Here is a 230,686-nt window from a genome sequence, read left to right on the forward strand (position 1 = left end):
TTCATCGCCAGTGTGACATCCTGGGGCGATAAGCTTGTCACCGGGGTTCCGGATTCGTTGAAGCACGGAATCACAGCAGGGATTGGTTTCTTGCTGACTTTTATCGGCTTGCAGAAAGGGATGATCATCCAACCGAGTGAAATCAACGTTGTTCAACTGGGTGATTTTTCCCATCCGGTAACCCTCGCGACGATTTTGGGCCTTGTTGTTACGCTGTTTTTGTTTGTCCGGGGGACCAGAGGGGGCATGTTGATCGGGCTGATCATCACCAGCTTGCTGACGATGATCCTGACCGGTGATTTTCGTCCCCAGGCAGCCGATGTGAAGTTGCAAGATTATTTCCATCTGTTTGCTGCAGCAGAGTTCAACCTTTGGCAGATTCCGTTTTGGCTGTCTGTTTTCTCGATGACCATGATTGTGGTTTTTGAAAACATGGGCTTATTAAGCGGTATGCTGCCGGATGCCGAAAAATTTCCGCGGGCTTATCAGGTTGTGGCGGTATCCACACTCACATCCGGCATCTTCGGAACAAGCCCGACGGTGGCATCGGCTGAAAGCTCAGCCGGAATTGCTGAAGGGGGAAGAACAGGCATTCCGGCTCTGGTTGCAGCCGGATTGTTTGCCCTTTCGGTTTTTATGCTGCCGGTGATCGGCATGATTCCGGAAAATGCAGTTGCTCCTGTATTGATGGTGATTGGTGCGCTGATGATGAAAAGCGTGCAAGAGATTCCCTTCCATGATTTTTCAGAAGGATTTCCCGCTTTTTTAATCATCGCTGGAATTCCGCTTACGGGAAGTATTGCGGATGGATTGGCGTTGGGATTCATCGCGTATCCGTTGCTCAAAGCCGCAAGCGGAAAATGGAAACAGGTTTCGCGCTTGATTTATATGACAGCGGGATTGTTTTTAATCTATTTTGTTGCTTCCGCATGGATGATGCATTAAAAAAAGAGGCCGGATCCGGCCTCTTTTTTTGTGGGGACGACATATTTACATGGGTGAGGAGATTCATTGTGGCATGTCATTGACTGTGGGAGAGGAAACAAAGAATGAGCCGGGACAACCGGACGGGACACCTGTGTGCCATTTCAGTTTCAGGTTGCTCTGCCAATGTTAAGCGGTCCGGGTGGGGCGGATCCAAACGGCTGTTGTCCAGGATGCCATTTATTTTTGCCGGCGGGTGATTCATGACGAGGGCAGGGGTGGAAAACATGAGAAAAAATGTAAACAAAAAGCCGAGGGAGAATACGAGAATGACTGATATTTTTTTTGCAATCATATCTTTTTCTCCTTTTCATCCCGATAATGGATCATTCGTAAGGAGGATTTAATTTTTGTCTATTCCCACTATTCAAAATTAAACCCCTGGATTTCAGCGGAACGAATTGAACAAAATCAACATTTAATCCATTAATGAAGGTATTTTATCCAAGAAGCTTTAGTTTGCGCATAAACACCAACATAAACAAGTTTGCGACACAAACAAACCTTCAAAAAATAAAAACACACAAAGGATAAATTTACGACGTTCTCCCGGGCAACCAAAAAACATCAATCAAACCGAGCAACATCGCGATCGAAAAACAATAAAAATATATTATTCAAAAAATAATAAATTAATTGATAAATGATTTAATTTTGTAGTATAATACTAATACGTACTGGTACTCATTGAAGAATGGATGATGGATATGCTTCATGTAACCAAAATGCCAACAGAAGCAAAAGACAAGTTATTGTATGTCGCTCTTCAACTGTTTACCACCAAAGGATTTAAAGAGACCTCGATCCTTGAAGTGGTGGAACAGGCAAGGGTGTCCAAAACGACTTTTTACCGTTTTTTCCGCAGCAAAGAAGAATTGCTTGTCTGCTTGTTTGAACTGTTGGCCAACGAAGTTCTGAAGGAAGTGGAGGAAGCGGTTCGCCGGGAAGAGCAAATTGCGTACAAGGGGTATGCCGGCATACGCCGTTACATCGAGATTTGTGTGAATCGTTCAACCGTTGCGAAATTATTGTTGGTGGAGTCTGTCGGGGTGAGTAAAGCGGTGGAACGGATGCGCCGGACAGCTCACCTGAGATTTGCCGATTTGATTGACCGGATTGTGCAGGAGATTCTTCCGCCGGCCAAACAAAACCAGGATGCCCGGATCATTTCGCAAGCCATGGTTGGAGCGATCAATGAAGTCGTGATGCATAATCTTTTCCGGTCTGATGAAAAAATCGACACGGACCACCTGGCACGGTTGTTAAACCGGATCATGGTCAGTTCGTATGTCAACTTTTCGTTTGGGAAATCAGCTGGAAACATGGTTCGTCAATAGGCCTGTCTTTGGACGGGAAGTACCAGTACGTATCGGTATCAAACGGAGGGATGCCATTATGTCAGGAACCAATAAGGAAGCGAATTCGGGACTTTGTTTCCAACTTTCTGAAGAACAACTGGATCTCAAAAAGTGGGCGCATGGATTTGCAGAAAAGGAGATCCGCCCGATCGCGGCCGAGTATGATGAAAAAGAAGAGTTCCCCATGCAAGTTTTGGAAAAAGCTGCGAAAGCCGGCTTAACCAGCTATGCGGCTCCGGTGGAATATGGAGGGGGCGGCCTGACCAGCGTGATGGCTGCTTGCCTGATTGCCGAGGAGTTGTATTGGGGGTGCGCGGGAATTGCCACATCCCTGATGGTGGCAGGGTTGGCCGGATTACCTCTTTATTATATGGGAACGGAAGAACAAAAAAAGAAATGGATCCCGTTCTTGTGTGATCCGGAAACCCCGCGGATGGGAGCCATGGCACTGACTGAGCCAGGCGCTGGTTCCGATGTCAAAGCGATTAAAACCCGCGCCGAAAAAGACGGCAACGAATGGGTGATCAACGGACGGAAATGTTTCATTACCAATGGAGGCATTGCCGATCTGTACGTTGTTTTTGCACGGACCATTCCGGATGCGGGTTATCACGGGGTGTCGGCCTTCATTGTCCCCAAAGGAACGCCGGGGCTTTCCGGAGGGAAAAAAGAGCGAAAAATGGGAATTCGGGCTTCTCATACCGGAGATGTGATTTTTGAGGATGTCCGCGTCCCAGAGGAAAACCTGCTGGGAGAAGAGCACATGGCATTCTTCGGGGCCATGCAGATGTTGGAAAAATCAAGACCGGTTGTGGCTGCCGGCGCTGTCGGTGTTGCCCAGGCTGCATATGAATATGCATTGGAGTATGCAAAAAACCGGGTGCAATTCGGGCGTCCCATCATCAAAAACCAGGCGATTTCCTTTATGCTTGCACAAATGAAAACCAAAATCGAAGCGGCCCGCCTGCTGACTTATCGCGCGGCCGATCTGGCAGACCGGGGGGAACCCTGTACGACCGAAGCCAGTATGGCCAAAGCATTCGCAGCCGAAACAGCCATGGAAGTCACGACCAATGCGGTGCAAATTTTGGGCGGATACGGTTATATGCGGGATTATCCGGTTGAAAAGTGGATGAGGGATGCGAAAATCCTGTCCATTTATGAAGGAACCACACAAATTCAATATAAAGTGATCACCAACAGTTTCTAAACATTATCAATATGAAGGGAGAAATGATGATGAAAGACTTGAGCATTCATGAAATTTTCGAAAAAATCGAGCAGGCGTTAAATGAGGATTCCAAGCCGATTGAAGGAATGAATGCCGTTTATCAATATGATCTCACAGGCGAAGAAGAAGTCACCTATCAGCTGCAATTGTCCAATGGTCAAGCCAAAGTGGAGAAAGGTTCACCTGCTGAAGCGGATTGTGTGTTGCAAATGAAAATCGATGATTTTAAAGAATTGCTTTTGGGAAATCTGAGCGGAACCGCAGCGTTCATGTCCGGGAAATTGAAAATCAAAGGAAATATCGGTGCTGCGATGAAGATGGAAAACTTGCTCCGTCAATATGACGTAAGCAAATATGTATGATTTCAGTTCCCGGTCCGGACCGGGAACTGCCTCAGGCGTCATATCACTGCTTCTGGAGGGCTGCCAATGAAAAACCAAAATCTGGTGGAAATGGTATGGCGCTCCGTTGAAAAATATCCGGACAATATCGCACTGAAGTGGAAAGAAAACAACACTTACCAAACACTCACTTATCAGAATTTTTGGAACCGTATTCAATGGGTGGCCGCAGGATTGTATCGTTTCGGGGTCCGGAAGGATACCAAAGTCGGCATCCTTTCCAACAATCAATACAAATGGCCCATTGCGGATCTGGCTGTCGGCAGTTTGGGGGCTGTCAGCGTGCCGGTCTACCCGTCCCTTCCTGCGGACCATGTCAACACCATTTTAAAACAAGCAGACTGCGAAGTGGTTTTTGTAGAGGATGAAGAACAACTCCAAAAAGTCATCCATGGCCAAAACGATGTCCATACCATTATTTATATGGGATTCAGAGAATATTCAGGAAATAACGGGAATATCGTCACCTTTTCTTCCTTGGAGCGCCAAGGAAAGGAACACCCGCTGGATCAATGGTCAGAGATTTGGAAAGCAATCGGGCGCGATCAACTGATGACCATCATCCATACATCCGGAACGACGGGTGTTCCCAAGGGTGCTATGTTAACACACGGAAATTTTTTATCCAATATTGAGGGAATTCAAATTTGGTGCATGGAAGCCCGGCACGATGACATTTTCTTGTCCTATCTGCCGCTGGCGCATGTTTTTGAACGAATGGCCGGACAGTTTATGCCGTTATCGGTCGGGGCCACGATTGCTTATGCAGAAAGCCTGGAGACGATCCCGCAAAATCTGTTGGAGGTTCGTCCCACGGTGATGACCAGTGTGCCAAGGCTTTTTGAAAAAATTTATGCCCGCGTCCAAGAAGAGATCCAATCGGGGACACCGATCCGCCGTGCGGTTTTTGAATGGGCTCTTAAGATCGGGGAAAAACGGTATGAACTGTACACCAGCAAGCCGGCTGATTATTTGATGATGCATGATTTGCCGCCGGATCTGAAATGGAAATGGAAAATTGCCGACAAGCTCGTTTTTCAGAAGATCAAATCGCAACTGGGCGGGCGGCTGCGCGGTTTGATTTCGGGCGGGGCTGCTTTGAATCCTGACATCGCCCGGTTCTTTTGGGCGATTGATGTGCCGGTGTTGGAGGGATACGGACTGACCGAAACCTCACCGGTGATCAGTGTCAATCCGTTTTCCCGTGCCCGGATCGGAACTGTGGGGCTGCCGCTGCCCAACTTGGAAGTCAGTATCGCCGAGGACGGCGAAATTTGGGTTCGCGGTCCCAATGTGATGCAAGGGTATTACCGAAATGAGGAAGCAACCGCCAATCAGTTCCACAACGGATGGTTGAAGACAGGGGATCTGGGTGAAATCAACGAGGAAGGTTATTTGAAAATCACGGACCGGAAAAAACGGCTTTTGATATTGTCCACCGGAAAAAATGTGAGTCCCCAACCGGTGGAAAATGCGATTTGCGCCAGTTTGTACATCAACCAGTGCTGTTTAATCGGCCAAGACCGAAAATACACCACCGTGTTGATCGAACCTGATTTTGAACAGCTGGTCCCTTGGGCAAAGAAGAAGAATTTGCCTGCCGATTCCCGTGAGAAGCTGGTCGAATGCGAAGAAGTGAAAACGCTTCTTCAAAACGAGATCAAGCAGGCGGTCAAGAATTTCCCCCGTTATGAACGGCCCAAAAAAGCTTGGATATCCGGACGGGAGTGGACAGAGGAAACCGGAGAGATCACGCCTTCATTGAAAGTACGGACACATGAGATCGAAAAAATTTATAAAAATGAAATTGCCCAAATGTACGGGGATGTTTCTCATCCGCGCATGATTATTTTAGAATCCGCAAAGCAAGGAGGTACATCATGAATCTTCCACTCAAAGGAAAAGTGGCGGTTGTCACCGGGGCTTCCCGCGGTTTGGGGAGAATGGACGCTTTGAAGTTGGCAGAAGCCGGAGCCGATGTGGTGGTGACGGATATTTTGATCGAAGAAGACGAGAAATTGGAGGAAAAGTCCGAACAGTACGGGCCGATGTCCCAAATCATGGCTCAATCCAAAACCATTTACACCAAATCTACGGCCAAACAAATTGAAGAAATGGGACGGCGCTCGGCGGCATACCGGATGGATGTCACAGATCGGGAAGAAGTCCAAAAGGTAATGGCTGAAATCAAAGACAGGTTCGGTCGGATTGACATCTTGGTCAACAATGCCGGAACCTTGGATCATACAGCGCGTTTGGAACATCAGAATGATGATTTTTGGGACCGGGATTTGAAGGTGAATTTGACCGGAGCTTACAACTGTTCCAAAGCGGTTTGGCCCTATATGAAAGAACAGAAATGGGGACGCATCATCAATATGGCTTCTGTGGCCGGAACCTTGGGAGGATACGGACAAGCCAGTTATTCAACCACCAAAGCGGGAATCCTGGGCTTGACCAAAACCTTGGCTTTGGAAGGGGCCCGGTACAATATTACGTCCAATGCCATTGTGCCGGGAATTATCAATACGGAGGCTTTTCAATACACCAACCCGAAAATGCGGGAGCGCATGATTGAACGGACGGCTTTTAAAAGACCGGGGGAACCGGAGGATATTGCATATGCCATCGTGTTCTTGGCATCAGATCAGGCCAAATACATTACCGGGGTCGGACTTCCGGTTGCAGGCGGAATCGATCTGTTTACTTTTTGATGAAGAAAGGAGAGAAAAGCATGAGTGACCGCGATGCAGTGATCATTGATGCCATCCGGACACCGATCGGGCGGAAAAAAGGAACACTCTCGACGGTCCGGCCTGATGACATGGCAGCTTTCGTCCTGCAAAAGCTGGTGGAGAAAAACCAACTGGATCCGGCAGAAGTGGAAGACATTAAAATGGGATGCGTCACGCAAATCGGCGAGCAAGGATACAATATCGGCAGAATGGCCGGCTTGATCGCAGGGTTTCCGGTGGAAGTGTGCGGAGTGAGTGTCAACCGGATGTGTGCTTCCTCTTTGGAAACCGTTGCCCAAGGGGCTCATGCCATCATGGCGGGGATGGCGGATTGTGTGATCGCGGCCGGGGTTGAAAGCATGAACCGGGTCCCCATGGGCAGTGACGGCGGCAGTTTCAGCGACCGGCTGTTGTCCAAATACAACATTATTCCGCAAGGGCTCTCAGCGGAAATGATTGCCGAAAAATGGGGAATCTCCCGTGAGGAGATGGACGAATTTTCATTGCACAGCCATGAAAAGGCACTGGTTGCACAACAGGAAGGACGTTTTGACAACGAGCTGGTGCCGGTGGAAATCAAAGGAGATAAAGGGGAATGGGTAAAACTGGACAAGGATGAGACGCCCCGGGCCAATACCAGTTTGGAAGCACTGGCTCAATTGTCTCCCTCCTTCCGTCCCGACGGCAATGTGACACCGGGAAATTCCAGCCAGATCAGTGATGGTTCGGCCGCTGTTTTGCTCACCTCCCGCCGGAAAGCCAAAGACTTGGGGCTCGTTCCGAAAGCCCGGGTGGTTGCCACACAATTGGCTGGTGTGGAGCCGGATATCATGCTGACGGGGATCATTCCCGCCACCCGAAAAGTGTTGGACCGTGTCGGTTTAAGTTTGGACGACATCGGCGTGTTTGAGGTCAATGAAGCGTTTGCTTCGGTGGTTCTTGCCTGGAAGCAGGAGATCAAACCGGACATGGAAAAAGTCAACCCCAACGGAGGCGCGATTGCATTGGGGCATCCGCTCGGAGCCAGTGGGGCCCGGATTATCGCGACATTGGTCAATGAGCTGGAACGCCGGAAGGAACGTTACGGGTTGGCCACGATGTGCATCGGATTCGGAATGGCGCTTGCAGTCATTATTGAACGGGAGGAAGGCTGATGGAGTGGAAGCATTTTTTGGTGGAGATTCGCGATCAGGTTGCACGGATCACCATCAACCGCCCGCCAGTAAATACGCTGAGCCGGGATGCCCTGATTGAATTGGGTTCCATTTTGGATCAATTGGAAAAGGATCCGTCCGTCCGGAGTTTGATCCTCACCGGTGCGGGAGAAAAAACTTTTTCCGCCGGTGCGGATGTTTCCGAGTTTGGCGGGATGGGGGATCGGGAACAGGCTGAAGGTTTCTTAAAACAAATCCATGATTTATTCGACCGGATTGAAAACTTCCCCAAACCGGTGATTGCTTCCATCAACGGGAAAGCGTTGGGTGGCGGAAACGAATTGCAAATGGCTTGCCACTTGGCGATTGCCGCCGACCATGCCGAATTCGGATTGCCGGAAGTCCGGTTGGGGATTATGCCGGGTTACGGTGGAACACAACGGTTACCACGTCTGATCGGGCAAAGGCGCGCTTTGGAAATCATGCTGGAAGGGAAAAGAATTTCCGCACAGGAAGCATTGGAAATCGGACTGGTCAATAAAGTTGTGCCTGCGGAACGGTTGGCCGAAGAAGCGTTTGAATGGGCCAAACAATTGGCCGAAGGACCGCCCGTTGCCATGAAAGGAATCATCCAATCGGTCATCAACGGGAGCCGGAAGGAACTGCCGGAAGGGTTGAAAGTCGAACGCGAAAACATGCTGGCCGTGATGCGCACGGAAGATGCCATCGAAGGGGTTGCCGCTTTCTTTTCCAAACGCAAACCGTCTTTTAAAGGAAAATAATATCGGCACATAAGCCTCCCAAACCGGGAGGCTGTGCCTGCATTTCATTTAAAGGGGGGATCTTATGCCTTCACATACTTACTTTTTTACCGGTTTCCCCGGATTTATTGCCACCCGGCTGGTTGAAAAGTTGTTTGACCAGGATCCGTCTTCCCGTTTCCTGCTGTTGGTTCACCCCAGTCAACAAGAGAAGGCGGAAAAAGTGATTTCGCAATTAACGCAAAAGAAAGCAGGGTCCAGAGGATGTTTCATCCCGATCCCCGGCGACATTACCAAGGAAAATTTGGACATCCCGCAGCAACGCATGGAACGCCTCCGGGAGGAGATCGATTATGTTTTTCATTTGGCCGCGATTTATGACTTGGCGGTTTCCAAGGAGACCGCCTATAAGGTCAATGTGACCGGCACCCGGAATGTAAACGATTTCGTCTTAAGTTTATCCGGATTGAAGCGGTACGTCTATTTCAGTACCGCTTATGTATCGGGCAAGCGGACCGGCCGGATTTTGGAGACTGAATTGGATGAAGGACAGTCTTTTAAAAACCATTATGAAGCGAGCAAGTTTGAAGCGGAGGTTATCACTCAGAAGATCATGAAGCAAGTGCCTTTGACAATCATCCGGCCGGGAATTGTCATGGGAGATTCCAAAACGGGGGAAACGGTCAAGTTTGACGGACCTTACTTTGTGATGCGTTATTTGGACAAATTTTCCCGTTTCCCCATTCCTTATCCGGGCCGGGGGAAAGCCTTGTTAAATCTCGTGCCGGTGGATTATATCGTGGACGCAACGTGTTATTTGGCCACGCATCCGGTGGGGGAAGGAAAAGTGTATCATTTGACCGACCCCAACCCTTATCCGGCCCGGGAAGCGTTCGGTATCATTTGCGAGACACTGGTTGGAAAGAAAGCGTCCTTTACGCTGCCCTCTTTCATTGTATACGGTTTGCTTTCAATCCCCGCGTTTCGAAGGTGGTTGATGGTGGAAAAAGAGACCATCGAATACTTTCGCCTGAAGGCGGAATACGATTGCTCACAAGCGTTGGAAGATTTAAAAGATTCAGGGGTCAAGTGCGCGGATTTTAAAGATTACATTCAGGTTTGTGTCAAATTCTATGAAAATCACCGGCATGATCCGGACAAAATGATTGAAGTGCGGTAAGAAACAATAAAGCTTGTCGGCCGGATGACTTGGCGACAAGCTTTATTGTTGCGCTGATTAAGAAGCGGATGCCTCTTTGGATGCTTTTTGAAGATCCCGCTCTTTGCATTCCATGGTGCAATAGCCTTCATATTTTTCTTCGCATTCCGGACAACAAATGTGCTGTTTATGGCAAGGATCATATTTGCAATTGATGTAGCGGTCTTCCGGTTTTCCGCAATGGGAACATTTCCCGACGATCTTGTCTTCGACTTGATTGATGCGGACCGAGATCCGTTCATCAAACACATAACATTTTCCGTCAAAGAGTTGCCCTTTTACTTCCGGATCTTGGCTGTAGGTGATGATACCCCCGTCCAGCTGGTAAACTTCTTTAAACCCTTCTTCCAGCATCAGGGCCGTCAGTTTTTCACAACGGATGCCCCCGGTGCAATAAGTGATGATCGGTTTGTCTTTGTATTGGCTCATGTTTTTGCGAATCCATTCAGGGAACTCCCGGGTGGTTTTGACATCCGGGCGGATGGCTCCGCGAAAATGGCCGATGTCATACTCATAGTCGTTTCTTCCGTCTAATACGATCACGTCATCCCGTTGGAGCATTTCGTAAAATTCTTTGGGCGACAAACGTTTTCCCGTTTTTTTGTGGGGATCCACGTTCTTTTTCAAACGCCAGGTGACCAATTCTTTTTTCGGGCGTACAATCATTTTTTTGAATGCATGTTTGTGATGTTTGTCGACCTTAAAGGGCATATCATGGAACAACGGGTGCTGATGCATGTAATCCATATATTTTTGGGTTTGTTCAACTGTTCCCGACACGGTTCCGTTAATTCCTTCTTTGGAAACCCAAATCCGTCCCCGCAAGCCGAGTTCATTGCAAAATGCACGGTGTTCATCCGCAAAGGATTCCGGATCTTCCAAAGGTGTGTATTTATAGTAAAGGAGTACACGATAGTTTTGATCATTGGTTTCCATGTCTGATCACTTCCCCTTTTCAACAGTTTTCCCGAAAAAAGTCCTGCCTTTTAGTATACAACAGACATGAAAAAACGCAAAGTACGGCTTAAGGCCGAAGCCTATCGCACAAAGGCCTTTTTTCAATTATGATAATCAAAAAGACCAAAAGGTGGGAAGAAGTTGAAAGAACAAAACAAAGCCGTTTTTCTCGACCGGGACGGGGTTATCAACGAAGTGAAAACGGACCGGGTGGATCATGTCAACCGGCCGCAGGATTTCTATTTGCTTGAAAAAGTTCCGGAAGCGATTGCCAAATTAAGGGGACTCGGGTACAAAATTTTTGTGGTTACCAATCAAGGCGGTGTGGGGCTGGGTTATATCCAGGAAAAAACCTTGAAAAAAATCCATGAAAAAATGCAGGAAGATTTAATCGCCGGACATCCCGAAGCCATCATTGACGACATCTTGTATTGTCCCCATAAACCTTTTGAAGGTTGCTCTTGCCGCAAGCCCCAAGCCGGCATGATTCTGGAGCTGGCAAAGAAACATCAAGTGGATTTGTCCCGGTCATGGATGGTGGGGGACCGGCAAGTCGATCTGGAAGCGGGCAAAAGAGCGGGATGCCGGTCCATCCTGGTTTCGAGCGAATATACTCTGTGGGATTTTGCCTGTTCATTGGATCCAAAGGAGGAGTGATTTTCCTCCTTTTTTCTTTCCAAGCAAAAAAATCTCTGAATATAGCCCGAAGGAATCATGCGAAAAAGGAGGACTATAAATATAATAAACTCGGGATGGGGGTGCAAGATTGGCTACATTGGCAGTCGGATATCTGATCTGGATCGGGTTTACGGCTTATGTCATGATCATCGCCAACATACATAATCGTTGTCTGACCAAAATGACGGGCATGATGGTTTCCATGGGTGTGGCCATGATGAGCAGCCTGTTATTGGGAACCTTGCTCGGTGTTTTTCTGGAAACCATGATGGTTTCCACGGAAATTGCCATGGTGTTTGGGATGGTTGCCGGTTATTTTACCGGTAAACCGATACATCTTTTGGCTTCCCTGGACGGGTTGCTGGCAGGGATCATGGGAGGAATGATGGGGGCGATGCTGGGGGTGATGATAGTTCCCGAAAATTCGGCATGGACCCTGGCCGTGGTGATTGCCTCTTTTGTCATTGCCATGGCGTTGATCATTCAATTGATTGCACAGGAAATGAACAAAGCAGATAAAAAGAAGGAAGCCATGAGAGAAAAGAAAATCGCCGGTTGGGGGGTTTTGTTTTCGATCGCACTCATTATCGCATCGTTTCCTCTCAATGCGGTGTGGGTGGATGCTTTTCCGGCTTCCACAACAAATATCATCCAACCACACCACCATTAAAAAACGCCTGGATTCATTTTTCCAGGCGTTTTTTTGCTTTATAAATTCTTGAAGTTTTCCACTTGGGTTTGAATGGCCACTTCTGTGGGGAGGCGTTCAATGCTGGATGCGCCAAAGAACCCGTCCACGCCGTTGGTCATGGATAAAATCTCTTTCACGTCCTGCGGTTCGGCAATGGGGCCGCCATGACAAAGGATGATGATGTCGGGATTCACTTTTTTGGCGGCATCATGAATGGCCTGAATCCGTTCGGCGGATTTCTCCAAGGTCAGCGCCGTTTCCGCTCCAATCGAACCTTTGGTGGTAAGCCCCATATGCGCCACCAGGACATCGGCACCAGCTTCCGCCATGGCCACGGCTTCTTCTGTATTAAATACGTACGGACAGGTCAGCATATCCAGTTGGTGTGCTTCACGAATCATTTCGACTTCCAAATCAAAGCCCATTCCGGTTTCTTCGAGGTTTTGGCGGAAATTCCCGTCAAAAAGCCCGACGGTGGGGAAGTTTTGGACCCCGTCAAATCCCATTTCTTTCAGTTGCTTCAGGAAAACGGGCATTCTGCGGAAGGGATCGGTGCCGCAAACGCCGGCCAAAACAGGAGTGTTTTGGACAATCGGCAACACTTCTGAAGCCATTTCCACCACAATGGCATTGGCGTCTCCATAGGGGAGCAAACCGGCCAAAGACCCGCGTCCGGCCATGCGATAACGGCCGGAATTATAAATAATGATGATGTCGGCTCCGCCTCGTTCGGCAAATTTTGCAGAAATTCCGGTTCCGGCCCCGCAACCGATAATCGGCTTTCCTTGCTGAAGAGTGTTTCTTAAACGTTTGAGTGATTCTTCTCTGCTGATAAATGGCATGATGTCAAACTCCCTTCATTCGCTTTCTTTTTGAATCAGTTCCATCAATTTTTTCGTCACGGCATCAGCAAATTCCGGATCATTAATATTGCAATCCAATTCGTAGACCGGGATGTCCGGATTGGTGTATTGCTTGATGGCATCAAACAGTGCTTGGTCGGCTTCCGGCCACCAAAATTCTTTTCCGGGAGCGTCCAGTTCGGAAACGCCTTTTAAGGGAAGAAAGACGGCGACTTCTCCTTTGGACCGGTTGATTTTTTCCGCCAGGATCCGGCCCAGATTTTCATTTTCTTCAGGGGTGGTTCTCATTAATGTGATGTTATCGTTCCAATAATAAAAAAGTCGGTCTTTGAATTTTTCCGGCACGGTGGCAGGTCCCCAAAAGTTCACCATGTCCAGGCACCCTGGTGCCACGACTTGAGGCAATGCCCACTTGGCGGCAGCATCCATCCGGGTGGGGCCTGCCGACAGCACACCTCCCACCAGTTCATCGGCCAATTCTGTCGTGGTAATGTCCAACACCCCGGTTATGTATCCCTGACCAATCAAATATTCCATGGTTTTCCCGCCGGTGCCGGTGGCGTGAAACACCAATACTTCATAGTCTTTTTGTTCCAGCAAATGTTTGCATTGATTCACCAGCGTGGTGGTGTTTCCAAACATGGAGGCGGTGATCAAAGGTTTGGTATCGATGGGCGGCACCTCGGCTTCCAGCATGCCGATAATGGCACCGACGGCATTGGAATAAATTTTGGCGCTGATCCGGTTGACTCCGGCCACATCCAAAACCGACGGAATCATGACAATATCGCTGATCCCCACATAAGGCTTTGTATCGCCGGAGGCCACCGTGCTCACCATCACCTTCGGGACTCCCACCGGAAGGGCTTGCAAGCCGGATGTACCGATCATGGTCCCGTTGGATCCTCCCATCGAAAAACCAGCATCAATTTTTCCTTCCAGAAAAAGCTCCTTCATAATGACGGCGATTCCCCGTGTCATGACAGACATGGCATGGGATTTATCAGCTTTTTTCCGAAGCTCTTCCAAAGAGCTCCCGCCGGCTTCCGCCACTTTTTCGGCAGAAATATCCGGATCAAAAAACGGCTCTCCCAAAACACCTGTGTCAATAACAAAGGCTTGGTGCCCGTGTTTTTCGATTTCCTGCTTGATAAATGCATAGTCATGCCCTTTGGTATCCAGTGCACCAATGACAGCAATGGTTTTGCCCATTTCGATCCTCCTTGCATGTTGAGTTAGGATGCTTTTAGAGAAAAACCCTTATAAATAACATTTAGTTATAAATGTTATATTCCCTTCATTATATCAATTATTTTTCTTGTGATTTTTTAGAAAAACTTTTTTAAGGCTAAATTTTCGGCTTCAAACAGCGGAGGGATATGAGGAGAAAAGCTTGGAACCATGCTTTGTTTGATTTAAAGTGTGAAGATTATTGTATAATAATATTTAACGTATCGAATTTTTAAGTGATGCCGAAAACCGGCATCATCCTTTTTTTAGAGAAAGGGAGGACCTTTGGTGGATACCGCACAACAATCCATGTCGGCAAAAAGACCAATGTCCAAGGGGAAAGTATGGACATTCAGCACGACGCATATGATGAATGATTTGGTGACAACCGGCATTGTCCCGGCGTTATTGCCGCTGTATCAGCAAGCTTTTGGTTTGACTTACACGCAATCGGGGCTCATTATTCTTGCTTCTTATATCACTTCATCTGTCATGCAGCCATTGTTTGGCGCATGGACGGATCGCAAACCGATGGTCTGGATGTTGCCGCTCGGTGTGTTTATCTCCGTGATGGGATTGGCACTGACCGGTTGGGCGCCCAGTTATGGCTGGGTTTTGTTTCTGATCGCCTTGTCCGGTCTCGGCTCCGGGATTTTCCACCCGGAAGCCTCCCGGGGAACCCACTTTGCTTCAGGAAATACCAAAGGGCTGGCGCAGGCGATTTTTCAGGTGGGCGGTAACGGCGGCCAAGCTTTGGGACCGTTGATGATTCCGTTGTTTTTGGTTTATACGGGAAAAGAAGGGCTCATCTGGTTCAGCGTGCTGGCAGTGATCGCGCTCTTCCTGCTGATGCGTTTATTGCCTTGGTATAAAGAACAGGTGAGCAGGTCGCAGGCAGCCAAAAAACAATCCAAAGGAAAAAACCACTGGACGGGGGTTTTTTGGCTGGTCATTGTGATCACATTGCGGTCTTGGTGCCAAGTTGGGGTTTCCGCTTTTTTGCCTTTTTTCTTTTTGCATCAAATGAACATGTCTTACAGCCAAGCAGAGGTGTTAAACTTCGTATTTCTGGGTGCCGGCGCGTTGGGAACGTTTATCGGCGGGGCGTTATCTGATTATTTGGGTATCAAACGCTGGTTGGTCGGTTCCTTGCTCGCTTCGGTTCCCTTTGCCGTATGGTTGCCTTATGCCCAAGGGGTTTCGATGTGGCTAGTGATTTTTTTGTTTGGTTTTTTTGTTTTATCTTCTTTTGCCGTGACAGTGGTCTATATGCAGAAATTGCTGCCCCGCAATATCGCCATGGCTTCCGGGCTGGCCATCGGTTTTGGCGTCGGAGCCGGGGGAATCGGAGCCACGCTCATGGGATATCTGATCGACTTATTCGGGGTGCCCACCATTTTATCATTTATTTCCGCATTGCCCATTTTGGCGGCTCTTTGTGCGTTCATGGTTCCGGATGAAAGAAAACTGATTGCATAAACAGTTTCAGAATCCTCCCGGTTTAAAGTGCACGGGAGGTTTTTTTGAACCATCGGCCTGGCTTGGCAAACAATGTTTGTTTCGTTGATGAAAGATTGGCGTGAATGATTTATGCTGACAGTAATACGAATCAAAGAAGCAGGAGGGAAAAGAATGAAACCACTCAACAACAAGGTGGCCGTGATCACCGGAAGCAGCCGGGGCATCGGTGCCGCCACGGCCGTGTTATTCGCCAAGGCCGGAGCCGATGTTGTCATTAATTATCATCATTCTGAAAAAGAGGCTTTGCAGGTACTTGAAAAAGTGAAAGCCGCCGGGAAAAAAGGCATTGTGGTGAAAGCGGATGTCCGGAAGGAAGAAGATGTGAAAAAGTTGGTGGACCGGACCGTTCAGGCATTCGGAAAAGTGGATATCCTCATCAACAATGCCAACATTGCCTTTGCGTTCAAGCCGTTTATGGAGATGAGCTGGGAGGAGTTTTCCGTCAAGTTGAACGACGAAATGCGTTCGGCTTTCCATCTTTGCCAGGCTGTGGTTCCGCATATGGAAAAACAGGGAAGAGGAAAAATCGTCTTGATTTCCAGCGGGTTATCCCGAACACCCGCGGAAGGGTTTATCGCTCACGGCACAGCCAAAGCGGCCATCGTGTCCTTTGCAAAATACCTGGCACTGGAATTGGGTCCCAAAAATATCCGGACCAATGTGATTGCCCCCGGTTTGGTGCTGACCGATGCGACAAAAGACCAACCGAAAGAAATGCATGAATCCATCCGGAATGTCACGCCTTTGCGACGCCTGGCTCAACCGGAGGATGTGGCCGGGGCTGTTTTGAGTTTGGTGGCTGATTGGAATCCGTTTATGAATGGCGCTTATCTCCCTGTCAACGGAGGAAATGACATGGATTGATGACAAGCATTTCAGAGTTTGAAAAAAGCCGGTAAATTACCGGCTTTTTTTGCAATTGGAGGTTGATCAAAGCGGAAAAGAAGTATATCATTAGAATGATTACTTTTTGATAATTATTCTAATTTAGGAGGATAAAAATGAAAGTTTATGATTACCATCATCTCAACCATGTGAAAGAACAGCACACCTCCCGAAAAACCTTGTGGATCACCCTGGCATTAACCGTCTTTTTCACAGTGGTTGAGGTGGCAGGCGGCTTGTTATCCAATTCGCTGGCTTTGTTGTCTGATTCTGCCCATATGATTTCCGATGTTTTTGCATTGGGCCTGAGTTTGACGGCTAGTTACATGGCCACTCGAAATCCGGACGGAAAATACACATTTGGTTTTCTCCGGTTTGAAATCATTGCGTCCTTTTTAAACGGGTTGGCCCTGGTTGTGATTGCAATCGGAATTTTTATCGAAGGCATCCGCCGGCTCATTGAACCCCGGGAGATCGATAAGCCTTTGATGTTGACCATTGCGGTCATCGGTTTGATTGTCAATATTGTGTTGACGGTGATTTTAAGCCGCAGTTCCAAGGAAGAAGAAAATCTGAACATCAAAAGTGCTCTCTGGCATTTTATCGGAGATTTGCTGAGCTCCGTGGGGATCATTGTTTCCTTCATCCTGATCTCCGTGACCGGGCTTTTGATTTTTGATCCGCTGATCAGCATGGTGATTGGAGGAATCATTTTTTACGGCGGTTCCAAAATCCTTTACGAATCTTATTTCATTCTGATGGAAGCCGTGCCGGAAAAGTTTGATCTGGAATCCGTCCGGCAAGATATCGGCGAGGTAGAAGGCGTTCAGGATGTACATGAGCTTCATTTATGGGCGGTTTCCACAGACCATTATTCGCTGACAGCTCATGTGTTTATTGATGATGCGGCAGAACCTTTTCTTGTGATCAAGGCCATCAATGAGACGCTCTGCCAAAAACACGGAATCGTCCATTCCACCGTCCAGATTGAACATCCTGCCGTTCATGATCACGGGGAGTACGGAAAACGTTTCTTGGCCGTCAATTGAGGAAAACTTCAAGGTCTAAATGCCGGGAATCCACATATAAAAAGTCTTGACAACAATCATCCCAAGGAGGTTATTCCATGTCGGACGACTCGATGTTTCCTGCCCGGTGGTATGCAGTCGCATGGTCGTCGGAGCTGAAAAAGAAGCCCCTCAAAAAAAGGATCGCCGGCCGGGATATCGTGTTATTCCGGGGAGAAGACAATGCCCCACATGCCATTCATGCCTATTGCCCCCATCGGGGAGCCGACCTTTCGTTGGGATCTTGTGCAGACGGAGGAATCCGGTGCCCTTTTCATGGTTGGTTGTTTCAAGGAGACGGAAGATGTACGGATATTCCATCCCAGCCCGGAGCAAGGATTCCTGAATTCGCCCATGCCACGGCATACAGGGTGATGGAGAAAGCCGGGCTGATCTGGGTTTATCCGTCCAATCATCCCCATGATGAGCTGACATTGTTTCCAGAACTGGAGGATCCCGACCTCCGGCTTGTTCCTTTTCAATCCACATGGAAAGCCCATTTTACACGGGTGGTGGAAAGCGTCTTGGATGTGGCTCATCTTCCGGTTGTTCACCGCCGGACGATCGGAAGAAAATCTTCACTGGATGTAAAAATTCAATTTCAAGCGGATGGGGATTGGATTCGGATCGAGAACAACCATACCGAATTGGAGTACCGGTTTCCGCAACAATGGATATTACGCCCGCGATCCCGCGGAAAACACCGGTTGATTAATTTTGTGACGTTTACGCCGGTCGATTCTCATTCCACGGATATCCGGGGATATATCGGCCGAAATTTTGCCAAATCATTTTTGATCGATAAAATCTTGTCCCAATTCAGTCTCAAGGTGCTGAAAGAGGATCAGGAAATCGTGGAAAGTCAACATCCGCGGCCCATTCCGGAATCTCTCCGTTTGGAAGCGCATGTTGCGGCAGACGGACCCCAAGTCCGGTTCCGAAACCGGTGGTATTCCTTTTTGACCGGCAAGGAGCCAAAACTATTTTCCGCTGCAGATCATTTTGAATATTGAGACAGTTGGTCGCAAGAGGGGAGAAGAGAGGGGAAAACCGGTGTTAAATCGACCGCGAAAATCGAACGTATATTCGTGAAAAATCCAAAATTGCCTCAGAGCGAATCTGATGCGTTTTTAAGAGGCGTTTGGTTCTTTTGGACATATGGGTCATGAATAAAAAAAGAGGGGCCTTACAAACAAAATTTGAAGGCCTTTATTTTTTTTGCTAATTCCCATTTCTTTCTTTTTTATCCTTTGTTATCCAATCGGTCGGTCAACTCTTCAATATCGGAAATCAACGTATGCAGAGTAAAAGACTCTGTTTGGTTAATGGATTCAATCCGGTCTGCGGCCCGGCGCATGATTTTAGCTGCCTGCTTGAGATCTTGCACGGAAAGTTGCATTTGATACTCTTTATCCATTCTTTCACCTCGCCAAAAAATCGGTACCTTTGCATCTGTTGAAAAACAGCAGAGAAATGTAACATGAAATAGACATGTTCCCATGTTATCAAAAAAACGCCGGGAGGAAAATGACCATGGGTATTGGCCCGAATCTTGTCATATCTGTATGTTTTGCGCTTTTAACACTGGTTTATTTTTTGCTTCAACGGCATTACGGGGCGGATGTTCGCCTGTGGATGCTTATTTATTTTCCCGTACTCATATTTGCCATGACCTTCAGCTTTAATCATTGGCAACAACCGTTAAAAAAATTCGCTGACTGGTTGAAAGAGCAGGTGCAAGCAGGTTTTTGGAAATGTATCATGATCATTGCGGGTATGGTTCTTTTCTGGGTGATTGCCATCATCTTGTTGATCGCGGTTCCGCTAGCTATTTTTGAGCCGGAAGTTGCAAATCAATGATCTCCATATCCCAATGGTTGTTAAAAATCATGGATTCCAGGTATCATGAAATAAACATGTTTCCCATGTCACCAAAAAATCGCAGGAGGGGGATGCGAATGAAAGTCGGTAAAAATTTATTATACTCTGCATTATACGCTTTAATTATGCTTGGTCTCATATTGATGAGAAAAAATTTTGATGGTGAAGAGTTTCCTCAATGGATGGTCGTTTATTTACCTGTTTTATTTTTTTTCGCAACCTTTTGCATCCTTCATTGGAAGAAACCCTTGAGAAGAACCTTGGACCGTATGAATGAATGGGCATATGACATGAGCTTTCGGAAAATCATCGTCATGATCTTAAGTATCTTGGTTTTTTCAGTGGTTGTCGTCGGCGTCTTTTTTGTATTGCCCATCATTATCTTTGAATCCTGAATCCAACTGATCCATTGATACATATGATATACAGGATTTTACAAAAACAATTTTTTCGGAAAGATGGATAGCAGATAGCGGGTAAATATCAAAACGCTTGAGAAACCGGATTAAGGTACTCAGGCGTTTTTTGTGTTTATTGTATATATCTAAAAGTAAATCATTTTCACGAATCCAATCTGATTATCAGAACGGATTTCTGATTGGAAATAAATGTGAAACAGACAACCAAAACTCGTAGTAATAAATGGTTTTTCTGGAAATAAACAGTTGATTCCTCCCTCGAAAACCCGTTATATACAGTTACAAAATTTATATTTTGTAACGTTGCAGGTTGATGGGGAGAAAGATCAGGCTTCGACATCTCAAAAAATGGCATTTTCCCACTTGTTGTCATCTCATTAAGAAAAGTTAACTATAGTTTTGAGAAATAAAAAATATTTATTTGTATATCGAAGCATTCGTGTTGAAAATCGAATAAAAAACCAGACGATTATTTCTTTTATTTTTGAAAATGATTTAATCCTGATTTCTGATGTTTCTGTATTGACAGAGAACCTTATTTATGGATGAGGCCGTTCCGGTTGTGAAATAAAAGCCCCCCTCCCCGCCGCGCAAAGAATGAATTTGATTTCCCCTGACGGTTCGGACGTTCATGATGAGAACCGCCGGGTTATCCGATATAGATCGCGAGATAATCATACCAGATTTTCAAAAATGTGATGGCGATGACAAGAGTCAAGCCGACCCGCAATGTGCGAGGGTTTGCTTTTTTGCTGACCATCGCTCCTGCCGGCGAAGCGATCAGTCCGGAAACTGCCAGAATGACAGAAGGAATCAGCAAGATCTGATCGGAAACCAATTTGGCCGCCACGGATCCGGATGAAGATACAAAGGCGATCGCAAGCGACGTGGCGATGGCGGTGCGGGTGGGTGTTTTAAAAGACAAACAGCAAGACCGGCACCAGAATAAACGAACCGGACGAACCAATGACACCGGAAAAAATCCCGATGACCAACGCAACCCCCATCACTGCTGCAGGGTGAGAAGCGATTGGACGAGCCGCGGTTTCTTTTGGTTCTTTCTCGGAGCGAAACATCATCCATACCGCCATGGTGGCCAGGATGGCGTAGATCAAATGAATCCATGTTTCACTCAGCCATTTGGAACCATATCCGCCAAGAAAACTCCCGGCCAATACGGCCGTTCCCATATAAACGGTTAGCGATTTATTGAGGGCTCCCTCTTTTCCGTGAACAACAAGCCCCGCCATGGACGTAATAAACACTTGAACCGCAACCATCCCTGCTGCGTTATGCGCGGAAAATGCAGGAAATCCAAATAATGGCGGAAGATACAACAACATCGGATATTGAATGATGGCTTCGTCAACAGCGTTGAAAGTCTCTTTCCTCTTGCCGGCAAAAAAACAAAAAGAACATGAAAGAATCATGTTCTTTTCGAAGGGTTTGACTTGAACAGTTTGACAAACTTCCGCTTCACTTTTAACCGCTCGTGGTCAAACAGTCCGTTTTTCATTTTCTCCATCAATTCTTCCCTGCTTAATAATCCTTCGCGATACATCCGGTTCAGTTTTTTTCTTTCTTCATACGATGGTTTGCGTCCTTGCGTCATAGATGATTCCCACCTCGGTGTTTAAGATCGTTGTAGACCAGTGGAAAGAGCAAACTGGCAAACAATGCAGCCCGTTCAATTTCGATATCTTCATAAGCATCAACAGGCGCTCCGGTAATGGTCAGAACCCCTATCCGGGTGGGTTCCATCATTCCGGCTTTGATCGGCACACATAATATGGTGCGATATACCTTGCGTGAATTCTTTTTTTGGTCATATTCATAATCCAGGGATTCGACATCAGGCACATAATAAATTTCTTTTGTTCTCCATGCACGACCCGCTGCACTGCCATGGATCGGGGGTTCATATATTTTTACGCGGTGAGAGTGTCCGCTGGAATGGGCGAAATGCACAAGAACATCATTTTTTTCAGGATGTTTGACGTGAATGATGACCCGGGGTTGCTTTTTTCGGAAATTTTTCAGCGTGTTCACCAGATAGTCCAGCAAATTCATGAAGATTTCATCGCGGTTTTGCCGGAAGCGGTTTTGATCGGCGATGGCCGCGGCCACTTCTTCAATGGTATACATAATTTGAGACATGGTGTAGGTTTCATCGTTGTATTTGCTGTCCAATTCTTCATATAAACTTTTTAAAATCTCAATTTCATCTTCCGCTTTGGCCAATTGGGTATTCTGTTGATCAATCTGCTGGTCTTTTTCTTTTAACAAATCCATTAATTCTTGCCGGTCCTGTTCCAGAAGCAGCACTTTCTTTTCCAGCTCTTCTTTCTCGTTTCGGCAAGTGTCCAGTTGGATCATGGCCATTTGGCTGTTTTGGTCCCCTTCTTCCAAACTGCGGCCCAACCAATCATTTTTTCCTGTGGCATAACGATAAATATGGATCACCAAGGTGGCTGTCAGACCGACAGCAATAATAATCACTAAAAAGTCAAAAAACCATCCTGAATTTTTATTTAACATCTCCAGTAACTCGATAAGATCTTCCGTCATTGTTCCGCTCCCTGTTTTATAAAGATCAGTCTTTTGCAATGTCTGGATGGATTGTTTGAGTTTTTAGATCCTGAATGATATGAAGTTTCTGTTATTGATTCCATTATACAACAAAACGACAAACAGATATTAATATTTTAAAACAAGAAAAAAAGTTATATTTTTATGAATAAATAGAAATGAACCCGGAATTGCATTAGAATATTCATGACGTCAAATGATCAGGGGGATGGTTCATGAACGGACAATCGCCGTTCCAAAAGTTGAGCGGTTCTTTGGATGCCTGGAAGAAAAAATCTTCGGGGATTTGGGGGATCTGGATGGAAGATCTGAACACCGGAGAAAAATGGATTTGGAATGAAAAGCAACCTTTTGTGGCAGCCAGCATGATCAAAGTACCGGTGATGGTGGCGGTTTACCGGGCCCATGCGCTAGGAAAACTTTGCTTGAGCGATCGGATTGAATTAAGACGGGAAGACAGAGTCGGCGGTTCGGGGGTTTTGCAGCATCTTTCATATGGAACGAAATTTACCATTCAAGACTTGGTCACCTTGATGATCATCCAAAGCGATAATACAGCAACCAACCTTTTGATTGACCGGTTGGGGAAAGAATTTGTCCAAGAAACACTCCTTGCACTGGAAATGACCGATACGGTTTTCATCAACCGCCTCCATATTGTCCCGGCCGGCTCGAATAAAACCAATCAAATCACTGCCAAAGACATGGCCCGTTGTTTCCGGCTGCTGGCAACCGGTCAAGCCGTTTCCCGTGATGCCAGCCGAAAGATGGTCGAAATATTAAAAAAACAACAATGGCGGAATTGCCTGCCCGGACGGCTTCCTCCCTCCGATTCCGAAATCATCGGCAGTCTGCCACGATGGGAAATGGCGCACAAAACCGGGTGGGTCAACCAAACGCTTCACGACGGGGGAATTTTATACATCGCTTCCCATTCCTTGATCTTGGTGGTATTAAGCAGCGGGCTGGATCATCATCAATCGCAACGGGAAATCAACCATATCGGCAAATGGGTTTACGATGCCTATACCCAGGCCTCCCGATGAAAAACGGGCCGGCTGATCTTTTTTAACCGTTTTATTCCAATTATGGTACCATACGAATGGGACGAAATATCCAACCGTCAACAAATCACACGGGAAAGGTTGATTCAAATGTTTGTAAAAGTCGCCTCGGATGTGCTCGGATTGAGTGAGATCGGGTCCGTGATCAAACCGGAAGATTATGACAAAGTTGAATCGGACGATTTTGTGATGCACGAAGATAATGAGAGAATCTATTTTTTGATCAAATCCAAAACCGATGAGTATTGTTTCACGAATAAAGCGTTAATTCATCTGGACGGAACCAGCGCAACAAGCAAAAAACGTTCTCTTTATCGCTTTGATTACAGCACGCACAAGATTTCGGAAGTGACGCTTGAAACCGCCGGAACCGTCGATTTGGACATCGAACTCAAATTCAAGATCGGATCCAGGATTTTCACCATTGATGTCCATAAAAAATATTTGAACGAGTTGAAGGACTTATACAAAGCGTTACTGAAAATCGCTGAAATCTCCCATGATAATGAAATCATCCTGGAATACGCCAACCGGAGCCTCAATTTGGCTTCATCCACTTTAAGCCATCTCCGGAGCACTGAACACAATCCGGTCGAGCAATTCAAGGAGTTAAATCAGGCGGCATTCTCTTGGCTCGTCGAAGCGAGAAAACAGTATCATGTCAAAGATTACGGGTTTGTGTTTGAACGTTATATCAACCGCTGATGAACATGCATTTTTAAAAAAGTCCTCTTTATCGATCCAAAGAGGACTTTTTTGTGACCACACCGCAAAAATCATCATTGAAATAAACGCTTACAATGACTGAACATCGATCACGATCCGCCCTTTGACGTCGCCGCTTAAAATCTTTTCGCTTAAAGCCGGAACATCGCGAAGGCCGTGAACTTCGGTGAGTTGGTCCAAAAGTTCTGCCGGCAAAAGTTCCGACAGACGGTTCCACGCTTGGGTTCTTTCATCCGCCGGGCAGGTGTTGGAGTCGATGCCGACCAATTTGATTCCGCGCAAAATAAATGGATATACCGTGGTGTGAAGCGAATGGCTTCCGGCCAAGCCACAAGCGGCCACGGTTCCGTAATAGCTCATCTCACTCAACACATGAGCCAACGTGTCACCGCCCACCACGTCCACTGCGCCTCCCCACCGTTGGGATTCCAGCGGACGGGACGCTTTGGAAAGTTCTTTCCTGTCAATGATTTTGCTTGCACCCAGGGATTTTAAAAAGTCATGGTTGTCCGGACTTCCGGTCGATGCGGCAACCGTATATCCCAGACGGGACAAAATGGCTACGGCCAAGCTTCCGACCCCTCCGGATGCCCCGGTAACCAAAATCGGTTTTTCCCGGTTGATTCCATGCCGCTCTAAAGCCGACACGGCCAGCATGGCCGTAAGCCCTGCGGTCCCCAGACTCATGGCATGTTTCAATTGAAGGCCGGACGGGAGCGGAACCAGCCATTCGGGTTTCGCGGTTGCGTATTCGGCATATCCTCCCCAGTGTGTTTCTCCGGTTCCCCATCCGGTTAAAATCACCTTGTCGCCGGGTTGAAATGCGCTGTTTTTGGATTTGACCACCGTGCCGCCCAAATCGATACCGGGAACCATGGGGAATTTGCGGACGATTTTCCCGCGATTTAAAACGGCCATTCCGTCTTTGTAATTCAAGCTGGAATACTGAACGCGAATCAGAACATCTTCTTCCGGCAAGTCCTTGATCTTCAGTGTTTGAAAAGAATGGGAATATTGATCTTGCTTCCGGTCCACAACCAATGCGATAAATTCACGATCTTGCACAGCAACAACCTCCTTCAAGCAAATACTTCTCTATTTCCAACATAATTCCTTTCCGATACAATAAGAAGTACGCGAAGAAAAGGAAAAGGAGACATCAGAATGATTCCTCAATACCTTGCGCGAATCGGTGTTCAACCTCCGGTTCCGGTCCATCTTCCCGGCCTCACCAGGTTAATGCAAAAACACCAACAACACATCCACTTTGAAAACCTGGATATTCTCTCCGGCCGGTCCATTCAGTTGGATCCAAACTCCCTCTTTCAAAAAATCATAATTAATCACCGCGGAGGCGTTTGCTTTGAGTTAAACGGCCTGTTTCATTTGCTCTTAAACGAATTGGGGTTTGACGTGCAAATGGTTGCAGGAACGGTATACGAACCGTCCAGCCGTGATTGGGGATTGGAAGGAACCCACCTGGCCAATCTTGTTTATCTGAATGATGAAAAATATCTGGTTGATGTGGGTTTTGGCGGAAACGCCCCGCGTCGGCCGGTTCCATTATCCGGAGAAGTTGTGCAAGATATTGCCGGACAATACCGGATCCGTTCCAACCCGGATCGATACGTCCTGGAGAAAAAAGAGCCCGGGGCTGAAAGTTGGCAGGTCTTATACCGGTTTACAGGGGAAGCGAAAACATTTCAGGATTTTCATGAAGCTTGCCGTTTAATCGAAACTTCCCCCCGCTCTCCTTTTAATCGCTCCATTTATATCTCCAAAATGACGCCGGACGGCAGAGTCTCTTTGATCGGCCGAAAGCTGGTTCAAGTGACCCCGTCCGGAAAAGAAAAAAGAGAAGTGAGCGAAAACGAACTGCCCGCTTTGATCCGGGAAATATTCCAAATCAGGTGGGAATCACCGGAGGCTCAGTGATTTGAACCCTTCCCCGCTCGGAATCCATTCTCACTTTTCCGCCAATGGGCAATGTGAAATTGGGTCGGCAATGTCCGGCGGAAAGGCCGTAAAAGCAAGGGATGCCGAGCGGGGCGAAAAAGGTTTCAATCATTTCCCGAAACGGGAGGGAAGGTTTGTCGCGGCCGGGTTCGGCGAGCCGGAAATCAGAGAGAATCACTCCCCGCACATGTTCAAACTTGCCGGCCAGCCGCAATTGATTCAGCATGCCGTCGATGGCATACACTTCTTCATTCACATCTTCCAGAAGCAAAATTTTGTCCCGGGTGTCCACCTCATAAGGGGTTCCCACGGCCGAACGCAACAAACTCAGATTGCCGCCGGTCAGTTCTCCTTCCGCCACGCCGGGAACAATGGAAAAGAAGTGTTCATTCGGGGTGTAACTCTTCACATCCCGGCCGGATAAGACGGAAAACAATACGCCCCAACTTTCTTCATCGTACCGTTCGCCGGACAATTCCGCACCCATCGGGCCGTGAAAAGTGACAAGGCCGCAGATTTGCCGGATGGCAATGTGAAGCGCCGTGATATCGCTGTATCCCACAAAAATTTTCGGATGGTGGCGAATCACTTCATAATCGATCCGGTCGATGATGCGCAAACTTCCATATCCGCCTCTCAAACAAAAAACGGCTTTCACCTCCGGATCGAGAAACATCGCTTCCAAATCATCTTTCCGGTATGAATCTTTCCCGGCCAAATATCCATACGCCTTGCCGGCCGATTTTCCGGTTTTCACCGGATAACCAAAGCCGGAAAGCATGCGGATGCAATCTTCCAACTCTTTTTCGCGAACCGGACCAGCCGGTGCAATCAGGCCGATGGTATCCCCGGGCCGCAAAGCTTCAGGTTTTATCACCAAACCCAAATTCCCCCACCTCTTGTCGTCAGAATAAAAAAGGGAACACAAAGGCAACCCAAACCACAACGGCTGCGACATAAATCGAAAGAAGCAGCCAAACGATTTTTCTGCGGCGTTTGACATAACCTTGGTTTTGTTCCGGACTCTGGTTGACCCCTAATCGGATCGTGATGATCAACGAGAACAAAATGCAAAGTCCGACAAAAATCCAGAGCCAACTGTTTTGGAACAATGACATAACCCCTTTTCCAAAGTATTATCTATCCCCCCTATCATATCATGGCTTTTGTGCTTTGCAATCTCAGGTAAAAAGAAAACACCTTGAGACGGACTCAAGGTGTTTTCTGTCAGGAGATGAGTTCGATGATCAATGTTGTCATGCTTTTACCAAGCGGATCGGCAAGTTTTTCAACGACTGTCCCACACCGGAAGCAATCAAATGATCGGTTAATTTAAAGTTTTCCACCGGATGGATGTCGGCAAAGCTTTGGACAAAGGTGGTCAGTGCAATTCTGGCTTCCATGCGGGCCAGCGGAGCCCCCAGGCAGAAATGCGGTCCGGATCCGAACGTGAGGTGTTGCTTGTTATTGGGACGATGGATGTCAAAGGTTTCCGCATTGGCGAATTGGGCTTCATCCCGGTTTGCCGATCCGGCCCATGCAATGATCATTTGCCCTTTCTTCATCAAAGGGCCGAAGACATTGGTGTCTTTTACGATCCGGCGGTCATTGGAGGCCGGAAAGCGGAAACGAAGCACTTCTTCAATCAGATTGGGGACAAGGGAGATATCCTCGCGCAACTCTTGATAAACCCCCGGTTGATCGAACAACATGCAATAAAATATATTAGCAATGAGCATGGTTGTGGTTTCATTACCGGCACCGAGCAACCCTCTGCTGGAATCAACAACTTCTTCATCACTTAACCGTTCGCCGTGAAGTTCGGCCCGGGTCAGGTCGGAAATGATGTCATCAGCAGGGTTTTTGCGTTTTTCTTGCACAATGGGATATAAGTATTCGCGGAATTCTTTCAAAGCTTGTTGTTTTTTCTCGGCAATATCGTCATAGTGTTCTTTTTCATAGGGACGGAACAAGATATCGGACCAATGCTTGATCAAACGCCAGTCTTTGTTGGGAACCCCCAGCAGATCGGCAATGACAGTGACGGGTAACGGAACGGCCAGTTTCTCCACGATATCCACCGTTTCGTGTTTTTCCATTTCGGCAATCAAGTCATTGACAATGGCTTGGATCCGCGGTTCCCATGAATCCAGGCTGCGGGGGGTGAAAGCTTTGGCCAACAGCGCACGTCTTTTGCGATGTTCCGGCGGGTCACAAAAGTTGATATTGGCCCGGTTGTCCGTTCTGGGAGTGGGGATCAAACTTCTGGTTTTTACGTTGGAGAAAAGTTCATGATCGGACAGGACCCGTTTGGCATGATCATACAAAAACACATTCCATACGTCTTGTTCTTCATCGTAATATACCGGATGGTTTTCTCTCATTTCTTTGTACCATGCATAAGGCTCCCATTGCTCTTCTTTGGTTTTGAGTTTGGAGATTTCAGGAACGATGATGGTGTTGTTGGTATCACTCAACGAAAATCCCTCCCTATGTTAGGATAACATATGATAAATTAACTTAGAATATGACGCCGGAGCGATTCGCAAAAATTTCAAATCAAGGTGATGTCCATGTATGCAGAAATATTGATTTTGGGGGAACTGATGTCAGGTCCCAAACATGGTTATGAAATCAAACGCAACATCCAAAACGCACTCGGCGATGAATTTGAAATCAACAACAACTTGTTGTATCCCGCGTTGCGCCGTTTTGTGGAAATGGGCGCCATTTCCAAAGAAGTGATTCAGTCAGAAGGAAAACCAAACCGCCACGTCTATTGTTTGACCGAAACCGGGGAGGAAATCTTTCTGGAAATGATCTGTGACTTCCCGGGTAAACTGGCGGCAAGACAAATCGAATTTTTAGTCAGGGTGGCATTATTTGACCGGTTGGAACCGGAAATACAACAAGAAATTATGCAAAACAGACAGGAAGTGTTACAAAAAAAACTGGAATACTACCGGAAGGTTGAACAAGATCATGTGCAAAACCCTTATGTATTGAAAGTGATCGATTTCCAAAAAGCCCAGGCGGAGCTCGAATTGGACTGGATTCAAAGCCTGTCGCAAGAGATTGATTAATAAAAAAAGACCCTGAAAGTGGGTCTTCTATTTCTTCAACCCGGATACCGTTTCGGTCCACCGCCGGACAACGGATTCCGGATCATATAAATCAAAGCGGATGCCTGAAGTAATCTCAGCGTATTTGGCTGTATCCTCTTTAACGGAAACCACCTTGGCCGCAAACCGCTCCCGGTTGTGTTTGTCATCCTTCAAGGCGGGCAGCGGTTTGATCGCCAGCCGGACATAGTGCACTTTTCCTTTGTGGACGGCGACCAAGGTTGCTTGTTGGGTTCGTTTTAAATTGGCGACGGTATGGGTCTTTGGCCAGAGGGCAATTCTCAATTCCTCATGGTTTAAAGCAACCACTTCCCCCACACTGACCATAGCAGCATGCGGCCAGCCGTCTTCGCTGACCGAAAGCAGCATCATGGCCTCCCGTGTTTTGTCTTCCAAGTCGTTTCCATCCAAAAAGCAAAACAGTTCTTCGGAAATGGCGGTTTGACTCATCATCCCTTCCCTTTCTCAGGCAAGCAAAGATTGGTATGTGGAACGGTTAAGGTTTTTGATCAGTTTGACGGCAAATTCTTTGGCTGCCGCGATGTCCTCTTTATCGACAATGGTTATGTTGGAATGAATGTAGCGTCCGCAAATCCCGATGGCGGCCGACGGCACTCCGATTCCGGTTTGATGGACGCGTCCGGCATCCGTCCCTCCTTGCGAGACAAAGAATTGATATGGAATGTCATTGGATTCCGCGGTGTCCAGCAAGAAGTCCCGCATGGCCGGCAGCGGAATCATCGAGCGGTCATAAATCCGGATCACGACCCCTTTTCCGATTTCGCCAAACCCGTCTTTCACTCCGGGAGTGTCACCGGCGGGACCGACATCCACGGCAAAAAAGACATCAGGATCAATCATTTTGGCAGCCGTTGCCGCTCCCCGGGTGCCGACTTCCTCTTGCACCGTGGCGCCGGCATACAAGGTGTTGGGGTGCTTCTCGTTTTGCAATTCTTGCAACAATTCCACCGCCAATCCGCAGCCCAAACGATTGTCCCAAGCTTTGCTCAACAGGCGTTTTCCGCCTTCCATTTCCACAAAGTCACAATGCGGCACCGCAAAGTCCCCGACTCTGACTCCCCAGCTCTTTGCCTCTTCATCGCTGTCGGCTCCGATATCGATAAACATCTGGGAGATTTCCATCGGTTTGCGGCGTTGTTCCAAACTGAGCAGATGCGGCGGGGTGGAACCGATGACACCGGGGATTCGTTTGCCGGTGCGGGTCACAATTTCCACACGTTGCGAAAGCATGACTTGTGACCACCATCCGCCCAGAGTTTGAAATTTGAGAAATCCGTTGGAAGTGATTTTGGTGATCATAAACCCGACTTCATCCATATGGCCGGCGACCAACACTTTCGGGTCCGGAGCGTTTCCTTTTTTGACTCCGAAAATGCCTCCCAACCGATCGGTCAGGACTTCATCCGCCAACGGGGTTATGTAAGAACGCATCCACTGGCGCACTTCATGTTCAAAGCCGGAAGTGCCGGGGATTTGTGTCAACTCTTTGTAAATATCCAAATTGACTTCAGCCATGGTTACTCCTCCATCTTTTCTTGTTGATTTTTCCATTCTTGATATCGCCGGTGAACGGTTGCGCGGGAAACCGGATAGCCAAAACCTTTCAACGTTGCGGCGATTTCTTCGAATGTCAGATTTTTTTCTTTCAATGCCACGATTTGTTCCACCGGAAGTTCTTTCCGTTCTCTTCCTCCCATTCCCTGGTTCTTAAGATTTTTCGCCGGATTGTATCCTTTCTCCCGGATGGCGCGTCTCATTCCCCAACTGATCTTCTGGTTCATCATTTTCCGTTGCAATTCTTCGACTTTGGCGATGATGGCAAGCACGGTGGATTCCCCGGCTTCCAATTCCAACTCGCCCTGATGCTGTTTGGAATAGATGCGGCAACCGGAACGGTCCAGCTGATGGATAATCGCCAATTTTGCTTCTCCCCGTCCCAAGCGGGTGTCATCCTGGATCAAAATGGCGTTTGCTTTCTCCTTTTTAATCGTCTCAAACATTTGATACAACCCCGGCCGGTTTAAATCGAACCCGCTGTGTTGCTCCTTAATCACCTGACACACATCCATTTTTAATATTTTTGCCCATTCGGTCAAAACTTCCACTTGCCTTTCAAGGCTGGTTTCCTGTTCTTCTTTTTGTGTGCTGACTCTCGCATAAATGATCGCTTTCATAGCTAATCTCTCTTCTCATCCTCTCACATTCTTGCCAGACTTCGTTGAATTCGGTACAGTGAACAAGAAGGAGTGATTGGAGTGATCAATGAACAACTCATACAGCGAATCAATGAACTGGCCCGCAAAAAAAGAACGCAGGGTTTGACAGAGGAAGAAAAAAAGGAACAAGCCAAGCTGTATCAAATTTACCTGAAAGCGATCCGGGGACAAGTGAAACAGCAGTTGTCCCGGGTGCGCTTTGTGGATGAACCCAAACATTGATGAATGGTTTCGATTTCCATTATATTGTACATTCTTTCTTCCCACAATGAGACCGCAGTCAAACCGGCAGAGTTTTTTGGCAGGAGGAAAGCAAGATGAAAAAATGGTGGCTCGGTCCCCTTTGCTTAAGTGCCGCCGCTTCCATCTGGGGCGGAATGTATGTGGTAAGCAAAATGGTTCTGTACGCCATGCCTCCTTGGGTTTTGTCGGAGATGTGTTTTGTCATCAGTTTATGCGTGGTGGGGGTATGGGCTTTTTTGGCCCGTGAATGGAAAATCGCCCGCCGCGATGTGAAAGAAATGGCCTTGCTCGGTTTGATCGGTTATACTTATTCGATCGGTATGCAATTCGTTGGCACTGATTTATCCGGCGCAGCCTCAGGTGCCTTGATCACTTCCGCTTTCCCTGCATTCATCAGCGTTTTCACATGGTCAACACTGCGTGAAAAAACAAATTTGCGCCAAGGAACCGCTCTGGCCATTACGATCGTCGGTATCTTCATTGTAATTGGACTTCCGTTCGAAAATTTCACTTCTTTCGCGGGTCATCTGTTTTTATTTAGTGCCGCGATCACTTGGGCCATGTATACGGTGTTCCATCGGGGATTAGCTTTAAAGTATTCTTCACTCGCCGTGACCTTCTGATCCAACCTGTTTGGCGTGATTTTTACGTTTCCCATCAGCTGGTGGGAATGGCATGCCAAAGGGGGGACCTGGCCGACGGACCGGGGAATATGGCTGGGCATCTTGTATTTGGGAATCATTTCGGTTGCTCTCGCTTTTTATTTGTGGAACAAGGGATTTGAATATATCGGCGCCTCCGTCGGGTCCCCGGTTTTTATTTTCCAGCCCGTTGTCGGCATGTTGCTGGGTGTTTGGCTGTTAAATGAGAAACTCACATGGAACTTCTACCCGGGTGCATTTTTGATCATCACCGGTGTCGTGCTTTTATCCATGGACAAAACAAAAAAAGAAACAACCAAAACGGCTCCGTGAAAGCACCGTGGTCCAAAAAGAAGCACTTACAAATCGAAGTGCTTCTTTTTTATGGAATTTAAGTGCCGTGAAGTGACACGGAACATTGGATATCCTCCCGGCCGGTTTCCCGTTCGCATTCTTGCCAGACCTCGTTGAATTCGGTACAGTGAACAAGAAGGAGTGATTGGAGTGATCAATGAACAACTCATACAGCGAATCAATGAACTGGCTCGCAAAAAAAGAACGCAGGGCTTGACAGAGGAAGAAAAAAAGGAACAAGCCAAGCTGTATCAAATTTACCTGAAAGCGATCCGGGGACAAGTGAAACAGCAATTGTCCCGGGTGCGCTTTGTGGATGAACCCAAACATTGATGAGGGATTTATTTTCCATTATATTGCATTCTCTTCCCACCATGAGACTTTTGGCAAGGAGGAAAGCAAGATGAAAAAATGGTGGCCCGGTCCCCTTTGCTTAAGTGCCGCCGCTTCCATTTGGGGCGGAATGTATGTGGTAAGCAAAGTGGTTTTAAATACCGTTCCTCCTTGGGTTTTGTTGGAGATGCGTTTTGTTATCGGTTTGAGTGTGTTAGGGGCTTGGGCTTTTTTGGCCCGTGAATGGAAAATTGCACGCCGCGATGTGAAACAGATGGCCTTGATCGGTTTGATCGGCTATACCGGTTCCATCGGATTGCAATTCGTCGGCACGCATTTGTCCGGGGCTTCCCTGGGATCGCTGATTACTTCCGCTTCCCCGGCACTTATATCCGTTTTCGCCTGGAAACTGTTGCGCGAAAGACCCGGTTTTCGCAAAGGAGCAGCGCTGGTCATCGCAACCGTCGGGGTGATCCTTGTCATCGGTTATCCGTCGGAAACCGGCTCTTCCACCTTCACTGGCAATCTGATCTTGTTCGGCGCCGCGGTCACTTGGGCGCTTTATACCGTATTGAGCCGGGTGCAAACGCTCAAATATTCTTCTCTGACCGTGACCTTCTGGTCCAACCTGTTTGGCGTGATTTTTACGTTTCCCATCAGCTGGTGGGAATGGCATGCCAAAGGGGGGACCTGGCCGACGGACCGGGGAATATGGCTGGGCATCTTGTATTTGGGAATCATTTCGACTGCTCTGGCTTTTTATTTGTGGAACAAGGGATTTGAATATATCGACGCCTCCGTCGGGTCCCTGTTTTTCTTTTGCCAGCCTGTTGTCGGCACCCTGCTCGGAGCCTGGTTGTTAAATGAGAAACTCACGTGGAACTTCTATCCGGGTGCCTTCTTGATCATCGCCGGCGTCGCACTTTCATCCATGGACAAAACAAAAAAGAAACAGCCAAAACGGCTGCGTGAAGAATGGGAATAAGTTTAGCTGCTAAAATAAGGGGTCCTGTTAGGACCTTTTTTTATTGTGAGAGACTTTTCATATTAACATATTAATTGACACTGAACTTGTTTGTTCTTAATATCATCTCAGGGGAATGCAGGAAGCTTATAAAACTTTTTAAAACCAGCACCAGAAGACACTCCTATCTCCAAGGGAGGATTAAATATATTTATAATAACTCTTCTGGAATAACATATTCTTCCATACATTTAAGAGAGTATAAAGGCTCTGGCAATCGAGTTGCTGAGTCTATATGTTCTGAACTTTTTCGAAGTGAATGCACAACAAAAGCCCATTCTGCAGGATTATCCCCTTTTTTAAGATTTAACAATATAATTTCAGCAGTTACTGAATTCCAATAATGTTTATGCATCGCATCTCTATGTCTCAATCCTGTTTTAATTTTTTCGGCAGTAACTGGTTTTTCTTGAAACGAATAAAATACATTATCAGGTCCATTTTCAGGAGCAAACAATCCTTGATATTTACTTACTTCTCGGGTAGGGCTTGCAATTGGGATCGAAAGAGGTTTCTCTTCTGAAAAACGTAGCTTAACAATTCTTAACTCTGAATGGTGAAGAAAATCATCATAGATTTTGTAATTCTGATCATCAAATATTAACTCTTCATTATTGAGCTTAGGCCAATATTTCCGTAAGTTTCTCTCATCCAATAGCAAAAGTGCTGGATTTTTAATGTCTAATTCTTCAATTGCTTGTTTAAAGAATTCATGAATTCCTTCTCCATCAAAATTAGTTTGAATCTGTGTTATTTTCAATAATGCTTCGGAATAATATTGCCATTCATTTCCATTCTCCCCAGGTAAGCAAACCTTAATCTGAGTATCATTTGACGGTGCATAACCAACCAATGGAATTGTCAAGTTCCCTCTCTTTCTTCTCTTGTTAATCACCCAAAAAGCTAATAAGTCTAATTGTTTAGGTAACGAAGTTTTTTTATAGCCGGTATATAAAGTGTTTCTTTTCCATTGCATTTGTCTTCTTAATAAATCATTAATTGCCATCTTTATCCGCTCTTCGTAACTCTTAGGTTCCGCATATTCTGGTGTAATAAATTGCGTGAGTCTACCAGTTATCGCCAAACCATATCGAACAGAGCTTTTGGGATCACGATTAGCGTCCTTGGTACGGACAAACATTTTATTATAATTAGGCATTTCAATTAAAATACCGGTTCTGTTTTTTGGTTTTTCAAACAGTTTACTTATTGTATCAATACGATATTGAATAGCATTTTTAAGTTGTTGATTTGGATCTTCTGGATCAAAATCAAGTAAATTTGTAATAGGGTGAGGTTCACGTTTGACAATTTGTAACTTATCTTTGTTCTGATCATCATTTATTTCTTCTTTAATTAACTCTTCCCAACGATCAGCATCGTTTGACCAAATCTCTATTACTGCTTTTTGATTTATGGGTTGTTTTGAGTCAGTTAACAGTTTTTGTTGACGAAGTGTTCGTTGACGTATCCATTTAGACGAAGGTGAAAAGTTAAAAATCGAATATAGAGCATTATTTAGCGACTCAAAGAAATCCTTTCTGTCGTTTGCTGTAACTCCAGAACCAACGGGATGGCTAATCCCCATCCTCTGATCATAAACAATTAAAACATCTGGTTGGAATTTTTGGGGATTTACTAAAAGTTCTTTAATATCAGGAATTTTATTTTGATCAGCTGAGTTAATTCGATTAAGAAATTCAGGAATTCGATTCTCCCATCGAACAAAATCTTTGGATTCTTTTCTTAACTGTAGTTGGATGAATGTACTTTCTTGGGGAAGATCACTAAGCCAACTAATTGATTGTCTTGCCAGATAAACGCTTTGGTTAATTTTCCAAGGTAAATGGTTAACTGTATCAGTTAGTAATGGCTCTCCAACCCATCTTCTTAAACCGAGATCAACAAAAAGTTGGAGAGATGATTTTCCTAACATTCGTCCTACACTAAAAGTTAATTTATAAGAGTGTGCTGAAAAATCAGGATTTTCCGGCATACGTGATGGTTCCCAACTTACTATTTCAGCAGCTTGTCTTGTGTTTAACGGAGGCACAATTTGAAAAAGACGACCATTTTGCGGATCGCGGTATTCCCTTCGTATAAGTTCACGAACAATAAGCTGTGGTAAAATTCTTTTTAACATACTTTCAGGAAGTGTACGTACGTCAACCACCTCCCATTTTATCCCATTTGTATTTAATCTTTGAGCAAAGGCGTGTGCTTGCTTACCAGGAAATTCAAAGTAGATCCATTGACGTATTAGACTAACAAGATTGTTCACATCAATTGTATGGAAGTTTTGATCAGAAATAAGCCAATATGTAGTGTTGTTTTTAAATGCATAATAATTGAAATCAATAATTTCGGGTGCACCTGCTAATAAAGCAGCTTGAAGACTTCGGGTGGGGACAAAATCTTTTTCTCTATTTATTTGTATTAAGTGATTTATAATGTCTTTCCATTGATCTGGAAGTTTAAGACAATAAACCTTTGAAATAAAATTTGGGATCTCATTGATATCCCAAGCTATGGGTTGAAGTTCTTTTAAAACTGAACGACTCTGCATCCTCTACCCCTCCTAGTTGAAAAAGTATTTGTTTAAGCCCCTGGTATGCTGGCTCATACAATGTTTTTGCCAACTGGATATCCAAGGCTGATGCTTGTGTATTATCTCCTAAATATTGATTTAAAATGTTATACCATTGAAATAAGGTACTGTTACTATTTGATTGGTGAAATGCTCCATCCACAAAAAACACACGTGCTGATCTATTGCCACGTACTAATCGCCCAACTGTTTGCCACACGATAACAAATTGATCCCACGCTACTTCATATATATATTCATTATCGTTGGACTTGAAGGAACTTAGACGTTTAGACCAATGTTTATACATATCACGTCGATATTTAATAAGAGCTTGTGCACCTTTTCCATATGTAGAAGGAATTTGATCCTTATTTTCTAAGATTAATTGCATTGCTTTTTGATTAATTCCTATGACATGTTGACTAATATCATCCGGAACAGGAAAAGGACGAACTAGGAAAAAAGCAGATCCCAATAATGCACCTTTGTGATCATCCAATATATTAAATCCTCTCTGAATTGCCAACAAAGGGGCAACAAGAATATCTGCATCTCGAGAAGAAAAAGATTCAATTTCACCTCTTGATAGGCTAATACTGTCTAAAGACAAATCTGGATCATCATCCGGCAACATACATAAAACTCGTTGATTCCATTCAGTAGTTCCATTAAGTACATGTGTAATTATGCGTGCTTCTTTATAACTCCCGACAACTAATAAGATTTTCCTTGGTTGCTCAGGATTCTGCTTTACCCAATAATCTAATTCTCTTTGAAAGAAGGAAGCTTTTTCTCCTTGTTTAATGGATAACCGTAAAGCTAATTTCTTTATTTGTTCTGTTCGAAGATTTCCATAAAAGCCAGATACTCGGATAGGTTTATCATTTTCAAAAAATGGTTTGTATTCAAAATAAATTTTAGGTGCTTCTAATTCTTTATGAGTAGGTATTAAAAGCGCATCTGGTTGCTTAGATAAGTGAAATTGAGGAGATCCTGGTGCCCAGCTTGTAGCTGAAGTAATAAATACATGTGGACCATAGGTGCCATCTATAAACGCAAAGATTTCATGGAAATGATATAGTATCCATCGTCCAATCCCTAAGCAATGAATGTATCTAAATAACCCTCCACCTTTCTCATTCTGAGTATATTGATACCCGAGTAACCACCCAATTGGTGAATCTGGTACTAGATCAGAATACTCAGTAGGAATGGTTTGAGGAATATCGCCATCATCCCCTACCTCTTTAGTGATCCACCCCCAGTTTCGTAACACATTTTCCCATTTTTCATCCATAACGATTAAAAAAACTCCAAACTCTAATTTTCTCAGTAAAGCATCTTTGTTCTTGATCTCCTTTAAAGACCACGGAAGAAACTGCTGAATCCAATGTGAAAGTTCATTACGAATAACACCTTCTTTTAGATAAAGAGGGTTATTAACTAATTCTGCTAGTCGACCACCTCGTTGCAGTGAAGTAGCATTTCTGGAGTATGCAGAGAACGCTTCGAAAAGCAATTTTTCTACTTCTTCATTTTTGTTCCCATATGGATCCTTAGCAAACTGTTCTGCCAAATCTCGAATAATAATATAGTTAGTTAATGGACGCTGGCTAATCCATTTTACTAAATCGGGATTATTCAAGATCATATGCATTAAATGGCTTGCGTGATGCGCTGCTTCCAACAAGTTTCCTCCTACTTGACGATAACCTATCTCAATTAAGTCTTTCCAAGAAGTTTGTGATAAACGTGTATGCCATTTAATCTGTAATTTATCTAAAAGTGCCTCAGGTTTACCAAATAAATCATTTATTGGCGCAAACATTCGGTCCCATAAAACTTGAACACGATCTGCTTCGTCAATGATTACCAAATCGCTGTAATAGTATATGGCTTCTAAAAAACGCATATCTAATTGATTGAGATTTTCTGGAGCTTGAGAATATATAAAGCTAGCAGGATTTACTATCCATACTCGACTATTTACTAAATCATGATTTGCTTGATGAACTGGACAAATAGGGCGAAGCGGGCAGTCATAAGTTTTCCCATCTCTGATTAGTCGGTTACATGGTTCCTGACCAACAGGGATAGGCTTTTCTACTAACCCATTAAGCGCACAAGATGCAGTTAGCCACCGGGCTGCGATATACGCTGTATCTCTCTTATTGAGCGACTGATATAAAAATTGCTTAGGATTTAAGTCTTTTACATGCGCTTGTCCATATTTTGCACGGTGTTGATTGCGTTTGACTCCTAAAGCAGGCGCGGCTGAAATCCCAAGTTTTGTAAATTGCGCAGCCATATCAATTGCTTCCGAAACAGTCCCTACCATCAAGGTAATGTGAAGTTTTTTCTTCTTTACCAGATAATAAGTGAGTAAGTGAATCAGTGTTGATTTACCTGCACCAACCATTCCTACCAAGTGAAATAGACCGTCAATGGTAAAATGGTTAGAGTTTTTAATTAAAAGTCCATTTTTAACAAGGTGAAACCTAAGATTTTGAACTCGCCAAATCCAATTACCTTTTGGATCTTGTTTTTGTAATTCCTTTGCAACACTTAACAACTCATCCATATGTATTTGAATAGGTGATCGTTTTCTTCGATAAGTAACCTCCTTAGGAACTTTAGGATGGTCTTTTACCTTTCTTGCTAATGCTTCTGGAAATCGTATATATCTTCGTTCGGTTTCTCCTTCAACAGTAAAGTAATATTCTTCCCCACCCTGAGCCCAATGTTTTGTATTAATTCTCCATCTAGCAGGGCAACACAATGCTTCATCATAATGTACTACTCTATCTTGAACAAAAGCAACATAAATCCGCTTGCTCGTCCCTTGTTTTAAATTAACATCATACATTCTAAAATGTTTTGGGTATGCACAATACCTTTCTAACCACTCTCTCCATGAGGATTTAGTTCGTAGATATCTAACACGACGGCGGGCAATTGAACACATTGTTCTAGATTCAATAGTACTGGGTACACTAGGAAGTTGATACCCTGATAATAAAGCATATACATCTAAAACATGATGATCAGGAATCAATTTTTCATGTAAACGTAAACACAATTCCACTTCCAAAAAACGATCAAGTTCTATTCTGCTAAAAGGTAAGTCCTTAATTTTTTTGAATTTATTTTTTAATGGTGTTAACCAATCTTTCCAATTACGCATGTTTTAACCTCTCTTTCACTTGTTTAATAAAATCATCAACAAATATTGCATCACAATTCTCTTGTCCTTTCCAAGTTTGCTTAAATACTTCCAAATAACCAGGTTTCCGGCGATATGTTGGAAAAACAAAAAATGCCTTTTCCCATAAAAGCACAGTACTAAAAGACTTTTCTTTCCTATTTTCTATCCTCGCAAGATTTCGTGGATTAAATATATCTTTCATATCAACAGCCCAAAATTCCCCATCAGGGAATTCGATATATAGATCAAATAGATCTATCTCGGGCCACAGTTCAACATTTAATTTTAGTTTTTCTGTTATTAAGTTATATAAATTAAGAAGCGGTTTTTCTGGACCTACTGTTGAATACTGTATACCACGAATAGTCCTCATTGCTTCTTGAGGACATTCCAAAAATGTTGCGTCATGAATGTTTATTATACGTCCACATAAATCACTGTAGCATTGTGCATATTGATTATTCTTCCACTCCAAAGCCCATCCGCAACGCGGGCATAATGCAATATACTTCTGTTGTTTATCATATCTTAAACAGATTGGCGGAATAGGTTGATAGCACTGAATTAACAAGGACTGAATTTTTGAGTCCCAATTATAATAATCTAAAATTTCAGGAATACCTCTGGTCAAAAACGGATTTTCAACTAAAAATCTCCTCGCCTTGCTATATTCATCAACTAGGTAATTATCATAACAATACTTTAGTATTTCTTTCATAGGTCGATCTTGAATCTCACGCTCAAGATCTGACGAACCAACATAATCTTTCCCAAGTTCTATACAAAGTTCAGTGGGTGAGCCATAAAACAAAATGGAACCTGACAATTGTAATTCCTTAAAGATATCACCCACCCCCTCCCATTTTTCAACTGGACAGTGTAACCACTCAATTAGTTCAGGAAAATGTTTTGGAGGATCTGCTTCTTGTGTGTAACAAAATAAAGTTAGTCGATCCCAAGCTCGTTGTAAACTTGGTTCAAGTTCTGTCACTGGTTTATAGGTATGTTGTTTCAATTTTTCTTCTTGATAAATCACTCCAGCTGCCAAGTGAATTAAAACTTCTTCAGCTTCTTTTAGTAAATCTGGGGATATATATTTATTCAATCTAAACATCCTTTCGTCAATTTAAAAATATTAAAAAACAAGATATATAGATTATTTTAGTGTGTTGTGACCAAGTATTTCTCAAGACTAATTTAAATCTCGCTAAAATATTGTTTTTAATATTCTTTCCATTTTTATATTAATATCCATCTAAATGATATAGATTCAGAGTTGTAAGAAAACGAGGTATTAATAAAAGTTAGAATTGATTTTAATGCAAACATTTTATTGTATCTAGTAATATTTTTTGTATTATAATATTCAGTCTATATAAAATTCAATATTAAAAAATGGAAAAAATATTTCATAAAAGCGAATGTGCGCATTTTATCAATGATCTACTCTTATATCCGAGATGTATTTTTTTTATGCATTTGTTATCCTCATACAATCAATACAAAAAATAAAATATATTTTAATATAATATATTTTTATTATAATAATTAATAATAAATATAGCTGGATTAACCTCTTTTTGTTGAATTAGATTGCTATTAAACAAAAAGAAGCACTTCGATTTGTAAGTGCTTCTTTTTTTGATGAATTTTATGTTCCGGGGAGCAACACCGCATGATTAATAAAATTCACCATCATCCCCTTGAACATTGGCTTCCAATTCTTCCGCCAGTTGCTTCATTTTGCGCAAGACTTGGTACTGCAATTTGCCGTCGGATGGGCTTTTCACCGAGATCCGCCCGTCGCGATATGTAAAATAAGTCATATCCCCGTTTTCGGGGTTGGTCCATAAAGAAAGTCCTTCGTCTTCAAGCTTGATCACTTCGCCGGTGACGGTTTTTAATTCGACGGCATTGACCAGTTTCATTTCCGAGTCTTTTTCCACAACCTGTTGCCATTCACCAATTCCGATCGGTTTTTTTGGACTGTCCAGCCAATAATCGCTCCTTGTCAGATGGAAATCGTAGTGAATCGTCCGGATCCCTCCTCCCGTGTCACTCCCATTATTATGTATATCGAATCTTTATTCTCCTTTCTAGTGTTCTCTTTGAAAAATTTACGGTTCCGGCGGTTGCCAAGGATTGACGTGCACAAAGACTTCTTGGATTTCCTGGAATTCATTCATCAACGTTTCTTTGACCCGCGAGGCAATATCGTGCCCCTCTTTGACCGTCAAATTCGCAGGCACCCCGACACGGACATCGATCAAACGGTAATGGCCGTGTTCCCGGCCCCGCAATTGATCAATCCGCTTGACGCCGTCTACCTTCAGGATTAATTCCCGGTAAATCTTCAACTCTTCTTCCGGGATGTTGCGTTCCATTAAAATATCGACGGCTTCTTTTCCCATATGAATGGCAACGCGCAAAATCAGAAGGGAAACGACGATACTGGCCAACGGATCGCCGTATTCCGCAAAAGGAACCGACTGGTGCTGTCCCCATAACGCCAGGCCAATCCCGACCACGGCGGCAAGGGAAGCGTAGACATCCGACAAATGGTCATATGCGGTTGCGATTAATCCTTTGCTGTTTACCCTTTTTCCAATTTTGATGGTATAGACATAAAGAATTTGTTTCCAAATCAGCGAAATCACGGCGGCAAGCAAGGAAAGGACATGCGCTTCGACAAACGGCCCAAACAGGGCGGCAACGGATTCATAAATCATAAACAGGGAAATCAAAAGCAACACAATTGCGACCATGCCGGAAGCAATTACTTCCGCTTTCCCGTGGCCGTAAGGATGCTCCCGGTCGGCCGGCATCTTGGAAATCCGCATGGAGCCCAAGGTGGCGCCGGATGCCGCGATATCGGCCAAATTGTGAAAGCCGTCGGCAATCAGGGAAGGGCTTTGAAACAGAAAGCCGACCATCAGTTTCAAAATGGTCAGGGCAATATTGCTGACCAACCCGATCCACGCTGCCGTCATCGGGGTTTGCAATTTCGATTTGAGCTTCATCCGATCACCTTTTTTTGGTTTCTTATCTTATCATTATGCCTAAAAAATGCTTTTTTCATTTTGAATTTGTAAAGATCTGAACAATTCCTTGCAATTTATGTGTCCTTTCCTTTATACTGGAACGTAATTAAAATCACCAATAAAAATCATATTGAAAAAAACCTCATCATAACTAGTGATGAGGTAGAGGTTGCGGCTTTTATGAGTACTTCCCGCGAGGTACAGAGATGCCGATGACTGTGAAGGAAAGGAAAAGCCGCCGAAGTCTGTTTGTTTCTCTGGGCAAGCAGGCTGGGCCCGTCTCCGAACAGGAACGGGACTGTCACACGGTTCACTTCTCTTGAATCGTGTGGTGCGCTATCTTTAGGAGAAATGGTTATGGTGTGGTGAAATATCGACCCGTCTCACGGATGGGGATTCTGCCCTTGCCTGTCTCTCCTAACACCAGTTGATTAGGAGGTTTTTTTATATGTTTTTGCATCACTTGAGGATTAACAACTCCGGCCATTTGGAAATCGGCGGATGTGACACGGTCAAACTGGCGGAACAATTCGGCACGCCGCTGTTTGTGTATGATGAAATGCAAATCCGCCAAAATGCGAGACGTTTTTTGCTGGCTTTTCAAAAAAGCGGTTGTCCCCACCAAGTGGCCTATGCAAGTAAAGCGTTCAGTTGTTTGGCCATGGCGGAATTGGCACATGAAGAAAACCTTTCGCTGGATGTCGTATCCGGCGGTGAACTTTATACGGCCCTTCAGGCCGGCTTTCCTGCAGATCGCATTCATTTTCACGGGAACAACAAATCGGAAGCAGAACTCCGGATGGCTCTGGAAGCTGACATCGGCTGTTTTGTCGTCGATAACTTTTTTGAACTGGAGATGCTTCATGACTTGGCCGAAGCGTACCGCAAAAACGTGAAAATTTTGCTCCGGTTGACCCCCGGTATTGAAGTCCATACGCATGAATACATCACCACCGGCCAGGAAAATTCCAAATTCGGCTTCAGTGTCAAACACGGGCAATCTTTGATGGCGGTCAAACGGGCGTTGGCCAAACCCTGTTATGAATTGCTGGGAGTTCATGTCCACATCGGATCGCAAATTTTCGAAACGGAAGGCTTTATTCAATCGATTCAAATGATTCGGAAGCATCTGGATGAGATCCGCGCCGAAACCGGCTTTGAAGTAAAAGTTTTAAATGTCGGCGGCGGGTTTGGGATTCAATATACCGATGAAGACCGGCCGCTTCCGATTGAACATTATGTACAAGCCATCACGGAAGAAGTGAAAAAAGCATGGAATGAACGGGGATTGAACATCCCGGAAATATGGGTGGAACCCGGGCGCAGCATTGTGGGAAATGCCGGGATCACGATTTACCGGATCGGCGCCATCAAGCAAATTCCTGGAATCTGCAAATATGTTTCCATTGACGGCGGCATGACGGACAACATCCGCCCCGCTCTTTACCAAGCCAAATATCATGCCGTTTTGGCCAACAAAGCGGATGCCGCTTTGGAAGAGACGGTCACCATTGCCGGAAAGTGTTGTGAATCAGGCGATCTTTTAATTCAGGATATTTGTTTGCCGAAAGTCAGCAGCAATGACCTGTTGGCCATCTTTTCCACCGGCGCCTACGGATATTCAATGGCAAGCAACTATAACCGTCTTCCCCGTCCGGCCGTCGTCTTTGTCAAAAACGGAACACCGCGTGTCGTGATTGAACGCGAAACCTATGATGATTTGATTCGAAAAGACTTGAGAAAAGAAGTTTATGCCACTTCATAAACGATTACTGAAAAACATCCCGATGATCCAGCCGGAATCCGTTGGTCATCGGGATGTGTCATGACGGGCTTGCATCCTTTATACTTTGTGCATGCCGGTATAGATGAAAATGGCGTCTCTCAAGAACTCGGTCATCCCCGGTTCCTTCTCATAGTAGGCTTTAAAACGTTCATCAACCACATACATTTGCGCAAGGTTGGCATGAGCTTCCTTGCTGTAATCACTCCAAGAAAACATCAGCCATTGTTTATGCAGATCCGCCGCTTTTTGGGCCAGATCCCCGGCCGGGTCTCTCTGCTGATAAGCCCGGGTCAGCGTTTCAAAAATCTCATCATTCAAACGTTGCATTTTTTCGTACTCTTCTTTGGTCATCCGAAGCAGTTTTTCATTGGAGCGATTGACCACCTCGTCTCCATATTTTTCTCGGATCTCTTCCCCGTACTTTTCTTCATTTTCTTCAACCATCCGTTTTTTGAAAGCTTCAAATTTCTCTTGATCCGTCATGGTTCCTCTCCCCTCCATCGCATCAATGGTTTTTTCCACATTGGCAATCAAACGGTCCAGATGTTCCCGTTTTTGCATCAGTTGCCGACGGTGTTCGTGTAGCGCTTTGAGCCCGTCATAGTCCGGGGACGTGATGATCTCTTTAATGACATCCAGTTTCACCCCGAGCTCCTTGTAAAACAAAATTTGCTGCAGACGGTCCACTTCTTTCGGGCCGTAAATTCGGTACCCGGATGAATTGATCCGTGCAGGTTTCAAGATTCCGATCTCATCATAGTAACGAAGGGTCCGTGTGCTGACTCCGGCCAACCGGGGCAATTTCTGCACGGTGTATTCCATGATTTCACCTCCTGCATCTTCACTGTACACCTTGACGTATGCGTCAAGGTCAATCATTTTTTCTGTCATATCCAATGAATCACTGTTTTGTGCGGGAAGGCGCTTGATTTGGATTTCAACTGTTTTTTGTACACTTCTCCCATTATGCGAATGCCTTTTTCAATTTGAGTTTTGTCGGTTTGTATGATGCTTAACCGGAATCCGTTCACTTTCGGGAAGGTTTTCAGGAAACAATGGTCAATGGATGAGACAAGGATATGGTGTTGCCTCAAGCAGGCAATCCATTCTTTGGCCGGCAGTTGCTTTGGGAGATCCAATTGCCCGAAAATGCCGCCTGTTTCCGCGGCTACGTTCATCTCCGGGGGGAGATGCAGATCACACACTTCTTTGAGAATTTTCATCCGTTTTTGGTAAAGATCTCGCATCGACGCAGTGTGACGGGAATGCATGCCGCATTTTAAATAGATTTCCAAAGCAGCTTGGGACAGTGTGGCCGAACTGATGTCACAGGCAGATTTAAACAGGCGGAAGCTTTCTGTCAGAATGGACGGAAGAAGGATCGCCCCCATCCTCAGCCCCGGCAACATGACTTTGGAAAAGCTTTTCAGATAAATGGTATGACCGGACAAATCATAACTGAAAACGGGATCGTTCTTGGGATCCGTTTCCAAGTCCAGCAAATAATCATCCTCCACAATGTAGACATCATATTTTGCAGCCAGTTTAGCGATCTGCTTTTTCACTTCCTGGTCATAACTTGTGCCAAGCGGGTTGTGAAAACGCGGCATGGTATAGAAAAACTTAATTTGATTGTTACGGAAATGGCATTCCAACTCATCAAGATCAATCCCTTTTTTGGTTCGCCGGATGCCAATGGCTGTTAAACCGAGTGCATCAATAATCCGAATCATCCCATGATAGGTTGGCTGTTCCACCAAAATCACATTTTTTCCGTTGGGGAAAGGCATCATGGCCAACAAATTCAGGGCTTGCTGGGATCCGGAGACAATCGAAACCTGTTCCGGACGGGTGAAAATCTGATAATCCGCCAGATGTTTGACCAATTCTTTGCGCAAAGACAAAAACCCCTGTGGATCGGAATAGGTGAAGAGTTCATCCTGATACAGTTCAATGGCACGGTTCAGACAATGTTGAAAATCTTTGTATGGCATGATTTCCGGATCCGGATTGGCTGAAGAAAAATCAATGAATTCCGCAGCTTCATCCTCGTCGGGCACTCCGGGGCGGCGGATGGAATAGTAACCGCTTTTGGGAACGGAATAAATCAAATGTTCTTTTTCAAGCTCTTGGTAAGCGCGGATCACCGTGTTTTTGTTGCAGGAAAACCTGGCGGACAGCGAACGGATGGAAGGCAATTTTTTGCCAGGTTGCAGCGCTCCGGACTGAAGTTCTTTCTTTATCGCATTTTTAATCATTTCATATTTCCTTTCCGCCATGGTTTCTTCCCTCCATCTTGTGTACCGGTACAGATAAGAAAATTAAGCATTTTTTAACTCATTTACATCCATTATACTGAAGGGGAATTTCCGGGAGGGATACAGATGGAATGGAGACACGAAACATTACCCTATTGGATCAGTGACCAGAAGGATTTGTTGGATGTGGATGCCGTCTGCCGTTTGTTGCAAACCACTTATTGGGCCGGACACCGGACCAAAGAAACCATTGTAAAAAGCATGGAAAATTCATTGTGTTTCGGCGTCTACGGAGAAGAAGGACAAGTGGGTTTCATGCGGGTGGTAACGGATTATGCCACTTTTTCCTGGATTTGTGACGTCATCATTCATCCGGATCATCGCCGGCAAGGATTGGCCAAATGGATGCTGAAATTCCTCCTATCACATGAGGCTGTGCGGGATACCAGCATGATTTTGGCAACCCGGGATGCGCACGGTCTTTATGAACGGTTTGGATTTAAACGGGAAGAATTGATGAGAAGGAAAAAATCCGTCGATTAAACCAAAAACACGAGCGGGAAATCGCTCGTGTTTTTCATGATTTGCCGGGGCTTTCTTTGATTCCGACGATCACCCCGTAACCGTTTTTCACTTTGACTTCAACCAGAACTCCGCCATTTTGGGCCAAGGCTTCCCACTTTTCTCCGGATCCTTCCTCGACATAATAGCGGTCCAAATGATAATCCACCCGGTATTTCTCTCCATCCCGAAAGGGAAACACCGGTTTTTGAAGCGTTCCTTTCAGATACAAGCCACCGGGCGGCTTCTTTTCAGAAACCCGGTCCACGATGTAGTGATTCCCCTTGGGTTTTAGGGAGACGTAAACCGGGATGCCCGGGTCAGGCAGATGGTGGGCAGCCTTCTGTGCGAGCTGCGGATCAAAGCGGGAACGGTCCACTTCCTCAATCTCCAATTTTAACCGGACATAGTCCCCGTAAAACAAATCTTTCGGATCCACCGGGATGGTTTTGAGCGTAACCTGTTCGCCACTCATGAAAGCAAGCAATGGTTGCACGGTCATGGAAACCAGGGAAACGACCGGAATGAGAAGAACGATCCAAAACCACCGGTTGGGGATGTTTTTCATTTCCCTCCCCCCCTTTTCCGGCTTTTTTCAATCCAATAACCGCTGAGAATGAGCAAAATGCCGCCGATCAAGAAATAGAGTGACTTGGGAAGAAATTCGATAGATAAGTCCAGATAGAACCGAAAAATGAGTGCACAGGAAATCACCACAGCCGAAAGCTGTTTCTTTCTGAGCAAAAAAATCAAAAAGGCAAGATAAGCCACTGCGACTGCATATCCCAAAAGCGGGGCATGAAACACTCCCCCCCACATTTCCCAAAAGTCCGGATAAGTAAGTACAATGGCAGCAACCCCGTGAATGAGGGCTCCTTGCTGTTTCAACACCTCCGCATAAGGCCGGATGTTGAGAAACGTCATGCCTGCTCCCAGCAATAACAAAATGAACGCAATGACTCCCCCGTGCCATTCCCACCGGACGAAAGTCGCCCAGATCGTGAGGATCAAAAGTGCATTGGCAAAGAAAAACACTTGACGGTTTCGGTTCAACCAGCGCTCATTGCATCCGTAAAAAAGCGGAATAAAAACCCAAACCCAGAAAGGATACGGCACGGATGCATCCCAAGCCGGCGAGGTATAAATGCCGATAAACACAATGGACAGGATCATCACCCAACGGTCTTTTAAGTAGAGTGCCAACGGTACGGTCCCGAGGGCCCAAACCAAAAAGGCCTGTTGATAAGGCGATGAGCTGTGAAACATCTGACCCACGAGAAAAATCCCTGCTCCGTATATTGCCGCGCCGATATAATAAAAGCTTTTGGAAGTTTTGGGATAGGAATCTTTCAGTTTCCAGCCGGTGAAATAAGCGCCCGTAAGTCCGGACAAAATCAGCAGAAATTTTACCGTCCGGGGAAGTACCTCCCAATTCCCGGCGATAAAACTGAGAATGCCCGCACCGATCAAAACGGATCCCAAAATGGACAAGATGCGGATAAAACCGGCATTCCCTTTCCGTTTAACCTCATAAGAAGACAAAATCTGTTGAACTTGCGAAGCATCGATGATTCCGGCTTCTTCGAAACGGGAAAGTTCCATCCGGAGCCACTGGTACTTTGATGAAGAAATGATTTTCTTTTTGTGCAACTTGGCATCCCCCCTCCATGCTTTGACTATATCATGATGCGGTTCGTACGAAAATGAAAAACAGGGACACCCTTTCCCAGGATCCCTGTCTTTAAGATTGAATGCTTTTCACCCGGCTTAAGATCGTGCCGTTGTTTTGCTCATATTCCCATATCCCGCGCCCGGCTTTTTGTGCCATGATTTCCAAACGCCGGAACTCTTTCAGATATTTCCGTTCTGATTTCAATTTTCGCGCCCGGTTCGGAATCACGCAACGGGCCAATCCTCTTTTCAGCAAAAGCGGTTGCAAATGCATGTCATCCACATACACATGGGCAAGAATCCGGCCGTAATGGTCCCGCTTAAAGGCGCCTTGCTCGATGGTGACACTCCGGCCGCGATGGATGAGACTGACAATGTACTTTCTGGCCTCAAGCGCTTTGAAATGTTCCAACAAATTGGCGGAATTGAGCTCGGGGGCATCAATATACAGAAGCCGGACCCGTTCCAGTTTTTGATTCCTCTTGATTTTCAAAGTGTCTCCGTCAATCACCCGCACAACTTCAATCGGAATTCTTTTGTTCACCGGTGGCAAAGAGCCCATCCTCTCTGCGAATCTTTCATCGCTTTAACGTTATTATAGCATAAATCCTTGTTTATTTTAGAATTTTTTGACGAAAATCCGTTCCCTCTTTGCATCTTCCTCTAGGAGAGAGCGAAATGTTATAATACGGAAAAACATAAAGAGGTGGATGCGGATATGGCGAAAACGGAATCGAATATGTTCCCGCTCGGAAAAGAAGCCCCGGATTTTGTATTGCCGGATGCGGTGTCCGGAAAAACGGTGGCCTTACAAGATGTAAAATCCTCCATTGCCACGGTCATCATGTTTATCTGTAACCATTGTCCTTATGTAAAACATGTTCAGAATCAGTTGGTGCAACTGGCCAATGATTACATTCCGAAAGGAATTTCCTTTGTCGCCATCAACGCCAATGATGCGGAGCAATATCCGGATGATTCGCCGGAGAAAATGAAAGAAGTGGCAGAAAAACTCCAATACCCGTTTCCGTATTTATTCGACGAAACCCAGGAAACAGCCAAGGCTTACCAAGCAGCTTGCACGCCGGATTTCTATATTTTTGACGGCGATCTGAAATGTGTTTACCGGGGGCAATTGGATGATTCCCGCCCGGGGAATGACATTCCGGTGACCGGCGAATCCATCCGTGCCGCATTGGATCAAATCATTAACGGTGAGCCGGTGACGGTCACACAAAAACCCAGTCTGGGTTGCAATATTAAATGGAAGCAAGCATGAAGCCGCCCCTGCAAGCAAGTCCGGGGCGGTATCCTCAGACTTGCTTGCTTTCTTTGACCTCCGCTTGATCATGTTGATCAAACGAATTTTGGTATTCCACCACGTCCACTTTGCAGCCGGGGCCGATCTTCACATTTTTTCCCCTGACAATGCCGGCGTGGGTGTATTCCAATTCGATATCATCCCCTTCAATCACTTCGGCTTGCAATGTTTTGTCGGCAAAAAAGGATTTCAGCCATTTGTTTAAAGCAAAGCTGTTCTTTTTGACGACGATCTTCTCTCCGCCAATTTCCTTTGCTTTGGCATTGCCGAGCAATTCCACTTGAATGTTTCCGGCATTTAACAGCCCTTTGATGATAAAAACCCCTTTGATCACCACGGACTCTGCTTCCAAGTCTTCGTCAACCTTTAAGGTTCCGCGGATGTCTGCCTGGTCGGCGATGAAATTTCCTTTTACTTGGGCGGTCCCGTTGAGCGTGATGTTTTGGGTGTGCACATCCCCTTCTGTCGTCAATTGGCCATTCACTTTTGTTTCATCCGCCATTAGTTTCCCTTCAATCGCCGACGAACCACTGACTTTCACCGTTTGTGTTTGCACGTTTCCTTCCACGACACTGTCCCCGTTTGTGATAAACAACCGGCAATCCAGGTCGCCATTTACTTTTCCCAATCCGTTGATGCGGACCTTTTCGAATGTACCGCCCGAAAAATTTCCGTACCCGTTGATCAGTAAATCACTCATTTGCATCTCCCCATCCGAAATGTTGAATTTTCCCTTTTAACTTTTCCAATTCCTCTGCAAGCGAAATGCGCAGGAGCACTTTCACACGATCATCAAAACAAATTTCTTTAATTTCATTCACCAAAATATAAGTGGTGACCCCCAGTTTGCGGACGACGAATAACTCTGCATTTTTCTTTTCAAACCGGTGGGAATTGTTTTTCAAAAACAGATACAGCGATTTTCCTTCATCCAAGGTAATTTCACCCGTTTCAAGCAACTGATCCAGAACATAGAGATAAAAGAGTTGTTCCAAGGTAAACACATTGGATTGACCATGGATGGACAGGTGCAGTTCAAGCACAACATCCGAAACAATCTTTTTCTCTTGAATTTGCTCTTTCGTTAGCGAGATTTCCGTAAACCGGGGAGAAAACATTTGCGCAATCTCATCCAAAGACAAATCGTCTTTTAAGCTGATGATTTTATTCACTCGTTGCAGTATTTTATCGCGAGGGAAAAAGGTTTCCTGCCCGGTGTAGGTGGATTTGCGGATAAACCATTCTTCCGGAATCAAGTTTTTTCGTTTCCAACGGTATAATTGTCCGTATGAAATGCCTGTTTCTTTCAACAGGTCTTTTTTTGAAATCAAGTCTTGATCCATTCCCCGACACCTCCTCGTCATTATTGTAACATAACATTGTTACGCAAAAAAGAGGCGAATGCCCCATCTTATTTTCAGCTCAAGAAATTAAAAAACTCCTCTCCTCTGCAGCGCATGATGCCGACGGTTACGGTTTGTTTCGTTGCCTTTTGCAATTTGTCGGGACGGCTTTTGCGTCCTGTTCTTTGGGAGCTAAACCGGATTTTTTTGCCAATCCTCCCCTTGCATTTCCATATGTTTTGCGTTATGTAAAAATTTTACTTGTTTTCATGATAAATTACATAAAACGCATTCAAAAAGCGGTTTTTTTAATATTTCACATAGAATATTATATAAATATGTAAAAAAATATTTTTATTTTCTTCTTCTTGTTTTATAATTAAATATATCGATAATTTTGTTGATTCTTTTATGGGAGATGATTCATTCATGAGTGGAATTGCAGGTTGGATTGATTGGGAAAGAGATTTGTCGGGAGAACAAAATGTTTTAAGCAAAATGACCAACGCGATTCAACATCGCGGTCCCGATGATGAAGGTTATTGGTTTTCGGAACGTGCAGCGATTGGTCACCGCCGTCTCTTTGTCATCGATCCTGCCGGTGGAAAACAGCCGATGGTTTATCGCTCAGGGGATCATTCCATCGTACTCTCCTTTGACGGGTTTATCTATAACTTTAAAGATTTGAAAGCAGAACTTGAAAATCTCGGACATCGTTTTGGAACGGAATCGGATGCAGAAGTTTTGCTGCACAGCTATTTGGAATGGGGAGAAGATTTCATCCAGCGCATCAACGGGGCGTTTGCCTTTGCCATTTGGGATGAACGTCGCCAGGCATTGATTTTGGCCCGGGATCGCATCGGAGTCAAACCCCTCTTTTACAAAGTACATAATTCCGGAGTTTTATTTGGTTCCGAATTGAAAGCCATCCTGGCCCATCCGGAAGTCAAACCGGAAGTGGATGTCGAAGGCTTCAGCGAACTTTTCGGAATGGGACCCATCCGCACCCCCGGTTTTGGTGTGTTCCGCGGAATTCAGGAAGTCAAACAGGGTCATTACATTGTTTTCACAAAAGAAAAAGCCGATCATCATCAATATTGGAAATTGGAAAGCACACCGCATGAAGACGATGTGGATACCACTGTTGAAAAAATCCGGGAAATCCTGAAAGACACTGTGAAACGCCAATTGATCGCCGATGCCCCGATCGTCTCCATGTTATCGGGCGGGTTGGATTCCAGTGGTCTTACTTCCATGGCTGCCCGGTATTTGGCGGAAGAAGGAAAACAACTCGGTACCTATTCCCTTGACTTTGCCGGAAGCGACAAACATTTCAAAGCCGACTTGTTGCATGTCAGCCGGGATGAGCCGTATGTTAAAATCGTTGCGGAATATGCAAATACCGATCACCATACTGTCATCATTAACCATGATCAGTTGACGGAACATGTATTCCTCCCTGTGGAGGCACACGACTTGCCGGCACTGGGTGAAATGGAAGCATCGTTGCATCTGTTGTTCAGTGAAATGAAGAAAAATGCGGCAGCCACGCTCTCCGGAGAATCTGCAGATGAAGTTTTCAGCGGATATCCTTGGTTCCATCAGGATGAATTTTTGTTCTCCGGAACGTTCCCGTGGAGCGCACAAATTCGCTACTTCAAAGATGTTTTGAATGAAGAGGCGATCAAAACACTCCAGCCGGAAGAGCACAGAAACCGCAGATACCAGGAAGCGGTCAGTGAGGTTCCGAAATTGGACGGGGAAACGGGAATCGAAGAAAAACAACGGGAAATGTCCTACCTTTTCATCACCCGCTTCCTGCCGTTTATGTTGGAACGGAAAGATCGCATCAGCATGCATAACAGTTTTGAAGCGCGTGTTCCGTTCAGCGATTACCGATTGGTTCAATACTTATTCAATATTCCTTATTCGATGAAAACCGTCGACAAAGTCGAAAAAAGCCTGTTGCGCCGTACATTCAAAGGTTATCTGCCGGAAGAAGTGCGCACCCGCAAGAAAAGTGCATATCCGTCCACAACGGATCCGGTTTACTATCAAAACATCCGCAAGATGTTGAATGAATTGATCGAAGATCCGCAAGCGCCGGTTGCACTGCTTTTGGACAAACAAAAAATCCGTCACATTTCCGACAATCTCTTTGAAAAATCTCCGTTTGAAGTCGGAAAAATGATGGAATATATCCTCCAAGTCAACAAATGGATGAAAGACTACAATATCTCCCTGAAACTGTAGTCTCATGAAAAGGCTGAGTGTCCGCAAGGCACTCAGCCTTTTGGCTTTCCGGCAACAAAACTCCAACATCTCATGCCTGGTAGGGGCTTCGATTCTCTTCCTCCGCCTCGCGGATTCGTTGGATCAGGGTATCCAATCACCCATGTGCCTGTCTGTTCCTTCGTATACTTGGAAAGGAGTCCGGTTTCCTTCTTTGTTAAGGCAGATCACAGCATTGATGGGCTAATGGGTTCAGCGGCCCTTCTGGCAAAATCACTCTAAAATGAACAATTAGAAGAATTTAGCCACGTGTTTTTTCAAAAACGCAGCCAATATATGATGTCAAATCAAGCCCAGGACAATAATTAAAAGCCCTCTCCATTAAAGGAGAGGGCTTTTTTGTTTCAGTTCTCCAGAAGAAGTGTAATCGCATTGACCGACATTTGCTCTGCAGATAGCAAGAACAGTAGCTAAGTTTCAATCCTCTTGTTGAGGTGTAATCATTCTGACGGCATGTGTCTGAAATACTTGACACGCTTGAGGTTCAACACTGTTTTTCGAGTACCTTCTTTTTTAAAAGAAAGTTTCATGTTATTTTTTTGGATCAGCTCGAAGCGAAGTGACTTTTCCCTTTATTTCATACGGGTTTCAGCTTTTGCGAGCAACCCTGGGGGTTTTGGACATATCCAAGCGCTCGAAAAATCCTTGTATGAGCATCAGGAATATCAATCATTTTCAATTTAGCAAAAAGATAAAAAGCCTGTAAACCTTCAAAATATAACTTTTTAAAGGCAAGAGATAATCTCTGATAAAAAAACCTCTCCATTACCGGAGAGGTTTTTTTACATTTGTCCCGGCAGATCGGGAATTGATCACTTTTCCATAAACACCAGGCGAAGGCCTAAAATTGTATAAATGGCGGCTTCGATCCAATGAACGCCCCGGGAACGGATGAAGGGTTGCAAAAATTTTTTCCCCAACGCAGCGGCTCCCACCGAGACCAGACTGAAGATGGTTAATGCCTGAAGGATAAACATCATTCCGAGCCCGATGAATTGAAAAGTGACGGATCCTGCGTGAGGGGAAACAAATTGCGGCAAAAACGCCAAAAAAAATATGGATACTTTGGGATTGAGCAAATTCATCCAGATTCCCCGTTTATACAAGGCAAAAGCGTTTTGTTTCAAGGGTTTTTGTTTCACGGGACCGGTGCCGGAGCTTTTCAGCGCTTGCCATGCCAAAAAAAGCAGATAAGCCGCGCCGAAATACTTGAGGATTTGAAACGCCAGCGCCGAATGATAAATGACAGCCGAAATTCCAACGGCCACGGCGGCCGTATGCCCCAACAAACCGGTGCACAAGCCGAGCGCCGTCATGATTCCCCCTTTTTTTCCTTGCACCATGCTTTGCGTTGCCACAAAGAGAATATCCGGTCCCGGCATGAGAGTGAGCGCAACAGAAGCCAGCAGAAAATAAAAAACATTGGTCATGTCCATGAGCAGGTGTACTCCCTTTCCATGAAAAATCGTTTTTCATTATATTAAAAAATCCCCCTGTTTTTCAGGGGGATTTTTTATTTTGGCCAGCGGTACGGCGGGACATGCCGGACCATGGTGTAAAAAACCACGGCCCACTCTGCGTCGCTTAACCGTCCGACCGGCGTATTCCTGCTCTTCTTCAACGTTTTCACAAGATGCGTGATTTGCGGTGTCGTGAAAATCCCTCTGAAAACTTCAACGACCGGCAACTCCGGATGCTTCAGGGCATAAGACGCCAGTTTAAAAAACAAAATGCGAAACCGGACGGAAATCAAGGGAGGGGCTTTTCTCTTGATAAACAAAACGGCCGAATCCACCTTCGGAGGCGGTGCAAAATGATACCGGGCGATGGTCCTTCCCATCGTTAAATCAAAATACATCCGCCAAGCCAGAATGCGCGGGTTCGTGGAAGGATGGCTTGTGAAGCGTTTGGCCGCCCCTTTTTCCATCACCAGCAAACCGTTTTGAAACGGATTTTCAGGCCGGTCCATCAATCTTTTCAATATCGGGGTGGTGATGGAATAAGGGATATTGGATACCACCGAATACGGTTTATCGGGCAAGTTCACTTCCAAAAAATCCTTTTCAATCACCCTGACATTCCTGTGTGGTTTCATTTCTTCCCGCAAAATCTTTGCAAAAGAAAGATCGTTTTCAATGGCGATGACCTTTTTGGTTTTTTGCGCCAGATGAACGGTCAAAGCTCCTTTGCCTGCACCGATTTCCACCACCTGATCCTCCGGGCCGACTCCGGACATCTCCACAATGCCCGCTGCCAACCGTTTGCTTTTCATTAAATGTTGTCCCGGAAAATTTTTTCTTAACTTCTTTTTACTCATATTTTCTCACCTTCCGCATTCTGCCCGGTGCAAAGCGAATGCGGAGATGAGCCTGTTTTTCAGGCGCACGAAAACACACCAAGCCTGTACCGGCCCGGCGGGATGTCGGCAATGAAATCAAAAAAGGAGGGGAATCCCCTCCCTTTTCAATCTATTCATATACACAGGTTTTACCTGAAAAGGGCAGACTGATCCCGATTCACTCTGCACATGGCAGGGCTTTGAATTTTTAAAATCAGTTGTTCAAAGCTTGAAATCGGAGTCTGCAGAAATACATTTCAGGTAAATCCTCCTTCGTTCTTGATTGAATAACACGGTAAAGTCTAACATGGATGCTTGTTTTCATCAACCTTAAAAGTTAATTCCCACCTTCCTGATGCCTGAAATTTTTTCAGTTGATCCCGTCCATTGGTGTGAAAAATGAGATGGATTTGTGGAATGGATATTATAAAATTGAATCAGGGAATTTTTTTCCTCAAATGAAACAGAAAAGGATGTGAAAAAATGAAACCGTTTTTTGTCATTGGAAAGAGTTTGTTCTGTTTTTTGCTGGTCCTGACCATTGCCGGAACAACCGGTTTTTCTCCCCTTCCGTTAGCAGCGGCAGATCAGCCTGCAAACTCGGAGCAGTGCCCGAATGCGGAGAATTTGATCCAACCGGATGAAAACGCGGAAAAAGAAATCCGTGATGTCCTCCCGCAATTGATTCAAGAAACCTATGGCGACGATTCCCGTTACCAAAATTACGAGGTCAAACGGATCCTTTCCCTCAAGGATCCCGAATCTTCCCCCTACTCCGGCATCGCTGAACAACAGTGCGGAAAAGAAGTTGCCGGAAAATCCCTGCTGGTGGAACTGTTCTTCCCGGAATTCCTCCCCAGCGCCAGCTTGTCGCAAGGACAAGTTTTCGTGGCCAAAACGAATGAGGGATGGAAAGTTTGGTATCGCTATCATTAAAACTGAAATCGCCCTTGGACAGTTTGTCTAAGGGCGATTTTCTTCCGGTTGCTCCTTTGCATCCTCCACCGTTTTCCCCAAATGCCGGAGGATTTGATCCAATTTCTGATTGATCTGGTGAGTCATCATCACCATTAGTTTCAAGCTGCTCATGATGGTGTAAACAAACTTTGCAAACGATACGAAAAATAAGATGACCAGGACGATGAGCACCAAATTGTAAATCAAATTAAAGAATAACATAAAAATTATTACATTTACGAATATTTTTTAATCCTTTATGTTTGTAAATCATCAAAAAGGGGTAATTCTTCTCTGCCGATCGTCAGAAGGGCTGTGAATGATGAAATCTTTATCAAAGGGATTTCGTTCAAAATACATTAAGTGAAAAAATGAAATTTCATCTGACAAGCGATCAATATTTTGAATTTTATAACTCTGCCGTCTCAAGGAAGGAGCCCGTGGAAAGACATGGTCTTACAAACCGAAAATCTTTCGAAAGCTTATCGCGGCCAAATGGTTGTAAACCGGTTAAACATACAAATTGAAAAAGGACAAATTTACGGTTTTTTGGGCCCGAATGGCGCCGGGAAAACAACAACCATTCGCATGATTTTGGGACTTACCCGCCCGACGGAGGGGACGGTCCGGATTTTCGGGAAAGAATTTCACAAACATCGCATTTCCATACTGAGCCGGGTAGGCTGTTTGGTGGAAACCCCCGGCTACTATGGACATTTAAATGGTTACGAAAATTTGGATATCGCCCGCCGGATGCTTAAAGTTCCTCCGTCACGGATTGATGAAGTGCTGAAAATGGTTCATTTGGAAGATGCAAAACATAAAAAAGCCAAAGATTATTCGCTCGGTATGAAACAACGGCTGGGAATCGCCATGGCTCTTCTGAATCAACCGGACTTTCTCATTCTTGATGAACCGACAAACGGTCTGGATCCATCCGGAATACAAGAAATCCGGGAATTGATCAAACAACTTCCGCAGATGTTTAATGTGACCGTATTCGTGTCCAGCCATTTGTTGAGTGAAGTGGAACAAATGGCTTCCCATGTTGGTATTATTCATCAAGGCCGGCTTTTGTTTCAGGGATCACTTGCGGACTTGAAAAAACAAAACCAAAAACAGTTTAAAATGAAGACAGACCGGTTGGACGAAGCGGAAAAATTGCTGAAGCAACATCACTATTCCATTTCGCGGGATCATGAGTTTATTTATATCGACTCCCTGCCGACGGAAAAAATTAATTCATTACAAAGATTACTCATCGACCATCACTTTATCATTTATCACTTCCAAGAAGAAGAAAACTCGCTGGAACAAATGTTTTTTCAGATTTTGGAGAATGGAGATCATTGATCATGAATTCATCTGTTATCAACGAATGGATTAAAATCCACCGTAGTTGGGTCATTTGGCTTTTCATTTTTGTTCCTGTTGTGACCTGTTTTCTCCTCACACTTGCCCTTGGGTACTATTTGCAAAAAGGCCACTCTCCAGAACAGGGTTGGGGATTGATCTTGTCACTTACCAGCCGATACTTATGGCAAATCATCGCTTTCACTGTTCCTGTCTTCATTGCCTACATCGTCAACATGGAACAGTTTTCGAATATGTGGAAGTTTCTTTTTGCCATGCCTTTGGCGAAATGGAAAATCTATGTTGCCAAATTCTTCTGGGGATTCGCCACCACCTTGGTTATGGGGCTTTTGTTTGTTTTTGGCATATACATCATGGCTGAATTGCACGATGTTGAACACCTTGTCACCATCGGCCAATTGTTTTCTTATGTGTATGCCCCTTTTCTTCTGGCCATCCCCTTTGTGGCTTTTCAATTATGCGTATCCATGGCCAGCAAGAACCAATCTGTGCCGATTTCATTTGGAATCGCCTCAATTATTCTTGCCCCTGTTTTTAAAGGATGGGGTTGGTGGACACCGTGGGAATTTTGGTCTACGTTCCTCCCCTCTCCGCCTTTGTCGGTTCAGGCATTGTTCCCCGGGGAAACGAGTGCATTGCTTAACTGGGAAATCCTCTTGTTATCTGTTTTGTTTGGCGCCATCTGGCTGGTGATCGGAATTACTGTGTTTTACCGAAAAGAATTTGATTAATCGACTGAAAGGGAGATATGATTGGGGAATTTGTTCATGGCCGAATGGATGAAAATCCGGAAAACAAATATTTGGCGGTTGATTCTGGTTCTTCCATTGGTTCCGATTGCCTATGGGATCTTCATTTATGCCCGGTTTGTATCCGAAAATTATCAAGCGACCAATGATTGGCTGATAGCTTGGGGAATGGCGAACTACTTTTATCCAACCATCTTCTTTCCAATCCTTTCCGTATTATTGGCAGCCAATCTGTGTAAGGTGGAGCATGAAGGACATAATTGGATTAGAGCTTTAACTTGTCCTGTTTCTTGGAAACAACTGTATTTATCCAAGTATCTGTGGCTTGTCCTCTTATTGGGATTGGCTCAGGTAATTGCCTTGTCGGAGTTTGCTGTCATCGGGGAATTCGCCCGGTTGAATCATCCGTTTCCATGGGCCTTGCTGATTCAATGCCTGGTTCTCGGATGGATAGGGATTTTGCCGTTGGCCGCATTTCATTTGGCAGTATGCGCATATTGGAGCAACTATGTACAATCAGTCATTCTCAATATTTTACTCATCCTTCCGGTTTTTTTGATCATCGGTTCAAAAAAATACACTTGGTTGGGGTATGTTTACCCTTGGGCTCTCCCGGCGGTCGGAACGAACCAAATATTGCTCCGTTCTTTTCACATTCAAGTATTGATCATTGTTCTCATGTGGCTGATTCTGTTTTTGATTGGCGGAATCTCACTCTTTATCAAACAAAAATCCAATCATTAAAAACCGGTTTAAAACCCATGGACCATTTTTTGGTTTATGGGTTTTTTATTGGTTTTTGGAACATTTTCTTGTACCGGTTCCCCTTTTTCCATCAGGCTTTTTTCGATCCTCATCCAAAATCAGTCACAAAACCTGTTGACCTGACTCTTAACTACTGTTACACTTATACACATAGGTATATAACCATTTAACGAGATAAGCGTGGAAGTAAGGTGGTGATACACATTGAGCCGGAAGCTGGACAGCCACAAGCCGATCTTTTTGCAAGTCCGGGAAAAAATCGAGGACATGATTGTCAACGAACAGCTGAAGGAAGACGAACAGGCTCCTTCCACCACGCAACTGGTGAACTTTTATAAGATCAATCACGCCACGGTCTCCAAAGGCGTCAACCAGCTGGTTGAGGAAGGAATTCTTTATAAAAAAAGGGGCATCGGCATGTTTGTGGCCAAAGGGGCCAGAGAAAAACTGATTCAAAAACGAAAAAAGGCTTTTGTGGATGAATATGTCGTCCCTTTGGTGCAAGAAGCCCACAAGCTGGGGATCGCGGAAAGTGAAGTGTTTGCGCTGATCAAAAAAGAAAGGAAAGGGATTGAGGATGAATTATAAAGTGGAATTCGACAATGTATCGTTGCGATACAAAGACTTTGAGGCGCTCAAAAATGTTTCCTTCCAACTGGAAAGCGGAAAGATTTACGGTTTGCTCGGCCGGAACGGAGCCGGAAAGACCTCCCTCCTTTCTCTCTTGTCATCTTTTCGCCTGCCGACGGAAGGATCAATCTTGATTGGCGGGGAACCGCCGTTTGAAAACCCGAAGATCATGCCTCATGTTGTGTTGGTTTACGAAAAAGATTACAAGGAAGAGCGGAATAAAGTCTCCACTTTCATTCAGGATGCAGCCAAGTTCCGCCCGTTCTTTGACATGGATTATGCACTTCTGCTGGCTGAGAAATTCAAGCTTCCTTTAAACAAAGAAGTGAGAAAACTGTCAAGAGGAATGAAGTCGGCGATGAATGTGACCATCGGACTGGCCAGCCGGGCGCCCGTGACCATTTTTGACGAGGCTTATCTTGGCATGGATGCTCCGACCCGGGAAATGTTTTATAAAGAATTGTTGGGAGACCAAGCCAAACATCCCCGGACCATGATTTTATCCACCCACTTGGTGTCTGAAATGGATTATTTGTTTGAAGAAGTGCTGATTCTCGATCGCGGAAAGCTGTTGCTCCATGAAGACTATGAAACCTTGATTTCCAAGGGACTCACCATCACAGGAGATGCCGGGGCGGTTGATGATTTCACCAAAGGTCGGAAGATCTTGAACGAAGAGCAGCTCGGAAATACAAAATCGGTGATTGTGTTCGGAGATTTCAATGAAGATCTCCGGTTGGAAGCCGAAGAACAAGGATTGGAAACCGGGACCTGCTCTTTGCAAGATCTGTTTATTCATTTAACAGGCAAGGAGGATGCATATGAAACCAACAGCCGTATTTCCTAAAGTGGCCAAAGACATGTACCTGGAACAAATGAAATGGACGGTTTGGTATCTGGTTTTTGTGTTGGTTACCCAAATCGTACATCTTTATTCCAGTTATTTTACAATCGATGATAACACCGCGGTGAAAGGAATTTTGGTGTTTCTTTTTCAATCGGCAAAGGTTTATATGATCGTGATCGCAATTATTTCCGTCAACGGATTCCTGTCTTATTATGTCGGGCAGGGAGTCACCCGGAGAGATTTTTGGGCCGGCTCGATGCTTGCCGCGCTCGGGCTGACGGCCACGATCACTTTCTCCGCCGTGATTCTCACTTATTTGGAATACGGGATTTTGGAGATGTTCCAGCTGTCTCATTTGCTGTCTGACGAATTTTTGAACGGAAACGGGTGGCTGGTGATTCAATATCTGCTTAATATCTTTTTCTATTACTTGGCAGGTTACCTGATCGGAGTCGGTTTTTACCGGTTCCACTGGATCGCCGGAATCGGATTTGTTGCCTTTTTCCTTCTTTCTGTTTCAGCGCTGGAATGGAGCGAAAAATATTCGCTCGGGCTGAATATATTGAGTTCTGCGGCGGCCATTGTCCTCTTTCTCACCTTATTGCGCCAGTTAACAAAGAATATCGCCGTGAAGTTGTAAATGGATCCGGGAGACTCAGGTCCGCATGTTGCCTGAGTCTCTTTGCCTTTTCATGACGTCTGGGATTCATCCCTTTTTTGCTTTGCCAAGTGTTTTTTTTGAATCCAGACCAGCAATTTAAGGATCAGGAACAACAGAAAGATGGCTCCTGATATGATGGACACAACCTTCCAAAAACCAAAAAAGTTCGCGGCCCGCAAAATGATGAGCAGGATGGTAAAAGGAATGAGAAAGCCGATGACATCCTTCCCTTTCACGAAACCCTCTTCCTCCTTTTTTGTTGGAATATCGTTCAGGTTAACGAGCTTGTCCCTCAGTGTCAATAAGGTGTAAGTGACAACATCCCAAACAAAATTCAGTGCGAAAAAACAAAGCGGGACGGATTGGCCGGAGGTTGATCAAAAGGGCACCCCCTCTAATTCATGCTGGATCTTTCCTTTGTGTTTTAAAACTTAAAGCACCGGATTGCCGGCTGTATGGTCCGGTTGGATATTGTCATCACATCGTGGATATCAGTGGATCCGGTGCGATGGATTGCTTCAGGGGAACTTTTAAACACTTGAGTTTGACAACCACTCCTTAATCATTTAAGATTTAAATGAAAATTAAAATAAATCAAAAAGAGTGATTCAAATGAATACGTTGGTGGAAACCCGTTTTGGGAAAGTACAAGGCGGTACAGACGGAGAGGTTTGTTTTTGGAAAGGGATTCCTTATGCGAAACCTCCGGTGGGAAAACGCCGCTTTCAAAAACCGGAACCGCCGGAGAAATGGGATGGCGTTTGGGAGGCCACCCGGTTCCGGTCCATGGTGATGCAGCCGTCCGGCACCACCTTCAGCACCGTGCTCGGGGAAGCGGATCTTCCTGTGAGCGAAGACGGTCTTTATCTGAATATCTGGTCGCCGGCAGCCGACGGAAAAAAGCGGCCGGTGCTCTTCTGGATCCATGGCGGCGCCTACCAGTTTGGATCCGGCGCTTCCCCCTGGTATGACGGGACGGAGTTTGCCAAAAACGGAGATGTGGTGGTTGTCACGATCAACTACCGGTTGAACGCGTTTGGATTTTTGTACTTGGCAGATTGGTTCGGCGACGAATTTTCAGCGTCGGGCAACCTGGGAATATTGGACCAAGTCGCTGCACTGCGCTGGGTGAAAGAAAACATTTCCGCATTCGGCGGCGACCCGGAGCAAATCACCATCTTCGGGGAGTCGGCCGGAGCCGGAAGCGTCGGGGTTCTGCTTTCCCTCCCGGAAACCAAAGGGCTGTTTCAACGGGCGATCTTGCAAAGCGGATCGGGTGCCATTTTGCTCCGTTCCTCTCAGACAGCCTCGGGCATCGCGGAACAAATTCTTACGAAAGCCGGCATTCGAAAAGGAGACCGCGACCGGTTGTTATCCATCCCGGCCGGTGAACTCCTTGAAGCCGCACAATCCGTGAATCCGGGAATGGTTTTTGGTCCCGTTGTGGACGGCACCGTATTGAAAACCCATCCGATTGAAGCGTTGGAAAACGGAGCCGCCGGCGATATCCCGATCATCATCGGGGTGACAAAGGATGAGTACAATTTATTTACACTGACTGACCCTTCCTGGACGACAGCGGGAAAAGAAGAACTGATGGACCGGATCGAACAGGAAATCGGGTCGGTTCCGGAAAAAGTTTTTCCATATTACTTATCTTCCGGGGATCCATCGCAACCGGTATGGCAAAAGCTGTTGCGCGCCATGACCTACCACATCTTTACCCGGGGCATGTTAAAAACGGCTGACGCCCAAATCAAGCAAGGCGGGAAGGTTTGGGTTTACCGGTTTGATTACGAAACCCCGCTCTTTGACGGTCGGTTGAAAGCATGTCACGCACTGGAAATCCCCATTGTCTTTCACAACCTGCATCAACCGGGGGTCGATGTGTTCACCGGCACACATCCGAAGCGGGAGCTAATTTCCCGGCAAATGCATGAAGCATGGATTGCCTTTGCCCGGACAGGGGATCCGAACGGCGACCATCTCCCCGATGCGTGGTTGCCCTTTGCACAAAAAGACCGGCCGGCCATGGTCTTTGACACCGAAACCAGAGCGGAAAAGCATCTGTTTGACCGCGAGCAGGAACTGTGGGAATCAAAGGCTTGAGTGATTTGCTCAAGCCTTTTTTGCATTTCACGTATGTATTCGGATTTGGAATTAAACAATGGTGCTTTTATCGGAATGGGGAGTGTTTGCTTATAATGAACGGGTTTACAAAGCTTGTTTTGGTACCGGATTACTGAAATGATCAAAAGGAAATATCATGACGTAATAATCAGGGGATCTTGAGAAAGAAATACATGGAGTGTTATGTCCCTTGAAAAACAGAGACGCCGGTGGCATCACCATCACAGGGTCTTTCTTTTCAAATCATGGTTTGTAGTTTATAATGCAAACTAGTTAATCATACATATGGAGTGTGGTTCCATTGATGCCCTTTAAGGAAATGGCAAAACTGAATAAATTGATTCACGAACCGGCCCGACTTGCCATTATGAGCGCGCTGGACGCCTGCACGATGGCTGAATTTTTGTTTTTGCAAGAATTGACAGGCTTGACGAAAGGAAACCTTTCTTCCCATTTATCCAAATTAGAAAAGGCGGAATATATCCAAATCCAGAAACAATTCGTACGCAAAAAAATCCCGCATACCACCATACGAATCACACATGAAGGCCGGGCTGCGCTTCACAATTATTGGGAACAACTGGATCGCATCCGCGAGGTTACCAAAAAATGGAATAATAGTTAGGAAGCGGATTCTCTCAACCTCTTCCCCTCTGTTTTTCAGAGGGTTTTTCTTCCTTAAAATCCCAACACAAAGAGAGCGATTCCAAGGCCTCTTACAGCTTTTCACCCCCTTTTTCGACCTGTTCCTCTCAAAAAGAAATAAACCGCCCTTAAATCGAAAATCAGAAGGCTGTTTTTCCCGGATCGGAAATCCATATTCCATTTATTGGAATGTATTTTTCTTCATCCGGCTGCTTATCTCTTGATTATTTTGTTTGTTCTGATTAACAAGAATATTTGTGGCGCGAAACAGCCGCGGGTTTCCTTCTCCTCCCTCTTGATCCACTCTATTTATGCCCTCTACAGGGTTACAAAACAATTCTTTTGTAACTATATAAAGATAAAATGCCGAAACCCCTTGATTTACAAGGGGTTTGGCGATCGGATATTTCCCACACATTTTTCCGTCTGTCTGAGAGTCAAATGGTCGTCTCACCAAGTTAACTTGTTAATGAGATATCAATCTGCTGCTATTTTCTTCACCATATGGACGTTATTCAAAAACATGTGAAATCCTTCCTCCTCCAGCAAGCCCGTCACCATTTTCTTCTTTGCGGGGCAGTATAAAAACTGGTATCGGGATGCTTCCGCGGAAGCCATCACATGTCGCAACAACTGACGGGCCAGTTCTTCCGCTTCAGGATGCTCCGGGGCTGTCTCCAATTGCAACAAAGTCAAATCTTACACTCGTCCTAGGTCATCGGTTGTCCGCCTCACCAACGCATATCCGGCTTCCTTTCCGGAAGAATCGGAAATGATCCATGCTTCATCTCCTTGAAACCAATGGGTTTGCCACGGAGCCGGATCGGGATAAAAAGAAAAAGCGGCAACGGTTGCCGGATGGGCGCTGCGGATGTTGTATCCGGGAGCCGCTGGTTGTTTCCGGCTGAAGTTTTCTGTCTGGTAAATGAACAAGGAATCATCGATGTCATACCCGTATTGCTGATATAACCGGATGGCCGGCTTGTTTTCGGCGATCGCTTCCAGTGTTGCCAGTTGCACATGTTCCCGTTGATACATCTCCACCAATGCTTCCATCAGCCGGCTCCCAACTCCTTTTCGTCTCCATCCGGGAAGAACGGCTGTCCCTCCGTTCCAAGCGACTTTTTTTCCTTTGATCTCCCCGATAGCCGTGAACACAAAACCGACCGGCCGGCCATCGGCCCAAGCCACCAGGGAATGGGCCGGCGAAATTTTTTCCCGGACCATCCTGTTCATTAACCGGTCAAAAGTGAAATTCATGTTCACAAAGTAATCCGCAAAGGCTTCGTTCCACAATTGCAACGTTTGTTCCCACGTGCACCTGCTCAATGGATGAATCGTAACCATGGCGCTTCCTTTCTTTTTGTTTGATATAATATCGGTGTAAAACGTTTGCGGGGATTAAAACGCGGATTCCTGAAGGACTTCCTCTTCTTCGGAAATGCCTTGTTTTTTAAATTGCAACCGGCACCAAAAAGCCGACTTGGCATAATCCCAAAGATACCGGCTGAATTCCCCGTTTGGATGTAAATAGTTCCACACCTCAGGGAAATATTTCTTTATATCAGATAAAATCTCCTTTTCCTTCTGACTCATCACATGCAAGTTATGCCGGTATTTCAAACCCAGGGTTGTCAGGCAGTCCGTCACCTCCACCGGGACTTTCCGCCAGATTTGTTTCCACTCTTCATAAGGTTCCATCAAATAATGAACATTCAGATCTCCGTCGTTGTAGATATCATAGAGCAAATGCCCCGGAATCGTCTCTCGGTTTTTCATTCTGTCCCCTGCCTTTTCCATGGAATAAATCGGAACCCCTTTATAGTATTAGGAAACACTTGGCAGATTCCCTTTATTTTCAAGATGATTTTTTGCGAAAGAAGGTGCGCACGGAAATGAAAAGAGAAGCGTTATCTGTTTTGTTTCGGAATTTTGCCTTGATAGAATGTCACCTCTCCAGTCCGCTCTATCAACAGTTGTCATTAAAAATCGCCCAAGACGATGAACTTCTCGCTTTGGCATCCCATGCCCGGCGTGGACAACCCGTTCCCAATCTCCTGTTCGGGGCGGTCCATTATCTGTTGTTAAAAGAGAAAGACCATCCCCTGAAAAATTACTATCCGGATCTGGTGAAATCCCCGCGGGAAGCAGACGAGGCCTTTCCTGCCTTTCGCGACTTTTGCCTTATGTTCAAGGACGAAATTATCCCCGTTCTCCGGGAAAAAAGGGTGCAAACCAATGAAACCGGGCGTTGTGCTTATCTTTATCCCGCCTTTTGCTTGATTTACAACCGGGTGAAAAAGCCCCTTTCCCTGATTGAAATCGGAACCAGTGCTGGATTGCAACTGTTATGGGATCATTACCGTTATTCATATGGAGGAAGTCAAACTTACGGGCATCCGTCTTCTCCCCTCCGGATTGAATCGGAAATCCGGGGAACCCGGCAACCCTTCTTGCTCCCGGACAGTCCCCCTGTCGCTTTCCGGGCGGGCGTCGACTTAAATATCATGGATTTAACGGATCAAGAAGATTTTTTATGGATGCGATCCCTCATCTGGCCGGAACACCAAAAACGGGTCAGACTTTTTGAAAAAGCCGCACAGCAATTAAAAAAACACCCCCTCCGACTGATTGAAGGCGACGGGGTTGAAATGCTTCCCAGGTTAGCCCGTCAGGTACCGGAAGATACAGCCCTCTGCATCTTTCACACCCATGTCGCCAACCAAATGCCGGATCAAACGAAGCAAAAGCTGAGGGATCAGATCGGGGAGTTGGGGAGAACCCAAACCATTTTTCATTTATACAACAATATGGAGGACCGGGATGTTCTTCATTTGGAGACATATAGTAATGGGAGAAAAAAACATGAGGTTTTGGCCAAAACGGAGGGACATGGCCGTTGGTTCGCATGGAAATCCCCGGAATGAAAAAAACGGGGTCCGGTTTGGACCCCGTTTTCCCTTCAGGATGCGTCATCCAAAATTTCCACGATCCCTTGGTTTCCGTCCACACGGATTTTTTGTCCGTCTTGAATCCGTTTTGTCGCCTGATCAACACCCACCACTGCCGGAATGCCGTATTCCCGGGCCACCACCGAGCCGTGGGTCATCAGGCCGCCCACTTCGGTCACAACGGCCTTGGCCGACTGAAATAACGGCGTCCAACCGGGATCGGTGTGCGGGGCGACAAGAATTTCCCCTTCATGCAGCCGGGCCTCTTCCGGTTTGAACACTACCCGGGCAATCCCTTCCGCCACTCCGGCGGATGCCGGAACGCCCGCCAAAGCGCCTTCCGGAAGGTTTTCCGTTGCGCGGGATCCGGTGATGCATTCCCCTTCACTGGTCATCACTTGCGGGGGCATTAACGTTTGATGCCGTTCATAAGCTTCCTTCCGCTCATTGATCAGCTTTTTCACATCTTGCCGGAAGGTTCCTTGCAAAAGCAAGATCAATTCATCCATCGTAAGGAAAAACACGTCGTCTTTTTTCTCGAAAACCCCTTTTGCCACCAGCTGTTCCGCTTCTGAAAGAATCGCTTTTTTACACTCATCCAACAGGCGTGTGAGGAAATATTTCGGGTGCTCCCGAAGACCGCCGGCGTTGCGGCAGACAGTGATCAGCCGCTTCAGCCATTTTCTCTTCAGCCTGTTGGAGCCTGCCTGTTTTAAGATCCGCCCGATGGCTTCATTCGCTTCCTTTTCTCCTTGTGCAAATTTTTGCCGGTGTTCCCCGGGCTTGACACTGCGCATGTGTCCCAGGATGGCCGGAACCAACTGTGTCGGCGCTTCCCGCCAGCGCGGCTTGGTGAGATCGATTTCTCCAGGGCAGCGATGGCCGTATTTTTCCATGAACTTAAGAAATGCTTCTTTAAATTTCGCTCCCCCTTCCACCCGATCCAATCCGTCATAAAACGTTTTGTCCTCTGCTTGCTCCAGATAATTTTGCAATGCCGGAAACTCCCGGACGATGTCTGCCAAATCACCGATTTCCAATCCCATTTGGCTGGTGACATTTCCGGACAGCGATTTGTTGATTTCATACAGATCCCGGGTGTCCCCGATGGACTGTTTCAAGAGCAGATAGGAAAGCGGATAACAGATAACGTATGAAAACAAGTTTTTAAGCACATCTTTTCCCAAATGGTTCAATTCATATCGGATGGTTTCCAGTCGGTTGTCTCCGCTTGCCCGCTGAAAGCTTTGGTTGATTTCACTCCATTTTTGTTCAATGAAACGTTCTGCTTTGCGGCGGGCCAGTTCGGGATCGCGCACCCAAAGGTTTTTCCAAATCTCTTTCACCACCGTCAGGATAAAGCGGCGGTTGGACCGGAGCAATCCCCGTTTGGCCGGGACATCAAGAAATTCCGGGCGCTGGATCACCTCGCGGATGGCATTGCTCAACGTTTGATCAAAAACATTTTCCATCGCTTTGGGAAAGAGCTTTCTTCCCGGCTTTGTGCGCAAAAGTTCCGTGGGATTCACAAAAAGGCGGTTGCCGGCTTCCACCAGGAAGTTTTTCGGGAAAATGGAGCGCAAAACAGAAATTCCCATCGGTTTCATGGCATCGGTCATCATTTGCACGTGTCCGAATGAAAACATGACTTGCAACGGCTTTTGGGGAAGATCCGGCAACGGATACAACGATGTGATTGGACGGCTTTGCACGACATAGATCTTCCCTTTTTCCACGCAAAATTCAATGTCTTGCGGAGTCCCGAAATGCTTTTCAATCTTTTTGCCGATTTCCGACAGTTGAAGGATTTGGTGATCCGTCAAAGCCGGCCGAGCCTGTTGTTCGGGCGTGAGGGTTTTCTTCACGGTTCCGCCTTCCGGCAAGGAGTAGATGGCGATTTCTTTGTTTCGGATGTTTTTTTCCAGAATCCGCCCTTCTCTTACTTTATACAGGTCGGCCGACACCATGCCGGAGACAAGCGCTTCCCCCAGACCAAAGCTCGCATCGATGGAAACGACGTTCCGGTTCCCGCTTAACGGATCAGCCGTAAACAGGATTCCGGAAACTTCCGGATCCACCATCCGTTGCACCACCACCGATAAATAAACCTGACGGTGATCAAATCCGTTTTTGATCCGGTAAGAAATGGTGCGGTCCGTAAACAAAGAGGCCCAGCATTTTCGGATATGCCCGAGCAACGCTTCCTCTCCCTTGATGTTCAAATATGTATCCTGTTGACCGGCAAACGAAGCGGTCGGCAAATCTTCCGCGGTCGCGCTGGAACGGACGGCATATGGATATTGTTTTCCGGTGGATTCCCAAGCTTTGGTGACCGCATTTTTTATTTCACCCGAAATCTCAAGCCGGGTGAGATGGTCGCGAATGCGCCGGCCCATCTCCCGCAGGCCGTCCAAATCATCCGGGTTCAGGCAGTTCAGTTCATCCAAAAGCGAATCCATCTCCCGGCCGGACTGAATAAAGTCCAGATACGCGCGGGTGGTGATGCAAAATCCCTCCGGCACCGGAAAACCGGCTTTACAGAGTTCCCCCAGATTGGCTCCTTTTCCCCCGACTTGTTGAATGCGGGAAACATCCACTTCATCAAAAAACAAAACATAGTCGTTCATCGGCGGGATCCCCTTTCCTGCTTATGGATTCGGTTATTCAATGGCAATGGGTTCGGCAGGATACTCCCCTTTTAAAAGCAGAATCAATCTTTGCCCCAACTGCTTGGGGAAAATCAGTTCCTGGGTGTTCATGATTTCATCCACACTCCACCAATGGTGGGCTTGGTAAGTCTCTTTCTCCACCTCTGTAAAATGATCCGTCGAAATCTGTTTTCCCTGCACCCGTGCCACATAATAATATTCAATAAAACGGGTTTCCTTTTGATGGACAAACAGATGAATATCCCGGATCCATACCAACGGCCCCCAATTCACACCGTCCGCCAATCCGGTTTCTTCCCACAGCTCCCGTTTGGCCGCTTCCAGATAAGACTCATTTTCTTCCACCCCGCCTCCTGGTGGAAACCAGACCGGCTCTCCGGCCGGATTTTCTTTGCTGGTGACGGAAGGGTCTTTCATCTTAAACAGCAGAATCCGGTCTTGTTCGTTGAGTAACACAATACGGGCGGTTTCCCTTGTTTTCACTGTAAAGACTCTCCTTGCTTCCTCAAGATGTTCCATCCCTTCCATTATAATATGAAAAAGCACCGGTGATCGAAATCCGGTGCTTTTTCTGATAATCCATAAAATCAGCTTTGGCTTTGCCCTTTTTTGATCCAGCCCGCCACGGTGAGAACGCGCCGGGTTTGATGTTGAACCGCTTTTTCCGCATCATCTTTCCAGTTGCCGTTATTGTCAATGGTCACGGAAGTGCCATACGGGTTGCCGCCGGATGCCGGGATGGAAGGATCGGTATATCCCGGTGCGACGACAATCGCTCCCCAATGGTACATCGTTGTGTACAGGGACAAAACCGTCTCTTCTTGCCCCCCGTTTGGGTTATTGGCCGAAGTCATCGCACTGACCACTTTGTTGACCGTTTTTCCTTGGGCCCAGATGCCTCCCGTCGTATCCAGGAATTGTTTCATTTGGGACGAAACAATGCCAAAGCGGGTGGGGGTACAGAAAATAATCGCATCCGCCCAAACAATGTCATCCGGCGTTGCAACCGGAACATCTTTGGTGGCTTCATAATGGGCTTTCCACGCCGGATTGGATGCAATGGCTTCTTCCGGTGCCAATTCCTGTACCCTCAACAGACGGACCTCGGCTCCTTCTTTTTTCGCTGTTTCCGCAGCGATTTGAGCCATCTTGTAGTTGGTGCCGGTCGAGCTGTAATAAATGATCGCCAATTTCACATTTGCCATGCTCATGCCTCCTGTCGGTTATGGTTAATCCTCACCGGATTCTCATCCGGTTAAGGAAGATCAATCAACATCACGAAACAACCTTCATCGGTTTCCACCGTTAACGAAGATACATCTGTTATTCTTGCCGAGTCCCGGCGCTTTAACACATGATCCCCGTTGAGAAGGACATCGCCTTCGATCACAAAGAAAAAGATCCGCCGGTTATCTTTCTGCTCAAACGTGATGGATTTGCCGGCTTCCAGTTTGGAAAGATAAATCGTCATATCCTGATGGATCAATGCCGTCTGATCTGACGCAGGATGCTTGGATACCACCGGCAACAGGCGGTTTTTCATCTTTTCCGGGTCAAAAGATATCTGTTCATAGGAAGGTTGAAGCTCGCTGGTTTCCGGCAAAAACCACATCTGCAGGAAATTCACTTCTTCCGTTTCTGACGGATTCATCTCGGAATGAATAATTCCCGTACCGGCACTCATGCGTTGCACTTCACCAAAAGATAATGTTTCCATGTGGCCGGCACTGTCCTCATGCCTTAATTGCCCTTTCAACACAATGGAGACAATCTCCATTTCCTTATGGGGATGCATGCCAAATCCCGTCCCCGGTTGGACGGTGTCATCATTGAGCACACGCATGGGACCAAAGTGCATATTCCCGGGGTCAAAATATTCAGCAAATGAAAAGCTGAAATAACTTTTCAACCAACCGTGATCAGACACAAAACGGTTTTCGGCAGGATAAATCTGAATCATGGTCCACAGCCTTTCTGATTCTTCTATTCTTTCTTTGCTATGGTTGACGAAAAAGGTTATTTTCCCTCTCCCTTCATACATTTGTGTAATCAACTTACTTTTAATAAGTATAATAGGTTACCAACGGACTTTTGTCAATCCGTTACCCGGAATCCGGCACCCCATCCAATCGGAAGTTATGTGTGGCATCGTAAAAGGAATCGTCATACAAGCGAAGTATTGTATTCAGGGAAAACAGAAAGGAGTAAAAAAGATGATTAAATGGGAAGCTGTAAAGCAACCAGCGACAGATGAAGATATTCAACATATTGAGGATTTTGTTGGTAAAAAGTTGCCTGGAGATTATGTAGAATTGGCGAAGGTTTATCACGGAAGTGTTCCAGGAGTATGCATTGATGTTGATGGGGAACCTTACCCATTTGATCAATTGTTATCTGTTTCAAAAGAAGACGGAGAAGAAGAGGATTTTTGCCATGTAATCGGAGCCTATAGACATATGTACTTGGATGAAAACTCAGATCCGACTCTTCCTGAAGGATTTGTCCCTTTCGCATTGGATGGACAGAATAAATGGTATTGTTTTGATTATCGGGAATCCACTGAATCCCCCGCAATTGTGCTTATTAACTGGGAAGCTCATTATGAAGATGATCCGGACTACGTTGTAACCTTTATAAAAGAATCGTTTAATGAATTATTGGAAAGTCTGTATAAACTTTAATTTCTTTTCTACAGCGCTATGGTAAATGTAGCAAACTTCCGGTGCTTTTTTATCGCAACTCGCATACTTTTTCCCATGGAAAAGAGCCTTCTCCGGTCATGGAGAGGCTTTTTTTTATTATCCCGGCATAATGGAACGGATTGGCCAGAATTGATCAAATGGCTTCATTCCTGTCACCACTTTCCCGGCCGTCGCTGTTAGGACCATCAAGATAGATAAAGGATAAACTGAAAAAATGGGCGGCAAAATGGGTCGATATCCAGAAATCCCTTCATAGGATAAAAAGAAACTTCTTTTTTCATCCGGAGGTGTCATGACATGTACCTTGCTCATTACCCTGTTGGCGGATATTTGGCCAATCAACCCAATTATCAAGCTTATGCCTGGATCCAAGGCGGTCCGCTCGCGCCGGAACTCAGAGGCTATGTGACATTTACTGAAGTACCGGGCGGCACCGAAGTGTTTATTGAAGTGAACGGACTGCCTCCCTATCAACCGGGAGGAAACGGCCGGCAACCCGTTGGTCCGTTTGGATTCCATCTTCATGAAAACGGCAGTTGTGCCGTTGGAAATCCTGACGATCCGTTTCAAGCGGCCGGTAATCATTGGAATCCGGACAACCAACCCCATGGCAATCATCCCGGAGATTTCCCCGTTCTCTTTTCAAATAACGGGTATGCACGGATGAGCTTTTTCACCAACCGTTTCCGTCCATCCCAAGTGATCGGAAAATCGGTCATGATCCATCAAAACCCGGATGACTTCCGCTCCCAACCTTCGGGAAATGCCGGAAAACGCCTGGCTTGCGGAGTCATCCAGGGAGTTTATGGTTCAACGTCTGTATTCCGATAAAAACAGCTCTGAAAACAATAGTTTTATTTGGATAAAATATTTATAATATTGTTAGAAGATAAAAATTTTAATTCGAATGGAACGGGGGTTGTCTGCTTGGCTTCCGGAATCCCAGCGAAGTTTCGTCAGTTATACGGGTTGGTCCCATGCGGACTTTCGCCCGACGGCAAAACACTCATTGCCCCCCGGGATGCCGACTCTTTTCAAAAATACCGGTGTCCGGAGTGTAGAGAACCGCTGAAATTAAGGAAAAGCAACCGCAGAAAAACACATTTCTCCCATAATCACATGAAAGACAGCGAATGTTTGCTGTACCATTCACAGGTCACCTTGGCGAAATGGGTTCTCCGCCATGTTTTTCAGCAATGGTTGGCACAAAAAAACACCACTCCCATTCAAATCAGTTTCTTCTTCCAACCTCCGCATCCCATTCCCTTAAACCCGGTTTATCAGATCAAATGGGATCAACGCTTCCGTGACCACACCTCCCATCTTTCCCTGCATGACGAAGACGGAAAAGCCCTGCTTTATATCGGAATCATTGATGAAGCACAAAGTCCCCGCCTCCCATCTTCCCGTTGGCTTGAGGTTTCAGCAGAGCATGTGTTGTCCGATCCGTATAGGTTGGAATCGTTAAACCCGTCCATGGCTCCACCACCTTTTTTAAAATACGAACAATTGAAACTCGATTTTTAAATCTTCCAGGCACCGGTGCCCCGGTTATTGCTAACGAGGAGCCGGTGCTTTAAATCACAACATCTTCAAGCAGATAAACCTGCGCACAACAGGAGGATCACCGATGAAAAAAAGACTCATATCCAGAAACCGCAATTACCGTTTTCTGTGGTTGGGACAAACAGGAAGCGTCTTGGGGGATTGGTTTAATCAAGTCGCACTGGCACAAACCGTTCTTTTTTTGTCTGATTCCGCCTTGTCGGTCGGTATTCTTTTGATGTGCCGCGCCCTGCCTTCTGCCCTTTTGGGGGTGTTCACCGGTCCTGTGATTGATCATTTTTCCAAGAAAAAAATCATGATTCTCACGGATTTGGCGCGCGGTCTCATTGTATCCTCTTTTATGTTCGCCTTTCTTTTCAAGCAAGTTTGGATCTTGTATGCCGGTTCTTTTTTGATCGGATGCCTGAGTGCTTTTTTTAATCCTTCCCGCCAAGCGGCCATCCCTTCGGTGGTGGCCAGAAAAGACTTGGCGGAAGCCAATTCATTTTCCTCCGCAACGGACAGCATGATCGGGATTCTGGGAGCGGTTTTGGGGAGAATCGTATCCACGGCTTTCAACCCGCTGATTTGTTTTGTCATCAATGCAATCTCTTATTTCTGGTCCGCTTTTTGCATTTTTCAGATGAAATGGTCCGAATCCGTCTCTCCTTCACACTCTGATTCCTATATCGAATCACTCAAAAAAGGGTTTCACGAAGCCTCCCGTAACCAAGTCGCCCGGGCCATTATCCTCATCGGCATCAGTTGGGGTTTTGCCGGCGGAGGATATTACATATTGATCCCTTTGCTCGGTAACAACGTTTATCAAATGCAGGGGTTGGGGATCGGCATCCTGTATGCTGTTGACGGATTGGGCGTTTTGACTGGGGCGTATCTTGTCAAGAAATTCGTGAATCATCAATATCGCCGGGGGATTGTGTGGTACGGGGCTTCGTATCTCTTCCAAGCCGTTTTTTTCGCTTTTCTGCACATACCAATACGCTGCTCACGGGAATCTTCATGCTTTACTTGATGCGACTGTTTTCCGGCATCATCATCCCGCTTGATACATACATGCTGCAAATGAATACAACCGAAGCCGTTCGCGGCCGTGTCTTCTCTCTGCATATGGCAACCTATGGCGGAGTGATGCAATTATCCTATATTGTATCCGGATGGGCTTACGAGCAACTGGGAATTTCCGTTACCGGGCTTGTTATCGGGATCATCTCTTTCTTATGCGGCATTCATTGGCTTGTGCAATACCGACTCGGCAAGTTTGTTTCGCACTCCAATGTCATATAAAAAGGACTTGGAATGCCCAAGTCCTTTTTATACAAACCTTTTGACAAGACTGTTTGTATGTGATAGTTTTTTATTTTTTATGTTTATTGTTGATGAGTGTTTGTGTTACAAACTGGTTTGGGCATATAATGGTGTTTTATCATTGACATTTCTGGAATCCATGTGGTTCTCACTGCCCTTTGGTAAATGTGATAAATCTGTTTGGATCGAATACCTCTTAGAAAGCAATACAAATAACCAAAAAGCCCCCTTCAACTTTGGACAATCTGGATCAGGTTCCCGCATGTATCATCAAATACTGCCAGGGAGATTCCATCGATGTTGGTCGGCTCCATGGTAAATTTCACACCTTTCTCTTTTAAACGCTCATACTCCTGATGAACATCTGCGACCCCAAACTGAACGGCCGGGAGCCCGTCAGCATATAATTTCTCTTGGTATTCCTTGCCGGCCGGATGATGGGCAGGTTCCAGCAACAATTTTGTGCCATCCGGATTCTCTGGGGAGACCAGTGTCAACCATCGGTATTCACCGGCTTGGATATCCTCCTTTTTTATAAACCCCAGTTTTTCGGTATAAAACCGAAGTGCTTTGTCCTGGTCTTTCACCAACAAGCTCATCACAACAATTTTCATCGGGGTTTCCTCCCATTTCCTTGTTTAAGATGATTTATTCCTTTGTTTCACTTAATGCGAATGAAATATACTTCTCTAAGTGTGATTCATGTCCTTTGTATTTTGTTGATTCAGTTTGTTTTACAAACTTGTTTTTATTAAATAATGGTTTTTAGAGTCCATTGCCTCCAATTCCGGTTCTTCCTCTGCTTTCAACGCGGGTAAAAATTTTTCAAATAAACCATTGAAGGCATTCAGCGTCATTTATAAGATAAAACCAGTATGATAGTACATAGTATTCGAATAATTCCAAGAACCCCGCTTCAAGCCAACCGAATCCGCTTGATGTCTTAACCCACCTACTTCTCCATGAAAGGACAATCAATATGATGAATCATTTATCCATTGCCAAACCGGCAAAAGAAGATACCCAAGCAGCGTTTGCCGTGTTTGAAGCCTCAATCATTGATGCTTTTGAAAAAGAAGGCCTTGGAGATTTAACCAATGATATGGCCTGTGAGATTGATTCCAAAAAGAACTTGCTCACCTCTTCACTGGAGAATGACAACTCGGGCATTTCCTTTCTGGTTGCCAAAATGAACGGCCGACTGATCGGAACGATTTCTTTCGGGCCTTGCGGGAGAGAAATCAAAAAATTGACCCATCACAAGCTGGAGTCCATCGGGGAGCTTGGCAGTCTTTATGTATTGCCTGGTTTTCAAGGCAAAGGCGTGGGGTCCGCTTTGATTCATTCCATGATGAAACAGCTTCATCAATCCGGAATTGAACAATTTTGTTTGGACAGTGGCTACATGCATGCTCAAAAAAAGTGGTTAAGGAAATTTGGCAAACCTTATCACATCGCCAAAGATTACTGGGGAAAAAATCGTCACTACATGATTTGGCTGTGCCGGGTCATTGATTACGTGTAAACCTCTGAATAAATGAAGAAAGATGACATTCTTGGAATTTTGGACGGGATCGTTGGGTTCGGTGGTGCACTGTTTACCCTTTTCTTTGGTACCCGTGGATTAAAATGAGGTGAAAAAAATATGATTGAATTTCGGATATTAGAGGAAACTGAGAAACCTGCTGATGATGAATTGGCTGAAGTGGAAGAACATTGTGAAATAAAATTGCCACCAGACTTTGTAAGATTCTATAGCCAATATGACATGCCGGAAAATCTTGAAGGAGAAATATACATAAAGGCAAAAGGTTACCCATATCCCCTTCAACTGGATGGGTTTTATTTGCCAGACCAAATGATTGAAGAATATGACGTCAGATTGGATGAGGATGAATCAATTCAAAGCAAAGACAAACTCATTCCGTTCGCTTTTGATTCATCAATCAATCAGTATTGTTTCTTTTACCCAGCCAATAACGAAAATGACCCTATTATTGTTTGGGTAGACTCAAATCATGCAGCACAGGATCTTTTCCGTGAAAATAAATTTAATCCGGAAGCTGTTGTAGTGGTAAGGAAAACATTTAAACAATTTCTCGAAGATCTGTATATTTAATACTTAAAAAAACAGTTCATCAATCCCTTAGGTTACTTGTGCTGTCTACCCATTCCAAACTTAAAGAAGGTGCCGAAAAACGGTGTTGACCCTCAAGCGTGTCAGGGGTTTCGGTCACATGCCTGGCCTGATTAAGAAGGGAAAATCGTTGTCGGCGATAAGCAATTAAACGCCAACATGTTTATGGGTGATTCAGTTGGTGGCGAGATTGCAGGCGGTGTCAAACAAAATGGCGTTCTAACTTTCTTGACCAATAATAATGACCGTCTGGACCCCAAGTCAGTCAAAGAAATCAAAATGGATTTAGGCGAAGTGATGTCGTCCGATTTTATGAACACCAAAAAGGTTGAGTTTGAAATCAAAGTGCAATAAGGAGGATAGACAATGAGCCGGACAACAGAATTTGTTCTTGGGCTTATCGGTGGGATTTTCGGTTTTGGTGGTGCACTGTTTGCTATCTTTTTTGGAGCTGTGGATGAGGCTGTTTCAGGCAGCACATCGGAGGTAACCGGGTTAGGTTGGGGAGCTTTCCTTTTTTCCATCTTGGCAATCGTAGGAGCAATTGTAGTAAAGATCAATCCAAAGATCAGCGGTACTTTGATGCTGATTTCAGGGATCGGCGTATTAATTAGCATCGCGATGTTCTATGTATTAGCAACCGTGTTCCTTGTAATTGCAGGATTAATGGGAATCTTCCGCAAGGATAAACAAAAAGAAATGTCAGCATGAACCTAAAGGTGGGATTTTCCTCTTCTGGAGGATTACAAAAACAGCCCTCTCCATTTCCCGGAGAGGGCTGTAATATTAGAACTGAAGGTTTACAAGAATTTTATTTTTTTGTAGACTGATATTAGTTGATATTTTTGATGTTCATACAAGGATTTATCGAGCGCCTTGATATGTCAAAAATCCCCGGGGTTGCTCGTAAAAGCTGAAACCCGCATGAAATAAAGGAAAAAGCCACTCCGTTTTGACTTGATACATAAAAAATAACTTAAATGCGCTTTAAAAAACGAAGGTGCTCGAAAAACGATATTGAACCTCAAGCGTGTCAAGGGTTTCAGACGCATGCAGTCAAAATGGTTACACCTCTTCTAGAGGATTGAAACCGAGTGGGGGCTGAAGGGAAAACCTGATGAAATATGGCGCAACAATGATCGTCTACATATCGTTGAGATCAAGTCTACATACCTCCCAAGTGGACGAGATTACCCGTATCATAGCCATAAGATGCAGTTAGCATCGTATATGAGGCTTGCCGAAGCGGTATATAAGCTACCAGTGGAAAGCGGTGAAATACGCTACGCAGATGGACGGCGATATCTCTTTAATTGGGACTTTCGCTTGAAAAATGAATTAAGGGAAACCATCGAGAAAATGCGGAAGGTGGACGATCGGGGTAGAACATACGTTGAGGTAAAGAAATCGCAATGTCAAAGATGCTATTACTATAGTGTTTGCGACAAGAAGCGTTTTGCTAGATGAGTTTAGATCCCACAAAGGGTATGGATAATATGCCTATCAATAAAAAACAAAGGGAAAAGCGGAATGACGGGGAAAAAATCACGCTTGATAAGCTAAAAAAGGAACTTGGTATATAGGCGTCCGATGGTTGGACGCCTTCGTTTTTTATTAGGTCGAATACGGTAGCATCGAGTGTTTCGAGCAGGCACCTTTTGGTGCCTGCTCTACTGAGGAATTTAATAAGCCTTAATTATATAACCAACGTTTCTCCTGCTTGCTTAATTTCCTGCTCCTCAATGGGCGGTAATTAGATTGAGCACGACAACAACACGGAACGAACAAGGCTATTTGAGAAACGGATGCACAAATATATGTTCACCTTGATACCCCGTATACAGTTTTATTGAACCTTGGTTATCCAAATACCTCACTACACAATTTTGTAGTTCAAAAGCATTCTATTCATTAGTTATCAATTAATTTTAAAATTTAGTTTTTAATCGCCTTCTCTTGAGCATAGCGGGCCGCAGATGCACCGGCTAATTTTCCAAAAACTGCGCCCGACATCAATCCTGACCCACCCGGATAATTTTCGTAGAAGATTCCACCAATCATTTCACCAGCAGCAAAGAGTCCAACTATAGGTTTTCCTTCCTTGTTTAATACTTCACCGACTGGGCTAACATGCAATCCACCGTAGGTGAAAGTAATTCCACAAGTAACCGGGAAGGCATAGAATGGAGGTTGATCAATACGCAAGGCCCAGTTTGATTTTGGTGGAGTGATTCCCTTGGTTCCTTTACCATCCTTAACTGCAGGATTATACGTCCCTTCTTGTACAGCCATGTTGTAATCCTTAATTGTTTTTAAAAATTGGGCTTTATTGACTGGAATCAAATCAGCCAGTTCCTCCAAGCTGTTAGCTTGGTAAGAGGTGGCTTCCTCAAGGTTGTACTCAGGACGCAACAAGTGGCGTACCTGCGCGTCAAATATTTGAAAAGCGATATGATCAGGCTGCTTTAAAACTTCACGTCCATACTTAGCATAGGTATAATTTCGAAAATCAGCACCTTCATCCACGAACCTCTCCCCATTTTTATTGATCATAAGACCAAGAGGAAATGAAGACTTCTTGTAAATATCACCTGGTTTAGAAAAATCACCAACTTTTGGTGCGTTATAGTCCGTTGCTATAGAATGACATCCAGACCAATCACCGTATCTGTTGGCTCCTATCGCTAAGGCCATTTCAAGTCCATCACCAGTATTGTACTCGCTTCCTCTTACAATCGCTGCTTGCCACTCGGAACCCAAGTACTTGGTACGCATTTCTTTATTCGCCTCGAAGCCACCACAAGCTAAGATAACTGCACGTGTATGTACAGTAATCTCTCTATCACCTTGTTGCACTATAACGGATGTAATTTGATTATTTTCAGTCACTAGCTTTATGGCACGTGATTCATACCAGATATCGACGCCTAGTTCTTGCATACGCGCATTTAATTGTTGCACAAGGCCAATGCCCTTATTTTGTGTTCTTACAGGAAGACCACCCCAGAAATGTCGCTTTCCATCTTTCTCAAATGATTGATTCTCGTAATTAAGTTCAAAACTGACTCCATGGTTTTGCATCCATAAAATAGTCTCGTAAGATTTTGTGACTAATTGTTTCGCTAATTCGGGATCACTTTTCCCCTCAGTTACTCTCATGAGATCATTGTAGTAATCTTCTTCACTGTATGCTGGTATATTCATTTTCGCAGCTTCTGCATCAGTAATACTCGGTATAATTTTCCTGATATCATTGATACCGTTATAAGCAAAGCGAATGGCTCCATCCGTAAAAAACGTATTTCCACCCCGTTTGTTTTGTGGAGCCTTTTCCAAAACAATTACATTGACTCCTTTTTCTCTCGCTGCTAATGCAGCACACATAGCTGCGTTTCCTGCTCCTACTACAACCACATCAGTTTTCATAAGAGGGGCCTGCTTGAATGTTTGATGATTGTTCGTTTGATTCATCGAAGGCACCTCCGTCATAAATGGGTTAGGCGTTATACATAGATTTTTCCATCCATCAGACAACCTGACCGTCCCATAGACCAAAATCCATGCTCCTTCCTCGTATTGGGCTGCCTTCCAGAATCCCATCACAATGATCGATCTTGATGTTCGGAGAATCTGCGCTCGGCTTTTTGAGCGGATGAATCAATGTGCCCTCAATCTGTGAAGGGACCGCCAACAAACCCCAGCTGTTTCCACAAAACTTGGATCAGCTTCCCCATCAGCAGGATTGAAGTGCACATCCGACTTGCGAACCCAACAGCCCGAATTGATGGTTTCCTCGTTAAATGTTTGCTTTATATATTACTGAGATTTTCGCATCTTTCCCCACCATCACTTTCTCTGTATTGTCTTTGACAATTTTCCCAGATATAGTCCCCGCTCCATGCGGGTACGTAAATAACACTCCAAACCCCAAAGCCGGAGTCGTCACTCCATTCCTCACAGGTCCTTATATCCCACGTCTCTTCAAATATTGGTATATTTTTACACATATTGTCCTGTCCCCTTATTTAATGCATTACCTTGGTTTAAGTAAGAGTGACCCGTTTCTGACTTTGTCTTTGAGATACCTTGCAAGATGCGTCTTGTATCTTGAACGGTCCAAGACAATTGCATCTTCTCCTTACTCGCGAGCAGCCAACGCAGCTTTCATCGCAACGTTTCCTGTCCCCACAGCCACTACAACCGTTTACATAAATGTTTGTTCTCCATTGGATCACACCACCTTGATTGAATCATTTTGTATAAACAGAAGTGCTTGATAAACATACGCTTCCATTCATCAAGCACCGAGCAGTTCGATACACAGTTCCATATACGGCCTGCCATTGACCGTTCACTTGTTGAACCTCAGCCCCCACTTCCATGACCCCATCACAATGACCGATTCTAACTACATCGTTTTCGTCTCGTTTCGAATGAACGATCTGATTGACGAGCGTTCCGTTTATTTTGGCGGCGACTGCCAAGCAAATACCTCCGGTAATGGCAAAGGAAGGGTGGAGTTTTCCCATCGACATCATTCTCGCTACCAGATCGACATCACCCTTGTCGATCAATTCGCCTGAATTCGATATATAGTCTGATGATTCAGAAATAAAACAAATCTTGGGTACGGCCGGGCTTTTTACTTTGGCATCTTCAATATTAGTTGCCAAGCCTATTTTTGTGGCCGCAACCGCCCGTATATCGAGGACTCGGTCAAGAAGTTGTGGATTTTGATCGAGATCTTTCGGAAATTCAATGCCGGTTAATCCAAGGTCTTTTGCCCGTACAAAAACACATGGATTGGCTGCGTCGACAATGGATACTTCTACCTTGCCGTATTTCGTTTCGAGTATGTCCACCGTATGGTTTGTGGGCAACAGGCGACCTGTCACGGCTCCCCCTGGCTCCAGAAAATCAAGACGAATTTTATTTCCTTTGGTTGGTACACCGGGAATGCAAAAATCCCCATCGTAATCCGTTTTACCACCCTTGACCGGAACATGTGCAATGATATATTTTCGGGTATTTGTGTTATAGATCCTGACTTTCGTAATGGGTTCCTTAATCTCTTCAACAAGACCCTTATCAATTGAAAAAGGTCCGACCGCGGAGGAAATATTGCCGCAATTTCCCCTCATATCGATCAAAGGGGCTGTGATATCCACTTGCCCGAAAGTATAATTGACTGTATTTTTCTCCCCTTTTCGCTTGCTGATAATGGCTACTTTACTGGTAGTGGAAGTGCCACCGCCCAGACCGTCAATTTGTCGTCCGTACGGGTCAGGGCTACCAAATACTTTTAAGAGTATTTCCTGGCGGGTACTTAGATCTTCAGGAAGATCCTCTTCTATAAAGAACAAACCTTTACTGGTTCCTCCCCGCATAATCGTGCAAGGAATCTCTTTCTTCATCTGTCCCACCCTTTTTTAACCCGTTCTTTGTTTGAGCAGTGACGGATGATTTGACTGCTAAGGATATTGTAGTGTAATGTATAAAATAAATAAAATATTTCTTTTTTATAGTTAATCATAAATTAAATTTATGTTTATTGGAGGAAAGTAAAGATGGAAGAGAAAGACTGGATCATTTTAAAAACACTATATGAAGAACGCAATATAACAAAAGCTGCCGAACGATTGTATATTTCCCAGCCTGCCCTTACCTATCGTCTGCAACAACTGGAGAAAGAATTTGAAACGAAAATCGTCTTGAGGGGAAAAAAAGGAGTGGAGTTCACACCTGAAGGAGAATACCTGGTTGAATACGCAAACCAAATGATTTCGAAATTAAGAAATGTGAAGGAATATATCGCAAATATGAATAACAAAGTGAAGGGGACTTTACGATTAGGGGTTTCAGGCATCTACGCTCGTTATAAGCTTCCTATTATCTTAAAAAAATTCCTGAGTCACTATCCAAATGTGGATATCAATTTAAAAACCGGATGGAGTGTTGAAATCCCTCCCATGTTACACAAAGAGGAAGTTCATCTCGGCATTGTAAGAGGAAATTACGACTGGCAAGGTCAAAAGTATTTGTTACATAAAGAAACGATTTGTATTGCGGCAAAAGAAGAACTGGTGTTAGAAGAGCTGCCGATGTTGCCCCGTATTAATTATGAAACCGATATCACCTTAAAAACTTTGATTGATCATTGGTGGCAAAAAACATTTTCCCATCCACCCACAATCACAATGGAAGTTGATCAGATGGATACCTGCAAAGCAATGGTTAGAAACGGGCTGGGATATGCCATTCTTCCAGGTATTTGTTTATTGGATGAAGATGATTTCTTTACCATGCCGATCCGTTCGGCAGACGGCACTCCATTGACTCGAGATACATGGCTACTCTATCGAGACACTTCCTTGGAATTAACGTTTGTTAAATCGTTTATCGAATTCTTGCTATCCGAATCACAATCAAACAGCAGGGGAGATTGAACTATACAGTCCATCGCACTTTCCGCACGATGTAAAATGTGTTCCACTCTATTCTCCTGATCCGGTATGTTATCTATCGGATTTCCTCTTCAGGATACTCAGCTGTCTTTGCTGATCTCTTGAATTCCCCTAGAATGTCCCCTACAGTGTACAATGTCTCCTAAGGAGTCCTAACCATTACGCACGATATAACTTTCACATAAATGGATCATCGGCAGACCGCCACTGAAGAGAATGGCCTCCCCTTTGTCTGTATGCTTCATGAACCCTTATGGGGCACTTTTGATTCGTAGTCGGTTTAGCCCAAGCTTCGTGACACTCCCATCCTAGGCAGTTCCCATGCAGAACGTGAACAAGAAAAAGAGACCTTTGATTCATGGGCTGAGACTGACAAAGTAGTTGAACCGCTTGGGAGCGGGTCCGAATTTCCCGTCAAGTGTGGAGCAGAGACGGGAAATTCGGACCCGCAAACTTTGTCAACAACCTGCCCCCTTTGATGATAATGGGCCCTGTTTTAATGAATTCTATTGCTTAATATCTCTGAATCCAGAGGTGACAGAAGGATGGGTGTCAATTTGGCTTTGGCTTAAATCTTCCAAGCTTCGCTTCCTTGTGAGAGGACCAAAAATACCAACTGAAAAGGCAACGGCAAGCCAACAAGCGGCAATCAAAACAAACACACTTGTATATCCGTATCCAGTATAGAGATATCCAATCATGATCGGACCTACAATATTCGCCAAGCGTCCCACTCCATAGGTGAGACCACTACCAGAAGCCCTTGCTTCTGTCGGAAACATCTCGGGTGTATACGCATACAAAATGGAAGAAAACGTTCTCTCAAACATATGAACTAAAAATCCGCATACCATAATGAAGATCGGGGTAAATGTCATTCCGTACAATAACCCCACAATCATAATGACTACGGACAAGAGTGTCAGCGCCCATTTCCGTTCCATGCGGTCAGAGATCATGGACCCAAGCAACGCACCAATCGGAGCACCCAGCGAGCTTATGGCAGAATAGGTTAGTGAATTTTCAACTGAAAATCCTTGTTTGACCAACAGGGTAGGTACCCACGAACCAAAAGCATAGAAACCAAGCGTTTGGAAAATCCAGACCGCCAGCAACAAAGCAGTTCTCCCGCGATAGGTTGGATGAAACAATTCAGAAACCGGTACCGATTGTATCGCTTTTGCTTCGCGTGCAGCTTTAGGAACCGGAATCGAACCTTTTTCCCGGACCACAGCCGCTTCAATTCGTTCCATGGCCGCATTTGCCTCTTCGAACCTTCCTCGTTTTTCAAACCATCTGGGGGACTCCTCCATTTTTCTGGCTAGAAGAACAAAGAAGATTCCCAGGGCTCCCCAAACAAAGATCATTCTCCACCCCCAGGGACCTAACGGTATCACGAGTCGGGAAACCCATGATGTGATCGGAATCCCACACAAACCGATTGTGACACACAATGCTTGATATTTTCCTCGAACGGATGCCGGGAAAAACTCGCTGATATAAGTATTCGCAATGACTGTCATCGCGGAGAGACCAATACCGGTTAAAAATCGGAACATTCCCAATGTGAAAGGATTCCACGCAACCGCACTCAGTAAGGAAAACAAAGAGAAAAATGTAACGGTTACCATTAACCCCTTTTTACGGCCAAATTGATCTGCAAACCATCCGCCGACTGTGGATCCCAGAAACATGCCAAGAAAAGAGATAGACGTGATGAAAGCGATCGTACTGATTGACAGGTCCCAATGTTTTATAAGAGCCGGCGCCGCGTAAGCAAAAGTATTTAAATCCCCAAGTTCAAAGAAATACGCGAACGCAAGAGCATACAATACATTTTTGTGTACAGAAGAAACAGGCAAACGGTCCAAACGATTGGCAATATTTACACTTCTGTTCACGTTCGTTTTCCCCCTCCAAATGTTTTATTTTTGTTCCGTCACCATGAATGATTTGAATTACTTGAGATCCATCTCAACGTTAACGGATAAAGATTCCCTTCATTTTGCGAGCTATCAACACCCTCCTCCCGAAATCGTTGAAAATCGTATCCTTACTATCACCGATGTTCTCGCCTGTATTGAAATCGATTTCAATATGATATAATATATATTTAATATTTTGAATATTCACTCTGATCACCTGCCTGATGGGTGTAAGCGTTTTACATAATTGAAAATAAAGGACGTGCCTACTCGTGCTACTTGGGGTTTCGAATGGTTAAGGGTATCCGTCTACTGTCTGTTGTTCAACACTGAAGATGATGGGTGTATCACCGATTCATATTTGGCATATCCAAATCTCCCTGTTTATTTAGGTATCTTATATAATAAACGGTTGGCAAATGTTTATAAAATACTGATCTTTTATGGCATTCCATAAAGAAAACTGATGGTTCACTTAGGTGCAACATAGGGGCATTAACGACCAATGACCTTACCACTCAATCTTTTGGGTAAATAACGAAATGGAAATTATTGTTTAATAATCAAGCTGGTGACAAACCTACCCAGACATCACAAAAAGAAACCCGCCCAGGGTCTACAACCTGGACGGGTTTCTTTATATGGCGTCTGGACAATTCGTCACCGATGAACTTAATCATCTAGAGAAACGCTCACATTGCTCCGTGGGGTGGACTTAACCTTTTCGGCCAACATGCCGGCTCTCATCATGTACCTCCCGACCCGTCAGCGGTGGATTAAAAACACAAACCATCTGGAGACTGGGGTTGATGTCACCAACTACCACTACCAACGCGACCTCTAGTATTTGGAGTGGTATCAGTGCTCCATCGCTTTACTTCAGTATAGTAATCTCGGTTGGTGGACAGAAAACAACCCAGCATAAAGCTGGGCAATCAAAATCTACAATGTAGTGTCCAATCCATTTACTATTGTAACTTACATACGGGGATACCAACGCCCCAGATGATATGCCCACTTAACCTGACTATAAATCACCTTTCTTCGCTGATGAGCTCCACAGCTTTCCGAAGTTCTTTTTCTGATGGTGTCGTGTATCTCCGGGTGGTTTCGATGGACTCATGACCAGCCAAAGCAGCTACGTTTTGGATGGCTACTCCTTGGTCGATAAGACTCTTGCAGAAGGTATGGCGGAGGCAGTGGGCAGACACTTCTTTATCGTCAAGGACTTTGAAATATCTATCAAGCTGTTGATGAATGGCCTGGCGGCTCATCGGCCTGCCTTCACGGGTGACAAACAGGCGGTCTGTTTCTGGATTCCCTCGGTGCTTCATCCATTCCTGATAAGATTTGATGAGATCGTGGTCTATTGAAACACTCCGGCGGATACGATATTATAATAATCACAGCGTCCCAAATACATATCTCAAAATAGAGGTGATTTCATGACTGTTTATGGCTATGCTCGTGTTTCAACCAGTCACCAGGATATCAATTTACAAATAGACAAGCTAAATAAGTATGGATGTGATGTCATCTATCAAGAACATGTCAGCGGTAAAAGTGCAGATGAACGGAAAGAGCTTCAAAAACTGCTTAATACCGTTCAACCGGGCGACAAGATCGTTTTCACAAAATTAGACCGATTCGCTCGGTCTACGGTTGACGCGTTGAATATCGCAAATGAACTAAACAAAAAAGGCGTTGCTATGGTCGTTTTAAACTTCGGCGGAATGCAAGTCGATGTCTCTACACCTACAGGTAAATTGATGCTTACCATGTTTGCTGGATTTGCTGAGTTTGAACGTGAAATCATGCTTGAACGTCAACGCGCCGGAATTGAACGCGCAAAACGCGCCGGCAAATATAAAGGACGACTAAAGAAGTATCATGATAAACACGCCGGAATGAAACACGCCATCAAATTATTTAATGAGCGGGAACAAAACGGAATGACCGTCAAAGAGATATGCGAAATAACCGGTGTTAGTCGGTCCGCTCTATATAGAGAAGTTGAGCGACGAAAAACCCCAGAAATAATCTAACGAGAAAAGCGCCCTCTTAGGCGGCTTTTTCTTTATAAAAAACCGGGAGTCACTACATACAGAGAAGGAAGAGAGGGAATCCACCTCCATGTAATTTTGTTCTCCCGGTTTTTTGCATCCAATTGAACTGCTCCCATCCTGATCCCTCCTGGTGTGGTATAATTAAACAAATTAGCTTTTGCTTTGCCTCTTTATGGAAGGGTCTCTTTAACTGCTGAGGCCCTTTTTCATTTTCTCAAGCAAATGTTTCACTTGTCTTTCTAGCTCTTGCAATTCTTCCCACCGTTTACGGTCCACTAAAATCTTTTCAGAGTGCTTTTTCACTTTTACCTCCCGCGCTTCAATTTCTGCCCGTTCTTCATCCTTCGTCTTTACAAATACTTTTTCAGCATACAAATAACGAACAATCCATCTGTCATCCTCGAAAACAACCAAATTTAATGCATCTTCTAAGCTTTTCACATAATTTGAAAGATCCCCGTCCAAACTACCTTTCAAATAAACCCTGCAACCAAATTCGATTGGAATACCTCGCTTGATCATCTTCATTTTTGCGTTTGCCATTGCGCGTGTAGCACAAAGTCTTACATAATCCTTATAACCTAAGTATCTTTGAGCATCTCTTTTAACAAACTTTCCTCTTTGAGTCATACGTTTGTATGGAATCGGTCGGCCAGGAACTACTATTCTCACGGTTCTCCCTCCTCATATGCTGTATTGGATTCTCATGTCTGGTTGAACCCAGATTGGTTCCGCAGCCATCACCCATTCCTTCTCTTTAGCCGGCATCAATGTCCGAAGCATCGTTTCCGCAATTGCCCGAGCTGCTTGTGGGGGCACTGCATTCCCGATCCTTTCCCGCCATCGTTGCTCGTTTTTGCCCGCCAATTCCAGCGGTTTCCCATTGATGATGGCTGGGAAGCCTTGGAGTACCGCCAATTCTAAAGTTGTTAGCGGTCTATGCCAAGTTCCGTCCTTCCCGAGAATCAATTCTTCCTTGTTCATTTCCAGATTGCGTGGATCTGCAACTGCTGCAGTCCCCGCATGAATATCGGCGGATCCGGTCACGGTCGGGGCCGGTTCATTCCAACGGATAATGCCATATGTACCTGAACGAGGCTTACATCCTAGTTGCAGTTCCTTTGGTGCCTGTTGCAAGTCGCGCCAGTCATATCCTGGACGAATAAACGCTAATCGTTGCCAGGTTTTCTCCTGAAGCCGTGGCAACTTGTGCATCTTTCCGCCAATGGGATCATCCGGCAAGGGCAAGGTTCCGATCACATCGCCTATGGTCTGCATGGGCTTCACAGGCGGATGGTACACAAACGCTGGAACCTTCTTTTCATGTCGGGCAATTAGGAGGTATCGCTTCCGGTGTTGCGCCAGACCACCAATCGCCCCGCAATCATGATACCCGTCTGATACTGCGTAGCCATATTTCCTGAGTAGTTTCTTAATCCGATTTAAAAGAAAAATTCCTCTGCTCGTTATTCTTGGAACGTTTTCCAACAAAATCAGTGCTGGCAAATCTTCTTCAAATGCTTTTAGGCATAGCTCTATTCCTCGAACTGTCAATTGATTTAATGCCTGGTATTTTTTTGATTGTGAATTTTTCTGCGACAACAATCCTGAAAAACCTTTGCAAGGTGGACTAGTGAAAATAATATCCGGATACTCTCCGCCGACCGCCTGCCAAAGTTCAAACGGCGTCACTTCCTGCCAATCCTCCGGTGGCTCCTCCCCATGAAAATCGATGTACTGCTGCCGACTGAACAAGTCCATCTGGATGGCTGGGGATCCGGTGATCAGTTCAAAGTCCGCGCAGGCTTCGGAGTCGCAGTCGATCCCGGCCAGCGTCTCAACTGTTCCGACGACGCCTTTCCATTCCTCCCGTGCCTGCTGAAACCCAAGGGCTCCACCGCCAATTCCCGCAAACAAATATAACGCTTTGAACTTCATTTCTCTTCCTCCCTCTCCATTCTCCGGCCGCATCCACAAATGACGACAACAGCCGCCAATCCGTTCCACTATCTTCACATTGCCAGGACAATAATTAAAAGCCCTCTCCATATCCGGAGAGGGCTTTTTTGTTTCAATCCTCTAGCGGGGCTGAAGGGAAAACCTGATGAAATATGTCAAAATGGGATAACCACCGAAACCTCTTGAAATTCAAATGTCGAGTGGTTATGAAAAATACCCGGGAACTTTAATATTGGATCAGCATGTATTTTTGCATGCATAAAAAAGACCGTCCATATCGGACGGTCTTTTTTATTCCAAACTGGATTCAATGAATCGGCTTTGTCTCTCGTCTAATTTTTTCATACGATAACCTCCTTTTTCTTTAGTCAATCTCCTGGCACGCCACTTACACAGTGAACGAAAAATACCACTGTGTCACGTTCGTGCAGGTGGCGGCCACCTCTTCGCTGGCGAAACTTTGACTTATATATTTTTTGACTTGAAAATTCTCACAGCAAAAAATGTGAATGAATGAAGAATTTTTATTTTAACTCTTTTCTCTCTGTGATTGATTTCTTATAAAAAGACTTGTTAAATAAACCTTGATTTAAGGCTAAAAAACATTTTGCTTTTTAGCCTTAATTATTTATATTTTTCTTTTTATATTATTTTTCTTTTTATAGTTATTTATTTATAATGTTGTCTGTGTAACTGTGGTTTGAACTGTGAAATGAACTGTGCTTTAACAAAATAAAGAATCCCACAGCCAAAAATGGCCATGGGAAAGGGTTTGATGATTTCAGAGTATCGGCTTTGGAAGTCGTGAAAGACTTCAGTGTATCGGCTTTGGAAATCATCAAAAAGTCTTTTACTCAATTGCTTCTGTGCAATTGGGACGATTAAAAGGGGAAAATCCCCTTCATATATTACGCCAAATATAGCGGAAATGTTTCCACTTAATCATTTTTTTATGCAATCAACCTCAACAATTCTTCTCTCTTAATTTTCCTATCACTGCCTGCCGGATAATTTTCCAATAGGTATTGTTTTAAACGATCTGCCCATTCTTCTTGGTAGCCGTTTACTTTTACGATTTTTTCCATAAAGATCTCGATGGATTGATCACTTTCGCTTTCAAGCAATTGTGGGAAATAATCTTTCTCTAATTGATAGGCTTTCCATATAGCATAACAGATGCCATCAAATATGCAGAAGAATAGAGATAGTAATGCAGGATTATCAACCACTCCCGGATAGTGCTCAATGAAAACCAGTGCTTCATCTTCATCAGCAAACACGTCATAAATGTCCACAGCACTATATTTTCTATTTTTAACCCAATCCCAGCACATATCCACCACTCTTTTGATCCGATCATACCAATCGTAGTTTTTCGTTTGATCTGAAAGTTTTTCTGTCAAAGTTAATACAAAAGCAACTTTGGCATCTTCATTTATATTTTTGTACCACTTCATAATTAAAGCCCCCCATATCACTCATATTTATATTGTTTACCATCTTTTACTATGAAGAAATGTCTTTTAGTAACTTTTCTTCCCCCCTCGAGAAATCTGGCCAGTAGACGAACTTCCAAATCAAGAGTCCTTCGGTAATTAATTTTGTATTGAAAAAGAGGGTGGGTCACAGTATCATGCATTCGCCGCTCATATGCGGCAAAAAATCTTTTTTTCGGTTGTTGTTTGAGCTGACAGTTTTTTAGAACTCCAATAAAAGTCATTGCTTGTTGGAACATTTCTTTATCCCATTTTCGTACAACTTGGGTCTGTCGCTTTGGGTTCCACTGAATATCTTCGCGGGTATCCGTGTATAAATGAAGAATTGGTTGTAACCTGTAGGTTTCCAAAGTATTTAAGATGTCCAACCAAGGATCAGATTGCTTCTTTCTTTGTCCTTTTGATACTCTTCCTCCCATCGTGGGTCTCCTTGCATTTTCAGTTTCATCCATCGAGGTTTTCTCCCTGCTTTGGATATTCCTTTTCCTGATACAGTGTTGGGATCCACAAGACGCCCCAACCAGGTACTTGCTGATTGAGATGCATTTCCGGTTATAATACATTCATACATTTTTCGAAGTGCAGACAAAATGTCTTCGGGTTCTCCGACTTCACCCGTCCGACTTTGTCGCTGGCGGATGTGGTCCATCAGCTGTCGCTGAATCTCTTCTTTACTCTGACTTCCCACTGCTTCCTGACGTATCAGCAACAGAAAATTCATGTAATAGGCTACACCTTGATTAAACAGCTCATGTGTTTTCCAAATCCCTCGGCGCAACATTTTTGGTGTTGTAAAATAAACTCAAAAATTAAAACCCTTTCTTTAAACTCGATAGGGATTCAAAACGTCTCAGAAGGAAAAATAGAAGCTCACTAACATACGCCTAAGAGATTCTATTTTGCCATTCATTATTCGCTTTTCATTTTCACTTGGACATCATGCACAACGTCCATGATGCTAGCATTTATGCTAGCACTAACGCTAACCACATTAGTGTTAGCAAATTTTGAAAAACAACAAGATTTCATCTTATGAATTGCTGGATCGTCAATGGAATCATTATCTTTTACGTCCGTTCTGATTCATTATAGATATTACCATTGAAATAATACTGACAATGACTGCTAGTTGCTCCCAGGTCACCAAATTTGCATTCATTTAAATTCCTCCTTTCAAAAAAGACGCCCATTATGGCGTCTTTTTTTGAATTAGTAATGATTTCACAAGCAATATGGAAGAACAGGAAATGATTTTTTCTCTCCTTAACTCTTTTCACTAAAACATAATGGGAAGCCACAGTTCTAAATTAGACATTTGGGATGAAATTTTTTTGCAAATCTCCAAATCTCCCCCCTTCATAAGTAATATACCTATCAGGGGGTCATTTTTAGGGTCAAAGTATTAATTTTTTTGTTTTTGCGCACAAAAAAAGCTGCCTGAATAAGGCAGCTTTTTTTCTTTTAAGGACGTTCCAAAACATTGACGAGAATACGGTGGATAACCTCGTGGTCGCGCGGATCGTGCAGGCGATAGTTCTTACCTGGCAGTGTGTACCACTCCTCGGCGCCGACGTATGTAATAGACATTTTAAGAGTTCCGGCGTCATCGCATGTAGTTCGTAACATGAGGTCGCCACTAATCACACCGACTTCGTTTGTCATCACACCATGAGTTGCAGTAAATGTTGATGTTATTTCTTGCATCCGAGTAACTCCTTTCTCGGGTTGCAAATTAATAAGAGCAAGTATTGAGCATGCTTTGTAGTGCAGTCTTTTCCGACGATTGCAAAGTCAAACCCCATTTATATTTCACTCGGATCCACCACTTAGCGTACGCACAATGTGCGCCAGCCCTTGATGGCTTCCACGTTGATGGGTCCTGGTCTCCCTTGCTTCGGTTGCTACTGGCAGACACTGCGATGAGTTGGGGGTTGTCAAGATCATTTGCAAATGCTTGGCGCTTTTCTTGGGTCCATGCATTGGCACCGCTTCGCCATGCTTCTGCGAGGGGAACTACATGATCGATGTCGATCTCGGATGGTGAATAGGCGGTAACCCCATCGTAGTAGGAATACCATTTTCCGGAGGTTACAGGGCATTCACCCTCATAATAGTCAGCATCGCGCTTTAAAACAACTTGTCTAGTGTTACAACCGTCTCCTTGATTGATCCAATGTGGGAACTTGTCCCTCGAGTACCCTGTCATCGATCCTTCGGGAGCAACGGTCAGTGCGTTAAGTTCAGATTGAGCCTCTGCCAGCGATGGAGTATCAGGAAGCGCCGAGGCTGTTGGCATATCAAAGGTAACACCAGATAGCGCCAGGATTATGGCAAGCCAAACTGTCAAAATAGATTTCATAGAACTCCTCCTTAGTTATTATTTCCAACACAATTATATCCGAACATTCATAATAAAACGATCTTTATACAATACCATGATTAATTTATTTTCTATCAGAAGCTTTTTCAATAAAATAAGCCATCCTTTCTCTTTATAGGGCAGCTTATTTCTTATGAGTGTAGTTTATGATTTTATCAATAGATTGTGTTCTTTTCTTCTTTATATCATTATAAGTAAAACGCATAACCTTCCATCCTTTGCGCTTCATAAAAGCATTACAGCGGCGGTCGAACAGACAGACATTAACTTTAGTTTTAATCTTTTATTCCTCTTTTTCCCTTTAATAGAATAGTAGCCACTTTCCACGGATATTTCCCAATCCAAACAAATGGATTGACGAAAGGAGCGAATGTTTTTCTCCCCAAAAATCCAATCACCAAAAAAAGCACAAGAAACACCCAATAATAAACCAGAATCAGTAACCCAAAACACAAAAACAATAACATATATCCAATGAGAATTAGTCTCCATGCCCACCGGTCAATGACCGGATTTCTTTGTAATTCCAGACCAATCCAAATCAAAAAAATTTGGTACAGTTTATATGTTAGCAAAAATATCAATATAGAATTTGAAATTATCATAATCCACTCAATAATTTTTGCTCCACTTTCAATCATTTTCCCTCTCCTTTCTTGTAACATGATGTGTAACATCGAAGTGAAATGATGTTACACATCGTAGCCGAAAACCCATATAACTTCGATATTTTCTCTTAGCAAAAATCCGGGAAAGGAAATCCATGTTACATGTTACAGTTAGACAAAATACACTAGTTTTTTTCCGTTTCTTTGTTCTTGAAGTTTCAACTCTTTTTTTATACGCTGGAATGTCATTCGGGAAACATTAAGTTCCTCGCAAATTTCCTTTGTTGTTAAACCGGGTGTCTCACGCAACAATACCAATACTTTATCCTTTGTAGTCACGTTTTCTCTTTTGGATTTTGCCTCTTTTCTGGCATACAGAGGCAAGAGAACTTCCCTTGCTTTTTTTATAATTGATGCTTTCGTCATACCGAATTGATTCTCCAGATCAGGGACAGAGAACGATGACAACCGCATTAAAGCTGGTTCAAGTAGCTTCGCGCGGAATACATACTCCTTTTTATTGCAAGTAATCCGCATGATCCCTTGGTATTTCTCCAAGTTGTGAAAATCCTCAACAGTGAACGGATCCAGTTCTACTTCAAAATCCTGAAACACTTCATCGCTTCCCTTTAACAGAACCATATCCATTCCTGTTTTGAATGACCTCAGAATATCACTCTTGCGTTGGCCAGCTTTCGCGAATGATGACCAATCGTGAAATGAGAAAATGAACTTGGTCCGATACTTCCGCGGTTTCTTAGTCATTTGTAGGAATATGTTTTGAACCGGTTTGTTTTTGATGATCAGATCAATTTCATCTACGATCACCGCACATTCCTTGCGGCATGAATTCGGGATCATCTCACGGGCCATCATCATACGCCAAATCTTGATAATATAGTGGGTAAAAGCAAAATCTTGGAAAGTCTCTTTAGAGTTTGGAATGTGGATTAGTACTAGATACGGTTCATTCATCCATTTCCAAAAGTCGATGTTTTCATCTTTTGTCTGACTGAGCGAGTAGAAAAGGCGCTTGTATGATCTCAATTGTGCAATTCGGTTTTCGATGGTTTCTAGCACTCGGCTGTTTTCTTTTTCGCTCTCTTCGTCAATCTGATTCATCGCAATCTCCAACTCAAAATCAGTCTCACTGAGTCTTTCCATGAGTTCGTCCCGATACTCTCCATCCTTCAGAATCCTCATGGCGTCAAGCAAGTTTCCTTCACCGACACGATATGATGCTTGAAGAGCGCTTTTGAAAAATCTTTCAATAGATACCGTTTGAGTGTCATCTTTGAGAAACTTCCGCAATAGCTCGGTTTCAATCTCGGCCACCTCAGCAGCAATGGATTCGTCATCCTGGTACAGTTTCATGAGATCGTGCCAATCAATAGGAACAACACGCTCCACATTGGCATGGTTCAGGATGACCACCCGGTCCCTGATCCACTCTGGCACGCAAGCCAGAATTTCCGGTAACATCACGCCATCTGCGACATCAAACAAGAAGACAGATCGGGCAATTTGTTCCCACTCTTTTCGGTTCTTTGCACGAACCCCGAAAAACTCCAAGGCCATGTTGATGAACAAAGTGCTCTTTCCGGCTCCTTGTTTTCCCACCACCATCATCGGAGTGGAAAGACTGTCTTTCGATTCTTCATTTTCCTCCCGTACCAAGGAGAGGATTTTTCCAGACCTGTGACGAGCAAATGCGATATGCTTCGGGGAATCCGTCACCATTTTCCCGGCGATCCGACCGCGCTTCGGTTGCTCTTTCTTTTCCTCTTTTTTCTCATCTAGTGGTTCTGTTTTAAACCATTCCTCGATCTTCTTCCGTTCTTTTGGTTCAAACAAAGCATCTAATACCTCCGGTAAAACGTCCGTTTTCAATATCTCCCCAGCTTTTTTCAACCAAGTAGGAATTTTTTGAGTTCGGGACGAATGAAACCGGGATGAGTGGTTTTTCATCAGGATCACTCCTTTCAGTAGAAAGGACTAGCCTGCCTCGCTAGTCCTCTATTTCATCAACATCTTCTGTGTTCGGTTTGGTGGTTAGCGCTTGGTTTTCCACTCTTTCTCTCTTCCTAAACCAAAAAGTGAAAGCTCCGAGCACCGCCACGAAAATAGTGAAGATTAAATACCAAATCATTTTTTCGACGCCTTCACTTCTTTTTCCCACTGTTCAGCCTCTTCATCATGACCATAGCTTCCAACCGATATAAAGAAGCCAGACACAATGATAAAGGCTAAAAGCATTGAAGTAATTTTTTTCAACATCCTGGATATATTCCAATTGGTCCGATAACCGATAAGTATGACTAGCGGTGCGAAGATTACTGAAAAAACCGTCACTGCAAACTGACCGCTCAAAAACATCAGTCCTTGGATTAATTCCATCACATATCTCCTTTCGCAGCCTCTGCAAGTTTGCCCCCGACCATATCGATCACCAATAAAACGCTGTCCCACAACGAGGACATCAATTGGGCTGCAACCATGATGATCAGGCATGAAGAGATGATCCACAATGCGAGAATACGAACAAAATATTGGGTAAAGACTTTAACAGGCTTTTTTCCTTTAAAGCCAATCTGCCAGATAGCTATAAATGTTAGGATGACAATCGCAACAGCAGCAAACAGCATGAACAGATCAGCGAAACTCGAGATAAACGCAATCGTCCCCTTGAGATCAGGTGCTCCCATTCTCTTCTCTCCCTCTTATTTCTTGAATAACTTCCGTCTAATGAAATCATAAACAACACTTGCCACTACTACGACAGGCGCGACATATATCGTTAAAATAAGTAGCAAAGCGAATGTATAAAGTACCTTATCCATTGTAAAAAGCCTCGCTTCTGTTGTTTTTCGTCATAGAAAGTTTTCCGAATCCAGCCTTGCTCATCGTAATCAAATTTGTAAGCGAGCTGGTCGTCATCACAGAAACACTCACTAATCACTCTCCCATTTTCATCGGTTGTGCACGATCGGACTAACTGGCCATTCTTATAGATAAATGACACGACTTCGGTTTCTTTTTCTTGATTTTCTAGTCCAATGCTGTTATTTCCGAGTCAACAACGGCCCTCGAATAAATAGATACAATCACCTTGCTTTTCCGGGATATTATCCGGGAAAAAATAAGCCTTTAATGAATTCACGTCCTTTTTCTGTTTTTTCTCAAACTCCATCTGTCACCGCGCTTCAACGGGATCAGATACATTGGGATCAGATCTCCGAAAAGTTTTTTCAGTTTTAAACTGGATCACTCCTTTGTTTTTTTGGGGGGAGTCGACAAACCCGACTCCCTATTCATACTTTTCTGAATTAGCAGAAGAAAAAATATCGTAACTGAATCCGGAAAAAATCACTTTTCCTGGCTCAATTTCTGCATGAATCAAATGCGACAGCGGAAAATATATTGTTTTCTCCCCAGTTTCAATCTTCACAATTTTCACCGCCTTTGAGGGCAATAATTTGTTCATCCCTTCCCACCTCCGATTGGCGTTTTGCTCAATACTAAAAGTTCAGTATCCAGCTTTTACGAAGGTCACGACTCAATAAATTGATGTTTGCTCAAGTTCTTGATTTAAGAATATTCGATACTTACTCAAATGTCAATAATTTAAATTGCTATTTGATCAACTTTATATTAAGATGTACTCGGAGATGGAAACAGGAAGGAGGGAAATGCATGGCTTTTGCGAACAGGCTCAAGGAGCTTAGAAAAAGAAAAAAAGTGACCCAAGCAGAATTAGCGAGTCACCTTGGTATTGATAACACCACAGTATCGAAATGGGAAAAGGGAATTTATGAACCAAGCATTGAGAACATTAAAAAAATCGCTGAATTCTTTGGGGTATCCACCGACTCGCTTCTTGGTCGGTTTGAGTCGTCACGCAGAGGATTTGGAAGAGATCACAGCAAAGCAACAAAAAAATACATTGATCTCCGGCAATTAGATGCAATGCCGGAAGAATTGAGTGGGGAGTTGCAACCACCCGTGCTGTTATACCACGTTTTGCAACTACGAGACGGGACCCCTGTCTCGATCTCAAAATCGTATATCCCCCACTCCTTTCCGCTTGAGGAATTAGCAAGCATTCTGAAAGAAGTAAAGCAGAATCCCACCTTGAGTTTATATAAAACTCTGGAATCCTTTGGAAGAAAGCCGATTTCCTGTGAAGAAACAATTGTCATTGATTACCCTTCAGAAAAAGAACGTGAACTTTTAGAAATGCCTGAAGGCGTTCCTGTTGCGAGAATCACCCGGAAAACATTTGATGCTTCCAGCAAGCTCGTTGAATACTGCCAACTCACTAGTCGGACGGATCTTTATAAGTTTGTATATAAATTTACTTTGTAGATATTGGGGGTTTAAATATGAGACATGAACAAACCAAACAGGAAGCCTTGGAATATTACAAAAAAACCGGTTTTCCTTTGGTAACACTCAAAACGGCGATGACTTTAGATGGGAAAATCGCCACTGCTGACGGCGACAGTAAATGGGTAACCAATGAACTTTCGAGAAAAGACGTTCATTACATGCGTCATTGGAATGACGGAATCATGGTCGGGATCGGAACTGTTTTAAAAGACCGCCCGAGACTGACAACGCGTTTACCCGAAGGTGGAGGCAAAAATCCAACCCGTATTGTTGCTGACAGCCATTTACGTATTCCCCTGGATACTCCACTAGTGACGACCACAGAAGAAGCGCCAACCTGGGTATTTTGTACTGATGCCGCAGATGAAGAGAAAGAAAAACAACTTGTGGATCGTGGAGTAAAAGTTATACGTACCGGTAGCGGCCCGCAAGTTGATTTGGTAAAAGCCATGAAATACTTAGCTGAAAACGGAATTTTATCAGTTTTACTTGAGGGGGGCGGTGGACTCAACTGGTCAATGGTTGAAGCCAAACTTGTTGGGAAAGTGGTATCCTTCATTGCTCCCAAATTGCTCGGTGGGAAAGAGAGTATTACTCCTATTTCAGGAAAAGGATTTGAACGAATGGCTTTGGCGGTAGAACTTGAAAATGTGACTGTTGAGCGTTTCGGTGAAGACATTTGCATAACCGGTTATCCTCTGTACAAATAAGAAAAGGCCTGTGATGGGCCTTTTTTCATTTGAACAAATTCAATTGTTGAACATGATCAAACATCTGACGGAATTTCCCTTTTGACAACACTTCACCAAGCAGTCGTATTCCTTTCACCTGGACAACTTGGTTAAACGACACCTGCACATTCCGGGCCGTGATATTTTCGATCTTAGCTTCTGCTTGCTCATATGCGGTCCCTAGGCGACCAAACCATATCTCTTCTTTTTTTATCTCTTCATCTTTTTTCATCCCCCCACTCACCTTATTCGACTATAAAAGAAAAAATCTCTCCATTACGGAAGGCTAATCATACAATTCGTTTTCGATAATGAATCGTTCAACATACTTCAAATATGCGTCATCCACCTTAGTGATATCTAATCACTGAGGGTATCCTGTTTAAAACTTTGATGGCTTCTTATCTGGTTATAGAAGGGGAACAAGTTAATCAAGACACAATACATAATCAATGCTTTATTGTAGAAGCGAATAGCTCACCAGAGGCAAAGCAATTATTTATTCGAAAAGTCGGTATTCATGATCAGTCATTTTTGGAGGATGACTATGACCGGTCAGTAAATATGGGTTTAGGTGAACATTTTTGGTATGATCCTTTTAGTGGGCGAGGTGTGCCTAAGCCTCGTTATGAAAGAGATAAAGTGGTTGAATTGTTTAAAAAAAGAGTACGGGAGTTTTTTGAAGATCATCATGAATGGGCTGAAACATATCATGTAAATCCCCCTCCGCCTGAATAAGGCAGCTTTTTTTGTTCCTTCTAAGGACGTTCATTAACGAGGATCTGGTGATGACTTCATGGTCACGTGGATCGTGAATGTGGCATTCCCCGGGGAGTGTTTGAATGTTTGGGTGAGAGATGGCGTTGCTCTCTTTTCTTTTTCACACTTAATAAACAAATATGTTTAAAAAATATAATTAAAGGGGTATAAGACTGGGTGTGTAAATATGTTATCGATTGAGTAACCTCATTTTTCTGATTTTTATTACCTTCGGCTATGCCGGATATTGAGGGAGGGGACAAAATGATTCAAGGATTATATGAAGCCCATTTGCCTGTCAGTGATTTAGATCGTTCAATTGAGTTTTATGAAAACTTAGGTCTTGAATTGGCTCACCGGAGTGAAAATTTAGCTTTTTTTTGGATTCAAAAAGGCAAGAGTTGGTTAGGGTTATGGCAATGTGAACAAGTTCATACGCCTTATCATGTTTCTTTACGTCATATTGCCTTTTATGTAGAGGATATTAAAAAAGCAAAAGAATGGTTACAGTCGATTGGGGTTGAAGTGAGTCCTTTCTTTGGATTTTCACCCGACAGACAACCTCTTGTATTGTCAAACGTTCCTCACGCACATGCAGCTATCTATTTTAAAGATCCTGATGGAAACCTTTTAGAACTAATTTCTCCGCTTCAAATCGATACTGCAGATGAATTCCCCAATATGGAACTGGAAAAATGGCAGAAAATAAACAAAGGGGAAAGTTCGAGATAAGTCCCAAAGCGGTCATACAGATAGCCTAACAATACCATGGCTTGGGGCTTATGGCGGGTCGTGGGTTCGCGAAGATTTGAAAGACTTTGGAGCATGTAGAAAAAGGAGAATAAATAAAAAAGGCCCACACGGGCCTTTTCTTATTCAAACAAAATCCATTGTTGAACACGATCAAACATCCTTTGGAATTGGCCCTTGGCCATTATCTTTCCAAAAAGCTCTATCTCATCAATCCTGACAACACGATTTCGCACACTCCGGTCCGTGATACTTTTTCAATCATCGCTTCTACTCCCTCATCCAGAATCCTTGGGCGCCCCTCTCCTCCCACCACCTTAAAAACTCTTTCCACATATAATATTGGAGTTTACTGGCGGATATATTTCTGGATAACGTTTTTCGCTTCATGATAAGTCACACTTTCCCCGCAGCGCTTTTCGGATCATCGAGGTATATATGTTGATTTTCTTGTTGTAACCCACACATGTTTCTTTTGTTAATGTTCATATCCCAGAAGTAAGCACCCATTCACATGGGTCCTGTTGATCATGTTGAGATTCCCACCCGCAGTCCGGTGTCACTTTGCAGTCGATATCAATTGATATAATTGCCTTCCTAGTTTACGATGACGGGCAGCGATCGAAATGGACCTTTCCCTGCCGAAATCCGTTACAGGCAGAGCAAACAGCTGGAGATGGCCAATATTTTTCGCCATCAATTCGGGAATAATCGTGATTCCCATTCCTGCCGCTACTGCTCCAAGGATAAAGTCGCCAAAGGCCACTTCACTGATAATGTTTGGCTTGCGACCCAGCAATTCCATTTGTTCGATAATATGCTTCCTTGTATCACAAGGGGCTTGATGAACGATGAGGGGTTCATCGCAAAGTTCCGAAAGATGCACCGTTTTTCGCTCACGGAAACGATGATGCAAAGGAAACACCGCATAATAAGACTCCGTAAACAATTCGCAACTCCACAAAGAATCCCCCACATAGGATGTATCCACAAAGACTGCATCCAGCCTTCCTTCCTGCAAGGATTGTATCAGCTCCCAAAAGGTGTTTTGAATCATCAAGGTCATGGACCGGCCTGAAAACCGGTTTCCCCTGATCCTCGGCGGCAAATAATAGATCGCGAGACTGGGCAGACTCCCAATGGCCACAGGCGTGGTTTGACAAAATCGTCTTAACTCTTGACGAACCGCATTCAGCTCATCAAGTACGGGCACAATCCGATTATAAAAACGTTCCCCGGCTTCCGTCAGTTCAATGCCGGCAGACGTTCTGTGAAATAAAACAACATCCAGATCTTGTTCCAGATGACGTCCGGCTCGATTGTTGCATGAGTACCCAATCTGCAGAAAGAAAAAAGCGTTTTGTTTGTTTGCAATACAAACTTGTTTGAATTTAATCAAATAATTTATTCATGATATTCTGTCCGACGGCAATCGATTCGTCCATCGTGTTCGTCTGTGATGCCTTCTCTGCAATCCATGCGGTACTTCGTTCTTCCTTCTCCAATGCTTTTCTCACACTTTCACCCCGACCCACAAGGCGCGATTTAAAGCTAAATGCAAACATGTGGTGGTGAATCCGGACTCCCGCAGCCAATGAAGATGCTCTTCCAATCCTGCCGGGTGATCATGTTTGTGTTGGAATTTATTAAGAAATTCCTCCCCCGTTGTTCCGTCGGGATGATCCGTTTTCCGTTCAAGCCAGTCCCACATGTCCGCGCAGACGGGATGTAAAGCCTCATCCGGCAATTGGATGCGGTCCATGATCAGGAACTGGCCCCCTGGCTCAAGATGTTGATGGACGAAGCGGTACACTGCCTTTTGTTTGTCATGCGGCGGGTGGTGAAGCGTCTGAACGATTATGACTGCTTGCACCATTGGAACGGCAAGTGTATCGGTGTCGCCGATATCATGCTGAATCAATTGGCAACGCGCCGGATCCAACCATGTCCGGGCCAAGTCCAGCATCGCTTTGGAAGCATCGACTCCGATAACCGTGATATCCGCCCTTCGGGCCAACAATTTCTCCTCGATCTGCCCCGAACCGATCCCCAGATCCAGAAGGGTTGCGTTTGAAAAAAGTTTTTGCTCAAGCAGAAAAATGAGCAGGTCCTTCTGTTCCTTCCGGGTCGGGTTTCCTGCCAAAGCGGTTTGATCCCAGTGAAGCGCAAACTCCGGATTATGCCAATCGTCTTTCACCAAATCCGTTCCCTCTCTTTCCCGTGAGATAAATACGAGGCAGTTTCGCTCTTTTTCCTGGATCCAAAAAGGGTACTTTTTTCATTCAGGTTTTTTCATACATGATAAGATACAATCAGTATAACGATTTTTATGATTGCTAATCATTTGTTTTATTTGCAAATTTATGATTCACACCGGACAAAAAAAGCAAAGGGGATGAACAGATGAAGCCATTTGCCGGAAAAGTGGCCATGGTGACCGGCGGGGGTTCCGGAATCGGAAGAGCAACTTCCCTGGCTTTTGCCAAAAAAGGCGCAAAAGTCGTGGTCGTCGGGCGCACGAAAGAGAACATTGAGGAAACACAAGAAATGATCAGGGGTTTGGGCGGAGAATCCCTTGCGGTTCAAGCCGACGTTTCGCAAGACAAGCAAGTCCGGAAAATGATCCAAACAACCATGGACCGCTTCGGACGCTTGGATTTCGCATGCAATGCGGCGGGCACCGGGGGGAAATTGGCCCCTCTGGCCGACATCACGGAAGAAGATTTTGATCTCACCATGGCAATTAACCTGAAGGGGATCTGGCTTTGTATGAAACATCAGATTTGCCAGATGTTAAAACAAGGATCCGGCACCATTGTAAACATCTCTTCCATTAACGGCTTGGATGGCCATCCAAACGCATCCGTTTATTCGGCAAGCAAAAGCGGAGTGATCAGTTTAACCAAATCTGCCGCCTTGGAATATGCCCAATCCAACATCCGGATCAACGCCATCTGCCCGGGGGCCATTCGCACCCCGATGCTGGAACAGGTCTTCAAGCAAACAGGATTCACCCCAAGCCAATATGAATCCAAAATCCCCCTCCACCGGATCGGTGACCCGGATGACATCGCCCGATCCGTAACTTGGTTGTGCTCCGACGAAGCCGGCTATGTAACTGGACATATCCTGATCGTCGACGGAGGAGTCTCTGCCGGTTAATCTTTTTTCCAAAAAACAAACCGGCTTCCCTGTGCCGATGGACAGCCGGTTTGTTGGTTTTCTCCTTATAAAAGATTAGAAGAAATTGTGATAAAAAACCTGTTCATTGCTTTATTTTCATATCAACATGGTTGGAGATAAGGTTTTCCCGTGAGCGATTCCGGTCCCTTGGTCTCCACTTTGAGTGATTTGGGTATTTTTATATTGTTTGCATCGCAAACTGGTTTTAATTGATATGAAACGATTGCTTATGAACCGTAGAGTTGTTTACACCCCGATGATATGATAACCCGCATCGACATGGAGCACTTCCCCGGTAATCCCTCTGGACAAGGGGCTTAAGAAAAATAATGTGGCGTCCCCGACTTCGCTTTGATCCACGTTTCTTCTCAGCGGCGCTTTTTCGGCAATGATTCCCATCAGGTCGTTGAAACCGGAAACGCCTTTTGCGGAAAGGGTCCGGATCGGCCCGGAGGAAACGGCATTCACCCGGATGTTATATTTCCCCAGATCCTCTGCTAAATACCTTACGCTGGCTTCCAATGCCGCTTTGGCTACGCCCATCACGTTATAGTTTTTCACGACCCGCTCGGCCCCGAGATAGGACTGCGTCACAATGCTCCCACCGTCACGCATGAGTTTTTTTGCTTCCCGGGCCACTGCAACCAGTGAATATGCGCTCATCTCTTGCGCCATCAGGTACCCGTCACGGGAAGTTTCCACATACTCCCCGCACAACTCATCCTTGTCGGCAAATGCAATCGAGTGAACCAAGCCGTGGATTGTCCCGACTTTTTGTTTGATCTCGGAAAAGGCGTTTTCAATACTGGCATCGTCGGAAACATCACACGGAACAATGAGCAAAGGATCAATTCCAGCCTCTGACAACAGAGAAGTCAGCTTTTGATAAGAACGTTCTTTCCGGTATGTAAAGATCAAATTGGCCCCCGCGGCTTGCAGGGATTTGGTCACCCCCCACGCCAAACTCCTTTGGTTCGCCACCCCCATGATGACAACATTCTTGCCGGTCATTAAATGATTCATGATCATATCCTCCTTAGAAAATCTTTACATCTTTGTATAGTATAATCGATTTCGCTTCCGGTTCAATGACATGGTCCGGAAAATCCAACCGCGTTGAAGTAAACAGACGCTCTTTTAATATGGCGGCTGATGCAACCTTTTTCAGAAATTTGAAAATTATGCTATACAATCCATCCGATAAAGATTATAATTATAAGTGTGTTTTGAATTTTCAGTATAATTTAACGGGGGGCGTTTGGATTGAAACGACTGTTTGCGATTGCCATGGTGGCGGTGATGGGATTTTTGGGAGTGCCGGCAGTATCGCATGCGGCAGACGTTGGAGCGCAAGCGTGTGAAATTTACAATGGCTGGCTTTCGGACCCTGATTGCACGACAAACCGGTCAACCGTCCGCACCATCAGTAATGCGGAATTAAGAGTGGGCTACTACAACGGACAACAATACGGTTGGGGAAGGCTCACGACTTCCAGCCCCGGCTATACCCTTTTCTTTGATGTCAGCTTTGATGGCGGACAAACCATTGGCACGTATGATTATATCACTTCCGGAACATCCACCATTACCACTTGGGCATATCCGGCATCCAGCGACCCGAACCGCCGCTTCCGCGTATGTATCCTCAGTGATACATCATATCAATGCAGCTCCTGGTGGTAAACGATTCTTTAGAATATCAACCTCTGGTTTTCACAACCAGAGGTTTTTCAATTTAACCAGTGTTTTTAAAACCTCACAAACGACCGGTAAATGTTTCAATAAAAATTTTGTTTCAACAGATAGTTTGTGTTACAAACAAGTTTTAAATAACTGCAATGCATCCCTCCGCAATCCACATCAATTCACCACGCCAATATCAAAGTCTGCCTGGCTGAAATCACGGAATATCGGACTGTGTCTTCCTCCATCATACACCCCTCCCGCAGACTCGCCCCTTTATTCATCTGTTTTTTCCTCAGCTTTTTGGACCGGACCGTTCCAATTTATGAGCCCGCCCCGGAGCAGGTACACATTCCGGCACCCGAGCTTCCGTAATTCACGCACGGCAATCGCACTGCGGGAACCGCAGCGGCAGTAGATATACACTCCCCCGCCGTTTTCTTGTTGATCTGCCTCTTTTTTGAGACGTTCCAGCTGGCGCAACGGAACATGGACTGCTCCGGGGATGTGTCCGGACTCATATTCCCGTTTTTCGCGGACATCAATGATTAATATGTTATGGTTGTTTTCCATGACCTTCTTCAAATCATCCGGACTGATGGACGGAACCTTCGGACTCAGGAAAAGATAAAGAATTCCGCCCAATAACACGATCACGACCATGAAAACACCAATCATCCCCCGATCCCCCTTTCGACACAGCCTGTCCAGCAGCCATTTTCCGGCTGATTGCAAACCCCGAAATATATATAACCCGATAAAAAAAATACAAACCAGCCAAGGTTTGTATTTTACGGATGAAGCGTTGATTGGCCTCCATTGTGATCTTGTAAATAAAACCACTTGTACTCATAATATTTCTGGTTTTGTTTGCGGATTTTGATCTGATCCCGCACTTCTTCTTTGCTCAACGGTTTTTTTGCCAGCTGATGAACATACGTATCGGCGGCGATGATCAAAGAATACCCCGCTCTCCGCACCCGCCGGCAATAATCCGCCTCCGCGTGGATACCATCTCCAAACCGTTCATCCAGCCATCCGATTTCATCAACCAGCCTCCGCGGGAACAACACACAAAATCCCGACAACACCTCGGTCTCTTTCCACCTCGTGGGATTGCTGTGGTTAAATTGGTTGGAAAACCGGTGAATTTTGGAGATGGTTTTAAAGGGAATGCTTAATTTTTGCTTGGCATTTCCGCGATTGGTAACTGGCCCCGCCATCCCCGTCCACTCCCTCGCTTTGAAAACGGCAAGCAGCTGTGCCAACCAACGGTGTGAAGGAACGGCATAAGGGCTCAGCCAGACAATGTACTCTCCCCTCGCCCTTTCCATTCCCAAGTTGAGTGAAGCGGCCCGCCCCAAATCCGGTTGATGTTGAATGACCGTAAACGGAGGGCGTTGCAGGAATTTTTCCGGGATCTTCCCCGGGGCATGATCCACGATGATCACTTCATATTCCGCATGGGTATACGCCAAAATCCCTTCCAGACAAACCCGCATGCGTTTCCAATCGTTTTGGTGGGGAATGATCAAACTGACTTCGGGTTTCATCTTTTCTTCAGCACCTTTTCAACCATAAGCGGTCCGTTTTGCTGAAAGCGCATCAGCATATCCCGCTGATGCAACAACCGCAGCAAATACCTGCGCAACTCCGGAAACATTCCTTTTTGACTCAATAAGAAGCCGGTCAATGCATGATTCACCCACTCCCCATGATCCCCCCGGTCATCCGTGATCACCGCTTTTTGATTCGCCAAACACCGGACATGAAGCGGGGCCATCGACTGGGCAACCGGGCTCAATGTCACCACGATATCTGCCGCCAGCCAAAGATGTTTCCGGTCTGCTTCTTCCGGAGGAACCACCCGGATCCGCTGATCAAAATCCTCCCGGTGCGGCCCGGCCCAAATCACTTCAAGATCATCCGACTGCTTGAGCACTTTCAAAACCGTCAGCGCCAATCCTTTGCGATAACGCGGGGCAACCAACCGGTCATCGATCCACAAGCATACTTTGTTTTTCATCTTCAAGTCTTTTGGGGCCTCTTCCCCGTCCCCGGAGCCTTTCAGCGGTTCAACCGGCTGTGGATGAATCAGCTCCACGTCCACCTCCCGTTGCCGGAAGAAATAATAAAAACAAAGCGACGGAACCCGGACATGGAAAGAACGGAGAAACGTTCCCTCTTCCGCTTGGGGCAAATGATCATAATACAAGACGATGTTTTGAGGATTCCGGCCTTCCTCCAGCAACCGCTTTAACACCGCCGCCGGGGGATTCACCAATTCCACCTTCGTCCACTCCGGCTCCCGGCTGATCAAGGACCATGCTTCCCGACTGTCGGCTGCCGGGATCCCTTGTCCGGCCGGAAACTGCGCCATGTATGCGGAAGGAATCGAAGAGGGAAACCGGATCAACAAGGAATTCTTTTTTTCTTCCATTGCGATCGACCTTTGCTCTTTCTTGTCATTCCGTACCATTATATTCATCCGGCTTCCATCTGCGCATAAAAAAACATCAACCCCTGACAGGTTGATGAAAGACACGTTGTCCCTATTGCTCCGACAGCCACTTGGCCAGCTGTTTTTGGTCTTCTTCATTGATAAAGCCTTGCGAAGGCATGCTTCCTTTTCCCTTTTGAATAATGGTCAAGATTTCAGCTTCAGAATATTTTTTTCCCGCTTCTTTGAGTGCCGGGCCGTACCCTCCTTGCAATTGTTCACCGTGACAATTGGCGCAGTGCTGCATATACACTTTTTCCGGCCCTTCCGTCACTTGTCCGCTTTGATTGGGCCCAATTCCGTTTGATCCGCAGGCAGCCAGCAAGATGGCACTTCCCGCGATCAAACCTGCAATTCGGATCTTCTTCATGTTTCACACCTTCACACTTGATTTTCGGAGAATCTGAGTTGCCGCTCCTTTTCAATTTGCATCAAATCTTCCTGGTCTTTTTTCCGTTCGCTTTTAAACCAGCCGGCCAAAACGGTGCCGATGGCCGCCATAAAGGAAATCTCCTGGATGATTTTCATGATGACCCCGCCCAATTGCTGGTCGATCAGCGGAGCAAACAGCGGCAGCATTTGGGAGGTCTCTTGAAATCTTTCAAATAAAACCGTATCCGTGAAAATAATCAGTGCACAAGCCGGAGTGATCAAGACCGTCCCCCCGAGAATCAACGCAATTTTGATTAAATGCCTGTCTCTTAAGGTATCCATTTCCGGCACCGGCGATACAATCGACCACCACATGAAAAGGGACGCAACCATCAGGAGCGTGTGCGAGATCACGTGCAACGCCTCGCTGTTCATGATCGTATCAAAAACCGCCGGCACATGGTACAACGACAACAAACCGTTAAAAAGGAACACCGTCAACAACGGACGGGACAAAAACGAAAACACCGCTTTCAACGGCTTGATGCGAAAAACAGCACGATATAAATAAACCGGAATCCCGATCAACAAAAGAGGTGAAACCACAAAAAACATCAAAGCCATTTGCAGCATATGCATGGTAAATAACTCATGCGTCAAAAGGGCCAGCGGGCTTCCCACAGCAAAATAATAAACAATCAAGCCGGTCAGAAACACCGCTTTCTTCGATCCTTTCACCTCAGTTGCATCTTTAAACCGATGCCGCAAGGGACCAGTGATCAACAAATAAACCACCGCAATCAGGATGAAAAGCAGATTCAATTGATAGTTCCAATTGCTGGGATACGAAAAGATTTGGAATAAAATTTGTGACGCAGACACGGAATCCCTCCATTCTGAACAAGAGCCTGTTTCCGTATTTTATCTTACCATGAAATCCCTTATGGATAATCTTCACAAAAGTGAAAGGGATGTGACACACATTGTCATCATACCACATAAAATGGTATCACTCGAATCGCACCAAACGCAAACCTCCTGACAAACGGCGTGAAAGACGATACATATCTTGCAAAACCATATTGATTTTATATCTACAGTTATATATACTTTATATAGTATAATTGATTTTCTTTAAATTAAATGTTGCCCTAAACCAACAAATTTGTCTCAATAGAAAAAAAGAGCAGGTGTGAAAAAATGAATCATCATACTCTTTTTGATACAAAGCCGGGGGATCGTTTCCGCATCCGGGAAATCCGTGTGGAAGGCGTCCTCCGGCGCAGACTGCTGGATCTCGGCTTCATTCCGGGGGCGTTGGTCGAAGTGTTGTATCAAAGTCCTTTGGGCGATCCGGTCGCCTATCGGGTGAGCCAATCCACCATCGCACTCCGAAAAGAAGAGAGCCAAAAAATATGGGGTGAAAAATTGGGAGATGAAACCAATGAGTGAATACCGGATTGCACTGGCCGGAAATCCAAACACGGGAAAAAGCACTCTTTTTAATGCCCTGACCGGACTCAACCAGCATACCGGAAATTGGCCGGGAAAAACCGTGTCACTTGCCGAAGGAACCTTTCACCATAAAGGAAACGACTATCGCTTGATCGATTTGCCCGGAACATATTCCCTGTTCTCAAACTCCGCCGATGAAGAAGTGGCCCGCGATTATATCATTTTCGAACAACCCGATGTGACCATGGTCGTCGTCGATGCCACTTCATTAGAGCGGAACATGAATTTGGCCTTGCAAGTTTTGGAGATGACCGAACGGGTCATTTTGTGCATTAACCTGATCGACGAGGCTTCCAAGCAAGGCATTGTCATCGATGACCAAAAAATCGCGTCCAAACTGGGCATTCCGGTGGTCAAAATGTCCGCCCGCAACGGTGAAGGCATCACCCGGTTGCTTGACACCTTGCACAAGATGGTAAGCGGACAAATCATCACCCGACCTTACCGGATTGAGTACAGCGAGAATATTGAAAGACATATCCAACGCATCGAACCGAAAATCAAAGAAATATTCGGCGACTCCCTCCCCGCCCGCTGGCTCGCTTTGCGCTTGTTGGAGGGCGATGAGTCTTTGCTTCGGGTGTTAAAACAAAAATTTGCCCGAAAACAGCCACCTGCCCGCGCCACCCGTGCTCACGGCTAAACAAAAGGAGGAAAGGATCATGGCAAATTCATCCGCATTTCCTCTGGGCGAATTGGATCATTTGATGGAACAGAGCAAATCCTTACGAAGCGAAAATATCCGCGACGAGATTGTCAGCCGGATTTATCAAAACTCACATCAACTGTGCGAGGAAAGCGTTCGCTACACCCGGCAACACCGGATCCCCCCCTCCCACGCCAGACTGGATCGGATTTTGACTTCCCGGACTTGGGGATTTCCGATCATGCTGGCCATCTTGGGCTTGATTATTTATATGACCATCTGGGGAGCGAATCTTCCCTCCCAAGCCCTGGCCCGTCTGTTCGGCGCGGGGGAACCGGTTCTTTCCCAAGTCCTTCAGGCTTTGGGCTCCCCCGTTTGGCTTCATGATCTTTTGGTGTTCGGGCTTTATCGGGGAACCACTTGGGTGGTGAGCGTCATGTTGCCGCCGATGGCCATCTTCTTTCCTGTGTTTGCACTGTTGGAGAACTTCGGATTTCTGCCCAGAGTGGCTTTCAATATGGACCGGGTCTTCCAAAAATCCGGCGGCCACGGCAAGCAAGCCCTCACCATGGCCATGGGATTTGGATGCAATGCAGCGGCCATCGTTTCCACCCGGATCATTGAATCCCCGAGGGAACGTTTGCTGGCCATTTTGACCAACAATTTTGTTCCCTGCAATGGCCGGTGGCCCCTTCTGATCCTTTTGGCATCACTATTCATGGCAGCCGGTTTCAGCTCCGGCATCGGCACCATGGTCACCGCCGCCGTGGTGATGGGACTGGTTTTGTTCGGCATTGTCGTCACGCTCTTTGTGTCATGGACCTTGTCCAAAACCGCACTTCGCGGGGTTCCCACACATTACACGTTGGAACTCCCGCCGTTCAGGCGGCCGAAATTTTGGAACACCATTTACCGGGCCACCATGGATAAATCCTTGTTTGTGTTAAAACGGGCCGTCATCATCGCCGCACCGGCCAGCTTGATCACCTGGATCCTGGCCAATATCGATATGGGTTCGGCCAGCATTCTGGAACATGCCGCCCGCTTGTTGGACCCGTTTGCACATGCGCTGGGACTGGATGGTTTCATTTTGCTCGCCTTTATCCTCGGATTGCCGGCAAATGAAGTGGTTCTTCCCATCCTGCTCATGGGTTATTTAGCAACCGGCTCCATGGTGGAAGTTGATCAGTTGGCCGATCTGAAACAAATCCTGCTCGACCACGGATGGACATGGCTGACGGCACTCAATATGATGCTTTTTTCCCTGCTTCATTATCCGTGCGGGACCACTTTGTTCACCATTTATAAAGAAACCAAAAGCGTCAAATGGTCTCTCCTGGCCGCACTGATTCCCACCGCCATCGCGGTTGCCGTCACCTTCACCATCACCCAAATTGTCCGCCTGTTTATATAAAAAACACCGGCCGTAAAGCCGGTGTTTTTTTATCCGTTCCTTATTCGTATTTAATGATCATGCTTTCAAAAACATCCGCAATGTCTTCGGCGTCATCGGTTGTTTTTTCCAGCCGCTCATAGATATCCTTCATTTTGATCAGCAAGACCACATCTTTCGGATCAAAAAACAATTCGCTCAGACTGTCCCGCAACAATTGATCCGCTTCACTTTCCAAGGAATTGACTTCAATGGTCGCCTTATGAAGCGCTTCGAACCGGCGGTCGTTTAATGAGGTGAATGCTTCCTGCAAAATTTTGGCCGTTTGCACCAAAATATCCGCAAACCGGATCAGCTGCGGTGTTGTCTTCTCGATATACAACGAACGTTCGGCACAAGCCTCAATGCCATCCAAAATATCATCCAGTTTGGCCACCAATTGGAAAATATCTTCCCGGTCCATCGGCGGGAAGTATTCTTTGTTCAATTGGGAAATCAAAAGCTGGACAAATTCATCCCCTTTGGACTCGAGGCGTTTGATTCTCTCTCCATATTGCTCCCGTTGTTCAAGGTTTTCCACATTTTCGCGAAACAGCTCAGCCGCCTCCACGATCAAGGATGTAATATCCATCAACGTTTTGGAATACAAACTCGTCTTTTGTTTTTTAAACACTGATAGTCCCCCAGTTGTCAGAAAAAATCTTCTCTTCTATCCCCTACTAGTATACACTTTTTTTGACCGATTAGACAGAAAAAGGATCACCGATGGTTTTTGTTGTCGTTTTCATATATGATAGATTATATTGAAAATTTTACTTTTCGAAAGGACCGATTATGAACTTCCAAACGTTTACCCTGTTAAAACTGGCCGCAACCGGCGAAAGAAAAATTCATCCGGTTTTGGCCCCGGTCATCGCCTTTTCTTTCCTTTTTTTCGGTGGGCTCGGGATCTTCTTTCTCATTTTGTTTCCGCCCCCTGTTTCCCCGCTGATGCAAAGTGTTTGGTTTCATTTGGAACTGATCGTTTCCTTCAGCGGAACCGCACTGTTCACTTTCGCCTGGGTCCGGTTGGTGGAGAAACGGCCGGTCTCCAGCATCGGCTTTACGAAAGAGAGGGCTTTTAAAAAGTACATAACCGGGTGGATGTGGGGTTTTTTGCTCATTTCCTCCCCTGTGTTCCTCCTTTGGATCACCGGCTCTCTGACCTTTGAGATCACGAAAATCCATCTCCCCGCGCTTCTCATTTTACTGCTTTCCATGATCACCTTCATCATCCAGGGCGCAACGGAAGAAATCGTGGTCCGCGGTTGGTTGTTCCCGGTCATGGCCATGCGCGCACCATTCTGGATTGCGGTGGGCACCTCCTTTCTGTTCTTTGCCGCCATGCATTTGTTAAATGACGGGATCAACGTGATTTCTTTCTTGAACATCAGTCTGTTCGGCTTGTTTGCCGTCGGTCACGTTTTAAACGAAGGAAGCCTGTGGGGAATTTGCGCCATTCACTCTGTTTGGAACTGGGCACAAGGCTCGGTTTACGGATTGGCTGTGAGCGGACAAAGCCTGTCCTTCCCGCTTCTTCACGCGACGACACACGGCCCCGAATGGTTCCACGGCGGCCCTTTCGGGATTGAAGGAAGCATTCTCACCTCAGTGATCCTGGGAGCTGCTTCATGGGTGGTGTGGCGGAAAGTTTTTATCCGGCTGAGACAGCAGAACATATCAAACCTTTGATTTTAAAGAAGCTGCCCGTTCGTCTGGCAGCTTCTTTAAACATCAATCGCCCTCCGCATGAAACTTTGCCGGACACAACCGGTGGTTTGCTGCAAATCTTGATTTTTGATACACTTAAAGTGCTTGATATAACTGGTGTTTACGCAAGGGGTTTGATTGTATCCATTGTGGAATTGAAACCCACGTCCCCTTTTAGGAACGGGAACGAACGAATCTGTTTAATTGCATCCATTGTGGAACCTCTTAACTAAAAAAGAGCCGCAAACGGCTCCTTTTTTAATGTCCATTTGCTTTACTCATTGTTGCACCTTAAGAGAAACTGACCCATCTCAGAGACTAAAGATCGGACGGTATGTTAAATTCAAAACCACGTTCAGGATTCTTTGCTACGGTTGCCAAAAATTCCCCGGTGCTTTCCAGACTGGCGGTCAAATCTCTTCCCCCTCTCATCTCCCTGATCAATTCATGACAATGCCCCTGCACAGAAAATCAACAAACGGAAAACGGACAATCCTCGCATTTCCGGATCAAGCGATGATTTAGATCACTTCGTTCCAATTTATCCCTATCAGGTTAACGAGAATATTTTTATTCAAGGAACTTTTTAGAATGAATATCGAAAAAGTATGATTAAATCAAATGGATCTTATTTGTGAGGGTGAGGAAATGAATAGCTAAACAACGTTTGGATTTTTGTCTGCAACCGGCAGGAGAAATGTCCCAAGCGTTTCAGTCTTTGGGTGTTCAAACGTTCCAAAAAGCCGCCTGTTATTTGCAGGCGTTGCCTTACGGGCGAAATGCCAACCGGGCAGATGCGCGATCGGTCTTGCGCGAGGGGAAAGGGACCTGTAGTATGAAGCACGCGCTGTTGGCCATCTTGGCGGAGGAAAACAACATGCCCGTCCGGTTGATGATCGGCATTTATTTGATGAATGAGGACAACACCCCCGGTGTCGGCAAGGTGTTGGAACGTTACGGCCTTAAGGAGCTCCCGGAAGCAAATTGTTATTTGCGGTTTGAGGGACAGTATTTGGATTTCACGCGTCTGACCGGTCAAACAAATGGGACCCCCCTATCATTTTTGGTTGAAAAAGAGATTACACCCGAAGGAATCGGGGAGGAAAAAACCGGTTTCATCAAGATTATTTGAAACACTGGGTGACATCCCCGAGTGTACCCATTAAGGACTGGAGAAAAGTGTGGGAAATACGGGAAGCATGCATTGCTGCATTGACACAATCGGAATAAACCTCCACCTGATAATCAGCCTTAACCCACCTGAAAAATTTCAAACCGTTATTAACTCAATTCCGGCTGGTTTTCCTGCAACAGCTCCCCTGCCGGCCACAAAGGATCATCGTCCAACCAGTCACCAACTCAAAATGGAAATAGGTTTCACCACAGACTCGAATTAACCGGGTAAGACGATCATATGATGGTTGGGAGACAAGGATCTGTGCTTAAGAGGGGGGAGGCGCTTGCAGATACGCGAAATTTGCCCGGAGGATCATGAGGCTTACCTTCGGCTGTTGAACCAATTGAATGAGGAAAGTCCGTACCTTTTGTTTCCTTGCGGCGATGCGGACCCGGGCAAGATCAGCGACGGCAACCGGCACGTTTTCGTAGCGGAAACGGACGGAAAGTTGACGGGCCATGTTGCCATCCGGCGTGGAGATGATCCGCACAACCGGCATACCGCGCGTCCAGAGACAGGGGTTTTGAAAAAGTACCAAAACCAACGGGTGGGCACCCGGTTGCTGGAAAAAGCCATTCAGTGGGCCCGGGAACAAGATATTAAGCGGTTGGAAATCTCCATCCTGCGTCCCAATCTGAAAGCCGTCTACTTTTATAAAAAAATGGGGTTCCAAATCGAAGGGATGCGAAAAAAATCCTTGTTTATCCAGGACCGGTATGCGGATGAATATTACATGGCCCGGTTGTTGTTCAGCGATGAAACCAAAATGACTTGAGCACCCTCCATGCACTCAAGCCATTTTGGTCTTCACCGTTATTGTTTGTTAAAGCCTTTTTTCTCCACGAATTCTTTCATGTACATTCTTCGCGGGTGGGAGAGCATTTGCGCCATTTGTCCCGTCCAGGTGTCCTCCCGTTTTCCGCCGGTGCGCTCGATATAGTAGGATTGGACCGTTTCGTTGTATTCTTTCAGTTGTTCTTTCAAGCGCTGTTCATCCTGCTCATATTCTTCTTCATGATAAACGTGTTCCAAGGGCAAACGGGGTTTTTTCGATGATTCGTGCAAAGGATAACCAATCGTCATGCCAAAAAGCGGCAAAACCCGCCGGGGGGTGTTGAGCAGCTTCGTCACCTCTTCCAGGTTGTTGCGAAGCCCTCCGATGTAACAAATGCCCAAGCCCATCGACTCCGCGGCGATGGCTGCGTTTTGGGCCGCCAGTGCCGCATCGACCACGGCCACCATGAATTTCTCGGTGCTTTCCAGACTGGTGGTCAAATCGGCCTCTTCCATCTCCGCGATTAAATCATGCCGGTGCAAATCCGCGCAGAAAATCAGCAAATGGCCGTTTTTCTCCACATAAGGTTGGTTTCCCGCCAACTCCGCCAGCTTTTTCTTTTTGGCCGGATCTTTAACGCCAATGATCGTGTATGCTTGGATATAACTGGACGTCGAAGCAGATTGGGCCGCTTCCACAATGGTCCGGATTTGTTCTTCCGTCAAAGGACGGTCTTCATATCGACGAATGGAGCGATGGTTCATTATCGTTTTGATCACTTCGTTCATCTGTACCCCTCCAAAAACTGCATCGCTAAAAAAAGGTTCATTCCCATATTATCATTTTATATCAACCGGCCGGATGCCATCCTTTGATTGAAAAAAGATTTCGTCTGGGGCACGGATCGCTTTTGTGGTTTTATTTTGTTTGCAAAGCAAACTTGTTTATATATTAAATCTGTATGCAATTCACAAGTCCTTTTTCTTTCAAATGCCTCTTTCTCCTGTTATAGTTATATTTAGATCGAGAATAAAGGAGGTGAACACCGGTCCGGAATTGACGGAAACGGTGTCAACATGAGTGTTCACATTGGAGCCAAACAAGGAGAGATTGCCGAAAAAATCCTTTTGCCCGGCGATCCCCTTCGTGCCAAATATATTGCGGAAACGTTCCTGGAAGATGTCACCTGTTACAACGAGGTTCGCGGCATGCTCGGCTTTACCGGTACATACAAAGGAACCCGCGTCTCGGTACAAGGAACCGGCATGGGGGTGCCTTCCATTTCCATTTATGTCAATGAGCTGATCCGGGAATACGGCGTCAAGCAATTGATCCGCGTCGGAACCTGCGGCGGAATACAAAAAGACATCCGGGTCCGTGATGTGATTATCGCCATGACATCCTGCACGGATTCCAACATGAACCGGCAAACTTTCCCTGGTTTTGATTTCGCCCCGTGCGCCGATTTTGAATTGCTCAAAAAAGCGTATGACACCGGGGTGGAAAGAGGGTTATCCGTTCGCGTCGGAAATATTTTGACGTCCGATGTCTTCTACCGGGACAACATGGATATGGTGAAAAAACTGGGAGAACACGGCGTTCTGGCCGTCGAGATGGAAACCACCGCCCTTTACACCCTGGCTGCCAAACACCAGGCGCAAGCCCTCTCGATTTTAACAGTCAGCGACCACATCTTCACCGGAGAGGAAACCACCGCCGAAGAACGGCAAACCACTTTTAACGACATGATCATCATGGCGTTGGAAACCGTGAGCAAAGAATAATATTTTCTGAAAAAACCGGACGCATTTGTCCGGTTTTTTCGTGGAAATCATTGACAAACACATGAGACGGACTCCAAGGGGTCATACAGCGCTCATCCCCCTTTTTCGACTCATTGGATGGATGTGAAAATAAACCACCCTTAAAACCAAAATAAGAAGGCCGTTTTTTCAGGTGATGTTTTGTTGTACCGAGTTTACAAAAGACCCCCTCCCATGCCCTGCGTAAATGAAAAAACGCCAAAACCATAGATAAATCAAGGGTTTTCGCGTTTTTTGCTTCTGATTTATACCGTTACAAAACCAAACTTTTGTAACCTTGGGTGTCCGGCAAGGGATTTACCGCCCTTTAAGCCCCTTTTTTTCATTCTGCACTTCAGGATCATGCCCTTTCCCTCTCCCACTCCCCAATCTGATCCCTTCTTCACGGTTTCAGCGGCCATCAGTTTTTATTTTCAAGCCCGGTTTCCCTTATAATGAAAGTGGAATATTCCCTGTTCAGAAAGGAAACGAATTCAACCATGCACAGCGAATTGGGGATTTTACTGAAAAAACTCCGCGGCAAAAGAACATTGCGTGATGTTTCGGAAAAAACCGGACTTTCCCACACCTACATCCGGGATTTGGAACTTGGCATCCGCCGCGCCACAGGCAAACCGATCAAACCTTCGGCCCATGTCTTGAAAAAATTGGCCGATGCATACCAATACCCCTTTGAAGATTTGATGCGGGCCAGCGGGTATGAAGACTTGTTACAGAAAAACACAAACGGGGACAGCAACCCATGCGACATCTGGCAAATCTTGTCCTCCGAAAACGAAACAGCTCTGTGGAAAGGGAGGGTGTTGGACGAACAGCAAAAAAAGGAGATTATCTCCGTCGTGGAATATGTCCTCTCCAGATCGATTTAAAAATAACAAACACCCCTGGTAACGAATCACCAGGGGTGTATTTGATTTATAAAACGGATTTTTCCAACCCGAACGCGCGACGGTAAATCCAGCGGTAAGCATCCAGATCCAAATCACGCGGGTTGCCGAAGGTTTGCGGGTCTTCCAGTGCCGCTTCGGCATAGCGGTCGATTTGTCCGGGATCTGCCCCTTGTTCTTGAAGAGACGGAATGTTTAAATCACGGACAAGACGATCCACTTCTTTCACCGCGGCCTTTGCCGCCTCCCCGGTGCTCATGCCCCGGATATCAACCCCCATCGCTTGGGCGATCCGGGCAAATTTCTGCGGAGCTCCCATCCAGTTATATTCCATCACGGCCGGAAGGATGGCCGAAACACATTGTCCATGCATGACCGGCACCATGCCTCCCAATGTTTGGGCCATCGCGTGGGCCGCTCCCGCTGAATCACTTCCATACGAAAGGCCCGCCAACATCGCCGCTTGGGCCATGTGATAACGCGCCTCGATGTCGTGACCGTTGGCATATGCCCGGCGAATGTATTTGGCCACATACTCAATGGCCATCAATGCCACTGCGTCCGTCAACGGTTGCGATTGATTCATGGTGTAACACTCGATGGCATGGGATAAGGCATCAATCCCGGTGGCCGCCGTAATCGTTTTGGGCATCGTCAGGTGCAGTTCCGGATCAATCACCGCAAGATGGGCAGGGATCAAAGGTCCTCCCACATTAAATTTAATTTGCCGTTCGGGGTCTTTGATCACGGCCCATTGCGTGACCTCACTTCCGGTGCCGGCCGTGGTCGGGATGGTCACCAGCGGCGGGATCCGTTTTTCCAGTGGCTTGCCCCGTTCCGAAGCTTCAAACCGGATCACCGGTTCTCCGTGAACGGCTTCCACTCCGATCGCTTTGGCGGTATCCATGGAACTTCCGCCGCCCACCGCAACCAATCCGTCACATTTTTGCTCCTGAAACGTTTTCGCTCCCAATGCGATTAAACAGGTGTCCGGTTCACCCGCGATTTCATGAAACACATGAACATCAATGCCGGTTTGTTTGAACCGTTCGGCAACTGGTTGGATCAGTCCATTCCGGTAAAGACCTTGGTCGGTGACGATCATCGCTTTCCGGATGCCCAACGCCTTCGCTTCCTCTCCCACGTGCTTTAAGACGCCGATGCCCGAAATCACTTTGGTGGGCATGACAAACTCTTTCTTCTCCAACATTTGTTCCGTTCGCAGCATGGTGCTTCCCTCCTGTCTTTTTTATCCGAACCAACGCATGGGGGCAGGTTGCAAATTTTTGTAAATATGCTTTTGTTCCGTATATTCTTCCAATCCCGTTTTCCCCAGTTCCCTTCCGATTCCCGACTGTTTATATCCACCCCAGGGCGCTTGCGGGAAGTACGGATGAAAATCATTGATCCAAACCGTTCCCATCCTTAATGCCCGGCTCACTCTTTCCGCCCGGTTCATATCGCCGGTCCACACCGCCCCGGCCAACCCGTAACGGGTGTCATTGGCCAAAGCCACCGCCTCTTCTTCCGTACGGAAAGTTTCCACCGTCAAAACCGGGCCGAAGACTTCATCCTGTACAATGCGCATGGAACTTGTGCAATGGTCAAACACCGTCGGTTCCACAAAAAAGCCGCCGGCCAGTTCCTTTGATGCAGGCCGTTTTCCGCCTGTTAACAAAACGGCTCCTTCCTTTTGCCCGATCCCGATATATTTCTCCACTTTGGCCCGGTGTTCGGCTGAAATGAGCGGTCCCATTTGTGTTTTTGGATCCAACCCGTTGCCCAACCGGATTTGCTTGGCTCTTTTCACCAGTTCCCCGACAAAGGCATCATGCCACGTTTCTTCGATCAGCAGCCGGGCCCCGGCCGAGCACACCTGTCCGGCATGGAAAAAGACCGCGTTCAGCGCATAATCCACCGCCGCCTCAAAGTCGCTGTCGGCAAAAACGATGTTCGGGTTTTTTCCTCCCAATTCCAAAGTGATTTTCTTCATATTGCTTGCGGCAGCTTGCATGATGGCTCTGCCGGTTTCGATTCCGCCGGTAAACGAAATCAGGTCCACGTCCGGCGATTCGGACAGTTCGGCCCCCACGGTTTCCCCCGGTCCGGTCACGATGTTTACCACACCTTCAGGAATGCCCGCCTTTTCGATCAATTCCGCCAACTTCAACGTGGTCAGCGGAGTCAGTTCACTCGGTTTCAACACCATCGTGCAACCGGCAGCCAAAGCCGGAGCCAGCTTCCAAGCCGCCTGCAGCAACGGATAATTCCAAGGGGTGATCATTCCGCAAACGCCGACCGGTTCACGAACCACTTTGCTTTCGGCATGCTTGGCCGGAGGAAACAGCATTTCTCCCCCGTCCTTATCCGCCAGCCCCGCGTAATACCGGAACACGTTGGCGATATCGTCCATATCTGCCTCACTTTCCGTCAGTGTCTTTCCGGTATTCAACGTTTCCAACCGGGCCAGTTCCGGTTTGTTCCTTTGTATCTCCTCCGCCAGCCGGAACAACTTCTCTCCCCGTTCAGCAGCCGGCGTATCCGGCCAGCTTCCTTTATCAAACGCCTGACGGGCGGCTTGGATGGCTCTTTTCGCATCTTCGCGCCCGCCTTCCGGCACTTCTCCGATCACTTCCTGGTTAAACGGATTGAAAATGGACCGCACTCCCCCCGTGACGGCTTCGGTCCACTTTCCGCCGATGAACATGCGCTTGAACATTTCCCCTCCCCCTTTAACCATCAATTTCCTTTTGTACATTTTTTTCTGTACAAACTGTATATAAATTACGTTAACATGAATTTTTTTCTTCCGCAACCATCCCTTTTGTTTGACAAAATCATTCCTTATGTTTAAGATGTGGGCACCTGCTTCGGATAATTGGATTAAACAAAAGGACACGCAAGCGATTGGAGGAATGTGCGATGGATCAATTGGAAGAGGCAAGAAGCGATTACATCGAATCATTGGCTGAAACGATGCGGATGTACGGACTCAGTCCCTCCATGGGCCGGCTGTTCGGCATCATGTTTTTCCATCAGGAACCGATGACACTGGATGAAATGCGCCAGCGCACCGGCATGAGCAAAACAAGCATGAGTACGGGGGTACGGGAATTATCCCGTTTAAAACTGGTGCAAAAAAAATGGATCAAAGGCGTCCGGAAAGATTTGTACCAGGCCGAACAAGACCAGTTCCGGTCTTTTATCGAGTTTTTCGTCCACCTGTGGGAAACAGAAATTGAGCTGAATGAGAAAGCGCTTCGTGCCAGTGAAGAAAAGCTGACAAAACTGCTTCATGATTCCGGGGTCAAAGATGAAGAGAAAAAACAAGCGGAACAAGACCTTGAAAAACTGTCCAATGCCAAACGGTATTATGCCTGGCTCCGCCAGTTGGCAAACACCTTTAAAAGCGGAGAAATCTTCGACTTTGTCCCCGTTCCCGGTGAATCGCCCCGAAAATGAAATGGTTCCAATCTTCCAAGGAACCATGCCGCAAAAAATGATTGAATAATCTGATTTTTTATCTCTCTCCCCTTCCCTGATTTGTTTCAGTAAGATAAAATTTAATATAGATAAGTATTAACAATCCACAGAAGGGGGAGAGACGATGTCTGCCTTCCGATTTATTTTCAGAATATTCATTATTTCAGCGTTAGCGTTGGCTCCTTGTCTCTTTGGGATCTCATCCGCCCATGCCCAAACGGATGAAGACATCCTGCGCGAAGCCGCTTTGTCACCTCCCGGCGCCAATCTTCCCGATTGCAAGCCGAGCGAGGAACATCCTTATCCGGTCATCCTGGTGCCGGGCACTTTTGAAAGCATGGCATTTAACTGGAGCAAACTGTCACCCCTTTTGGCGAAGAAAGGTTATTGCGTGTATGCTTTAAACTACGGCATCACCCATCTCGGCTTCAGTACCGGACCGATTGAAAAATCTGCTGAAGAATTGAAAGCGTTTGTCGATCAGGTGTTGGAGCAAACCGGCGCGGAGAAAGTTTCCATTGTCGGGCACAGCCAGGGAGGCATGATGCCGCGCTACTACATCAAATACCTTGGCGGTGCGGAAAAAGTCGAAGACCTGATTGGACTGGCTCCATCCAACCACGGGACCATCGGGGTTCTCGGCATTGAACCCATTATGATTCTTCCGGGTCTTTTGGGATGCACGGCATGCGATCAACAAAAAGCCGGCTCTGACTTCCTGAATGATTTAAACGCCGGCAATGAAACCCCGGGAGATGTTTCGTACACCGTGATCAGCACCAAATACGATGAAATTGTCGTTCCCTACACCTCCGCCTTTTTGGATGGCCCCGAAGAACAGGTGTCCAATATTACGATTCAGGATCAAGTGCCGGCCGATCTGGCGGCTCACCTCGGCATCGCCTTTGATTCCCATGCGTATGAATTCGTTTATGATGCCTTGGAGCATGACGGCCCCGCCAACTTTGCACGGGCTGAACAAAAGTGGCTGCAAAAAAACGGAAACTGACTTGTTTTCACGTTGAAAAAACCGCCTTGGAGCAAGGCGGTTTCCTTTTTATTTCAACCGGATTTGGCATTCTCCCCATGGTTCGTTTTCCCAATCCAGCCTGAAATGATCGTTATTCTCCACCTTCCCCACACCAGCCGGCGTACCGGTAAAAATAATGTCGCCTTCGCCCAGCCCAAAGTGTGCCGCGCAGTAATCCACCAATTGTTGCGGGGAAAAAACCATGTCATCAATGGTTCCCTTTTGCACTCTTTCTTGATTTTTAAACAGCGAAAACGATTTCGATGCGCATGCTATAAGCCCCGGGAACGGTTTCAAATCCGTTAACACCGCTGCATTAGGAAACCCTTTCGCTGGAAGCCAGGGATGCCCTTTTTTCTTTAACCCACTCTGTACATCCCGCAATGTAAAATCGATGCCGAGCCCCATGTGGCTCACCACTTCATCCACGGGTGTCCCTGACGCAACCGGGCGGGAAATCCTTAAAACCCACTCCGCTTCATAATGCACTTCCCCTTTGGTTCCCGGAAGCGAAAGAACCCTTCCGTCCGCTTTGGCCAGTGAATGGGTCGGCTTTAAAAAAACCAACGGGGCCTCCGGCACTTCATTGCCCAACTCTTTCGCGTGCAACCGGTAGTTTCTGCCGATGCAATAAATATTTCGGATGGTATGCATAAACAATCCTCCCCAGTAAGGAATCCTCGAAATTTAACATACCATTTTTTCCGGTCCTGCGGTTCAACTTTCTGAATCAATCCCCGGAAAGACCCGGCGCCAAGATGTATATTTTTCCAAATCCTTCGGGAAACTAGGTCTTGTATCAAAGGAGGGTTTTAGCACAATGATTCACTTCGCATTGTTTGGAGATTATGAAAGAACACCGGATTTAAAACGCTTTGCCGAAGGCATCCAACAAGAGATGGAAAAACACGGTTTTCAACGGGTGCCGACCGATTTTCCGCAACTTCAACTGGTGTTGAATTTCGTGGATCCAAACCGTCCGAAACCTTTTCGCCGCAAAGGAAACGGAACGTTTGTCGTGTCCATCACCGAGGTTGATGAGCCCGTGTCCAATATCCTGAAAACCGGTTATCCGATCTTGATCCGTTCACTGGGAAACCTGATGATTTTCATTGATCGTTCCCGTCCCGTGTCGTCCACGCATTTCATCACCCTGGAACAGGGATGTTATGCCGTCTCCCGTCCCGAAGAGGATGACCAATATTTCCAAGAAGTTTTCGAACGCTTGCGTCCTTTGGCCACTTCCCGTCTGGTCATCAACAATATTTTTCACCCCGATCTTCCCGAAGACCTGTGGGAAGGGGATGAAACCAGCGAAAGCATCTCCCGTGCGGGCAAAAAACTGGATGAAATGAATCTGCTTCCCGCGCCGTTTCCGATCCAGGAATTATTGCCTCCCAGAGAATTCCGCCATATCAAGCGTTTATACGGCATCGGCGGGCTCAGTTACGGCAACTTGAGTGCCCGGCGGGACAAAAATGAATTCTGGATGAGCGCCAGCGGCGTCAACAAAGGAAACCTGAGCCGGATCGGAAAGGATATTTTGCTGGTGAAAGGGTATGATGAAGACCAGTCGGCCATGGAATTGAGCGTTCCTTCCAATATCAAGCCCAACCGCGTTTCGGTCGATGCCATCGAGCATTGGATGATTTATAACGAGCACCCTGAAGTCGGAGCCATTGTGCATATTCACGCCTGGATGGAAGGAGTCCCTTCCACGGAAATCAATTATCCATGCGGAACCGTACAGCTGGCCGAAGCGGTTGCCGGCTTGATCCGGGAAGCAGAAGATCCTTCCCGGGCCGTGATCGGGTTGAAAAACCACGGCTTGACCATTACCGGAAGAGACATTGACGATATTTTTGAACGGATTGAAGGCAAAATCATTCCGCAGGTTCCGATGAGTTAAAAGGAGGAAATGGAATGAAAAACCCCGTTGTTCTGGTGACCGGCGCAACCAGCGGAATCGGAGAAGCCATTGCCCGAAAGTTGCCGGACCAGGGATATGTCCCGATTCTGCTCGGAAGGAGATCCTCCCGTCTAAAAGAAATCCATCGCGAACTCAACCGGGGATCTTATTATTCCTGTGACATCACTAAAGAAGCGGAAGTCAAACAGGTCGTGGAGGAAATCATCCAAACTTACGGCCGCATTGACGTGTTGATCAATAACGCCGGCTATGGGTGTTTTGGCGGATTTTTGGATGTTTCGCCGGATGACTACCGGGGGATGATGGAAACCAATTATTTGGGCGCCGTCCGCATGGTTCGTCACGTCTTGCCGCACATGCTGCGCGCCGGCCACGGACGAATCATCAACATCGCTTCTCTGGCCGGATTGACCGGCATTCCAAACCTCGCCGGATATTGTGCAAGCAAATTTGCCTTGATCGGCTTTTCCGAAGCTCTGAAATTGGAGTACGCACCGGTGATTCAGGTGGGGGTTCTTTGCCCTGGACCGGTCATGACGCCTTTTTTCAGGGGAGAAGATCCCCGCCGCCATTTTCCTCCCCTGATCGCCGGCCAAATGTTGGAGGCTGAGGAAGTCGCCCGTTGTGCCTTAAAAATAATGAAGCGCCCCAAAACCGTGGTGATTCCCGGAAAGTTAAAATGGGCGCTTCAATTGCGCAAATGGTTTCCCTCCCTTTATTTTTGGGCCACCCGGCGGATTTACCGCAAACTGGACCAAAACCCGCACAAAAGACCATCTCATTCCATATCTGAATTTTAAGGGGGAGTGCCACCATGTATTTTTTCGTGGTCAACCAACTGGCCGGCAATGGACGGGGGAAAACAGTATGGTCTTATATCCATCGCAGATTAAATGAACTGGGGGTGGAGTACCAGGCAGTCTTCACACAAGAAGCGGGAGATGCCACCCGGATTGTCAATGACATCAAACAACATCACCCGGTCAAAGCCGTTGTCGCCGTCGGTGGGGACGGCACCGTAAATGAAGTGGGAAGCGGGCTCATCGGGACCCATATCCCCATGGGTTATATCCCGGCAGGAACCGGAAATGATTTTGCCTTGGGGCATCAGATCCCCCTGGATCCGGAATTTGCATTAAAACGAATTTTGCGGCACCAAACCTACCAGGTGGACACCGCCAAAATGAACAACCGTTGCCTGATCAGCTTCGGCGGCGCGGGATTTGATGCCAAAGTGGCCAATGCGGTTCGCCTGAAAAGATGGGAAAAGCAGTGGTTCGGGCGCTTGACTTACGGCCTGGAGGCTTTGAAAGTCTTCCGTTCGTACACCCCGCAGCCCGTCACCCTGACCGTGGATGGTGTGCGCTATGATTACGAACATGTCTGGCTGATTGCGGTATCAAACATCCCGAACTTTGCCGGCGGAATCAAAATATGCCCCCAAGCGGAAAAAAATGATGGCCTGCTGGATCTCTGTTGCATTCAAAACCTCAGCTCCTTTGAGTTTCTCCGCCTGTTCCCGACGGCTTATTCCGGCAAGCACACCCGGCACAAATCCGTGATTTTTCACCGCGGCAAAGAATTCACCATCACGCCGCAAGGCTCTTGTCTGGCCCATGTGGATGGCGAAATTCTGGATGAAACCCCCATCACGGTCAAAGTGGTGCCAAAGTCTTTAACCGTTCTTTAGATGGTAAACACAAAAAGCCGATTTATCAACAAAACCGGCTTTTGTTTGAAAAGGATGCTATTCTCCGCGATAATTCGGTTTTCTTTTTTCGGCGAAAGCTTGTATGCCTTCCAGGAAGTCTTTGGTTTTCCCCGCTTGTTCCTGAACCACGGCTTCATATTCCAGCGCTTCTTCGATCGTCGTTTCCATCCCGCGGTAAATCGCTTTTTTCGTTAATCCGATGGCCACCGTGGGGCCTTGCGCCAACTGCTTGGCCAGTGCCATCGCCTCATCCAGCAATTTGTCTTCCTCCGCCAATTGGTTGGCCAACCCGATCCGGACGGCTTCTTCCGCTTCCACATCCCGTCCGGTCATCGCGATCTCCAATGCCCTTCCCAGCCCGACCAACCGGGGCAAAAAGTAGCTGGAACCGCTGTCGGGTGCCAATCCAATCCTGACAAATGCTTCGACAAAACAGGTACGGGGAGTGATCACACGCAGGTCGCAAGCCAGCGCCAAACTGCAACCGGCCCCGGCCGCCACGCCATTTACCGCGGCAATAACGGGTTTTTTCAGATCCATGATGGCTTGAATCAAAGGATTATAACGGGAACGCACACTCTCGCCCAGTGAAATTTCATCCCCCTTGGTGACAATGGCCGACTGGTCATTCAAATCTTGTCCCGAGCAAAACGCTTTTCCTTCCCCGGTCAAAACCACGGCCCGTACTTTCGGATCTTCGTTTACCTTTTGCAAAGTTGCTGTCAATTCTTCGGCCAATTGTCGGTTGATGGCATTATACACTTGGGGACGGTTCAGCCGGATCAGGCCGACGCCGTCTTGTATGGTCAGGACAACGGTTTTTTCTTCCATTTAAACCCCTCCAAACAGCTGCATTATTATTTTTTGTTAATAGAATCTATTTCAATCATAATATAAAAAATGAAAATTCACCAAATTAATTCATAAAAAAACAGCCCATCTTTCCGATGGACTGGACAACTTATGACAAAGATTTGACCCGTTGCAACCGGAGGGCATTCAACACCACGGAGACCGAACTGAAAGCCATCGCCGCCCCTGCAAGCCAGGGAGCCAGAAATCCGGCCGCGGCGACGGGAATTCCCAAGCTGTTGTACGCCAAAGCCCAGAACAGATTTTGTTTGATATTGGCCATGGTTTTCCGGCTCATCCAAAGCGCATCGGCCACCTGCTCAAGATTCCCGCGCATCAAGGTGACATCTGCGGTTTCCATCGCGACATCGGTTCCGTTTCCCATTGCAATGCCCAGATCGGCCGCCGCGAGAGCCGGCGCATCATTGATTCCGTCCCCGACCATCGCCACTTTTTCCCCTTGTCTCTGCCACTGATAAACCACTTCGGCCTTTCCTTCCGGCAACACTTCGGCCGAAACATCCTCAATGCCGACCTGTTTGGCGATGGCACGGGCCGTCCGTTCATTATCTCCCGTGATCATCCCCACTTTTAGCCCCATTTGTTTCAACTTTTGGATCGCTGTGCGGGAAGTTTCTTTCACCGTGTCGGCAACGGCCAAAATCCCGGCGCATTTTTGGTCTATTGCGATGATCACGGCTGTTTTCCCTTGTTTTTCGAGCCGGACCAATTCCTCCTCAATTGAATCCGTTTGAATTCCGTTTTGTGCCATCAACCGGCGGGTTCCCAGCAAAACTTCCTGTCCGTCCAGCACGGCTTTGACCCCGCGGCCGGGTAATGCTTCAAAGGAGTCGGGATCTTGCAATGTCACTCCTTCTTTCGCAATCCCGTTCACAATGGCCTGCGCCAACGGGTGCTCGGAATTTTTTTCCGCCGAACCGGCCCGGCGCAAAACGTTTTCCCTGTCTTCCGGATGAAAGATGATGATATCGGTCAATTCGGGTTTCCCGTGGGTGATCGTTCCGGTTTTATCAAACAAAACCATCGTGATTTGCTGCGCCTTTTCCAAATGTTCGCCGCCTTTAAACAAAATGCCCCATTCCGCAGCCCGGCCGGAACCGGCCATAATCGAAACGGGCGTGGCCAGCCCCAAGGCACAAGGACAGGCTATCACCAACACGGCCATCGCTTTCTCCAAGGCGCCCTGAAATTGACCCGGCTCCAAACCGAAAAACCAAAGCATAAACGTAAGCACGCTGATCCCCAACACAACGGGAACAAAAATCCCCGAAATCCGGTCTGCAATCCGTTGGATCGGCGCCTTGGAGCCTTGCGCTTCCTGAACCACCCGTATAATCTGTGCCAGCGCCGTCTCTTCCCCGACTTTGGTCGCCTTAAAGAGGAGCCGGCCTTGCCGGTTGATGGTGGCGCCGATCACCGGGTCGCCCGCCTGTTTTTCCACCAGGATGCTTTCACCGGTCAACATGGATTCATCGACGGACGAACGTCCCTTGACCACCTCTCCGTCCACCGGGATCTGCTCGCCCGGCTTCACAAGAATCAGATCCCCCGGCTTGACTTCTTCCACCGGGACGGCTACCTCCTTGCCGTCTTTCAAGACCAATGCTTTTTTGGCTTTCAACCGCATCAACTTGGATATGGCATCCGAGGCTTTTCCTTTGGCCCGGGATTCCAGCAATTTGCCAAGCAAAATGAGTGTGATTAAAACGGCGCTGGTTTCAAAGTACAATCCCTGCTCATGAATGCGGGAAGCCGGTTGAGTCAACATCACATACAAACTGTAAAAATAGGCCGCCGAGGTGCCGAGTGCCACCAGCACATCCATATTGGCGCTGCGGTTGCGCAGCGCCTTCCATGCTCCGCGGTAAAACGGAGCCCCGATCACAAATTGCACCGGTGTGGCCAAAATCCATTGGACCCAAGGGTTCATGAGAACAGACGGAACCGGGATCCAATGAAAGAAAGAAAAATGGGCGGCCATGGTCCACAGAAGCGGGATGGAAAATGCCAACGCTGCATAAAACCGGACTCTTTTTTTCTTCCATTCTTCCTCTTTCCGCTTCCCTGACTCCGCACTTTTCGGCTTTGCCCCGAATCCCAACCGTTCCACCCGTTGCACCACGTCGGATACGGCCAAGGTCCCCGGGTAATAAGCGACCCGCGCCGATTCAGTTGCCAGGTTGACGGAAGCATTGGCAACTTCCGGGATCCGGTTCAACACTTTTTCAATCCGGCTGGCACAGGCGGCACAGGTCATCCCGGTAATCTCCATATCCACTTCTTCTTTGGGAACGCGGTAGCCGAGATCTTGAATGATCTTCTCCATCTCCGGCAACCGGACTTGCTTCGGGTCATAAACGATATGGGCTTCTTCCATGCCCAAGTGAACACGGACCGAATCGACACCGTTTAACTTTGAAAGACGTTTTTCGATCCGGTTGGCACAAGCCGCACAAGACATCCCTTCCACCGGCAACCGAATCGAGCTGAGTTCACTGGACAACGAAAACGCCTCCTGCTGTGATGCAATTTATGAAAGGACATCAAACCCTTGATCTTCAATGGTTTGTTTGATTTTGTCCAAATCGGCCGTCTGTTCATCAAAATCCACATCGACCATTCCTTTGGACAAATTAACTTTGGCTGCAACCCCGATTTGTTTTAATGCTTCCTCGATCGATTTGACGCAATGCTCACAGGACATTCCGGCAACGCGAATTTGTTCCTTCATTTTATCTTTTCCTCCTGCTGTAACGAAGTTTTTTTACATCTTCTTACATCTTTATTATAGGATACCCCCCCACCGTATGCAACCGGTAGCTCCATTTTCTCCATTTTGTCAGATCTGATTCTTGTCAAGGAACCATCCCTTTGACAAATTTTCAAACTCCCGGGAAGCAACAAGCAGCCCGGATTTCCCATCCAGGCTGCTTTCACGGAGCGTTCACATCAGTATTTGTTGATCTTGAAATTTTGGCGCAGAAGCTTCCAGTTCTCCGGGAAATCTTCACCCAACACCCAATAGCTGACACCCCGGAGACCGTATTCTTTAATCAGATTATACTTCGCCTGCATGCTTTGTTCATTTTCATACCAAATCACATGCTTTTTCCCTTGTTCATCCCGGTAGTAAAAGTAAGGAGCTTCATCCCGGTTGTTATACTCCACCTTCAACCCTCGTTTTTTGGCAAATGTTTCGGCTTCATGCGGAGCAATCCGTTTCGCCGGGGGGCCTCCTTTTTTATAGGGGAGCGTCCAGTCATAACCGTAGAGCGGTGCTCCCATCACAATTTTTTCCGGGGGAATTTTTTGGACAGCATAATCCACCACTTTCCGAACCTGGGGAAGTGGAGCCACAGCCATCGGAGGTCCTCCGGTCCATCCCCACTCATACGTCATTAAGATCACAAAGTCGGCAATCTTCCCGTGAAACGCATAATCATGCGCCCCATGCCAAGCTCCGGCCTGTTCGTCACTGCTTTTGGGAGCCAAGGCAGTCGATACCACATATCCGTGTTTTTTCATCCGGGGTATAAAGGTTTCCAAAAAACCGTGGTACAGCTCACGATCTTTTTCGTAAATGTGTTCAAAATCGATGTTGATCGCCTTGTACCCTTTTTCCTTCATCACCTGTTCGACTTGATTCATCAACCGGTTGAGGGATTGCCGGTTTGTAAAAATTTGATGAGCCAAATCGGGTTGGAAATTTCCGTCAGCAAAATTGGTCAGCACCAGCATCGGAACGGCCTTGTTTTGAATGGCCCGAAGCGGTTTTTCATCCTTCAGGGGGATTAAACTCCCATCCGGTCGAACCTGGTAGCTGAAAAAGGCTACGTAGGTTAAATCGCGGACCGCTTCCAATGCATCCTCCACCGCCTGATCCGGGGAAGTGGCTTCCAAAAAGCCAATACTTTCGATGCGTTTGGTTTTTCCTTTCAGATTCAGCTCATTTTCTCCTCTTTCATCCGGCAAGACCCTTCCCCGGCTTGAAATGGGCTCATTCCCGGGCTGACCGTTTTGGTCCACCACTTGCCGGGGAGTGGCATCATGCTCCGGACTTCCTTGGTTTTTGGCACATCCCGTCAACGCAATCAGTGCAGAAAACATCACAATAAAAATTTTTTTCATTTGAATCACCCTGTCTATAATATCCCTCCGTTTTCTTTTCTCATGCATTCTTTCGCCTTCATAAAAACATTCTCCGACATGATGTCATTGTCATCATGAATGAACATCCGATGCCACCGGCGCCGGCCGATGAAGAGATTTTTTTGAAAGCGGACCCTGCCAAAAATATTAAAGAGAAAACATCTCAAAAATAAATTTAAAAACACCAAATATCTCGCCGGGTAAAGAACACGGTTTTTTTAAAAAATTTGGTTAAAATCGGTTGTATAATAGTGACGAAAGCGATAGAATTTTGAATGAAGATTTCTGATTCAAGAAGGGAGATGGACCGTGAATTCACAATGGAAAGCAAAAATCCAATCCATTGCGGATAAAGAAGAAAAGATTTTGCAAAAATTATTAAATTATGCTCCTCAACCCCATCTGACTGAAGTGATGGACAACTGCTCTCTTTGTTACAAAAAAACACACCGTTTACATATACGCATCGTTGAAGATCCCGAGGGGCTTTTTGAAGACGGGGTCAAAGTCTGCAAAAAATGCGCGGAAAAGTGCGGGTTATCGGAATTGCTCAACGAAAAATCCGCATCCTACCACGGTCTGACTGAAGCGATTTTGCGAATCCGCGGAGAAATCAGCTTAAAAAATTTATCAGATTAGCAGGATTTTAAATATACATCGCAAATAAAGTAATAGAAAAAGATCAAGTGAGGTGAAAATATGCGGTCCCACAAACTTTGTTGCGGCGAGCCCCCGGCTGTGTAAATACATAATTTAGAATTGTCATAATTATTATAAAAAGGTTACCATCTGTTAAAAATAGTTGGTAACCTTTTTATTTTTAATAAAACCAATCTGTCCGACGCAAAACCTTTGTTTTTGACAGAAATTTTCATCATTATTTCGTATGTTAAATATTACTTATATTAAATAACCGGTTGGGATTATAATGTTGTTGTGATCCACAACAAAGGAGGAACATCATGGACCCAAAAAAAAGCAACTTTCAACTTGTCGTCGCATCTTTATTGCTGGCGATCTTCATGTCGGCCATGGACAATACCATTGTTGCGACAGCCATGGGGACGATCGTCGGGGAATTGGGGGGATTGGACCAATTCGTTTGGGTCACCTCCGCCTACATGGTCACATATATGGCCGGAATGCCCATCTTCGGAAAACTGTCGGACATGTACGGGCGAAAACGTTTCTTTACCTTCGGTCTTACCATCTTCTTGATCGGTTCGGCACTTTGCGGAACCGCACAAAGCATTGTCCAGTTAAGCATTTACCGGGCCATCCAGGGAATCGGCGGCGGAGCCTTGATGCCCATTGCCTTTACCATTGTTTTTGACATCTTTCCACCGGAACAAAGAGGGAAAATGACCGGATTGCTCGGGGCGGTTTTTGGTTCATCCAGTGTCGCCGGTCCCCTGCTCGGTGCTTATATTACCGATTACATCAGCTGGCATTGGATTTTTTATGTCAATTTACCCATCGGGATCATTTCCCTTGTTCTGATTCTCACGGCTTACAAAGAGTCGAATAAGCATGAAAAACAAGCAATCGACTGGTGGGGAGCCGTCACCCTGGTGACTGCCGTCGTCAGCCTCATGTTTGCCCTCGAACTGGGAGGCAAAGAGTATGCTTGGAATTCACTTCCCATCATCAGTTTATTTGTCATCTTTGCGGTCTTTTTTCTTGCGTTCTTGTACGTTGAAACCAAAGCAAAAGAACCGATTATTTCCTTCTGGATGTTTAAGCGCCGGTTATTTGCCGCCAGCCAAATCGCCGTTTTCTTATATGGCGCCACTTTTGTCGTGTTGACCGTATATATCCCGATCTTTGTGCAAGCGGTGTACGGCGGGTCCGCCACCAATGCGGGACTGATCCTGACTCCGATGATGCTCGGGTCGGTCGTCGGAAGCGCGATCGGCGGCATCTTCCAAACCAAGACCAGTTATCGTAATCTGATGATCCTCTCGATCATTGCTTATGCCGCCGGAATGACCTTGCTCAGTACCATGACGCCCGAAACGGCACGTTGGCTGGTCACCATCTACATGGTCATCGCCGGATTTGGGGTCGGATTTTCTTTTTCGTTGTTGCCCATTGCATCAGTGCACAACATGGATGCCAAACACCGCGGTTCGGCAAATTCAACCAATTCATTCTTCCGCTCTCTTGGCATGACCATCGGGATCACCTTATTCGGCTCCCTGCAAAACCGCTTTTTTACCGATCAATTGGATTTTGGCGGGATGCAGGGAGGACACGGGCCATCCTTTGACCTCAACGACCCGCAAGGGCTCTTTGAGCCTGGTGCCCGCGCCGCGATTCCCGATTTCATTCTGGATAAAATCGTGGACGCCATGTCTTCATCGATCACCCATATCTTTGCCCTGGCTTTGATCCCCATCGTGCTGGCAGCCATAGCCATTCTGTTCATGGGCGACACCCGGGTGAAGATGAGCAAAAAGCCTGTCGTCTCCACCAATGAATAACTTATCTTCAAAAAGCAGTGCCATGAAAAGGCGCTGCTTTTTTTGTCCTCAAAATATGCGGCAAAAATGACCGGTTTCTTTTTATGGGCTTTCATCCAAGCCGGTTTATTGCCTCCTGAATAGGATAATCACACATGGATCCATGAGATCGTCTCGCCATGGGAGGATATATACATGAAAGCAATCCAATTAAACAAACTGGCCCAAATCATGGGCGGAAGATTGACTGCAGGTTCCCCGTCAAAAATCGTCCAGTCCCTCAATTTTGGAAATCCAAAACAATTGAAACCGCACCAAGTGTACTTTTACACCCGCAAAATCCGGTGGCACGAAAAGCAACTGCCGGCCATTCAACGGATCCGCCCGCTCGCCGTCGTGCTCCCCGCTCACCTTTTTGCCCGGGGAATCCCGCCGGGCACTTCGATCATCCGGGTGAAAGATGCTTATCAGGCTTTTTTTAAAGCCGGTCTTTGGAACTGGAAACAATGCCCGGCCAGAGTGATCGGCATCACGGGAAGTGCGGGCAAAACGACCACGACCGAAATGGTGGCTTCCATTTTGAAATATCGTGCACCGATGGTGAAAACCCACCGCAACCTGAACACTTTTTCTTTTTTGCCAACATATCTGACCCGGTTAACCGGCAAAGAAAAATTGCTCCTCTTGGAAATGGGAATGAAATCGCTCAATAACATCCGCAAACAATGCCAAATCGTCCGGCCCGAGATCGGTGCCGTCACCAATGTCGGAGAAGCGCATGCGGGCAGCTTGGGCGGACTTCATCTCATCGTAAAAGCCAAACAGGAAATGGTGGATGGTGTCCGCAAAAACGGAACCTTGATCTTAAATGCGGACGACCCGCGGTCAAGAAAACTGAAAACCAACCGATTCCAGGGAAAAATCCTTACCTTCGGCATCCGCAATCCGGCCCACATCCGGGGGAAAAACATCCGTTACACCCGAAACGGGATGGTCTTTGACGCCGTGCTTCAGGGACGCCAGTTCCCCGTCCGGATCCCTGTCTTCGGCACACACAATGTTTATAACGCCCTGACCGCCATCGGGGTTGCCTGGGCTTATGGAGCCACGATTCCGGAAATTCAAAAAGGGCTCGCCACCTTTAAAGCGCCGAAAATGCGCTTGGAATTCATTCGCACAAAATCCGGGCGCATCCTGATCAATGATGCTTGGAACGCCAATCCCACAGCACTGAAAGCCGGATTGGACGTCCTGAAAAATGTCAGCGGATCCCGCCCCAAGATTGCCGTATTAGGCGACATGCTGGAGCTCGGGGAATATTCGCATCAAGCTCACATGCAATCAGGGAAATATGCGGCGCGCTTGGGGTTGACGCAACTCATCACCTTGGGCAAACGCGGGGCAATCATTGCCCAATCTGCCATCGCCAATGGAATGAGCCGCAAAAGGGTACTGATTTGTAAAGATTTCCGGCAAGCATTGCACCACTTGGCAAAAACCCCGAAAAATGCAGTCATCTATTTTAAAGCCTCCCGTTCCCTCCATTTCGAAAAGCTCGTCAAGCAATTAAAAAGGCTGTAACGGCAAAAAGCCGCCCTTTCCTTACGTAAGGGCAGCTTTTTTTTCGGATGCTTTTCCAATGACATATCCCAGCAAGCTTCCGATCACAGCCGGCACCAGCCAGCCGATTCCCTGGTCATAAAGCGGAAAAACCACAAGCCATGAAAAATCGAATCCGAATGTACCGGTAAGCGTATCCAAAACACTGATAATTAAGGCGCCTGCAATTCCTCCGGCATACACCGCACGATAACCATGAAAGAATGAGTGCAGGAAAGACAATAAGATCAAGACGATCACCGCCGGATAAATCATGCTGAGAACCGGCACGGAAATCGCAATCAACTGGGTTAATCCGACATTGGCAACAAAGGCACTGAATACGGTTACAACCAACAACCATTTTTTATAGGACAGTTTCGGGAAAACCCGGTTTAAAAATTGCGCACAGGATGTCGAAAGCCCGACCGAAGTCGTCAAACAAGCGAGCAAAACAACGACCCCCAGGAGGACGGAACCGTATGGGCCAAAAAGTTCAAAAGCAATCGCCGTTAAAATTTCACCACCGTTATCCATCATTCCCAACTGCTGGCTGGTGGCTCCCATATAAGCCAGTGAAAAATACACAAAAGCCAGACAAGTAACCGCTATCAAACCGGCTTTCAATGTCGTGGCGGCCACCTTCTTCCGGTCACGGATTCCGTCATCGCGAATGGCTGCCACCACCATTCCCCCAAACACCAATGCACTCAGCGCATCCAAGGTTAAATAGCCGTCAAGAAACCCCTGGAAAAAAGGAAATTGCGCATAAACATCCGTCGGGGTTCCCAAATCTCCAACCGGGTGAAACAAGCTTTGGAGAAAGAGCACGACAATCAATGTCAACAAGACCGGGGTCAGGATCTTTCCGACACGATCAATGACTTTGGAAGGGTTCAAACTGATCAACAATGTAATCAGAAAATAAATAATTGTAAAAACAGGCAAAGCCCATACCGCTTCCCGGATGGCATCCGGCAGGAAAGACAAGCCCATTTCAAAAGAAACCGTTCCGGTCCGGGGAATTCCAAAGAAAGGACCAATGGACAAATATACAACCAAACTTAAAATCAGGCCAAAAACCGGATGGACGCGGCTTCCGATCGCTTGCAGACCGCCGTCAGACAAACCGACTGCGATCACGGCCAACAATGGAAGGCCGATTCCTGTGACCGCAAAACCAAGCATCGCCGTGAAGAACTGGTCTCCAGCCCCTTGTCCCAACAACGGCGGAAAAATTAAATTTCCGGCGCCAAAAAATAATGAAAACAACATCAAACCGATTGTGAGTAATTTGGTGTTCTTAAGCATTGAAGATGTCTCCTTTTTGTTCTGTTGCAACCATTGCCGTATTTTGAAATGCACAGGCAAACTTTTTTTCTTCTGTGCATTTTCAGTATATTTATTATTTATAGATTATAATTTAACAGTACAATGCATTATAAAAACTTTTATTCCCAGCTGTCAACAAACCATTTTTTAGCAAAACTTAAAATCACACTCCCTGTGCTAAAGCGCTTACAAAACATGCTTTGACAAAGGCCGGTTTTGTCCGGCCTTTGCCCTTATAATGACATTTTATAAATCTCATAAACATCTTCTTTGGTTAATTTTTTCATCCGCCCCAACGAACCGTGAGCCACCGCTTTTTCTGCCATCAGTTCCAGTTTGGAATCATCGATTCCGTAATCAGCCAGACGGCTGGGGGCTCCGATGGAACTCCAGAATTCCCGCAGCCGGTCAATTCCTTCTTCAGCGATTTCACGGTCCGATTTTCCTTCGGGATCCACACCGAACACACGAATCGCCAATTGCTTCATTTTGGCTTCGGTCACATCCAGATTATACCGGATCCAGTTGGGGAATAAAATTGCCAAACCTCCGCCATGCGGGATATCATAAACGGCGGAAACAGCATGCTCGATTCCATGCGTTCCCCAATCGCCTCGCATCCCCTGGTTTACGACTCCGTTTAATGCCATCATTCCACAAAACATGATCGTCTCTCTGGCTTCATAATTTTCCAGGTCCTCAAGCAGCTTGGGTGCCGTCTCGATAACCGTTGACAGCAATCCTTCCACCATTCGTTCGTTGTAAGGAACGTTGGGGGCAGGACTGAAATAATGTTCCAGCGCATGGGACATCATGTCCACAATTCCGTAAACGGTTTGATCTTTGGGAACCGTAAAGGTATGAACCGGATCGAGAACCGAAAACTTCGGAAAGACCAACGGATGTCCCCAGCCGAGCTTTTCCTGGGTTTCCCAATTGGTGATCACCGAACCGCTGTTCATTTCCGAACCGGTCGCCGACAAGGTCAAAACCGTTCCAAACGGCAGGGCATCTTTGGGAACGGCTTTTTTGGTGATGATGTCCCACACATCCCCGTCAAATTTGGCTCCAGCAGAAATGGCTTTGGTGGCGTCAATCACACTGCCGCCACCGGCCGCCAATAAAAAGTCCACCTTTTCTTTCTTGCACAATTCCACGCCTTTATGTACCGTGGACAGGCGCGGATTGGGTTCTACCCCGGACAATTCCAGGACTTCTGCCCCGATCTCTTGCAAATATTTCATGATCTGATCATAGATCCCGTTTCTTTTAATGCTTCCGCCCCCGTAAACCAACAATACTTTTTTGCCGTAACGGGGGATTTGTTCTTTGATCGCTGACAAAGTGCCTTTGCCAAAGAACACTTGGGTTGGGTTATAAAATGTAAATTGTTCCAATGGTTTGCACCTCTTTTTTTATAAATGGGCCTGTAAAAATAATAATAGAAATCCAACAGAAAATGCAATGATTCTCATGATGGCGATAAGAAACGGGACTGGATGTCTTTGGTGATCTCCTTGAGATTGCGGGCGGTGTTCAGGTACATTTGTTTCTCATCCGGATCCCCGGCCAATTGTCCCGACTTTTTTAACTCGGCTTCACATTTTTCCAATGCCTGTATGAGGTTTGCCCGCCAGTGGGGCCGGGGACGGGAAGAAGACCGGTCTTGATAAAGGTCGGTCCACAATTTTCCGGACGAATCCACCTGGGCCAAAAACACATCTTCCAATTTCAACCCTTGTTTTTCCAGTTCTTTCAATAACCATTTTTCGTTTTTCCCGATGCTCGACAACACTTCTTTTTCAATCCGGCCGTCGATAACGACCATTTCGGGTTTCCGTTCATGATCCACAGGAAGATGAAGCATGTTGGCCGTAAGCGGTTGATGCTCTTTTTTCAGCATCACATTGACCGATCCGTCCGGCTCAATGATGGCAAACTCCACTTCCGACAAGTTGAAAATATTTTTCGCCCGCAATTTGCTCATCAATTCAATCGCCGTCATCCGCTCTTTCTTTAAATTTTCCTCCAACACCTTTCCCTGTTTGATCAACACCGTTTCCGTCCCGACAATCCACTTTCTTATTTTTTGGCTTTTGATCCCCAAATATTCGATGCCGAGTGCCATGATCAACCACACCAACAGGGAAAGCGCCCCCAAATACCATGAGTTCGGTTCCGATTCCAACGGAATATATGCCGCGATGCTTCCCAAGGTGATACCCGTGATGTATTCAAACAGGGAAAGTTGGGAAACTTGTCTTTTTCCGATCAATCTCGTAAGCACCAAAAGGACCACAACCGTAAAAAAAGTTTTGACCACAACCAAATACCAGCTCATTTGAAATCTTCCTCCGCAAATTCTTGATTGTCCTGTTTAGTATCCGAAAGGAAGATGCAATCTATACAGCAACCGATGGCAAGAAAAAATACAGCCCGCTTCGGAGCTGTATTTTTGACGGGATCATTCAAATCCGCCGGCCATTTCATCGCGGAAACCAAACCAATAGGTGAACAAAAACCCTGCCGCATAAGATAATACCAATCCGGTTATATACAAAAGGATTTGGCCGGGCAGCACCAAAAAGGTGAGCGGCAGGCCGGAAACCCCGATGGCAATGGTGGCCACTTTAAACACGGCTTGAAAAGCTCCGCCCACGCCTGCTCCCAGACATGCTGTCAAAAAGGGCCTTCCCAAAGGCAAGGTCACCCCGAAAATAAGCGGTTCCCCGATGCCGAGCAAGCCGGCCGGAAGAGCCCCGCCAATTGCCCTTTTCAACCTTTTCTTCTTTGTTTTCACATAGATGGCAAAGGCCGCCCCGACTTGCCCCGCGCCTCCCATGGCCAGAATGGGGAGCAACGGGTCGTTGCCGATGGATTGGATCAGTTCCAGATGAACCGGTGTCAAGCCTTGGTGTAAACCGGTAACCACCAACGGGAGGAAGGTGGCTCCCAACACAAATCCGGCAATCACTCCGCCGGTATCCAAGATGGCCAGCAAGCCTTTGGTAATTCCGTCGGAAATCATACCGCCAATCGGCATAAAGACCACATAGGTGATGATTCCGGTAATCAGCAAGGCCAGTGTCGGTGTAACAATGATATCCAGCGCTTGCGGGACGAGGCGGCGGATCCGTTGTTCCAAAAAAGCGATAAAAATGGCCGCAAACATGACACCGATCAGACCGCCGCGCCCCGGCACCAATTCTTCTCCGAACAAACTGATGTTTGCAATTTCGGGGTTGATCACCAAAATGCCGGCTAACGCGCCCAAAGCCGGGGAACCTCCGAACTCTTTGGCGGCATTTAACCCGACCAAAATCCCCAGGAATGAAAACAGGCCGGATCCCATCACGGTCAAGACGGTTGCGATCATGGAAGTTTCCGCAATCCAACCGGCCTGCACCACACTTTTCGTAACCCCCGTAATGAGCCCTGAAGCCACCAGAGCCGGAATCAAGGGGATGAAAATGTTGGCGATTCTTCTTAAAAACAGCTTAAACGGCGTTTTGTTTTTCTCCTTGATTTCTTCCCTTTTTTGCTTCGCTTGTTCGTTTAAATCCCATTCGCCCGTGTTTTTCATTAATATTTTGAATTCCTCGTATACCTTGGCCACTTTGCCGGGCCCCAATATAATTTGCAGCGTTTCTTCCTCCACCACACCGATGACGCCTTCGATTTCCTTCAATGCCTCTTTATTGACAAGGCTTTCATTTTTGGGTTTGACGCGAAGCCGCGTCATGCAGTGGGTGTAAGAAGCGATATTGGAGGCTCCCCCCAAATGCTGCAAAATCTCTTGCGCAAGCACGCTGTTGTCTTTTCCCATCCCAATTCTCCTTCCTGGGTTAAATTTCCTTCAGCCGCCGGGTGGCTTTCCGGGTTTTATCCAACAAACGAACCGTTTGATCATACTCTTTTCCGGCCATCGCCAAAAACAAAATATCAATCACATGAAGTTGCGCAATCCGGGAGGAAGTCGCCCCGCTGCGAAAAACGGCTTCACCGGAAGGAGCGATATGCAAGCGGATTTCTGAAAGATCGGCCACAGTGGACGAACCATATTTGGTCAAGCTGATGGTTTTGACTCCATACTCTTTGGCCAAGCGCAAAATCCTCACAACTTCCGGGGTCTCCCCCGAATATGAAATGGCAAAAACCACATCCTCGGGCCGGGCATTGGCAATTTGGGTGGCAACCAGATGCAAGTCGGAGAAAGCAGTCACCCCTTTGTTGATTCGAAGCCACTTTTGCCTGGCATCCAAAGCGATGATGTGGGAAGCCCCCACTCCGAAAAAGTGGACTTGGTTTGCCTTTAATAAAGCATCCACCGCTCTTTCCAACTCTTTCAAGTCAAGAACCTCGGCCGTGTCGCGCAAACTTTGCACACTGTTACTGGTCATCTTTTGCAAAATCAACCCGGCCGGCTCTTCGGGCCTGATATCCCGGTAGCCGCTCTCTTCGGGCTTGGCCAGATCGCCGGCGATTCGCATTTTTAAATCTTGAAATCCGTTTAATTGCAGGGACTTGCATAAACGGACCACCGTCGCTCCGCTTGTGCCCGTCCGTTTCCCCAATCCGGCCGCTGTCTCGTGAACCGCTTCCTGTGGATGAGCCAAAATATATTCGGCGATTTTCCGCTCGGCAACCGTCAATTGATCCAACATCAAACGCAAACGATGAAGTCCTCCTGCAGACACCCTCCTCCCCTCCTGTTAACGGGACCGAATCCCGAGCGCAATCGCTTTGCGGACATGCCCTCTGGACTTTTCAAGCAATCTTTTGGCTTCTTCGTAGCCGGTTTCAGACAAATCCATCACAATGGCCGTTTTCACTTCATTTTGGGCACGCCGGAGCAAGTCTTCCGCTTCCCGGTCAGACAAGCCGGTAATGGTGCGGATGATGTTGACGGCCCGTTTCTGCAATTTGTAATTGCTGATTTTGACATCCACCATCAGATTTTCGTACACTTTTCCCATGCGTATCATCGCAGTGGTGGAAATCATGTTTAAAATCATTTTGTGGGCCGTTCCTGCTTTCATCCGGGTCGAACCCGTCAACACCTCGGGACCCACAATGACTTCAATGGCATGACCAGCTACCTGGCTGATACGTGCACCGGAATTGCTGGAAAGGGCCACCGTGTGGGCTCCGATGCTTCGCGCATACCGGAGCGCTCCAATCACATACGGGGTTCTTCCGCTGGCGGCGATGCCGATGACTGTGTCCTTTTCCGTCAAGCCAATCGCCTTTAAATCTTCTTCCCCCAGTTTTTCGTTATCTTCCGCCCCTTCAACGGCTTTCACAAAGGCTTTTTCGCCCCCCGCCATCAAACCGACAACCTGTTCCGGAGACGTGCTGAAGGTGGGCGGGCACTCAACGGCATCGAGAACCCCCAACCGTCCGCTGGTTCCGGCTCCCATGTAAATCAGACGCCCTCCGCGGGAAAAAGAATTGCAAACATACTCCACCGCCACCTGAATGTCCGGAATCACCTCCTTGACGGCTTGAGCAACTTTTTGATCTTCAGCATTGATCAGTCTTAAAATCTCTATCGTATCCATTTTGTCAATCTGTTTGCTTCGTTCATTTCGGGACTCGGTCGTCAGACGACTCAGCTCTTCTTCCATGTTATACCCTCCAAATCAAGACTTCCTTGAATGCGCTTTCATTATATCTGATGTGAAATATTATTTCAATATAAATTAATTACATATAAAATTCCATTTCTCCATCCGGGCAAAAAAAGAACGGAAGAAGGTTTCTTCCGCTACTCTTGATTCACCCAGTTGTAAAAAGAAAAACCATTTTCGCTCAGAACCGGTTTTTCCTTCACATTGGTCTGGTATAAGCTTCCTTTTTGCCTGAATTTGCGAGAATACTCGGCCGCCTCATCCGCCGTGCGCACATTGTTTTTATGCCATTCCAGCAAAATCCGGTCAATATAACGAAAATTCACTTTCCCGCAAAAAACGGCTTCCCGGAGAGCGGCTTCGATGATCTCCTTTGAATAGCCGTCCTCATCAATCCATTGGGACAACATCTGGCATTCCATCGGAGACAGGGCCCGTCCGAATTCCAGTTCAAACACGCGGAATATTTGCTGATATGTTTCACCGTCCGATTCCGGTTTCTTCTGTTTATGATCCAGATACGATGAGACCAATTGTTGAAAAAGCGGGGTCAACTCGTAACTTTCACTCCGGATCCCGTGTTCGTGACCTTCTTCAATCCTTATAAATCCGCCATGTAACAGGCGCTGAATCAAGTCCACGATTTGATGTTGGCTGAGGCTCATGCGCTCTTCCAATTCTGCCACGGTCGGGAACGTCTTGTTTTCTTTTTCTTGAAAAATATAAAGATGAATCAGCAACATGGCTTCGGTTTCCGTCAATCCGAGCCGTTTATACTCCGTAAACAAAAGAACGGGCAAAGACACGAATCCTTGTTTCAGGAGATGAACCATTGCCGCTTGCACCGTTTCCTTCCGGTCCATGCTCTTTCACACCTCTCTTATCCTCCACTATACCATGATCCACTTTGGTGAAACAGACTTGAAAAATGGATAAAAGCACCGGTCAGAAAAAACCGATGCTTTATCCTTTTCTATGGATATAACCGATTGAGCATCCGCGGGAACGGGATGGTTTCCCGGACATGATCCAATCCGCAAATCCAGGCCACCGTTCTTTCCAATCCCAAGCCGAATCCGGAATGGGGGACGCTACCGTATTTTCTCAAATCCATATACCACTGATAAGCTTCTTTCGGCAAATTATGTTCTTCGTAGCGTTGGCGCATCAGTTCCGGATCATCAATCCGCTGGCTTCCGCCAATGATTTCCCCATAGCCTTCGGGAGCAATCAAATCCGCACACAAAACCACTTCCGGCCGGTTCGGATCGGGCTTCATATAGAAAGCCTTGATCTCTGTCGGATAATGTGTGATAAAGACCGGTTTCTCAAAGCTTTCGGCGATTTTGGTTTCATGGGGCGCCCCGAAGTCTTCCCCCCATTCAAAATCGGAAAATCCTTCTTTGTGAAGAAGTTCCACGGCTTCATCATAAGTGATGCGCGGGAACGGAGCCGTCACTTTTTCCAGGCGGCTGATATCCCGGCCCAATGTTTTTAATTCCGCTTCGCAGTTGTCCAACACATGCCGGACAACATGGGCAACCATATTCTCTTGGATTTTCAGGCTTTCTTCATGTTCCACAAAGACCATTTCCGGCTCGATCATCCAAAATTCAATCAGATGGCGTCTGGTTTTGGATTTTTCCGCACGGAACGTCGGGCCGAATGAATAAACTTTTCGCAACGTCATCGCGGCGGCTTCCATGTACAACTGGCCGCTTTGCGTCAAGTAGGCGTCTTCATCGAAATACTTGGTGTGAAACAGGTTGGTGGTTCCTTCGCAGGAAGACGGCGTCAAAACCGGTGGATCCACCAATGTAAAGCCTTCATCATTCAAGTATTGTTGCAAGGCTTTGATGATTTCGGCCCGAATGGTCAAAATGGCACGTTGCCGGGGGGAACGGATCCATAAATGGCGATGGTCCAACAAAAAATCCACCCCGTGTTCCTTTTTCGCAATCGGATATTCTTCCGCCACCTGAATCACTTCGAGGTTGGTCACATCCAACTCAAAACCGCCGGGTGCCCGTTCATCTTCCCGTACGGTTCCCCATATGTACAATGAGCTTTCTTGTGTCAATTGTTTGGCAGCGTCCCACACTTCCGGAGCCACTTGACTTTTGACCAGAACCCCCTGAATGAATCCGGTTCCGTCCCGAAGCTGCAAAAATTGGATTTTTCCGCTCGAACGTTTATTGTAAAGCCATCCGCCCAATTTGACTTCTTTTCCCACATGGCCGGCTATTTCTTTAATTGTCGTCAACACCTGTGTACCCTCCATCCGATAAGAATCACATTGAATTTTATTATACATCCGCTTATTTTAAGGAGTCAATGTGAGAGCAAGCAACCCCTTCTTTCCACACAACGTGCCCTTCGCTGCATCCGTCCTCTCAGGCGTCAACGCCCGCAAGAACCTAAAGCGGGCGGTATTGTTCAAGGGCTTTTGCCAATCTTTCTTTCAGAAGCTTTTTTAAGGCAAGCGGCTTCTTGACCAAAGCATGCTCGCCGTATTTAAGAAAATAGTCTGCGAAAAAAGGGAGATCGTCTTTGGCTATTCTTCCGGTGATCAAACCTGAGCCATCTTCCCGTTTTTCCAACGACAGATCCGGCCACTGAACCGGTTGAAATTTTTCTGTTCCGTCTTGGGTGAGCTCCACAACCATTTCCATCATTTCCCGCTTCCGGTTCATCAGCGAAAAACGATTTTTCAAACGGACACCCGATAAATCGACCGGCTTTGTGTTTTCGTCATGTTCCACCGATTGATTCCGGTCACACCGGAAAACCCGGTAATCTTTTCTCAAAAAGCAATAAGCCGGGCAATACCATTTTCCGTCTCTTGCATAAACCCCGATCGGTTGAATTTTCCGACAGCTGTTTTTTTCACCCGTTTGATACCGGATGTTTAACACTTCCTGTTGAACCGCGGCTTTCAGCAGTGGTTTCAAAAAAGGGATCTCTTCTTGTTGATGGACAGTGACAAAGTCCATCCGGTCTTTCAGATTGTCAATGGTGTCCCGCAGGTCTCCGGAGAGATTTAAATAAAACTTCTTGATGACGGATTCATACTCCACATCAAAAGGAAGTGAGAGATAATGCCTCAATGCGTGAATGGCAAAAAAGACGGCCATCACTTCTTCCCCGGTAAAAGCAATGGGAGGAAGCACTCTCTCCTTTAAGACCCGATACCCTCCGTTCGGCCCGGTCTCGGAGTACAACGGCACCCCCATCGCACTCAACTCTTGCAAATCCCGCAAAATGGTCCGTTTGGAAACCCCGAATTCCTGTGCCAGTTCCCGGACGGTAAATCTTTTTTTCCGGTTCACCATCATGATCATTTCATTCAATCTTCTCGCCTTGGACATGAAAACCTCCAAATTCTGTGGAACGGTGACAAGGGTTGTCACCATCATAATATATCATGGTTGGCAGATAAATAATAACAGCAGTCAATCAACAATGGAGGAATGATTGGATGTACGTAACCGTTTCAGACTTCATCAAAGAATGGAACAGAGAAGCCGTCTTGACACAAAACGTGTTGGATGGGCTGACTGATGCCTCCTTAAAACAACAAGTTTATCCCGGAGGTCGCACACTGGGGAGAATCGCGTGGCATTTAACCACCTGCATCCCGGAATATTTGGCTGAATTCGGCTTGAAAATCGATCCGGTGGAAAATGCCGATCAAGTTCCGGCATCAGCCAAAAAAATCGCCGAAACCTTTAAAAACGTAAGCGCCAATGCCGCCAGAGCCATTTCAGAACAGTGGAATAACGAGACATTAAAAGAAGTGCAAACCGCTTTCGGAAGAGAAGAGACCAATGCCCAAATTTTAATGGGACTCATCAAACACACAATCCATCATCGCGGCCAATTGACGGTTCTGATCCGGCAAGCCGGATTAAAACCTTTTGGCGTCTATGGTCCGCCCAAAGAAGATTGGATCCGTTTGGGCGTGGAAAATCCCCCTCTGTAAAACTCTTCTGTGTGCCCGGAATTCAGGACGAAAAAAACCGGCTGTGAAAAGTACAGCCGGCCTTTTTTGGAAAAGATCAAAGCCATTCCTCCGGATGATCCGCCCATTCCTGAACGGCGTTCATAAACATCCCCGCATGATATCCATCACATACCGCATGATGAACTTGCAATGCCACCGGCAAGCGGATGGAACGGCCGTGACGAATCCATTTTCCCGCCGTGACAATCGGCAGAAGATAATCCCGCTGATTATGGATATTCAAGTTAAACCCTGTAAAGGAAGTCCATGGAATCATCGAAACAGAAAAAGCGTTTTCCGGGATCGGTGTTTTGGGAAACAATTTTCCCGAACCGCCATATCGCTCCACATCAGTCAGGTATAAACGGTAAAATGCTTTGAAATCTCCTTCTGCCATTGTCCAAATGCCCGAAAACATTTCCGACTCCCGGTCGAAAATCGTGTACAGCGGATGTAATTGATCCCAACAGCCAAATTCCCGCTTATGGTTGTAACCCATTCGGAAAGCAGGATGTGAATTGACCACGCGGGTCACCACGTAAAGAAACACAGGGTAAAATTTAAATCCCTTTTGTTTGATCCTTGCATACAAAGCAGTGATATCTATTTCCGTGGTCATGCTGAATGTCGTTTGTTGGTTCAAAAAATGATGAAATGTTTCTTTTCTTTCCCATTCATTCCAATTCACTTTATGAAAGTTCATTGAATCCGCCTCCTGAATTTTTATCGGGTGTAAATTCAGGAGGCGGACTTGTCTGCTTTCTTCATCCGTACCACCTTTTAGAGAAATTCTTTTTTATTCTATCATAACCACCCATTGCGGCCGAAGTCATTTCATCATCAAAAAAAGGATGACGGACCTCTTTGTCCATCATCCTTATAACAAGATCAAGCGGGTCGGGTTTATCCGTTTAAACCTTCCAACAGCAAAGCGTTCAAATCTTCCTGTGTCAAGTAATTTCCCACGTAAAACGGGCCAAATTCACCGAAACGTGCGCTCGCTTCGTCAAAACGCATTTCGTAGACAAGCTTTTTGAATTGCAACGGGTCTTCGCCGAATAAGGTGACACCCCATTCCCAATCATCGAAACCGACCGAACCGGTAATGATTTGCCGCACTTTCCCGGCATAAGAACGGCCGATCATGCCGTGGCTTTTCATCATTTCTCTCCGGTCTTCCATGGAGAGCATGTACCAGTTGTCTTCCCCGTCTCTTTTTTTGTTCATCGGATAGAAGCAGACATAACCGGATTTGGGCATCATCGGTTTTAAGCGTCTTTGCACCGACGGATCCGTTTCCGGATCGACATGGGGCGGAATGGTGTAAGCGCCGAGTTCCACAACGGAAATATAAGAATAAGGGGTGGTGGTGACTCCCGCAAAACGCGTTTTGTTAAATTGATTTTTGACTTCGGTCAATTCTTCCAACGTGGGACGGAAATGAACAAACAACAAATCCGCTTTGGTACCGGAAATGGCAAATAAGGCAAAGCTTCCTTGTTTATTTTCTTCAACGGATTCATATTGCTTCAGGATTTCATTCAGCTCGCGCACCGCTTCTTCTCTTTCGCCGGCACTGAGTGATCTCCATTGATTCCAGTCGATTGAGCGAAAATCATGAAAAGCATACCAGCCTTCATACGTTTCCACTGCTTGCGCCATCTTTTTTCACTCCTCATCTGATCAAGCTGATAAATATTCTATCACATCTCGGACGGCTTTTTTTCCGTGGCTGATGCAATCGGGAATCCCGGATGCACCATAACTGGATCCTGCCATGAAAATGCCCGGATAATGGATGGACATCTGTTCCTTTAATTGCTTCAACCAATCCGGAAAACCGACGACAAATTGCGGCATGGCCTTCTTCCAACGTGTCACATGAGTGAACTCGGGCTCTCCGTGAAAGGCGGTGATCCGTTTCAGATCGGAGAGAACCACCTCAACAATTTCCTCATCCGACTTGTACACGATCTCTTCATCGCCGGCACGCCCCACATAACAACGAAGCAACGCTTTGCCCGGCGGGGTGGTGTGCGGCCACTTTTTGTGCGTCCACGTGCAGGCGGTGATGGTGTAAGGCTCGACACGCGGAATCAAAAAGCCGGTTCCTTCTTTGGTTTTGGGGGCTTCTTCCTCCGAAAAAGCCAGCAGCACCGTCGCCACTGAAGTGGGCCGGTCATTCAGCGGCTTCAAAAAATCAGCTTGCCCCAACATTTCCCGGTTCACTTCATGCGGCAATGCCAAAATCACCGCATCCGCTTCCAAGGGCTCTCCTTGCTCCAAATACAACCGGTACTTTTGCTCCTGTTTTTCCACCCGCTTCAATTGTTCTCCTTTGATCACCCGGACTTCCTGCAATTGTGCTTCCAATTCTTCGACCATGGATTGAAGCCCGTTTTTCAACGTGAGAAACGCGCCTTTGGGTTTGTCGGATTTGGCTTTCGGCGGACGCATCGATTTCATTCCCAGGATCATGCTGCGGTATTTTTTCTCCATCTCAGCATATTGCGGGAAGGTGGACATCAAGCTCATCTGGTCAATGTCGCCTGCATAAATCCCCGATAGCAGAGGTTCGATGATCCGGTCCACCACTTCGCTTCCCAGGCGGTGGCGGAAAAACGACCCCACGGACCGGTCAGCTCCTTCCGCCACATTGGAACGGGGAAGAACCAGGTCGGCCGCGGCACGGACTTTGCCGGCCGGGGACACCAAAGGAGTGAGGGCAAACGGCATGATCCGGGTCGGGACTCCCATCACTGCCCCTTCCGGAATCGGCAACAACTCATCCTTGTGCAAGATATATGCTTGTCCGGTTTGATTCCGGACCAATTGATCTTCGAGCCCCAAATCTTTGACCAATTCGAACGCGCTTTTCTTTCGCTCCAAAAAGGAGTCGGGCCCCTGCTCCATGACAAAGCCGTCCCGGACCAACGTTTTCACTTTTCCGCCCAGACGGCCGGAAGCTTCCAACAAAGTGATTTGCCACTTTTGCCCCTTCTCTTTTAATGTTTTTTGTAAATAATAAGCCGCGGACAAACCGGTCATCCCTGCTCCGGCTATGACGACATGTGGTGTTTGCACGTTCATGACAAATCTCCTCCTCAAGTGGTCAGGCGCTTCTCCACCACATCGGCAAGGCAACGGATAATTTCCGGATCGACATTGGGCATCGGCGGACGGTAATAGTTGGCGTTTAACTCATCCGTCAATTGTTTGCACTCAATATCGTTGTCATAAAGCACTTCCAAATGATCCGCCACAAAGCCGACCGGGCAATAGACAAACGAACGATATCCTTTTTGTTCGTACAATTCCCGGGTCAAATCCAGCACATCCGGTCCCAGCCAAGGCTCCGGCGTCCGGCCCGCGCTTTGCCAGCCCACCGCATAGTGTGGAATTTTCGCTTCTTCGGCAATCAGCTTGGCGGTTTCCGCCAATTGTTCCGGATAGGGATCCCCCGTTTTAAGAATCTTCTCCGGCAGGCTGTGCGCCGTGAAAATCACCACCGTTTGGTCACGCTCTTCTTCCGGGATGGACGACAAAGTTTCTTGAACCCGTTTTGCCCATAAACGGATAAATCCCGGATGGTCATGCCAACTGTCCACCGTTTTGATCTTCGGGCCGCCCAGTTTTTCGGCTTCCTGGTTTGCGCGGTCGTTGTAAGTTTGAATGCTGAGGGTGGAATAGTGTGGCGCCAACACAATGCTGACCGCTTCCTCAATCTGATCCTCTTTCATTTTCCGGACCGCCTCTTCAATGAACGGGTACGTGTGTTTTAATCCCAAGTACGCTTGAAAAGTCCGGTCCGTAGACCTGGAATTTAACTCCTCTTCCAAAGCTTTCATTTGTTCTTCCGTAATGCGTGCCAGCGGGGACACCCCGCCAATCATTTCATAACGTTGTTTCAGGTCTTCCAGCAGTTCGGCCGGCGGCTTCCTGCCGTGGCGGATGTGGGTGTAATAAGGTTCTATTTCCTCAGGACTTCTCGGAGTTCCGTACGCCATGACGAGCAAACCGGTTTTTTTAGCGATGGTCATCACCTTCTTGTATATTGATGGACAAATTCAGTCAATTTTTGAAGCGTTTCCACGCGAACATCCGGAAACACACCGTGGCCCAAATTGAAAATATAGCCCGGCTGTTTCATTCCCTGGTCTAAAATTTCTTTGATCCTTTCTTCGATCAATTCCCAAGGGCCCATGAGAATCGACGGGTCAAGATTTCCTTGCAAAGCTTTTTCGACCCCTTGTTCCCTCGCAAAACGGATCGGCGTCCGCCAATCCAGACCGATCACATCCACCGGCAGTTGATTCCATGCCTCCAAGAGATGACCGGCTCCGACTCCGAAATAGATGACGGGAACATCAGTTTCTTCCTTTAATTTGCGGAAGATCCGCTCCATGACCGGAGCCACATAGGTTTGGTAGTCCTGTTGGTTCAAGGCACCGACCCAGGAGTCAAACACTTGTACGGCATGGGCACCTGCTTCAATTTGTCCTTTCAGGTAATTCACGGTCATGTCGCCGAGTTTCGCCATCAACTGATCCCAAGCAGAAGGTGCCGAATACATCAATGCTTTCGTTTTGTGATAATTTTTGGAAGGTCCGCCTTCCACCATGTAACTGGCAAGCGTAAACGGCGCACCGGCAAAACCGATCAAAGGAACGGAAAGCTGCTCATTTAAAATCTGAACCGCTTCTAAAATGTAAGGCACATGCGTCTTTGGATCCAGCTCTCCCAAACGGCCGATCTCCTCTTCCCCCCGGACCGGGTTGGAAATCACGGGACCGGTTCCCGGTTGAATGGCAACTTCCACCCCGATATGTTTCAGCGGCGTCATAATATCCGCGAACAAAATGGCGGCATCCACGCCCAGCTGTTCGACCGGAAGCGAGGTTACTTTCGCACAAACCTCGGGATTTTCGCTCATCTCAAAAAAAGAATATTTCCGGCGGATTTCCCGGTACTCCGGCTGATACCTTCCTGCTTGGCGCATATACCAGACAGGAACATAAGGGGTGTCCTCTTTCCGACAAGCTCTCAAAAAGACATCATTCATTTGACCCATATTTATCTACCTCTTTATGGTTCAATACTGCAAACCTCTTTACTAAGTTTTTACCCAAACCAACTCTTTCACATAAGTAAAACGGCAATAACAGATTATATATTTCCTGAACATCCATCCCAATATTTTCCTGATGAAAACATAGCGAAAGAGTGTTTGCCTCTGCACATTGTTAATGATATCACAATATATTTTTTTGCCAAGCGTTTCCCGATTTTCTTCATAAAATGTCCAGATTCTGTCTTCCCTTCCGTTCTTTTTCTTCTTTTGTTTTTGAATAAAAATGCTTGGTTTCCAAAAAATAGTACCAGCTTAAAAACGGATCAGGAGGATTTTGACATGCGATATTCCCGGCTTTGGACCGGTCTTGGACTGGTGATTCTGATTTCATTCGCCATTTTGGGATATTACGGGGGAAGAATTTATCAAACCATGCCCCCGGTTCCCAAAAAGGTCGTGACCACAACCGGCAAGGTTTTATTCACCGAAAAAGATATCAAAGAAGGGCAAAACGTTTGGCAATCCATCGGCGGCCAGGAATTGGGAACCATCTGGGGACACGGCGCTTATGTGGTCCCGGATTGGAATGCGGATTGGCTGCACCGGGAAGCCGTGTGGATGTTAAACCGATATGCCGCGGATCAATTCAAAAAACCGTATCAGCAACTGGACGATGAGAAAAAAGCCATGCTTCAAGCCCGATTGAAAAAAGAAATCAGAACCAACACCTATTAGCCGGAAACCGGCAATCTCGTCATTTCCCCTTTGCGCGCCGAGGCGGTTTCCCACATCAGCCGGCACTATTCATCATGTTTGGCAGCGATCCAAAACTGGATGATTTGCGCGAAAAATATGCCATTCCCGAAGGGACCGTCAAAAATCCCGGGCGGATGAAATCCTTAAACGCCTTTTTATTCTGGTCAACCTGGGCATGTGCGACGAACCGTCCGGGAAGAGACATTACTTACACCAATAACTGGCCGCATGAACCCCTCATCGGCAATCATCCCACCGGGGAAATGGTACTATGGTCGGTGGTCAGCTTCGTCCTGTTGCTGGCCGGCGTAGGCGCTCTGGCTTGGTATTATGCCACGCAACAACACGATGAAATTGGATCGGAAGATCATTTTCCCGAGAAAGATCCTTTGCTTGCCTTGTCTCCCACTCCATCCATGAAAGCAACGCTGAAATATTTCTGGGTGGTCGGTATATTATGGGTGATTCAAGTGGCGTTGGGAGCCGTCACCGCGCATTACCAGATTGAAGGAAGCGGTTTTTACGGGATTCCCATTGCCGAATGGATTCCCTATTCCATCACCCGCACATGGCATACCCAACTGGCCATCTTCTGGATTGCCACGGCTTGGATCGCCACCGGCTTGTTTGTGGCCCCGGCGGTCTCCGGCCGTGAACCGAAACACCAACGTCTGTTAGTCAACATTTTATTTGTCTGCTTAGTGATCATTGTCATCGGCTCAATGGCCGGACAGTGGTATGCTGTTCAAGAACGGTTCGGGCTGAAGTCCAACTTCTGGTTCGGTCATCAGGGATATGAGTATACCGATCTGGGAAGGTTTTGGCAGTTATTTTTGACCATCGGACTTTTCCTTTGGTTGTTTTTGATGTTGCGGGCAATTTGGCCGGCACTGAAAAAGAAACAAAACGACAGACATTTGCTCATTTTGTTCATGATTGCATCCACCGCCATTCCCTTGTTTTACATCCCCGCCCTGATGTGGGGTCAACACACGCATTTGGCCATCGCCGAATACTGGCGCTGGTGGGTGGTCCATCTGTGGGTGGAAGGATTTTTTGAAGTGTTTGCGACCGTTGTCATCGCCTTCCTGTTCACTCGCATGGGACTTTTGAGAACAGCCACCGCAACCGCTTCCGTTTTATTTTCTACCATTGTTTTCTTGTTCGGCGGGATTATCGGCACATTCCACCACCTGTATTTCAGCGGAACGCCGATCGGGGTTTTGGCGTTGGGTGCAACCTTCAGTGCCCTTGAGGTCGTTCCGCTCGTGCTGATCGGGTTTGAAGCGTATCAAAATTTAACCCTCACCCCGGGTCCGCCCCTGGGTGCAAGCCTATCGATGGCCCATATACTACTTCATTGCCGTTGCTTTCTGGAACCTGACCGGTGCCGGATTGTTCGGGTTTTTTATCAATCCCCCGATCGCCCTTTATTACATGCAAGGTTTGAACACCACCTCCGTACACGGGCATACCGCTTTGTTCGGTGTGTACGGCATGCTCGGGATCGGATTGATGCTCTTCTGTTTGCGCGGTTTGACCCAACCATCGATTTGGAAGACCAAAGCGTTGTCGTTCTCGTTTTGGACCATCAACATTGGACTGGCGCTCATGGTTCTTTTAAGCCTGCTCCCCATCGGCCTGATGCAAACATGGGCCAGCGTCGAACACGGAACCTGGTACGCCCGTTCCGCCCAATTCATGTCGCAGGGGATCATTCACACCTTTGTCTGGCTCCGGACCATCGGAGACACCCTCTTTGCCATCGGTGCACTTGTCCTCGGCTGGTTTGTCCTGGGGCTGAAAACCGGATGGTCCCTGACGGGAAAACGCCTTCCTTATGCTGAGAAAACAAAAGATGTATAACCACCCCGTCTCCCTGCTGTTTCTACATGCAGCAGGGATTTTTCTGTGTCATGTTGTTTTATTTTAAAATCATCCGTTGAATCTTTTATATAATTCTATTTATAATTAATAAACAAAGGTAATATTATGCAATTTTTGTTTATTTTTATAACTAAATGAAAGGGGGAGCGGACTTGACTTTCTATCAAATTTTGTCAGAACCGGTCCGATACATCCCGTTTGATCTCGGCGCCCGGCTTTCCCCGGAATTATTCGAAGAAATCAGCGCTTATCTGTCCAAAAATTTTCAAGTATCCCCGTTGACGAAAAGGGAAAAAGTGATTTTGTATGAAAAATGTATCTGCACCAAAATCACCGATCAATTATTTTTATATATTTTTCAAACCGGAATCGGGCTGTTTAAATACTATTCCAAACCGCAAATTTACATCGGAAACATGACCTTTGCCGCGAGGTATCTGGAAAAAAGGAAAAAATCCCACCAAAAAATTCTCAATTGGACCCATGACATTTCTCCCGTCATCTATGTCATTACCAAAGAGTTGAGGGAGTTGGTAAGAAAACACAAGAAAGAGCTTCGACCCAGCGCTTCCTCGGGTTGGGAATACAACGGACTTTCTTACGTCATGACCATGGTTTTTTTCAGCCCGCTTCAAGGCAATGTGGACACCTCCCGCTTTGACCGTCTGCCCCGCTTTTTGCAAAAAGGGATTCCCGCCATTTTAAAACCGGATTTAATCGGTTATGATGATTCCAATGAACTTTCAAAAATGAATGCAAAAAAAGAGAAAGTGTTGGAATACCTGGAAAACATCCACTCGACACCCGTGGACTACGATGACCGGAAGCAGCTCATGATTTTTATGAGTTGGGCCGCCGTCATCATCTTTGGAGAATTTGATGATTCAGACAAAGAGATTTATGAATTGATTGAATTGAATTTGCAACATTACTGGTTCTACTTGTATTGCCTGGATCAATGGCTGCCTATTGAAAAAGATGAATTCAAACAACTGAATTTGTCCATCGATCAATGCATCAATTTAAAAGTGGAAATCGATGATATCCCTCTGATCATCCAATATACGGACGAATCCCGTTTGCCCGAGCGGTTTAAACCCATGGTCGACGGATTAAGCGAGACAAGCCGTATCCATCAATTGTTGGAAGCGTTGAGCGAAAAACTCGATTCATGGATTGAACTTCTCTCCAATGAAGAAATGCGCCGGGCTGAACAGCGCAAAGAGGAAGCGCAAAAGAAATTTGCCAAAAATGCCGCTCTGGCCTTGTATACCATTGCCTTCATCGAAATCACGCCCGACTTGTATGATTTTTTTAATTACTTGGTGGAAATCAGCGGATTTAACCTCGTACCGGTTCAACTGCTGTTGACGGCACTGATCCTCGTTCTTTATGCGACCGGAGCCGTGATTATTTTTAAAAGCGGGGTGACATCCGCTTGAAAGGGGATCACGCTTCAAGCAGTGATCCCCTTTGGCACATCATCAAGAAGGATGGAAATATGAAATGTCAACCTTTTTTGCTGATCGCCACACGCCAGACCTCCGGGCCTTCCTCCAAATACTCCCACCCGAAAGTCTCCGGCCTTTCCATTTGAAACTGATAATAGAGTGGTTTCGGATCGTGGTCGTTGTATAACAACATCGCTTGTCCGGGCTGTAACCCGTCAAAGGTTTCAAAAATAATCCGGTGCTTGTCCTTCGGTTCATATTCTCTTGCATCGACGGTTGCCGCAAAGGAATGTTCCAATGCTTTACCCTCCTTTTATTGATCGGATTCCGCATTTATTTTAGTCCGCTTCTTCCGGAATTTCTGTGATATTTCCCACTTTTCCCCGGAAAAACAAAACCCGGATTTTGATGTGATTTTGGTCACAACCTCCCGGACCGTCCTTCTATATAGTGGGAACCAAAGGAGGGATTCACTGATGAAACAACCGAATCAACCCGTCGTGGAATTGGATGTCCGTGAGGACTTAAGGAAAAAAACTGAGCCTTTTCAAAAAATCATGGGCGCTGTGGCCTCATTGAAAGAGGAAGAACAGTTGCTTTTGCATACAACCTTCAAACCCGTTCCATTAATCCGGATGTTAAAAATGAAAGGTTTTCGGTGTGATGCCACCAAGCTGGCCCCGGATCACTGGACTTGTCTTTTTTATAAGAAAAACGGGAAAACGATCGAGGAAAAGGCGGAACCGCGGCCCCAAACCGGGGAAAACATTGAACCTCAGGTTTACCGCTTGGACAACCGGGGACTTCAACCTCCGGAACCGATGGTCCGGACCCTGAATCAATTGGAAAAAGCCGCACCCGGTGATCAAGTGATCATTCACAACGACCGGGTTCCCGTGTATCTGTTGGAAGAGTTGGACCGGCTCGGCTTCACCTGTGAAGTGGAACAAAAAGAGGATGGTTCCGCAGAGGTTACCATTTTCAAGCCCCGGACGGACAGGAAGTGAAAGGGATGAAGATCCATGCCGATTCGTCATCACTGAAAATCCCGCTGTGCTTTATCATTACGGGGATCTTGGAAATGACCGCGTTTTTCATCACAGCGGTTTTGTTCCAGTCTGACATTCATGTGACGGCACCCCGCTCCCCGTACGGATGGGGATTGACGCATCTCTTCGTCCTGGGGTGGGCATCCATGATTGCCATGGGAGCGGTGTACCAACTGGTTCCGGTGGTTCTCAACCAATCACTCTTCAGCCAAAGAATGGGGGGACTCCATTATGTATTTTATCTGGTCGGCCATACCGGCTTGATCTTCGGCTTTTTCTTTTTTAACCCCCGCTGGATTGCCGTTTTTTGCACGCTCCTGTTTCTGGCCATATTGCTTTTTGTTCTCAACATCGGCATCACGCTGCTTCGGGCCGGGCAATGGAATCCGGTCACCCTTCATGCGGGAAGTGCGCTGGTTTGCCTGATCTTGACCGCTTCAAGCGGCATGTTCATGGGTTTTGATTTTACCCTTGGGAAGTTGGGCGTAAGCCATGACCAGCTTCTTTACACCCATATCTGGCTCGGAGTTGCCGGGTGGTTCGGCAATCTGATTATCGGTTTCAGTTATAAACTGTTGCCGATGTTTTCCATCTCTCACAACCATCCGGTCCAATGGCAAAATCGGACATTCATTCTCTTCAATCTGGCCGTGGCCGGCGGGGCTTTAAGCAACCTGACGGGGATTGGACCGTGGAGCCGGTTTTCCATCATGCTCTTGGCCGTGGCTTTTTGCCTTTACGTTTACGCATTGCACCAGATCCGCCAAGCCGGGATCAAGAAAAATCCGGGAGCCGGCATTCATTTCACCTTGAGAGTCAATTTATTGACGGCGCTCTGTCTTCTTGGGTTTGCCGTTGGTTCCTTTTTCGTTTCCCAACCGTCCTTTTTCATCCTGACCGTCTGGATCGGTTTATGGGGATGGGTCTACCTGACGATCATCGGTTATTTGTCAAAAATCGTGCCTTTTTTATGGTGGACCTTTCAATACGGCAACCAGGTCGGAAAGAACAAAGTCCCGCTTCTTTCTGAAATGATTCAGGAGAAGAAATTGAAACGGGCACTTTATGTTGTGGGCTTTGCCTTTTTGGGAACGGTGCCCGGGATTGTCACATCATCCACCTTTCTTTTTCAAGCCGGATTCCTTCTGTTTTCGCTTTCCAGCCTGTATGCCATCTCCACCATCGGCAACGTCTTCACTTTCAGGTCAAAGGAGGAAAAAGCATGTGTTTAACCCGTGAAACCGTCATCGAAAGACTGAAAGAAGTTTATGATCCCGAGTTGGGCGTCAATGTGGTGGATCTCGGGCTGATTTACCGAATGGACATCAAAAACGGCCATATTTTCATCGAGATGACCCTGACCACCCCCGGATGCCCGCTTCATGACACCATCGTCAACGGGGTAAAAGCCGCATTAAGTTCATTGCCGTCCGTGGAAAGCGTGGAAGTGGACGTGGTTTGGGATCCCCCGTGGACACCGGAGAAAATTTCCCCGGAAGGAAGAGAATGGCTTGGCTTTTGACCCGCCCTTCATCAACACATCACCGCAGCGTTTGTCTTCCGGCAAACGCCGCCCGCCCCTCCCGGGGCACCAAAAGAAACATCCCGCCAAAAATCCGGGAATCCCGGCAGTCTCAACGACTTATTTGTGAAATGATGCACATTTGCAGGATTTGACACGACCAAAGAATACGTGGTGATCATCAATGAAAGCTATAAACTTTCTCTCTGTTCTTGTGATTTCATCGCTTGTCCTGTCCGGTTGTTCCATTGTGCCAAAAGAAGAACCGGAAACACCCCCGGAGAAAACCGAACCTGCCGTGCAACGGGAGAACGCATCGCCGATCCCGCCGAAAATCACCCGGGACGGGAAAACAGTCCGTATTGAAATGACCGCACAAGTGACGGACGTCGAGATCTCCAAAGGCGTGAATTACAACGCCTGGACTTTTAACGGCACGGTTCCCGGCCCGGTGATCCGGGTCAAAGAAGGGGACACACTTTTCTTCACCTTAAAAAACAAAGATCCGAACCTGCCGCATTCGATGGACTTTCATGCCGTCCATGCCGCCCCCGACAAAAAATTTGCAAACGTGATGCCCCGTCAGCAAAACACCTTCGCCTATTCCGCCGATACCCCCGGCGTCTTCATGTACCACTGCGGAACCGACCCGGTCCTGCAACACGTTGCCAACGGAATGTTCGGCATGATCATCGTTGAACCCAAAAACGGCTATCCGACCGATGCAACGATCGACCGCGAATATGTCATCGTCCAAAGCGAATGGTATAAAGAAAATGACCTTGGTGCCATGACCAACGGAATGCCGGAATACAATGTGTTCAACGGCAACGATTATGCTTTGAAAGAACAACCGCTCCATGCAAAAGCCGGCGAACGGATCCGGTTGTATGTGCTCAACGCCGGGCCGAATGAAGTTTCTTCCTTCCATGTGATCGGCACCACCCTGGATACTGTCTATTTGGACGGAAATCCCCGCAACCGGCTACATGGTCTGCAAACCGTGCAACTTTCGCCGAGCGCGGGCGCCGTGATCGAACTAACCGTCACGAAAGAAGGAAACTATCCTTTCATCAGCCATCAGCTCCGGCAAGCTTCCAAAGGCGCCAAAGGAATCATCCGGGTAACCCGGTAAAAAAGAAAGGGACTTCCGACCTTGGAAGTCCCTTTTTCTTTGGTTTTTTCATGTTTCCGGCCGAAACGCTGCCGGAATGTAACTGCAGGAGGGATCGCTCTCCAGATAATCCCCGGTCAACGCATAAGCCCGTGACCTGGACCCTCCGCAAATCTCCTTGAATTCACAAACCCCGCATTTACCTTTCAGCTTCGATTTATCCCGCAAGTTTTGCATGACGGGCGACTCGCGGTAAATTTTCCACAACGGTTCCCACCGGACATTTCCGCAAACCACCGGCAAAAAACCGCTGGGATACACTTCGCCGATATGACTGATAAACACAAATCCGTCTCCGTCATTCACGGCTTTCGGCGCTCTTCCCAAAACATCTTTTCGTTTGCCTGCTTGTGAAACGCCCGTTTCCTGCTGTCGCCGGGACTCCTGTAAAAAGACACGGCGATGGTGCGGCGCTTCCGTCACTTTGATATCACAAGGCATCGTTTTTTTGAGCTCGTACAGCCATTTCATCACCGATTCATGCTCCTCGGGGGAAATCATGTCTTTTTTTAATCCCCTCCCGGTGGGGACCAGGAAGAAGACACTCCATAACACCGCTTCCATCTCTTTGACTGTGTCCGCAATCTCCGGCAAATCTTCCAGATTGTATTTGGAAACAGTGGTATTGATTTGAAGCGGAATCCCCAATTCTTTCAGATATTGAATTCCTCTCATGGTCAAATCATAAGATCCTTTGGTTCCCCGGAAAAAATCATGGATCTCGGCACATGAACCATCCAGGCTGAAGGCCCAGCGGGACAATTTGGCTTCTTTGGCTTTTTCCACCGCCCGGCGGGTCACCCTGGGGGTGGCGCTGGGGGTGATGGAAACGGGTAAGTTCTTTTCTTCAATGGCATATATGGCCAATTCAAACAAATCCGGGCGCATAAATGGATCGCCGCCCGTAAAGACCAACAAAGGCGAATCCATCATCGCAATCTCATCAATTAAATGTTTTCCCTCTTCAAACGAGAGCTCTCTCGGATCCCGGCGGTACTGGGCCTCCGCGCGGCAATGCAAACATTTCAACGCACAAGCCCGGGTGACTTCCCATATCACAATAAACGGATTCACGTTGTAATCCCTTGGTTTTGCCCATGCCTTCATCCCATCACATCCCTTCCAGCTTCATCTTAGCCAAAAAAACGATTTCTCTTTGTGAATAAGATCACAAAACAAAAAAGAGCTTCCCCACAGGAAAGCTCTTCTTCCCATGCAAACCATCATGGTTCCTCCTTCGGTGTGCAAACCAAACAAAAAACGCGATGTGGTATCTTAAGCGTCTCCTCATAATTCTTTTCCAGGAACTCTTTGAACTCATGGTCAAACCTGGCGATTGCATCCGGCGGGAGACTGGCCCCCACCCCTGCGCTTGCCCGGATCCGCCCCCGCCACGCCTCTTGGCTGTATGGAATCATAAGATCAAACGTGAAAGACTCGATACCGGAAAATCCGCCGATCGCCACTTGCGTGAACCACGCCGGATAAACCCCCGTTCCCCCGGCCCCTTGCCAATCCGGATTATACGACAAGATGAGCTTTTCCGTTTTTTCCACAATATTTCCTTTCAGCGGCAGCCAATCCAGGTGGATGATCGCCAGTTTTCCGTGCGAGCGCAAAACACGGCGCACTTCTTTTAACACTTGATCCGCTTGAAACCAGTGCCAGCACTGCCCGGCGGTCACCACATCAAATTCGGAATCCGAAAAGGGCAACGCCTCTGCCCGGGCGATCACATATCGGGAATGGACCCCTTCTTGTTCATCCAGCTCCCGGGCTTCTTTGATCAGCTCTTTGGAAATGTCTATTCCGGTTACCCGGGCCCCTTGCTTGGCAAATTTCCGGGCGAGATACCCGGTTCCGGTCCCGAGATCCAGCACGGATTGTCCCTTGAGACCCACTCCGTACTTTTTAAGACGGTCATATAATTCATCCGGATAACCCGCCCGGTACTTTCGGTAATCGCCGGCAGTCAGGCCAAAATCCACTTTCATCTTTCCGCCTCCCAAACCTGTGATTAAATCGGACTATTGCCGAACCGCATTTTTTCTATTCCGTATTTTTTGTAAATAATGAATACAACCCTGTTCCGTGAACAATCGCAAATTCTGCCACTTTCAGTTTAGCAAAAGAAAAACAAACAAGTCAGTAAACCATGCACCATAAACATCCCGAAAGTCCCTCCCAAAAAAATGAACAAAATGGTTTTCTTCCCAAACAGAAAATATTTTGACAAAAAAATCCGATCCTTTTACGAATAACTCTTTGGGAACTGGTTTCATTGCTGATCCAATCTGTAAAAGAAACGGAGGGATAAAGATAGAAATCCTATATTTAATTTTGATCTACGCCGTACTGTCATCGATCTTCCTATTCGGGGCTATCACTTTTGGAAAAAAGTTGAATTGGGAACCCAAATCGGCCTATATTTTGGCTAGTATCCTGGATAGTGTTTTGCTTATCATTTTAATCATTTTGTATTTAATTTGAAACATTTTGACAAAAAAGACCTCACATCACGAGGTCTTTTTCTTTTGTGTTCACTCTTTGATTTCAAAAACACGGAACATCTGCCCACGGATCCCCATATGTATAATGTGAAATCACCTTTGAAAAAAGCATGAATACCTTTGAAAGGGATGAGCAATGTGTATCACTACATGTATCCTCCTTATCCGTATCCTTATTATGCTCAAATGCCTGATCCATCCAACCCCAACAGGGTCCGGTTCGAAGATCAGGGAAAAAAACCTTTTGTCATCAATATCGAACAAGCGGCTGAACAAAACCAAACGTTTCGCACGGCCATCTGGACGGGAGATCATTTGCAGGTGACTTTGATGAGCATTAACCCCGGGGAAGATATCGGCCTGGAAGTCCACCGCAATGTAGACCAGTTCTTGCGCATTGAAGAAGGCCAGGGCTGGGTGCAAATGGGACCGCAAAGAGACCGGTTAAATTTCCAAAGAGCCGTATTTGAAGATGATGCCATCATGGTTCCGGCCGGCACATGGCACAACATTATCAATACGGGATATCAGCCTTTGAAACTCTACAGCATTTACGCCCCGCCGGAGCATCCGTTCGGCACGGTTCACCGGACCAAGCGGGATGCGATGGAAAGAGAAAGATAATTTTCCCCAAATAAAAAACAGGCCACCATGATAAGGTGGCCTTACTCTTGTCAATCTTTCATAGTCTGTTTCTTCTCTGTGGCACGGTTTTAAAAGCCAGCCAACTCAACAGGCAAATGATCAGGCTGGGAAAGGTAACATGAAGCAGGAAGGCCGCCAGGCTCAGTCCGGTGTAAATCAACAAACCGCCACTTAAAAACTGCAAGACGATCAGGATTAACATGGCCCGGCAGATGCCCCACAAATCCTTTCTTTCCTGACGCATCCGGTAAGCCAACACGCTCAGCCGGAGGATCATCAAAAGAAGGACAAAACCTGAAAGGCGGTGAACCCAGTCAATCACCAGCGCATGCCGGGCGATTTCATAAGGTTCCGTCGGCACCGGCCATCCTTGAAAGAAAGAACCGGAACCGGTAAATGAGACATACGCCCCGAAGTACACCACGAAGAAGAAATATATCACCGCGAACCAGGCCCATTGTCCCAGCTTTTTCATCCCGGCCGGATCCGCTTCCTTTTGGTGGCGTGACGGGTCCACCTCGTTTCGGTACAACCATCCCGTCCACAAAAACAATCCCACCACCGAAGTGAGAGCCATCCCCATATGAAAAGCCAACACCCACGGCGGGTTGTCAAAAAGAACCGTCAACGCGCCCAATACCGACTCCCCGATAAATCCCGAAAAACAAATGCCGATAATGATTCGCATCGCTTTCCGGTCCCGGTATCGTGTCCAGGAGAGGACGGTCAACACGATTAAGAGGATCATGTCAACCAGGACACTCACCCGGTGGGTGTATTCAATGGCAACATGCTTATCCCATTCGCTTGGAATCCATTCCCCGTTACAGAGGGGCCATTCTTCGCCACAACCAAAAGTGGACCCTGTCTTGGTGTCGACAAAACCGATGAGATTGACCAAAAACAACCCGATCAGCGTGATGAGCGCCAACGGATAAAGTTTTTTCCGATGGCGGAAAATGGTTGCCGTTTGCATCCTCTCCCTCCCTTCTTAGAAAAAAAGGAGAAATTTTATATCAATACATCCATGGCCATGGCAGCAAACAAAACCGTCAAATAAGCCAATAAAGCCCGAAAAGCCCGTCTCGCCCACAGGATCTCGTCATCCGGTTCACGCCACATCAAGATCTGAGCCGCCAAAAAAGCCAACCCGGCAAAGACGGCCGTGACCAGATAAAAACCACCAACCGCTCCGGTCATCGCCAATCCCAAAGAAACAGGCAAAAGAAGCACCGTATAAACCAAACATTGCCGTTTTGTGACACGAAAACCCCGGACTGCCGGCATCATGGGAACGTGCGCCAAGCGATACTCCTCATTTCTCACCATGGCCAGCGGCCAGAAATGAGGCGGCGTCCAAACGAAGATTATGGCAAACAACCACACGGCTGTCCAACCGATTTCCCCCGTCACCGCAGCGCATCCCACCATCGGGGGAAGAGCGCCGGCTCCGCCCCCGATGACAATGTTGAGCGGTGTTCTCCGTTTCAACCACACCGTGTAGATCACGGTGTAATACAAGTAGCCGGCCAGCGCCAGGAGGGCGGAAAGCCCGTTGACGAAAACGGCCAACCAAATCAGGGACAACATGCCCAGACCCAATCCGAACCAAAGCGCGGATTGCGGACGGATCCGCCCGGTGGGAAGCGGTCGATGGATGGTGCGTTCCATCAGTTGATCCATGTCACGGTCGTACCACATGTTAAAAGCGGATGCCCCCGCGGCACACAACGCCAAACCGACCGACATATGAACCAAGGTCCAAACCTCCGGCCACCCCCCCTCGGCAACGATGGCGGAACAAAGCGCCGAAAAAACCATCAGGAGTACAATCCGCGGTTTGGTCAAGGCCACATACGCCTTGACCTTATTGATCACCGCAGGAAGCAACCGGGTGTCTGATGAAACCGCATGAACCGATGGAGCCGGCATTTTCCTCACCCCTTATTAAAAGTAACTGAAGGTCATCACCCAAATGGATCCGGCTATCACGGCAAACGTAAACACAAATCCCAGCGAAATGGCGATGGTATGATAAGCCGGCCCTTTTTTTTCATTGATGTGCATAAAGAAAACCAACTGAATCAAAATTTGCAAGGCGGCCAACACCAGCAAGACCGTCAAGGTCCCAACCATGGAAAGCGGGGAACGGACGGCAACCCCGATGGCCAAAAACGTGAGCACGATCGATCCGATAAATCCGATCACATGAGACCAGGGGAAACTGCTTGTTTTTTTCATTCAATCACCCCCACCAGATAAACCAGCGTGAAGATCAGGATCCACACCACATCCAAGAAGTGCCAGTAGAGTCCCGCGTTTGTGAATTTCCTTGCCGTGGCCGGATTGATGGATTGGCGCTTCAGCTGAACCATCACAGAGGCAAGCCAACCCATGCCCAGACATACGTGAAGTCCGTGGGTTCCAAGCAGTGTATAAAATCCGGACAAAAACGCGCTCCGCTGCATGGTGGCCCCTTCGGCAGCGTATTTGACAAACTCACTGGCCTCAATCCCGACAAACGCCAATCCCAAGGCGATCGTGGCGGCGATCCACCCGATCATGGCATTCAACCGGTGGTTTTTCATCGCGTGCATCGCCAAACCACAGGTGAAACTGCTGGTCAAAAGCAGGATGGTTTCCAGCGTGAACAGCGGAATTTCAAACAGTTCGGCCGCGGACGGGCCCCCGTCGGTATGCGTACGCAAGACAAAATAAGTGGCGATGATGCTGGCAAATAGCACCAAATCCGACGCAAGGAACACCCAAAAGCCCAGAACATAACGGTCTTGATCCTCGTGATGTTCATGGTCATGCGCTTGGTGATCCAAAACAGCTTGTTGTTCCGTCGCTCCCATTTACGACACCCCCTTGGCAGTCGCTTTTTTGATTTCATCGACGGGAATGAAATAACCCTCATCCTTTTCCAACGAGCGCCACAACATACATGCAATGATCCCGATCAACCCGATGACCGCAATGGTGAATTGACTGAACACCAATCCGAATCCGCCGATAAAGAAGGCGATCGACATGAGGAACGGAATGGGCGTATTTTTCGGCATGTGGATCGGTTTGAGTTTTGAACCGGTTTTCAAACTGTCCCGGTTGCCCCGTTTTTTCTCCCACCAGGCGTCAAAACTGCCCACTTCCGGGATTTGGGCAAAGTTGTAATGCGGTGCAGGGGAAGGAATCGACCATTCGAGGGTGCGGCCGTCCCACGGATCTCCGGTTGTGTCCAACTCTTTATGGAACAAGCTGTAGACAATTTGAGCACCGATGAACAAGAAACCGGCTCCCATCATAAAGGCACCGATGGTGGAGACAAAGTTGAGATCTCCCCAACCAGATTCAGCCGGGTAAGTGTACACGCGCCGGGTCATGCCCATGAATCCCAAAGCGTATTGCGGCATGAAGCAGACATAAAAGCCGATGTTAAAGAACCAGAACCCCCATTTTCCAAGCTTCTCGTTTAATTTGAAGCCAAACACTTTCGGCCACCAGTAATACATTCCGGCCAACAGTCCGAAGACGGCTCCTCCGATCAAGACTTGATGGAAGTGGGCAATGAGGAAATAACTGTTGTGGAACTGATAATCCGCCGGTGCCATCGCCAGCATGATTCCGGTTGCCCCGCCCACGACAAAGCAAGGAATGAAAGCAAGTGCCCACATCATCGGCAGGGTCAGCCGGATGCGTCCTCTGAACATCGTAAACAGCCAGTTAAACACCTTCACACCCGTCGGAATTCCGACCGCCATGGAAGCGACGGCAAAGAAACTGTTGACTCCGGGGCCGGCCCCCATCACAAAGTAATGGTGTGCCCAGACGAAGTAACTGATCACGCTGATAAGCATCAGCGACATCACCATCGATTTGTAACCAAAAATGCGTTTCTTGCTGAAGGTGCTGATCACTTCCGACAAAATTCCGTAAACCGGCAGGATGGCAATGTATACTTCCGGGTGACCCCAAATCCAGAACAGGTTGATATACATCATCGGGTTCCCGCCGCCATCCATCGTAAAGAAATGGGTATCAAAAATCCGGTCCAACCCGAGAAGCGCCAAAGCCACGGTCAAGGCCGGGAAAGCGAAAATAATGATGATGCAAGACCCGAGAACCGACCAGGGAAACAGTGGCATTTTCATCAAGGTCATGCCGGGTGCCCGCATTTTCAGGATCGTGACGATAAAGTTGACACCGGTTGCAATGCTTCCGATTCCTGAGATCTGGAGCGACATCAGGTAGTAGTTGATTCCGGGGCCCGGACTGAAATCCACTTCGGATAACGGCGGATAAGCCACCCATCCGGCGTCCGGCGCACCGCCCAGAATAAAGGAAAGATTAAACAGCATCGCACCGAAGAAAAACAACCAGAAACTGAGTGCGTTCAAGAAAGGAAATGCGACATCGCGTGCCCCGATTTGAAGGGGAACCGCAATGTTCATCATGGCAAAGATCATCGGCATGGCCACAAACAAGATCATGATCGTTCCGTGTGTGGAAAAAATTTCGTTATAATGTTGCGGATCGAGAAAGTGCATATTGGGCGCCGCCAGCTGAATCCGCATCAACAGCGCATCCACGCCACCGCGGAACAACATGATCAGGGCGCAGATCAGATACATCACCCCGATTTTTTTATGGTCCACCGTGGTCAGCCATTCGCGCCACAACCAGCCCCACTTTTTAAAATATGTCAGCACAAAGATGATCCCGAGCAGAACAACCAAGGAAGCAACCGCTGACATTTGAATCATGGGGTGGGCGTTTTTCAGGTAATCAACGATTTGCTGAATCACTGTTGGATCCCACCTTTCCGTTATTCATGAACAGGTTCATGGCGAACGTCCATATCATGTTTGTCCCAATAGATTCCTCCGTTTTTATCCACGATTTGTTTGTAAAGTTTGGGCGGATAAGACGAGTACGACTGCTCTTTTGCCAAACCCGGCTGTTTCAATTGATCATATTTTTCTCCTGTGAAAGCAGGTGCGGATTTCTTCACGCTTTCTGCCCATGCATCGAATTCCGCCTGCGGTTTGGCAATCACTTCAAAATTCATGTGGGCAAAGCCTTTTCCGGTAAAGTTGGCTCCTTTTCCTTCATACACACCGGGTTTGTCGGCTTGCAACCAAAGCGGCATCTCCATTCCCGGCATGGTGTACAATTGCCCGCCCAATTCCGGAACCCAGAAGGAGTTCATGGGGGCATCTGAAGTGAGCACAAATTGAACCGGAACCCCTGCCGGAACGGGTGCATGGTTCACCGTGGCAATGTTTTGTTCCGGATACAAGAAAAGCCATTTCCAGTCCAATGAAACCACTTCAATGGTGATCGGCTTGTTCGGTGAAGGTTTTTTCGTCAATCCATATGTGTCCCGAACCGTTGCCACACTCAAGATGGCGACAATCACCACCGGAATGGTCCACCAGATGATCTCCATGATTTTGCTGTCATCCCACTCCGGACGGTAGGAAGCTTTATTCCCCGGTTTGTCCCGATACCGGTAAACCACATAGAAGAAGAACAGCATCACCGGGATCACAATCAAAGACAGCATGAGAACGGACAACTTGATCAGATCATACAGAGTCATGGCGACCGGTCCGGACGGATTAAACATGACATAACGGTCATCGCATCCTGTCAGCAATAAAATGAGAACAAATCCCGGTACCGGCAAAAGCTTTCTCAGTCTGTTGGATGCCCGCAATTTCTTCAACAATTCTCCCTCCCATAACACTTGGAATGTCACTGGCTGATGAGTCCAATTCTCCAGATTTTGTGACAAACATCACAAATGAAGGATTCATAAAAATGATTCATGTCCTTGTGTCTCTGGTATGAATTCCTCCTGCCTGTATTTCATTTTTTTGTTACACCTTCACTTTAAACGGGGCGTTGCGCCGCTTTTGTGATTCACATCACATAACGGATGTCGTTCACAAAATGGCGACAAAATGTTTGACACTTTGTCAATTTCTTTTCTTTGCCACGGCTTATAAGCTCTGCAAACAAAAAAACCACCCGTATCGGGTGGTTTTCATTTTCCCGTCATGAACCGGCATCTATGGTGTCAAGCGGGCGAAAAGCTTCATAATGAATGCGGCTTTCATCCACATTCATCTCTCGGAGCGCCGAATAAACAACTTCCATAAACGGAACCGGACCGCACAAATAAAAATCGGCACCGGTATGGTCCACCACGGACTCCAGCCACTTTTTGTCAATCCATCCCTCTTTGTCAAAGGATTTTTCCGCTCGGTCCTCTTCGGTCGGCGATTCATAAATCACATAAGATTTCAGCCGATCACAAGTTGCCGCCAAACGGGCCACATGCTCTTTCATTGCATGGTGTTTGCCGTTTATGGCCGCATGAATGCAGGTTACATCCCGGTCCGGCTGTTTTTCCACCAAGGTGTTCAACATGCTCATGAGGGGAGTGAACCCGACACCTCCGCTGATCAACACGACCGGGTTCGTGGATTCGGTATCCAAAACAAAATCACCAGCCGGCGAACTGAATTCAAGCACATCCCCTTCCTGCACCTGTTCATGCAACCAGGTGGAAACCACGCCGGGAGGATTTCCATCCCGGACATCTTCCCGTTTCACGCTGATCCGGTAGGTGTCCTTTCCGGGAGCATCGGACAAACTGTAATGGCGGTGATGCATGTATTTTTCACCCGGAATCTTTGCCCGGATGGTCAGATACTGTCCGGGACGGAATGAAGCAAGGGGCTTATTGTCTTTGGGTTTTAAATAGAAGGAGGTGATCACCTCGCTCTCCTTCACTTTTTTCACCACCACAAATTCCCGGAAACCTTCCCAATTGCCTTCTTCCGATTCCGTTTGTTCATACAACTTTTGTTCGATTCCGATGAATTGATTGGCGATGTAATCATAGGCCTTCACCCAAGCCTGGATAATCTCATCCGTCGCTCCGTCCCCCAACACATCTTTGACAGCCTCAATCAGCGTTTCGCCCACCACAGGATATTGTTCCGGTTTGACCCCGAGCGCCCGGTGTTTATGGGCGATTTTCATGATGAGTGGTTGGATGTCCTCCAAACGGTCGATATGCTCCCCGCTCACATAGACGGAATGCGCCAAGGAACGTTGCTGCAAACCGCGTTTTTGGTTACTGTGGTTAAAAATATGGAGCAACTCCGGATGACGGGTGAACAATAATTCATAAAACCGTTTTCCGATCGCTACACTGTTTTCTTTCAGTACCGGAGCCGTTGTTTTAATGATTTCCATCGTTTTTGCATCCAGCATTTATAAAAAGCCTCCTCCAGCAAAAATCCCCTTTTATTTTAGGCAACCATTCATGCTTCCTTGTCGTGTGTTTTTCTTCATCCCGACAACATAAAAAATAACAAATTATATAAAATGATTTATTAAACATTATAAACATTGTCATATGAACAAAATGTGATCTGGATCACAAAAATGCAGGTGTTCACAGAACGTTGACAGAACCGAAAACGCTTTGTTGTTGACGAACGGGGAACGCATCCCTTTGAATGAAATTAAACACCATTTATTTTCATTTCTGGAGGCGGTAACTATGAACCGCAAGGTTGAAATCTTGAAACGGGTGCCTCTCTTCCGGGACCTGAACAACCAAGAGCTGGAGAAAATCGCACAAATCACCTCCTTGAAGGAATACCCCAAACATTCCACCATTTTTATGGAAGCGCAACCAAGAACAACGGTTTACTTCATCGAGTCGGGAGTCATTAAAGTCACCAAAGTGGACAATCAAGGAAACGAACAAGTGATTTCGATCCTCCAAAAAGGCGATATGTTTCCTCACGTGGGTTTTTTTGACGACTCCCCCTACCCCGGAACAGCACAAACCATCCAAAACAGCAAACTCCTGGCGATCCCTATCCATGACTTTGACCGCCTGCTGGATGCCAATCCCCAAATCGCCAAATCCGTCATGAAAATCATGGCCGTTAAAATTTTGCAACTGCAAAGGCGCCTTCAGGAAGTCATTTCCGGCGATGTTTATCACAAAGTGGTCATGACTTTGCTGAGGCTCGTCGATGAATACGGCGTCTCCAAAGACAAAAGCATCTTCATTTCCCTGCCTTTAACCCACCAGGATTTTGCCAATATGCTGGGATTGTCGCGGGAATCCGTCAACCGGGTGTTAAACCAGTTAAAAAAGGAGAACTTGATTGATGTGAGCCGGAAAGGAATCAAAATTCTGGACTTGAAAACCCTGCAAGACAAACTCTCGTGATCTTTTTTGTGAGATATATCACATCACATGCCCCGAATCTATGCCATACTCAAATTAAGTTTTGAAAGAAGGAGGCTCCGCCTGTGTCTTTGGTTGAAATCAAAAAAGAAGGACCGATTGATAAAGGAGTCACTCGCAACAAAGTACTCGACTTTGATCAAGGAATGGCGATCAATCTGCAAATCAAAGCCGGGGAAACCGTCCCCCGCCATCATGCCAATACCGATGTGATTGTTTATGTGGCAAGCGGGGAAGTCCTCTTTGGTGTGGAAGAGAATCGGCACCATATGAAAGAAGGATCGTTGCTGCATTTGAAACCCTTTGAAAAGCATGACATTGAAGCGCTTCAGGATGCGAGCCTGCTGGTGTTTAAAATCGGCTCCAACCCCCGTTGCAGTTTATGATCATAAAAAACGGACGGCCCTTAAGCCGCCCTTTTTTATTGTCCGGAAACCGCATTAAAAACAGCTCCACATACAAAAAGTTGCCGGCAGCTTTTCCTGCCGGCAACCCTCTGCGCTTACGAACCGAAAAATTCTTTTCGCAGAAAATGGTATAATCCATTCTCGTCATACGGAAGTTCCGTCACTTCATCCGCATTCTCTTTGATTTCATCCGCTGCGTTTTGCATGGCCACCGCACGGGATGCCAATGCAAACATCGAGAGGTCATTTTCGCTGTCGCCAACGGCCATCAAATGGGCAGGCGCAAGTTGATATTCTTTTAACACCAAGTTCAACCCGTATGCCTTCGAAACCTGGTCAGCCATGATTTCACAATTATGCTTGGAAGAAGACAAAAGGGTAAACGGCGTGCGATTTTTCATCTGCTCCAATTCATTTCGCCATTTCCGGATATTCTCCGGTTCCATGCTGAAAAAATAAATTTTGACGATATCTTCATCCACCAAATGATCCAGCCAAACCATTTTTTCTTTTAAAGCGGCTTTCCGGGAGAGCCATTCATTTGCAAACAATGTGTCAGGCTTTTCCCGGAACACTTCCTCCATCATCCGCTCTTTCTCTTTTGCCAGAGCAAAACGGACGCCTTCTGCCGTGTGAACTTCATAATAGATGTTCTTTTGTCCGGCTTGAAAAACGGCTTCTCTCACGACGGACGGATCCAAAGTGCGGCGGGAAATGATCCGGTCCCCGATATAAGTCACCGCCCCGTTGGCTGTCACCACCCCGTCGATTTCCAGATGTTCCGGAAGAACCCGCCGGACTTCGGGAAAGGTCCGTCCGGTCGCGACAAAAATCCGGATCCCCTTTTGCTTGAGTTGTCTGAACAGATCAACCAATTCCGGCTCCACCTGACTGTTTACATTTAACATCGTCCCGTCCATGTCCAGTGCAATCGCTTTGATCTCTGCCCGGTTTCTTTCCATGGCCCTCCCCTTTCTCATTCCTGTTTGTACATACATGCTATCATACACATCCCCGGCGGTTTCCTCAACTCCGCCTCTTCATCCCCGGCACCTTCCCCCGCTTGTCATCAATCATTCTGCTTGAATTTAGTTTGTGTTGCAAACTTATTTGCGATGTCAAGAAAGTTGAAACGCATTTTGAGAACGGACGTTGCCGCTTCGGTTGCTTCCGTCCGTTCTCTCTTTGAAAATCGCCATCCCTTTCGCATCAGCGTTTGTTTCAAAACAAAAAACATCCAAGCCTTTTCAGGCTTGGATCCAAAATCCGGGCCAAACGTCATTTTAATTCCGGCCAGTATCCCCGGTTGGCCTCAATCAGGTCATCCAGCACTTTTTTCGCCACTTTGGCACTGGGGACGGTTTTGGACAGGGTCAAAGCCTGCCACAATTTTTGGTAACTGCCTTCGATGTAGGCTTGCACCACCATTTTTTCCACGGTAACTTGTTGAAGCATCAAAGCTCTTTGGAATTCGGGAATTTTTCCCTGGCTGAGCGGTTCCGGGCCGTCGGAGCCGACAATGCACGGGACCTCAACCATGGCATCATCATCAAAGTTGGCAATGGCACCGTTATTTTCGACAATCATAATCATCCGCTCATGGGTGTTAAATGCAATGGCCCGGGCCAGATCGACGATGAAGGTTGCATGGCTGCCGATGGCAAATTCACTTCCTGCCGCCGTCCCTTTTTCAATGATTTCTCTGGCGGTGGAAAAGACTTTCTTCTCCCTCCCGTCCATCACTTCATTGGCCCGCGTGTATTTGGGGTTGGAACTTTCAACCACTTCATCGGGATAGAAATAATATTTTAAATACGTGTTGGGCAAAAACCGCGGGTCGACCGCCAACAAATCTTTCGCTTTTTTATGCGTTTCCTGCCAGCTGGGATCCATGTGCTGGGTATCGACTTCGATCTGGGTCAAATACCCGTTTTCTTTCACATATTCGCGGATTTGCGGCAGGTATTCATTGCCTTCCTTGTCTTTGACGCTGGTCCACCAACCGAAGTGATTCAACCCGAAATAACGAACATCCAACTCTTTCGGCGTTTTGCCGATAATCTGGGACATTCTCCGGAGGGTTCCCACCGGCATGTCGCAAATGTTCAGCACTTTGGCATTCGGGCGGAGAATCCGGCAGGCTTCGGCCACGATGGCGGCCGGATTGGAGTAGTTTAACATCCACGCATCCGGGGAGTATTTTTCCATCCAATCGATTAATTCAATCATCGGTCCGATGCTACGCATGCCATAAGCAATGCCTCCGGGACCGCACGTTTCCTGGCCGACCACCCCGTGTTTGAGCGGAATTTTTTCATCCAGCTCGCGCATTTCATATTTCCCGACCCGGATGTGGGCAAAACAGAAATCGATGTCCGTGAATGCTTCTTCCGGATCGGTGGTGTAAGTGTACTCGATCTCCGGCGCACGTTCGTTCAACACGATTTTCAAGGCTTCCCCGATCATGTGTTGCCGCTTTTCATCGTTATCGTATAATTTCAATTTCCGGATCGGAAACGTTTCCAAATGATCCAACAGCATCATGACGATTCCCGGTGTATAAGTGCTTCCTCCGCCTGCAATCACAATGGAAAACTTTTTCATCACCATCTCTTCCTTTCTGTGAGTCATTCTTGACCGGCGCGTCCCAAATACCGGTCCACGGCTTTCCGGATGTTTGTCACCTGCAATCCGTAAACCACCTGCACGTTTTGGTCGCGAATAATCACTCCGCTGGCACCGGTTTCATTTTTCAAAACCGTTTCATCCACCTTTTCCGGATGAACCAATGTCAGCCGGAGACGTGTGTAACAATTGGTCACCGCTTGGATGTTTTCCGCCCCGCCGAGCGCGCGGACAATGACACCGGCCACATCGGATGTTTCCTTTGAAGCTTGTCCTACGGTTTGGGTTTGTTTCTTTTTCTCCTGGTAATCTTTTTTGGAATAGAGCCGGACTTCTTGTCCTTTTTCTTCCCGGCCGATCGTTTGAAAATTGAATTTGACGATCAGGAAACGGAAAACCACGTAATAAATGACAAAGAACATCAGTCCAACCAACACATACATTGGCCAACTGGTTTTCTGGATACCCAGCGGCAGGTTGTACAGCAAAAAGTCAATCATCCCGTTGGGCCCGATGGCGCGCACATCCAGCAGGTTGAGAACCACCATGCTGAGCCCGCTGAATACGGCATGCACCGCAAACAACAACGGCGCGACAAACATAAAGGAAAATTCAATCGGTTCGGTCACCCCGGCAATGAAGGAAGTAAACGCCGCCGGAAGCAACACCGCTTTGGCCTTGGCTTTGTTTTCAGGTTTGGCCGTGTGGTACATCGCCAGGCACGCCCCGATCAACCCAAACATCTTGGAAATCCCGCGCGCATCCCAGATCACGCTCTCCGAAAGCCGGGTAACCCCCGGATGAGCAATCTCCGCATAATAGATGTTCCGGGCTCCTTCATAAATTTGTCCGCCGACTTCGGCCACTCCCCCCAGTGAAGTGTACAAAAACGGGGTATATACCAGGTGATGCAATCCGGTCGGGATGAGCAAGCGTTCCAATGCCCCGTACAAAAAGATCCCAAAACTCCCGCTCCGTTGAATCAGCGTCCCCAAGCTGTTGATCCCGCTTTGGAAAAAAGGCCAGATGTACATCAAGACCCCGGCCAGCAACACCATCGCCGGAATCAGGAGGATAAAGACGAAACGGGATCCGCCGTAAATTTGAAAAGCGCCTTTGAATTCCGTATCGATCCACCGGTTATGAATAAAAGCGGTTACAATTCCGAGAATGATTCCCAAAAAAACGCCCATATCCAGAATTTGCACGCCCAAAACCAGGGTTTGCCCCGTTCCTTGCAGCGATTCCGCCTCCACCAACAATCCGCTCAATTCCATAAACTTATTCATCGCGTGAACAAAGACCAAATAACCCAGCAAGGCGGTGAATCCTGCGACCGGCTTTTCTTTCCGGGCCAGGCCGACCGTGATTCCCACACAGAAAATAAGCCCCAGATTGCCCAGAATGGAAACCAGGGATCCGGCCAATATGGAGCCAAATCCGGTTGTCACCGGGTTATTCATCAAAGGAACGGTTTCCAAGAGTTTGGGATTGGTCAACAAATTTCCAAGTGCGATCAATATCCCCGCAATCGGCAAAATCAAGACGGGGATAAACATCGCTTTGGAAAACCGTTGCATGGCTTCCATCAGCTTTGCCTTCATGGTGACACCTCCAGTTCAGTGGTTCGGACTTGTCTCCAGTTTATAGCGAAAGCGCTTTCTTGTATATGTTTTGACAAACGAAAAAAACGTGTTTCACAAGTTGAAACACGTTTCATCCGCCTTTGGGTGACATCCGGTCGAAATACTCTTTGAAAATCAGTTCAAACAGCATCAGCAACCGGGGAAAAAAGATGTTTGGCAACATATTCCGGTCATCCAGCTCATAATTATCCACGATTTTAAAATTGAGATCCGAAAGTTCGGCTGCCCGGTTCTCCGTTTCTTTGGTGAACGACACGGTAAAGATTTGATGTTCTCTGGCCGCCTTCAGTTTATCAATCACCAGCTGGGTTTCGCCGGATTTGGAAATCGCCACCAACGCCCCGATGTCTTCCAAATTGTTTTCAAACACCCCGACGGAGTCCGTCCCGCTGGCAATAATCGTCTTCTTTCCCAACACCAACAGCTTTTTATACAAATATTCCGCCGCGATCGCAGAAAATCCGGTGGCATAAATAAAAATCAATTTTTTCCGCAAATGAAGCACCCGATCGATAAACCGTTCAATATCGTCCATGGTGTTGAACTGAAAAAAATCTTGCGGACGGATTTCCGGAAAGTCTTTCATTCTCCCGCCCGGCCGGACTTCCATCTTTTTCACTTGCGGCAGAAGCTGGTAATACATATCGACAAACCCGGTATAACCCAACTTTTTGGCCAAACGGATGACTGTGGCGGGCGAAGTGTAATTGGCTTTGGCCACCTTGCGGACGCCCATTTGCAAGACGGTGTCGATATGTTCAATGATGTATTGCAAAATTTGTTTATCCAATTCCGTCAGATTTTTTCCATGAAACATTTTGCGAAGATCGATCAAGGGCTTTCAGCTCGCTTCATTCCAATTTTTTTCATTATAGCACAATCTTATGCCCCGCCGCTTGGCAAGGAGCCGACAAAAAAAGCACCTGCCCGCGGGTGGAACAGGTGCCGGAAAACGAAAAAATCACCACCAAGGGGAACATTGGGTTTCCAACTGATAATCCTCATCGTAAACACAAACTCTGAACGCCCTGTCCAAACTGTTGGAAGCCGGATAGGCCCATGTGAAATTTCCGGCACCGCTGGCTGTGCGAAGCGCGCCGTTTCCAACGGTATACACCGTGGACCGGTTGGCAGTGCAATTGGCATCTTCCAGCCAAGCCCCTTGAAACGTACAAGCCAGGGCTCCCGCCTGATTTCCAGATGCTTTTGCCGTCACCGGTGCCCCTGCCAGACACAACGTAAAAGCCATTCACCGTTTCGCTCCCTTCATTTCCGGATACATCCCCGATATACTATTCCGAAAATGAAGAAAAAATGTTATGCCCCCGGGTTCCACCGGGGGCTTTCGGTCAATAATAATGCATATATTGTTCGCGTTCCCAAGGATGGACATTGGTCCGGAACATATCCCATTCAATTTCCTTGGCTTCCAAAAAGTGCGAAAGCGCGTGTTCACCCAATGCTTCCACCATGACCGGATTGTTTTGCAATTCAATCAAGGCTTCTTTCAAGCTGGACGGCAGATCTTCGATGCCGGCTTCACGCCGTTCTTGTTCATCCATGACATAAATGTTCCGGTCCGTTTGTTCCGGAAGCGGGAGCTGATTTTTGATTCCGTCCAATCCGGCTTTTAACATCACCGCCAAAGCCAGGTAAGGATTGGCCGCAGGGTCGGGGGAACGAACCTCAATACGTGTGCTCAACCCGCGGGAAGAAGGAATCCGCACCAAGGGACTGCGGTTTTTCGGCGACCATGCGACGTAACAAGGCGCTTCATAACCCGGAACCAGCCGTTTGTAAGAGTTGACAATCGGGTTGGTGATCGCTGTAAATGCACGGGCATGCTTTAAAATCCCCGCCAGGAAATGCCGGGCGGTTTCACTCAGGCCCAATTCATCGGAAGGATCATAAAAAACATTCTCCTTGCCGCGGAACAGCGACATATGGCAGTGCATACCGGAACCGCTGACACCATAAAGCGGCTTGGGCATAAAGGTCGCATGCAATCCATAGCGGCGTGCCACGTTTTTGACCACCAGCTTAAATGATTGGATATGATCGGCCGTTGTCACCGCATCCGCATATTTGAAGTCGATTTCATGCTGCCCAGGTGCCACTTCATGGTGGGAAGCTTCAACCTCAAAGCCCATTTTGTCCAGCGTCAACACGATATCGCGACGGCAGTTTTCCCCGAGATCCACCGGAGCCAAATCAAAGTATCCGCCTTTGTCATTTAAATTGAGTGTGGGCTCTCCGTTTTCATCGGTTTTGAACAGGAAAAATTCCGGTTCGGTTCCCACGTTGAAAGAGGTGAATCCCATTTCTTCGGCTTCTTTGAGAACACGTTTTAAGATACCGCGGGGATCCCCTTCAAAAGGCGTTCCGTCGGGATTGTAGATATCACACATAATCCCGGCCACTTTGCTGCCGTTCACGTCATTTCCCCACGGGTAAATCACGAATGAATCCAAATCCGGATAAAGCAGCATATCCGACTCCTCGATTCGCACAAACCCTTCAATGGAGGAACCGTCAAACATCATTTTGTTGTCCAATGCTTTTTCCAATTGGCTCCGTGGAATTTCCACATTTTTAATGGTTCCCTGCAAGTCGGTAAAAATCAGACGGATGTAAGCGACATTTTCCTTCTCCACAATTCGCATAATGTCTTCTTTGGTATGCTTCGCCACAGTTCGTTCTCCCTTCTGAAAAATTGTTCAGTGTCGGAAAAAACGGCTCAACTCCCCGTAATTAAGCGGAAGCCGCCCGGGACGCCCGGGTTGGATGATCTGTCTTTTCAAGAGGCGTCTCAATTCTTTTTCCGACAGCTCTTTTCTTGCCTTACGCTCTTCTTTCTCCGCTTCCTGAACCCGTTCAGACTGACTGAAGAGTTCCCGGATTCCCGCGATGTTGACCCCTTTTTCCAGATAGGACTTGATTTTCAGCAACCGATCAACATCATTGAAAGAAAACAATCGTTGGTTCCCTTTGGTTCTCTGGGGACGGATCAAGCCTTGTTGTTCGTAATAACGGATTTGTCTCGGACTCAGCTCCGTCAGTTTCGTCACGATCCCCATCGAAAAAAGCGGCATGTTCCGTCTTTTTTCATCACGAAAATCCATGGGAAACGCTCCCTTCATTTTCGGGATTGTTACCTCATAATCCCATTTTATTCATGTCAGCTTTTTTAGTCAATACATGTCAGGTTTTCTGACATCATTTCAGGCGGGTATAAAAAAATCGTTCTCCCCGGAGGAAGAACGATTTTTCATCAAAACAACACCAACACCAAAAACCAGATAATCAATCCGGTCATGACAATCAATTTCATCAAAATCCCGCCCAAAAAACCGACCAAGGTCCCATAGGCGATATAAAGTGCTTTGGAAAAAGATTTTTTAAGCAGCAATTCGAGTACAAACACACACAAAAAAGGTCCGACAATCACGCCGACCGGCCCCATGATAAACGGGAAAAGAACGACCCCCACAATCGCGGCGGTGACGGAAGCCGCGTTGCCGCCGTATTTTTTCACCGCCACACTGCTGGAAAAATAATCAACCAGAATCAGCAAGATGGCAAGGATCAACGTGGTAATCCAAAACCCGAACCCCAACGGTTCGGAATCGATCAAAAAGTGATAAACCGCAAACCCTGCAATCATCAGCGGGGCATCCGGCAAAGCGGGAGCAACCAGGCCGACATAAGCAAGAATAAAGAGCAAAATAATAATTGCCCACCAAAGCATGTCCATATAACAAGCTCTCCCTTCACACCTGCAATTTCCCATGCATCTGTCCGGTTTCCAACATGAAATCCATGGCTTTTGCCATACCGATCTTCACATGCGAATAGGTGAGGCCTCCCTGCATGTAAGCAATGTACGGTGCACGGAGGGGCCCGTCCGCCGACAACTCGATGCTGGCGCCTTGCACAAACGTTCCGGCCGCCATGACCACTTCGTCCTCATAGCCCGGCATCAGAGAAGGCACGGGCAAAATATGCGCATCAACTGGCGATGCCGATTGAATTCCCTGGCAAAAAGCCACCAGCAACTCCGGCGTTCCCAGATACACTTGCTGAATGATATCCGTGCGCGGCTCTTCCCATCCCGGTGTGGTTTGAAAACCGGCTTCCTCCAGAAATGCCGCGGCAAAAACAGCTCCTTTCAATGCTTCGGCAACCACGTGTGGAGCCAAAAACAATCCTTGATAATAATCGTGCATATAGCCGTGGGTTGCTCCCCCTTCGATCCCGATGCCGGGAGCCACCAGCCGGGATCCGGCTCTTTCCACCCATTTTTCCGCTCCGGCGATGTATCCCCCGGACTTCGCAATCCCTCCGCCCGGATTTTTGATTAAAGACCCGGCAACAAGATCCGCTCCGACTGCAGTCGGTTCTTTGGACTCGACAAACTCCCCGTAACAATTGTCCACAAAAACAACCGCCTGCGGACAGATTTCCCGGATTTTCCGGATCATCGTTTCAATCTCCCGGATGGAAAAAGACGGACGGTCGGCATAGCCCCGGGACCGCTGGATGGCAACCATCCTGGTTTTCGGGCCGACCGCTTGACGAAAGGCGGCCCAATCAATCCGGTTTCCTTCCGCAAGCGGGATCTCCCGGTATTCAATGCCGTAATCCCTGAGTGAACCGGAACCGTCTTTGCATGAACCGATCACCTGATGCAACGTGTCATAAGGACGGCCCGTCAAATAGATCAGCTCATCCCCCGGACGCAACACCCCGTACAAACAAGCGGCAATGGCATGGGTGCCGGAAATGATGTTTGGACGGACCAAAGCTTTTTCTGCGCCGAAAACCCGTGCAAATACCGCTTCGAACGTTTCTCTGCCCAGATCATCATACCCGTAACCGGTTGAAGAATGAAGGTGAATTTCACTTACTTTCATTTCCCGGAAGGCTTCCAGCACCTTCCACTGCATGAAATCGGCATTTTGACCGATCTTTTTAAGCACCGGTTCAATCTTTTTCTCTGCAGTTTGGACTTTTTCTTCAATCCATGCTCCATGTTTCAAAGTTTCAAACACAGTCATCATTCCTGTTACTCGTTTATTGGATTTGAATCCGGCTTTTCAACTCCCCGGGCAACTGTTCAAAATCAGCGGGAGAAAGACGAAACTTTATGACCATCATCAAATCGTCCGTATTTGATTCTATCATTTCCGCTTTATGATGCAACAGAGAAATCCAGTCACCCCTCATGACCGGGATTTCCACCTGACCGATGATCATCTCTTGTTGCAATGCCTGCTCCACACGTGCTTTCAACCGGTCCAGATCTTGTTCGTTGAACGCAGAGATCATAAGGTGATCCGGATCCCATCCTTCGGGCAGTTCCCGCTCCAGCCGGTCCGCTTTGTTCCAGACCATTAAAACCGGAATGTCCGCCGCATTCAGATCAGCCAACACCTGCTCCACGGCCTCCACCTGCTCTTCTGCTTCCGGGTGGGAAGCATCCACCACATGCAACAACAAGTCCGCTTCTTTCACCTGTTCCAACGTCGAGCGGAAAGCGGCGATCAAATGGTGCGGCAGTTGCCGGATAAACCCGACGGTATCGGTAAGGATCACTTCCTTGCCAGAGGGAAGCACAAGCTGGCGGGATGTCGGATCCAATGTGGCAAACAACCGGTTTTCGGACAGCACGCCCGCACCCGTCAGTTGATTTAACAATGTCGATTTTCCGGCATTGGTGTATCCCACCAACGCCACCTGCGGGATGCCGTTCTTTTTCCGGCGTTCCTGATGCAACCGGCGGTGTTTTTTAATTTCCTCAAGCTGTTTGGTCAGAACACTGATTTGGCGGCGGATGTGACGGCGATCCGTTTCCAGTTTCTTTTCACCGGGACCGCGGGTTCCAATGCCGCCGCCCAGACGGGACATTTCTTTCCCTTTTCCGGCCAGGCGGGGCAGCAAATATTTCAACTGCGCCAGTTCCACTTGGATTTTTCCTTCTTTGGTCCGGGCCCGCTGCGCAAAAATATCCAAAATTAATTGCGTGCGGTCAATCACTTTGCAAGGCATCAACCCCTCCAGGTTTCGAAGCTGCGCAGGGGAAAGCTCCTGGTCAAAGATAACCAGGTCCGCTTCGTTTTCTTCCACCATGCGGGCGATTTCTTCTGCTTTTCCCCGCCCGATATACCAAGCCGGGTCAATCCGGTCCCTGAATTGAAGCACCTGGCTGACGGGAACCGCTTGCGCCGTTTCCGCCAGACTCTTTAACTCTTCCAAGGTGGAGCGCAAGGACCATTCCTGTTTTTTCGTGCCGCACCCCACCAAAATCGCTTTCTCTTTTCCTTCCAACTCCTGAATACGCACTCAACCCTTTCTTATACCAAATACTGATAAGGCATTTTTTCATTATACCATGAACCGTTTTTCATATCGTCAAACCGCAAATCCTCACTTCTTAACGTCATTAATTCCTCTCTGGTCACATGCGATTTTTTCATCAGGCGCACCGCTTGATTCCGGATCGATTTTTCAATTAAATTGCGGACGTACCGGGCATTTCCAAAACCGGCCTTGGCAACGTGGAGTTGTTTTTGCAAGTGGTTTCGCAATTTATCTTTGGCCGGCCGGGATAAGAAATACTCCCGCTCTTGAAGCATCTGCCCGGCTATCTTCATCAATTCATCCAATTTGAAATCCGGAAAATGAAGATGAATCGGAAAGCGGGAAGGAAGGCCGGGATTCAAACGCAAAAATGCGTCCATTTCATTGGGATACCCCGCCAAAATTAATATGAAGTCATTTTTATAGTCTTCCATTGATTTGACCATCGTATCAACGGCTTCTTTGCCGAAATCTTTTTCCCCGCCCCGCGCGAGCGAATAAGCTTCGTCAATAAACAAAACACCGCCCAACGCCCTTCGCACATGTTCTCTTGTTTTTTGCGCCGTATGGCCGATATACTCGCCCACCAGATCCGCCCGTTCCACTTCGATCAAATGCCCTTTGGACAGCACGCCCATTTCCTTTAATAACCGGCCTAAAATCCGTGCAACCGTGGTTTTCCCCGTCCCCGGACTCCCGGAAAAAATCATGTGCAACACTTGTTGTTCGGCGCTTAAACCGGCCGCTCTCCTCTGTTTCCCGATTTCCAGCCATGCATAAATCTCTTTGATGAACTCCTTGATCTTATCCATCCCCACCAGCCGGTCCAATTGTTCAAAACACTCCTGCAAAGGCCCCGGTTCACCGCCCGGACAAGCCGGTTTCAACGGCTCCACCCGCGACGAAAGCGCGGGTTTTCTTTCCGGATGGTCAAAAACAACATGAATCTGATGCTTGGCGTTTACTGTCATCACCCTTCTGCTCATCGTTTCACCTCTTCGTCCTTATTCGCTGATCCCAGTATACGCATCCGCCCATTTTTTGGTGAAAAATCGCGTTGAATACGGCATTTCAGGGTTTGATGGTGACAAGAGCCGTCCGGCCCCTTTACGGACTCTGTCAAACCTGCGGCAATAAAAAAAGCTGCCGGCCGGTTTGGTCAGCAGCAAAACAAGTCAAACGAACAACTCAGCTTTCTCTTTCTTCACTGGCGGGCATCAAAGAAACGGGACGTGCAGGGGTGAACGTGGAGATCGCATGCTTATATACCATTTGTTGCTTGCCGTCACTGTCAATCACAATGGTGAAATTGTCAAAGCCGCGGATCACGCCGCGCAATTGAAACCCGTTCACCAAATAAATGGTCACTGGTACTGATTCTTTACGGATTTGGTTGAGGAATGTATCTTGAATATTGATTGTTTGTTTCAAAACCCGTACCTCCTATGTATTTACATTTAACGTTATTGTACTTTATTCTCTGGCCAAAGGAAACTTTCCTGCCACCAGTTCTTCAATTTCTCGAAAAGATTGGGAATTTGTCACATCAAACCAATGAATTTCTTTTAAACGCCGAAACCAGGAGAGCTGTCGTTTCGCGTATTTTCGCGATCCGCGCTTGATGAGATGAATCGCTTCATCCAAAGTGATTTCGTTTTTCAAATAACTTACAATCTCTTTATACCCGATTGCCTGCATGGAAGTCAAATGAAGCCCGTATCCTTGCTCCCACAGTTTTTTCACTTCATCCACCAGGCCTTTTTGGATCATCTCGTCCACCCGCCGATTGATCCGCTCGTACAATTGTTCCCGCGGCATCGTCAGCCCGATCCACAACACGTCATAAGGCGAAGTTCCTTTTCCTTTCAGCTCGGAAAACGGCTTTCCAGTAACATGATAAACTTCCAAAGCCCGAATCATACGTCTGAGATCATTGGGATGCAATTTTTTGGCCTGGACCGGGTCCACTTCTTCCAACCGCCGGTGCAACGCTTCGTTGCCTTCCCGCCGGGCAAACGCATGCAATTCTTCGCGCAGCTTTGGATCCTCTTTGACATGGGGCATCAGATAATCATGGACCACCGCTTCGATGTACAAACCGGTTCCCCCCACCAGCATGGGCAGATGCCCGCGCCGGTTGATCTCGCTGATTTTTTCCCGTGCCAGCTGTTGATATTCCTGAACCGAGAAATTTTGATCCGGCGGGAGAATGTCAATGAGATGATGGGGAACCCCCTCCATCTCCTCCGGCATGATTTTGGCTGTCCCGATGTCCATCCCCCGGTAAACCTGCATGGAATCGCCGGAAATAATTTCGCCATGAACCCGTTTGGCCAACCGTACGCTCAAACCGGTTTTTCCGACCGCCGTCGGTCCGACAATGACAACAAGCTTTTCCTTCACCGGTGACCTCCTTTCCAGATCACACCCCAGGCGTAATTGGATGAAGCTTTAACAATCGTAAAGCCCAGCCGTTCAAACTCCCCGCTTTTCGGCCGCTCTTTTAACAAAACAACCCTCCTGGCCACCCGCACGGCTTCTTGCACCGACTCCGGATCCAAGGGTTCCGGGTTGGCCAGGGGTTTTAACATTTGCATGGCTGACGACTGTTTCACCGTTTCCCGGAACATCGGGTCAAACATCACCACATCAAAGGATTGATCCTCCAATTGTTTTAAGTAGGTCTGATAGCGGGCCTGAACAATTTCAACCCTCCGCATCGCTTCATTCAACGCTTTGCGCCCGGTCCGGTATGTTTGAAGGCCGTGTCCGGCGATCGCCGCGATGACCGGCTCACTCTCCAGCGCCACAACCCGGCCTTTTTCCCCGACCACATAACTGGCCACGATGGAATCCGCCCCCATCCCCAAGGTACAATCCAGGACAAAATCCCCTTCTTTCAATCCGGCCACCGAAACCATGCTGTCCGGCTGCCCGGAAGCCAAATGTTTGATGCGAAGGGCCGACATGTTGGGATGAAAAAAGAAGGAATGGCCTTTTTTGTCTTCATAGCGCCATCCCTCTTTGCTGACAATGACCACCTGATCCGATGCCGTCTGCTCGAAAAGCGCTTGAAGAGACCGGCGCCCGCGCCGGACGAACGGCACCTTCCATGCACGGGCCAATTCTTTTGCTTCGTTTGTTTCCTGGTCTCCCGGGTGAAAAGATGTTGTGACAAACAAAATTACATCACCCTTTTAAACATTTTTTCCAATTCATAAGTTGAAAAATGAACAAAAATGGGCCGTCCGTGCGGACAAGTAAACGGATTTTCACAACGGCTCAACTGGTTTAACAATTCTTCCATCTCCTCTTTCAGCAAATAGCGGTTGGCTTTGATCGCCGCTTTGCATGACATCATTTTGGCAGTTGCATCCCTCAGTTGAGCAGTCTCCACTTTCCCATTTTCTTTCAGCCAGTCAATGATCTCGTGAATCAATTGCTGGGGATCTTCTTTCGGAAACCACGCGGGGTAAGCGCGGATCACAAACGTGGTTCCGCCAAAAGGCTCCATTTCCAGGCCCCACTGATTCAGATAATCCAAATGCATGTTTAATATTTCGGCTTCGGCCGGCGTGCACTCGATCGTCATGGGAATCAAAAGGGAATACTGGTGATGATTTGCTTCCCCCAACTTTTTGGAATAAATCTCGTAATAAATGCGCTCATGTGCCGCATGCTGATCCAACAAAAAAAATCCGTCTTCCGATTGCGCCACGATATAAGTGCCGTGGACCTGTGCCAACGGAGTCATGAACGGCAATCGGTCTTCCCCGTTTGCTTCCGCTTCCGGCTCTTCCGCCGCTGCTTCTTCTGAAACCGGCGGAGCGGAAAGGGTCGCCTTTTCTTCTCCCCGGGGCGTATTCTGTTCCGACCATGCGCTCAAGGCGGATTGATATTTTGAATCTTTGGGCTCCGGTTTGCTTTGGGACGGGGAAGGATCCGGAAAGACCGGTGCCGGATCCGTTTCCTTCTCTTCCTCTTTCTTGACCGGCTCCTCTTTCTTGACCAGCGACATCGGGCTTTCGCGCAGTTTCCATGACGGATCGGGACGGTCGGACGGATATGGATTCACGGCAGGTCTTTTCGCTTGGTTCCACTGGAAAGTTTCCTGCTTATACTCCGGTTTTTTCACCGCTGATTCCGCTTTGGGTGTCGCAACCAACCGCTCTTTTTGCAAGGCTTGCCGCACCGTTTCTTCAACCAGCCGGCAACATTCTTTTTCCTTGCTGAGCCTTGCTTCCAACTTGGAAGGGTGAACATTGACATCCAACAATTGCGCATCCATCTCCAAATGCAAAACCCCGACCGGGAACCTTCCCGTCGGCAACAAGGTGCCGTAAGCACGCAAAATGGCTTGGGTGATCGGCAGGGAACGCACATAGCGCCCGTTTAAGATGATGGTCAAATAAGACCGGTTGGAGCGGGTGATTTCCGGTTTGGTGATCCATCCGTAAACCCGGAAGTCCATGTCGCTTCCTTCGATCGAAACCGCCTGTCCGGCCACCTGTTTCCCGTAGATGGAAAGGAGTACATGCTTCAAGTTCCCGTCTCCCGCGGTCTGAAACAACTTCCTCCGGTTATGGGTCAGGGAGAAAGAAATTTCCGGATGGGCAAAGGCCAACCTTCCCAAAACATCGGCAACATGGCTGACTTCGGTATTGACCGTTTTCAAATATTTTAAACGGGCGGGCGTGTTATAAAACAAATCCCGGACCATCACATCGGTTCCCTTGGAACGGGAAGTTTCCTCCACCGCTTCGATGTCGCCTCCGGCGATTTTCACTTTGGTCGCAAGCTGTGAAGGGTCCTTCGTGGTCACCAATTCCACTCTGGCAACCGAAGCAATGCTCGGCAAAGCTTCTCCCCGAAAGCCGAGTGTCCGGATGGAATACAGATCCCGTTCCCGCTTGATTTTGCTGGTGGCATGGCGGGAAAAGGCCAACACGGCATCTTCCCGGTCCATGCCAGAACCATTATCCGACACCTGAATAAAAGAAATCCCGCCTTCTTCTATCATGACCTGCACCCGGGTGGCGCCGGCATCGATGGAGTTTTCCACCAACTCTTTGACAACCGACGCCGGCCGTTCCACCACTTCTCCCGCGGCAATTTGGTTCGTCAAATGTTCATCCAGCACTTGAATGTTGCCCATGATCCACTCCCCTCCTTTTCCATATTGTTTAATTTAATTTTTGTTTGATCTCATGCAAAAACTGCATGCATTCAAACGGGGTCTTATTCATTAAATCCCACTTGCGGACGGCCTCCAAAACTTCTTGTTCTTCGGAGGTCAAAGACGAAGCGGCCGTCTCCCGGGCTGCCGGCTGAATTTCCAACGGATCGAACAAGGACAACTGCCCCGACGAATCCGGGGAAGCACCGGTGTTTGAAGGTGCGGGTGTGCCGTTTTCCAATTCGGCCAACAGCTGCTTGGCTCTTGTGATCACTTCTTTCGGCAGCCCGGCCAGCTCGGCCACCTGAATCCCGTAACTGCGATCCGCCCCTCCCGGGACAATCCGGTGCAAAAAGACCACCTTTCCGTTCCGCTCAATGCATTGGGCATGCACATTCTTCAACCGGGACAATAATTCCTCCAGTTTTGTCAACTCATGATAATGGGTGGAAAACAGCGTCTTGGCTCCCACATGGTCATGAATGTATTCCACGATGGCATGCGCGAGAGCCATCCCGTCATAAGTGGATGTTCCTCGTCCCACTTCGTCCAGCAGGATCAAGCTCCTCCGGGTGGCCTCCTTCAGGGCATGGCAGGTTTCAGACATCTCCACCATAAACGTGCTCCGCCCGCCGGTCAAATCATCCGCCGCCCCGATCCGGGTAAACACGCGGTCTACAATGGAAATTTCCGCTTCTTCCGCCGGAACGAAACTTCCGATCTGGCTTAAAATCACAATCAAAGCCACTTGTCTCATGTACGTGCTTTTTCCGGCCATGTTCGGCCCCGTCACCAATAAGACTTGGCGGTCTTCCTGATCCAACTCCGCATCATTGGCCACAAATTCCCCCGTATTGGTAACGGCTTCGACGACCGGATGGCGGCCTGCTTTGATTTTCAGCTGACTGCCTGTATGCACTTTCGGACGGACATATTGATACTTTTGGGCAATCAGCGCAAAGGCGTGCAATACATCCAACTCGGCCACCCGTTCGGCCAGAGATTGCAATCGTTGAACCTGGCCCGCCACCTGATCCCGGACCTTTGTAAACAGTTCATATTCCAGTTCCACTGATTTTTCCGAAGCATTTAAGATGAGCTGTTCCCGTTCTTTTAATTCCGGCGTGATATACCGTTCCGAATTGGCAAGCGTTTGCTTGCGGTGGTACCGGTCTTTGGGAACCAGATGCAGATTGGACTTGGTAACCTCGATATAATAGCCGAACACGCGGTTATAACGGATTTTTAGCGACTTGATTCCCGTCGTTTCTCTTTCTTTCTGCTCCAGCTCGGCAATCCAGCTTTTCCCGTCTTTCTGGATCTTCCGCAATTGGTCCAATTCTTCATGGAAGCCTTCGCGGATGATGCCGCCTTCCTTGACGGAAACCGGCGCTTCTTCCACCAACGCTTCGTCGATGAGGCTTTTTACATCCGCCAACTCATCCATTTTTTCCGCCAATTCCTTCAGCGGCCGGGAGTCGGATTGCAACAATTTCTCTTTCAGTTCGGGAATGATGGAAAGCGATCTTTTCACACTGTTTAAATCCCGCGCATTGGCCGATCCGTAAGAAATGCGCGCCGCCAGCCGCTCCAAATCATAAACTTGTTTCATCCGGTCCCGCACTTCATCCAGCAACAAAAAGTCGGAAAGCAACGCTTCCACCATATTTTGGCGCCGGGTGATCTCTTCCAGTGACAGAAGCGGCTTGTCCAGCCATTTTTTCAACAACCGGCTCCCCATTGCGGTGGCCGTTTGATCCAACAGCCACAATAGCGAACCTTTTTTCTTTCCTTCGCCAAGCGTTGCCGTCAATTCCAGGTTTCTTCTCGCCGCTTCATCCAACATCATATACTGCCTGGCGTCATACCGGTGCAACCGCTGCAAATGATGCAGAGCCCGCTTTTGCGTTTGTTTCAGATAAGAGAATAACAAGGCGACCACTTTTCGCAAAAACGGGGTATCGCACAGCTCGGGGTATTGCGGAAACTGCGCCGGCAACTCTTCGGACAGTTTCTTTTCGGAACCGGCATCCATGCCATGCGGCGTGATCAAACATTTTAAGCGGGTTTCAATTTGTTCTTTTACCGCCGCTTGATCTGCCAAGGATTCATCCAACACGATTTCTTTCGGCCGATACGAAGAAATTTCATCCAAAATCGCGTCCAGCGAACCGCCCATCTCCGTAATGTGGCACTCTCCCGTGGACAGATCCACTGCTGCCAATGCCATTTGATTCGCGCTTCCGGTCAGTGTCACCAAGAAATTGTTTTCCTGGTCAACCAGCATGTTTTCTTCCATGATGGTCCCGGGCGTGATCACGCGAACCACTTCCCGCTTGACCACCCCTTTGGCAGCGGAAGGATCTTCCACCTGCTCACAGATGGCGACTTTATATCCCTGATCAATCAGTTTTTCCACATAGGTGTGAGCCGAATGATAAGGAACCCCGCACATGGGAATGCGTTCACTGCCGCCATCCCGGCTGGTCAATGTAATCTCGAGCTCTTCGGCTGCTTTTTCGGCATCTTCAAAGTAGAGTAGGAACAAAGCGCCTTGCCGCCTTCTGACGGCAGGTTTCTCTGAACCCCTCTCCGAACCGTACGTACACCTCTCGGCGTATACGGCTCTCCGCTTGCTCAAATCCGGCCTTGGTCCGGCGGTTCGGATCCGTCCATCCGGTCGACATCGCCATGGCAGACGGGATCGTCCTTGCATTGAAACCCTTCGTCATGGAAGGTGGCAAACGCTTTTTCCCCGTCTCCGGTTTCAACCGGTACCCGAAAGACCCCCGCATGCATGTACTTCTTCAAAAGTTGGTGCACGGAGCACCTGTATTTCATGGCCAACGTTTTATACATGCTGAATTTCAGCAAATGGGCATACCGCGACAAAGTGCTGACATTCTCCGCCAATTGGTAATAACGGTACATGCGCCGGATCTCCCGGTTATAAACGTGCAGGATCTTTGCATCGGAAAGATGAACCAGTTCCTTCTTATGTACCGGCTTCAGCTTGCCGTTTTGTTCTTTCACCGCCCCGAATTGATACAGCCTTTTGATCCGGACCTCTTTGGGAAGAAGCAGTTTGCACTGCTCTTTGACGGTGATGTCGTATCCGAGAAAACGCGTATGTTTTTTGGCATGTTTTAAAATAAGTGCTTCGCGGGAAAAAGGAAGATTCAATTCCTGTTTTATAAACCGGACAACCTCATCCCCGATGGCTGAGGATTCCTTCTTGGAACCGATCACCCCCAATAAGATCTCCCCGGCATAACGCGTATACACGAGCCGTTTAAAAGCCGGATCCCACGGATCTTCCCGGGGGATTTGTTTCAACCGTTCCGTCCATTGTTGTTGCAGCCGGTTCAAATTCTCTTTTTCCGCTTCGCTTTCTGCATCCCTTTTTCTTTGTTCCACCTGTTTGATACGGGCAAGAAGCTTCTCGTAAGCCGGATTCCTCCTGCGCTTCTTTCCTTTGGAAAACTCATGGATCAGCGTTTCCACATGCCGGTCCAACGCATGGAAATAAATATTGGCCAAAACCGGGCTGATCCATCCGCCCACGGGAGCCCCGCTGCAGGTGCGGTGGAATTGCCAATCCTCTAACCATCCTGCCCGCAAAAACTTGTTGATGAGCCGGATGAATTTTTCATCCTCAATCCTTTTTCTCAGAAGGGAACGCAGCACTTCAAAAGAAATGGAAGGGAAAAAAGAATACAGGCTTCCGTGCAGCAACCATTTGACACCGGAAAAATTTTTCTTTACTTGCAACAAAGCGGTATGGCAGCTTCGGTGAGAACGATAACCATGGGACAAGTCCGAAAAAGAACCCTCATAGATCGCCTCGAGAAGCATGCGGACAATCCATGCCACCAAGCAATCCCGAAGCGGTTCCGTCTCCCCGGCGCCGGGAAAGGGTGCCGGCTGATAGGTTTCGTTTTTCAATTCCTTCATCAGGGATTCCAGCTGTCCGGGAAGGAGTTTCCGGTGTCTTACCTGAGGGAACCGGCGGATCAGTTCCTGATATGCCTTTTGATAAAACCGCGGGTTATACAAATTTCGGTAAATCCTTTGGAATAAATAGGTTGAATCGCCGGACTTCGCGGCCAGACTGTTCAATACGTACTCAGGATTTCTCATAAAGCCTCACGCTTCTTCCTTTGTCGTATGGAACCCGAGCAAGCTGCCCCCCTTCGCCGTGTGCCGGGCTTTCCCCGGCTCAGACTACTACGGGGGCTCCGTCACCATATCGGATATTCAGGCCCTTGCGGCCATAGCCCGACAGGCAGGCATTCCGACTCAGGTGATCCCCATTTAGACTTATAGAGACAGGCACGTTGTGATGTCGGATGTGACGTTCGCCCTTTTCCTCTGACAGAGGCTGCCCAGCCGCAGGACGCACCGATGACCGCCATGTCTTTCTGCGAATCATCACGGCTGCATGGCGTATACAGCTGCCTTCCGCCATGGGCTACGATCAACCGGCTCGGGCTGTCATTCAAGCAATCCAGCTTTCATCCTCATTCACAACCTTTCATCTCGCCACTCAGTCGCACGATGGCAGCTTCGTGACTCGTGACTTTACCAACATGCTACACTCCCCTTCGGGTTTCCCCTCCGGATCAGTTGGTAGATGATGGGTGTTTTCCGCGTCCCTCACCCACTGCCTTGCCAAGGGCAGATTCCCTATAAGTCCTTATGGGCGCACAAACATCTCGTAAAAATCGCCTAAACGAAAAAATAAGAAGGCATCCGGATATTGTGCCTTGATCGACAAGTATTGCTGAATCATCGGAGTATATTTTGCCAAAGTTCTCTGCCTCCGTTACAATATTTTTCACTGCAATATTTTAACATGAATCGAGGCACCGTCCCACTTTTCCATTATTTTTTCTTCTGGTAAGGCGGCAGTTTCCACACTTTTCGAATATCTTGCGATTCATTCCAAGTCGATCCCGAAGTCAGGTATTTGTAGAATTTATCCAGATATTCCTTATGCCGCCCATAATAAGGGCACTTCTTCAATTCGCTCCACAACACGGGCAACCACTTGGCCAACACCTCTTTATCCCCCTGATAATACGCTTCTTGGACGTCTTCCTCGTCCAGCGGATAATAATTGAAATACCGGTAGTGGATGGCAATCAACTTGGCCACGACAAAGACCCCTTTGGTCAGGGTGGGGGAAATCAGCCAACTGGGTAACGTCCGGTATTCAAACCCGCCGTGGTCCTGATATCGAAAATCCCCCAAAAACCCGTACTTGGGACGGCGCCCGATCCCCTGCGGATCTTCCACGATTGCCAAAAATAACGCCAAATAGTTGTCCAAAGCCCGCAACAATTTAAAGTTTGGTTGAACACCGCTAAAGTGGATATGCCCTCCCAACGGGAAAGCATGGTGCGGCAATGCGCCGGCCAGCCATTTTGCCGGGGCACGCCCTGTTTTTTTGGCTGCGTACAACAACCCTTTAAAGATGTTGATGACCAGTGCGCGCGGATCCGGAGTCGGCTCCGGCCGGATCTCCACAAGCGGCTTTAAGGAACGGTTTTGGTTCATCCAGATCGCATCGCACCCGACCCTCCCTTTCACTGGGAAATATCGGGATGCCATCAGCAATCCCCCGGACCTTCCTTCCATGATAAACTCCGGATCGGCTCCCAGCACCACCTGGTTCCAAGGAATGGCCGGAAGATTTACACACTCTTTCACATATTGCTGTACGGCTTTCACGAAGCTTTGTTTCATTTCTTTGTTTAACTTGGGATCACATACCACCTGCCGGACAAAATATTTCCGGTTGGGCCCCACGGCCAGTCGCACCAGTCCGTAATCCAATCCCAACGCATACAAAGCCCGGACGGCCCATTCTTTGATTTTCCGCACTTCCCTCGACGGATCCTGCAAAGAGACCCGCCGGAAACTGTTTTTCCAATTCCTCTTTTGCTCCGCCAGCCAAGCCCCCTGTTGACGGGAACAATAAACCGCCAACACATTGGTTTGGAAAACAGCGACCATGTACTCCCGCAAGACCAGATGATGATGGGAATGCACGGGAACCCCGTGCATCCTTAAGATCCGGTGGCAAGCCGAAGGATTTTTTGTCCTTTGGACATGTCTTTCATCATTTAAAATCAAAACCGGCTCAGACACGGCCACCGATCCGCTCTTTTCCAGATGAATGGTTGAGGCGAGTCTTCCTTGTTGTTCAATCAAAAGATTTTTGATTGATTGCTGATTGTTAAAATCCATATATGGAAGGGTGACGGCTCCCATAACCTTTCCCCTTTCTGTGCATCCCACTTTCCGTCAAGAGCATTATGATCTATATTATGTCTCGGCTTCTCAATTGGTTAAATGTTGTTTCGGATCCAAAAACAAAAAATAAACTGCTGACTGGGTGCCAGCAGTTCCCGAGGAATATCCGTTAATCAATCTTCCAGGTCATCAATGATCAGATCCGGATCCAGTTCATCAAAAGAATCTTCATCCACATGTTCTTCATAGCTTCCCGCCAAATCTTTTTCATCAGTTTCTGCATATTCTAACGGATAGACCGGTACGCAAATCTTCGTTTGCCCAACCATTTCAACCGCAAATTCTTTTTCAACCCGGACGACAATGCCATCTGCGATTCCGTCCGTGTGTGAAGCGATGGAAGCTTCCACACAGTTGGGAGCCTGCGTCACCGTGGCACTGACGGTAACGGTGGAGTCACGGGTGTTGCGGTCATAATAGCTCAGCGGGACTTGCTCGGTGTAATAAACGGTTTCTTTAATCACATCGGTTTTGGTGTTCCCTTTGGTGGAATACCAGATATTCACATCGTACTTGCCGCTGACTTCCACGGCTTCTCCTACTTTTGTGCATTCGTACTGATGATTAATCACCCATGCCCCCAAGATCGTATGGATATTTTCCGGCGACTTCACTGTGTGCGTGGACTGTAAAAATCTGCGTCCTTTTCCGCATACAGCCTTGGTAATAATTTGTCGGTATTCCATGGCTCTATCTGGATATGACACCATACTTCCCTCCTCCAAGCATCATTCAATAACAAGTGTATGCAGGGCAACTGTCTAGGGTGCAAAAAAACCCCCGGGAAATCATCCCGGGGGAAAATTTTTTTACCGCGAACAACCACAAGGCCCGCCACTTCCACATCCCTGCCGGATTTCACCACCGGTTTCAACGGAAACTTTTTTGGAAACAGTGGTGCCAATCACTTGCTGGATGGTTTGCAAAAGATCATTCACACCCACTTGCGTCTGCTGATACTCCCGGATGATGGGGAGGTTCTCCAGTTCCTGATTCAACTGTTCCAGTTCTTTTTCCAAGATGCGGGCATATTTGGTTTTCTGATAATGCTTGGCATGGACCAATTCTTTTTGCTTTCGCTTGATGGTGTCAATATAATTTTGGACGGTCTTGCTTTTTTTCACCTGCTCTTCCGCGGCACGAAACCGTTGGATTTCTTCGCTTTTTAAAATCAAGTCCGCAAATTGCCGGGCTTGCACCAACACGGGATGGTTTTCAAACGAAGTGTACATTTTACCCTCCCACTTTCGTCAGAGGTTCCTCTTCCACCCAAACTCCTTTTAACGTCCAGGTTTGCGGTTCATCGATCCGGACATGGGCAAATTTCCCGATCAGATGCTTCGGTCCCGTGAAATTCACCAGCTTGTTGGTACGGGTCCGTCCCGATAACACATCCGGATTTTTCTTGCTTGTGCCTTCCACCAAAACTTCCACCACTTGGCCGCGGAGAGCTTCATTTTTCCGGCGGCTGATTTCGTTTTGCAGATCGTTCAAACGTTGCAGTCGTTCTTTTTTCACTTCCATTGGCACGTCATCTTTCATTTTGGCGGCCGGCGTTCCCTCACGCGGTGAGTAAATAAACGTAAACGCCGAATCAAACTCCACTTCCCGGACAAGGGACAGCGTTTCTTCAAATTGTTCTTCGGTTTCTCCGGGGAATCCCACAATAATGTCCGTGGTCAACACCACATCCGGGATGGCTTCTTTAATTTTGCGGACCAATTCAAGGTAAGACTCCCGGGTATATTTGCGCGCCATCAATTTCAAAATTTGCGAGCTTCCGGATTGAACCGGCAGATGAATGTGCTCGACCAGATTTCCGCGTTTGGCCAAAACTTCGATCAGATGGTCATCAAAATCGCGCGGGTGGCTTGTCGTAAACCGGACACGCGGAATGCCGATTTTACGGACATCATCCATCAAGTCGCCAAACCGGTAATTGATATCGGTGAAATCTTTTCCGTAAGCATTCACGTTTTGTCCGAGCAAAGTCACTTCCTGATAGCCTTTGCGCGCCAGTTCGCGAATCTCATTTAACACGTCTTCGGGACGGCGGCTGCGTTCTTTCCCCCGTGTATAAGGAACAATACAGTACGTGCAGAATTTGTCGCATCCGTACATAATGTTGACCCAGGCACGCAGTCCGTCTTCACGCTTCTTGGGCATGTTTTCAACCACATCGCCCTCTTTGGACCATACTTCCACAACCATTTCCTTGCTGAATAAGGCGTTTTGCAACAAGACCGGCAAACGGTGGATATTGTGTGTGCCAAAGATTAAATCCACATGCTGATAACTTTTTAAGATCCGGTTGACGACCACTTCTTCCTGGGACATGCAACCGCAAACCCCGAGGATTAAATCCGGGTTTTCCAACTTCAGGTGTTTGAGGCGTCCCAATTCGCCAAACACTTTATCTTCTGCATTTTCGCGAATGGCACACGTATTCAGCAAAATAATATCCGCTCGATCTTCCCGTTCTGTCCGTTCATAGCCCATTTGTTCCAGAATTCCGGCGATCGTTTCGCTGTCATGAACATTCATTTGGCATCCGTAAGTTTGAATCAAATATTTCTTTCCTGCGCCGACCCCACGCATATTTTCGGGAATCTGATCAAATTGTATCACTTCCACACCCGACTTCCCCCGCCTTTTGGCGGCTTTCAGATCGGGTGCAACAAAATATTGGCTGTAATCTTTCTCTTTTCGTTCCATTTCATCCACCCTTTCTGGTGAGATTGCTTCTATAATGAATAAATCCATGATTTCGAAGGCTGAACACGAATACTGCAATTTTCTCATTATACACGATGAGTGACATGTGTTCAATAAAGATCCTCGGATGATTCTCCCCCATTATAACATGTTGTTGCGAATTTCCCAGCCGGGGAAAATGAATTTTAGCGAATTGTTTGTGTTGCAAACTTGTTTATTTCAAAACACCAATCAATCAAGCCGGATCTCCCTCATAAAGAGAAATCCGGCTTGACCCTCAGTTTTCTTTGAAATGAACTTTTCCATCAGCCAAAGATGCAATTTCCACCAGCGATTCCACTCGAATTCCCTGCTTGCGAAGATTGGAGCCGCCGGGCTGAAAAGATTTTTCAATCACCGCCCCCAATCCGGCCAACCGGGCCCCTGCCATGCGGACCACTTGAATCAAACCTTCTGCCGCTTGTCCATTGGCCAGAAAGTCATCAATCACCAATACCCGGTCCTTTGGGGTTAAGAACTTTTTCGCCACCACCACGGAAGTCGTCTCTTGTTTGGTGTATGAAAAAACTTTGGCTTCATAATAGGAATCCTTCAATGTCAGCGATTTTTTCTTCCGGGCGAAAACCACGGGAACGTGCAATGCCAATCCGGTCATGACAGCCGGCGCAATGCCCGACGACTCAATGGTTAAAATTTTAGTGACGGATTCATCTTGGAAACGCCTGGCAAACTCTTCCCCGACTTCCCTGATCAAAAAAGGATCGATTTGATGATTCAAAAATGCATCCACCTTTAAGATGTCATCGGACAGCACCAATCCCTCTTTGACAATATACTCCTTCAGTTTCTGCAAACGCTCTCCCCTCTTTCCATCGGCTGATTCAAAACCGTGCTTGTCTCTCCATGATAATGGATGACCGGCCCAAACAAAAGCTACAAATCGACCGTCATGCCGGAATAAGCGGTTTGGCAAACACCGTCAAACACCGCCATGGCTTCCTCCTTCAGGTGATCCGGATCATACCCGGGATACAAATGGGTCAAGATCAACTGCTTGGCCTTGAGCCGGCCGGCAGCAAGCCCGGCTTGTCTGGCCGACAGATGCCCTGTTGGTTGATCCGGCAAATCTTTATGTAAAAAGCTTGCTTCACAAACAAACAGGTCAGGGCTTTTCCCCATCTTTTCCCAATCTGTCTCCGGGCCACTGTCTGCCCCGTACAAGATGGTGCGTTTACCGTCATGGATCCGCATGGCAAAACAAGGGACGGCATGATCGGTGCGGAAAAATTGCACGGTCAACCGCCCGCCCAAATGAATTTTCATCCCTTCCCGGATCCCGTTTCGGTCAATCTCTGTTTTATAACGCAACTTTTCAAACCAACCGGCCGGTTTCTCCGGTGACCAGACCGCAAGGGGGTGTTTCCTTTTCCCTTGTTTTCGGGCGGTCATGACCGCGTACTGCAAAACAAAAAAATCAACGATATGGTCATGATGCAAATGCGACAACAAAACGGCATCCAACGCTTCGATGGCGATCCGTTCGACCAGCCGGGCCAGTATGCCGCTGCCGCAATCAATCAGGATTTTTTTCCCTTCCGCCTCCAACAGATAACCGGGAGTCCCACCTCCCGGCGCCGGATAAGGGGAATGGCAACCAAGCACCGTCCATCTCATCAGGCATCCTCCTTCGCATTCCATTATCACAACAAACTCTCTCCGTCCATTCCACAAAAAAAGCTGTACAGACATTAGTCTGTACAGCTTTTTTACTTTATGCAAATTCGGCAACCAATTCTTCGAAGTCTTGTTCGGAAATTTTCAGCTCTTGTTTTGCCAACGGCTCTTCTTTAAAGCCTCTGATCACGGATTCATAGGAGGGTTGCTCTTTGTTTTGGTAGATGATTCCTGTGACCAATCCTTGATGTTCCATCAGTTTTTGCATGGCCATTTGTCGGTCGGATGAATCATAATCCGGATCATCATCCAAGCTGACCAGATTTTGTTTGAAAAAGTCATACGTGTTGATTTTGTTGTACGTTACACAAGGGCTGTAAACATTGATAAAGGAAAATCCTTTATGCTTGATCCCTTCTTCGATCACACGGGTTAATTGTTTCAGGTCACTGGAAACTGATTGAGCCACAAAACCGGCTCCTGCTGTCAGCGCCATTTCCATTGGATGAATGGGTGCTTCAATGGCACCTTGCGGCGTGCTTTTGGTTTTAAATCCTTTTTCGCTTCGTGGAGAAGTTTGGCCTTTGGTTAATCCGTATACCTGGTTATCCATGACAATATAGGTGATATCCACATTCCGGCGAATGGCATGGATGGTGTGCGACATCCCGATGGCGAATCCGTCTCCATCCCCGCCGGCTGCAACCACCGTTAAATCGCGGTTAGCCAGTTTCAACCCTTGTGCAATCGGCAGCGCTCGGCCATGGACACCGTGAAATCCATACGCATTAATATATCCGGAGATCCGTCCGGAACAACCAATCCCTGAAACAACGGCTACTTCATGCGGCTCCAAACCGGTATTGGCGAAAGCGCGCTGCATGGCGGCCAACACGGAAAAGTCACCGCAACCGGGACACCAGTTGGGTTTTACTTTATTGCGAAAATCTTTAAACGTGGCCATGGACCAACAGCTCCTTACATTGATGATAAATTTCAGAAGGTAGGAATGGGTTTCCGTCATATTTTCCAAAGTGAACCAGTTTTTCAGCCATTCCTACATACATTTTGATGACATTGGTTAATTGTCCTGTAGCGTTGTTTTCAACAACCAATACTTTTTTCGCTCTGTTCATTTGCTCCCGGATGATTTCCGTCGGGAACGGCAACAATTGGCGAATGTGTGCATGGTTGATTTTCAAGCCTTCTGCTTCTGCGCGCTCTTTCGCTTCGGAAATCGTGCCGCGGGTCGAGTTGAATCCGATAACCAAAAGATCGGCATCATCGTGCGGAGCATCCAGGTAAACCGGGGTGTCAAAATCGATGCCGTTTTTCAGTTTCATGAGCCGTTTTTCCATCATTTTTTTGCGGTTTAACGGTTTTTCCGACGGACGTCCGGTTTCGTCATGCTCCACTCCGGTCACATGGTGCAACCCGTTTTTCTGTCCTGGAAGAACCCTTCTGGAAATGCCATCCTCAGTCAGTTCATAACGCAAAAATAATTGGGAAGGCTCCAACTCCGGAAGCTCTTCATCCCAGGAAACCAGCTTTCCGCGTTTAATTTCAATCCGGTCGTATTCCAGCGGCTCAACGGTTTGTTTCCCGAGCGACATCGCCAAATCCGACAGGATAATCACCGGGCATTGATACTGTTCCGCCAGATTGAACGCCTGAATGGTATCGTAGAAGCATTCTTCGGCTGTGCTCGGAGCAATGACAATTTTCGGGATTTCACCGTGGGTGCTGAACAGCATGGACAATAAGTCACTTTGTTCCTGTTTGGTCGGAAGACCGGTACTGGGCCCGCCACGCTGCGTGTTCACGATCACCGCCGGCGTTTCGGTCATCCCGGCCAGCCCAATCGCTTCGGTCATCAGTGACAATCCAGGCCCTGCTGAAGCCGTGAGAGCACGAACACCACCATAGTTGGCCCCGATCACCATGGTGATCGCTGCAAGCTCGTCTTCTGTTTGAACTACCGAACCACCAAATTTCGGAAGTTTTTTGATCAAATACTCCATGATTTCTGAAGATGGGGTAATCGGATATGCAGCCATCAACCGGGCTCCCGCTGCAATCGCCCCCAGTGCAATGGCGTCATTTCCGATCATATATAACCGCTTTTTCCCGTCAGAAGGTTCCAAGCGAAATCTTGTTATTCCATCACCAAGTTCGCCTTCCGCATGCTCGAACCCTCTTGTAATCGCTTCCATATTCCTATCTACCACTTTTTGGCCTTTCCGTGCGAACCTTTCTTCAATCACTTCTTTAAAAGCATCCGCCGGAATGCCCAACAATGCAGCCGAGGCCCCGACAGCCACCATGTTTTTCATTTGGGACATTCCGATTTCTTCGGCAATCTTGGTAAACGGAATCGCAAGAAGGTTTGCGTTTACTCCTTCCGGAACGGTTGGATTAAACTTGGCATCGGCCAAGATGACCCCGCCCACAACCAATTCATGAGCATTCAAGTCAATGGATTCTTGGTCAAATGCAACAAGTATATCCAGCTCGTCGGAAATGGAGCGGATTGGGTTTATGCTGATACGAATCTTGGTGTTGGAGTGACCACCTTTAATTCGTGAAGAAAAATGTCTGTACCCGTATAAATAATACCCTTTTCGATTTAAAGCTGTTGACAAAATCTCTCCTGCACTGTCAATACCTTCCCCTTGTTGTCCGCCCACTTTCCACGAAAGCTGCTTAACCAATGAACTCATCTCCTTTAATACTGCCACACACTACACAATATTAAAATAACTATGAAAGATATCAACTCTTCACAAAGAAAGGAATAAAGCCAACTTTGTGCTGAGTGATAGCATTTTCATGTATCATTCTAGACCTGTATGGTATAAAAAGCAACCGTTTTAAGTTCTCTATCTTTCCAATTTTTCTTTTAATGTTGCAAAAAAAGACCTAAGTAAAAAAAAGATCATTTTTGCTAAACTTTTTTCGGCTTTATGACGGTAAATGATTTAAGTAAAAAGCACAGGCATTTTCCCATGCCCATTTCCTCACCAATGACTCAGGGTAACGGCGCAAAAGCGCTTCTTTCAACCAGTATATATCCCTGTAATTATGTAAATTTTTAATTTTCAAACGGATCCCGTCAAAATCCGATCCAAAACAAAGATTCCGTTCGCCTCCCAGGCTGCATACATGTTCGATATGTAACAAAAGATGATCGATGGTGGCTTCCTTTTCACAAGGATATGTAAACGATGGAACAAAGGTGATCCCGATCAATCCGCCTTTTCGGATCAGCGCCTGGATTTGTTCATCTTCCAGATTCCGCGGATGAGGGGCGATTTTCCGGCAATTGGAGTGAGAAGCAAGCACCGGCAAATCAGACTCCATCACTTCCCAAAACCCTCGCACCGACAAATGGGAAACATCCAAAATCATGCCCAGCCTTTCCATCTCGGTGATCACTTTTTTTCCGAAGTTCGTCAATCCTCCGTTCCGTTCCTCTTCAATGCCGTCCGCCACTTCATTGGCATGGTTCCAAGTCAACCCCAACTGGCGCACACCGAGGCGGAAAAACAGCCGCAGGAAGGCAAGTTCTCCATGCAAGGCGTCGGCCCCTTCCATCGCCAACAGTGCCCCCATCCGATCCGGGGCACATTTTTTTAACGCTTGTTTCGAACCGACAAAATGAACCGCTTCTTCTTTCCTGATAATCTGTTCGTAAAACAAATCCACTTGTTTCAATGCGACTGACAACCGGTTTTCTCTGGGTACCGAATCAGGTACCCATATCGCAAAAACCTGCAAAGCCACCAAGGCTTCTTTCAGATGGTGATAAGAACTGTCCAACCGGGAGCGGGGGTCATAAAAAGAATGGTCTTTCAAATTTCGCCACATTTTGCTTAACACATCGCAATGCCCATCCATCCATTGCATCTTGTTCACCCTTCCATTTAAAAAAACCTGTCTATATAAATAAACAGGTTTTTTTGAATATATCGACCAATTTCCCTAACGAGGTTCCACAATCAGTTTGATCGCGGTCCGTTCTTCACCATCGATCATAATATCGGTAAAAGCAGGAATACAAATCAGATCAATCCCACTAGGCGCCACGAATCCTCGTGCAATCGCAACCGCTTTTACAGCTTGATTCAGCGCCCCTGCGCCAATTGCTTGCATCTCTGCTTGACCACGTTCACGCAAGACTCCGGCGAGTGCACCAGCAACAGAATTCGGATTAGATTTTGCTGAAACTTTTAATACTTCCATGTAGGTACCTCCTCGATGGTTGGAGTGAATCCACTACTATCCTATTCGACTCGCAAGTAAAAATTCCTTCCAATTTGCATAGATAGGAGTAAAAAATCATAAATAAATTTATTCTATTTCAACCGATAAGCGGATGCTCCGCATCAATACGAATCCTCGTTAATTTCGTGGCTTTTTTGGTTTGTTTGTCCAAATCGATCAATACAGCATTAAATTGTTCTCTTCCTTTTGCAACAGAAAAGCGAACAGGCATTTGTGTGATAAACCGCTTCACGACTTCCTCTTTTTTCATCCCGATCACGCTGTCATACGGGCCGACCATCCCCACATCCGTCAAATAACCCGTTCCTTTTGGCAAAATTCGTTCATCTGCCGTTTGCACATGCGTGTGCGTCCCGATCACCGCGGAAACTTTCCCATCCAGGTAACATGCCAATGCTTGTTTTTCCGACGTGGTTTCCGCATGAAAATCGACCAATATATACGGGGTTCCTGAAATCCGGCTCAAAATTTCATCCATTTTTCTGAACGGACAATCCAATGGTCCCATATACGCTCTCCCCATCAGATTGACCACAACCACTTTTACGCCTTTTACCGTCAGTAAAACATGGCCTTTCCCGGGCGTCCCCGGCGGATAATTGGCGGGACGGATTAAAAACGGCTCCTCATCGATAAAATCAAACACCTCGGACTGCGCCCAAGCATGATTTCCCAATGTGACACAATGGATTCCCAGATCCATCAGTTCCCTCAGGATGTCCCGTTGAATTCCCCGTCCGTTGCCCGCGGCATTTTCCCCGTTTGCCACAATCACATCGGGCGAGTACATTTGGTTTAATTTAGGCAAATAATTGGCGACCGCTTGTCGCCCCACTTGTCCAACAATATCACCGATCATTAAAATTCTCATCAGTACAAATAGCCTCCAACTCCGCTAAGATGCTTGAAAAAATAAAGCGGCCGCAAGGCCACTTTATTTCGCATATTCGACCGATCTTGTCTCTCGAATCACCGTCACCTTAATATGGCCGGGGTAATCCAATTGACTTTCGATCTGTTTGGTAATTTCTCGGGATAAACGGACGGCTTCCGCATCATCGACTTCATCCGGCTTCACGATGATCCGACATTCACGCCCTGCTTGAATTGCATATGATTTTTCCACGCCGTCGAAGGAATCGCAAATCTCTTCCAATTTCTCCAAGCGCTTGATATATGCCTCCAATGTTTCCCGCCGGGCTCCGGGTCTGGCCGCCGAAAGCGCATCCGCCGCTCTGACCAAGACAGCAATCACACTCGTCGCTTCACAGTCTCCGTGATGAGAAGCAATGCTGTTGATCACCACGGGATGTTCTTTATATTTTTTCGCCAATTCGACGCCAATATCCACATGGGAACCCTCGATTTCGTGGTCAATGGCTTTTCCGATGTCATGAAGCAAGCCGGCCCGTTTCGCCAGATGAATGTCTTCACCCAATTCCGCGGCCAACAAACCAGCCAGATGCGCAACCTCCATGGAGTGCTTCAAAACGTTTTGCCCATAACTGGTACGGAATTTTAACCTGCCGATGATCTTAATCAGATCCGGATGCAATCCGTGCACGCCGGTTTCAAAGGTGGCCTGCTCTCCATATTCACGAATCCGTTCGTCCACATCCCGGCGGGATTTTTCCACCATCTCTTCAATCCGGGCCGGGTGAATCCTTCCGTCAGCCACCAGTTTTTCCAACGCCACCCGCGCCACTTCACGGCGAATGGGGTCAAATCCGGACAAAATCACGGCTTCCGGCGTATCATCAATGATCAGGTCAATTCCCGTCAACGTTTCCAACGTCCGGATATTCCGGCCTTCACGCCCGATAATGCGGCCTTTCATCTCATCATTGGGTAAATTCACTACGGATACGGTCGTTTCCGCAACATGATCCGCCGCGCAACGTTGAATGGCTAAAGACAAGATTTTCCGTGCACGCCGGTCTCCTTCATCAATCGCCTGTTGTTCCATCTCTTTCATGATTTGAGCCGTTTCGTGTTTCATCTCATTCTCGACTTTAGCCAGAATCAACTGACGCGCTTCTTCCGTGGTAAGTCCGGAAATCCGTTCCATCTCTTTGAGCTGTTCCTGGTATAGCCGGTCAATCTCCCGCTGACGTTCATCAATATATTTCTCGCGTTTGGCCAGTTCTTCCTCACGCGATTCCAAATTTAATTGTTTTCGTTCCAGTGTTTCTTCTTTTTGGTCAAGACGACGCTCAATCCGCTGTAATTCATTCCTCTGCTCACGAATCTCTTTTTCCGCTTCGGTGCGCAATTGATGGATTTCATCCCTGGCTTCAAAGATTTTTTCTTTTTTGTTGGCTTCGGCTTCTTTGTTCGCCTTTTCCAGAATCTCGGCAGCTTCCTTCTCCGCACTGCCGATCCGGGCTTCCGCCGTCATTTTGCGTATCCAATAACCCGCACCGATTCCGACACCGAGAGAGGCAAACATCAGAACGATGTCCAATCCGTTAAACACCATTGGATTCACCGCTCACCTCCTCTGTTTCTGTTTACAAAATAAGACCGATGAACTCGGTCTTCTCACGCTCGTCCTCACTCATTTTTTGCTATACCAGGTCAAGGCTGGAAAACCAGCAAACATTTTCAAATTCCTTCAGGTTTCTATTCCAAACTTACTTCGTCAGAAGGTATCTTCCACCGTTAAAAAAGGCAAAGATACAACTAAATTGTATTATTTATACAGTATTGTTGTCAAGATTCCGGCTGCGCTCCACTTCCGACTTACCGGATGACAACCGCACGTAATAGGCCGAATCGGCCGATTCCGTCAGATGCGTATTGTGCGTGACAAGAATGATTTGCCGGCCGAACGTTTCCCCGACCGATTTTAAAAATTCAATCATGGGGACGATATAATCTTCACTCACATGTTTTCCGGGTTCATCCAAAATAATCGGCCCTTGGACACGGGGCTTGATCGTTTCCATGAGCGCAATCCTGAGCGCCAATGAGACAATGTCGACGACACCGCCGCCGCGGGCATCCTGTGGACGGTTTTTCACTTCCTGTTCATCCCACTTCGAAACCACATAAAATTCCGCCGTCGGATTTCCGCCATGATCCGAGAGCTCAATTTGAAAACGAAACGTCGAACCGAAGACATACTTCAAGGCATTGGTCACCAGCGTTTCCAATTGTTGCTTTGCCTGTTGGCGGGCATAGTCTGATGACAGTTGGAACAAAAGACGCACCCGGTCCAACAGATCACGGTGCTCCACGCTTTCTTTCAACCGGGTTTCCGTCTCATTCAACTGACGCAAATGCAGCTCTTTTTCCGCTTTTCGGCGCAACAGTTCATCTCTTGCTTCTTTCAAAGCCTGTTGCAATTCCTCAAGTGATGTGTCTTTCATCTCATTTTCTCAACTCCTTGGGCAAATAGCTCCATGCCTTTTCAATGCCTTCCTCAATCTCTTTTTCCAGCCGCTCAATCTCCCCGGGCAAATCTTCCGGTTCCACTCCCAGCTCCCTGGCTTCTTTGACAATCTCCTCTTCCTGCTTTTCCAAATCTTCCAGACGGGCTTTGGCAACCGTCAATTTGCTTTTGGCATCTTCCAGTTGCGCTTTGAGTTGTTTAATCTTCTCTTCCAGCTGCTGCACGAGAAATTCCTCCTTGATACTCTTCCATGATATGTTGCAAAACAGAGTGGCCGATGGGCGTTCCGCAGGTCGGACACTTTCCGATCTTTTTTAACAGCCGGATCCATTCCCGGGTGCAACGCAAAATTTCCTGTTCTTTTTCCTGGATGTATTTTTTTCCGGTGGCAATCCGTTTTTGGCAATCCAGCCGGCTTCGGTGCAAATCGTCCAGTTTCTTCATCAGCGCTTCTTTCTCTTCTATGTTCGGCACCACTTTTTCCAACACCTCTAAGGCTTCTTGGTTTTGCTTTTGCACCTGCCGCCAGTACTTAAGTTCCCTTGCATTCTTTTCTTTCCGTCGTTTTAAAGGCTGGAGCACTTTGAAACGCTCGTGCTTTTCGGCCAGTTTCTCTAACTCCCGCATGCCTTGCGGCACGTTTTTAAGCCTGAGCACAAAGGTTTTAAGCCCGGCTTTTTTCTCTTTGATCTGATTCCGCTTGTTTTGGAGCCGGAGCAGTTGCTCAAACCTTTTTTGGCTCCTAGACAAACCGGCAAGCCGCCTTTCCGCTTCCGGAATGTGTTCACCCTGCTTGACCGTTTCCAGCGTGCGCTCTTTTTCCTGTTGAAGCCGGATCCACTTTTCGTTTAAACGAATCAACCGGGAAAGCATCGCTTTTTGATACTCCAAGTGAAGCAGCTGCTGTTCGGCATCCGGCAACCGTTTTAATGCCGCAACTTTTTCCTGCCACACTTCTTTTCCCCGCCGTATCTCGATCAAGCTTTCCAGTTTTGCTTCCAAAGACGCTTGCAGACGCTTTTTTTCTTGCACGTCAAGAAAAGCCCGTTCCGCCACTTGAAAATCGGCTTCCAACTGCTGCAGGTTCTCATACGGCTTTAATTTTTCATCCAACCGCTCTTTTTCCTGTTCCAGCTGGCGGATCGTTCCACTTAAAGCCAGCCGGTCGGTGCTCGTTTTTTTCAAGGCTTTGTCGATTAAATGGGCACCGCTGATCCGGCCGATGGTTTTCGCTTTGTTTTGATTCGATTCAAAAAGCAAAAAAGGGCTCTCCAATTGTGTGCCGAAATTCAACAGCAACTCTTTTTGGTCCAGCTCAACCGGAACGATCCGGTGCACGTCGGAGATTTCCTCCGGCACGGAGTTTCCAAATCCTTCAAAGATTTGTTCCTTTCCGTCCGGTGTATTGAGCACATACCGGTTGACCGAACGGCTGCGGATTCTCTCGATCGCCGTCCCGTCCGTCAACACCAGACGAACGCGGCACTCTTTGGCCCCGGTCCGGATAAAATCCGTTCCCCGCGGAGTGTTAAACAACACCCACTTCAATGCGCGCAAAATCGCGCTTTTCCCGCTGTCAGACGGTCCCACAAACACATTGAGCCCGTCGGTGAAATCAATTTCGGTATACTGATGGGACTGGAAATTTTCAATCACGAGCTTTTTAAAACCATTCAATGGCTGCTCTCCCTTTCTGCTTCTTGTTCAATCGCAATCCTCCGCTGGGCTTCCAAAGTGACAACATCCCCGATGTCATGCAACTTGGACATTTCAAAGAGGATATCCATGATGTTGATGGATTGAAAATCGGTCACCGATTTGACTTCACGGATGAATTCGCCCAGCTGTTTTTCGCGGAATTCTTCTTTTTCAATGTAGGACCGGTCCAAAATTTCTTCCCCCCGCTTGGCGCATTGAAGCGGAACCAGCCGGACATCGATGCCCTCTTTGTTCAATTCCAGAAGGGCGACTTGGGGCATCCGTTTGATTTCCGACCGGTGGTTGTTGATACGGGCCAACGCGCCGGGATTGACAATATATTTTCCATTCCGGTGCTGTACGGGAAAGCCTGCATGATAATGCCCAGTCAACAGAACATCGACGGAATCGCTCCAGACTTCGTGAACCGCCGTGTGCGGGATGCTGTCCGGAAGAGCCCTGTCCACCAACATACCGTGAACCATATGCACGCAATATTCGGCTCCGCATTCATTTGGCACTGTATAATCGAGATGCCGCTTTCGTTTGTCCAAATCATAATGGAAAGGTTGGGCGCTGATCTGAACGGTGATGCCGTCTTTCTCCCATTTGATCCGTTCCCCTTCGTTCACCAACCGGATGGCACCGAAGGCATCGAGCAACCCCAGCATCGTCCGCTCCACCGTTGCGGGATTATGTCCGTAAATATCATGATTCCCCGCAACCGCGAAAATGGGGGCCGGAAAACGGCGAAACAGCCCGGCGAATTCCCGGACAATGGCGGGGGAAAGATTGGGGCGGTCAAACAAATCCCCGCCGTGCAAGACCAGATCGACCCGCTCTCTTTCGGCAATGTCAATCACTTCTTCAATCTTTTCGCGAATCGCCTGCTGGAAATCGTCGGTACGGCTTCGTGGTGATGTCCCACGGATATGTGTATCGGTCATATACAATATTTTCATGGACCATTCCCCTTCTCTTCTTCGTGACGGGCCCGGAAAAGATTCAACACCTCATACACCACGCCCATGGAAAATCCCTGCCTGACGAGGTAATTGCCCAGGCGGCGTTCGATCCGGGGCCAAGACTCGTGGCATAAACGCAAATAGCGCCTTTCAGCAATGGATATTGCCAACTGGCGCTCATCTTCCTCCCCGATATGAATCAATGCCTCATCAACGACCGCCGGGTCCATTCCTTTGTTCAACAGCTCCTGTTTCAAACGCCTTTTTCCGTATCCTTTATGATGTTGCCGCTCATTCACCCAGGCTTTGGCAAATTCCAAGTCATTTAAAAATCCGCTTTTTTCCAACTCCAAAATGACTTGTTCGACGGTTTCGCGTTCAAAACCTTTGCGGCCCAAATACATTTTGACTTCATGCGTTGTACGGGGCTTGTAAGATAAATAATGCAAAGCCTTTTGCTTCACCTTGTTGTATTCTTCCGCCTCAAGCCACTCATGAATTTCGCTTTCATCCAGCTCCATGCCTTTGTGAAGCCGGTACTTCACCAAAATATCTTCATGGATGGAGAGGAGAAACTCTCCATCCACATAGATATGATATCGCGGCTTGTTAAGATACGGCTTTTCAATCCGGGTGATTTTTTTTCTCTCTCCCACTTGCCTCATCCATTCTTCAGAACCGGTTTTCAAGCAAGTTCTTCCGTTTTGTCCGCTTTACTTTTCTTCTTTTTTGTGTCTTTTGCCTCTTCCGGTTCACTTGCCTGAATGACGGGCAAGTTGTAATGGGACCGGATCCGGTTTTCGATATTGAGGCAGACATCCGCATGCTCTTTCAAAAATTGTTTGGCATTTTCGCGTCCTTGCCCCAAGCGGTCTCCTTCGAAGGAATACCATGCCCCGCTCTTATTGACAATGTCCAGTTCCGAAGCGATGTCCAAGACACTTCCTTCTTTGGAGATGCCCTCTCCGAACATGATGTCGACATCCGCCTGTTTAAAAGGAGGTGCCACTTTGTTTTTCACCACTTTGATTCTCGTGCGGTTTCCGACCATGTCGCTTCCTTGCTTGATGGTTTCAGCGCGGCGGACTTCCAGGCGTACACTGGAGTAGAATTTCAGTGCGCGTCCGCCCGGTGTCGTTTCCGGGTTTCCAAACATGACGCCCACTTTTTCACGGATTTGGTTAATAAAGATGGCAATGGTTTTGGATTTATTGATCGCTCCGGAAAGCTTGCGCAGTGCCTGAGACATCAACCGGGCTTGCAACCCGACGTGAGAGTCTCCCATTTCCCCTTCAATTTCCGCTTTGGGCACCAGTGCCGCCACCGAGTCAACCACAATGATATCGACGGCACCGCTGCGAACGAGGGCTTCGGCAATTTCCAACGCTTGCTCCCCGGTATCCGGCTGTGACAACAACAACTCCGAAATGTTCACTCCCAGTTTTTCGGCATATACGGGGTCAAGTGCATGCTCTGCATCAATAAACGCGGCTTGTCCGCCTTTTTTTTGCACCTCTGCAATGGCGTGCAAAGCCACCGTGGTTTTCCCGGAAGATTCCGGCCCGTAAATTTCAATGATCCTTCCGCGGGGATATCCGCCCACTCCCAAAGCAATGTCAAGGGCCAGCGCGCCGCTTGAAATGGTCTCCACCTGGCGGGTGGCCTGGTCTCCCATTTTCATGATCGAGCCTTTGCCAAACTGCTTTTCTATCTGTCTCAATGCCATTTCCAACGCTTGTCGTCGATCGGACATGTATCGTTCCTCCTCTTTTTCCCCATTAAATCATATGAACATCATATCGTGTTTTTCTTCATCTGCCAAGATCATTTACGAACATTTATTCGACTCTTTTTTTGGAAATCCTCGTGTAATGCAAAAAAAAGTGTGTTACGTTATAGGTAGAAGCAAAAAAGGAGTGAGGCGCATTGCAAAAGGAACAGATGAAAGAACAAATCATGGAACAACTGGAACAAGTCAATGACCCGGAGTTAAATATTGACATTGTCAATCTGGGGCTGGTCTATGACATAGATATCGATGATGAAGGAAATGTCAAGGTCACCATGACGTTGACAGCCATGGGTTGCCCTTTGGCCGGCATCATCCAGCAGGAAGTGGAACAAGCGTTGAAAAATGTGGAAGGCGTCAATAAAGTGGACGTGGAAATCGTTTGGAACCCCCCGTGGGACAAAAGCCGGATGTCCCGATATGCCAAAATCGCTTTGGGCATTCCCGACTGAAAAAAGAGCTCTTACTTTGTGGTTGATCCACAAAGTAAGAGCTCTTTTGGTTTTTTTGCCCTTTATGAACGGTTGCGGGGACGGGCCGGCTCCATATTGACCCGGGAACCGTTGATTTTGGATTGCCGGAACGCCTCATAAACAAAAGGCGCAACATCCTCCGGAACCTCCACAAAAGAAAAGCGGTCGTAGATGTTGATTTTCCCCACTTGCCTCAAGCTGATCCCCGCATTCTCCGAAATCGCTTTGGCCAACTCCTGCGGATGCAGGTTGGCATTTCGCCCCACATTGATAAAAAAGCGGACCATTCCTGGCGATGCCCCCGTTTCCCCGAAATGGTAAGTGTTGTCAATGCTCTTGACAAACCGGTCGGAAAAAGCGAGATACAACGAAGCCGCCACCACTTTTTCCATGGAAAATTTCTTCGACAATTCCCCGGTCATTTCCTCAAACAATGTCATGTCCACATCGGAACGGATGGTATTTTCAATCTGCGCTATCCAGCTTTCTTGCTGCTTCGCCGCGACCTCCTCCAACGTGGGCAGTTCCCGGGCCTTCAATTTGGTGCCCGTTTCCTGTTCAATCGTGCGAAGCTGTTTCATTTCCCTGGGGGTGACCAGCGTGAGAGCCACCCCTTTGCGTCCGGCTCTGCCCGTTCTTCCAATCCGGTGCACGTAACTTTCCACGTCTTGAGGGATGTCGTAATTGATCACATGGGAAACGCTCCCCACATCAATACCGCGGGCGGCCACATCGGTTGCCACCAAAAGTTCAATTTCCCCGCTGCGGAAGGATTGCATCACGCGATCCCGCTGTTGCTGGGCCAGATCCCCGTGCAGTCCGCCGGCCAGATAGCCTCGTCCCTGCAAGGAATCCGTCAATTCATCCACGCCTTTTTTCGTACGGCAAAAAATAATCGCCAAATCCACTTCTTCACTGTCAAGAATCCGGCACAGGGCATCCACCTTGTAACTGTCCAACACGCGATAATAAATCTGGCGGATCACCGGCACCGTCACTTCGCCCCGGTTGACGGTGATATACTTCGGCTTGCGCATGTACTTTTTCGCCAATTGGCGAATGGCCGAAGGCATGGTGGCCGAAAAAAGCAACAATTGATGATGTTTCGGCATGAAGCGGAACACTTGCTCAATGTCATCAATAAATCCCATGTCCAGCATTTCATCCGCTTCATCCAACACCACGGTTTCAACATGGGAAGGATCGATCGTGCCGCGTCTCAAATGGTCCAACAGCCGGCCGGGAGTCCCGATCACCACATGAACCCCTTGTTGCAGCGCCTTGATTTGGCGCCCGATCGATTGCCCGCCATACACCGGCAATGTTTTCACCCGTTTTTTGCGCCCGATTTTCCGCAATTCTTCCGACACTTGAATCGCCAACTCACGGGTCGGGGCCAAAATGATGCTTTGGACATGCGGCTGTTTCGGATTCACCCGCTCCAAAATGGGAATGCCGAACGCCGCGGTTTTTCCGGTTCCGGTCTGCGCCTGCCCGATCACATCTTCCCCCCGGAGCACGGCCGGAATACACTCCGCTTGTATCGGAGAAGGTTCTTCAAATCCGATATCGTGTATTCCGTTTAATATTTCATTGCTTAATTGAAACTGATCAAAACGATTCATCTTGTTGTTTCACCTTTCTTTAAACATTGCTCAAGAACAAATAAGGCATAATTCGCCGCCAACAGCTGTATACGCCTGCGCGATCCTTTCAAAGCGAACTGATAAACCCGCACCGGCTGTCCTTTTTCGGCCAATCCGATATATACCGTTCCCACCGGTTTTGCTTCCGCCGGATCCGGCCCGGCGACCCCTGTGACCCCGAGTGCGAAATCCGAATCAAAACGCTCCAACGTGTTTTGGGCCATGATTTCTGCCGTTTGTGCACTGATTGCACCATATTGATTCAAACATTCCGCCGGCACCGAGGCGATTTTTTCTTTGACTTCATTGGTATAGGTCACCCATCCGCCTTTAAACGCCCGGCTGCTTCCCGGCACGGAAGTCAAAAGATGAGCCAGTTTTCCGCCGGTGCAACTTTCCGCCACCGCCACTGTTTTCTGATGGCGAATCAACCCGGCCACCACCACTTCTTCCAGCGTCTCACCCTGTTCGCTGTAACAATATTCCCCGATCCGGGTTAAAACTTTCGCTTTTTGCCGGTCAATCAGCTGACGTGCCTCCGCTTCGCCCGGCGCCCAAGCCGTGATTCTCAAAACAACCCCCGATTCTTTGGCATAGGTGGCCAAAACGGGATTATCCTGTTGCCGGATCAAATCGGCAATCTTCTCCTCCAAAAGCGATTCGCCCAATCCAAAAAAAGAAAGGGATTCCGCAAGAATCACCTGCCCCTCATGAATCACTTCGCGCATGAGGAAAGGACGCACCTGCTCTTCAAACATCGGCACCAATTCCCCCGGAGGACCCGGCAACAGAACATAAGTGATCCCGTCCACCTGCAGAGCCAAACCGGGAGCCGTTCCATGATGGTTTTGGAAAACAACACCGCCGGAAAAAACATAAGTCTGCTTGTAATTATTTGCGGGGACCACCTTCATCCGTCCTTCAAAATACTTCTCCAGACGGCGTTTCACCTCCGGATCCTCAACCAACGGAACCCCCGTCACTTCCGAAACGGTTTCTTTGGTCAAGTCATCCATGGTGGGCCCCAGCCCGCCACAGAGGAAAATCAACTGCGATCGCGTGCGTGCGAGTGAAATCACGTCATGCAGCTTTTGTGCATCATCCCCGACCGATGTGTGAAATTGAACATCAATCCCCAATGAATGGAGTTCCCGGGACAAATAAGAAGAATGCAAATCCACCGTTTCTCCCGCCAACAACTCAGAACCAACCGTAATGATTTCTGATTGCATTTTATCTTTCCTTTCTCTTTAGCCAAATCCCGGACGACACTACTGTGTATTGGTCAATGAAACGATCTTGCGGTTTTTGTAAAAGTAATCCACTCCGGAAATGACCGTGATGATCACGGCCAGCCAGGTGGCGATCATGGAAAACGGAAATGAAATGGTTGAGAACGGAACATTGTTGAGCATCAATGAAACAATCGCCACAATTTGTATGATGGTCTTCAGTTTTCCCAATGGACTGGCTGCAATCACATGGCCTTCGGTGACCGCAATCATCCGGAGGCCGGTCACGGCAAATTCCCGGCTGATGATCACAATGGCCATCCACGCCTCCAGTCGTTGCAACTCCACCAATGAGATCAAGGCTGTTGTCACCAACAGTTTATCAGCCAACGGATCAAGAAATTTCCCCAAATTGGTCACCATTTTTTTCCGTCTTGCTATGTATCCGTCCACCCCGTCCGTAACGGCAGCCAAAATAAAAATAAACGTGGCGATCAATTCGCCCGCGGTCAACTTCGCCGCTCCCACATGGATTTCTCCGATGTCAAAGCGAAACAACAAAAAGATCATCACAATGGGGACTAAAAAAATACGAGCCAATGTAATCTTGTTGGCCAGGTTCATCCTATCCAACCTCCCTGGCAATAACCATTTTGATGTAAAAATTTCATCCGCATTCACACAATCATCATGAATTTAGGAAGAGGATTTTCAAAGCCCCGCACGCACGGGAGCAGCGGAAACACCGCACCATTCATTTCCGGCGTTTCGCATTTTCCAAGAAGGGAATGCCGTCGCTTTTGAAGATGCCCTGGTTGGCACCATCTTGTAAAGCCGTTTTTCGTCTTTTGTCAATCAACTTTATTTTTCTAGTATAAACGCATCCATCCTTTAATATTAAACCCATATCCTCGTTTAATTCTTTCGTAAGTATAAACCAAGCATCTGACGCGTGTCAAAAAAAGCAGAGAGGAAGAGGGATCCTCTCTGCTGAACCGCTTTTATTCATCATCCGTGCTTTCTTTCTTTTTGAATTGGTACAATGAAACTTGCTGCTGTGAAGAGGTGTCAATATAAACCCCGTTGACATAGAGTTTAACATAATGGGGATGATCGACCCGCAAAGAAATCCACTCCGGGTCGGAAAATTCTTCCGCCTGGTTCGGGGACAATGCTTTGGAAGCAATCACTTTCCCCGTGGGTCCCCCCGAACGGATCTGGATTTCAGTTGATTTGTCCGCCACCACTTTCACCGTCACTTTTTCGGCTTTTGAAACACCGTACACATCGCCTTGTTCTCCTTTTTCAGCCGGTTGAATCAATTCCACCTGCGGACGTTCTTTGGGTTCCGGTTTGGCCTCCGGATCCGCCGTTTCCGTTTGCGGTTCCTCCAGCTGAACCGTTTCTGCGTCGGATGAGTCTTGATCCAGAACCAGCCATGTAACCACACCGGCTGCGATCAATAAAACGGCGATGGAAGAAACCAAGAGAGCGTTCGGCCACTTGGCAATCCATTTCTTTTTCGGTTCGGATGATTCTTGTGTCCGGCTGCTTCGGGACGGAAGCGTGGTGACCGGCCGGGACTCTTCGGGACGCTCTTCTTGTTCCCACTTTTTATATGCATCCAACATCGGCTTTGCATCGATTCCCAACAGTTTCGAATACCTGCGGATAAAACCCCTCACATAAAGAGGATCCGGAAGCCCGGAAAATTCAGCATTTTCCAAAGCTGCAAGATATTTTTCATCAATCCGGGTTTTTTCCGCTGCTTCTTCCAAACTCAGCTGCTTCTGTTCCCTGGCCTTTTTTAATTCTTCAAAAGGCTTGGACATCTGCCGTGTCCCTCCCGTTGATTGTTCTGTTCAATTCTAACTTTTACAGTATAGCCCAGAAGAATATGAACGTCAAAAAAGCAAGTGCCGGGCAAGCACTTGCTTCCAAAAAAAAAATCAATCGACTCTGCGGACGTGAATATACCGTGCCGATTTCACGACTTGTCCGTTGACGTAAACAATCGCATCTTCCGGAGCGCTCAATCCGACATAAAAGTCCCGATTGCCTTCATATGTATATTTGTAGCTCCATTTTTCGTCCTTGGGCAACGTCACATCTTTAATCAAATGATCACTTCCGCCCTCGGAAGGAAGATCGGTTCTGAGCTCAACCCGCGATTTTCCACCGGCAGCATGAACCATCACCACGATTTGATCGGTATCCTGGAGACGATAGTGCACCACATTCACATCCTGCTGCGCCAATTGCAGTTTTCCTTTTTTCTCAGGCGGAATCTCAAGCGTTTGGTCATTGGCGGTTTGTGAAGCCGGGTTGGAATCCGGTTGGGAATCATCCCCTGTAAACGACAAAATCGCCCATCCCAGGGGGACACACAAGATTAAACCGGCAACCGCCATCGCAATGGGGCTTTTAAGCTTCAAACCGGATATTTTGAAAGATTTCCGGCTTTTGGACGCACTGCGACTTAAGCGTTCAACGCGACTCAACAGTTGACGCTCCCCTTCTTTTTTCTGAGATCCGTTTTCCAAGTCGTCCGGCAAAACCGATGGAATCGGGACATTGTTTAAATCCAGCTTTTTCATCGCACCCGTAACCCGGGGCACCGGTCCGGAATTTCGGGTTGCCTGATCCGAAACCCGGTTCAACGGCCCGGACACACGCGGCACCGTCCCGGTGTTTGAAAGCAACAAACTTTGGTTCGGTCTGGTTTGTCCGTGCTGGTTTTTCCGTGAAACCGTCGGATACAATTCTTTTTTCGGATTGATTCCGCCAACGTTTCCCTGAGCCGTCTGATCTTTATCCTTATTCAGAATGCCCGCTTGCTGATAACCCATGTCCCGGCGCGCTTTCACCTGATCGCTCACCCGGTTGGGCATGGTCTTGGAAGCCGTCAGCGCCGTTTGGGCATCGATCCGTCCCTTGGTCTGGTTATTCATCGGCAACGTTCTCATGCGCATTGTGTTTTGCGTCGATGGACTTGGATTGACGGCAGGCATTTTGCCCGTTTGCTGGTATTTTTCAAGCGGCGGTAACTTTTGCGTCTGCTGATTTTGATTAAAATCATTCGGATTGACCGCTTTATGTACCCCGGTTAATCTCTCCGCTTGTTCCATCTTTCGGTATTGACGCAAAATATGATGCGGTTCGATTTTTACACAATTGGCATAAGAACGCAGATATGTCCGCACATAAAAAGGGCTCGGCAATTTATCGAATTCACCATTTTCGATCGCAATTAAAAATGATTTTTGGATCCTTGTTTTTTCTTGCAGTTCTTCGAGGGACATTCCAATCGCTTCTCGGGCTTGTCGAAGATATGAGCCAATTTCGACAGACACCCCAGCCACCTCCTGAAAGGCTGTTTGAACAATACGCTTTTGACAACAAAAGACATGCTGCTCAGCAACCCGTTAAATTATCGGTTTTTTCATGGTGTTTGCTGTTTTCCCAGCACTTTTCGATTGGTTGTAAACATTTTTATCGTTAGTTGAAACACCGTCTTCTATCATACTCTTTACCGAAATCAAAATCTATTCTTTTTCTTTGAAACAACATCCCATAAACAAAAAAGAGCCTGAGAGTTGTTGTAAATATATAGTTGTTGTAAATATATATAAAAAAACAATGATCTTGACGGCGCTGTATAGAAACAACAATTTGTTTCAAGCATACCATGGTCTCCGAAATGTGTCAAAAACGCCTTCTTCTACAGTCCCTCTTGTTGCCGTCCGAAATTAAAACTTTTTTTAAAAACCGTCAATTTTTCCGGTGAAAAACCCCTCGTTAAAATTCAGTATATTCTTATATTTAAAAACCGGCGTCCCCCGGCCTGTCCAAACCGGGAAACCGCCTCTCCGATCAGGCATTGCTCCATCGGAACCATAAAAAACATATGGTTGCAATCACCAATAAAATTGCACCCGATAATAAAAAATACGAGTAGATTTTACCAAAAACGGACGTTTTCTTTTTGGAAGCCTGCCGGCGGCTCCGGCGGCTGTATACACCTTCCCCGGATTCCGTCTCCATCCCCTCTCTCTCCGATCGTCGGTAAACCTGCCTTTGAGGGGGATGATCCTGCTGAGGATAATCCGGTTTCTTATGGGATTGAGAACGTCCGTATCCGTTTGACCGGCGGCGGGACCGGGACAGCTCTCTACCATTTCCCTGCCCGTCCGGAAGATTTCTTCGGACTGTTGGTTCCCTGCGCGTCGTCCTTTCTTGTGCCTGTTGCAACAAATTTAACATCGGTTGCGGATTTTCTCCCACAACCGTTGCATATGCCCGGACACAGGAACGAACAAACGCGGGATTGGGGTGAAAATGAAACCGCCCCTGTTCCATCGCCAACAAATCCCTTTTGGAAATTCTGGTCCGTCTCTCCACTTCTTCCAAAGTCAAGCCCGACGCCTCACGCGCCCTTCTCAGTCTCCTCCCGATTTCCACGGACAACGAAGCACCCTCCCCCAACTAACTTCACGGCTTACTGAACTTTCACCACATAACTTTTTTCAGCATCTTGCGCATCTGTATTAATTTGTTGATCATTCACAAGGATTTCTACATTAGATGGCGTTCCCAATCGGAACCAAACATAGTTTTTTCCGGCTGTATCCAGTGTGACTTCTTGCCCCACACGCAATGTCAATTTTTTGGGCTGATCCTTCGGAGTAGGGGCATACAAAACCGTTGATTCCCCACTTCTCCCTTTTAACACAACATTTAATTTATCGACATTTTTGATCAAATACTCTTGTCCGGCATAAGGATCCGAGGATTCTTCCCCTTCCTCCAAAGTGGGCAAATTTTGCGAAGCGGCATTGACATCCACCATTTGCCCGTTTCCGGCAGGATATTCCGCTGCATTGCGTTTTTCGGGCTGGGAAGTCTGATGACCATGGAGATAAACATACACTCCTCCGCTTAACAATAACAAAGCACCGACAACCATGGCAATCATCGTATGTTTTTTCTTTTTGACATTTTCTTTTTTCTCTTTCATTTGTTGTTTTTTCAATTCCATGGCAACCCGGCGCGGTGTTAACAGATGCTGTTGCGTGGCTTCAAGCGGAGGCAGAGACAGCGTCGTTTGAGGTACGGGTGTTTGGGTTGACGGTTCCGGGTGTTTCATTGGTTGCGGCTCAACCGGTGGTTCCGGGGATTTCGTTACTTCCGGAACCGGCGGAAGCTGATTCTGCTGGTTTGCGGGACGAAAATTCAATCCGGGATTCGGCGCGGAAGACAAAGATTTTTTGGCCGGTTCAGGCTCCGGGTTGTTTGGCTGGCGGAACGGACTCCCGCTCAACACCCCGCTTGGTCTCGGACTTTGCGCTTGTCCTTTCGGAGGAAGAAAATTCCCGCTTGATTTCGGCAACATTTTTGTCCGGGATGCCGGTTTGGGGGGCGTGACGGCTTTGGACTGTTCCTGATTGGGACGCATTTTCATCAACTTGTCAAAATGGTCCAACAATGGTTTCGTATCCACGCCGAGGCTTTTCGCGTAAGTTCTCAAAAAAGCCTTGGCATAAAAAGGGCTTGGCAGCAGATCAAAACGGTCATTTTCAAGCGCATGCAAATATTTTATGTGAATATTCGTAATTCTGTTTGCTTCTTCCAGAGAATACCCCCGTTGCTGCCGCACCTGTTTCAAATAGTCTCCAATCCCCGACATTTTTGATCCCTCCCCTTGCAGCAAAGCTTTTGCCACGTTTAAAATCCATGATATTCATCCAATCGATCATACGAAATCACTTCATCCGGATGATTCCGGAGTTCAATGATATAATCAAAATCATCCAATGTATACTCTGTTTCCCTGATAAACACATCCGGATGTTCAATTACTTTGGTTGCGTCCATACGCAAAATTTCCCGAACCAGCATGTCATGGCGTTCGGTCGAGCGGAGCGTGGAAACGATCCCGTCAATAATATACACGTTTTGGCCTGAAAGTTCATCCTGGGCCAATTGGCTGCGGACCGTCTGTTTTAACAATGTGGACGAAACAAATGTCCAGCGCTTATTGGCACAAACACTGGCAGCCACCACGGACTCCGTTTTCCCGACTCTGGGCATGCCCCGGATACCGATTAACTGAGCCCCTTCTTTTTTAAAAAGATGTGCCATGAAATCCACCAAAAGCCCCAGCTCTTCCCTTGTGAATCGATACGTTCTTTCATCGGCCACACACCGTTCCAGGTAACGGCCGTGTCTGACCGCCATCCGGTCCACCAGTTGAGGAGGGCGCAAAGACGTAATGGTGATGTTATCAACTCTTGTCAAAATTCCCCTTAACGCCTCAATCTTTTCTTTATCATCAGAACGGAGCAGTAAACCCCGCCGGTTTTTCTCCACCCCGTTAATCGTGACGATATTGATGCCAAGCATTCCCAATATGGATGCCAAATCCCCCATTAAACCAGGGCGATTTTTATGAATCTGATATTCCAGATACCATTCCTGGTGATCCATGAAAGCACCCCACCCTCTCCCGTTTCAAACGCCAAACTCAAAAGATTAATATGTTAATTAGTATAGCATAACCGCAAAGTGCCAAAAAAGTATTACATTGAGAATTGAATTTATCAAAAAAATAAAACACCCGTTTTTGGGTGTTTTAAAATAAAAACAAACATTCATCTGTTTCCATCGTTCACCATTTTGAACATTAAATTGGCGATCGTTTGTTGCTCGTTTTCATCCGCCACACTCCAAAGATCTTTTAAAACACGTTCCTGGGTGTTTTGCGGATCCACATCCTTGGCCAGATAATCCCCGAGTTGATGGGCCAATTCTTTGATATCCTGGTCACTCATCCCCAGCTGGCGGGCTTGGTCCACACGGTTATGCAAAAACTCTTTCCAGTCCTGAAAATTGTCTAAAACAGACATTTCTTTTTCCTCCTTTTATCTGATACATGGATCTACTTCTAATATGAATCGAATGATTTCATTTTATGTATACCAACCGCCATTAACAGCAAAGACTTGCCCGGTGATATAGGAAGATTGGGGAAGACATAAAAAAGCGGCCAGCGATGCCACTTCCTCCGGACTTCCCAAACGGCCGGCCGGAATGTCCTCCGCCAACGAATGCTTCTCTTCCCCGGTCAATTGCCGATCCAACAAAGGAGTGTCAATGGCTCCGGGCGCAATAGCATTCACCGTAATGCCGCTTGGCGCCACTTCTTTCGCCAGGGCCTTGGCCATGCTGATTTGCGCTCCTTTGGCGGCGGAATACAACACTTCCCCCGCACCGCCGGTCTGCCCCCATATGGAAGAGACCAAAATAATCCGTCCATCTTTTTTGCGGATCATGCGGGGAAGCGCGATTTGTGCCAGATAAAAAGCACCCCGCACATGAACATCCATCAGCAATTCATAGTCATGATCCGAAAAATCCTGAATCAATCCCCATTTGGACGTACCCGCCGCATGAATCACGATATCCGGCGGAGACAAATACATGCAAATTTGCTGGTAAGCCTCATCGACAGAAGAACGGGTCCTTAAATCCACCGGAAAGGCAAAAGCCGGAACCCCTTTTTCTTTGCATTCCATGACAACTTTTTGCACTTCCTCCCGCCGGGAATGATAACCGGCGGCAATGTTTGCACCCAATCCGGCCAGTTCGATGCAAATGTCCCGCCCGATTCCCCCGCTGCCTCCAATGATCCAGGCGGTTTTTCCTTTTAACGCTTGCATGTTTTCCATCCTTTCAAACAAAAGCGCCCTTTTGAAAAAGGACGCTTTCACGGTTATGATTTGTAACTTTAATCTTGGGACGGCCGCACGATGGAAACGGCAAACCGGTCCCACTGCATGTGTTCCTGCATGCGGCGGTTCACCTCTTCTAACGTCAAAGCCTCCAAACACGGAACCAGATTAAATAAATCGGCATCATGAAACCGGTAACCGGTAAATTGGTTGGCAATCCATTCCGGAGAATTCAAATAGCGCAAATTCGCACCGATCTTCTTTTTGCGAATCCGTTCAAAAGTTTCCTGGTCCAATCCCTTTTCAATCAAGGGTGGCAATTCCTTTTTGATCCGCTCAAGCAACTGATCGGGATCCGGCGTATCCCCTCCGATGATGGACAACCCGAATCCCCTGTCCAGGGTATAATCCGTCCCGAACCCGTCATCAATCAATCCGTCGTCATACAGGGATTGATACAAGTTGGAAGCCGGGCCGAGCAATGCTTCCAAAGCGATCTGGGTGGCCATTTCTTGTTTGAGAAACTCGTTTCCCTTTACGTTCACCTTGTCCGCTTTTTCTTTAAATCCAAACATGCATTTGGAAATCCCGACACTCAACTCGATTTCCTTGAAGGCTTCGGCCACCTCCTCTGGCTCATCCGGGAAAAAGCGTTCAATCTCCGGCTGATCCGGGAAAGACTTGTTCTTTTGGTTTTCTTTCACCAATTGGATGATGGCTTCCGGATCCACCGGCCCGACAATGAACAGGACCATGTTGTTCGGATGGTAAAAAGTTTCATAGCAAGTGTACAACAAGTCTTTGGTAATCTTCGATATGGACTCCACGGTTCCGGCGATGTCAATCTTAACGGGGTGATGGTGATACATGGCTTCAAACAAGCCAAAATAAGCACGCCAGTCCGGGTTGTCATCGTACATCCGGATTTCCTGTCCGATGATCCCTTTTTCTTTCTCCACATTTTGCTCCGTGAAATACGGCGATTGCACAAAATCAAGCAAGGTTGTCAGGTTTTTTTCCACCTGGCCCGTGCTGGAAAACAAATAGGCCGTCCGGGTAAAGCTGGTAAACGCATTGGCCGAAGCCCCCTGCCGCGAAAACTCCTGGAACACGTCTTCCCCCGATGCCTGCTCAAACATTTTGTGTTCCAAGAAATGCGCAATTCCGTCGGGAACCTCATGCTTTTCTTTCCCCTTTACCCGGAAGGTGTTGTCAATGGATCCGTATTTGGTTGTAAACGTGGCATACGTTTTAAAGAAATTCTTTTTCGGCAGGACATAAACACTCAAGCCGTTGGGAAGCTCTTCAAAGAACAGAGATTCTTGAATTTTATCAAACTCCACTTTTTGCATGTTCATTCCCTCCCCGGTCCCGTAAGAAATAAATCACATCCAACCGGATTTTCTCCGCTATTTTTTGCACGTCTTCCTTTTGCACCGCATTCACTTGCTCCAATAATTTTTCCAGCGGCAAATCTTTTCCGTTCAAAACGGATTGGTAATGGAAATGGATCATCTCATAAGACCGGTCCATTTGAGAGCGCAGCTGGTTGGACAACGTCGCCTTGGACTGCTTCAGTTCCTGATCGCTGATGTTTCCTTGCCGGATTTCCTCCAACTGCTCTTTGATGATTTGAACCGCTTGCTCATAGTTGGCGATTTCAATTCCGGATTGAATGAGCAACAGGCCTTTATGACTTTCCAAGCGGGAAGAACAATAGTAAGCGAGGCTCGCTTTTTCGCGCACATTCCTGAACAGCTTGGAATGCGGGAAGCCGCCCAGGATGCCGTTATACATCATGAGCGCCGGATAATCCGGATCTTTTATTGTGGTTTGGGTCCGGCAACCGATGTTCAATTTCCCTTGTTTGACATTCATCCGTTCGGTCACGATCCGTTCTTCCTTCACCGGAAGGGAAGCCGTTTTTGTCTGTATCGTTTTCCGCGTTTTGTCCGCAATGGACGAAAATTCTTTTTCAAGCAATTTCAGCACTTCGTCCACCGATACATTGCCCACGCAATAAAAATCCACCGGGCAATCGGACAAGACCTCTTGATAATATGTATACAACGATGGCGGGTCAATGTTTGGCAAGTCTTCGAGACGTCCATGGTTAAACAACGCATACGGCTCTCCCTGACACATGGCCTCAATCAGGCGATGGGAAGCATAGCGGATTTTATCGTCTTTTAAGCTTTCAATTTTCTGTTTTAAATTTTTCTTTTCCGCTTCCACATAGGACGGCTTGAATGCTTGATTTTCCAGCGCCGGTTTTAATAACACCTCGCTGAAAAACCGGATTCCTTCCGCAAGCAGGGAAGGGGATTCCTTGAGATATTGTTCATTGGCCAGTTCCATGCCAAATTGCATGATATGCCGTTCTCCCCGCTTGAATACATCCCCGAACAAAATGGCCCCATACAACTCATCCAATTTCTGACGGAAGGAAAGGGTGGTCGGATGGGACTGTGTCCCCCTCTGCAACACTTGAGGGAGCAATGCGGTTTTGGTTACGGTTTCCGGGGACAACTCCTGTTGAATAAATGCCATCAGCGTCGTGGTTTTAAACTTTTCGCTGTTACAAACATGGACACGGATATTCCCGATCGAGCCTGTTTCAAACTGAGCAAAACCCAAAGTATTCACCTCTTTTTTCATCAAGTCAATTACCCCTATTATAGACGAATACGGCACCGGTTAGAAATGTTCACCATTTATTATGATCGTCTGCCCGGCAAAAAAATTCTTTTCTTTGAAAACTCGGCGGCTTCCCTCTTCGCGACTACTTCACAGCTTCTTTTTTTCTCTCCCCGGTTTCATTGTCAAAGGATGAAACCAACACTTCGCGGGGCTTGCTCCCTTCATAAGGGCCGACAATCCCTTTGGCCTCCAGCATGTCAATCAGGCGGGCCGCCCTGGTGTAACCGATCCGCAACCGGCGCTGCAACAAAGACACAGAGGCTGTTTGCGCTTCAATGACCAGTTTTTTCGCTTGCGGAAACAATTCGTCGTCGACGGATGATTTATTTTTGTCAGGGGATTGGGGAATCATTTCTTCCTGGTAATCCGGTTCTTGTTGTTCCTTGACAAATTTCACCACCCGCTCCACTTCTTCATCCGAAAGGAAAGCCCCTTGGATCCGGGTCGGTTTGGATGCTCCCGTCGGCAGATACAACATATCCCCGCGTCCGAGCAATTTCTCGGCTCCCCCCATGTCCAGGATGGTGCGGGAATCGGCCTGAGATGAAACGGCAAAAGCAATCCGGGTCGGGATATTGGACTTGATCACGCCGGTAATCACATCGACCGATGGACGCTGAGTGGCGATGATCAAATGAATCCCGGCAGCCCTGGCCATCTGCGCCAGCCGGCAAATCGCATCTTCCACATCGGCCGGGGCGACCATCATCAAATCCGCCAACTCATCCACAATGACAACAATGTAAGGGAGAGGGTCTGTATCTTCCAATCCCTTTTCTTTCACCAATTGATTGAAGCGTTCGATGTCGCGGGCCCCGTGCTTGGCAAACAATTCATAGCGCTTTTCCATTTCCGCCACCACTTTTTTCAATGCCATGGCCGCTTTGCGCGGCTCCGTGACAACCGGAATCAATAAATGGGGAATTCCGTTGTATACATTCAATTCAACCATTTTGGGATCAATCATCATCAATTTCACTTCGTCCGGACGCGCTTTGTACAGCAGGCTGACAATGATCCCGTTGATGCAAACGCTTTTTCCCGATCCGGTTGCACCCGCCACCAGCAGATGCGGCATCTTGGCCAGATTATCCACAATGGGTTTGCCGTACACATCACGCCCCAGGGCAATGCTCAACTTGGATTGCGATCCCAAATATTCCGCACTCTCCAATACATCTCTTAACCCCACCAGCGCGACTTTGGAATTGGGGATTTCGATCCCGACCGCCGATTTTCCCGGGATCGGGGCTTCAATCCGGATATCCTTGGCCGCCAGCGCCAGGGCAATGTCATCCGCCAGGTTGACAATCCGGCTCACTTTCACCCCTTTTTCCGGACGGATTTCATAACGGGTGACAGCCGGTCCCCGGTGGATTTCCCCCACCGTTGCTTTGACTCCGAAGCTTTCCAGTTTGTCCTGCAGCGTTTTTGCTTTTTCATGGACGTTTTCCTGCTCCCGGCCCTGCCTTTTCTTTGTCGGATTCAACAAGGTGGCCGGTGGCAATACATAGTGATCCATCTTTTGTTGCGATTGAAAATGGACTTCAATCGGCTCGTCGGAACCTTCTTCCTGTTCGGGTTGTTTCGGTCGTTTCCTATCCGGCTCCGACGGCTGCAATTTCAATTTCATTTGTTCATGGACCGGCTTTTCCCCGTCCTCCGGTTGCTCCCGGCTGTCTTGGTAAGCCACATCTTCAAAGTCATAAACCACCGGATCGATGGGCTCTTTGCTCACTTCCACATCAGGGACGGTTTTTTTCTGCACACGTCTTTGCTTCGATGGCCGCTTCCGGCGGCGGTCATATTGCCTGATCCAATCGATCAGGCAATCTTTTCCCTTCTGTTTTGCTTTTTTGTAAACGGCCTTAGAGATCAGCGCAGCTTTGGTAAATGAAAAGTCGGCGATCAGCAAAAAACCGCAACACACGACGGCAGCCAGCACAATCAAAGCGCCAGTGTCATCGAATAAAAAATGGAGCAAAGCATAGGAAAAAGCCCCCAGCATCCCGCTGCCGACATCCAGTGGAACCGCTGAATTTCTTTCCTCCAACAACATGTACCATGTCTGATCAATGATTCCCTTGTCCGTTTGAATGGTGTGAAAGGTCAAGTAATGATTAAAAGTGATCAGCGCCATGAACACCAAAGCGACTCCCGTCCACCTCGACGACCAATGATCCGGCCACCGGTGATGCGCCATCACATACACGGACAATCCCATTCCCAAAAGCGGAATGATAAAATCCCATGTCCCCACCACAAAACGGGCCAGATACGTCAAATTTCTGCCAATGGCTCCATAACTGGCAATCGTCACCAAAGACAACGCCAATAAGACAATGCCGTAAATCTCAAACAAAATTTCTTTTTTTGTTCCAATCGACTGTTTTTTCTTATTTCTCTTTTTTGTCATTGAAACCACCTTTTCAACCCATCCGTTCCGAAAGTAAATAATGGAAATGATAACCAGTCGGTATTATCTTATCGATATTTATTTCCCAAAACAACATAAAGTCTCCTACCGGATTTTAAAGATTTTTTCTTTTTGTTCTTCTTCCGGCTCCAAAAAAACTGCCGGCAATGGCCGGCAGTTTACTCTGTCACGGTCGGAACGTTTTTGATGGTGTTTCCCGGCTGAAAACGAGGATCCAAAAAATGACCGGGATCTCCGCTCAGCACTTGGACAATGGTCGCTTCTCCTTCCTCTCCTTCATGGACAATCATCTTCACGCCATCCACTTGAATTTGTTTCAGCTTCAACTCATCCGGGCGGTAAAAAGCCATTTCGATCGGGATCGTGGAATAGTAAATCATTGCAAAATCTCCTTTTGCTTGTTGGCCTCCACCATTTTGTTCAATTCGGCAAGCGCTTCGGAAATGCCGCCCACTTCATCAATCAATCCGTATTTCACCGCATCTTTTCCAATCACATTGGTTCCAATGTCCCGGGCCAGATCCCCGGTCTGGAACATGAGCTCACGGATCTTTTCTTCCGTGATGTTCGAATGGGTGGAAATGAAATGAATCACCCGATCTTGCATTTTTTCCATATATTCAAAGGTTTGGGGCACGCCGATGACCAATCCGCTCAGACGGACCGGATGAATCGTCATGGTGGCTGTTTCGGCTATGAAGGATTTATCCGCCGCAACCGCAATGGGAACCCCGATGCTGTGGCCTCCCCCGAGAACAATCGAAACCGTCGGCTTTCGCATCGTCGCAATCATTTCCGCAATGGCCAAACCGGCTTCCACATCACCGCCCACGGTATTTAAAACAATCACCATTCCTTCAATCTTCGGGTTTTGTTCCACCGCGACGATCTGCGGAATCACATGTTCATATTTCGTCGTTTTATTTTGGGGAGGCATCACCAGATGGCCTTCGATTTGCCCGATGATGCTCAAACAAAAAATATTGCTTTCCAGTTGAGGCACATTGGTTTGCCCCAACTGCTGGATCATCTGGGCGGCAGCATTCTTCTTTTTTTCATTCGATTCTGTATCGGGTCGGACATTTCGATCCTCTTTCACCGGGTTCACTCCTTTTGTATGGACTACGAGTTAGTATGCGCATCTCTCTTTTTTTATTGTGAGGAACCCGGGAGAATTTTATGTTCCTATTTGCGCCAATTTCTTGCTTTTTGCGCCGATGCCGCCACTTTATCCAAATCGCTTCGGACCGAAGCTTCCACGGCGGCGGCATAGGCACCTTCCACCAACGGCGCGTCCGCCACGCGTATCTTCTTTTCGTCCCCCAACATCTCGATGGCCATTTCGACGGACATAGCCGCACTTCCGATATCAAATAAAACCAAAACGCCGCAATCTGAATAAACGCGTTCGATGGCTTCTTTGATCTTAAACGGGCTGGTTCCCAGCTCTCCATCATCCGTTCCGCCGGCAATGGCGACCGGTACGCCTTTTTGTATTTGCGAGAGAAATTCCGCCAATCCTTCAACAAGCTTTTCACTGTGCGAGACCAGCACCAATCCGACACAGCTCATTGTCCGTCCCCCTTCCAAGGTTGTTCTGCCCATGTCCAAAAGAAGTAATAAGAAGACACCGCCCCCGGATCCAAGTGACCTCTCGAGCGTTCCCCAAGGTAAGAAGCACGCCCTTTCTTTGCCACCATCGCCCGGGTGTCGATCATGGATTGTTCGGCAATGTCTTTGACCATTTGCCAGGAGATTTGCTCTTTCGCCTGTTCCATGTACCGGACAACGGGTTCCCAGACATCCAACATGGTCTTGTCGCCGGGCTCCGCTTTTCCTCTCATTTTTAATCCCTGACGAGCCTCGGAAAAAGCCGTTACCCATTCTTCATGCGTCAACACGCTTTTTCCTTTGCAAACCGAAGCCATTTTCAGAAAAACAGTGCCGTACAACGGGCCGGATGCCCCGCCCACTTTGCTTAACAGAATCCGGGAAACCGTTTGGAACCACCACCCGATATCGTGAGGATCATGTTCTTGCGCCAGGACCTTCTCCACTTCCTTAAAGCCGCGAGCCATATTCACACCGTGATCCCCGTCTCCAATCGCCTGATCATACCGGGAAAGCTCTTCCTTTTTTTCTTGCATGATCCGGCTTAAATCCGATAACCAATGCTTCACCTGCAAAACCGTCCATTCCATCTTATCTTCCTCCTTCGGCTTGAACCCATGATACGGTGTCGGATGGTTCTTTCAATCCTTTTTTTAATTCATCATCCAGTTTCAAGAGGGTGAGTGAACAACCGGCCATCTCCAACGAAGTCATGTATTCGCCGACACTGGTGGAGAACACACGGATCCCCTTATCTTGTAAATATTCCGATACTTTTCTGTTCAAAATATACAACTCCATCAGCGGCGTGGCCCCCAAACCATTCAACATGACCGCAACCTCGTCCCCTTTTTGGAGTGGCAAATCCTTAAAAATGGCATCCAACAACACACCAGCAGTTTCATCTGCGGACAAGTGATCCGTTCTTTGGATGCCGGGTTCCCCATGAATCCCCATTCCGATTTCCATTTCATCCTCTTGGATCTCAAAGCCTGGCTTTCCGACGGCTGGCACCGTGCAGGCGGTTAAAGCCACTCCCATGCTCCGCATATTTCGCACGGTTTTTTCCGCAATTCGGTGAACCTCCTCCAAACCCGCCCCCGCTTCGGCCCAAGCTCCGGCAATTTTATGGACGAAAACCGTTCCGGCAATTCCCCTTCTCCGGGACGGATCATCAACGGCCACATCATCGTTGACCACCACGCATTTC

236 protein-coding genes, 4 pseudogenes and 1 riboswitch (2 of these 241 running past the window's edge) are annotated in these 230,686 nt (G+C 47.0%); of the genes and pseudogenes, 88 read left to right on the forward strand and 152 right to left on the reverse strand.

The genetic code is table 11. The annotated features are described in order from the left end of the window. The 9 genes from I8U23_RS01780 to I8U23_RS01820 form a co-directional block, all read left to right on the forward strand. Positions 1 to 945, forward strand: the 3' portion of a protein-coding gene (locus tag I8U23_RS01780) for an NCS2 family permease (RefSeq protein ID WP_198050643.1). It extends 306 nt beyond the left edge of the window; only the last 945 of its 1,251 coding nucleotides appear in the window; its start codon lies off the left edge, out of view; it ends in the stop codon at positions 943 to 945. A gap of 746 nt (positions 946 to 1,691) precedes the next feature. After that, complete coding sequence (locus I8U23_RS01785; protein WP_049720082.1) at positions 1,692 to 2,321, forward strand: TetR/AcrR family transcriptional regulator; 630 nt, start codon at positions 1,692 to 1,694, stop codon at positions 2,319 to 2,321. Positions 2,322 to 2,379: 58 nt separating this feature from the next. Beyond that, positions 2,380 to 3,552 carry an acyl-CoA dehydrogenase family protein gene (locus tag I8U23_RS01790; RefSeq protein ID WP_037995357.1) on the forward strand — a complete coding sequence of 391 codons (1,173 nt, stop codon included), beginning with the start codon at positions 2,380 to 2,382 and terminating at the stop codon, positions 3,550 to 3,552. 29 nt (positions 3,553 to 3,581) lie between these two features. After that, positions 3,582 to 3,935, forward strand: a complete 354-nt coding sequence (locus I8U23_RS01795; protein WP_231564595.1) for an SCP2 sterol-binding domain-containing protein — start codon at positions 3,582 to 3,584, stop codon at positions 3,933 to 3,935. A 66-nt stretch (positions 3,936 to 4,001) separates the two neighbouring features. Continuing rightward, positions 4,002 to 5,858: an AMP-dependent synthetase/ligase gene (locus I8U23_RS01800; protein ID WP_069201542.1), complete on the forward strand. Its 1,857-nt coding sequence runs from the start codon at positions 4,002 to 4,004 to the stop codon at positions 5,856 to 5,858. Beyond that, positions 5,855 to 6,688, forward strand: a complete 834-nt coding sequence (locus I8U23_RS01805) for an SDR family NAD(P)-dependent oxidoreductase (protein WP_049720083.1) — start codon at positions 5,855 to 5,857, stop codon at positions 6,686 to 6,688. The genes I8U23_RS01800 and I8U23_RS01805 overlap by 4 nt, the downstream gene beginning before the upstream one ends. 20 nt (positions 6,689 to 6,708) lie before the next feature. Then, a complete protein-coding gene (locus I8U23_RS01810; RefSeq protein WP_049720084.1) occupies positions 6,709 to 7,863 on the forward strand; it encodes a thiolase family protein in 1,155 nt (384 codons plus the stop codon). After that, entirely contained in the window at positions 7,863 to 8,645 is a 783-nt protein-coding gene (locus I8U23_RS01815) for an enoyl-CoA hydratase/isomerase family protein (RefSeq protein ID WP_049720085.1), read from the forward strand. The genes I8U23_RS01810 and I8U23_RS01815 overlap by 1 nt, the downstream gene beginning before the upstream one ends. Before the next feature lie 64 nt (positions 8,646 to 8,709). Then, entirely contained in the window at positions 8,710 to 9,804 is a 1,095-nt protein-coding gene (locus I8U23_RS01820; protein WP_037995350.1) for an SDR family oxidoreductase, read from the forward strand. Between the two features lie 57 nt (positions 9,805 to 9,861). Here the strand turns inward: I8U23_RS01820 and trhO are convergent, their stop codons facing one another. Beyond that, positions 9,862 to 10,779, reverse strand: coding sequence for an oxygen-dependent tRNA uridine(34) hydroxylase TrhO (gene trhO / locus I8U23_RS01825; RefSeq protein WP_049720086.1), 918 nt, complete (start codon positions 10,777 to 10,779; stop codon positions 9,862 to 9,864). A 162-nt stretch (positions 10,780 to 10,941) separates the two neighbouring features. Between trhO and I8U23_RS01830 the strand changes: the two genes are divergently transcribed. Then, the gene (locus I8U23_RS01830; protein WP_037995342.1) at positions 10,942 to 11,457 is read left to right on the forward strand and encodes a D-glycero-alpha-D-manno-heptose-1,7-bisphosphate 7-phosphatase; all 516 of its coding nucleotides are present in this window, start codon (positions 10,942 to 10,944) and stop codon (positions 11,455 to 11,457) included. A gap of 109 nt (positions 11,458 to 11,566) precedes the next feature. Then, entirely contained in the window at positions 11,567 to 12,148 is a 582-nt protein-coding gene (locus I8U23_RS01835) for a hypothetical protein (protein WP_131470929.1), read from the forward strand. Between the two features lie 38 nt (positions 12,149 to 12,186). Here the strand turns inward: I8U23_RS01835 and I8U23_RS01840 are convergent, their stop codons facing one another. Both I8U23_RS01840 and I8U23_RS01845 read right to left on the reverse strand, forming a co-directional pair. Next, positions 12,187 to 13,011, reverse strand: a complete 825-nt coding sequence (locus tag I8U23_RS01840; RefSeq protein ID WP_037995341.1) for a phosphoenolpyruvate hydrolase family protein — start codon at positions 13,009 to 13,011, stop codon at positions 12,187 to 12,189. A gap of 15 nt (positions 13,012 to 13,026) precedes the next feature. After that, the gene (locus I8U23_RS01845; protein ID WP_198050644.1) at positions 13,027 to 14,244 is read right to left on the reverse strand and encodes a Tm-1-like ATP-binding domain-containing protein; all 1,218 of its coding nucleotides are present in this window, start codon (positions 14,242 to 14,244) and stop codon (positions 13,027 to 13,029) included. Between the two features lie 306 nt (positions 14,245 to 14,550). Here I8U23_RS01845 and I8U23_RS01850 point away from each other — a divergent pair, with 306 nt between their 5' ends. The 4 genes from I8U23_RS01850 to I8U23_RS01865 all read left to right on the forward strand — a co-directional run bounded on the left by I8U23_RS01850 (position 14,551) and on the right by I8U23_RS01865 (position 18,748). Continuing rightward, positions 14,551 to 15,741, forward strand: a complete 1,191-nt coding sequence (locus I8U23_RS01850) for an MFS transporter (protein WP_231564594.1) — start codon at positions 14,551 to 14,553, stop codon at positions 15,739 to 15,741. A gap of 153 nt (positions 15,742 to 15,894) precedes the next feature. Further along, on the forward strand, positions 15,895 to 16,647 hold the full coding sequence (locus tag I8U23_RS01855; RefSeq protein WP_037995339.1) for an SDR family NAD(P)-dependent oxidoreductase: 753 nt from the start codon (positions 15,895 to 15,897) through the stop codon (positions 16,645 to 16,647). Positions 16,648 to 16,784: 137 nt separating this feature from the next. Next, positions 16,785 to 17,717 (forward strand): cation diffusion facilitator family transporter, encoded by a 933-nt coding sequence (locus I8U23_RS01860; protein WP_049720089.1) that lies wholly within the window; start codon positions 16,785 to 16,787, stop codon positions 17,715 to 17,717. Positions 17,718 to 17,794: 77 nt separating this feature from the next. Then, the gene (locus I8U23_RS01865) at positions 17,795 to 18,748 is read left to right on the forward strand and encodes an aromatic ring-hydroxylating oxygenase subunit alpha (RefSeq protein WP_049720090.1); all 954 of its coding nucleotides are present in this window, start codon (positions 17,795 to 17,797) and stop codon (positions 18,746 to 18,748) included. A 230-nt stretch (positions 18,749 to 18,978) separates the two neighbouring features. Here the strand turns inward: I8U23_RS01865 and I8U23_RS01870 are convergent, their stop codons facing one another. Then, a complete protein-coding gene (locus I8U23_RS01870) occupies positions 18,979 to 19,152 on the reverse strand; it encodes a hypothetical protein (RefSeq protein ID WP_165489746.1) in 174 nt (57 codons plus the stop codon). A 116-nt stretch (positions 19,153 to 19,268) separates the two neighbouring features. Between I8U23_RS01870 and I8U23_RS01875 the strand changes: the two genes are divergently transcribed. Further along, complete coding sequence (locus I8U23_RS01875) at positions 19,269 to 19,595, forward strand: hypothetical protein (RefSeq protein ID WP_049720091.1); 327 nt, start codon at positions 19,269 to 19,271, stop codon at positions 19,593 to 19,595. 98 nt (positions 19,596 to 19,693) lie between these two features. Further along, the gene (locus I8U23_RS01880; RefSeq protein WP_049720092.1) at positions 19,694 to 20,011 is read left to right on the forward strand and encodes a hypothetical protein; all 318 of its coding nucleotides are present in this window, start codon (positions 19,694 to 19,696) and stop codon (positions 20,009 to 20,011) included. A gap of 673 nt (positions 20,012 to 20,684) precedes the next feature. Here the strand turns inward: I8U23_RS01880 and I8U23_RS01885 are convergent. The 4 genes from I8U23_RS01885 to I8U23_RS01900 are packed head-to-tail and all read right to left on the reverse strand — an operon-like array spanning position 20,685 to position 22,603. Beyond that, the gene (locus I8U23_RS01885; RefSeq protein WP_049720093.1) at positions 20,685 to 20,960 is read right to left on the reverse strand and encodes a TSUP family transporter; all 276 of its coding nucleotides are present in this window, start codon (positions 20,958 to 20,960) and stop codon (positions 20,685 to 20,687) included. After that, the gene (locus I8U23_RS01890; RefSeq protein ID WP_198050645.1) at positions 20,950 to 21,465 is read right to left on the reverse strand and encodes a sulfite exporter TauE/SafE family protein; all 516 of its coding nucleotides are present in this window, start codon (positions 21,463 to 21,465) and stop codon (positions 20,950 to 20,952) included. The genes I8U23_RS01885 and I8U23_RS01890 overlap by 11 nt, the downstream gene beginning before the upstream one ends. Continuing rightward, positions 21,462 to 21,647 (reverse strand): hypothetical protein, encoded by a 186-nt coding sequence (locus I8U23_RS01895; RefSeq protein WP_049720095.1) that lies wholly within the window; start codon positions 21,645 to 21,647, stop codon positions 21,462 to 21,464. Before I8U23_RS01895 ends, I8U23_RS01890 begins: the two co-directional genes overlap by 4 nt. Beyond that, the gene (locus I8U23_RS01900; protein ID WP_198050646.1) at positions 21,644 to 22,603 is read right to left on the reverse strand and encodes a GAF domain-containing protein; all 960 of its coding nucleotides are present in this window, start codon (positions 22,601 to 22,603) and stop codon (positions 21,644 to 21,646) included. Before I8U23_RS01900 ends, I8U23_RS01895 begins: the two co-directional genes overlap by 4 nt. 236 nt (positions 22,604 to 22,839) lie before the next feature. On the opposite strand from I8U23_RS01900, the gene I8U23_RS01905 reads away from it, so the two are divergent. Together I8U23_RS01905 and I8U23_RS01910 are read left to right on the forward strand one after the other, a co-directional pair. Further along, a complete protein-coding gene (locus I8U23_RS01905; RefSeq protein WP_198050647.1) occupies positions 22,840 to 23,670 on the forward strand; it encodes a serine hydrolase in 831 nt (276 codons plus the stop codon). Between the two features lie 108 nt (positions 23,671 to 23,778). Beyond that, positions 23,779 to 24,393 carry a PH domain-containing protein gene (locus I8U23_RS01910; RefSeq protein ID WP_198050648.1) on the forward strand — a complete coding sequence of 205 codons (615 nt, stop codon included), beginning with the start codon at positions 23,779 to 23,781 and terminating at the stop codon, positions 24,391 to 24,393. A gap of 90 nt (positions 24,394 to 24,483) precedes the next feature. On the opposite strand, the gene I8U23_RS01915 is transcribed toward I8U23_RS01910, so the two are convergent. Further along, positions 24,484 to 25,479, reverse strand: coding sequence for an MDR family oxidoreductase (locus I8U23_RS01915; RefSeq protein WP_049720099.1), 996 nt, complete (start codon positions 25,477 to 25,479; stop codon positions 24,484 to 24,486). 99 nt (positions 25,480 to 25,578) lie between these two features. Here I8U23_RS01915 and I8U23_RS01920 point away from each other — a divergent pair, with 99 nt between their 5' ends. Then, positions 25,579 to 26,349: an arylamine N-acetyltransferase family protein gene (locus I8U23_RS01920; RefSeq protein ID WP_198050649.1), complete on the forward strand. Its 771-nt coding sequence runs from the start codon at positions 25,579 to 25,581 to the stop codon at positions 26,347 to 26,349. Here the strand turns inward: I8U23_RS01920 and I8U23_RS01925 are convergent. The 3 genes from I8U23_RS01925 to I8U23_RS01935 form a co-directional block, all read right to left on the reverse strand. Beyond that, the gene (locus tag I8U23_RS01925; protein ID WP_340712051.1) at positions 26,321 to 27,247 is read right to left on the reverse strand and encodes a S66 peptidase family protein; all 927 of its coding nucleotides are present in this window, start codon (positions 27,245 to 27,247) and stop codon (positions 26,321 to 26,323) included. The genes I8U23_RS01920 and I8U23_RS01925 overlap by 29 nt on opposite strands. A gap of 28 nt (positions 27,248 to 27,275) precedes the next feature. Further along, complete coding sequence (locus I8U23_RS01930; RefSeq protein ID WP_165489744.1) at positions 27,276 to 27,482, reverse strand: hypothetical protein; 207 nt, start codon at positions 27,480 to 27,482, stop codon at positions 27,276 to 27,278. A 144-nt stretch (positions 27,483 to 27,626) separates the two neighbouring features. Then, a complete protein-coding gene (locus tag I8U23_RS01935; RefSeq protein ID WP_037994450.1) occupies positions 27,627 to 28,847 on the reverse strand; it encodes a cytochrome P450 in 1,221 nt (406 codons plus the stop codon). 96 nt (positions 28,848 to 28,943) lie between these two features. Between I8U23_RS01935 and I8U23_RS01940 the strand changes: the two genes are divergently transcribed. Then, complete coding sequence (locus I8U23_RS01940; protein WP_037994448.1) at positions 28,944 to 29,453, forward strand: PadR family transcriptional regulator; 510 nt, start codon at positions 28,944 to 28,946, stop codon at positions 29,451 to 29,453. A gap of 27 nt (positions 29,454 to 29,480) precedes the next feature. On the opposite strand, the gene I8U23_RS01945 is transcribed toward I8U23_RS01940, so the two are convergent. From I8U23_RS01945 to I8U23_RS01955, 3 genes are read right to left on the reverse strand one after another with little or no spacing between them, the layout of a single operon-like run. Further along, positions 29,481 to 29,945, reverse strand: coding sequence for a pyridoxamine 5'-phosphate oxidase family protein (locus tag I8U23_RS01945; protein ID WP_037994446.1), 465 nt, complete (start codon positions 29,943 to 29,945; stop codon positions 29,481 to 29,483). Positions 29,946 to 29,957: 12 nt separating this feature from the next. Next, complete coding sequence (locus I8U23_RS01950; RefSeq protein ID WP_037994444.1) at positions 29,958 to 31,028, reverse strand: M42 family metallopeptidase; 1,071 nt, start codon at positions 31,026 to 31,028, stop codon at positions 29,958 to 29,960. A 2-nt stretch (positions 31,029 to 31,030) separates the two neighbouring features. Beyond that, a complete protein-coding gene (locus tag I8U23_RS01955; protein ID WP_049720104.1) occupies positions 31,031 to 31,687 on the reverse strand; it encodes a YneB family resolvase-like protein in 657 nt (218 codons plus the stop codon). A gap of 81 nt (positions 31,688 to 31,768) precedes the next feature. Between I8U23_RS01955 and I8U23_RS01960 the strand changes: the two genes are divergently transcribed. From I8U23_RS01960 to I8U23_RS01980, 5 genes are all read left to right on the forward strand, one after another. After that, entirely contained in the window at positions 31,769 to 31,951 is a 183-nt protein-coding gene (locus I8U23_RS01960) for a DUF896 domain-containing protein (protein WP_037994442.1), read from the forward strand. A gap of 95 nt (positions 31,952 to 32,046) precedes the next feature. Then, on the forward strand, positions 32,047 to 32,595 hold the full coding sequence (locus I8U23_RS01965) for a DMT family transporter (RefSeq protein WP_198050651.1): 549 nt from the start codon (positions 32,047 to 32,049) through the stop codon (positions 32,593 to 32,595). Positions 32,596 to 32,610: 15 nt separating this feature from the next. Beyond that, a complete protein-coding gene (locus tag I8U23_RS01970) occupies positions 32,611 to 32,946 on the forward strand; it encodes a DMT family transporter (RefSeq protein WP_198050652.1) in 336 nt (111 codons plus the stop codon). A 171-nt stretch (positions 32,947 to 33,117) separates the two neighbouring features. Beyond that, positions 33,118 to 33,300, forward strand: coding sequence for a DUF896 domain-containing protein (locus I8U23_RS01975; protein WP_037994442.1), 183 nt, complete (start codon positions 33,118 to 33,120; stop codon positions 33,298 to 33,300). Between the two features lie 70 nt (positions 33,301 to 33,370). Beyond that, a complete protein-coding gene (locus I8U23_RS01980; RefSeq protein ID WP_181732141.1) occupies positions 33,371 to 34,285 on the forward strand; it encodes a DMT family transporter in 915 nt (304 codons plus the stop codon). A 190-nt stretch (positions 34,286 to 34,475) separates the two neighbouring features. Here the strand turns inward: I8U23_RS01980 and I8U23_RS01985 are convergent, their stop codons facing one another. From I8U23_RS01985 to I8U23_RS02005, 5 genes are all read right to left on the reverse strand, one after another. Then, the gene (locus tag I8U23_RS01985; protein ID WP_062843008.1) at positions 34,476 to 36,890 is read right to left on the reverse strand and encodes a pPIWI_RE module domain-containing protein; all 2,415 of its coding nucleotides are present in this window, start codon (positions 36,888 to 36,890) and stop codon (positions 34,476 to 34,478) included. Beyond that, complete coding sequence (locus I8U23_RS01990) at positions 36,835 to 40,098, reverse strand: pPIWI_RE_Z domain-containing protein (RefSeq protein ID WP_062843009.1); 3,264 nt, start codon at positions 40,096 to 40,098, stop codon at positions 36,835 to 36,837. The genes I8U23_RS01985 and I8U23_RS01990 overlap by 56 nt, the downstream gene beginning before the upstream one ends. Then, complete coding sequence (locus I8U23_RS01995; protein WP_198050653.1) at positions 40,091 to 41,224, reverse strand: restriction endonuclease-related protein; 1,134 nt, start codon at positions 41,222 to 41,224, stop codon at positions 40,091 to 40,093. Before I8U23_RS01995 ends, I8U23_RS01990 begins: the two co-directional genes overlap by 8 nt. Before the next feature lie 574 nt (positions 41,225 to 41,798). Then, positions 41,799 to 42,065, reverse strand: coding sequence for a hypothetical protein (locus tag I8U23_RS02000; protein ID WP_062843011.1), 267 nt, complete (start codon positions 42,063 to 42,065; stop codon positions 41,799 to 41,801). Positions 42,066 to 42,236: 171 nt separating this feature from the next. After that, the gene (locus tag I8U23_RS02005; protein WP_198050654.1) at positions 42,237 to 43,139 is read right to left on the reverse strand and encodes a cation diffusion facilitator family transporter; all 903 of its coding nucleotides are present in this window, start codon (positions 43,137 to 43,139) and stop codon (positions 42,237 to 42,239) included. Between the two features lie 176 nt (positions 43,140 to 43,315). Beyond that, positions 43,316 to 43,507, forward strand: a riboswitch (Lysine riboswitch). A 101-nt stretch (positions 43,508 to 43,608) separates the two neighbouring features. Here I8U23_RS02005 and lysA point away from each other — a divergent pair. Continuing rightward, the gene (gene lysA, locus I8U23_RS02010; protein ID WP_198050655.1) at positions 43,609 to 44,925 is read left to right on the forward strand and encodes a diaminopimelate decarboxylase; all 1,317 of its coding nucleotides are present in this window, start codon (positions 43,609 to 43,611) and stop codon (positions 44,923 to 44,925) included. Positions 44,926 to 45,003: 78 nt separating this feature from the next. Here the strand turns inward: lysA and I8U23_RS02015 are convergent, their stop codons facing one another. Then, entirely contained in the window at positions 45,004 to 45,768 is a 765-nt protein-coding gene (locus tag I8U23_RS02015) for a MerR family transcriptional regulator (protein ID WP_198050656.1), read from the reverse strand. 65 nt (positions 45,769 to 45,833) lie between these two features. Further along, the gene (locus I8U23_RS02020; RefSeq protein WP_198050657.1) at positions 45,834 to 47,225 is read right to left on the reverse strand and encodes an aminotransferase-like domain-containing protein; all 1,392 of its coding nucleotides are present in this window, start codon (positions 47,223 to 47,225) and stop codon (positions 45,834 to 45,836) included. A 105-nt stretch (positions 47,226 to 47,330) separates the two neighbouring features. Between I8U23_RS02020 and I8U23_RS02025 the strand changes: the two genes are divergently transcribed. Next, the gene (locus tag I8U23_RS02025) at positions 47,331 to 47,747 is read left to right on the forward strand and encodes a GNAT family N-acetyltransferase (RefSeq protein ID WP_181732147.1); all 417 of its coding nucleotides are present in this window, start codon (positions 47,331 to 47,333) and stop codon (positions 47,745 to 47,747) included. Between the two features lie 34 nt (positions 47,748 to 47,781). Here I8U23_RS02025 and I8U23_RS02030 read toward each other — a convergent pair whose 3' ends face one another. The 3 genes from I8U23_RS02030 to I8U23_RS02040 all read right to left on the reverse strand — a co-directional run bounded on the left by I8U23_RS02030 (position 47,782) and on the right by I8U23_RS02040 (position 49,980). Beyond that, entirely contained in the window at positions 47,782 to 48,333 is a 552-nt protein-coding gene (locus tag I8U23_RS02030; RefSeq protein WP_138614979.1) for a GDYXXLXY domain-containing protein, read from the reverse strand. Next, positions 48,330 to 49,415: a DUF2157 domain-containing protein gene (locus I8U23_RS02035; RefSeq protein WP_198050658.1), complete on the reverse strand. Its 1,086-nt coding sequence runs from the start codon at positions 49,413 to 49,415 to the stop codon at positions 48,330 to 48,332. The genes I8U23_RS02030 and I8U23_RS02035 overlap by 4 nt, the downstream gene beginning before the upstream one ends. Before the next feature lie 91 nt (positions 49,416 to 49,506). Beyond that, entirely contained in the window at positions 49,507 to 49,980 is a 474-nt protein-coding gene (locus I8U23_RS02040; protein ID WP_236533612.1) for a thermonuclease family protein, read from the reverse strand. A gap of 174 nt (positions 49,981 to 50,154) precedes the next feature. Between I8U23_RS02040 and I8U23_RS02045 the strand changes: the two genes are divergently transcribed. Continuing rightward, positions 50,155 to 50,715 carry a thioredoxin family protein gene (locus I8U23_RS02045; RefSeq protein ID WP_049720115.1) on the forward strand — a complete coding sequence of 187 codons (561 nt, stop codon included), beginning with the start codon at positions 50,155 to 50,157 and terminating at the stop codon, positions 50,713 to 50,715. A 34-nt stretch (positions 50,716 to 50,749) separates the two neighbouring features. Here the strand turns inward: I8U23_RS02045 and I8U23_RS02050 are convergent, their stop codons facing one another. Both I8U23_RS02050 and I8U23_RS02055 read right to left on the reverse strand, forming a co-directional pair. Next, positions 50,750 to 51,457 carry a polymer-forming cytoskeletal protein gene (locus I8U23_RS02050; protein ID WP_181732150.1) on the reverse strand — a complete coding sequence of 236 codons (708 nt, stop codon included), beginning with the start codon at positions 51,455 to 51,457 and terminating at the stop codon, positions 50,750 to 50,752. Next, entirely contained in the window at positions 51,450 to 52,100 is a 651-nt protein-coding gene (locus I8U23_RS02055) for a YhbD family protein (protein WP_181732151.1), read from the reverse strand. Before I8U23_RS02055 ends, I8U23_RS02050 begins: the two co-directional genes overlap by 8 nt. A 429-nt stretch (positions 52,101 to 52,529) precedes the next feature. Here I8U23_RS02055 and asnB point away from each other — a divergent pair, with 429 nt between their 5' ends. Beyond that, positions 52,530 to 54,353, forward strand: a complete 1,824-nt coding sequence (asnB, locus tag I8U23_RS02060; RefSeq protein ID WP_181732152.1) for an asparagine synthase (glutamine-hydrolyzing) — start codon at positions 52,530 to 52,532, stop codon at positions 54,351 to 54,353. Between the two features lie 851 nt (positions 54,354 to 55,204). Here asnB and I8U23_RS02065 read toward each other — a convergent pair. Together I8U23_RS02065 and erm are read right to left on the reverse strand one after the other, a co-directional pair. Beyond that, a complete protein-coding gene (locus I8U23_RS02065; protein WP_198050659.1) occupies positions 55,205 to 55,828 on the reverse strand; it encodes a LysE family translocator in 624 nt (207 codons plus the stop codon). Positions 55,829 to 55,905: 77 nt separating this feature from the next. After that, positions 55,906 to 56,709, reverse strand: coding sequence for a 23S ribosomal RNA methyltransferase Erm (gene erm, locus I8U23_RS02070; RefSeq protein WP_198050660.1), 804 nt, complete (start codon positions 56,707 to 56,709; stop codon positions 55,906 to 55,908). A 504-nt stretch (positions 56,710 to 57,213) separates the two neighbouring features. Between erm and I8U23_RS02075 the strand changes: the two genes are divergently transcribed. Then, positions 57,214 to 57,666, forward strand: coding sequence for a hypothetical protein (locus I8U23_RS02075; protein ID WP_181732155.1), 453 nt, complete (start codon positions 57,214 to 57,216; stop codon positions 57,664 to 57,666). 27 nt (positions 57,667 to 57,693) lie between these two features. On the opposite strand, the gene I8U23_RS02080 is transcribed toward I8U23_RS02075, so the two are convergent. Further along, positions 57,694 to 57,909 (reverse strand): DUF4083 family protein, encoded by a 216-nt coding sequence (locus I8U23_RS02080; protein WP_181732156.1) that lies wholly within the window; start codon positions 57,907 to 57,909, stop codon positions 57,694 to 57,696. Between the two features lie 228 nt (positions 57,910 to 58,137). Between I8U23_RS02080 and I8U23_RS02085 the strand changes: the two genes are divergently transcribed. From I8U23_RS02085 to I8U23_RS02110, 6 genes are all read left to right on the forward strand, one after another. Beyond that, positions 58,138 to 59,040 carry an ABC transporter ATP-binding protein gene (locus I8U23_RS02085; RefSeq protein ID WP_198050661.1) on the forward strand — a complete coding sequence of 301 codons (903 nt, stop codon included), beginning with the start codon at positions 58,138 to 58,140 and terminating at the stop codon, positions 59,038 to 59,040. A 2-nt stretch (positions 59,041 to 59,042) separates the two neighbouring features. Further along, positions 59,043 to 59,792, forward strand: coding sequence for an ABC transporter permease (locus I8U23_RS02090; protein WP_198050662.1), 750 nt, complete (start codon positions 59,043 to 59,045; stop codon positions 59,790 to 59,792). 36 nt (positions 59,793 to 59,828) lie between these two features. Then, a complete protein-coding gene (locus tag I8U23_RS02095; RefSeq protein WP_198050663.1) occupies positions 59,829 to 60,554 on the forward strand; it encodes an ABC transporter permease in 726 nt (241 codons plus the stop codon). Between the two features lie 225 nt (positions 60,555 to 60,779). Then, the gene (locus I8U23_RS02100; protein WP_198050664.1) at positions 60,780 to 61,163 is read left to right on the forward strand and encodes a GntR family transcriptional regulator; all 384 of its coding nucleotides are present in this window, start codon (positions 60,780 to 60,782) and stop codon (positions 61,161 to 61,163) included. Further along, entirely contained in the window at positions 61,153 to 62,052 is a 900-nt protein-coding gene (locus I8U23_RS02105) for an ATP-binding cassette domain-containing protein (RefSeq protein WP_198050665.1), read from the forward strand. The genes I8U23_RS02100 and I8U23_RS02105 overlap by 11 nt, the downstream gene beginning before the upstream one ends. After that, on the forward strand, positions 62,027 to 62,692 hold the full coding sequence (locus I8U23_RS02110; protein ID WP_198050666.1) for a hypothetical protein: 666 nt from the start codon (positions 62,027 to 62,029) through the stop codon (positions 62,690 to 62,692). Before I8U23_RS02105 ends, I8U23_RS02110 begins: the two co-directional genes overlap by 26 nt. A 50-nt stretch (positions 62,693 to 62,742) precedes the next feature. Here I8U23_RS02110 and I8U23_RS02115 read toward each other — a convergent pair whose 3' ends face one another. Next, positions 62,743 to 62,949, reverse strand: coding sequence for a hypothetical protein (locus I8U23_RS02115; protein WP_198050667.1), 207 nt, complete (start codon positions 62,947 to 62,949; stop codon positions 62,743 to 62,745). Between the two features lie 376 nt (positions 62,950 to 63,325). On the opposite strand from I8U23_RS02115, the gene I8U23_RS02120 reads away from it, so the two are divergent. Together I8U23_RS02120 and I8U23_RS02125 are read left to right on the forward strand one after the other, a co-directional pair. Continuing rightward, positions 63,326 to 64,822, forward strand: a complete 1,497-nt coding sequence (locus I8U23_RS02120) for a carboxylesterase/lipase family protein (RefSeq protein WP_198050668.1) — start codon at positions 63,326 to 63,328, stop codon at positions 64,820 to 64,822. A 325-nt stretch (positions 64,823 to 65,147) separates the two neighbouring features. Beyond that, positions 65,148 to 65,468, forward strand: a complete 321-nt coding sequence (locus I8U23_RS02125) for a transcriptional regulator (protein WP_198053724.1) — start codon at positions 65,148 to 65,150, stop codon at positions 65,466 to 65,468. 497 nt (positions 65,469 to 65,965) lie between these two features. Here I8U23_RS02125 and I8U23_RS02130 read toward each other — a convergent pair whose 3' ends face one another. From I8U23_RS02130 to I8U23_RS02140, 3 genes are read right to left on the reverse strand one after another with little or no spacing between them, the layout of a single operon-like run. Next, entirely contained in the window at positions 65,966 to 66,184 is a 219-nt protein-coding gene (locus I8U23_RS02130) for a hypothetical protein (RefSeq protein WP_198050670.1), read from the reverse strand. 3 nt (positions 66,185 to 66,187) lie between these two features. After that, a complete protein-coding gene (locus tag I8U23_RS02135; protein WP_198050671.1) occupies positions 66,188 to 66,835 on the reverse strand; it encodes a GNAT family N-acetyltransferase in 648 nt (215 codons plus the stop codon). Between the two features lie 54 nt (positions 66,836 to 66,889). Beyond that, positions 66,890 to 67,267 (reverse strand): hypothetical protein, encoded by a 378-nt coding sequence (locus I8U23_RS02140; protein ID WP_198050672.1) that lies wholly within the window; start codon positions 67,265 to 67,267, stop codon positions 66,890 to 66,892. A gap of 116 nt (positions 67,268 to 67,383) precedes the next feature. Here I8U23_RS02140 and I8U23_RS02145 point away from each other — a divergent pair, with 116 nt between their 5' ends. Then, on the forward strand, positions 67,384 to 68,415 hold the full coding sequence (locus tag I8U23_RS02145) for a DUF2332 domain-containing protein (RefSeq protein ID WP_198050673.1): 1,032 nt from the start codon (positions 67,384 to 67,386) through the stop codon (positions 68,413 to 68,415). A 35-nt stretch (positions 68,416 to 68,450) separates the two neighbouring features. On the opposite strand, the gene I8U23_RS02150 is transcribed toward I8U23_RS02145, so the two are convergent. From I8U23_RS02150 to I8U23_RS02165, 4 genes are all read right to left on the reverse strand, one after another. Beyond that, a complete protein-coding gene (locus I8U23_RS02150; protein ID WP_198050674.1) occupies positions 68,451 to 71,066 on the reverse strand; it encodes a phosphoenolpyruvate synthase in 2,616 nt (871 codons plus the stop codon). 33 nt (positions 71,067 to 71,099) lie between these two features. Beyond that, positions 71,100 to 71,591, reverse strand: coding sequence for an NUDIX hydrolase (locus I8U23_RS02155; protein ID WP_049720129.1), 492 nt, complete (start codon positions 71,589 to 71,591; stop codon positions 71,100 to 71,102). A gap of 104 nt (positions 71,592 to 71,695) precedes the next feature. Further along, positions 71,696 to 72,313, reverse strand: a complete 618-nt coding sequence (gene wrbA, locus I8U23_RS02160; protein ID WP_181733043.1) for an NAD(P)H:quinone oxidoreductase — start codon at positions 72,311 to 72,313, stop codon at positions 71,696 to 71,698. 50 nt (positions 72,314 to 72,363) lie between these two features. After that, complete coding sequence (locus I8U23_RS02165; protein WP_198050675.1) at positions 72,364 to 73,068, reverse strand: pirin family protein; 705 nt, start codon at positions 73,066 to 73,068, stop codon at positions 72,364 to 72,366. A gap of 253 nt (positions 73,069 to 73,321) precedes the next feature. Between I8U23_RS02165 and I8U23_RS02170 the strand changes: the two genes are divergently transcribed. From I8U23_RS02170 to I8U23_RS02190, 5 genes are all read left to right on the forward strand, one after another. After that, positions 73,322 to 73,789, forward strand: coding sequence for an SMI1/KNR4 family protein (locus I8U23_RS02170; protein ID WP_181733041.1), 468 nt, complete (start codon positions 73,322 to 73,324; stop codon positions 73,787 to 73,789). Between the two features lie 318 nt (positions 73,790 to 74,107). Then, positions 74,108 to 74,641, forward strand: coding sequence for a superoxide dismutase family protein (locus I8U23_RS02175; protein ID WP_198050676.1), 534 nt, complete (start codon positions 74,108 to 74,110; stop codon positions 74,639 to 74,641). 96 nt (positions 74,642 to 74,737) lie between these two features. Next, positions 74,738 to 75,337 carry a competence protein CoiA family protein gene (locus tag I8U23_RS02180; protein ID WP_181733039.1) on the forward strand — a complete coding sequence of 200 codons (600 nt, stop codon included), beginning with the start codon at positions 74,738 to 74,740 and terminating at the stop codon, positions 75,335 to 75,337. A gap of 103 nt (positions 75,338 to 75,440) precedes the next feature. Next, a complete protein-coding gene (locus I8U23_RS02185; protein WP_198050677.1) occupies positions 75,441 to 76,388 on the forward strand; it encodes an MFS transporter in 948 nt (315 codons plus the stop codon). Next, positions 76,376 to 76,660, forward strand: coding sequence for an MFS transporter (locus I8U23_RS02190; RefSeq protein ID WP_181733037.1), 285 nt, complete (start codon positions 76,376 to 76,378; stop codon positions 76,658 to 76,660). The genes I8U23_RS02185 and I8U23_RS02190 overlap by 13 nt, the downstream gene beginning before the upstream one ends. A gap of 251 nt (positions 76,661 to 76,911) precedes the next feature. On the opposite strand, the gene I8U23_RS02195 is transcribed toward I8U23_RS02190, so the two are convergent. Further along, a complete protein-coding gene (locus I8U23_RS02195) occupies positions 76,912 to 77,295 on the reverse strand; it encodes a VOC family protein (RefSeq protein ID WP_037995994.1) in 384 nt (127 codons plus the stop codon). 368 nt (positions 77,296 to 77,663) lie between these two features. Here I8U23_RS02195 and I8U23_RS02200 point away from each other — a divergent pair, with 368 nt between their 5' ends. From I8U23_RS02200 to I8U23_RS13670, 5 genes are all read left to right on the forward strand, one after another. Next, positions 77,664 to 78,206, forward strand: coding sequence for a GNAT family N-acetyltransferase (locus I8U23_RS02200; RefSeq protein WP_232335414.1), 543 nt, complete (start codon positions 77,664 to 77,666; stop codon positions 78,204 to 78,206). 120 nt (positions 78,207 to 78,326) lie between these two features. Next, on the forward strand, positions 78,327 to 78,800 hold the full coding sequence (locus tag I8U23_RS02205; RefSeq protein WP_198050679.1) for an SMI1/KNR4 family protein: 474 nt from the start codon (positions 78,327 to 78,329) through the stop codon (positions 78,798 to 78,800). 177 nt (positions 78,801 to 78,977) lie between these two features. Beyond that, positions 78,978 to 79,172, forward strand: coding sequence for a hypothetical protein (locus I8U23_RS02210; RefSeq protein WP_181821632.1), 195 nt, complete (start codon positions 78,978 to 78,980; stop codon positions 79,170 to 79,172). Between the two features lie 12 nt (positions 79,173 to 79,184). Beyond that, a complete protein-coding gene (locus tag I8U23_RS02215) occupies positions 79,185 to 79,529 on the forward strand; it encodes a DUF4064 domain-containing protein (RefSeq protein ID WP_198050680.1) in 345 nt (114 codons plus the stop codon). 390 nt (positions 79,530 to 79,919) lie between these two features. Beyond that, on the forward strand, positions 79,920 to 80,285 hold the full coding sequence (locus I8U23_RS13670) for a CRISPR-associated protein Cas4 (RefSeq protein WP_370526885.1): 366 nt from the start codon (positions 79,920 to 79,922) through the stop codon (positions 80,283 to 80,285). Between the two features lie 468 nt (positions 80,286 to 80,753). Here I8U23_RS13670 and tcuA read toward each other — a convergent pair whose 3' ends face one another. Then, entirely contained in the window at positions 80,754 to 82,289 is a 1,536-nt protein-coding gene (gene tcuA / locus I8U23_RS02225; RefSeq protein WP_198050681.1) for an FAD-dependent tricarballylate dehydrogenase TcuA, read from the reverse strand. Between the two features lie 779 nt (positions 82,290 to 83,068). Then, positions 83,069 to 84,232 carry a 2-methylaconitate cis-trans isomerase PrpF family protein gene (locus I8U23_RS02230; RefSeq protein WP_198050682.1) on the reverse strand — a complete coding sequence of 388 codons (1,164 nt, stop codon included), beginning with the start codon at positions 84,230 to 84,232 and terminating at the stop codon, positions 83,069 to 83,071. Between the two features lie 153 nt (positions 84,233 to 84,385). On the opposite strand from I8U23_RS02230, the gene I8U23_RS02235 reads away from it, so the two are divergent. Continuing rightward, positions 84,386 to 85,264, forward strand: coding sequence for a LysR family transcriptional regulator (locus I8U23_RS02235; RefSeq protein ID WP_198050683.1), 879 nt, complete (start codon positions 84,386 to 84,388; stop codon positions 85,262 to 85,264). 524 nt (positions 85,265 to 85,788) lie between these two features. On the opposite strand, the gene I8U23_RS02240 is transcribed toward I8U23_RS02235, so the two are convergent. From I8U23_RS02240 to I8U23_RS13680, 3 genes are all read right to left on the reverse strand, one after another. Beyond that, complete coding sequence (locus I8U23_RS02240; RefSeq protein WP_370526871.1) at positions 85,789 to 87,183, reverse strand: MFS transporter; 1,395 nt, start codon at positions 87,181 to 87,183, stop codon at positions 85,789 to 85,791. Positions 87,184 to 87,922: 739 nt separating this feature from the next. Next, positions 87,923 to 88,033: an ectoine synthase gene (locus tag I8U23_RS13675; protein WP_370526886.1), complete on the reverse strand. Its 111-nt coding sequence runs from the start codon at positions 88,031 to 88,033 to the stop codon at positions 87,923 to 87,925. A gap of 208 nt (positions 88,034 to 88,241) precedes the next feature. Next, complete coding sequence (locus I8U23_RS13680) at positions 88,242 to 88,541, reverse strand: tyrosine-type recombinase/integrase (RefSeq protein ID WP_370526872.1); 300 nt, start codon at positions 88,539 to 88,541, stop codon at positions 88,242 to 88,244. Positions 88,542 to 88,652: 111 nt separating this feature from the next. Between I8U23_RS13680 and I8U23_RS02255 the strand changes: the two genes are divergently transcribed. After that, positions 88,653 to 89,252 (forward strand): recombinase family protein, encoded by a 600-nt coding sequence (locus tag I8U23_RS02255; protein WP_198050685.1) that lies wholly within the window; start codon positions 88,653 to 88,655, stop codon positions 89,250 to 89,252. Between the two features lie 207 nt (positions 89,253 to 89,459). Here the strand turns inward: I8U23_RS02255 and I8U23_RS02260 are convergent, their stop codons facing one another. From I8U23_RS02260 to I8U23_RS02310, 11 genes and pseudogenes are all read right to left on the reverse strand, one after another. Next, entirely contained in the window at positions 89,460 to 89,945 is a 486-nt protein-coding gene (locus tag I8U23_RS02260; RefSeq protein WP_037998490.1) for a RusA family crossover junction endodeoxyribonuclease, read from the reverse strand. Positions 89,946 to 89,957: 12 nt separating this feature from the next. Beyond that, entirely contained in the window at positions 89,958 to 91,211 is a 1,254-nt protein-coding gene (locus I8U23_RS02265; protein ID WP_037998487.1) for a DNA cytosine methyltransferase, read from the reverse strand. A 971-nt stretch (positions 91,212 to 92,182) separates the two neighbouring features. Then, positions 92,183 to 92,689, reverse strand: a complete 507-nt coding sequence (locus I8U23_RS02270; protein WP_181732902.1) for an Imm6 family immunity protein — start codon at positions 92,687 to 92,689, stop codon at positions 92,183 to 92,185. 17 nt (positions 92,690 to 92,706) lie between these two features. After that, positions 92,707 to 93,509: pseudogene (locus I8U23_RS13790) on the reverse strand (hypothetical protein). 680 nt (positions 93,510 to 94,189) lie between these two features. Then, positions 94,190 to 94,432 carry a hypothetical protein gene (locus I8U23_RS02280; RefSeq protein ID WP_181732900.1) on the reverse strand — a complete coding sequence of 81 codons (243 nt, stop codon included), beginning with the start codon at positions 94,430 to 94,432 and terminating at the stop codon, positions 94,190 to 94,192. Positions 94,433 to 94,460: 28 nt separating this feature from the next. Further along, entirely contained in the window at positions 94,461 to 95,087 is a 627-nt protein-coding gene (locus tag I8U23_RS02285) for an HNH endonuclease family protein (protein ID WP_198050686.1), read from the reverse strand. 296 nt (positions 95,088 to 95,383) lie between these two features. Then, positions 95,384 to 95,749 (reverse strand): hypothetical protein, encoded by a 366-nt coding sequence (locus tag I8U23_RS02290; RefSeq protein WP_198050687.1) that lies wholly within the window; start codon positions 95,747 to 95,749, stop codon positions 95,384 to 95,386. 138 nt (positions 95,750 to 95,887) lie between these two features. Then, positions 95,888 to 97,684 carry a helix-turn-helix domain-containing protein gene (locus tag I8U23_RS02295; RefSeq protein ID WP_198050688.1) on the reverse strand — a complete coding sequence of 599 codons (1,797 nt, stop codon included), beginning with the start codon at positions 97,682 to 97,684 and terminating at the stop codon, positions 95,888 to 95,890. A gap of 177 nt (positions 97,685 to 97,861) precedes the next feature. Continuing rightward, positions 97,862 to 98,113, reverse strand: a complete 252-nt coding sequence (locus I8U23_RS02300) for a hypothetical protein (RefSeq protein WP_198050689.1) — start codon at positions 98,111 to 98,113, stop codon at positions 97,862 to 97,864. Then, on the reverse strand, positions 98,113 to 98,421 hold the full coding sequence (locus tag I8U23_RS02305; protein WP_181732895.1) for a hypothetical protein: 309 nt from the start codon (positions 98,419 to 98,421) through the stop codon (positions 98,113 to 98,115). Before I8U23_RS02305 ends, I8U23_RS02300 begins: the two co-directional genes overlap by 1 nt. 602 nt (positions 98,422 to 99,023) lie before the next feature. Beyond that, positions 99,024 to 99,200, reverse strand: a complete 177-nt coding sequence (locus I8U23_RS02310; protein ID WP_181732893.1) for a hypothetical protein — start codon at positions 99,198 to 99,200, stop codon at positions 99,024 to 99,026. Between the two features lie 209 nt (positions 99,201 to 99,409). On the opposite strand from I8U23_RS02310, the gene I8U23_RS02315 reads away from it, so the two are divergent. Both I8U23_RS02315 and ribD read left to right on the forward strand, forming a co-directional pair. Beyond that, positions 99,410 to 100,081 (forward strand): helix-turn-helix domain-containing protein, encoded by a 672-nt coding sequence (locus I8U23_RS02315; RefSeq protein WP_181732892.1) that lies wholly within the window; start codon positions 99,410 to 99,412, stop codon positions 100,079 to 100,081. A 17-nt stretch (positions 100,082 to 100,098) separates the two neighbouring features. Beyond that, the gene (ribD, locus tag I8U23_RS02320) at positions 100,099 to 100,815 is read left to right on the forward strand and encodes a bifunctional diaminohydroxyphosphoribosylaminopyrimidine deaminase/5-amino-6-(5-phosphoribosylamino)uracil reductase RibD (protein ID WP_181732891.1); all 717 of its coding nucleotides are present in this window, start codon (positions 100,099 to 100,101) and stop codon (positions 100,813 to 100,815) included. A gap of 25 nt (positions 100,816 to 100,840) precedes the next feature. On the opposite strand, the gene I8U23_RS02325 is transcribed toward ribD, so the two are convergent. Continuing rightward, positions 100,841 to 101,068: a hypothetical protein gene (locus tag I8U23_RS02325; RefSeq protein WP_181732890.1), complete on the reverse strand. Its 228-nt coding sequence runs from the start codon at positions 101,066 to 101,068 to the stop codon at positions 100,841 to 100,843. Between the two features lie 161 nt (positions 101,069 to 101,229). Between I8U23_RS02325 and I8U23_RS02330 the strand changes: the two genes are divergently transcribed. Together I8U23_RS02330 and I8U23_RS02335 are read left to right on the forward strand one after the other, a co-directional pair. Beyond that, complete coding sequence (locus tag I8U23_RS02330) at positions 101,230 to 101,574, forward strand: hypothetical protein (protein WP_181732889.1); 345 nt, start codon at positions 101,230 to 101,232, stop codon at positions 101,572 to 101,574. 285 nt (positions 101,575 to 101,859) lie between these two features. Then, the gene (locus I8U23_RS02335; RefSeq protein WP_181732888.1) at positions 101,860 to 102,327 is read left to right on the forward strand and encodes a VOC family protein; all 468 of its coding nucleotides are present in this window, start codon (positions 101,860 to 101,862) and stop codon (positions 102,325 to 102,327) included. Positions 102,328 to 102,904: 577 nt separating this feature from the next. On the opposite strand, the gene I8U23_RS02340 is transcribed toward I8U23_RS02335, so the two are convergent. From I8U23_RS02340 to I8U23_RS02345, 3 genes are read right to left on the reverse strand one after another with little or no spacing between them, the layout of a single operon-like run. Beyond that, complete coding sequence (locus I8U23_RS02340) at positions 102,905 to 103,744, reverse strand: LysR family transcriptional regulator (RefSeq protein WP_232335416.1); 840 nt, start codon at positions 103,742 to 103,744, stop codon at positions 102,905 to 102,907. Continuing rightward, positions 103,737 to 103,862, reverse strand: a complete 126-nt coding sequence (locus tag I8U23_RS13530) for a hypothetical protein (RefSeq protein ID WP_255516909.1) — start codon at positions 103,860 to 103,862, stop codon at positions 103,737 to 103,739. Before I8U23_RS13530 ends, I8U23_RS02340 begins: the two co-directional genes overlap by 8 nt. Beyond that, a complete protein-coding gene (locus tag I8U23_RS02345) occupies positions 103,859 to 104,542 on the reverse strand; it encodes a class I SAM-dependent methyltransferase (protein WP_198050690.1) in 684 nt (227 codons plus the stop codon). The genes I8U23_RS13530 and I8U23_RS02345 overlap by 4 nt, the downstream gene beginning before the upstream one ends. 206 nt (positions 104,543 to 104,748) lie before the next feature. On the opposite strand from I8U23_RS02345, the gene I8U23_RS02350 reads away from it, so the two are divergent. Continuing rightward, the gene (locus I8U23_RS02350; RefSeq protein ID WP_181732886.1) at positions 104,749 to 105,507 is read left to right on the forward strand and encodes a glucose 1-dehydrogenase; all 759 of its coding nucleotides are present in this window, start codon (positions 104,749 to 104,751) and stop codon (positions 105,505 to 105,507) included. Between the two features lie 267 nt (positions 105,508 to 105,774). On the opposite strand, the gene fabI is transcribed toward I8U23_RS02350, so the two are convergent. Further along, positions 105,775 to 106,551: an enoyl-ACP reductase FabI gene (fabI, locus tag I8U23_RS02355; RefSeq protein ID WP_181732885.1), complete on the reverse strand. Its 777-nt coding sequence runs from the start codon at positions 106,549 to 106,551 to the stop codon at positions 105,775 to 105,777. Positions 106,552 to 106,791: 240 nt separating this feature from the next. Between fabI and I8U23_RS02360 the strand changes: the two genes are divergently transcribed. After that, complete coding sequence (locus tag I8U23_RS02360) at positions 106,792 to 107,211, forward strand: hypothetical protein (protein WP_049720145.1); 420 nt, start codon at positions 106,792 to 106,794, stop codon at positions 107,209 to 107,211. Between the two features lie 276 nt (positions 107,212 to 107,487). Here the strand turns inward: I8U23_RS02360 and I8U23_RS02365 are convergent, their stop codons facing one another. The 5 genes from I8U23_RS02365 to I8U23_RS02385 all read right to left on the reverse strand — a co-directional run bounded on the left by I8U23_RS02365 (position 107,488) and on the right by I8U23_RS02385 (position 110,965). After that, the gene (locus I8U23_RS02365) at positions 107,488 to 107,889 is read right to left on the reverse strand and encodes a rhodanese-like domain-containing protein (protein ID WP_062843046.1); all 402 of its coding nucleotides are present in this window, start codon (positions 107,887 to 107,889) and stop codon (positions 107,488 to 107,490) included. A gap of 113 nt (positions 107,890 to 108,002) precedes the next feature. Continuing rightward, positions 108,003 to 108,764 (reverse strand): glycosyltransferase family 2 protein, encoded by a 762-nt coding sequence (locus I8U23_RS02370; protein WP_049720147.1) that lies wholly within the window; start codon positions 108,762 to 108,764, stop codon positions 108,003 to 108,005. Beyond that, entirely contained in the window at positions 108,761 to 109,699 is a 939-nt protein-coding gene (locus tag I8U23_RS02375) for a hypothetical protein (protein WP_131470927.1), read from the reverse strand. The genes I8U23_RS02370 and I8U23_RS02375 overlap by 4 nt, the downstream gene beginning before the upstream one ends. A gap of 64 nt (positions 109,700 to 109,763) precedes the next feature. Further along, entirely contained in the window at positions 109,764 to 110,081 is a 318-nt protein-coding gene (locus I8U23_RS02380; protein WP_037996028.1) for a c-type cytochrome, read from the reverse strand. A gap of 11 nt (positions 110,082 to 110,092) precedes the next feature. Beyond that, entirely contained in the window at positions 110,093 to 110,965 is an 873-nt protein-coding gene (locus tag I8U23_RS02385; protein WP_049720148.1) for a cytochrome c oxidase assembly protein, read from the reverse strand. Between the two features lie 318 nt (positions 110,966 to 111,283). Between I8U23_RS02385 and I8U23_RS02390 the strand changes: the two genes are divergently transcribed. The 3 genes from I8U23_RS02390 to I8U23_RS02400 are packed head-to-tail and all read left to right on the forward strand — an operon-like array spanning position 111,284 to position 113,658. Then, positions 111,284 to 111,535, forward strand: a complete 252-nt coding sequence (locus I8U23_RS02390) for a FeoA family protein (protein ID WP_037996031.1) — start codon at positions 111,284 to 111,286, stop codon at positions 111,533 to 111,535. Next, on the forward strand, positions 111,528 to 112,241 hold the full coding sequence (locus I8U23_RS02395; protein WP_037996032.1) for a FeoB small GTPase domain-containing protein: 714 nt from the start codon (positions 111,528 to 111,530) through the stop codon (positions 112,239 to 112,241). The genes I8U23_RS02390 and I8U23_RS02395 overlap by 8 nt, the downstream gene beginning before the upstream one ends. A 19-nt stretch (positions 112,242 to 112,260) precedes the next feature. Beyond that, the gene (locus I8U23_RS02400; RefSeq protein ID WP_049720149.1) at positions 112,261 to 113,658 is read left to right on the forward strand and encodes a nucleoside recognition domain-containing protein; all 1,398 of its coding nucleotides are present in this window, start codon (positions 112,261 to 112,263) and stop codon (positions 113,656 to 113,658) included. 40 nt (positions 113,659 to 113,698) lie between these two features. Here the strand turns inward: I8U23_RS02400 and I8U23_RS02405 are convergent, their stop codons facing one another. Then, positions 113,699 to 114,310 carry a DUF47 domain-containing protein gene (locus tag I8U23_RS02405; RefSeq protein WP_049720150.1) on the reverse strand — a complete coding sequence of 204 codons (612 nt, stop codon included), beginning with the start codon at positions 114,308 to 114,310 and terminating at the stop codon, positions 113,699 to 113,701. A 161-nt stretch (positions 114,311 to 114,471) separates the two neighbouring features. Here I8U23_RS02405 and I8U23_RS02410 point away from each other — a divergent pair, with 161 nt between their 5' ends. The 4 genes from I8U23_RS02410 to I8U23_RS02425 all read left to right on the forward strand — a co-directional run bounded on the left by I8U23_RS02410 (position 114,472) and on the right by I8U23_RS02425 (position 117,338). Beyond that, positions 114,472 to 115,368 (forward strand): CPBP family intramembrane glutamic endopeptidase, encoded by an 897-nt coding sequence (locus tag I8U23_RS02410; protein WP_198050691.1) that lies wholly within the window; start codon positions 114,472 to 114,474, stop codon positions 115,366 to 115,368. Next, positions 115,308 to 115,619: a hypothetical protein gene (locus I8U23_RS02415; protein WP_121874424.1), complete on the forward strand. Its 312-nt coding sequence runs from the start codon at positions 115,308 to 115,310 to the stop codon at positions 115,617 to 115,619. Before I8U23_RS02410 ends, I8U23_RS02415 begins: the two co-directional genes overlap by 61 nt. Positions 115,620 to 116,083: 464 nt before the next feature. After that, positions 116,084 to 116,518: a transglutaminase domain-containing protein gene (locus I8U23_RS02420; protein WP_049720152.1), complete on the forward strand. Its 435-nt coding sequence runs from the start codon at positions 116,084 to 116,086 to the stop codon at positions 116,516 to 116,518. A 328-nt stretch (positions 116,519 to 116,846) separates the two neighbouring features. Then, entirely contained in the window at positions 116,847 to 117,338 is a 492-nt protein-coding gene (locus I8U23_RS02425) for a GNAT family N-acetyltransferase (RefSeq protein WP_037996039.1), read from the forward strand. 38 nt (positions 117,339 to 117,376) lie between these two features. Here the strand turns inward: I8U23_RS02425 and nfsA are convergent, their stop codons facing one another. Continuing rightward, on the reverse strand, positions 117,377 to 118,126 hold the full coding sequence (nfsA, locus tag I8U23_RS02430; RefSeq protein WP_037996041.1) for an oxygen-insensitive NADPH nitroreductase: 750 nt from the start codon (positions 118,124 to 118,126) through the stop codon (positions 117,377 to 117,379). A gap of 288 nt (positions 118,127 to 118,414) precedes the next feature. Between nfsA and deoD the strand changes: the two genes are divergently transcribed. Both deoD and I8U23_RS02440 read left to right on the forward strand, forming a co-directional pair. Then, positions 118,415 to 119,122 (forward strand): purine-nucleoside phosphorylase, encoded by a 708-nt coding sequence (gene deoD, locus I8U23_RS02435; protein WP_037996043.1) that lies wholly within the window; start codon positions 118,415 to 118,417, stop codon positions 119,120 to 119,122. Positions 119,123 to 119,595: 473 nt separating this feature from the next. Then, positions 119,596 to 120,030, forward strand: a complete 435-nt coding sequence (locus I8U23_RS02440) for a helix-turn-helix domain-containing protein (RefSeq protein WP_049720153.1) — start codon at positions 119,596 to 119,598, stop codon at positions 120,028 to 120,030. Positions 120,031 to 120,076: 46 nt separating this feature from the next. Here the strand turns inward: I8U23_RS02440 and I8U23_RS02445 are convergent, their stop codons facing one another. After that, positions 120,077 to 121,276 carry a choline dehydrogenase gene (locus I8U23_RS02445; RefSeq protein ID WP_198050692.1) on the reverse strand — a complete coding sequence of 400 codons (1,200 nt, stop codon included), beginning with the start codon at positions 121,274 to 121,276 and terminating at the stop codon, positions 120,077 to 120,079. A 21-nt stretch (positions 121,277 to 121,297) separates the two neighbouring features. Further along, complete coding sequence (betB, locus tag I8U23_RS02450; RefSeq protein WP_049720155.1) at positions 121,298 to 122,767, reverse strand: betaine-aldehyde dehydrogenase; 1,470 nt, start codon at positions 122,765 to 122,767, stop codon at positions 121,298 to 121,300. Between the two features lie 203 nt (positions 122,768 to 122,970). Between betB and cudC the strand changes: the two genes are divergently transcribed. Together cudC and I8U23_RS02460 are read left to right on the forward strand one after the other, a co-directional pair. Continuing rightward, positions 122,971 to 123,510, forward strand: a complete 540-nt coding sequence (cudC, locus tag I8U23_RS02455) for a choline uptake/conversion transcriptional regulator CudC (protein WP_037996046.1) — start codon at positions 122,971 to 122,973, stop codon at positions 123,508 to 123,510. A gap of 145 nt (positions 123,511 to 123,655) precedes the next feature. Further along, the gene (locus tag I8U23_RS02460) at positions 123,656 to 124,540 is read left to right on the forward strand and encodes an alpha/beta fold hydrolase (protein ID WP_198050693.1); all 885 of its coding nucleotides are present in this window, start codon (positions 123,656 to 123,658) and stop codon (positions 124,538 to 124,540) included. A 48-nt stretch (positions 124,541 to 124,588) separates the two neighbouring features. Here I8U23_RS02460 and I8U23_RS02465 read toward each other — a convergent pair whose 3' ends face one another. Beyond that, on the reverse strand, positions 124,589 to 125,215 hold the full coding sequence (locus tag I8U23_RS02465; protein ID WP_198050694.1) for a fumarylacetoacetate hydrolase family protein: 627 nt from the start codon (positions 125,213 to 125,215) through the stop codon (positions 124,589 to 124,591). A gap of 166 nt (positions 125,216 to 125,381) precedes the next feature. On the opposite strand from I8U23_RS02465, the gene I8U23_RS02470 reads away from it, so the two are divergent. The 3 genes from I8U23_RS02470 to I8U23_RS02480 are packed head-to-tail and all read left to right on the forward strand — an operon-like array spanning position 125,382 to position 128,181. After that, on the forward strand, positions 125,382 to 126,470 hold the full coding sequence (locus I8U23_RS02470) for a class II aldolase/adducin family protein (RefSeq protein WP_037996050.1): 1,089 nt from the start codon (positions 125,382 to 125,384) through the stop codon (positions 126,468 to 126,470). 14 nt (positions 126,471 to 126,484) lie between these two features. Then, a complete protein-coding gene (locus I8U23_RS02475; protein ID WP_052186749.1) occupies positions 126,485 to 127,291 on the forward strand; it encodes an SDR family NAD(P)-dependent oxidoreductase in 807 nt (268 codons plus the stop codon). A gap of 14 nt (positions 127,292 to 127,305) precedes the next feature. Next, positions 127,306 to 128,181: a diacylglycerol/lipid kinase family protein gene (locus I8U23_RS02480; protein ID WP_037996051.1), complete on the forward strand. Its 876-nt coding sequence runs from the start codon at positions 127,306 to 127,308 to the stop codon at positions 128,179 to 128,181. 57 nt (positions 128,182 to 128,238) lie between these two features. On the opposite strand, the gene I8U23_RS02485 is transcribed toward I8U23_RS02480, so the two are convergent. The 4 genes from I8U23_RS02485 to I8U23_RS02500 all read right to left on the reverse strand — a co-directional run bounded on the left by I8U23_RS02485 (position 128,239) and on the right by I8U23_RS02500 (position 133,203). Next, positions 128,239 to 129,033, reverse strand: a complete 795-nt coding sequence (locus tag I8U23_RS02485) for an enoyl-CoA hydratase/isomerase family protein (RefSeq protein WP_037996052.1) — start codon at positions 129,031 to 129,033, stop codon at positions 128,239 to 128,241. A 130-nt stretch (positions 129,034 to 129,163) separates the two neighbouring features. Beyond that, positions 129,164 to 131,578: a heavy metal translocating P-type ATPase gene (locus I8U23_RS02490; protein ID WP_255517102.1), complete on the reverse strand. Its 2,415-nt coding sequence runs from the start codon at positions 131,576 to 131,578 to the stop codon at positions 129,164 to 129,166. A 27-nt stretch (positions 131,579 to 131,605) separates the two neighbouring features. Next, positions 131,606 to 131,806 carry a copper ion binding protein gene (locus I8U23_RS02495; protein ID WP_198050695.1) on the reverse strand — a complete coding sequence of 67 codons (201 nt, stop codon included), beginning with the start codon at positions 131,804 to 131,806 and terminating at the stop codon, positions 131,606 to 131,608. Positions 131,807 to 132,024: 218 nt separating this feature from the next. Next, positions 132,025 to 133,203 (reverse strand): glycosyl hydrolase family 18 protein, encoded by a 1,179-nt coding sequence (locus tag I8U23_RS02500; RefSeq protein ID WP_037996055.1) that lies wholly within the window; start codon positions 133,201 to 133,203, stop codon positions 132,025 to 132,027. 330 nt (positions 133,204 to 133,533) lie between these two features. Between I8U23_RS02500 and I8U23_RS02505 the strand changes: the two genes are divergently transcribed. The 3 genes from I8U23_RS02505 to I8U23_RS02515 all read left to right on the forward strand — a co-directional run bounded on the left by I8U23_RS02505 (position 133,534) and on the right by I8U23_RS02515 (position 137,267). Further along, positions 133,534 to 133,863, forward strand: coding sequence for a hypothetical protein (locus tag I8U23_RS02505; RefSeq protein ID WP_037996056.1), 330 nt, complete (start codon positions 133,534 to 133,536; stop codon positions 133,861 to 133,863). Positions 133,864 to 134,186: 323 nt separating this feature from the next. Continuing rightward, positions 134,187 to 135,707, forward strand: a complete 1,521-nt coding sequence (locus tag I8U23_RS02510) for an MDR family MFS transporter (protein WP_198050696.1) — start codon at positions 134,187 to 134,189, stop codon at positions 135,705 to 135,707. Between the two features lie 174 nt (positions 135,708 to 135,881). Beyond that, positions 135,882 to 137,267, forward strand: coding sequence for a UDP-N-acetylmuramoyl-tripeptide--D-alanyl-D-alanine ligase (locus I8U23_RS02515; protein ID WP_049720161.1), 1,386 nt, complete (start codon positions 135,882 to 135,884; stop codon positions 137,265 to 137,267). A gap of 21 nt (positions 137,268 to 137,288) precedes the next feature. Here the strand turns inward: I8U23_RS02515 and brnQ are convergent, their stop codons facing one another. From brnQ to I8U23_RS02560, 9 genes are all read right to left on the reverse strand, one after another. After that, the gene (gene brnQ / locus I8U23_RS02520; protein ID WP_198050697.1) at positions 137,289 to 138,596 is read right to left on the reverse strand and encodes a branched-chain amino acid transport system II carrier protein; all 1,308 of its coding nucleotides are present in this window, start codon (positions 138,594 to 138,596) and stop codon (positions 137,289 to 137,291) included. 254 nt (positions 138,597 to 138,850) lie between these two features. Then, a complete protein-coding gene (locus I8U23_RS02525; RefSeq protein WP_037996061.1) occupies positions 138,851 to 140,014 on the reverse strand; it encodes an iron-containing alcohol dehydrogenase in 1,164 nt (387 codons plus the stop codon). Between the two features lie 74 nt (positions 140,015 to 140,088). Next, positions 140,089 to 140,958 (reverse strand): DUF421 domain-containing protein, encoded by an 870-nt coding sequence (locus I8U23_RS02530; RefSeq protein ID WP_062843053.1) that lies wholly within the window; start codon positions 140,956 to 140,958, stop codon positions 140,089 to 140,091. A gap of 123 nt (positions 140,959 to 141,081) precedes the next feature. After that, positions 141,082 to 142,443 carry a PTS transporter subunit EIIC gene (locus tag I8U23_RS02535; protein ID WP_049720164.1) on the reverse strand — a complete coding sequence of 454 codons (1,362 nt, stop codon included), beginning with the start codon at positions 142,441 to 142,443 and terminating at the stop codon, positions 141,082 to 141,084. Positions 142,444 to 142,462: 19 nt separating this feature from the next. Next, the gene (locus tag I8U23_RS02540; RefSeq protein ID WP_049720165.1) at positions 142,463 to 143,314 is read right to left on the reverse strand and encodes a MurR/RpiR family transcriptional regulator; all 852 of its coding nucleotides are present in this window, start codon (positions 143,312 to 143,314) and stop codon (positions 142,463 to 142,465) included. A 15-nt stretch (positions 143,315 to 143,329) separates the two neighbouring features. Continuing rightward, entirely contained in the window at positions 143,330 to 144,244 is a 915-nt protein-coding gene (gene murQ / locus I8U23_RS02545; protein ID WP_037996066.1) for an N-acetylmuramic acid 6-phosphate etherase, read from the reverse strand. A gap of 140 nt (positions 144,245 to 144,384) precedes the next feature. Then, a complete protein-coding gene (locus I8U23_RS02550; protein WP_037996068.1) occupies positions 144,385 to 145,110 on the reverse strand; it encodes a DnaD domain-containing protein in 726 nt (241 codons plus the stop codon). A gap of 110 nt (positions 145,111 to 145,220) precedes the next feature. Further along, positions 145,221 to 146,528 (reverse strand): asparagine--tRNA ligase, encoded by a 1,308-nt coding sequence (gene asnS / locus I8U23_RS02555; RefSeq protein WP_198050698.1) that lies wholly within the window; start codon positions 146,526 to 146,528, stop codon positions 145,221 to 145,223. 136 nt (positions 146,529 to 146,664) lie between these two features. Further along, a complete protein-coding gene (locus tag I8U23_RS02560; protein ID WP_037996070.1) occupies positions 146,665 to 147,615 on the reverse strand; it encodes a helix-turn-helix transcriptional regulator in 951 nt (316 codons plus the stop codon). A 110-nt stretch (positions 147,616 to 147,725) separates the two neighbouring features. Here I8U23_RS02560 and I8U23_RS02565 point away from each other — a divergent pair, with 110 nt between their 5' ends. Continuing rightward, positions 147,726 to 148,229, forward strand: a complete 504-nt coding sequence (locus I8U23_RS02565) for a DinB family protein (protein ID WP_037996073.1) — start codon at positions 147,726 to 147,728, stop codon at positions 148,227 to 148,229. 33 nt (positions 148,230 to 148,262) lie between these two features. On the opposite strand, the pseudogene catA reads toward I8U23_RS02565, so the two are convergent. The 5 genes and pseudogenes from catA to hemE form a co-directional block, all read right to left on the reverse strand. Beyond that, a pseudogene (gene catA, locus I8U23_RS02570) lies at positions 148,263 to 148,953 on the reverse strand (type A chloramphenicol O-acetyltransferase); the annotation flags it as partial. A 200-nt stretch (positions 148,954 to 149,153) separates the two neighbouring features. After that, positions 149,154 to 149,912, reverse strand: coding sequence for a hydrogen peroxide-dependent heme synthase (gene hemQ, locus I8U23_RS02575; protein ID WP_062843337.1), 759 nt, complete (start codon positions 149,910 to 149,912; stop codon positions 149,154 to 149,156). Positions 149,913 to 149,933: 21 nt separating this feature from the next. After that, on the reverse strand, positions 149,934 to 151,340 hold the full coding sequence (gene hemY / locus I8U23_RS02580) for a protoporphyrinogen oxidase (RefSeq protein WP_062843336.1): 1,407 nt from the start codon (positions 151,338 to 151,340) through the stop codon (positions 149,934 to 149,936). A 14-nt stretch (positions 151,341 to 151,354) separates the two neighbouring features. Beyond that, complete coding sequence (gene hemH / locus I8U23_RS02585; RefSeq protein WP_198050699.1) at positions 151,355 to 152,290, reverse strand: ferrochelatase; 936 nt, start codon at positions 152,288 to 152,290, stop codon at positions 151,355 to 151,357. Then, the gene (gene hemE, locus I8U23_RS02590; RefSeq protein WP_198050700.1) at positions 152,290 to 153,321 is read right to left on the reverse strand and encodes a uroporphyrinogen decarboxylase; all 1,032 of its coding nucleotides are present in this window, start codon (positions 153,319 to 153,321) and stop codon (positions 152,290 to 152,292) included. Before hemE ends, hemH begins: the two co-directional genes overlap by 1 nt. Positions 153,322 to 153,660: 339 nt before the next feature. Between hemE and I8U23_RS13365 the strand changes: the two genes are divergently transcribed. The 4 genes and pseudogenes from I8U23_RS13365 to I8U23_RS02600 all read left to right on the forward strand — a co-directional run bounded on the left by I8U23_RS13365 (position 153,661) and on the right by I8U23_RS02600 (position 157,406). Then, positions 153,661 to 154,056: a hypothetical protein gene (locus I8U23_RS13365; protein WP_232335417.1), complete on the forward strand. Its 396-nt coding sequence runs from the start codon at positions 153,661 to 153,663 to the stop codon at positions 154,054 to 154,056. 74 nt (positions 154,057 to 154,130) lie between these two features. Continuing rightward, positions 154,131 to 155,309 (forward strand): annotated as a pseudogene (locus I8U23_RS13535) (cbb3-type cytochrome c oxidase subunit I); the annotation flags it as partial. A 94-nt stretch (positions 155,310 to 155,403) separates the two neighbouring features. Then, positions 155,404 to 155,943: a cbb3-type cytochrome c oxidase subunit I gene (locus tag I8U23_RS13540; RefSeq protein WP_370526887.1), complete on the forward strand. Its 540-nt coding sequence runs from the start codon at positions 155,404 to 155,406 to the stop codon at positions 155,941 to 155,943. A gap of 173 nt (positions 155,944 to 156,116) precedes the next feature. Then, positions 156,117 to 157,406 carry a hypothetical protein gene (locus I8U23_RS02600; protein WP_049720171.1) on the forward strand — a complete coding sequence of 430 codons (1,290 nt, stop codon included), beginning with the start codon at positions 156,117 to 156,119 and terminating at the stop codon, positions 157,404 to 157,406. 67 nt (positions 157,407 to 157,473) lie between these two features. On the opposite strand, the gene I8U23_RS02605 is transcribed toward I8U23_RS02600, so the two are convergent. After that, positions 157,474 to 157,713: a DUF2249 domain-containing protein gene (locus I8U23_RS02605; RefSeq protein WP_037996800.1), complete on the reverse strand. Its 240-nt coding sequence runs from the start codon at positions 157,711 to 157,713 to the stop codon at positions 157,474 to 157,476. A gap of 178 nt (positions 157,714 to 157,891) precedes the next feature. On the opposite strand from I8U23_RS02605, the gene I8U23_RS02610 reads away from it, so the two are divergent. From I8U23_RS02610 to I8U23_RS02625, 4 genes are all read left to right on the forward strand, one after another. Beyond that, on the forward strand, positions 157,892 to 158,422 hold the full coding sequence (locus I8U23_RS02610; protein WP_049720172.1) for a DUF2249 domain-containing protein: 531 nt from the start codon (positions 157,892 to 157,894) through the stop codon (positions 158,420 to 158,422). Positions 158,423 to 158,427: 5 nt separating this feature from the next. Continuing rightward, positions 158,428 to 159,696 (forward strand): hypothetical protein, encoded by a 1,269-nt coding sequence (locus I8U23_RS02615; RefSeq protein WP_049720173.1) that lies wholly within the window; start codon positions 158,428 to 158,430, stop codon positions 159,694 to 159,696. Then, positions 159,687 to 159,986: a metal-sulfur cluster assembly factor gene (locus I8U23_RS02620; RefSeq protein WP_049720174.1), complete on the forward strand. Its 300-nt coding sequence runs from the start codon at positions 159,687 to 159,689 to the stop codon at positions 159,984 to 159,986. The genes I8U23_RS02615 and I8U23_RS02620 overlap by 10 nt, the downstream gene beginning before the upstream one ends. 184 nt (positions 159,987 to 160,170) lie before the next feature. Then, entirely contained in the window at positions 160,171 to 161,121 is a 951-nt protein-coding gene (locus tag I8U23_RS02625; RefSeq protein ID WP_049720175.1) for a multicopper oxidase domain-containing protein, read from the forward strand. A gap of 48 nt (positions 161,122 to 161,169) precedes the next feature. Here I8U23_RS02625 and I8U23_RS02630 read toward each other — a convergent pair whose 3' ends face one another. Both I8U23_RS02630 and I8U23_RS02635 read right to left on the reverse strand, forming a co-directional pair. Further along, on the reverse strand, positions 161,170 to 162,267 hold the full coding sequence (locus I8U23_RS02630) for a TIGR04053 family radical SAM/SPASM domain-containing protein (protein WP_049720176.1): 1,098 nt from the start codon (positions 162,265 to 162,267) through the stop codon (positions 161,170 to 161,172). A gap of 116 nt (positions 162,268 to 162,383) precedes the next feature. Then, on the reverse strand, positions 162,384 to 163,154 hold the full coding sequence (locus tag I8U23_RS02635; protein WP_049720177.1) for a class I SAM-dependent methyltransferase: 771 nt from the start codon (positions 163,152 to 163,154) through the stop codon (positions 162,384 to 162,386). Positions 163,155 to 163,856: 702 nt separating this feature from the next. Between I8U23_RS02635 and I8U23_RS02640 the strand changes: the two genes are divergently transcribed. Next, positions 163,857 to 164,294, forward strand: a complete 438-nt coding sequence (locus tag I8U23_RS02640) for a cupin domain-containing protein (RefSeq protein WP_049720202.1) — start codon at positions 163,857 to 163,859, stop codon at positions 164,292 to 164,294. Between the two features lie 58 nt (positions 164,295 to 164,352). On the opposite strand, the gene I8U23_RS02645 is transcribed toward I8U23_RS02640, so the two are convergent. From I8U23_RS02645 to hmpA, 7 genes are all read right to left on the reverse strand, one after another. Beyond that, positions 164,353 to 165,291 carry a COX15/CtaA family protein gene (locus I8U23_RS02645; protein ID WP_049720178.1) on the reverse strand — a complete coding sequence of 313 codons (939 nt, stop codon included), beginning with the start codon at positions 165,289 to 165,291 and terminating at the stop codon, positions 164,353 to 164,355. Positions 165,292 to 165,326: 35 nt separating this feature from the next. Then, positions 165,327 to 166,247, reverse strand: a complete 921-nt coding sequence (locus tag I8U23_RS02650; protein WP_198050701.1) for a heme o synthase — start codon at positions 166,245 to 166,247, stop codon at positions 165,327 to 165,329. Positions 166,248 to 166,262: 15 nt separating this feature from the next. Further along, positions 166,263 to 166,556, reverse strand: coding sequence for a cytochrome C oxidase subunit IV family protein (locus I8U23_RS02655; protein ID WP_037996817.1), 294 nt, complete (start codon positions 166,554 to 166,556; stop codon positions 166,263 to 166,265). Continuing rightward, positions 166,553 to 167,173 (reverse strand): cytochrome (ubi)quinol oxidase subunit III, encoded by a 621-nt coding sequence (locus I8U23_RS02660; RefSeq protein WP_049720179.1) that lies wholly within the window; start codon positions 167,171 to 167,173, stop codon positions 166,553 to 166,555. The genes I8U23_RS02655 and I8U23_RS02660 overlap by 4 nt, the downstream gene beginning before the upstream one ends. Then, positions 167,174 to 169,078 carry a cbb3-type cytochrome c oxidase subunit I gene (locus I8U23_RS02665; RefSeq protein ID WP_049720204.1) on the reverse strand — a complete coding sequence of 635 codons (1,905 nt, stop codon included), beginning with the start codon at positions 169,076 to 169,078 and terminating at the stop codon, positions 167,174 to 167,176. Between the two features lie 62 nt (positions 169,079 to 169,140). Further along, positions 169,141 to 170,043: a ubiquinol oxidase subunit II gene (locus tag I8U23_RS02670; protein WP_037996822.1), complete on the reverse strand. Its 903-nt coding sequence runs from the start codon at positions 170,041 to 170,043 to the stop codon at positions 169,141 to 169,143. 332 nt (positions 170,044 to 170,375) lie between these two features. Next, entirely contained in the window at positions 170,376 to 171,602 is a 1,227-nt protein-coding gene (gene hmpA, locus I8U23_RS02675) for an NO-inducible flavohemoprotein (protein WP_037996825.1), read from the reverse strand. A 292-nt stretch (positions 171,603 to 171,894) separates the two neighbouring features. On the opposite strand from hmpA, the gene I8U23_RS02680 reads away from it, so the two are divergent. Both I8U23_RS02680 and I8U23_RS02685 read left to right on the forward strand, forming a co-directional pair. Beyond that, entirely contained in the window at positions 171,895 to 172,578 is a 684-nt protein-coding gene (locus I8U23_RS02680) for a Crp/Fnr family transcriptional regulator (protein WP_037996828.1), read from the forward strand. Positions 172,579 to 172,661: 83 nt separating this feature from the next. Then, complete coding sequence (locus I8U23_RS02685) at positions 172,662 to 172,982, forward strand: cupin domain-containing protein (RefSeq protein ID WP_049720180.1); 321 nt, start codon at positions 172,662 to 172,664, stop codon at positions 172,980 to 172,982. Positions 172,983 to 173,098: 116 nt separating this feature from the next. Here I8U23_RS02685 and I8U23_RS02690 read toward each other — a convergent pair whose 3' ends face one another. The 36 genes and pseudogenes from I8U23_RS02690 to recA all read right to left on the reverse strand — a co-directional run bounded on the left by I8U23_RS02690 (position 173,099) and on the right by recA (position 211,611). Then, complete coding sequence (locus tag I8U23_RS02690; RefSeq protein WP_037996830.1) at positions 173,099 to 173,965, reverse strand: HAD family hydrolase; 867 nt, start codon at positions 173,963 to 173,965, stop codon at positions 173,099 to 173,101. 316 nt (positions 173,966 to 174,281) lie between these two features. Further along, on the reverse strand, positions 174,282 to 175,613 hold the full coding sequence (locus I8U23_RS02695; protein WP_206760039.1) for a 6-phospho-alpha-glucosidase: 1,332 nt from the start codon (positions 175,611 to 175,613) through the stop codon (positions 174,282 to 174,284). A 17-nt stretch (positions 175,614 to 175,630) separates the two neighbouring features. Continuing rightward, positions 175,631 to 177,232 carry a PTS transporter subunit EIIC gene (locus I8U23_RS02700; RefSeq protein ID WP_198050702.1) on the reverse strand — a complete coding sequence of 534 codons (1,602 nt, stop codon included), beginning with the start codon at positions 177,230 to 177,232 and terminating at the stop codon, positions 175,631 to 175,633. 112 nt (positions 177,233 to 177,344) lie between these two features. Beyond that, entirely contained in the window at positions 177,345 to 178,109 is a 765-nt protein-coding gene (locus I8U23_RS02705) for a MurR/RpiR family transcriptional regulator (RefSeq protein ID WP_121874405.1), read from the reverse strand. A gap of 126 nt (positions 178,110 to 178,235) precedes the next feature. Then, positions 178,236 to 178,523: a hypothetical protein gene (locus I8U23_RS02710; protein WP_121874404.1), complete on the reverse strand. Its 288-nt coding sequence runs from the start codon at positions 178,521 to 178,523 to the stop codon at positions 178,236 to 178,238. A gap of 100 nt (positions 178,524 to 178,623) precedes the next feature. Beyond that, the gene (glnA, locus tag I8U23_RS02715) at positions 178,624 to 179,964 is read right to left on the reverse strand and encodes a type I glutamate--ammonia ligase (RefSeq protein WP_198050703.1); all 1,341 of its coding nucleotides are present in this window, start codon (positions 179,962 to 179,964) and stop codon (positions 178,624 to 178,626) included. Between the two features lie 27 nt (positions 179,965 to 179,991). Continuing rightward, a complete protein-coding gene (locus I8U23_RS02720) occupies positions 179,992 to 180,396 on the reverse strand; it encodes a MerR family transcriptional regulator (RefSeq protein ID WP_121874403.1) in 405 nt (134 codons plus the stop codon). A gap of 149 nt (positions 180,397 to 180,545) precedes the next feature. Further along, positions 180,546 to 181,028 carry a DUF456 domain-containing protein gene (locus I8U23_RS02725; RefSeq protein WP_037996851.1) on the reverse strand — a complete coding sequence of 161 codons (483 nt, stop codon included), beginning with the start codon at positions 181,026 to 181,028 and terminating at the stop codon, positions 180,546 to 180,548. A 16-nt stretch (positions 181,029 to 181,044) separates the two neighbouring features. After that, positions 181,045 to 182,325: a methionine gamma-lyase family protein gene (locus tag I8U23_RS02730; protein ID WP_037996853.1), complete on the reverse strand. Its 1,281-nt coding sequence runs from the start codon at positions 182,323 to 182,325 to the stop codon at positions 181,045 to 181,047. Positions 182,326 to 182,347: 22 nt separating this feature from the next. After that, positions 182,348 to 183,616, reverse strand: coding sequence for a GTPase HflX (gene hflX, locus I8U23_RS02735; protein ID WP_231564629.1), 1,269 nt, complete (start codon positions 183,614 to 183,616; stop codon positions 182,348 to 182,350). Between the two features lie 11 nt (positions 183,617 to 183,627). After that, the gene (gene spoVK, locus I8U23_RS02740; protein ID WP_037996854.1) at positions 183,628 to 184,620 is read right to left on the reverse strand and encodes a stage V sporulation protein K; all 993 of its coding nucleotides are present in this window, start codon (positions 184,618 to 184,620) and stop codon (positions 183,628 to 183,630) included. 202 nt (positions 184,621 to 184,822) lie between these two features. After that, entirely contained in the window at positions 184,823 to 185,065 is a 243-nt protein-coding gene (hfq, locus tag I8U23_RS02745; protein ID WP_037996856.1) for an RNA chaperone Hfq, read from the reverse strand. A gap of 42 nt (positions 185,066 to 185,107) precedes the next feature. Continuing rightward, positions 185,108 to 186,037 (reverse strand): tRNA (adenosine(37)-N6)-dimethylallyltransferase MiaA, encoded by a 930-nt coding sequence (miaA, locus tag I8U23_RS02750; RefSeq protein WP_037996858.1) that lies wholly within the window; start codon positions 186,035 to 186,037, stop codon positions 185,108 to 185,110. After that, a complete protein-coding gene (locus I8U23_RS02755; RefSeq protein ID WP_198050704.1) occupies positions 186,034 to 186,816 on the reverse strand; it encodes a class I SAM-dependent methyltransferase in 783 nt (260 codons plus the stop codon). The genes miaA and I8U23_RS02755 overlap by 4 nt, the downstream gene beginning before the upstream one ends. 2 nt (positions 186,817 to 186,818) lie before the next feature. After that, positions 186,819 to 188,789, reverse strand: coding sequence for a DNA mismatch repair endonuclease MutL (mutL, locus tag I8U23_RS02760; protein ID WP_037996862.1), 1,971 nt, complete (start codon positions 188,787 to 188,789; stop codon positions 186,819 to 186,821). A 28-nt stretch (positions 188,790 to 188,817) separates the two neighbouring features. Next, positions 188,818 to 191,358, reverse strand: coding sequence for a DNA mismatch repair protein MutS (mutS, locus tag I8U23_RS02765; protein ID WP_232335418.1), 2,541 nt, complete (start codon positions 191,356 to 191,358; stop codon positions 188,818 to 188,820). Positions 191,359 to 191,447: 89 nt separating this feature from the next. Continuing rightward, positions 191,448 to 192,950: a reverse transcriptase/maturase family protein gene (locus I8U23_RS02770; RefSeq protein ID WP_198050706.1), complete on the reverse strand. Its 1,503-nt coding sequence runs from the start codon at positions 192,948 to 192,950 to the stop codon at positions 191,448 to 191,450. A gap of 568 nt (positions 192,951 to 193,518) precedes the next feature. Beyond that, positions 193,519 to 193,620: pseudogene (locus tag I8U23_RS13685) on the reverse strand (MutS N-terminal domain-containing protein); the annotation flags it as partial. A gap of 74 nt (positions 193,621 to 193,694) precedes the next feature. Next, complete coding sequence (locus tag I8U23_RS02780; protein ID WP_049720189.1) at positions 193,695 to 195,086, reverse strand: putative amidoligase domain-containing protein; 1,392 nt, start codon at positions 195,084 to 195,086, stop codon at positions 193,695 to 193,697. A gap of 155 nt (positions 195,087 to 195,241) precedes the next feature. Beyond that, positions 195,242 to 195,814 (reverse strand): outer spore coat protein CotE, encoded by a 573-nt coding sequence (gene cotE / locus I8U23_RS02785; RefSeq protein WP_232335440.1) that lies wholly within the window; start codon positions 195,812 to 195,814, stop codon positions 195,242 to 195,244. A gap of 123 nt (positions 195,815 to 195,937) precedes the next feature. Further along, complete coding sequence (locus I8U23_RS02790; protein WP_049720190.1) at positions 195,938 to 196,360, reverse strand: YlbF/YmcA family competence regulator; 423 nt, start codon at positions 196,358 to 196,360, stop codon at positions 195,938 to 195,940. A gap of 1 nt (position 196,361) precedes the next feature. Further along, entirely contained in the window at positions 196,362 to 197,843 is a 1,482-nt protein-coding gene (gene miaB / locus I8U23_RS02795; protein ID WP_037996866.1) for a tRNA (N6-isopentenyl adenosine(37)-C2)-methylthiotransferase MiaB, read from the reverse strand. Between the two features lie 277 nt (positions 197,844 to 198,120). After that, on the reverse strand, positions 198,121 to 198,696 hold the full coding sequence (locus I8U23_RS02800; RefSeq protein WP_049720192.1) for a xanthine phosphoribosyltransferase: 576 nt from the start codon (positions 198,694 to 198,696) through the stop codon (positions 198,121 to 198,123). Positions 198,697 to 198,776: 80 nt separating this feature from the next. After that, positions 198,777 to 199,517 (reverse strand): MBL fold metallo-hydrolase, encoded by a 741-nt coding sequence (locus I8U23_RS02805; protein ID WP_037996871.1) that lies wholly within the window; start codon positions 199,515 to 199,517, stop codon positions 198,777 to 198,779. A 97-nt stretch (positions 199,518 to 199,614) separates the two neighbouring features. After that, positions 199,615 to 200,481, reverse strand: coding sequence for a 2-oxoacid:ferredoxin oxidoreductase subunit beta (locus I8U23_RS02810; protein WP_037996873.1), 867 nt, complete (start codon positions 200,479 to 200,481; stop codon positions 199,615 to 199,617). Continuing rightward, positions 200,468 to 202,228, reverse strand: coding sequence for a 2-oxoacid:acceptor oxidoreductase subunit alpha (locus I8U23_RS02815; protein ID WP_037996875.1), 1,761 nt, complete (start codon positions 202,226 to 202,228; stop codon positions 200,468 to 200,470). The genes I8U23_RS02810 and I8U23_RS02815 overlap by 14 nt, the downstream gene beginning before the upstream one ends. A gap of 250 nt (positions 202,229 to 202,478) precedes the next feature. After that, positions 202,479 to 203,423 (reverse strand): dipeptidase, encoded by a 945-nt coding sequence (locus I8U23_RS02820; RefSeq protein ID WP_037996878.1) that lies wholly within the window; start codon positions 203,421 to 203,423, stop codon positions 202,479 to 202,481. Positions 203,424 to 203,498: 75 nt separating this feature from the next. After that, a complete protein-coding gene (locus I8U23_RS02825) occupies positions 203,499 to 203,759 on the reverse strand; it encodes a stage V sporulation protein S (protein ID WP_037996879.1) in 261 nt (86 codons plus the stop codon). Positions 203,760 to 203,877: 118 nt separating this feature from the next. Then, positions 203,878 to 204,672, reverse strand: a complete 795-nt coding sequence (locus I8U23_RS02830; protein ID WP_037996880.1) for a TIGR00282 family metallophosphoesterase — start codon at positions 204,670 to 204,672, stop codon at positions 203,878 to 203,880. Between the two features lie 63 nt (positions 204,673 to 204,735). Further along, positions 204,736 to 206,280, reverse strand: coding sequence for a ribonuclease Y (rny, locus tag I8U23_RS02835; RefSeq protein WP_037996936.1), 1,545 nt, complete (start codon positions 206,278 to 206,280; stop codon positions 204,736 to 204,738). Between the two features lie 217 nt (positions 206,281 to 206,497). Continuing rightward, positions 206,498 to 207,172, reverse strand: coding sequence for an ATPase (locus I8U23_RS02840; RefSeq protein WP_037996881.1), 675 nt, complete (start codon positions 207,170 to 207,172; stop codon positions 206,498 to 206,500). 1 nt (position 207,173) lies between these two features. After that, positions 207,174 to 207,419 (reverse strand): hypothetical protein, encoded by a 246-nt coding sequence (locus I8U23_RS02845; RefSeq protein WP_049720194.1) that lies wholly within the window; start codon positions 207,417 to 207,419, stop codon positions 207,174 to 207,176. Then, on the reverse strand, positions 207,394 to 208,872 hold the full coding sequence (locus I8U23_RS02850) for an AAA family ATPase (RefSeq protein WP_198050708.1): 1,479 nt from the start codon (positions 208,870 to 208,872) through the stop codon (positions 207,394 to 207,396). The genes I8U23_RS02845 and I8U23_RS02850 overlap by 26 nt, the downstream gene beginning before the upstream one ends. Beyond that, positions 208,869 to 209,855: a metallophosphoesterase family protein gene (locus I8U23_RS02855; RefSeq protein WP_037996886.1), complete on the reverse strand. Its 987-nt coding sequence runs from the start codon at positions 209,853 to 209,855 to the stop codon at positions 208,869 to 208,871. The genes I8U23_RS02850 and I8U23_RS02855 overlap by 4 nt, the downstream gene beginning before the upstream one ends. After that, positions 209,852 to 210,547 (reverse strand): RecX family transcriptional regulator, encoded by a 696-nt coding sequence (locus tag I8U23_RS02860; RefSeq protein WP_037996890.1) that lies wholly within the window; start codon positions 210,545 to 210,547, stop codon positions 209,852 to 209,854. Before I8U23_RS02860 ends, I8U23_RS02855 begins: the two co-directional genes overlap by 4 nt. Next, positions 210,544 to 211,611, reverse strand: a complete 1,068-nt coding sequence (gene recA / locus I8U23_RS02865; protein ID WP_037996892.1) for a recombinase RecA — start codon at positions 211,609 to 211,611, stop codon at positions 210,544 to 210,546. The genes I8U23_RS02860 and recA overlap by 4 nt, the downstream gene beginning before the upstream one ends. A 188-nt stretch (positions 211,612 to 211,799) precedes the next feature. On the opposite strand from recA, the gene I8U23_RS02870 reads away from it, so the two are divergent. Continuing rightward, entirely contained in the window at positions 211,800 to 212,099 is a 300-nt protein-coding gene (locus I8U23_RS02870; protein ID WP_037996939.1) for a metal-sulfur cluster assembly factor, read from the forward strand. A 62-nt stretch (positions 212,100 to 212,161) separates the two neighbouring features. On the opposite strand, the gene I8U23_RS02875 is transcribed toward I8U23_RS02870, so the two are convergent. The 18 genes from I8U23_RS02875 to dhaK form a co-directional block, all read right to left on the reverse strand. After that, positions 212,162 to 213,745 carry a DEAD/DEAH box helicase gene (locus tag I8U23_RS02875; protein WP_037996894.1) on the reverse strand — a complete coding sequence of 528 codons (1,584 nt, stop codon included), beginning with the start codon at positions 213,743 to 213,745 and terminating at the stop codon, positions 212,162 to 212,164. Continuing rightward, entirely contained in the window at positions 213,742 to 214,998 is a 1,257-nt protein-coding gene (locus I8U23_RS02880; protein WP_198050709.1) for a competence/damage-inducible protein A, read from the reverse strand. Before I8U23_RS02880 ends, I8U23_RS02875 begins: the two co-directional genes overlap by 4 nt. A 39-nt stretch (positions 214,999 to 215,037) precedes the next feature. Beyond that, positions 215,038 to 215,622 (reverse strand): CDP-diacylglycerol--glycerol-3-phosphate 3-phosphatidyltransferase, encoded by a 585-nt coding sequence (gene pgsA / locus I8U23_RS02885; RefSeq protein ID WP_037996897.1) that lies wholly within the window; start codon positions 215,620 to 215,622, stop codon positions 215,038 to 215,040. A gap of 377 nt (positions 215,623 to 215,999) precedes the next feature. Then, positions 216,000 to 216,830, reverse strand: a complete 831-nt coding sequence (locus tag I8U23_RS02890) for a helix-turn-helix domain-containing protein (RefSeq protein WP_037996899.1) — start codon at positions 216,828 to 216,830, stop codon at positions 216,000 to 216,002. Positions 216,831 to 216,947: 117 nt separating this feature from the next. Beyond that, positions 216,948 to 218,351 carry a helix-turn-helix domain-containing protein gene (locus I8U23_RS02895; protein ID WP_198050710.1) on the reverse strand — a complete coding sequence of 468 codons (1,404 nt, stop codon included), beginning with the start codon at positions 218,349 to 218,351 and terminating at the stop codon, positions 216,948 to 216,950. Positions 218,352 to 218,871: 520 nt separating this feature from the next. Further along, positions 218,872 to 219,459, reverse strand: coding sequence for a helix-turn-helix domain-containing protein (locus I8U23_RS02900; protein WP_231855202.1), 588 nt, complete (start codon positions 219,457 to 219,459; stop codon positions 218,872 to 218,874). A 37-nt stretch (positions 219,460 to 219,496) separates the two neighbouring features. Next, positions 219,497 to 220,684, reverse strand: a complete 1,188-nt coding sequence (locus I8U23_RS02905; RefSeq protein WP_049720197.1) for a helix-turn-helix domain-containing protein — start codon at positions 220,682 to 220,684, stop codon at positions 219,497 to 219,499. Between the two features lie 38 nt (positions 220,685 to 220,722). Continuing rightward, positions 220,723 to 221,484 (reverse strand): DUF3388 domain-containing protein, encoded by a 762-nt coding sequence (locus I8U23_RS02910; protein ID WP_198050711.1) that lies wholly within the window; start codon positions 221,482 to 221,484, stop codon positions 220,723 to 220,725. Positions 221,485 to 221,648: 164 nt separating this feature from the next. Next, positions 221,649 to 221,903, reverse strand: a complete 255-nt coding sequence (locus I8U23_RS02915) for a DUF3243 domain-containing protein (protein WP_037996476.1) — start codon at positions 221,901 to 221,903, stop codon at positions 221,649 to 221,651. 63 nt (positions 221,904 to 221,966) lie between these two features. Then, positions 221,967 to 222,716 carry an elongation factor P 5-aminopentanone reductase gene (gene ymfI, locus I8U23_RS02920; RefSeq protein ID WP_198050712.1) on the reverse strand — a complete coding sequence of 250 codons (750 nt, stop codon included), beginning with the start codon at positions 222,714 to 222,716 and terminating at the stop codon, positions 221,967 to 221,969. A 68-nt stretch (positions 222,717 to 222,784) separates the two neighbouring features. Then, the gene (gene yfmH, locus I8U23_RS02925; protein WP_198050713.1) at positions 222,785 to 224,080 is read right to left on the reverse strand and encodes an EF-P 5-aminopentanol modification-associated protein YfmH; all 1,296 of its coding nucleotides are present in this window, start codon (positions 224,078 to 224,080) and stop codon (positions 222,785 to 222,787) included. After that, complete coding sequence (yfmF, locus tag I8U23_RS02930) at positions 224,061 to 225,386, reverse strand: EF-P 5-aminopentanol modification-associated protein YfmF (protein ID WP_049720200.1); 1,326 nt, start codon at positions 225,384 to 225,386, stop codon at positions 224,061 to 224,063. The genes yfmH and yfmF overlap by 20 nt, the downstream gene beginning before the upstream one ends. A 124-nt stretch (positions 225,387 to 225,510) precedes the next feature. Continuing rightward, positions 225,511 to 227,844 (reverse strand): FtsK/SpoIIIE family DNA translocase, encoded by a 2,334-nt coding sequence (locus tag I8U23_RS02935; protein WP_037996468.1) that lies wholly within the window; start codon positions 227,842 to 227,844, stop codon positions 225,511 to 225,513. Positions 227,845 to 228,023: 179 nt separating this feature from the next. Beyond that, the gene (locus I8U23_RS02940) at positions 228,024 to 228,245 is read right to left on the reverse strand and encodes a YlzJ-like family protein (RefSeq protein ID WP_037996465.1); all 222 of its coding nucleotides are present in this window, start codon (positions 228,243 to 228,245) and stop codon (positions 228,024 to 228,026) included. After that, positions 228,242 to 228,964, reverse strand: a complete 723-nt coding sequence (locus tag I8U23_RS02945; RefSeq protein WP_037996464.1) for a ClpP family protease — start codon at positions 228,962 to 228,964, stop codon at positions 228,242 to 228,244. Before I8U23_RS02945 ends, I8U23_RS02940 begins: the two co-directional genes overlap by 4 nt. 86 nt (positions 228,965 to 229,050) lie before the next feature. Beyond that, the gene (dhaM, locus tag I8U23_RS02950) at positions 229,051 to 229,437 is read right to left on the reverse strand and encodes a dihydroxyacetone kinase phosphoryl donor subunit DhaM (RefSeq protein ID WP_037996461.1); all 387 of its coding nucleotides are present in this window, start codon (positions 229,435 to 229,437) and stop codon (positions 229,051 to 229,053) included. Beyond that, positions 229,434 to 230,066 (reverse strand): dihydroxyacetone kinase subunit DhaL, encoded by a 633-nt coding sequence (gene dhaL, locus I8U23_RS02955; RefSeq protein WP_037996459.1) that lies wholly within the window; start codon positions 230,064 to 230,066, stop codon positions 229,434 to 229,436. Before dhaL ends, dhaM begins: the two co-directional genes overlap by 4 nt. 1 nt (position 230,067) lies before the next feature. Next, on the reverse strand, positions 230,068 to 230,686 hold the 3' portion of the coding sequence (dhaK, locus tag I8U23_RS02960) for a dihydroxyacetone kinase subunit DhaK (RefSeq protein ID WP_037996514.1). It continues 383 nt past the right edge of the window; the window shows 619 of its 1,002 coding nt (coding positions 384-1,002); its start codon lies off the right edge, out of view; its stop codon occupies positions 230,068 to 230,070.

Source organism: Thermoactinomyces sp. CICC 10735 (genome assembly GCF_016055175.1).
GTDB classification, from domain to species: domain Bacteria; phylum Bacillota; class Bacilli; order Thermoactinomycetales; family Thermoactinomycetaceae; genus Thermoactinomyces; species Thermoactinomyces vulgaris.

Coding starts and splice junctions, on each gene's coding strand:
- I8U23_RS02285 (WP_198050686.1), bottom strand. CDS start 95,087: ATGAAATCTATTTTGACAGTTTGGCTTGCCATAATCCTGGCGCTATCT.
- I8U23_RS02640 (WP_049720202.1), top strand. CDS start 163,857: ATGCCTGATCCATCCAACCCCAACAGGGTCCGGTTCGAAGATCAGGGA.
- I8U23_RS01990 (WP_062843009.1), bottom strand. CDS start 40,098: ATGCGTAATTGGAAAGATTGGTTAACACCATTAAAAAATAAATTCAAA.
- I8U23_RS02470 (WP_037996050.1), top strand. CDS start 125,382: ATGATTCACTTCGCATTGTTTGGAGATTATGAAAGAACACCGGATTTA.
- ribD (WP_181732891.1), top strand. CDS start 100,099: ATGAGACATGAACAAACCAAACAGGAAGCCTTGGAATATTACAAAAAA.
- I8U23_RS02485 (WP_037996052.1), bottom strand. CDS start 129,033: ATGGAAGAAAAAACCGTTGTCCTGACCATACAAGACGGCGTCGGCCTG.
- I8U23_RS02185 (WP_198050677.1), top strand. CDS start 75,441: ATGAAAAAAAGACTCATATCCAGAAACCGCAATTACCGTTTTCTGTGG.
- I8U23_RS01900 (WP_198050646.1), bottom strand. CDS start 22,603: ATGACGGAAGATCTTATCGAGTTACTGGAGATGTTAAATAAAAATTCA.
- I8U23_RS02205 (WP_198050679.1), top strand. CDS start 78,327: ATGATTGAATTTCGGATATTAGAGGAAACTGAGAAACCTGCTGATGAT.
- hemQ (WP_062843337.1), bottom strand. CDS start 149,912: ATGGCGCAAGCAGTGGAAACGTATGAAGGCTGGTATGCTTTTCATGAT.
- I8U23_RS02330 (WP_181732889.1), top strand. CDS start 101,230: ATGGCTTCTTATCTGGTTATAGAAGGGGAACAAGTTAATCAAGACACA.
- I8U23_RS01860 (WP_049720089.1), top strand. CDS start 16,785: ATGAAAGTTTATGATTACCATCATCTCAACCATGTGAAAGAACAGCAC.
- I8U23_RS02335 (WP_181732888.1), top strand. CDS start 101,860: ATGATTCAAGGATTATATGAAGCCCATTTGCCTGTCAGTGATTTAGAT.
- I8U23_RS02410 (WP_198050691.1), top strand. CDS start 114,472: ATGAACTTCCAAACGTTTACCCTGTTAAAACTGGCCGCAACCGGCGAA.
- I8U23_RS02940 (WP_037996465.1), bottom strand. CDS start 228,245: ATGATTTACTATTCCACGATCCCGATCGAAATGGCTTTTTACCGCCCG.
- brnQ (WP_198050697.1), bottom strand. CDS start 138,596: ATGCTTAAGAACACCAAATTACTCACAATCGGTTTGATGTTGTTTTCA.
- I8U23_RS02380 (WP_037996028.1), bottom strand. CDS start 110,081: ATGAAGAAGATCCGAATTGCAGGTTTGATCGCGGGAAGTGCCATCTTG.
- I8U23_RS02090 (WP_198050662.1), top strand. CDS start 59,043: ATGAATTCATCTGTTATCAACGAATGGATTAAAATCCACCGTAGTTGG.
- I8U23_RS02660 (WP_049720179.1), bottom strand. CDS start 167,173: ATGGGAGCGACGGAACAACAAGCTGTTTTGGATCACCAAGCGCATGAC.
- deoD (WP_037996043.1), top strand. CDS start 118,415: ATGAGTGTTCACATTGGAGCCAAACAAGGAGAGATTGCCGAAAAAATC.
- I8U23_RS02690 (WP_037996830.1), bottom strand. CDS start 173,965: ATGGAAAGAAACCGGGCAGAGATCAAAGCGATTGCACTGGACATGGAC.
- I8U23_RS01785 (WP_049720082.1), top strand. CDS start 1,692: ATGCTTCATGTAACCAAAATGCCAACAGAAGCAAAAGACAAGTTATTG.
- I8U23_RS02075 (WP_181732155.1), top strand. CDS start 57,214: ATGAAACCGTTTTTTGTCATTGGAAAGAGTTTGTTCTGTTTTTTGCTG.
- lysA (WP_198050655.1), top strand. CDS start 43,609: ATGTTTTTGCATCACTTGAGGATTAACAACTCCGGCCATTTGGAAATC.
- betB (WP_049720155.1), bottom strand. CDS start 122,767: ATGTTCAAGCGCATGTTCATCGGCGGAAAGTGGACCGAAGCCGTCACG.
- I8U23_RS02480 (WP_037996051.1), top strand. CDS start 127,306: ATGTATTTTTTCGTGGTCAACCAACTGGCCGGCAATGGACGGGGGAAA.
- I8U23_RS02780 (WP_049720189.1), bottom strand. CDS start 195,086: ATGGGAGCCGTCACCCTTCCATATATGGATTTTAACAATCAGCAATCA.
- I8U23_RS02910 (WP_198050711.1), bottom strand. CDS start 221,484: ATGGATCACCAGGAATGGTATCTGGAATATCAGATTCATAAAAATCGC.
- I8U23_RS02095 (WP_198050663.1), top strand. CDS start 59,829: ATGGCCGAATGGATGAAAATCCGGAAAACAAATATTTGGCGGTTGATT.
- I8U23_RS02270 (WP_181732902.1), bottom strand. CDS start 92,689: ATGAAGTGGTACAAAAATATAAATGAAGATGCCAAAGTTGCTTTTGTA.
- I8U23_RS02015 (WP_198050656.1), bottom strand. CDS start 45,768: ATGGAATACACCGTGCAGAAATTGCCCCGGTTGGCCGGAGTCAGCACA.
- I8U23_RS02110 (WP_198050666.1), top strand. CDS start 62,027: ATGAAACCAACAGCCGTATTTCCTAAAGTGGCCAAAGACATGTACCTG.
- I8U23_RS01840 (WP_037995341.1), bottom strand. CDS start 13,011: ATGCCATTTATCAGCAGAGAAGAATCACTCAAACGTTTAAGAAACACT.
- I8U23_RS01815 (WP_049720085.1), top strand. CDS start 7,863: ATGGAGTGGAAGCATTTTTTGGTGGAGATTCGCGATCAGGTTGCACGG.
- I8U23_RS02710 (WP_121874404.1), bottom strand. CDS start 178,523: ATGGCTTTTACGTTGTGTCTGGCAGGGGCACCGGTGACGGCAAAAGCA.
- I8U23_RS02515 (WP_049720161.1), top strand. CDS start 135,882: ATGAAAGCAATCCAATTAAACAAACTGGCCCAAATCATGGGCGGAAGA.
- I8U23_RS02135 (WP_198050671.1), bottom strand. CDS start 66,835: ATGGTTACGATTCATCCATTGAGCAGGTGCACGTGGGAACAAACGTTG.
- I8U23_RS02420 (WP_049720152.1), top strand. CDS start 116,084: ATGTCCCAAGCGTTTCAGTCTTTGGGTGTTCAAACGTTCCAAAAAGCC.
- I8U23_RS02065 (WP_198050659.1), bottom strand. CDS start 55,828: ATGGACATGACCAATGTTTTTTATTTTCTGCTGGCTTCTGTTGCGCTC.
- yfmH (WP_198050713.1), bottom strand. CDS start 224,080: ATGCAAAAAGTGGAGTTTGATAAAATTCAAGAATCTCTGTTCTTTGAA.
- I8U23_RS02350 (WP_181732886.1), top strand. CDS start 104,749: ATGAAGCCATTTGCCGGAAAAGTGGCCATGGTGACCGGCGGGGGTTCC.
- I8U23_RS01910 (WP_198050648.1), top strand. CDS start 23,779: ATGTTTGTAAAAGTCGCCTCGGATGTGCTCGGATTGAGTGAGATCGGG.
- I8U23_RS02025 (WP_181732147.1), top strand. CDS start 47,331: ATGGAATGGAGACACGAAACATTACCCTATTGGATCAGTGACCAGAAG.
- recA (WP_037996892.1), bottom strand. CDS start 211,611: ATGTCCGATCGACGACAAGCGTTGGAAATGGCATTGAGACAGATAGAA.
- hmpA (WP_037996825.1), bottom strand. CDS start 171,602: ATGCTGGATGCAAAAACGATGGAAATCATTAAAACAACGGCTCCGGTA.
- yfmF (WP_049720200.1), bottom strand. CDS start 225,386: ATGAAAAAAGAGGTGAATACTTTGGGTTTTGCTCAGTTTGAAACAGGC.
- I8U23_RS02200 (WP_232335414.1), top strand. CDS start 77,664: ATGAATCATTTATCCATTGCCAAACCGGCAAAAGAAGATACCCAAGCA.
- I8U23_RS02495 (WP_198050695.1), bottom strand. CDS start 131,806: ATGAAGGAACAAATTCGCGTTGCCGGAATGTCCTGTGAGCATTGCGTC.
- I8U23_RS02300 (WP_198050689.1), bottom strand. CDS start 98,113: ATGGAATTAATCCAAGGACTGATGTTTTTGAGCGGTCAGTTTGCAGTG.
- I8U23_RS02560 (WP_037996070.1), bottom strand. CDS start 147,615: ATGTCCAAGGCGAGAAGATTGAATGAAATGATCATGATGGTGAACCGG.
- I8U23_RS02440 (WP_049720153.1), top strand. CDS start 119,596: ATGAAAGTGGAATATTCCCTGTTCAGAAAGGAAACGAATTCAACCATG.
- I8U23_RS02905 (WP_049720197.1), bottom strand. CDS start 220,684: ATGTCGGGGATTGGAGACTATTTGAAACAGGTGCGGCAGCAACGGGGG.
- I8U23_RS02665 (WP_049720204.1), bottom strand. CDS start 169,078: ATGATTCAAATGTCAGCGGTTGCTTCCTTGGTTGTTCTGCTCGGGATC.
- I8U23_RS02445 (WP_198050692.1), bottom strand. CDS start 121,276: ATGCTGCGAACGGAACAAATGTTGGAGAAGAAAGAGTTTGTCATGCCC.
- I8U23_RS02265 (WP_037998487.1), bottom strand. CDS start 91,211: ATGAAGTTCAAAGCGTTATATTTGTTTGCGGGAATTGGCGGTGGAGCC.
- I8U23_RS02820 (WP_037996878.1), bottom strand. CDS start 203,423: ATGCAATGGATGGATGGGCATTGCGATGTGTTAAGCAAAATGTGGCGA.
- spoVK (WP_037996854.1), bottom strand. CDS start 184,620: ATGAGCAGAAGGGTGATGACAGTAAACGCCAAGCATCAGATTCATGTT.
- wrbA (WP_181733043.1), bottom strand. CDS start 72,313: ATGGCAAATGTGAAATTGGCGATCATTTATTACAGCTCGACCGGCACC.
- I8U23_RS01790 (WP_037995357.1), top strand. CDS start 2,380: ATGTCAGGAACCAATAAGGAAGCGAATTCGGGACTTTGTTTCCAACTT.
- I8U23_RS02255 (WP_198050685.1), top strand. CDS start 88,653: ATGACTGTTTATGGCTATGCTCGTGTTTCAACCAGTCACCAGGATATC.
- I8U23_RS02415 (WP_121874424.1), top strand. CDS start 115,308: ATGGGTGGTGTGGCGGAAAGTTTTTATCCGGCTGAGACAGCAGAACAT.
- I8U23_RS02190 (WP_181733037.1), top strand. CDS start 76,376: ATGCTTTACTTGATGCGACTGTTTTCCGGCATCATCATCCCGCTTGAT.
- I8U23_RS02770 (WP_198050706.1), bottom strand. CDS start 192,950: ATGAGAAATCCTGAGTACGTATTGAACAGTCTGGCCGCGAAGTCCGGC.
- I8U23_RS02145 (WP_198050673.1), top strand. CDS start 67,384: ATGAAAAGAGAAGCGTTATCTGTTTTGTTTCGGAATTTTGCCTTGATA.
- I8U23_RS02045 (WP_049720115.1), top strand. CDS start 50,155: ATGGCGAAAACGGAATCGAATATGTTCCCGCTCGGAAAAGAAGCCCCG.
- dhaL (WP_037996459.1), bottom strand. CDS start 230,066: ATGGAATGGACGGTTTTGCAGGTGAAGCATTGGTTATCGGATTTAAGC.
- I8U23_RS02875 (WP_037996894.1), bottom strand. CDS start 213,745: ATGAATCGTTTTGATCAGTTTCAATTAAGCAATGAAATATTAAACGGA.
- I8U23_RS02620 (WP_049720174.1), top strand. CDS start 159,687: ATGTGTTTAACCCGTGAAACCGTCATCGAAAGACTGAAAGAAGTTTAT.
- I8U23_RS02530 (WP_062843053.1), bottom strand. CDS start 140,958: ATGAGCTGGTATTTGGTTGTGGTCAAAACTTTTTTTACGGTTGTGGTC.
- hemE (WP_198050700.1), bottom strand. CDS start 153,321: ATGGGTCAAATGAATGATGTCTTTTTGAGAGCTTGTCGGAAAGAGGAC.
- I8U23_RS02915 (WP_037996476.1), bottom strand. CDS start 221,903: ATGTCTGTTTTAGACAATTTTCAGGACTGGAAAGAGTTTTTGCATAAC.
- I8U23_RS02700 (WP_198050702.1), bottom strand. CDS start 177,232: ATGAAGGCAAAGCTGATGGAAGCCATGCAACGGTTTTCCAAAGCGATG.
- I8U23_RS01875 (WP_049720091.1), top strand. CDS start 19,269: ATGGGTATTGGCCCGAATCTTGTCATATCTGTATGTTTTGCGCTTTTA.
- I8U23_RS02005 (WP_198050654.1), bottom strand. CDS start 43,139: ATGAAGCTCAAATCGAAATTGCAAACCCCGATGACGGCAGCGTGGATC.
- I8U23_RS02165 (WP_198050675.1), bottom strand. CDS start 73,068: ATGATTCAGATTTATCCTGCCGAAAACCGTTTTGTGTCTGATCACGGT.
- I8U23_RS02695 (WP_206760039.1), bottom strand. CDS start 175,613: ATGGTGATGAAAAAGTTTTCCATTGTGATTGCAGGCGGAGGAAGCACT.
- cotE (WP_232335440.1), bottom strand. CDS start 195,814: ATGGAATACCGACAAATTATTACCAAGGCTGTATGCGGAAAAGGACGC.
- I8U23_RS01890 (WP_198050645.1), bottom strand. CDS start 21,465: ATGATTCTTTCATGTTCTTTTTGTTTTTTTGCCGGCAAGAGGAAAGAG.
- I8U23_RS02460 (WP_198050693.1), top strand. CDS start 123,656: ATGTCTGCCTTCCGATTTATTTTCAGAATATTCATTATTTCAGCGTTA.
- I8U23_RS01965 (WP_198050651.1), top strand. CDS start 32,047: ATGAAAAAATGGTGGCTCGGTCCCCTTTGCTTAAGTGCCGCCGCTTCC.
- I8U23_RS02085 (WP_198050661.1), top strand. CDS start 58,138: ATGGTCTTACAAACCGAAAATCTTTCGAAAGCTTATCGCGGCCAAATG.
- I8U23_RS02325 (WP_181732890.1), bottom strand. CDS start 101,068: ATGAAAAAAGATGAAGAGATAAAAAAAGAAGAGATATGGTTTGGTCGC.
- I8U23_RS02080 (WP_181732156.1), bottom strand. CDS start 57,909: ATGTTATTCTTTAATTTGATTTACAATTTGGTGCTCATCGTCCTGGTC.
- I8U23_RS02550 (WP_037996068.1), bottom strand. CDS start 145,110: ATGGACCGGAAGGAAACGGTGCAAGCGGCAATGGTTCATCTCCTGAAA.
- I8U23_RS02395 (WP_037996032.1), top strand. CDS start 111,528: ATGAGTGAATACCGGATTGCACTGGCCGGAAATCCAAACACGGGAAAA.
- I8U23_RS01820 (WP_037995350.1), top strand. CDS start 8,710: ATGCCTTCACATACTTACTTTTTTACCGGTTTCCCCGGATTTATTGCC.
- I8U23_RS02720 (WP_121874403.1), bottom strand. CDS start 180,396: ATGGATTTTCGTGATGAAAAAAGACGGAACATGCCGCTTTTTTCGATG.
- I8U23_RS02840 (WP_037996881.1), bottom strand. CDS start 207,172: ATGAAAGACACATCACTTGAGGAATTGCAACAGGCTTTGAAAGAAGCA.
- I8U23_RS01955 (WP_049720104.1), bottom strand. CDS start 31,687: ATGAAAGCGATCATTTATGCGAGAGTCAGCACACAAAAAGAAGAACAG.
- I8U23_RS02195 (WP_037995994.1), bottom strand. CDS start 77,295: ATGAAAATTGTTGTGATGAGCTTGTTGGTGAAAGACCAGGACAAAGCA.
- I8U23_RS01945 (WP_037994446.1), bottom strand. CDS start 29,945: ATGATGAGTCAAACCGCCATTTCCGAAGAACTGTTTTGCTTTTTGGAT.
- trhO (WP_049720086.1), bottom strand. CDS start 10,779: ATGGAAACCAATGATCAAAACTATCGTGTACTCCTTTACTATAAATAC.
- I8U23_RS02125 (WP_198053724.1), top strand. CDS start 65,148: ATGCCCTTTAAGGAAATGGCAAAACTGAATAAATTGATTCACGAACCG.
- pgsA (WP_037996897.1), bottom strand. CDS start 215,622: ATGAACCTGGCCAACAAGATTACATTGGCTCGTATTTTTTTAGTCCCC.
- dhaM (WP_037996461.1), bottom strand. CDS start 229,437: ATGAGCTGTGTCGGATTGGTGCTGGTCTCGCACAGTGAAAAGCTTGTT.
- mutL (WP_037996862.1), bottom strand. CDS start 188,789: ATGGGCAACATTCAAGTGCTGGATGAACATTTGACGAACCAAATTGCC.
- I8U23_RS02400 (WP_049720149.1), top strand. CDS start 112,261: ATGGCAAATTCATCCGCATTTCCTCTGGGCGAATTGGATCATTTGATG.
- I8U23_RS02535 (WP_049720164.1), bottom strand. CDS start 142,443: ATGGGAAAAGACAACAGCGTGCTTGCGCAAGAGATTTTGCAGCATTTG.
- I8U23_RS01920 (WP_198050649.1), top strand. CDS start 25,579: ATGATTCCTCAATACCTTGCGCGAATCGGTGTTCAACCTCCGGTTCCG.
- I8U23_RS01950 (WP_037994444.1), bottom strand. CDS start 31,028: ATGGCTGAAGTCAATTTGGATATTTACAAAGAGTTGACACAAATCCCC.
- I8U23_RS13365 (WP_232335417.1), top strand. CDS start 153,661: ATGCGATATTCCCGGCTTTGGACCGGTCTTGGACTGGTGATTCTGATT.
- I8U23_RS01865 (WP_049720090.1), top strand. CDS start 17,795: ATGTCGGACGACTCGATGTTTCCTGCCCGGTGGTATGCAGTCGCATGG.
- I8U23_RS02645 (WP_049720178.1), bottom strand. CDS start 165,291: ATGCAAACGGCAACCATTTTCCGCCATCGGAAAAAACTTTATCCGTTG.
- tcuA (WP_198050681.1), bottom strand. CDS start 82,289: ATGAATCAAACGAACAATCATCAAACATTCAAGCAGGCCCCTCTTATG.
- I8U23_RS02310 (WP_181732893.1), bottom strand. CDS start 99,200: ATGAACAAATTATTGCCCTCAAAGGCGGTGAAAATTGTGAAGATTGAA.
- hemY (WP_062843336.1), bottom strand. CDS start 151,340: ATGAACGTGCAAACACCACATGTCGTCATAGCCGGAGCAGGGATGACC.
- I8U23_RS02635 (WP_049720177.1), bottom strand. CDS start 163,154: ATGAAAGTGGATTTTGGCCTGACTGCCGGCGATTACCGAAAGTACCGG.
- I8U23_RS02655 (WP_037996817.1), bottom strand. CDS start 166,556: ATGAAAAAAACAAGCAGTTTCCCCTGGTCTCATGTGATCGGATTTATC.
- I8U23_RS02170 (WP_181733041.1), top strand. CDS start 73,322: ATGATTAAATGGGAAGCTGTAAAGCAACCAGCGACAGATGAAGATATT.
- I8U23_RS02370 (WP_049720147.1), bottom strand. CDS start 108,764: ATGAAACCCGAAGTCAGTTTGATCATTCCCCACCAAAACGATTGGAAA.
- I8U23_RS01810 (WP_049720084.1), top strand. CDS start 6,709: ATGAGTGACCGCGATGCAGTGATCATTGATGCCATCCGGACACCGATC.
- I8U23_RS02680 (WP_037996828.1), top strand. CDS start 171,895: ATGAACCGCAAGGTTGAAATCTTGAAACGGGTGCCTCTCTTCCGGGAC.
- asnB (WP_181732152.1), top strand. CDS start 52,530: ATGAGTGGAATTGCAGGTTGGATTGATTGGGAAAGAGATTTGTCGGGA.
- miaB (WP_037996866.1), bottom strand. CDS start 197,843: ATGGAACGAAAAGAGAAAGATTACAGCCAATATTTTGTTGCACCCGAT.
- I8U23_RS02805 (WP_037996871.1), bottom strand. CDS start 199,517: ATGAGATGGACGGTGCTTGGTTGCCATTCCCCTTATCCGGCGCCGGGA.
- murQ (WP_037996066.1), bottom strand. CDS start 144,244: ATGGAAGAAGAGCTGAGTCGTCTGACGACCGAGTCCCGAAATGAACGA.
- I8U23_RS02890 (WP_037996899.1), bottom strand. CDS start 216,830: ATGTCCAAGCCTTTTGAAGAATTAAAAAAGGCCAGGGAACAGAAGCAG.
- I8U23_RS01870 (WP_165489746.1), bottom strand. CDS start 19,152: ATGGATAAAGAGTATCAAATGCAACTTTCCGTGCAAGATCTCAAGCAG.
- I8U23_RS02365 (WP_062843046.1), bottom strand. CDS start 107,889: ATGATTGGTGTTTTCATGGTCGTGATCGTGTTATTGGGCGGAATTCTT.
- rny (WP_037996936.1), bottom strand. CDS start 206,280: ATGGTGTTTAACGGATTGGACATCGTTCTGATGTTTGCCTCTCTCGGT.
- I8U23_RS02140 (WP_198050672.1), bottom strand. CDS start 67,267: ATGAAAAACCGAGAGACGATTCCGGGGCATTTGCTCTATGATATCTAC.
- I8U23_RS02210 (WP_181821632.1), top strand. CDS start 78,978: ATGTTTATGGGTGATTCAGTTGGTGGCGAGATTGCAGGCGGTGTCAAA.
- I8U23_RS02825 (WP_037996879.1), bottom strand. CDS start 203,759: ATGGAAGTATTAAAAGTTTCAGCAAAATCTAATCCGAATTCTGTTGCT.
- I8U23_RS02390 (WP_037996031.1), top strand. CDS start 111,284: ATGAATCATCATACTCTTTTTGATACAAAGCCGGGGGATCGTTTCCGC.
- I8U23_RS02315 (WP_181732892.1), top strand. CDS start 99,410: ATGGCTTTTGCGAACAGGCTCAAGGAGCTTAGAAAAAGAAAAAAAGTG.
- ymfI (WP_198050712.1), bottom strand. CDS start 222,716: ATGCAAGCGTTAAAAGGAAAAACCGCCTGGATCATTGGAGGCAGCGGG.
- hemH (WP_198050699.1), bottom strand. CDS start 152,290: ATGACCATCGCTAAAAAAACCGGTTTGCTCGTCATGGCGTACGGAACT.
- I8U23_RS02150 (WP_198050674.1), bottom strand. CDS start 71,066: ATGAACGACTATGTTTTGTTTTTTGATGAAGTGGATGTTTCCCGCATT.
- I8U23_RS02510 (WP_198050696.1), top strand. CDS start 134,187: ATGGACCCAAAAAAAAGCAACTTTCAACTTGTCGTCGCATCTTTATTG.
- fabI (WP_181732885.1), bottom strand. CDS start 106,551: ATGAATCATTTAATGACCGGCAAGAATGTTGTCATCATGGGGGTGGCG.
- I8U23_RS02725 (WP_037996851.1), bottom strand. CDS start 181,028: ATGGACATGCTTTGGTGGGCAATTATTATTTTGCTCTTTATTCTTGCT.
- I8U23_RS02290 (WP_198050687.1), bottom strand. CDS start 95,749: ATGATTGAAAGTGGAGCAAAAATTATTGAGTGGATTATGATAATTTCA.
- I8U23_RS02625 (WP_049720175.1), top strand. CDS start 160,171: ATGAAAGCTATAAACTTTCTCTCTGTTCTTGTGATTTCATCGCTTGTC.
- I8U23_RS02855 (WP_037996886.1), bottom strand. CDS start 209,855: ATGAAAATATTGTATATGACCGATACACATATCCGTGGGACATCACCA.
- I8U23_RS02305 (WP_181732895.1), bottom strand. CDS start 98,421: ATGGGAGCACCTGATCTCAAGGGGACGATTGCGTTTATCTCGAGTTTC.
- I8U23_RS13680 (WP_370526872.1), bottom strand. CDS start 88,541: ATGAAGCACCGAGGGAATCCAGAAACAGACCGCCTGTTTGTCACCCGT.
- I8U23_RS02615 (WP_049720173.1), top strand. CDS start 158,428: ATGAAGATCCATGCCGATTCGTCATCACTGAAAATCCCGCTGTGCTTT.
- I8U23_RS02215 (WP_198050680.1), top strand. CDS start 79,185: ATGAGCCGGACAACAGAATTTGTTCTTGGGCTTATCGGTGGGATTTTC.
- I8U23_RS02810 (WP_037996873.1), bottom strand. CDS start 200,481: ATGGCCACGTTTAAAGATTTTCGCAATAAAGTAAAACCCAACTGGTGT.
- I8U23_RS02935 (WP_037996468.1), bottom strand. CDS start 227,844: ATGACAAAAAAGAGAAATAAGAAAAAACAGTCGATTGGAACAAAAAAA.
- I8U23_RS02475 (WP_052186749.1), top strand. CDS start 126,485: ATGAAAAACCCCGTTGTTCTGGTGACCGGCGCAACCAGCGGAATCGGA.
- I8U23_RS01855 (WP_037995339.1), top strand. CDS start 15,895: ATGAAACCACTCAACAACAAGGTGGCCGTGATCACCGGAAGCAGCCGG.
- I8U23_RS02870 (WP_037996939.1), top strand. CDS start 211,800: ATGAAAGAACAAATCATGGAACAACTGGAACAAGTCAATGACCCGGAG.
- I8U23_RS01905 (WP_198050647.1), top strand. CDS start 22,840: ATGAACGGACAATCGCCGTTCCAAAAGTTGAGCGGTTCTTTGGATGCC.
- I8U23_RS02120 (WP_198050668.1), top strand. CDS start 63,326: ATGAATACGTTGGTGGAAACCCGTTTTGGGAAAGTACAAGGCGGTACA.
- asnS (WP_198050698.1), bottom strand. CDS start 146,528: ATGGAGGGTACACAGGTGTTGACGACAATTAAAGAAATAGCCGGCCAT.
- cudC (WP_037996046.1), top strand. CDS start 122,971: ATGGATCAATTGGAAGAGGCAAGAAGCGATTACATCGAATCATTGGCT.
- I8U23_RS01800 (WP_069201542.1), top strand. CDS start 4,002: ATGAAAAACCAAAATCTGGTGGAAATGGTATGGCGCTCCGTTGAAAAA.
- erm (WP_198050660.1), bottom strand. CDS start 56,709: ATGAGTAAAAAGAAGTTAAGAAAAAATTTTCCGGGACAACATTTAATG.
- I8U23_RS01980 (WP_181732141.1), top strand. CDS start 33,371: ATGAAAAAATGGTGGCCCGGTCCCCTTTGCTTAAGTGCCGCCGCTTCC.
- I8U23_RS02020 (WP_198050657.1), bottom strand. CDS start 47,225: ATGGCGGAAAGGAAATATGAAATGATTAAAAATGCGATAAAGAAAGAA.
- I8U23_RS02500 (WP_037996055.1), bottom strand. CDS start 133,203: ATGAAAAAAATTTTTATTGTGATGTTTTCTGCACTGATTGCGTTGACG.
- I8U23_RS02280 (WP_181732900.1), bottom strand. CDS start 94,432: ATGCAAGAAATAACATCAACATTTACTGCAACTCATGGTGTGATGACA.
- nfsA (WP_037996041.1), bottom strand. CDS start 118,126: ATGAACGAAGTGATCAAAACGATAATGAACCATCGCTCCATTCGTCGA.
- I8U23_RS02830 (WP_037996880.1), bottom strand. CDS start 204,672: ATGAGAATTTTAATGATCGGTGATATTGTTGGACAAGTGGGGCGACAA.
- I8U23_RS02565 (WP_037996073.1), top strand. CDS start 147,726: ATGTACGTAACCGTTTCAGACTTCATCAAAGAATGGAACAGAGAAGCC.
- I8U23_RS02295 (WP_198050688.1), bottom strand. CDS start 97,684: ATGAAAAACCACTCATCCCGGTTTCATTCGTCCCGAACTCAAAAAATT.
- I8U23_RS01805 (WP_049720083.1), top strand. CDS start 5,855: ATGAATCTTCCACTCAAAGGAAAAGTGGCGGTTGTCACCGGGGCTTCC.
- I8U23_RS02880 (WP_198050709.1), bottom strand. CDS start 214,998: ATGCAATCAGAAATCATTACGGTTGGTTCTGAGTTGTTGGCGGGAGAA.
- I8U23_RS02050 (WP_181732150.1), bottom strand. CDS start 51,457: ATGAGTGATTTACTGATCAACGGGTACGGAAATTTTTCGGGCGGTACA.
- I8U23_RS02375 (WP_131470927.1), bottom strand. CDS start 109,699: ATGAATATAATGGTACGGAATGACAAGAAAGAGCAAAGGTCGATCGCA.
- I8U23_RS02230 (WP_198050682.1), bottom strand. CDS start 84,232: ATGAAGAAAGAGATTCCTTGCACGATTATGCGGGGAGGAACCAGTAAA.
- I8U23_RS02175 (WP_198050676.1), top strand. CDS start 74,108: ATGTACCTTGCTCATTACCCTGTTGGCGGATATTTGGCCAATCAACCC.
- I8U23_RS02465 (WP_198050694.1), bottom strand. CDS start 125,215: ATGCATACCATCCGAAATATTTATTGCATCGGCAGAAACTACCGGTTG.
- I8U23_RS02790 (WP_049720190.1), bottom strand. CDS start 196,360: ATGTACACTTCGTTTGAAAACCATCCCGTGTTGGTGCAAGCCCGGCAA.
- I8U23_RS02055 (WP_181732151.1), bottom strand. CDS start 52,100: ATGGATCAAGACTTGATTTCAAAAAAAGACCTGTTGAAAGAAACAGGC.
- I8U23_RS01795 (WP_231564595.1), top strand. CDS start 3,582: ATGAAAGACTTGAGCATTCATGAAATTTTCGAAAAAATCGAGCAGGCG.
- I8U23_RS01880 (WP_049720092.1), top strand. CDS start 19,694: ATGAAAGTCGGTAAAAATTTATTATACTCTGCATTATACGCTTTAATT.
- I8U23_RS02630 (WP_049720176.1), bottom strand. CDS start 162,267: ATGAAGGCATGGGCAAAACCAAGGGATTACAACGTGAATCCGTTTATT.
- I8U23_RS01845 (WP_198050644.1), bottom strand. CDS start 14,244: ATGGGCAAAACCATTGCTGTCATTGGTGCACTGGATACCAAAGGGCAT.
- I8U23_RS01895 (WP_049720095.1), bottom strand. CDS start 21,647: ATGACGCAAGGACGCAAACCATCGTATGAAGAAAGAAAAAAACTGAAC.
- I8U23_RS02650 (WP_198050701.1), bottom strand. CDS start 166,247: ATGCCGGCTCCATCGGTTCATGCGGTTTCATCAGACACCCGGTTGCTT.
- I8U23_RS02235 (WP_198050683.1), top strand. CDS start 84,386: ATGGAAGAGAAAGACTGGATCATTTTAAAAACACTATATGAAGAACGC.
- I8U23_RS01940 (WP_037994448.1), top strand. CDS start 28,944: ATGTATGCAGAAATATTGATTTTGGGGGAACTGATGTCAGGTCCCAAA.
- I8U23_RS01985 (WP_062843008.1), bottom strand. CDS start 36,890: ATGCAGAGTCGTTCAGTTTTAAAAGAACTTCAACCCATAGCTTGGGAT.
- I8U23_RS02105 (WP_198050665.1), top strand. CDS start 61,153: ATGAATTATAAAGTGGAATTCGACAATGTATCGTTGCGATACAAAGAC.
- I8U23_RS02030 (WP_138614979.1), bottom strand. CDS start 48,333: ATGAAAAACATCCCCAACCGGTGGTTTTGGATCGTTCTTCTCATTCCG.
- I8U23_RS02610 (WP_049720172.1), top strand. CDS start 157,892: ATGAAACAACCGAATCAACCCGTCGTGGAATTGGATGTCCGTGAGGAC.